At 55.1% G+C, this 226124-nt stretch carries 232 protein-coding genes, 1 other RNA gene, 1 pseudogene, 3 riboswitches and 1 other annotated feature (1 of these 238 cut by a window edge); of the genes and pseudogenes, 172 read left to right on the top strand and 62 right to left on the bottom strand.

Annotated features, from left to right (window positions below; all coding sequences use genetic code 11):
- The 7 genes from RGB73_RS11760 to RGB73_RS11790 all read left to right on the top strand — a co-directional run.
- On the top strand, nucleotides 1-463 hold the 3' portion of the coding sequence (locus RGB73_RS11760) for a deoxynucleoside kinase (RefSeq protein ID WP_310772136.1). Its footprint begins 224 nt before the window's first position; the window shows 463 of its 687 coding nt (coding positions 225-687); its start codon lies beyond the left edge, outside the window; it ends in the stop codon at nucleotides 461-463.
- Nucleotides 464-629: 166 nt separating this feature from the next.
- Nucleotides 630-1364 carry a class I SAM-dependent methyltransferase gene (locus RGB73_RS11765; protein WP_310772139.1) on the top strand — a complete coding sequence of 245 codons (735 nt, stop codon included), beginning with the start codon at nucleotides 630-632 and terminating at the stop codon, nucleotides 1362-1364.
- A 95-nt stretch (nucleotides 1365-1459) separates the two neighbouring features.
- Complete coding sequence (locus RGB73_RS11770) at nucleotides 1460-1744, top strand: 4a-hydroxytetrahydrobiopterin dehydratase (RefSeq protein WP_310772142.1); 285 nt, start codon at nucleotides 1460-1462, stop codon at nucleotides 1742-1744.
- Nucleotides 1745-1850: 106 nt separating this feature from the next.
- Entirely contained in the window at nucleotides 1851-2174 is a 324-nt protein-coding gene (locus tag RGB73_RS11775) for a hypothetical protein (RefSeq protein WP_310772144.1), read from the top strand.
- 41 nt (nucleotides 2175-2215) lie between these two features.
- Nucleotides 2216-2968, top strand: coding sequence for a DUF3109 family protein (locus tag RGB73_RS11780; protein WP_310772147.1), 753 nt, complete (start codon nucleotides 2216-2218; stop codon nucleotides 2966-2968).
- A 45-nt stretch (nucleotides 2969-3013) separates the two neighbouring features.
- Nucleotides 3014-3523: an acyl-CoA thioesterase gene (locus RGB73_RS11785; RefSeq protein ID WP_310772150.1), complete on the top strand. Its 510-nt coding sequence runs from the start codon at nucleotides 3014-3016 to the stop codon at nucleotides 3521-3523.
- 73 nt (nucleotides 3524-3596) lie between these two features.
- Nucleotides 3597-4517: an aldo/keto reductase gene (locus tag RGB73_RS11790; protein ID WP_310772152.1), complete on the top strand. Its 921-nt coding sequence runs from the start codon at nucleotides 3597-3599 to the stop codon at nucleotides 4515-4517.
- Between the two features lie 63 nt (nucleotides 4518-4580).
- Here the strand turns inward: RGB73_RS11790 and RGB73_RS11795 are convergent, their stop codons facing one another.
- The 4 genes from RGB73_RS11795 to RGB73_RS11810 all read right to left on the bottom strand — a co-directional run bounded on the left by RGB73_RS11795 (nucleotide 4581) and on the right by RGB73_RS11810 (nucleotide 7833).
- Complete coding sequence (locus RGB73_RS11795) at nucleotides 4581-5003, bottom strand: thiol-disulfide oxidoreductase DCC family protein (RefSeq protein ID WP_310772155.1); 423 nt, start codon at nucleotides 5001-5003, stop codon at nucleotides 4581-4583.
- 99 nt (nucleotides 5004-5102) lie between these two features.
- A complete protein-coding gene (hutH, locus tag RGB73_RS11800; RefSeq protein ID WP_310772158.1) occupies nucleotides 5103-6611 on the bottom strand; it encodes a histidine ammonia-lyase in 1509 nt (502 codons plus the stop codon).
- Nucleotides 6612-6846: 235 nt separating this feature from the next.
- Nucleotides 6847-7389 carry a hypothetical protein gene (locus RGB73_RS11805; RefSeq protein WP_310772160.1) on the bottom strand — a complete coding sequence of 181 codons (543 nt, stop codon included), beginning with the start codon at nucleotides 7387-7389 and terminating at the stop codon, nucleotides 6847-6849.
- Between the two features lie 42 nt (nucleotides 7390-7431).
- A complete protein-coding gene (locus tag RGB73_RS11810; protein ID WP_310772163.1) occupies nucleotides 7432-7833 on the bottom strand; it encodes a hypothetical protein in 402 nt (133 codons plus the stop codon).
- Between the two features lie 52 nt (nucleotides 7834-7885).
- Here RGB73_RS11810 and RGB73_RS11815 point away from each other — a divergent pair, with 52 nt between their 5' ends.
- Nucleotides 7886-8185, top strand: coding sequence for a hypothetical protein (locus RGB73_RS11815; RefSeq protein ID WP_310772166.1), 300 nt, complete (start codon nucleotides 7886-7888; stop codon nucleotides 8183-8185).
- A gap of 59 nt (nucleotides 8186-8244) precedes the next feature.
- On the opposite strand, the gene uvsE is transcribed toward RGB73_RS11815, so the two are convergent.
- Entirely contained in the window at nucleotides 8245-9174 is a 930-nt protein-coding gene (uvsE, locus tag RGB73_RS11820; protein ID WP_310772169.1) for a UV DNA damage repair endonuclease UvsE, read from the bottom strand.
- A gap of 203 nt (nucleotides 9175-9377) precedes the next feature.
- Between uvsE and RGB73_RS11825 the strand changes: the two genes are divergently transcribed.
- From RGB73_RS11825 to RGB73_RS11865, 9 genes are all read left to right on the top strand, one after another.
- Nucleotides 9378-11798: an EAL domain-containing protein gene (locus RGB73_RS11825; protein ID WP_310772172.1), complete on the top strand. Its 2421-nt coding sequence runs from the start codon at nucleotides 9378-9380 to the stop codon at nucleotides 11796-11798.
- Between the two features lie 174 nt (nucleotides 11799-11972).
- Complete coding sequence (locus tag RGB73_RS11830; protein ID WP_310772175.1) at nucleotides 11973-12110, top strand: hypothetical protein; 138 nt, start codon at nucleotides 11973-11975, stop codon at nucleotides 12108-12110.
- Between the two features lie 18 nt (nucleotides 12111-12128).
- Nucleotides 12129-13658, top strand: coding sequence for an amino acid permease (locus RGB73_RS11835; RefSeq protein WP_310772178.1), 1530 nt, complete (start codon nucleotides 12129-12131; stop codon nucleotides 13656-13658).
- Nucleotides 13659-13782: 124 nt separating this feature from the next.
- The gene (locus RGB73_RS11840; RefSeq protein ID WP_310772181.1) at nucleotides 13783-14232 is read left to right on the top strand and encodes a hypothetical protein; all 450 of its coding nucleotides are present in this window, start codon (nucleotides 13783-13785) and stop codon (nucleotides 14230-14232) included.
- 294 nt (nucleotides 14233-14526) lie between these two features.
- Nucleotides 14527-15702, top strand: a complete 1176-nt coding sequence (locus tag RGB73_RS11845; protein ID WP_310772185.1) for a M20 family metallopeptidase — start codon at nucleotides 14527-14529, stop codon at nucleotides 15700-15702.
- A gap of 32 nt (nucleotides 15703-15734) precedes the next feature.
- On the top strand, nucleotides 15735-16559 hold the full coding sequence (locus tag RGB73_RS11850; protein ID WP_310772188.1) for a DUF3100 domain-containing protein: 825 nt from the start codon (nucleotides 15735-15737) through the stop codon (nucleotides 16557-16559).
- Entirely contained in the window at nucleotides 16556-16993 is a 438-nt protein-coding gene (locus tag RGB73_RS11855) for a hypothetical protein (protein ID WP_310772191.1), read from the top strand. The genes RGB73_RS11850 and RGB73_RS11855 overlap by 4 nt, the downstream gene beginning before the upstream one ends.
- Nucleotides 16994-17147: 154 nt before the next feature.
- Nucleotides 17148-17939, top strand: a complete 792-nt coding sequence (locus RGB73_RS11860) for an ABC transporter ATP-binding protein (RefSeq protein WP_310772194.1) — start codon at nucleotides 17148-17150, stop codon at nucleotides 17937-17939.
- Nucleotides 17940-18023: 84 nt separating this feature from the next.
- Nucleotides 18024-18713 (top strand): MBL fold metallo-hydrolase, encoded by a 690-nt coding sequence (locus RGB73_RS11865; protein ID WP_310772197.1) that lies wholly within the window; start codon nucleotides 18024-18026, stop codon nucleotides 18711-18713.
- Between the two features lie 60 nt (nucleotides 18714-18773).
- On the opposite strand, the gene RGB73_RS11870 is transcribed toward RGB73_RS11865, so the two are convergent.
- From RGB73_RS11870 to RGB73_RS11880, 3 genes are all read right to left on the bottom strand, one after another.
- Nucleotides 18774-19391, bottom strand: a complete 618-nt coding sequence (locus RGB73_RS11870; RefSeq protein ID WP_310772200.1) for a SurA N-terminal domain-containing protein — start codon at nucleotides 19389-19391, stop codon at nucleotides 18774-18776.
- 173 nt (nucleotides 19392-19564) lie between these two features.
- Nucleotides 19565-20254, bottom strand: a complete 690-nt coding sequence (locus RGB73_RS11875) for a tetratricopeptide repeat protein (protein ID WP_310772203.1) — start codon at nucleotides 20252-20254, stop codon at nucleotides 19565-19567.
- A 78-nt stretch (nucleotides 20255-20332) separates the two neighbouring features.
- Complete coding sequence (locus RGB73_RS11880; protein ID WP_310772206.1) at nucleotides 20333-22303, bottom strand: beta-propeller domain-containing protein; 1971 nt, start codon at nucleotides 22301-22303, stop codon at nucleotides 20333-20335.
- Nucleotides 22304-22481: 178 nt separating this feature from the next.
- On the opposite strand from RGB73_RS11880, the gene RGB73_RS11885 reads away from it, so the two are divergent.
- The 3 genes from RGB73_RS11885 (at nucleotide 22482) to RGB73_RS11895 (ending at nucleotide 24889) form a co-directional block, all read left to right on the top strand.
- Entirely contained in the window at nucleotides 22482-24014 is a 1533-nt protein-coding gene (locus RGB73_RS11885; RefSeq protein WP_310772209.1) for a fumarate hydratase, read from the top strand.
- Between the two features lie 203 nt (nucleotides 24015-24217).
- Nucleotides 24218-24610: a LysM peptidoglycan-binding domain-containing protein gene (locus RGB73_RS11890; RefSeq protein WP_310772211.1), complete on the top strand. Its 393-nt coding sequence runs from the start codon at nucleotides 24218-24220 to the stop codon at nucleotides 24608-24610.
- Nucleotides 24611-24700: 90 nt separating this feature from the next.
- Nucleotides 24701-24889 (top strand): hypothetical protein, encoded by a 189-nt coding sequence (locus RGB73_RS11895; RefSeq protein WP_310772214.1) that lies wholly within the window; start codon nucleotides 24701-24703, stop codon nucleotides 24887-24889.
- Nucleotides 24890-24968: 79 nt separating this feature from the next.
- On the opposite strand, the gene RGB73_RS11900 is transcribed toward RGB73_RS11895, so the two are convergent.
- Both RGB73_RS11900 and yfkAB read right to left on the bottom strand, forming a co-directional pair.
- Nucleotides 24969-25235, bottom strand: a complete 267-nt coding sequence (locus tag RGB73_RS11900; RefSeq protein WP_310772217.1) for an alpha/beta-type small acid-soluble spore protein — start codon at nucleotides 25233-25235, stop codon at nucleotides 24969-24971.
- Nucleotides 25236-25266: 31 nt separating this feature from the next.
- Nucleotides 25267-26382 carry a radical SAM/CxCxxxxC motif protein YfkAB gene (gene yfkAB, locus RGB73_RS11905; RefSeq protein WP_310772220.1) on the bottom strand — a complete coding sequence of 372 codons (1116 nt, stop codon included), beginning with the start codon at nucleotides 26380-26382 and terminating at the stop codon, nucleotides 25267-25269.
- Nucleotides 26383-26458: 76 nt separating this feature from the next.
- Here yfkAB and RGB73_RS11910 point away from each other — a divergent pair, with 76 nt between their 5' ends.
- A complete protein-coding gene (locus tag RGB73_RS11910) occupies nucleotides 26459-27136 on the top strand; it encodes a DUF1385 domain-containing protein (RefSeq protein WP_310772221.1) in 678 nt (225 codons plus the stop codon).
- Between the two features lie 63 nt (nucleotides 27137-27199).
- Here RGB73_RS11910 and RGB73_RS11915 read toward each other — a convergent pair whose 3' ends face one another.
- Entirely contained in the window at nucleotides 27200-28126 is a 927-nt protein-coding gene (locus tag RGB73_RS11915) for a DMT family transporter (RefSeq protein ID WP_310772223.1), read from the bottom strand.
- 114 nt (nucleotides 28127-28240) lie between these two features.
- On the opposite strand from RGB73_RS11915, the gene RGB73_RS11920 reads away from it, so the two are divergent.
- The 5 genes from RGB73_RS11920 (at nucleotide 28241) to RGB73_RS11940 (ending at nucleotide 31894) form a co-directional block, all read left to right on the top strand.
- The gene (locus RGB73_RS11920) at nucleotides 28241-29674 is read left to right on the top strand and encodes an aminotransferase-like domain-containing protein (protein WP_310772226.1); all 1434 of its coding nucleotides are present in this window, start codon (nucleotides 28241-28243) and stop codon (nucleotides 29672-29674) included.
- A 217-nt stretch (nucleotides 29675-29891) separates the two neighbouring features.
- Nucleotides 29892-30359 (top strand): MarR family winged helix-turn-helix transcriptional regulator, encoded by a 468-nt coding sequence (locus RGB73_RS11925; RefSeq protein WP_310772229.1) that lies wholly within the window; start codon nucleotides 29892-29894, stop codon nucleotides 30357-30359.
- Nucleotides 30356-30676 carry a luciferase domain-containing protein gene (locus RGB73_RS11930; protein ID WP_310772232.1) on the top strand — a complete coding sequence of 107 codons (321 nt, stop codon included), beginning with the start codon at nucleotides 30356-30358 and terminating at the stop codon, nucleotides 30674-30676. Before RGB73_RS11925 ends, RGB73_RS11930 begins: the two co-directional genes overlap by 4 nt.
- Before the next feature lie 3 nt (nucleotides 30677-30679).
- Nucleotides 30680-31048, top strand: a complete 369-nt coding sequence (locus RGB73_RS11935; protein WP_310772235.1) for a VOC family protein — start codon at nucleotides 30680-30682, stop codon at nucleotides 31046-31048.
- 126 nt (nucleotides 31049-31174) lie between these two features.
- Nucleotides 31175-31894 carry a methyltransferase domain-containing protein gene (locus tag RGB73_RS11940; RefSeq protein WP_310772237.1) on the top strand — a complete coding sequence of 240 codons (720 nt, stop codon included), beginning with the start codon at nucleotides 31175-31177 and terminating at the stop codon, nucleotides 31892-31894.
- Nucleotides 31895-31908: 14 nt separating this feature from the next.
- On the opposite strand, the gene RGB73_RS11945 is transcribed toward RGB73_RS11940, so the two are convergent.
- Together RGB73_RS11945 and RGB73_RS11950 are read right to left on the bottom strand one after the other, a co-directional pair.
- Nucleotides 31909-32442 (bottom strand): gamma carbonic anhydrase, encoded by a 534-nt coding sequence (locus RGB73_RS11945; protein ID WP_310772239.1) that lies wholly within the window; start codon nucleotides 32440-32442, stop codon nucleotides 31909-31911.
- A 13-nt stretch (nucleotides 32443-32455) separates the two neighbouring features.
- Nucleotides 32456-32764 (bottom strand): iron-sulfur cluster biosynthesis family protein, encoded by a 309-nt coding sequence (locus RGB73_RS11950; protein WP_310772242.1) that lies wholly within the window; start codon nucleotides 32762-32764, stop codon nucleotides 32456-32458.
- Between the two features lie 137 nt (nucleotides 32765-32901).
- On the opposite strand from RGB73_RS11950, the gene rnpB reads away from it, so the two are divergent.
- The 4 genes from rnpB to RGB73_RS11970 all read left to right on the top strand — a co-directional run bounded on the left by rnpB (nucleotide 32902) and on the right by RGB73_RS11970 (nucleotide 38122).
- An RNA gene (gene rnpB / locus RGB73_RS11955) (RNase P RNA component class B) lies at nucleotides 32902-33284 on the top strand.
- A gap of 198 nt (nucleotides 33285-33482) precedes the next feature.
- Nucleotides 33483-34685: a macrolide family glycosyltransferase gene (locus RGB73_RS11960; RefSeq protein WP_310772244.1), complete on the top strand. Its 1203-nt coding sequence runs from the start codon at nucleotides 33483-33485 to the stop codon at nucleotides 34683-34685.
- 368 nt (nucleotides 34686-35053) lie between these two features.
- On the top strand, nucleotides 35054-37390 hold the full coding sequence (locus RGB73_RS11965) for an S-layer homology domain-containing protein (RefSeq protein WP_310772246.1): 2337 nt from the start codon (nucleotides 35054-35056) through the stop codon (nucleotides 37388-37390).
- 159 nt (nucleotides 37391-37549) lie between these two features.
- A complete protein-coding gene (locus RGB73_RS11970) occupies nucleotides 37550-38122 on the top strand; it encodes a DL-endopeptidase inhibitor IseA family protein (protein ID WP_310772249.1) in 573 nt (190 codons plus the stop codon).
- Nucleotides 38123-38148: 26 nt separating this feature from the next.
- Here the strand turns inward: RGB73_RS11970 and asnB are convergent, their stop codons facing one another.
- Nucleotides 38149-39996: an asparagine synthase (glutamine-hydrolyzing) gene (asnB, locus tag RGB73_RS11975; RefSeq protein WP_310772252.1), complete on the bottom strand. Its 1848-nt coding sequence runs from the start codon at nucleotides 39994-39996 to the stop codon at nucleotides 38149-38151.
- A gap of 132 nt (nucleotides 39997-40128) precedes the next feature.
- Between asnB and RGB73_RS11980 the strand changes: the two genes are divergently transcribed.
- The 8 genes from RGB73_RS11980 (at nucleotide 40129) to sigJ (ending at nucleotide 48971) form a co-directional block, all read left to right on the top strand.
- Nucleotides 40129-41880: a LytS/YhcK type 5TM receptor domain-containing protein gene (locus tag RGB73_RS11980; RefSeq protein ID WP_310772255.1), complete on the top strand. Its 1752-nt coding sequence runs from the start codon at nucleotides 40129-40131 to the stop codon at nucleotides 41878-41880.
- Nucleotides 41880-42617, top strand: a complete 738-nt coding sequence (locus RGB73_RS11985) for a LytR/AlgR family response regulator transcription factor (protein ID WP_310772257.1) — start codon at nucleotides 41880-41882, stop codon at nucleotides 42615-42617. The genes RGB73_RS11980 and RGB73_RS11985 overlap by 1 nt, the downstream gene beginning before the upstream one ends.
- A gap of 177 nt (nucleotides 42618-42794) precedes the next feature.
- Nucleotides 42795-43142 (top strand): DUF485 domain-containing protein, encoded by a 348-nt coding sequence (locus RGB73_RS11990; RefSeq protein WP_310772259.1) that lies wholly within the window; start codon nucleotides 42795-42797, stop codon nucleotides 43140-43142.
- Nucleotides 43139-44665: a solute symporter family protein gene (locus RGB73_RS11995; protein ID WP_310772262.1), complete on the top strand. Its 1527-nt coding sequence runs from the start codon at nucleotides 43139-43141 to the stop codon at nucleotides 44663-44665. The genes RGB73_RS11990 and RGB73_RS11995 overlap by 4 nt, the downstream gene beginning before the upstream one ends.
- A gap of 85 nt (nucleotides 44666-44750) precedes the next feature.
- The gene (locus RGB73_RS12000; protein WP_310772263.1) at nucleotides 44751-46313 is read left to right on the top strand and encodes a solute symporter family protein; all 1563 of its coding nucleotides are present in this window, start codon (nucleotides 44751-44753) and stop codon (nucleotides 46311-46313) included.
- Nucleotides 46314-46360: 47 nt separating this feature from the next.
- Nucleotides 46361-46672 (top strand): hypothetical protein, encoded by a 312-nt coding sequence (locus tag RGB73_RS12005; protein ID WP_310772266.1) that lies wholly within the window; start codon nucleotides 46361-46363, stop codon nucleotides 46670-46672.
- Nucleotides 46673-46868: 196 nt separating this feature from the next.
- On the top strand, nucleotides 46869-48056 hold the full coding sequence (locus RGB73_RS12010; RefSeq protein ID WP_310772269.1) for an NAD(P)/FAD-dependent oxidoreductase: 1188 nt from the start codon (nucleotides 46869-46871) through the stop codon (nucleotides 48054-48056).
- 57 nt (nucleotides 48057-48113) lie between these two features.
- Nucleotides 48114-48971, top strand: a complete 858-nt coding sequence (sigJ, locus tag RGB73_RS12015; RefSeq protein ID WP_310772272.1) for an RNA polymerase sigma factor SigJ — start codon at nucleotides 48114-48116, stop codon at nucleotides 48969-48971.
- A 172-nt stretch (nucleotides 48972-49143) separates the two neighbouring features.
- Here sigJ and RGB73_RS12020 read toward each other — a convergent pair whose 3' ends face one another.
- Nucleotides 49144-49689, bottom strand: a complete 546-nt coding sequence (locus RGB73_RS12020) for a TetR/AcrR family transcriptional regulator (RefSeq protein WP_310772274.1) — start codon at nucleotides 49687-49689, stop codon at nucleotides 49144-49146.
- A gap of 419 nt (nucleotides 49690-50108) precedes the next feature.
- Here RGB73_RS12020 and RGB73_RS12025 point away from each other — a divergent pair, with 419 nt between their 5' ends.
- The 27 genes from RGB73_RS12025 (at nucleotide 50109) to RGB73_RS12155 (ending at nucleotide 79643) form a co-directional block, all read left to right on the top strand.
- Complete coding sequence (locus tag RGB73_RS12025; protein WP_310772277.1) at nucleotides 50109-50879, top strand: carboxymuconolactone decarboxylase family protein; 771 nt, start codon at nucleotides 50109-50111, stop codon at nucleotides 50877-50879.
- Between the two features lie 149 nt (nucleotides 50880-51028).
- Entirely contained in the window at nucleotides 51029-51427 is a 399-nt protein-coding gene (locus RGB73_RS12030; protein WP_310772280.1) for a cupin domain-containing protein, read from the top strand.
- A 151-nt stretch (nucleotides 51428-51578) separates the two neighbouring features.
- A complete protein-coding gene (locus tag RGB73_RS12035) occupies nucleotides 51579-51956 on the top strand; it encodes a VOC family protein (protein WP_310774254.1) in 378 nt (125 codons plus the stop codon).
- 487 nt (nucleotides 51957-52443) lie between these two features.
- Complete coding sequence (locus tag RGB73_RS12040) at nucleotides 52444-53493, top strand: ABC transporter substrate-binding protein (protein WP_310772283.1); 1050 nt, start codon at nucleotides 52444-52446, stop codon at nucleotides 53491-53493.
- Nucleotides 53494-53521: 28 nt separating this feature from the next.
- Nucleotides 53522-55222 carry an ABC transporter permease gene (locus RGB73_RS12045; RefSeq protein ID WP_310772286.1) on the top strand — a complete coding sequence of 567 codons (1701 nt, stop codon included), beginning with the start codon at nucleotides 53522-53524 and terminating at the stop codon, nucleotides 55220-55222.
- A complete protein-coding gene (locus RGB73_RS12050; protein WP_310772288.1) occupies nucleotides 55223-56314 on the top strand; it encodes an ABC transporter ATP-binding protein in 1092 nt (363 codons plus the stop codon). It abuts the gene before it with no gap.
- A 345-nt stretch (nucleotides 56315-56659) separates the two neighbouring features.
- Nucleotides 56660-57778 (top strand): phytase, encoded by a 1119-nt coding sequence (locus RGB73_RS12055; protein ID WP_310772290.1) that lies wholly within the window; start codon nucleotides 56660-56662, stop codon nucleotides 57776-57778.
- A 174-nt stretch (nucleotides 57779-57952) separates the two neighbouring features.
- Nucleotides 57953-58984 carry an inositol 2-dehydrogenase gene (iolG, locus tag RGB73_RS12060; RefSeq protein WP_310772292.1) on the top strand — a complete coding sequence of 344 codons (1032 nt, stop codon included), beginning with the start codon at nucleotides 57953-57955 and terminating at the stop codon, nucleotides 58982-58984.
- 37 nt (nucleotides 58985-59021) lie between these two features.
- Nucleotides 59022-60887, top strand: coding sequence for a 3D-(3,5/4)-trihydroxycyclohexane-1,2-dione acylhydrolase (decyclizing) (iolD, locus tag RGB73_RS12065; protein ID WP_310772294.1), 1866 nt, complete (start codon nucleotides 59022-59024; stop codon nucleotides 60885-60887).
- Between the two features lie 16 nt (nucleotides 60888-60903).
- Entirely contained in the window at nucleotides 60904-61842 is a 939-nt protein-coding gene (iolE, locus tag RGB73_RS12070) for a myo-inosose-2 dehydratase (protein ID WP_310772296.1), read from the top strand.
- Nucleotides 61830-62630: a 5-deoxy-glucuronate isomerase gene (gene iolB, locus RGB73_RS12075; RefSeq protein WP_310772297.1), complete on the top strand. Its 801-nt coding sequence runs from the start codon at nucleotides 61830-61832 to the stop codon at nucleotides 62628-62630. Before iolE ends, iolB begins: the two co-directional genes overlap by 13 nt.
- 20 nt (nucleotides 62631-62650) lie before the next feature.
- A complete protein-coding gene (gene iolC / locus RGB73_RS12080) occupies nucleotides 62651-63652 on the top strand; it encodes a 5-dehydro-2-deoxygluconokinase (protein ID WP_310772299.1) in 1002 nt (333 codons plus the stop codon).
- 12 nt (nucleotides 63653-63664) lie between these two features.
- Nucleotides 63665-64516 (top strand): class II fructose-bisphosphate aldolase, encoded by an 852-nt coding sequence (locus RGB73_RS12085; RefSeq protein WP_310772302.1) that lies wholly within the window; start codon nucleotides 63665-63667, stop codon nucleotides 64514-64516.
- A complete protein-coding gene (locus tag RGB73_RS12090; protein WP_310772303.1) occupies nucleotides 64507-65961 on the top strand; it encodes a CoA-acylating methylmalonate-semialdehyde dehydrogenase in 1455 nt (484 codons plus the stop codon). The genes RGB73_RS12085 and RGB73_RS12090 overlap by 10 nt, the downstream gene beginning before the upstream one ends.
- 120 nt (nucleotides 65962-66081) lie before the next feature.
- Complete coding sequence (locus tag RGB73_RS12095) at nucleotides 66082-67086, top strand: LacI family DNA-binding transcriptional regulator (RefSeq protein WP_310772304.1); 1005 nt, start codon at nucleotides 66082-66084, stop codon at nucleotides 67084-67086.
- A gap of 89 nt (nucleotides 67087-67175) precedes the next feature.
- Complete coding sequence (locus tag RGB73_RS12100) at nucleotides 67176-68030, top strand: phosphatase domain-containing putative toxin (RefSeq protein ID WP_310772306.1); 855 nt, start codon at nucleotides 67176-67178, stop codon at nucleotides 68028-68030.
- 133 nt (nucleotides 68031-68163) lie between these two features.
- Nucleotides 68164-69387, top strand: coding sequence for an ABC transporter substrate-binding protein (locus RGB73_RS12105; RefSeq protein WP_310772307.1), 1224 nt, complete (start codon nucleotides 68164-68166; stop codon nucleotides 69385-69387).
- 37 nt (nucleotides 69388-69424) lie between these two features.
- The gene (locus RGB73_RS12110) at nucleotides 69425-70339 is read left to right on the top strand and encodes a sugar phosphate isomerase/epimerase family protein (protein WP_310772309.1); all 915 of its coding nucleotides are present in this window, start codon (nucleotides 69425-69427) and stop codon (nucleotides 70337-70339) included.
- 31 nt (nucleotides 70340-70370) lie between these two features.
- Nucleotides 70371-72206 carry an ABC transporter permease gene (locus RGB73_RS12115; protein WP_310772311.1) on the top strand — a complete coding sequence of 612 codons (1836 nt, stop codon included), beginning with the start codon at nucleotides 70371-70373 and terminating at the stop codon, nucleotides 72204-72206.
- Nucleotide 72207: 1 nt separating this feature from the next.
- Nucleotides 72208-73359 (top strand): ABC transporter ATP-binding protein, encoded by a 1152-nt coding sequence (locus tag RGB73_RS12120; protein ID WP_310772313.1) that lies wholly within the window; start codon nucleotides 72208-72210, stop codon nucleotides 73357-73359.
- Nucleotides 73360-73392: 33 nt separating this feature from the next.
- Nucleotides 73393-74148, top strand: coding sequence for an MgtC/SapB family protein (locus RGB73_RS12125; protein ID WP_396136211.1), 756 nt, complete (start codon nucleotides 73393-73395; stop codon nucleotides 74146-74148).
- Between the two features lie 17 nt (nucleotides 74149-74165).
- Nucleotides 74166-74975 carry an HAD family hydrolase gene (locus RGB73_RS12130; RefSeq protein ID WP_310772317.1) on the top strand — a complete coding sequence of 270 codons (810 nt, stop codon included), beginning with the start codon at nucleotides 74166-74168 and terminating at the stop codon, nucleotides 74973-74975.
- Between the two features lie 15 nt (nucleotides 74976-74990).
- The gene (locus RGB73_RS12135; protein WP_310772319.1) at nucleotides 74991-75788 is read left to right on the top strand and encodes an inositol monophosphatase family protein; all 798 of its coding nucleotides are present in this window, start codon (nucleotides 74991-74993) and stop codon (nucleotides 75786-75788) included.
- 291 nt (nucleotides 75789-76079) lie between these two features.
- Entirely contained in the window at nucleotides 76080-77141 is a 1062-nt protein-coding gene (locus tag RGB73_RS12140; RefSeq protein WP_310772321.1) for an HD-GYP domain-containing protein, read from the top strand.
- A gap of 134 nt (nucleotides 77142-77275) precedes the next feature.
- The gene (locus RGB73_RS12145; RefSeq protein ID WP_310772323.1) at nucleotides 77276-78142 is read left to right on the top strand and encodes a universal stress protein; all 867 of its coding nucleotides are present in this window, start codon (nucleotides 77276-77278) and stop codon (nucleotides 78140-78142) included.
- A gap of 200 nt (nucleotides 78143-78342) precedes the next feature.
- Complete coding sequence (locus RGB73_RS12150; protein WP_310772325.1) at nucleotides 78343-79176, top strand: deoxyribonuclease IV; 834 nt, start codon at nucleotides 78343-78345, stop codon at nucleotides 79174-79176.
- 62 nt (nucleotides 79177-79238) lie between these two features.
- Nucleotides 79239-79643 (top strand): hypothetical protein, encoded by a 405-nt coding sequence (locus RGB73_RS12155; RefSeq protein ID WP_310772327.1) that lies wholly within the window; start codon nucleotides 79239-79241, stop codon nucleotides 79641-79643.
- Nucleotides 79644-79748: 105 nt separating this feature from the next.
- Here RGB73_RS12155 and RGB73_RS12160 read toward each other — a convergent pair whose 3' ends face one another.
- Together RGB73_RS12160 and RGB73_RS12165 are read right to left on the bottom strand one after the other, a co-directional pair.
- On the bottom strand, nucleotides 79749-80759 hold the full coding sequence (locus RGB73_RS12160; RefSeq protein ID WP_310772329.1) for a hypothetical protein: 1011 nt from the start codon (nucleotides 80757-80759) through the stop codon (nucleotides 79749-79751).
- Nucleotides 80698-81363, bottom strand: coding sequence for a hypothetical protein (locus RGB73_RS12165; protein WP_310772331.1), 666 nt, complete (start codon nucleotides 81361-81363; stop codon nucleotides 80698-80700). The genes RGB73_RS12160 and RGB73_RS12165 overlap by 62 nt, the downstream gene beginning before the upstream one ends.
- Nucleotides 81364-81458: 95 nt before the next feature.
- On the opposite strand from RGB73_RS12165, the gene RGB73_RS12170 reads away from it, so the two are divergent.
- Nucleotides 81459-82019, top strand: a complete 561-nt coding sequence (locus RGB73_RS12170; RefSeq protein ID WP_310772333.1) for an NAD(P)H-dependent oxidoreductase — start codon at nucleotides 81459-81461, stop codon at nucleotides 82017-82019.
- Nucleotides 82020-82090: 71 nt separating this feature from the next.
- Here the strand turns inward: RGB73_RS12170 and RGB73_RS12175 are convergent, their stop codons facing one another.
- The 4 genes from RGB73_RS12175 to RGB73_RS12190 all read right to left on the bottom strand — a co-directional run bounded on the left by RGB73_RS12175 (nucleotide 82091) and on the right by RGB73_RS12190 (nucleotide 85474).
- Nucleotides 82091-82453, bottom strand: coding sequence for a winged helix-turn-helix transcriptional regulator (locus tag RGB73_RS12175; RefSeq protein WP_310774255.1), 363 nt, complete (start codon nucleotides 82451-82453; stop codon nucleotides 82091-82093).
- A 232-nt stretch (nucleotides 82454-82685) separates the two neighbouring features.
- Complete coding sequence (gene argS, locus RGB73_RS12180; RefSeq protein WP_310772335.1) at nucleotides 82686-84398, bottom strand: arginine--tRNA ligase; 1713 nt, start codon at nucleotides 84396-84398, stop codon at nucleotides 82686-82688.
- A gap of 70 nt (nucleotides 84399-84468) precedes the next feature.
- Nucleotides 84469-84703 (bottom strand) — a binding site (T-box leader).
- A 42-nt stretch (nucleotides 84704-84745) separates the two neighbouring features.
- Nucleotides 84746-85240, bottom strand: a complete 495-nt coding sequence (locus tag RGB73_RS12185) for a hypothetical protein (RefSeq protein ID WP_310772336.1) — start codon at nucleotides 85238-85240, stop codon at nucleotides 84746-84748.
- Between the two features lie 135 nt (nucleotides 85241-85375).
- Nucleotides 85376-85474, bottom strand: coding sequence for a YjcZ family sporulation protein (locus RGB73_RS12190; RefSeq protein WP_310772339.1), 99 nt, complete (start codon nucleotides 85472-85474; stop codon nucleotides 85376-85378).
- Nucleotides 85475-85688: 214 nt separating this feature from the next.
- Nucleotides 85689-85789, top strand: a riboswitch (SAM riboswitch).
- 131 nt (nucleotides 85790-85920) lie between these two features.
- Here RGB73_RS12190 and metH point away from each other — a divergent pair.
- Nucleotides 85921-89370 carry a methionine synthase gene (gene metH, locus RGB73_RS12195; protein ID WP_310772341.1) on the top strand — a complete coding sequence of 1150 codons (3450 nt, stop codon included), beginning with the start codon at nucleotides 85921-85923 and terminating at the stop codon, nucleotides 89368-89370.
- 29 nt (nucleotides 89371-89399) lie between these two features.
- Nucleotides 89400-91277 carry a bifunctional homocysteine S-methyltransferase/methylenetetrahydrofolate reductase gene (locus RGB73_RS12200; RefSeq protein ID WP_310774257.1) on the top strand — a complete coding sequence of 626 codons (1878 nt, stop codon included), beginning with the start codon at nucleotides 89400-89402 and terminating at the stop codon, nucleotides 91275-91277.
- 59 nt (nucleotides 91278-91336) lie between these two features.
- Here RGB73_RS12200 and RGB73_RS12205 read toward each other — a convergent pair whose 3' ends face one another.
- From RGB73_RS12205 to RGB73_RS12225, 5 genes are all read right to left on the bottom strand, one after another.
- Nucleotides 91337-92323 (bottom strand): phosphotransferase, encoded by a 987-nt coding sequence (locus tag RGB73_RS12205; RefSeq protein WP_310772343.1) that lies wholly within the window; start codon nucleotides 92321-92323, stop codon nucleotides 91337-91339.
- 36 nt (nucleotides 92324-92359) lie between these two features.
- Nucleotides 92360-92956 (bottom strand): mismatch-specific DNA-glycosylase, encoded by a 597-nt coding sequence (locus RGB73_RS12210; protein WP_310772345.1) that lies wholly within the window; start codon nucleotides 92954-92956, stop codon nucleotides 92360-92362.
- Between the two features lie 138 nt (nucleotides 92957-93094).
- Nucleotides 93095-93238, bottom strand: a complete 144-nt coding sequence (locus tag RGB73_RS12215; protein ID WP_310772347.1) for a hypothetical protein — start codon at nucleotides 93236-93238, stop codon at nucleotides 93095-93097.
- A 110-nt stretch (nucleotides 93239-93348) separates the two neighbouring features.
- The gene (locus tag RGB73_RS12220) at nucleotides 93349-93729 is read right to left on the bottom strand and encodes an SET domain-containing protein (protein ID WP_310772349.1); all 381 of its coding nucleotides are present in this window, start codon (nucleotides 93727-93729) and stop codon (nucleotides 93349-93351) included.
- Between the two features lie 191 nt (nucleotides 93730-93920).
- Entirely contained in the window at nucleotides 93921-95441 is a 1521-nt protein-coding gene (locus tag RGB73_RS12225) for a carboxypeptidase M32 (protein WP_310772350.1), read from the bottom strand.
- Nucleotides 95442-95679: 238 nt separating this feature from the next.
- On the opposite strand from RGB73_RS12225, the gene RGB73_RS12230 reads away from it, so the two are divergent.
- Nucleotides 95680-97278: a peptide chain release factor 3 gene (locus RGB73_RS12230; protein ID WP_310772351.1), complete on the top strand. Its 1599-nt coding sequence runs from the start codon at nucleotides 95680-95682 to the stop codon at nucleotides 97276-97278.
- A gap of 126 nt (nucleotides 97279-97404) precedes the next feature.
- Here RGB73_RS12230 and RGB73_RS12235 read toward each other — a convergent pair whose 3' ends face one another.
- Nucleotides 97405-97950 (bottom strand): GNAT family N-acetyltransferase, encoded by a 546-nt coding sequence (locus tag RGB73_RS12235; protein ID WP_310772352.1) that lies wholly within the window; start codon nucleotides 97948-97950, stop codon nucleotides 97405-97407.
- Between the two features lie 286 nt (nucleotides 97951-98236).
- Between RGB73_RS12235 and RGB73_RS12240 the strand changes: the two genes are divergently transcribed.
- The 3 genes from RGB73_RS12240 (at nucleotide 98237) to RGB73_RS12250 (ending at nucleotide 100839) form a co-directional block, all read left to right on the top strand.
- Nucleotides 98237-99385 carry an MFS transporter gene (locus tag RGB73_RS12240; protein ID WP_310774258.1) on the top strand — a complete coding sequence of 383 codons (1149 nt, stop codon included), beginning with the start codon at nucleotides 98237-98239 and terminating at the stop codon, nucleotides 99383-99385.
- Nucleotides 99386-99565: 180 nt separating this feature from the next.
- Nucleotides 99566-100237, top strand: coding sequence for a VC0807 family protein (locus RGB73_RS12245; RefSeq protein WP_310772353.1), 672 nt, complete (start codon nucleotides 99566-99568; stop codon nucleotides 100235-100237).
- On the top strand, nucleotides 100234-100839 hold the full coding sequence (locus RGB73_RS12250; RefSeq protein ID WP_310772355.1) for a TetR/AcrR family transcriptional regulator: 606 nt from the start codon (nucleotides 100234-100236) through the stop codon (nucleotides 100837-100839). Before RGB73_RS12245 ends, RGB73_RS12250 begins: the two co-directional genes overlap by 4 nt.
- 56 nt (nucleotides 100840-100895) lie before the next feature.
- On the opposite strand, the gene RGB73_RS12255 is transcribed toward RGB73_RS12250, so the two are convergent.
- A complete protein-coding gene (locus RGB73_RS12255) occupies nucleotides 100896-101645 on the bottom strand; it encodes a DUF817 domain-containing protein (RefSeq protein WP_396136187.1) in 750 nt (249 codons plus the stop codon).
- A 44-nt stretch (nucleotides 101646-101689) separates the two neighbouring features.
- A complete protein-coding gene (locus RGB73_RS12260) occupies nucleotides 101690-102535 on the bottom strand; it encodes a sulfurtransferase (protein ID WP_310772357.1) in 846 nt (281 codons plus the stop codon).
- A 95-nt stretch (nucleotides 102536-102630) separates the two neighbouring features.
- On the opposite strand from RGB73_RS12260, the gene RGB73_RS12265 reads away from it, so the two are divergent.
- Complete coding sequence (locus tag RGB73_RS12265; RefSeq protein ID WP_310772359.1) at nucleotides 102631-103173, top strand: DUF502 domain-containing protein; 543 nt, start codon at nucleotides 102631-102633, stop codon at nucleotides 103171-103173.
- Nucleotides 103174-103279: 106 nt separating this feature from the next.
- On the opposite strand, the gene RGB73_RS12270 is transcribed toward RGB73_RS12265, so the two are convergent.
- Nucleotides 103280-103525: a hypothetical protein gene (locus RGB73_RS12270; RefSeq protein ID WP_310772361.1), complete on the bottom strand. Its 246-nt coding sequence runs from the start codon at nucleotides 103523-103525 to the stop codon at nucleotides 103280-103282.
- Nucleotides 103526-103592: 67 nt separating this feature from the next.
- Nucleotides 103593-104036, bottom strand: a complete 444-nt coding sequence (locus tag RGB73_RS12275; RefSeq protein WP_310772362.1) for a DUF2621 domain-containing protein — start codon at nucleotides 104034-104036, stop codon at nucleotides 103593-103595.
- Nucleotides 104037-104214: 178 nt separating this feature from the next.
- Between RGB73_RS12275 and RGB73_RS12280 the strand changes: the two genes are divergently transcribed.
- Together RGB73_RS12280 and RGB73_RS12285 are read left to right on the top strand one after the other, a co-directional pair.
- On the top strand, nucleotides 104215-104589 hold the full coding sequence (locus RGB73_RS12280) for an ATPase (RefSeq protein WP_310772364.1): 375 nt from the start codon (nucleotides 104215-104217) through the stop codon (nucleotides 104587-104589).
- A 238-nt stretch (nucleotides 104590-104827) separates the two neighbouring features.
- Nucleotides 104828-105787: a tetratricopeptide repeat protein gene (locus tag RGB73_RS12285; RefSeq protein ID WP_310772366.1), complete on the top strand. Its 960-nt coding sequence runs from the start codon at nucleotides 104828-104830 to the stop codon at nucleotides 105785-105787.
- A gap of 59 nt (nucleotides 105788-105846) precedes the next feature.
- On the opposite strand, the gene RGB73_RS12290 is transcribed toward RGB73_RS12285, so the two are convergent.
- The 3 genes from RGB73_RS12290 to RGB73_RS12300 are packed head-to-tail and all read right to left on the bottom strand — an operon-like array spanning nucleotide 105847 to nucleotide 108436.
- Nucleotides 105847-106653 carry an ABC transporter permease gene (locus RGB73_RS12290; RefSeq protein WP_310772368.1) on the bottom strand — a complete coding sequence of 269 codons (807 nt, stop codon included), beginning with the start codon at nucleotides 106651-106653 and terminating at the stop codon, nucleotides 105847-105849.
- Entirely contained in the window at nucleotides 106634-107437 is an 804-nt protein-coding gene (locus RGB73_RS12295; RefSeq protein ID WP_310772370.1) for an ABC transporter ATP-binding protein, read from the bottom strand. Before RGB73_RS12295 ends, RGB73_RS12290 begins: the two co-directional genes overlap by 20 nt.
- A gap of 6 nt (nucleotides 107438-107443) precedes the next feature.
- Nucleotides 107444-108436 carry an ABC transporter substrate-binding protein gene (locus RGB73_RS12300; protein WP_310772372.1) on the bottom strand — a complete coding sequence of 331 codons (993 nt, stop codon included), beginning with the start codon at nucleotides 108434-108436 and terminating at the stop codon, nucleotides 107444-107446.
- 141 nt (nucleotides 108437-108577) lie between these two features.
- Between RGB73_RS12300 and rnz the strand changes: the two are divergent.
- The 4 genes and pseudogenes from rnz to RGB73_RS12320 all read left to right on the top strand — a co-directional run bounded on the left by rnz (nucleotide 108578) and on the right by RGB73_RS12320 (nucleotide 110733).
- Nucleotides 108578-109575: pseudogene (rnz, locus tag RGB73_RS12305) on the top strand (ribonuclease Z).
- Nucleotides 109572-109796: a hypothetical protein gene (locus RGB73_RS12310; protein WP_310772376.1), complete on the top strand. Its 225-nt coding sequence runs from the start codon at nucleotides 109572-109574 to the stop codon at nucleotides 109794-109796. Before rnz ends, RGB73_RS12310 begins: the two are co-directional and overlap by 4 nt.
- A gap of 107 nt (nucleotides 109797-109903) precedes the next feature.
- Nucleotides 109904-110515, top strand: a complete 612-nt coding sequence (locus RGB73_RS12315; RefSeq protein ID WP_310774260.1) for a YczE/YyaS/YitT family protein — start codon at nucleotides 109904-109906, stop codon at nucleotides 110513-110515.
- Between the two features lie 125 nt (nucleotides 110516-110640).
- On the top strand, nucleotides 110641-110733 hold the full coding sequence (locus RGB73_RS12320; protein WP_236707873.1) for a sporulation protein YjcZ: 93 nt from the start codon (nucleotides 110641-110643) through the stop codon (nucleotides 110731-110733).
- A 117-nt stretch (nucleotides 110734-110850) separates the two neighbouring features.
- Here RGB73_RS12320 and RGB73_RS12325 read toward each other — a convergent pair whose 3' ends face one another.
- Nucleotides 110851-111114, bottom strand: a complete 264-nt coding sequence (locus tag RGB73_RS12325; protein WP_310772378.1) for a stage VI sporulation protein F — start codon at nucleotides 111112-111114, stop codon at nucleotides 110851-110853.
- Nucleotides 111115-111304: 190 nt separating this feature from the next.
- Between RGB73_RS12325 and RGB73_RS12330 the strand changes: the two genes are divergently transcribed.
- A complete protein-coding gene (locus tag RGB73_RS12330; RefSeq protein ID WP_310772380.1) occupies nucleotides 111305-112267 on the top strand; it encodes a S8 family peptidase in 963 nt (320 codons plus the stop codon).
- Nucleotides 112268-112498: 231 nt separating this feature from the next.
- Here the strand turns inward: RGB73_RS12330 and RGB73_RS12335 are convergent, their stop codons facing one another.
- The gene (locus RGB73_RS12335; RefSeq protein WP_396136212.1) at nucleotides 112499-112756 is read right to left on the bottom strand and encodes a hypothetical protein; all 258 of its coding nucleotides are present in this window, start codon (nucleotides 112754-112756) and stop codon (nucleotides 112499-112501) included.
- A gap of 141 nt (nucleotides 112757-112897) precedes the next feature.
- On the opposite strand from RGB73_RS12335, the gene RGB73_RS12340 reads away from it, so the two are divergent.
- A complete protein-coding gene (locus RGB73_RS12340; RefSeq protein WP_310772383.1) occupies nucleotides 112898-113350 on the top strand; it encodes a DUF188 domain-containing protein in 453 nt (150 codons plus the stop codon).
- Nucleotides 113351-113358: 8 nt separating this feature from the next.
- On the top strand, nucleotides 113359-114027 hold the full coding sequence (locus tag RGB73_RS12345) for a phosphatase PAP2 family protein (RefSeq protein WP_310772385.1): 669 nt from the start codon (nucleotides 113359-113361) through the stop codon (nucleotides 114025-114027).
- Here the strand turns inward: RGB73_RS12345 and RGB73_RS12350 are convergent, their stop codons facing one another.
- Nucleotides 114028-114909 carry a LysR family transcriptional regulator gene (locus RGB73_RS12350; RefSeq protein ID WP_310772387.1) on the bottom strand — a complete coding sequence of 294 codons (882 nt, stop codon included), beginning with the start codon at nucleotides 114907-114909 and terminating at the stop codon, nucleotides 114028-114030.
- Nucleotides 114910-115042: 133 nt separating this feature from the next.
- Between RGB73_RS12350 and RGB73_RS12355 the strand changes: the two genes are divergently transcribed.
- On the top strand, nucleotides 115043-116260 hold the full coding sequence (locus tag RGB73_RS12355) for an MDR family MFS transporter (protein ID WP_310772389.1): 1218 nt from the start codon (nucleotides 115043-115045) through the stop codon (nucleotides 116258-116260).
- Between the two features lie 283 nt (nucleotides 116261-116543).
- Here RGB73_RS12355 and RGB73_RS12360 read toward each other — a convergent pair whose 3' ends face one another.
- Both RGB73_RS12360 and RGB73_RS12365 read right to left on the bottom strand, forming a co-directional pair.
- On the bottom strand, nucleotides 116544-117947 hold the full coding sequence (locus RGB73_RS12360; RefSeq protein ID WP_310772391.1) for an amino acid permease: 1404 nt from the start codon (nucleotides 117945-117947) through the stop codon (nucleotides 116544-116546).
- A gap of 201 nt (nucleotides 117948-118148) precedes the next feature.
- The gene (locus tag RGB73_RS12365) at nucleotides 118149-119555 is read right to left on the bottom strand and encodes a sigma-54 interaction domain-containing protein (RefSeq protein ID WP_310774261.1); all 1407 of its coding nucleotides are present in this window, start codon (nucleotides 119553-119555) and stop codon (nucleotides 118149-118151) included.
- 218 nt (nucleotides 119556-119773) lie between these two features.
- Here RGB73_RS12365 and RGB73_RS12370 point away from each other — a divergent pair, with 218 nt between their 5' ends.
- Together RGB73_RS12370 and sda are read left to right on the top strand one after the other, a co-directional pair.
- Nucleotides 119774-120985: an ornithine--oxo-acid transaminase gene (locus RGB73_RS12370; protein ID WP_310772393.1), complete on the top strand. Its 1212-nt coding sequence runs from the start codon at nucleotides 119774-119776 to the stop codon at nucleotides 120983-120985.
- A 271-nt stretch (nucleotides 120986-121256) separates the two neighbouring features.
- On the top strand, nucleotides 121257-121394 hold the full coding sequence (gene sda, locus RGB73_RS12375; RefSeq protein ID WP_310772395.1) for a sporulation histidine kinase inhibitor Sda: 138 nt from the start codon (nucleotides 121257-121259) through the stop codon (nucleotides 121392-121394).
- 83 nt (nucleotides 121395-121477) lie between these two features.
- Here sda and RGB73_RS12380 read toward each other — a convergent pair whose 3' ends face one another.
- The gene (locus RGB73_RS12380; RefSeq protein ID WP_310772397.1) at nucleotides 121478-121978 is read right to left on the bottom strand and encodes a molybdopterin-binding protein; all 501 of its coding nucleotides are present in this window, start codon (nucleotides 121976-121978) and stop codon (nucleotides 121478-121480) included.
- 242 nt (nucleotides 121979-122220) lie between these two features.
- On the opposite strand from RGB73_RS12380, the gene RGB73_RS12385 reads away from it, so the two are divergent.
- The 5 genes from RGB73_RS12385 (at nucleotide 122221) to RGB73_RS12405 (ending at nucleotide 128221) form a co-directional block, all read left to right on the top strand.
- Nucleotides 122221-123411: an amidohydrolase gene (locus RGB73_RS12385; protein WP_310772399.1), complete on the top strand. Its 1191-nt coding sequence runs from the start codon at nucleotides 122221-122223 to the stop codon at nucleotides 123409-123411.
- 30 nt (nucleotides 123412-123441) lie between these two features.
- Nucleotides 123442-124971: an AbgT family transporter gene (locus tag RGB73_RS12390; RefSeq protein ID WP_310772402.1), complete on the top strand. Its 1530-nt coding sequence runs from the start codon at nucleotides 123442-123444 to the stop codon at nucleotides 124969-124971.
- 157 nt (nucleotides 124972-125128) lie between these two features.
- Complete coding sequence (glsA, locus tag RGB73_RS12395) at nucleotides 125129-126061, top strand: glutaminase A (protein WP_310772404.1); 933 nt, start codon at nucleotides 125129-125131, stop codon at nucleotides 126059-126061.
- Between the two features lie 94 nt (nucleotides 126062-126155).
- Nucleotides 126156-126437 carry an Fpa/YlaN family protein gene (locus RGB73_RS12400; RefSeq protein ID WP_055743407.1) on the top strand — a complete coding sequence of 94 codons (282 nt, stop codon included), beginning with the start codon at nucleotides 126156-126158 and terminating at the stop codon, nucleotides 126435-126437.
- A gap of 446 nt (nucleotides 126438-126883) precedes the next feature.
- Nucleotides 126884-128221, top strand: coding sequence for a sodium-dependent transporter (locus RGB73_RS12405; RefSeq protein ID WP_310772407.1), 1338 nt, complete (start codon nucleotides 126884-126886; stop codon nucleotides 128219-128221).
- A 130-nt stretch (nucleotides 128222-128351) separates the two neighbouring features.
- Here RGB73_RS12405 and cax read toward each other — a convergent pair whose 3' ends face one another.
- The gene (gene cax / locus RGB73_RS12410) at nucleotides 128352-129395 is read right to left on the bottom strand and encodes a calcium/proton exchanger (protein WP_310772409.1); all 1044 of its coding nucleotides are present in this window, start codon (nucleotides 129393-129395) and stop codon (nucleotides 128352-128354) included.
- A gap of 155 nt (nucleotides 129396-129550) precedes the next feature.
- On the opposite strand from cax, the gene RGB73_RS12415 reads away from it, so the two are divergent.
- The gene (locus RGB73_RS12415) at nucleotides 129551-129808 is read left to right on the top strand and encodes a hypothetical protein (protein WP_310772411.1); all 258 of its coding nucleotides are present in this window, start codon (nucleotides 129551-129553) and stop codon (nucleotides 129806-129808) included.
- Between the two features lie 151 nt (nucleotides 129809-129959).
- Here RGB73_RS12415 and sleB read toward each other — a convergent pair whose 3' ends face one another.
- Nucleotides 129960-130733 carry a spore cortex-lytic enzyme gene (gene sleB, locus RGB73_RS12420; protein ID WP_310772413.1) on the bottom strand — a complete coding sequence of 258 codons (774 nt, stop codon included), beginning with the start codon at nucleotides 130731-130733 and terminating at the stop codon, nucleotides 129960-129962.
- A 145-nt stretch (nucleotides 130734-130878) separates the two neighbouring features.
- On the opposite strand from sleB, the gene RGB73_RS12425 reads away from it, so the two are divergent.
- Together RGB73_RS12425 and RGB73_RS12430 are read left to right on the top strand one after the other, a co-directional pair.
- Nucleotides 130879-132507, top strand: coding sequence for a thiamine pyrophosphate-binding protein (locus tag RGB73_RS12425; RefSeq protein ID WP_310772415.1), 1629 nt, complete (start codon nucleotides 130879-130881; stop codon nucleotides 132505-132507).
- A gap of 75 nt (nucleotides 132508-132582) precedes the next feature.
- The gene (locus RGB73_RS12430) at nucleotides 132583-132912 is read left to right on the top strand and encodes an Asp23/Gls24 family envelope stress response protein (protein ID WP_310772417.1); all 330 of its coding nucleotides are present in this window, start codon (nucleotides 132583-132585) and stop codon (nucleotides 132910-132912) included.
- A gap of 36 nt (nucleotides 132913-132948) precedes the next feature.
- On the opposite strand, the gene ftsW is transcribed toward RGB73_RS12430, so the two are convergent.
- Complete coding sequence (ftsW, locus tag RGB73_RS12435) at nucleotides 132949-134118, bottom strand: putative lipid II flippase FtsW (RefSeq protein ID WP_310772419.1); 1170 nt, start codon at nucleotides 134116-134118, stop codon at nucleotides 132949-132951.
- Between the two features lie 82 nt (nucleotides 134119-134200).
- Nucleotides 134201-134545: a YugN family protein gene (locus RGB73_RS12440; RefSeq protein WP_310772421.1), complete on the bottom strand. Its 345-nt coding sequence runs from the start codon at nucleotides 134543-134545 to the stop codon at nucleotides 134201-134203.
- A gap of 187 nt (nucleotides 134546-134732) precedes the next feature.
- On the opposite strand from RGB73_RS12440, the gene RGB73_RS30600 reads away from it, so the two are divergent.
- From RGB73_RS30600 to RGB73_RS12485, 10 genes are all read left to right on the top strand, one after another.
- Nucleotides 134733-134813, top strand: coding sequence for a putative holin-like toxin (locus tag RGB73_RS30600; RefSeq protein WP_353936533.1), 81 nt, complete (start codon nucleotides 134733-134735; stop codon nucleotides 134811-134813).
- Between the two features lie 298 nt (nucleotides 134814-135111).
- Entirely contained in the window at nucleotides 135112-135552 is a 441-nt protein-coding gene (locus tag RGB73_RS12445) for a CBS domain-containing protein (protein ID WP_310772423.1), read from the top strand.
- Nucleotides 135553-135700: 148 nt separating this feature from the next.
- Nucleotides 135701-136750 (top strand): MerR family transcriptional regulator, encoded by a 1050-nt coding sequence (locus RGB73_RS12450; protein ID WP_310772425.1) that lies wholly within the window; start codon nucleotides 135701-135703, stop codon nucleotides 136748-136750.
- Between the two features lie 511 nt (nucleotides 136751-137261).
- Nucleotides 137262-137969 (top strand): thermonuclease family protein, encoded by a 708-nt coding sequence (locus RGB73_RS12455; RefSeq protein ID WP_310774264.1) that lies wholly within the window; start codon nucleotides 137262-137264, stop codon nucleotides 137967-137969.
- 199 nt (nucleotides 137970-138168) lie between these two features.
- Nucleotides 138169-138906, top strand: a complete 738-nt coding sequence (locus tag RGB73_RS12460) for a 4'-phosphopantetheinyl transferase family protein (protein WP_310772427.1) — start codon at nucleotides 138169-138171, stop codon at nucleotides 138904-138906.
- A 38-nt stretch (nucleotides 138907-138944) separates the two neighbouring features.
- Complete coding sequence (locus RGB73_RS12465; protein ID WP_310772429.1) at nucleotides 138945-142886, top strand: non-ribosomal peptide synthetase; 3942 nt, start codon at nucleotides 138945-138947, stop codon at nucleotides 142884-142886.
- A 138-nt stretch (nucleotides 142887-143024) separates the two neighbouring features.
- Entirely contained in the window at nucleotides 143025-143261 is a 237-nt protein-coding gene (locus RGB73_RS12470; RefSeq protein WP_310772431.1) for a spore coat associated protein CotJA, read from the top strand.
- A complete protein-coding gene (locus RGB73_RS12475) occupies nucleotides 143248-143529 on the top strand; it encodes a spore coat protein CotJB (RefSeq protein ID WP_310772433.1) in 282 nt (93 codons plus the stop codon). The genes RGB73_RS12470 and RGB73_RS12475 overlap by 14 nt, the downstream gene beginning before the upstream one ends.
- A 28-nt stretch (nucleotides 143530-143557) precedes the next feature.
- Nucleotides 143558-144127, top strand: coding sequence for a manganese catalase family protein (locus RGB73_RS12480; RefSeq protein ID WP_310772435.1), 570 nt, complete (start codon nucleotides 143558-143560; stop codon nucleotides 144125-144127).
- 61 nt (nucleotides 144128-144188) lie between these two features.
- Nucleotides 144189-144614, top strand: coding sequence for a hypothetical protein (locus RGB73_RS12485; protein WP_310772437.1), 426 nt, complete (start codon nucleotides 144189-144191; stop codon nucleotides 144612-144614).
- 92 nt (nucleotides 144615-144706) lie between these two features.
- On the opposite strand, the gene RGB73_RS12490 is transcribed toward RGB73_RS12485, so the two are convergent.
- Nucleotides 144707-145132, bottom strand: a complete 426-nt coding sequence (locus RGB73_RS12490) for a protease complex subunit PrcB family protein (RefSeq protein WP_310774267.1) — start codon at nucleotides 145130-145132, stop codon at nucleotides 144707-144709.
- 81 nt (nucleotides 145133-145213) lie between these two features.
- Between RGB73_RS12490 and RGB73_RS12495 the strand changes: the two genes are divergently transcribed.
- Nucleotides 145214-147124 (top strand): hypothetical protein, encoded by a 1911-nt coding sequence (locus RGB73_RS12495; RefSeq protein ID WP_310772439.1) that lies wholly within the window; start codon nucleotides 145214-145216, stop codon nucleotides 147122-147124.
- 50 nt (nucleotides 147125-147174) lie between these two features.
- The gene (locus RGB73_RS12500) at nucleotides 147175-147630 is read left to right on the top strand and encodes a YlbF/YmcA family competence regulator (RefSeq protein WP_310772441.1); all 456 of its coding nucleotides are present in this window, start codon (nucleotides 147175-147177) and stop codon (nucleotides 147628-147630) included.
- A 4-nt stretch (nucleotides 147631-147634) separates the two neighbouring features.
- Here RGB73_RS12500 and RGB73_RS12505 read toward each other — a convergent pair whose 3' ends face one another.
- Nucleotides 147635-147964: a hypothetical protein gene (locus RGB73_RS12505; RefSeq protein WP_310772443.1), complete on the bottom strand. Its 330-nt coding sequence runs from the start codon at nucleotides 147962-147964 to the stop codon at nucleotides 147635-147637.
- Nucleotides 147965-148045: 81 nt separating this feature from the next.
- On the opposite strand from RGB73_RS12505, the gene RGB73_RS12510 reads away from it, so the two are divergent.
- Both RGB73_RS12510 and RGB73_RS12515 read left to right on the top strand, forming a co-directional pair.
- Nucleotides 148046-148390, top strand: a complete 345-nt coding sequence (locus tag RGB73_RS12510; RefSeq protein WP_310772445.1) for a YlbG family protein — start codon at nucleotides 148046-148048, stop codon at nucleotides 148388-148390.
- Nucleotides 148391-148527: 137 nt separating this feature from the next.
- The gene (locus tag RGB73_RS12515; RefSeq protein ID WP_310772447.1) at nucleotides 148528-149292 is read left to right on the top strand and encodes a 5-oxoprolinase subunit PxpA; all 765 of its coding nucleotides are present in this window, start codon (nucleotides 148528-148530) and stop codon (nucleotides 149290-149292) included.
- 37 nt (nucleotides 149293-149329) lie between these two features.
- Here the strand turns inward: RGB73_RS12515 and RGB73_RS12520 are convergent, their stop codons facing one another.
- From RGB73_RS12520 to modA, 3 genes are read right to left on the bottom strand one after another with little or no spacing between them, the layout of a single operon-like run.
- Nucleotides 149330-149980, bottom strand: coding sequence for an ATP-binding cassette domain-containing protein (locus tag RGB73_RS12520; protein ID WP_310772449.1), 651 nt, complete (start codon nucleotides 149978-149980; stop codon nucleotides 149330-149332).
- Between the two features lie 16 nt (nucleotides 149981-149996).
- Nucleotides 149997-150683: a molybdate ABC transporter permease subunit gene (modB, locus tag RGB73_RS12525; RefSeq protein WP_310772451.1), complete on the bottom strand. Its 687-nt coding sequence runs from the start codon at nucleotides 150681-150683 to the stop codon at nucleotides 149997-149999.
- A 21-nt stretch (nucleotides 150684-150704) separates the two neighbouring features.
- On the bottom strand, nucleotides 150705-151505 hold the full coding sequence (gene modA / locus RGB73_RS12530; RefSeq protein ID WP_310772453.1) for a molybdate ABC transporter substrate-binding protein: 801 nt from the start codon (nucleotides 151503-151505) through the stop codon (nucleotides 150705-150707).
- 146 nt (nucleotides 151506-151651) lie between these two features.
- Here modA and RGB73_RS12535 point away from each other — a divergent pair, with 146 nt between their 5' ends.
- The 5 genes from RGB73_RS12535 to RGB73_RS12555 all read left to right on the top strand — a co-directional run bounded on the left by RGB73_RS12535 (nucleotide 151652) and on the right by RGB73_RS12555 (nucleotide 155647).
- Nucleotides 151652-152611, top strand: a complete 960-nt coding sequence (locus RGB73_RS12535; RefSeq protein WP_310772455.1) for a substrate-binding domain-containing protein — start codon at nucleotides 151652-151654, stop codon at nucleotides 152609-152611.
- Nucleotides 152612-152749: 138 nt separating this feature from the next.
- Complete coding sequence (locus tag RGB73_RS12540) at nucleotides 152750-154615, top strand: stalk domain-containing protein (RefSeq protein WP_310772457.1); 1866 nt, start codon at nucleotides 152750-152752, stop codon at nucleotides 154613-154615.
- A 3-nt stretch (nucleotides 154616-154618) separates the two neighbouring features.
- Complete coding sequence (locus RGB73_RS12545; RefSeq protein WP_310772459.1) at nucleotides 154619-155140, top strand: shikimate kinase; 522 nt, start codon at nucleotides 154619-154621, stop codon at nucleotides 155138-155140.
- Between the two features lie 63 nt (nucleotides 155141-155203).
- Nucleotides 155204-155365, top strand: coding sequence for a YqzE family protein (locus tag RGB73_RS12550; protein WP_310772461.1), 162 nt, complete (start codon nucleotides 155204-155206; stop codon nucleotides 155363-155365).
- Between the two features lie 30 nt (nucleotides 155366-155395).
- Nucleotides 155396-155647 (top strand): YkuS family protein, encoded by a 252-nt coding sequence (locus RGB73_RS12555; protein WP_310772462.1) that lies wholly within the window; start codon nucleotides 155396-155398, stop codon nucleotides 155645-155647.
- A gap of 37 nt (nucleotides 155648-155684) precedes the next feature.
- Here the strand turns inward: RGB73_RS12555 and RGB73_RS12560 are convergent, their stop codons facing one another.
- The 3 genes from RGB73_RS12560 to RGB73_RS12570 form a co-directional block, all read right to left on the bottom strand.
- Complete coding sequence (locus RGB73_RS12560) at nucleotides 155685-156545, bottom strand: hypothetical protein (protein WP_396136188.1); 861 nt, start codon at nucleotides 156543-156545, stop codon at nucleotides 155685-155687.
- A gap of 104 nt (nucleotides 156546-156649) precedes the next feature.
- Nucleotides 156650-157780 carry a YqhG family protein gene (locus tag RGB73_RS12565; protein WP_310772465.1) on the bottom strand — a complete coding sequence of 377 codons (1131 nt, stop codon included), beginning with the start codon at nucleotides 157778-157780 and terminating at the stop codon, nucleotides 156650-156652.
- Between the two features lie 22 nt (nucleotides 157781-157802).
- Entirely contained in the window at nucleotides 157803-159518 is a 1716-nt protein-coding gene (locus tag RGB73_RS12570) for a DEAD/DEAH box helicase (protein WP_310772468.1), read from the bottom strand.
- 219 nt (nucleotides 159519-159737) lie between these two features.
- Nucleotides 159738-159834: riboswitch (glycine riboswitch) on the top strand.
- A riboswitch (glycine riboswitch) is annotated at nucleotides 159835-159950 on the top strand.
- A gap of 147 nt (nucleotides 159951-160097) precedes the next feature.
- On the opposite strand from RGB73_RS12570, the gene gcvT reads away from it, so the two are divergent.
- The 5 genes from gcvT to RGB73_RS12595 all read left to right on the top strand — a co-directional run bounded on the left by gcvT (nucleotide 160098) and on the right by RGB73_RS12595 (nucleotide 166130).
- Nucleotides 160098-161201 (top strand): glycine cleavage system aminomethyltransferase GcvT, encoded by a 1104-nt coding sequence (gene gcvT, locus RGB73_RS12575; protein ID WP_310772470.1) that lies wholly within the window; start codon nucleotides 160098-160100, stop codon nucleotides 161199-161201.
- A gap of 48 nt (nucleotides 161202-161249) precedes the next feature.
- Entirely contained in the window at nucleotides 161250-162602 is a 1353-nt protein-coding gene (gene gcvPA / locus RGB73_RS12580) for an aminomethyl-transferring glycine dehydrogenase subunit GcvPA (protein ID WP_310772472.1), read from the top strand.
- Nucleotides 162595-164064 (top strand): aminomethyl-transferring glycine dehydrogenase subunit GcvPB, encoded by a 1470-nt coding sequence (gene gcvPB / locus RGB73_RS12585; protein WP_310772474.1) that lies wholly within the window; start codon nucleotides 162595-162597, stop codon nucleotides 164062-164064. The genes gcvPA and gcvPB overlap by 8 nt, the downstream gene beginning before the upstream one ends.
- A gap of 78 nt (nucleotides 164065-164142) precedes the next feature.
- Nucleotides 164143-165210, top strand: a complete 1068-nt coding sequence (locus tag RGB73_RS12590; protein ID WP_310772476.1) for an undecaprenyldiphospho-muramoylpentapeptide beta-N-acetylglucosaminyltransferase — start codon at nucleotides 164143-164145, stop codon at nucleotides 165208-165210.
- Between the two features lie 89 nt (nucleotides 165211-165299).
- A complete protein-coding gene (locus RGB73_RS12595; RefSeq protein ID WP_310772478.1) occupies nucleotides 165300-166130 on the top strand; it encodes a lipoate--protein ligase family protein in 831 nt (276 codons plus the stop codon).
- A 96-nt stretch (nucleotides 166131-166226) separates the two neighbouring features.
- Here the strand turns inward: RGB73_RS12595 and dat are convergent, their stop codons facing one another.
- Nucleotides 166227-167078, bottom strand: a complete 852-nt coding sequence (gene dat, locus RGB73_RS12600) for a D-amino-acid transaminase (protein WP_310772480.1) — start codon at nucleotides 167076-167078, stop codon at nucleotides 166227-166229.
- Between the two features lie 426 nt (nucleotides 167079-167504).
- Here dat and RGB73_RS12605 point away from each other — a divergent pair, with 426 nt between their 5' ends.
- Entirely contained in the window at nucleotides 167505-168866 is a 1362-nt protein-coding gene (locus RGB73_RS12605) for a M28 family peptidase (protein ID WP_310772482.1), read from the top strand.
- A 244-nt stretch (nucleotides 168867-169110) separates the two neighbouring features.
- On the opposite strand, the gene RGB73_RS12610 is transcribed toward RGB73_RS12605, so the two are convergent.
- Nucleotides 169111-170124, bottom strand: coding sequence for a hypothetical protein (locus RGB73_RS12610; protein WP_310772484.1), 1014 nt, complete (start codon nucleotides 170122-170124; stop codon nucleotides 169111-169113).
- A gap of 151 nt (nucleotides 170125-170275) precedes the next feature.
- On the opposite strand from RGB73_RS12610, the gene RGB73_RS12615 reads away from it, so the two are divergent.
- The 3 genes from RGB73_RS12615 (at nucleotide 170276) to RGB73_RS12625 (ending at nucleotide 172416) form a co-directional block, all read left to right on the top strand.
- The gene (locus tag RGB73_RS12615) at nucleotides 170276-170839 is read left to right on the top strand and encodes an NADPH-dependent FMN reductase (RefSeq protein WP_310772486.1); all 564 of its coding nucleotides are present in this window, start codon (nucleotides 170276-170278) and stop codon (nucleotides 170837-170839) included.
- A 99-nt stretch (nucleotides 170840-170938) separates the two neighbouring features.
- Nucleotides 170939-171367 (top strand): transcriptional regulator MntR, encoded by a 429-nt coding sequence (gene mntR, locus RGB73_RS12620; RefSeq protein WP_310772488.1) that lies wholly within the window; start codon nucleotides 170939-170941, stop codon nucleotides 171365-171367.
- A gap of 119 nt (nucleotides 171368-171486) precedes the next feature.
- On the top strand, nucleotides 171487-172416 hold the full coding sequence (locus tag RGB73_RS12625; RefSeq protein WP_310772490.1) for a patatin-like phospholipase family protein: 930 nt from the start codon (nucleotides 171487-171489) through the stop codon (nucleotides 172414-172416).
- Between the two features lie 105 nt (nucleotides 172417-172521).
- On the opposite strand, the gene RGB73_RS12630 is transcribed toward RGB73_RS12625, so the two are convergent.
- Nucleotides 172522-172869 carry a hypothetical protein gene (locus RGB73_RS12630; protein ID WP_310772492.1) on the bottom strand — a complete coding sequence of 116 codons (348 nt, stop codon included), beginning with the start codon at nucleotides 172867-172869 and terminating at the stop codon, nucleotides 172522-172524.
- 45 nt (nucleotides 172870-172914) lie between these two features.
- Nucleotides 172915-173850: a DUF1385 domain-containing protein gene (locus RGB73_RS12635; protein ID WP_310772494.1), complete on the bottom strand. Its 936-nt coding sequence runs from the start codon at nucleotides 173848-173850 to the stop codon at nucleotides 172915-172917.
- A 141-nt stretch (nucleotides 173851-173991) separates the two neighbouring features.
- Here RGB73_RS12635 and RGB73_RS12640 point away from each other — a divergent pair, with 141 nt between their 5' ends.
- From RGB73_RS12640 to efp, 4 genes are all read left to right on the top strand, one after another.
- Nucleotides 173992-174495 carry a YqhR family membrane protein gene (locus tag RGB73_RS12640; protein WP_310772496.1) on the top strand — a complete coding sequence of 168 codons (504 nt, stop codon included), beginning with the start codon at nucleotides 173992-173994 and terminating at the stop codon, nucleotides 174493-174495.
- Nucleotides 174496-174673: 178 nt separating this feature from the next.
- Entirely contained in the window at nucleotides 174674-175114 is a 441-nt protein-coding gene (gene aroQ / locus RGB73_RS12645; RefSeq protein ID WP_310772498.1) for a type II 3-dehydroquinate dehydratase, read from the top strand.
- Between the two features lie 38 nt (nucleotides 175115-175152).
- Nucleotides 175153-176223: a M24 family metallopeptidase gene (locus RGB73_RS12650; RefSeq protein ID WP_310772499.1), complete on the top strand. Its 1071-nt coding sequence runs from the start codon at nucleotides 175153-175155 to the stop codon at nucleotides 176221-176223.
- 41 nt (nucleotides 176224-176264) lie between these two features.
- Nucleotides 176265-176822 carry an elongation factor P gene (gene efp, locus RGB73_RS12655; RefSeq protein WP_310772501.1) on the top strand — a complete coding sequence of 186 codons (558 nt, stop codon included), beginning with the start codon at nucleotides 176265-176267 and terminating at the stop codon, nucleotides 176820-176822.
- A gap of 78 nt (nucleotides 176823-176900) precedes the next feature.
- Here the strand turns inward: efp and RGB73_RS12660 are convergent, their stop codons facing one another.
- Genes RGB73_RS12660 through comA form a run of 3 tightly spaced genes read right to left on the bottom strand, consistent with a single transcriptional unit; the run spans nucleotide 176901 to nucleotide 178930 of the window.
- Nucleotides 176901-177362: a DUF441 domain-containing protein gene (locus RGB73_RS12660; protein WP_310774269.1), complete on the bottom strand. Its 462-nt coding sequence runs from the start codon at nucleotides 177360-177362 to the stop codon at nucleotides 176901-176903.
- Between the two features lie 39 nt (nucleotides 177363-177401).
- Nucleotides 177402-178118, bottom strand: coding sequence for a 2-phosphosulfolactate phosphatase (locus tag RGB73_RS12665; protein ID WP_310772503.1), 717 nt, complete (start codon nucleotides 178116-178118; stop codon nucleotides 177402-177404).
- A complete protein-coding gene (comA, locus tag RGB73_RS12670) occupies nucleotides 178109-178930 on the bottom strand; it encodes a phosphosulfolactate synthase (protein ID WP_310772505.1) in 822 nt (273 codons plus the stop codon). Before comA ends, RGB73_RS12665 begins: the two co-directional genes overlap by 10 nt.
- 161 nt (nucleotides 178931-179091) lie before the next feature.
- Here comA and RGB73_RS12675 point away from each other — a divergent pair, with 161 nt between their 5' ends.
- The 21 genes from RGB73_RS12675 to RGB73_RS12775 all read left to right on the top strand — a co-directional run bounded on the left by RGB73_RS12675 (nucleotide 179092) and on the right by RGB73_RS12775 (nucleotide 193961).
- Nucleotides 179092-179355, top strand: a complete 264-nt coding sequence (locus RGB73_RS12675; RefSeq protein ID WP_310772507.1) for a YqhV family protein — start codon at nucleotides 179092-179094, stop codon at nucleotides 179353-179355.
- An 86-nt stretch (nucleotides 179356-179441) separates the two neighbouring features.
- The gene (locus tag RGB73_RS12680) at nucleotides 179442-179942 is read left to right on the top strand and encodes a CD1247 N-terminal domain-containing protein (protein WP_310772509.1); all 501 of its coding nucleotides are present in this window, start codon (nucleotides 179442-179444) and stop codon (nucleotides 179940-179942) included.
- 221 nt (nucleotides 179943-180163) lie between these two features.
- Nucleotides 180164-181126 carry a stage III sporulation protein AA gene (gene spoIIIAA / locus RGB73_RS12685; RefSeq protein WP_310772511.1) on the top strand — a complete coding sequence of 321 codons (963 nt, stop codon included), beginning with the start codon at nucleotides 180164-180166 and terminating at the stop codon, nucleotides 181124-181126.
- A complete protein-coding gene (gene spoIIIAB, locus RGB73_RS12690; RefSeq protein ID WP_310772513.1) occupies nucleotides 181114-181632 on the top strand; it encodes a stage III sporulation protein SpoIIIAB in 519 nt (172 codons plus the stop codon). The genes spoIIIAA and spoIIIAB overlap by 13 nt, the downstream gene beginning before the upstream one ends.
- Nucleotides 181633-181648: 16 nt before the next feature.
- Nucleotides 181649-181852 carry a stage III sporulation protein AC gene (spoIIIAC, locus tag RGB73_RS12695; RefSeq protein WP_310772515.1) on the top strand — a complete coding sequence of 68 codons (204 nt, stop codon included), beginning with the start codon at nucleotides 181649-181651 and terminating at the stop codon, nucleotides 181850-181852.
- A gap of 14 nt (nucleotides 181853-181866) precedes the next feature.
- Nucleotides 181867-182256, top strand: coding sequence for a stage III sporulation protein AD (spoIIIAD, locus tag RGB73_RS12700; protein ID WP_310772517.1), 390 nt, complete (start codon nucleotides 181867-181869; stop codon nucleotides 182254-182256).
- Entirely contained in the window at nucleotides 182253-183458 is a 1206-nt protein-coding gene (gene spoIIIAE, locus RGB73_RS12705; protein ID WP_310772519.1) for a stage III sporulation protein AE, read from the top strand. Before spoIIIAD ends, spoIIIAE begins: the two co-directional genes overlap by 4 nt.
- A gap of 9 nt (nucleotides 183459-183467) precedes the next feature.
- On the top strand, nucleotides 183468-184148 hold the full coding sequence (spoIIIAF, locus tag RGB73_RS12710) for a stage III sporulation protein AF (RefSeq protein WP_310772521.1): 681 nt from the start codon (nucleotides 183468-183470) through the stop codon (nucleotides 184146-184148).
- 30 nt (nucleotides 184149-184178) lie between these two features.
- The gene (gene spoIIIAG / locus RGB73_RS12715; protein ID WP_310772523.1) at nucleotides 184179-184844 is read left to right on the top strand and encodes a stage III sporulation protein AG; all 666 of its coding nucleotides are present in this window, start codon (nucleotides 184179-184181) and stop codon (nucleotides 184842-184844) included.
- A 13-nt stretch (nucleotides 184845-184857) separates the two neighbouring features.
- Nucleotides 184858-185541, top strand: coding sequence for a SpoIIIAH-like family protein (locus RGB73_RS12720; protein WP_310772525.1), 684 nt, complete (start codon nucleotides 184858-184860; stop codon nucleotides 185539-185541).
- A gap of 213 nt (nucleotides 185542-185754) precedes the next feature.
- Nucleotides 185755-186261, top strand: a complete 507-nt coding sequence (accB, locus tag RGB73_RS12725) for an acetyl-CoA carboxylase biotin carboxyl carrier protein (RefSeq protein ID WP_310772526.1) — start codon at nucleotides 185755-185757, stop codon at nucleotides 186259-186261.
- A gap of 16 nt (nucleotides 186262-186277) precedes the next feature.
- Nucleotides 186278-187633 (top strand): acetyl-CoA carboxylase biotin carboxylase subunit, encoded by a 1356-nt coding sequence (gene accC / locus RGB73_RS12730; protein ID WP_310772528.1) that lies wholly within the window; start codon nucleotides 186278-186280, stop codon nucleotides 187631-187633.
- A gap of 66 nt (nucleotides 187634-187699) precedes the next feature.
- The gene (locus RGB73_RS12735) at nucleotides 187700-188122 is read left to right on the top strand and encodes an Asp23/Gls24 family envelope stress response protein (protein ID WP_310772530.1); all 423 of its coding nucleotides are present in this window, start codon (nucleotides 187700-187702) and stop codon (nucleotides 188120-188122) included.
- A gap of 109 nt (nucleotides 188123-188231) precedes the next feature.
- Complete coding sequence (gene amaP / locus RGB73_RS12740) at nucleotides 188232-188789, top strand: alkaline shock response membrane anchor protein AmaP (protein WP_310772532.1); 558 nt, start codon at nucleotides 188232-188234, stop codon at nucleotides 188787-188789.
- Between the two features lie 12 nt (nucleotides 188790-188801).
- A complete protein-coding gene (locus RGB73_RS12745; RefSeq protein WP_310772534.1) occupies nucleotides 188802-189014 on the top strand; it encodes a DUF2273 domain-containing protein in 213 nt (70 codons plus the stop codon).
- A 44-nt stretch (nucleotides 189015-189058) separates the two neighbouring features.
- Nucleotides 189059-189463: a transcription antitermination factor NusB gene (gene nusB / locus RGB73_RS12750; RefSeq protein WP_310772536.1), complete on the top strand. Its 405-nt coding sequence runs from the start codon at nucleotides 189059-189061 to the stop codon at nucleotides 189461-189463.
- A 21-nt stretch (nucleotides 189464-189484) separates the two neighbouring features.
- Nucleotides 189485-190447, top strand: coding sequence for a tRNA (adenosine(37)-N6)-threonylcarbamoyltransferase complex transferase subunit TsaD (locus RGB73_RS12755; RefSeq protein ID WP_310772538.1), 963 nt, complete (start codon nucleotides 189485-189487; stop codon nucleotides 190445-190447).
- Nucleotides 190448-190535: 88 nt separating this feature from the next.
- Nucleotides 190536-191393: a bifunctional methylenetetrahydrofolate dehydrogenase/methenyltetrahydrofolate cyclohydrolase FolD gene (gene folD / locus RGB73_RS12760; RefSeq protein ID WP_310772540.1), complete on the top strand. Its 858-nt coding sequence runs from the start codon at nucleotides 190536-190538 to the stop codon at nucleotides 191391-191393.
- Nucleotides 191394-191459: 66 nt separating this feature from the next.
- The gene (gene xseA / locus RGB73_RS12765; protein WP_310772542.1) at nucleotides 191460-192839 is read left to right on the top strand and encodes an exodeoxyribonuclease VII large subunit; all 1380 of its coding nucleotides are present in this window, start codon (nucleotides 191460-191462) and stop codon (nucleotides 192837-192839) included.
- Nucleotides 192808-193062, top strand: coding sequence for an exodeoxyribonuclease VII small subunit (xseB, locus tag RGB73_RS12770; RefSeq protein ID WP_310772544.1), 255 nt, complete (start codon nucleotides 192808-192810; stop codon nucleotides 193060-193062). The genes xseA and xseB overlap by 32 nt, the downstream gene beginning before the upstream one ends.
- Nucleotides 193062-193961 carry a polyprenyl synthetase family protein gene (locus RGB73_RS12775; RefSeq protein ID WP_310772546.1) on the top strand — a complete coding sequence of 300 codons (900 nt, stop codon included), beginning with the start codon at nucleotides 193062-193064 and terminating at the stop codon, nucleotides 193959-193961. Before xseB ends, RGB73_RS12775 begins: the two co-directional genes overlap by 1 nt.
- Before the next feature lie 100 nt (nucleotides 193962-194061).
- On the opposite strand, the gene RGB73_RS12780 is transcribed toward RGB73_RS12775, so the two are convergent.
- The gene (locus RGB73_RS12780) at nucleotides 194062-195756 is read right to left on the bottom strand and encodes a M3 family oligoendopeptidase (RefSeq protein ID WP_310772547.1); all 1695 of its coding nucleotides are present in this window, start codon (nucleotides 195754-195756) and stop codon (nucleotides 194062-194064) included.
- Nucleotides 195757-196007: 251 nt separating this feature from the next.
- On the opposite strand from RGB73_RS12780, the gene dxs reads away from it, so the two are divergent.
- The 9 genes from dxs to RGB73_RS12825 all read left to right on the top strand — a co-directional run bounded on the left by dxs (nucleotide 196008) and on the right by RGB73_RS12825 (nucleotide 206087).
- Entirely contained in the window at nucleotides 196008-197894 is a 1887-nt protein-coding gene (dxs, locus tag RGB73_RS12785; RefSeq protein ID WP_310772548.1) for a 1-deoxy-D-xylulose-5-phosphate synthase, read from the top strand.
- A complete protein-coding gene (locus tag RGB73_RS12790) occupies nucleotides 197891-198709 on the top strand; it encodes a TlyA family RNA methyltransferase (RefSeq protein WP_310772549.1) in 819 nt (272 codons plus the stop codon). Before dxs ends, RGB73_RS12790 begins: the two co-directional genes overlap by 4 nt.
- A 114-nt stretch (nucleotides 198710-198823) precedes the next feature.
- Entirely contained in the window at nucleotides 198824-199681 is an 858-nt protein-coding gene (locus tag RGB73_RS12795; protein WP_310772550.1) for an NAD(+)/NADH kinase, read from the top strand.
- 5 nt (nucleotides 199682-199686) lie between these two features.
- Nucleotides 199687-200136 (top strand): transcriptional regulator AhrC/ArgR, encoded by a 450-nt coding sequence (gene ahrC, locus RGB73_RS12800; protein ID WP_310772551.1) that lies wholly within the window; start codon nucleotides 199687-199689, stop codon nucleotides 200134-200136.
- A 16-nt stretch (nucleotides 200137-200152) separates the two neighbouring features.
- A complete protein-coding gene (recN, locus tag RGB73_RS12805; protein WP_310772552.1) occupies nucleotides 200153-201877 on the top strand; it encodes a DNA repair protein RecN in 1725 nt (574 codons plus the stop codon).
- 117 nt (nucleotides 201878-201994) lie between these two features.
- Complete coding sequence (gene spoIVB, locus RGB73_RS12810) at nucleotides 201995-203335, top strand: SpoIVB peptidase (RefSeq protein ID WP_310772554.1); 1341 nt, start codon at nucleotides 201995-201997, stop codon at nucleotides 203333-203335.
- A gap of 264 nt (nucleotides 203336-203599) precedes the next feature.
- Entirely contained in the window at nucleotides 203600-204388 is a 789-nt protein-coding gene (gene spo0A / locus RGB73_RS12815; protein ID WP_310772555.1) for a sporulation transcription factor Spo0A, read from the top strand.
- Between the two features lie 270 nt (nucleotides 204389-204658).
- Complete coding sequence (locus RGB73_RS12820; RefSeq protein ID WP_310772557.1) at nucleotides 204659-205228, top strand: beta-class carbonic anhydrase; 570 nt, start codon at nucleotides 204659-204661, stop codon at nucleotides 205226-205228.
- A gap of 4 nt (nucleotides 205229-205232) precedes the next feature.
- Nucleotides 205233-206087 carry a metallophosphoesterase gene (locus RGB73_RS12825; protein ID WP_310772559.1) on the top strand — a complete coding sequence of 285 codons (855 nt, stop codon included), beginning with the start codon at nucleotides 205233-205235 and terminating at the stop codon, nucleotides 206085-206087.
- Here RGB73_RS12825 and RGB73_RS12830 read toward each other — a convergent pair.
- A complete protein-coding gene (locus RGB73_RS12830) occupies nucleotides 206079-206945 on the bottom strand; it encodes a LysR family transcriptional regulator (RefSeq protein ID WP_310774273.1) in 867 nt (288 codons plus the stop codon). The genes RGB73_RS12825 and RGB73_RS12830 overlap by 9 nt on opposite strands.
- Nucleotides 206946-207044: 99 nt before the next feature.
- Here RGB73_RS12830 and RGB73_RS12835 point away from each other — a divergent pair, with 99 nt between their 5' ends.
- The 8 genes from RGB73_RS12835 (at nucleotide 207045) to RGB73_RS12870 (ending at nucleotide 212724) form a co-directional block, all read left to right on the top strand.
- The gene (locus RGB73_RS12835; protein ID WP_310772560.1) at nucleotides 207045-207839 is read left to right on the top strand and encodes a class I SAM-dependent methyltransferase; all 795 of its coding nucleotides are present in this window, start codon (nucleotides 207045-207047) and stop codon (nucleotides 207837-207839) included.
- 1 nt (nucleotide 207840) lies between these two features.
- Entirely contained in the window at nucleotides 207841-208218 is a 378-nt protein-coding gene (locus RGB73_RS12840; protein WP_310772561.1) for a VOC family protein, read from the top strand.
- 2 nt (nucleotides 208219-208220) lie between these two features.
- The gene (locus RGB73_RS12845) at nucleotides 208221-208997 is read left to right on the top strand and encodes a class I SAM-dependent methyltransferase (RefSeq protein WP_310772562.1); all 777 of its coding nucleotides are present in this window, start codon (nucleotides 208221-208223) and stop codon (nucleotides 208995-208997) included.
- A 145-nt stretch (nucleotides 208998-209142) separates the two neighbouring features.
- The gene (locus tag RGB73_RS12850; protein ID WP_310772564.1) at nucleotides 209143-209319 is read left to right on the top strand and encodes a DUF2759 family protein; all 177 of its coding nucleotides are present in this window, start codon (nucleotides 209143-209145) and stop codon (nucleotides 209317-209319) included.
- A gap of 119 nt (nucleotides 209320-209438) precedes the next feature.
- Complete coding sequence (gene steA / locus RGB73_RS12855) at nucleotides 209439-210605, top strand: putative cytokinetic ring protein SteA (RefSeq protein ID WP_310772565.1); 1167 nt, start codon at nucleotides 209439-209441, stop codon at nucleotides 210603-210605.
- Between the two features lie 10 nt (nucleotides 210606-210615).
- Complete coding sequence (locus tag RGB73_RS12860; RefSeq protein WP_310772567.1) at nucleotides 210616-211173, top strand: copper transporter; 558 nt, start codon at nucleotides 210616-210618, stop codon at nucleotides 211171-211173.
- Nucleotides 211160-211852, top strand: a complete 693-nt coding sequence (locus RGB73_RS12865; RefSeq protein WP_310772568.1) for a glycosyltransferase family 2 protein — start codon at nucleotides 211160-211162, stop codon at nucleotides 211850-211852. Before RGB73_RS12860 ends, RGB73_RS12865 begins: the two co-directional genes overlap by 14 nt.
- Nucleotides 211834-212724 (top strand): UDP-N-acetylmuramyl pentapeptide phosphotransferase, encoded by an 891-nt coding sequence (locus RGB73_RS12870; RefSeq protein ID WP_310772570.1) that lies wholly within the window; start codon nucleotides 211834-211836, stop codon nucleotides 212722-212724. The genes RGB73_RS12865 and RGB73_RS12870 overlap by 19 nt, the downstream gene beginning before the upstream one ends.
- Nucleotides 212725-212751: 27 nt before the next feature.
- Here the strand turns inward: RGB73_RS12870 and RGB73_RS12875 are convergent, their stop codons facing one another.
- Nucleotides 212752-213012 carry a DUF2627 domain-containing protein gene (locus RGB73_RS12875; protein ID WP_310772572.1) on the bottom strand — a complete coding sequence of 87 codons (261 nt, stop codon included), beginning with the start codon at nucleotides 213010-213012 and terminating at the stop codon, nucleotides 212752-212754.
- Nucleotides 213013-213185: 173 nt separating this feature from the next.
- On the opposite strand from RGB73_RS12875, the gene RGB73_RS12880 reads away from it, so the two are divergent.
- From RGB73_RS12880 to RGB73_RS12920, 9 genes are all read left to right on the top strand, one after another.
- Nucleotides 213186-215252, top strand: coding sequence for a sigma 54-interacting transcriptional regulator (locus RGB73_RS12880; protein WP_310772574.1), 2067 nt, complete (start codon nucleotides 213186-213188; stop codon nucleotides 215250-215252).
- A gap of 236 nt (nucleotides 215253-215488) precedes the next feature.
- A complete protein-coding gene (locus tag RGB73_RS12885) occupies nucleotides 215489-216580 on the top strand; it encodes a Glu/Leu/Phe/Val dehydrogenase dimerization domain-containing protein (protein WP_310772577.1) in 1092 nt (363 codons plus the stop codon).
- Nucleotides 216581-216744: 164 nt separating this feature from the next.
- Nucleotides 216745-218166, top strand: coding sequence for a dihydrolipoyl dehydrogenase (gene lpdA, locus RGB73_RS12890; protein WP_310772579.1), 1422 nt, complete (start codon nucleotides 216745-216747; stop codon nucleotides 218164-218166).
- A gap of 15 nt (nucleotides 218167-218181) precedes the next feature.
- Nucleotides 218182-219174: a thiamine pyrophosphate-dependent dehydrogenase E1 component subunit alpha gene (locus tag RGB73_RS12895; protein WP_310772581.1), complete on the top strand. Its 993-nt coding sequence runs from the start codon at nucleotides 218182-218184 to the stop codon at nucleotides 219172-219174.
- Between the two features lie 12 nt (nucleotides 219175-219186).
- Nucleotides 219187-220170: an alpha-ketoacid dehydrogenase subunit beta gene (locus RGB73_RS12900; RefSeq protein ID WP_310772582.1), complete on the top strand. Its 984-nt coding sequence runs from the start codon at nucleotides 219187-219189 to the stop codon at nucleotides 220168-220170.
- A gap of 18 nt (nucleotides 220171-220188) precedes the next feature.
- A complete protein-coding gene (locus RGB73_RS12905; RefSeq protein WP_310772583.1) occupies nucleotides 220189-221532 on the top strand; it encodes a dihydrolipoamide acetyltransferase family protein in 1344 nt (447 codons plus the stop codon).
- 244 nt (nucleotides 221533-221776) lie between these two features.
- Nucleotides 221777-223951, top strand: coding sequence for a copper amine oxidase N-terminal domain-containing protein (locus RGB73_RS12910; protein WP_310772585.1), 2175 nt, complete (start codon nucleotides 221777-221779; stop codon nucleotides 223949-223951).
- A 441-nt stretch (nucleotides 223952-224392) separates the two neighbouring features.
- Nucleotides 224393-224824, top strand: coding sequence for a methylmalonyl-CoA epimerase (mce, locus tag RGB73_RS12915; protein ID WP_310772586.1), 432 nt, complete (start codon nucleotides 224393-224395; stop codon nucleotides 224822-224824).
- A 58-nt stretch (nucleotides 224825-224882) separates the two neighbouring features.
- Nucleotides 224883-226037, top strand: a complete 1155-nt coding sequence (locus RGB73_RS12920; RefSeq protein ID WP_310774275.1) for a M20/M25/M40 family metallo-hydrolase — start codon at nucleotides 224883-224885, stop codon at nucleotides 226035-226037.
- The last annotated feature ends 87 nt before the right edge of the window (nucleotides 226038-226124 follow it).

The following is a 226124-nucleotide window of genomic DNA, read 5'->3' on the forward strand; positions in this document are numbered from 1 at the left end:
CCTGGCGGAGCGATTCAAGGAACAGAAGCGGATGTTCGACTACGGAGGCGGATTCGTACAGGACCGTTCCATCTATGAAGATACGGGGATTTTTGCCCGGATGCTGTACGAGCAAGGGAACATGACCGAAGAAGATTACCGCACTTATACGGAGTTGTTTGAAGCAATGGTCATGACCCCGTACTTCCCGCATCCGGATATTTTGATCTATTTGGAGGGCAGCTTCGACGACATCATCGACCGGGTGAAAGAGCGGGGCCGTCCGATGGAGCAGCAGACTCCGGTCGAATACTGGCAGGATTTGTACGAGCGCTATGAGAGCTGGATCGGTTCCTTCACTGCCTGTCCGATTCTGCGGGTCAACATCAACGAATACGATGTGGTAGATGATCCGGCATCCGTAGAGAGCATCATCTCCCGCATGGCGGAAAAAATCCGCCTCGGCCGGGCGACGCGTCCTTAGGTGGGGTTGTCGGGTATAAACGTGAACTAGCAAGCCGCAAAAGCTGCTGCCACAGCTTTTCGCGGCTTTTTTGTTTGCGAATCGTGCAATCAGTTCCAGCAGCAGTTACAGACCGCGCATAAAATTCGGTATAATGATCCTATCCTGGAAGTAAAGGAGCGCATACATGGCAGAATGGTTTGAACGCAGCTTTCGCGAAGATTACGTGCTGGTATACCGGCATCGTGACGATTTGGCGGCCGATTCGGAGATTGCCAATTTGCTGGCGCGACTGCCCATCAAGGAAACGGGGCGCGTGCTTGATCTTTGCTGCGGGAGCGGGCGTCATTCCCGTGCGCTGGCTCGCAGGGGGTACGAAGTGGTCGGAGTTGACCTTTCGCCCGTTCTTTTGCAGTTGGCAGAAGAGCAAAACGATTATCCAAACTTGCGCTTTTTACGCAGTGACATGCGCAGCATTCCGTTTCGCGATGAATTTGACATCGTCGTCAATTTGTTCACGAGCTTCGGCTATTTTTCGTCCGACGAGGAAAATGGAACAGTGGTGAAAAACATGGCTAGGGCGCTGAAACCGGGAGGCGAGGTCGTCATCGACTACCTGAATCCGTCGTACGTGATCGCCCATCTCGTGCCGCATTCCCGCAAGGAAACGGACGGAATGCTGATAGAAGAAGATCGATGGTTGGAAGAGGGATATGTAAAAAAGCGGATTTCCATTACGGATGGGAAGTCTGCGGAGCCGCGCAGGTATGTCGAGCAGGTACGGCTGTTTCGGATCGAAGAGATGACCGGCATGCTGGAGCAAGCCGGGTTCGGGCGCATACAGGTGTTCGGCAATTACCGGTTTGAGGCCTACGAGGAGGAACAATCCTCCCGTATGATCTTTTACGCCACCAAGCAATAAAGAGCGAGCAAGCAGCCGATCCGCGTGACTATCCTGCCTGTCCGGTGAATATGATGGTGTTACAACCGTTCATCGGACAAAAGGGGGCGCTGCTTGTGAGCAAGCTGTCTTTGGAGCAGGTCAAACTGTATTTGGGCAAGGTGCCTGGCTGGAAGCTGATGGAAGACCGGATGGCATTATCTCGAACGTATCATTGCAAGGATTTTTTAACAGCAGTCAGCTTCGTCAACCGGGTGGCTGAGCTTTTGGAGCACGACAACCAGCATGTGGAAATTACCTTGAATGGCGGCACGGTCACGTTTACTCTGGCGTCACGGGAAGCCAGAGGGTTGACGGGCAAGGACTTTGCCTTGGCACAAACGATCAGCAAAGTCAGCTAGGAAAGGACGAAATTGCCGCTCCCGCCTTGGGAAGCGGCATTTGTTTTGGCTTTCGCGCTCCGGTCTGATATGATGAGCGTACCAGCAACTTTTCGGAGGGATGAACATGGAAATCGAACAACACGCAAAGCTAATGCAGCTGCTGACCGACGAATTTGAGAATCGGCAGGCCACGATTACGTTTACTCAATGGGATACGGAGAGCGAAGATGAAGAGGAAGTGGCGCAATTTACGGGGAAGCTGGTCGGGATCAAGCTGACGGACAACGAGTTTGACGAGAAAGACTTGCTCTTGCTGTTTGCCGATGAGGAAGCGGAAACGGTGGAAATTCTCATGGAGATTCCGGGTGAAGAAGTGGATCTTGCGACATACGTAGACGGACGTTTGTCCATTTTCGGCACAGAAGCGGAAGTCGTTCTGGAAAAATGATGCGGCCAGAGCGGTTTCGTTTTGTAGGGACGCCTGATCCGATGACGCAAAAAGAGGCGTACCAGTGCGAAAAATACATGAAACGCAATCGGGAAAGCATCGTGCGTGTGGGTGATTTCCTGATCGATGTACCGGCACTGCTCTCCCCTTTTCATCTGGACTGCTGGAACTGCCGTGCCGTACACGGGGCAACGTGCTGCGAAGACGGACAACCATATGCGGTAGACCATTGGCAAATCCCGGTGATCGAGGAGGAGCTGTCGGCTATTTCGGCGCGTCTGGAAGATCCGCGAGAGCGTGACAATTGGAGCGACCGGGGAATTTGGGAACCGGGGCAGCCGCCGGGAACGATCCGTACCCGCCATGGGGATTGCCTGTTCTTTCAGGAAATCGGCGGCAGGTACGGCTGCGCCATCCACGCCTATGCCGAGGCAGAGGGAAGCGATCTTTTCAGGCTCAAGCCGATTAGCTGCCAACTCTACCCGATTGATCTGATCGACACGGGAAGCGGGATCTTGTTTACGGCCGTGACGCCAGAGACGTCTTCCTTTTCACGGTGGGGGACCGACTATTTGGAGCACTTTTATTGCGCGAGTCTGGAGAGGCGCAAGCTTGCCAGGCATTTGGACGATACTGCCTTTGCAGTGGACGGCTACCGCCCTGCTTATGAGTGGAACCTTCCGCTGCTTCGCTACTTGCTGAAAGAACAGGCAAATCCTGTGGAAAGCATGCTGGCTGAGCAATCCAGAGCAAGGACGCTCCGAGATGGAATTGGAACCACCGTGGCCTTGTGATATGATGGGAACTGCGATTAGTAGATTCACAAAGGAGCAACAGCAATGAAAATCAAGACAACCCAAGACTCTCGAACCATCCAGGCTTCCCTGGTGCAACCATCGGATACGAATTATCACGGGACGATTTTTGGCGGAACAATGATGGCTTATATCGACGAGGTGGCAGCGATCGCAGCGATGCGGCACTCCCGCCGCCCGGTCGTGACGGCATCGATCGATTCCATCGATTTTTTGGCTCCGGTCAAAATGGGACATTCCATTTGCCTCGAAGCGATCGTAACGGCTACGGGAAGAACATCGATGGAAATTTTCGTGAAAGTGATCTCGGAAAATCTGCAGACGGGCGAGCGGGTATTGACTGCCACCTCGTTTCTCACTTTTGTCGCGCTGGACGAAGAAGGCAACCCGACGGAAGTGCCAGCAGTCGAACCACAAACGGACGAAGAGAAGCGGCTGATGGCTTCCGCCGAAGAACGCAAGAAAATGCGCAAAGAACGCAAGGCGAGCACGCAGGAATTCATTAGCCAGTTGACGATCGAAAAGACGATCTAAGCGCATGGGCTTTTCCTGAGCGACAGTTCGCTCAGTTGCGATAAGACGCAGAAGAAAAAGGGGAGGGGTTTCGATGAGATACCGCAGATTGGGAAAAACGGATCTGAACGTTTCGGTTGTCGGGCTTGGCACCTGGCAGTTCGGCGGAGAGTGGGGAATGGATTTTACCCAAAGCGAAGTCGATGCGATCCTGAACAAGGCGAAAGAACTCGGGATCAATCTGATCGATACCGCTGAATGCTACGGCGATCATCTGTCGGAGAGCCTGATCGGGGACTACCTGCAGAGAGACCGCAGAGAAGACTGGATCGTGGCAACCAAATTCGGCCATCACTTCCACGACAAGTTCAGCCGTACGGATCAATACGGGCCGGCCGAGGTACTGCAGCAGCTGGATCAGTCCTTGAAAGCCCTGAAAACGGACTACATCGATCTGTACCAGTTCCATTCCGGCCCGAATGAAGCGTTTGACAACGACGACCTCTGGACCATGCTTGACAAGCAGGTGCAGGCAGGGAAAATCAGGCATTTGGGCCTGTCGATCGCCAAAAACGGCAACCTCCACCAAACGGAGTCGGCATCCAAGGTAAATGCGAAGACGATTCAGGTCGTGTACAATCGCCTGGACCGCAAGCCGGAGGAAGAAGTATTCGCCTCTTGCCAGCAGCAAGATCTTGGCGTACTCGCTCGTGTCCCCCTGGCGAGCGGCTATTTGAGCGGAAAGTACAAGCCGGGTTCTGTGTTCGCCGGAAACGATGTCCGTCACCGCCACGACAAGCAGCATGTCGCGAGTCTGCTGGAGCAGGTGGAAGAAATCAAGCGTACGGAAGTGCCGGAAGGGATGGACATGGCGCAGTGGGCGCTGGCCTGGTGCCTGAAGCATCCTGCCGTCACCACCGTCATTCCGGGAAGCAAGAGTCCAGCTCAGGTGGAAGCCAATGCGAAAGCGGCAGAATTGGCGAGCGACGACCATCCGCAGGCAGTTGTAAAATAGGCTGGGGCAAGAAAAAGAAAGAGGGCAGTGTCTCGACGGACACGCCCTTTTTTTCATGCACAGTTATTCCAGAAAGCGGGCCCTTGCCTCAGGGGTAGGCAGCATACACTGCTTGGCTTGCCCCCACCAACGGTAGCGATTCCGGGCGATCCAATCATAGATCGGGTCGCGGAGGCTCCTTGGCAGCATCCTTGCGGCGGTTGCGAGGAAGGGCCAAGCTCCATTCAGCTTGCGGCCTACGCGCAGGATCGCATCAGATTTGGTATACAGCTTCCCATTCTCGATCAGTACCACGGATTGGAGGTTGCCCTCGTATTGAAAAGCGGACAGCAGTTCTTGACCTTTCGCCGATTGCAGGGATGCAAAGTGGATGCGGCCATGCGGGTCCCGGCGCAGAATGAACTGAACGGCGCCATTGCAAAAATGGCAGACGCCGTCAAACAACAAGATGGATGCGGTATGGCCCGGCTGTTGGGATGTTGGCACGGGGCAGTCCTCCCATTTTTCGACGAATCGAGTCGATGTAGCTTCCTTTTTATCTTAGCAGAGCTTCACGCGAAAAAGAATAGGGCAGTCCGGGGTAAGCTACACCCAGAAGAGCGTCCCCTTGCGGATGAGCTCCTCCGCTCGCACGAGGTCGGGATTCATCTCCCGGTCATCAGTGAGGCGGGGAATGACCTTGCGCAGTTCTTTGAAAGCTCTCCGAGTTCCCGCTCCCAGATCACCGGTGCCAAAATCGATCGCTTGCGCCGCAGCCAAATATTCGATGGCAAGTACCTTTGCCGTATTGTCTACAATCGTACGCAGCTTGCGGGCAGCTGTCGTCCCCATGCTTACATGGTCTTCCTGATTTGCAGATGACGGGATCGAGTCTACAGACGCAGGATGGCAAAGCACTTTGTTTTCCGAGACGATCGACGCTGCCACATACTGCGTGATCATGAATCCGGAGTGCAGTCCTCCGTTTTCCGTCAGAAAGCCGGGGAGGCCGCTCAATTGCGGGTTGACCAGGCGTTCGGTTCGGCGCTCGGAGATGTTCGCGAGCTCTGCGACGGCGATGGCCATAAAATCCGCTGCAAGTGCCATGGGCTGGCCGTGGAAGTTTCCTCCTGAAATAACATCGCCGGTTTCTGTGAACAGGACGGGATTGTCGGTCACGCTGTTGCATTCACGAGTGACCGTGGACCATACGTATTCGAGGGTGTCCCTCGTGGCTCCGTGCACCTGGGGAATGCACCGAAGGCTGTACGCGTCTTGCACACGCAGCTGTCCTTGCTCAGTCGTGCGCTCGCTCCCTGCAAGATGGATCAGAAGCTTGCGGGCGGACTCCTGTTGTCCCGGGTGAGGACGGACGAGATGCAGCTGCGGATCGAATGCCTTCGGAATGCCGCGCAGAGCTTCGATCGTCATGGCGGAAATCACTTCTGCGCTCTCCAGAAGGACTCGTGCGTCGTACAAAGCGAGGCAAAGCTGAGCCGTCATCGCTTGCGTACCGTTGATGAGTGCGAGCCCTTCCTTTGCCTGGAGAGTGATCGGCGAAAGGCCTGCCTGCTCCAGCGCTTCCTTTCCTGGCATGCGCCGGCCGTTCACCTCGGCCTCTCCCTTGCCAAGCATCACGAGGACCATATGGGCGAGCGGGGCCAGGTCGCCGCTTGCTCCCAGCGAGCCTTGCTGGGGGATAATCGGGTGAACTCCCCTGTTGAGAAGCTCCAAAAGAAGCTGCAGCGTCTCTTCGCGGATGCCAGAGTAGCCCTTGGCCAGCGCATTGATGCGCAAAGCCATTATGGCCCGAACGACTTCCGACGGATACGGTTCGCCCATTCCGCAAGCGTGGCTCATAATGAGATTTTCCTGCAGCCTGCTCACGTCTTCTCCGGAAATCATTACGTCGGAAAACTTGCCGAAGCCGGTCGTGATGCCGTAAACAACACGCTGCTCCTGAACCATCTGTTCGACCATTTTCCGCGAGCGACGAACGCACTCCCATGCGTCCGCCGACAGCGCGATGCGGCCCCCGTGTCTCGCGATGGAGACGACATCGGATATTTCGAGTTCGTTTCCATTCAGGTAAATCAGGTTGGTTTGCTGGCTCATGTTCCAATTTCCTCCTTTAGCATAGCAGAGAACGAAAAGAAAGAGGGGTTAGGACCAATTGATCCTAACCCCTCTTATCGGGTGCTGTATGTGATTGGCATAACGCAAAGGCTTATTGCCCGGCATACGTATACCTCCACTTTCGTTCGCGCAAATGTCAGATTTTTTTCATAAGTACTTCAATTGTATCGTATGCTGGCGCGCAGTCAAGTGATATGTTGTCACGGCGGCTTACCTATTTCCATAAAATCGGGCTTAGTCCATTTTTCCAAACTGGGCAAGTGTCGTTTCCCTGTACGGGATGAATGTCATACCATGTACTGTGTGATTTCACCAGAAAGGACGTGTTCCATTCCGTGGAAAAGCGACGTAAAGTCCCGCCGAGCATGGCGCCAATGCCTCCCGCGCACCCGCGAAGGCCAAAGGAAATGCCGAAAGAAATGCCGAAGCAAATGCCGAAAGAAATGCCGAAGCAAATACCGAAAGAAATGCCGAAGCCTCCATCAATGATGCCGTCGCCGAATATGCCGTCCCCAAACATGCCTTCTCCAAACATGCCATCGCCCAATGTGTCACCGAACGTACCGTCACCGAACGTACCATCCCCAAACGTGCCATCGCCAAACCTGTCGCCGAATGTGCCGTCGCCTGAGAAGCCGAAACCGGTGAAGCCTATGCGCCCGATACCTAAGCGGCCCGTACTTCCAGCCCCCAACGAATCCATACAGAAGCCGAACCGGATGCCTGCCAACCCGATGCCGCCCAAAATGCCTGCCAACCCGATCGCACCGAAGCCCATGCTCCCGAACCGGAAGCCCGTTCAGCCGGTACCGCCGAATGCCGGTATGCCCAACAGACCTAACGTATCTCCAAATATGCCAAACAGGGGAATGCCAAACGTGTCTCCAAACATGCCGAACAGGGGAATGCCAAACGTGTCGCCCAATATGCCGAACCGGAGAATGCCGAACCTCTCACCCAACATGCCGAACCGGAGAATGCCAAACGCATCGCCAAATATGCCGAACCGAAGAATGCCAAACGCATCGCCCAATATGCCGAGCCGGAGAATGCCGAACGTGTCGCCCAATATGCCGAGCCGGAGAATGCCGAACGCATCCCCCAACATGCCATACCATAAAATGCCGAACGCATCCCCCAATATGCCGCACAGAAAATGGCACGATGTCTCGCCAAATATGCCCCACATGATGCCGAACAAAAAGGCGCCACATACATCGCCAAATGCTATGCCGCCCAAAGGACATGCGGGAGTGGACATCGAACTGTACCTGTTCAAATTCCAATTCCACATGGACCGGATGCAATACTACCATCACAAATGCGAGCAGCATCGGGATAACCGCAGGAAGTACAACGAATACCGCAAGCACTACAAGCATCATCAGCGCAGGATGAAGCATTACCACGACCGCTGCAAGGGATGGGAGCACAAGATCAGCAGCTCGTTCAGTCGAGGATCTTCCTCTTTCAGTACCGGATCGTCCTCGTATAGCCACAGATTTTCCTCGAGCGGTGATGGATACGGCTGCGATTGCGGCTGTTCCTATTAAGCATACGCAAAAGACGCCAGTTGCGAGCGGGCGTCTTTTGTCCATTTTTGCAAAAGCCATTAGGACTGTGCCAATGCCTCAGCATCTACACCGCGCTTTCCAAGCTCTCTGCGCAATGTCAAAAGTGCATCGTCCTTGTTTTTGCATTCGAGCATGACATCGACGTTGTAAGGGGATAAACTCTCCACAATATGGACAAAGTCGTCCGGGTCGATATTGTCGGCATGGGAACGGAATTCCTTTTCCGACCTGGGCGATGACATATGAAACTTGGGTGTGCGGTCCCCCCATGTCCGAATGATGCGCGGCAAGTAATCGATCCAGTTTTCTCCTTCGGAATGGCAGCGGTGGTGGTGAATGTCGAGAACCATCGGGATGCCGATTCGCTCGCATAGTTCCAGCACATCCACCATCGTGAAAGACGTGTCATCGTTTTCGACGACCAGCCTCCTTTTCACCGTATCAGGGAGCCGCTCGAAGTTTTGGGCGAAACGGTCCAGCGCTGCCGCTTTGTCGCCCGAAATCCCGCCGACGTGCGTGACCAGCACGGAGTTGTCATCCAGCCCGAACAGATCGAAGACGCGGGAATGAAAGCGAAAGTCTTCGATCGTCGACTGGACCACGTTTGGCTTGTCGCTGTTTAAGATGCTGAAATGGCCTGGATGGGACGTCATGCGAATGCCGTGCTTGCGGATAAACTCACCGGCCTTTTGGAAGTCCCAGGAAAATTCGCTTGCCCAATCCCAGCCCTCTGCGACGGGATGGGTCGCAAGCGGCACGAATTCAGATGGAAGCCGATATAAAAAGATGCGATTCTCCACATTGTAGGCGAGGATGTCCATCAAATTGAAGAAGTTGGTTTGCAAAATTTGCCGGAGCTTTTTTAACCGGGCTTCCGAATCCAATTTGTTCAACTGAGCGACGGTTGTTTTCTTGTTGGGGTTGTTTTTCGTGTTTACGCTGATGCAGGCATAGCCCAAACGAATCAAGGCGCTCACTCCCTTTCGCGTAATCGTGGTTTTAGTATCCCCGGCTTGCCGACAGATCGCTTCACGAAAAGTTCCCAAGGAAAGAGGCGGGAGAAGGGACAAATGAAGTCCCGAACTTCTTGTCAGATGATAACAAAAGGGATAAGATAGGGGAATATTGCCAACATTCAAGTGGGAAGGGCTCGGTTAAAAGGGAGAGTGCCATGAACACACTTAGTCATTCTTACAATCTTACCCTCGTTTTTTTCTCTTATGCACTCGCAGTATCGGCCTCCTACACGGCACTGAATTTGAGCGGACGTATCCATGAATCGCAAAGCAGGAGCCGCCTGCTTTGGTTGTGTACGGGCGCAGTATCGATGGGACTGGGCATCTGGGCGATGCACTTTGTCGCCATGCTCGCTCTGCATTTGCCTATCCGGGTTCAATACCATCTCGGTATGGTCATCTTGTCGATCCTGTTTGCCATTATCGCTTCCGGCATTGCGCTTTGGGCCATCAGCAAAAGGACGATGTCGTGGAGAAGGCTGGTGCTGGGGGCATTGTGCATGGGAATTGGAATCGCTTCCATGCACTATACCGGGATGGCTGCCATGCAGATGAATGCTGCCATTCGGTACGACTGGTTCTGGTTTTCCGTGTCCATCGCCGTTGCGATCGGCGTATCTGTCGTCGCTCTCCTGTTGACGTTTCGCCTACGGCATGCAAACAGCTTCAGGGAGATGGGACTGAAAATGGCGGCAGGGCTGGTGATGGGGGCAGCGGTTGCCGGCATGCACTACACCGGGATGTACGCCACCACCTTTATCGGCCATGAGCATGTGGCAGCGGAAGAGGGAGCGTGGTCGGCCGCCCCGATCTGGATCGCCTATGCCGTCGGTGCAGTGACGCTTCTCATCCTGGGAGTGACGCTGCTATCGATGTACATGGACAAGCTGTTCAAAGGAAATACATGGCGAATGATGGAAAGCGACGAACGCTATCAGTCGCTCTTCGAAAACAACTACGACGCCGTCTTCTTTTACACGCTCGATGGCGAAGAAAGCGTCCTGAACCCGGCCGCCAAGCGATTGACCGGTGCGGACAGACTCTCGCTGGAAGCGATGATGGGCATGTGCGATGCGAAAGACCGTGAGAACCTGGCTGCTCGCTTTGCGGAAGCGGTTGACGGAAGAGCTCAGACGTACGAGGCTGCATTGATCGCGATGGGCCGCCACGTGCATTTGAACCTGACCAATGTCCCCGTTTTTGTCGACCAGCAAGTCGCCGGCGTTTTTATGATCGCACGGGACGTAACGGAGCAAAAGCAGACCGAGGAGCGGATCCAATACCTCGCCTTTCACGATGCGTTGACCGGGCTGCCGAACCGCAGATACGTAGAGGAAACGCTGGATGCCATGATCGACGAGGCCAGACGGATGGGCACAGTCGTCTACGTCATGTTTCTCGACCTGGATCGTTTCAAACTCGTCAACGACTCGCTCGGGCACGACTACGGCGATTTGCTGCTCAAGGAAGCAGCGATGCGTCTGGTCAGCGGTATCGGAAATCGCGGTGTAGTGAGCAGGCTCGGCGGGGACGAATTCATGGTGATACTGGCTGAGACCTCTGAGCAGTCTGTGCTTGAAATCGCTGACTTGCTCAATCGGACAATCGAGCAGCCATTCTTGATCAACGGGCACGAGCTTTACATCACAACGAGCATCGGAATTTCCCGCTATCCGCAAGATGGAGAGGATCGCCACGGTTTGATGAAGACAGCGGATACCGCCATGTATTCTGCCAAGGAGCGGGGAAAGAACAGCTACCATATGTACGCTCCCGACCTCCAGCAGGCGACAGCCGATAAAATGTTCATCCAAAATGAGCTGAACCGCGCGCTTGCTTTAGGGGAGTTTACACTCTATTACCAACCGCAGGTCAGTCTGAAGGATGGCTCGGTAGTAGGCATGGAGGCGCTCATTCGCTGGAATCATCCGGAGCGGGGTGTGATGTTCCCCGATCAATTCATTAAGGTGGCCGAGGAAACCGGTTTAATCGTGCCGATCGGCGAATGGGTACTGCGTGAGGCGTGCCGTCAAAACAGAGAGTGGCAAAACCTCGGCCTCCCTCCGCTGCGCGTCGCGGTCAATCTGTCTGCCCGTCAGTTTTTGAAGAAAGACTTTACCCAATCCGTTGCGGAGATTCTCGAGCAGTCGGGGCTCGAACCGCGCTACCTGGAGCTGGAGGTAACCGAAAGTACGATGATCGATGTTCATCGAGCCAGCAATACGCTTGCGGAACTGAAGGAGCTCGGCGTTCATATCGCCATCGATGACTTTGGCACAGGGTACAGCTCCTTATCCTATCTCAAGGAGTTTCCGCTCCATCGATTGAAGATTGACCGCTCGTTCGTCCGCGACATGAAGGGAAGCCCCAGCAATCGGGCGATTGTTCAGGCGATTATCGCCATGGCCCACCACTTGCAGCTCCATGTGATCGCAGAAGGCGTGGAGACGAGCGAAGAACTTGCTTTCTTGCAGGAGCATTTGTGCGAAGAGGTACAGGGCTATCTCTTCAGCAAGCCTTTGCCGCTTGCGGAAAGTACCTCGTTCATCCGGCAGCAAAACGAAAAAGTCAGCTGAAACGACAATAATCTAAAGCGCAGGGAAGCGATCCTGCGCTTTTTATGTTGCGAGCTCTCCGCGTCACAGCTCGACGTTTATTCACGTGGTCTAGCTGCTTATTTCATACGTACAATGTACTAGACTTGCTGCCTTGGCCACGTGAACGATCCGGGAGGAAAGGAGGGGGTATGAATGCTTTGGCTGGGATTGCTGTTGGTGCTGGTGACCATCGGGGTAGCCGTCGCCATTGGCTATCGGGCGAATGAAAGCGTGCGCCGCTTTCAGGAAGGCGACCACGAAAGCTTCATCGGTTCGAAAGCGAATTCGTGAACAAAGGGGGGATAGCGGATGCACGACAAAGAAAATCAACTGCTGGAGGACAAAAGGGATCTCAACAAGTTCGGCTATGCGCAAGAGCTTCTGCGGGATATGGGCGGGTTTTCCAACTTTGCGATTTCCTTCTCCATCATCTCGATTTTGACGGGAGCCGTTTCGCTGTACGGCCATGGTCTGTTGTACGGGGGACCCGGCATGATGGGCTTCGGCTGGACGATCGTCGCCCTGTTTGTGATTCTGATTGCCGCCTCGATGGCGGAGCTCGCCTCGGCGATTCCGACGGCGGGAGCCCTGTATCACTGGGCGGCGGTACTGGGGAGCAAACGGTGGGGCTGGTACACGGCCTGGATCAATCTGATCGGCCAAATCGGGATCGTCGCAGGAATCGACTACTCGTTTTCCCTCTTTGCGGATCCACTGCTGGCGAGTGCTTTCGGCTACACGTCGACTGAAACGACCACGTTGATCCTGTTTGGCGTCACGTTGCTTCTGCACGGGATATTCAATCACATCGGCATTCGGCTGGTGGCCCGACTCAATGATTTTTCCGCGTGGTATCACATCGGCGTCGTGGTGATCCTCGTTGGCAGCCTGGTTTTCTTTTCTCGCCACGACCTTCAGCCGCTCGACTACCTGTTCCAGGTCGGGCAGACGTTCTCGGACAAACCATACGCGCTCGCCTTTTTGATCGGACTGCTGCAGGCCCAGTGGACGTTTACCGGCTACGACGCTTCCGCACACACGATCGAAGAGACGATCAATCCTCGGGTGCGCGCTGCTTGGGGAATTTTTACTTCTGTGGCCTTTTCCTTTATCTTCGGGTTTATCATGCTCGCCTTTGTGACGTTGTCCATCACGGATGCGGAGGCGGCCAGCGGGGCGCAAAACGCGTTCATTTACGTCATCAGCGAGGCGCTGGGCGGTACATTCGGTTCGGTCGTCCTGTGGCTGGTGACCTTTGCGATGTGGTTTTGCGGACTGGCGTCCATTACCTCGTTTTCGCGGATGCTGTACGCGTTTTCCCGTGACAAAGGCATGCCGTGGAGCCGCCATTGGGCGGAAATTTCCACCAAGTACCGGACGCCTGCCAAAGCGATCTGGCTCGTCATCATCCTTTCTTTTGCGCTGGCTTTGTTTGATTACATCGTGAAAACCGTCAATCCCAACACCACCTACACGACGCTCGCCTTTCTCACGGCGGTAAGCGTCGTCGGACTCTACGTCGCTTACGGTATTCCGCTCTACCTGAAGCTGCGGGCGGAGGCGCGGGGGCTCTTTCGGCGCAAGCATTACGGACCGTGGAATTTGGGCAGCTGGAGCAAAACGATCAATGTGCTGAGTCTGATCTGGATCGTCTTCATCTCGATCATGATGGTCATTCCGCCGAACGAAACAGCCGGCTACGCCCTGATCGCCATGTTTGTCCTGCTTCTTGTCATGGATCTGGCCTATTACAAAAAGCACTTCCCGGGACCGCAAGCGGCACTTGGCAATTCCGAAGAGGAGATTCGCATGCAGGAAGAGAAGTTTCGAAACCCATGAAAGCCGAACAGTTATAGTCGGAAAGCTCTCTGCACAAGGCGGAGGGCTTTTTTGCATAGGGAGAGGGGAGGGCCGGGGAAGCTACGAACAATACTAGGCGTTTCGAGAAAGGGGCTTTTGGAGGATGTGGAAGGCTAAACAAGCAGCGGTGACGGCAATTGCAGCCAGTTGTCTCTTGTTTTTGCCTGTGATAAGCGGCCTTTCGCTGCCAAGCTTGTACGCGCAGGAAACGGGGAATCGGTACGCCGTCGCCGGCATTACGGATCCCGATCAGTTCGAGGCATTCTACGCAAAGCTGCAAAAGTGGGTGAACAGAGAAAACAAGGCTGCCGTGGCTCGAAACGTTCAGTATCCGCTGAGGGTGAACAAAGACGGGCAAAGCCGCTTCGTGACGGATGAAAAGCAGTTTATCGCCGAATACGAGGAAATCATGACGGAAAGGGTCAGGCTGGCTTTGGAGCATCAGCCTGCGAGTGAGACTTTCGTGAACTATCAGGGAGTCATGGTAGGAAGCGGGGAGATCTGGCTTAGGCAAAGTCAGGGCAAGTTTTACATTGTCGCGATCAATCCATAGGGGATGGCAGGACCAGTCATCAGTACGATGAACTGGTTTTCGTCTGTGAAAGGCCATGTTTTCCCGTAATCAAAATGATTTTACCATTCATAAAGTTTGTTTAGCGTGGACAGAATCAGTGGAATTGACTAAAATGTCTTATAAATCCGAAAAAAAGAGAGGAGAATCAAACGGATTTGTCCTCCTGGAATGGACATTTGTCATTTGCCTGAAAACATGATATATTCACCAAAGGTTATTATTTTTAATGATAGTTAAATTTTGAGGCAGCTTTGCGAAAAGGAGAGGTTTTAGATGAGTTGGGATCCACAAGCATTGGCAGCAGAAGTCGCTGAGCAAGTGGTCGCATGGCGCCGCTATCTGCACCAAAATCCGGAGCTCTCGTTTCAAGAGAACAAGACCTCCCAGTACATTTACGAGACATTGACTTCCTTTGGAAACCTGGAAATCACCCGTCCGACCCCGACGAGCGTAGTAGCGAGACTGATCGGCGCACAGCCAGGGCCCGTGCTCGGCATCCGTGCGGATATTGACGCCTTGCCGATTCAGGAGGAAAATCAGGTGCCATATGCGTCCAGCGAGCCTGGCGTCATGCACGCATGCGGCCATGACGGGCACACGGCGATGCTCTTGGGGACAGCGAAGATCCTATCCCGGTTCAAAGACCGGATCAAGGGCGAAGTGCGGTTCTTCTTCCAGCACGCGGAAGAGCTGCCGCCTGGGGGCGCGGCAGAAATTGTAAAGGCCGGTGCGGCGGACGGAATGGATTCGATTATCGGCATCCATCTGGCTTCGTACATGCCTGTTGGCAAATTCGGCGTTCTTTACGGAGCGCTCACGTCTTCCACAGACCGGTTCGACATCACGGTCCAGGGCAAAGGCGGGCATTCCTCCCAGCCTGAGCTGACAGTCGATCCGATCGTGATCGGCGCCCAGATCGTCACTCATTTGCAGCAGATCGTGTCGCGCAATGTAAGCGCGCTGGACAAGCTGGTCATTTCCGTCACGATGCTGAATGCCGGCACCGCCTACAACATCATTCCGGATACCCTGACCATCACGGGCTCTACCCGCTGTTTCGATGCGGAAATCCGCAAACAGATCCCCGTGTGGATCGAACGAATCGTCAAGGGGATCACGGAGGCCCACGGCGCTTCCTACGAGTTTACCTACTCACTCGGATACTCTTCGGTCGTCAACGACGAAAAAGTGACGAAGCTGATGGAAGACACCATTCGCGAGCGGTGGGGAGACGAAGACATCATGTACATCGATCCGCTGATGCCGGGAGAGGACTTCTCCGCCTATTTGGAAAAGGCACCAGGCTGCTTCATCCAACTGGGGGCAGGCAATCCGGAAAAAGGCTTCACATACCCGCACCACCATCCTCGCTTCGACTTCGACGAAGACTGTCTCGTCCGGGGAGTGGAGCTGTTCATCCGTGCGGCTGAAAAAGTGGTTATGAAATAAAAATTCGGGAACGAACAAACGGGGGGAGCATCATGACGGAGCAACGCGTTAATGTGTTCAAGCTGCACTTCATTGTACTCATTCTGGTCATGCTGACTGAGTTTATCGGCACGCGAAAAATCAACATCGGCATCGGGGTCATTGCCTTGTTCCCAATGCTGTATGCATTGGTGCTTGGCGGCTTTATCAGCTGGCCCAAATTCAAGTGGCTGAAAGAAAAAGAGATGAACGCCGCGGCGAACATCCTGGGCTTGTCGTTCCTGCTCTTCATCTGCAAGCTGGGGGCAAACATCGGTCCCGAGCTTCCGAAGCTGATGGGGTCTGGCGTTTCACTCTTGTTCCAGGAGGTCGGCCACATCGTAGGGACGATCATCCTCGGATTGCCGGTAGCCTTGCTGATTGGGCTCAAGCGCGAGTCGATCGGCGCGACCTATTCCTTGGACCGTGAACCAAACCTCGCTATCATCGTGGACAAATTCGGAGCGAACTCCGCCGAGGCGCGCGGGGCCTTGGGCGTATACATCTGCGGAACGCTGTTCGGCGCGATCTACATGTCGATCCTCGCCAGCCTTTTGGGCAGCAGCGGGCTGTTCCATCCGATTTCCCTCGCGATGGGGGCAGCCGTCGGATCGGGCAGCATGATGGCAGCAGCGACAGGCTCTCTCGCCGTCATTTTTCCGGAAGCGACAAAAGACATCGCCTTCTATTCCGGTGCAGCCAACCTGATGATGAGCATTATCGGCACGTACGTATGTATCTTTGTATCCCTCCCGCTTACCCAGCGCCTGTACCAATGGCTGGAGCCGGTGATCGGAAAGAAGAGCAAGAACAGCTATGAAGGAGGGCACCAGGCATGAACCAAATCCTGACGATAGTACTCATCGGTGCCATCGCGCTACTGGGCAACTGGATCGGTTATCACGTGCCGCCGGCGGAATCCGTGCCAGGCATTCTGCTGCTGGTGGTCATCACCTTGATCGCCATGGGCTTTACCCGAATCCTGCCGTTCAAGTCTCCGGCCATCGTCTGGATCTCGCTGTTCGCGATGATCGCGACCTCTCCGTTCTTTCCGGGCAACGCCTACACGGCGGCCGCAATCGGTAAAATCAACCTGCTGGCTCTGGCTACGCCGATTCTCGCATACGCCGGATTGTCGCTGGGAAAAGACATTCATCTATTCAAGCAGCTGAGCTGGCGAATCGTCTTGGTGTCCCTGGTCGTGTTCACGGGTACTTTCCTCTTTGCTACGTTGTTTGCCGAAATCATTTTCAAGATTCAAGGGAAGTTTTAATCGAGAGCGCATGAACGAAAACCTCCGTGGGCGACTTTTTCCCATGGAGGTTTTTCACATGGTACAAAAGAATTGATCGATCAGGAAATGACGGGTATACTCGTAATAATCAGAACATTTAGGGATCATAGAGAAAAACGGGAGTGGAGAAACCATGATTATCGATGTGAAAAACATTACGTGGCAACGAGACGAGACGACGATCCTGGACGGAATCGACTGGCAAGTAAAAGAAGGAGAGCACTGGTGCCTCGTCGGCTTGAACGGGTCGGGAAAAACGAGTCTGCTAAAAATCATTAGCGGGTACACCTGGCCGACCAAGGGCGAGGTCAGCGTCCTCGACAATCTGTACGGGACCGTAGACCTGCGTGAAGTGCGCAAATCGATCGGTTGGGTGAGCACGGCTCTGATGGCGCAGCTGCACGAGCACGAATCGGCATACCGCATCATTTTGAGCGGACGCGAAGCCACCATCGGGCTGTATACGGCTCCGAGCGAAGAAGATAAGCAGACAGCTCAGGAGCTTCTGGAGATGTTCGGTTGTGTGGCCCTGAAAGATCGTCCCTATGGAGCCCTGTCGCAAGGGGAACGCCAAAAGGTACTGATCGCGCGTGCCCTCATGGCAAAGCCTCGGCTGCTGATTTTGGACGAGCCATGTACGGGGCTCGACCTGTTGTCTCGCGAGCAGCTCCTGGCGATGATCGAGAAAATCGCCAAACAGCCGGGCGGACCAGCGCTTGTCTACGTTACCCACCATATCGAGGAAATTTTGCCCTGCTTCACCCACACCTTGCTTTTAAAGGCTGGCAAGGTCGACCAGGCAGGTGAGACGGCAGAAGTGCTGACGGCAGACAGACTGACGCGCTTCTTCGGTGTCAGCGTAAACATTCACCGCTCTGGGGGGCGGGTCTGGATCAGCCTAGGGGAAGAAGCAGTGGTGCGATAAGTTTGGCGGCTGAAAGCACGCTCGTGTATGATTGTGTATAATAACAATAGGAACAGTATCTGGGAGGAGAGGAGAGATGGAGGCATGACCAATGTGGTTGCACCGATCGCAGACTCCACCTGGGCGATCATCACCTATGAAGAAGCGTGGAAAAGCTACATCAATAGCTATGTGATCAAACAAGGTGACACGTTCGTGTTAATCGATTCCCAATTGCGAAAGAATCGGGCCTTTTTTCAAAAATCGCTTGAGGACATCGGAGTCAAACCCGACAAAATCGAGTACGTCTACTTCACGCATCGCCACCCTGATCATATCGGCAATGCCGACTTGTTTCCATCCCGGAACAACTGGATTCATTTGGACGACTACTACGAACTGGACGATTTCTCCCAGACCTTGTTCGGCCACACGTTTACCGGCAGCGGAGGGGATGTTCCTTCGCTGCGGTTCCGCCAACTTTCCTACCATACGGAAGGGTCTGTCGCGCTGTTCGATCCGCAAACGAAGGTGTGCTTCACAGGCGACCATCTCTGTTTTCCCGATTCCGAGCTGGGCAGCATCGTAGGGGAGGAGCCCGAGGTTCGCGATGCGTACAAACAATACATTCTCCTCTGGAAGACGAAAGAGCCTGAGCGCGCGATCGAATACGCGGAAGGGCTGGAGATCCTGCTTGACTGGCCGATCGAAGTGCTGGCGACCGGGCATGGACCGATTTTGAAAGGCGATGTCGTGTCTTTCATCCAAGAGATCATTGCTCTCGTCCGCAGTTGATCCGAGAAAAAAGACTTGTGCCGACTAGGGCACAAGTCTTTTTTACGTGACGCGACATTGCTACTCTTTAGCTTTCTTGTCTACGAGAGCCGGATCAAGGATCTGGACGTTGTATTTTTTGCGGAGATCTTCCAGCCATTTTTCAATGTTGGACCTTCTGTTTTTGTCTTTCACTTTTTCTACGATTTCCGGACGTGCCTGCTCCAGCGTCTGCTTCTCGTACTTTTCTTTGTATTTCTCGTAGTACGCCTTGATCTGGTCTTCTGTGACTGGAAACGCTTTGTCGAGCATTTTGTCGCGCAGCAGAATGAGTCGGCTCTTTTCGCGGAGCTCCTTCTCATCCATTTTTTTGGCATCCAGATACTCCTGGAATTTTTCAGGCGTCTTCAATTTTTCCTTGATCGGGTTGATGAGCTTGTCCAGTTCCTCGTCGCTTACGGTTACGCCCTGCGCTGCTGCTTCCAATTTGAAGAGCTCGGCAGTCACCAGCTGTGACGTTTCGGCAGCGCCCTCTTTTTTCTTGAGTGCGTCATACAGTTGAGATTGGGTAATGGTGATATTGCCAACCTTCGCCACCGCTGCATCAGTCGATTGCTCCTTCGCTTGCGAGACGCCGATGACAGCAAGGCCGAGAATTAATACGGATACAGTAAGGACGGATAAATCAAATTTTTTCATAGATGGACCCTCTCTTTCTTGCATATCTGCTAAACAGTATAGGTAGAAGATACGGGAGAAAAATGTAATGCGCTCCTACAAGAATTCCACATTTGCAAGGGGATTGTGGAAGACATGGAAAAGCCGCACAGCCAAAACGAATGTGCGGCTTGTGGGTGTGTTGCCATCTTTCGTTATCCGGCTTGCGTGGATGCTTTTTGCCATTCTTCCAATCGCTTCTCCAATTCAGAATGATTCAGATGGAGAAAAGCGTTGGAGGATTTGCTCATCAGCTGTCGCAGGTGGGCGAGTGCGCGCTCGTAGTTTCCTTTGGCCGCTTCGATCTCGGCGAGACAGAACAGCTTCCATTCGCGGGCCGAACGCTTGGTAGCGATCAGTTGATAAGCCTCGATGGCGCTTTCCACTTCTCCCAGACGAGCGTGGGAGCAGGCGATGACCGCAAGTGAATCGGTCATGCCCTGATCGCGCTGATAGATGCGGAAAGCGACTTCCAATGCTTCGCTGTATCGGCCGGACGAATAGTACACGATGGCCAGATTGTAAAACAAGTAGTGAATCATCGCCTGGTTGAACAAGGTAGGCTGATCCTTGCACACATGAATGCCCTGAACGATGAACTTTTCCGCCAGATCGTAGTTGCCGGTCATGATTTCATGGGTGGATTTATCCAGCATCGCTACTGCGCGCGAACGGTTCTTCCGATAGGAGGCTTCCAGCCAGCTCAGCCTCACTTCCAGACGTCGTTTGAACAGGTTGGCCATATATTGAAAGCGGAAAGGCCAGTGCAGTCGAACAAACATGACCAAGAGAACGACTGCCGCCCCCGCCAACGTTGATGTCAGATTCAGATTCAAGTACTCCACGCAGTTGACACCCTTTCTTCCCTGCTTCTACTCATCCATCTTAGCACAGAACCTGTTCGCGTGACAGAGCAACGCCTTTTATTTCGTCAGAGAAAGAGTGCCGAGCTGGCGTCCTCCTTCTATTTTCTGAGCGGCTACGCGGCCTTCGGAAACGGTGTACAGCGTGTCGTTGATGGTAAGAATGCGGTTGATGTTGTGTTGGCTCGCATACCAGCCGTCTCCCGATTTTTTCCTTTCGTCCTCGCTGAGATGGGTGATTTTGCTGGTCAGCGTAAAGCCTGACTCCAAGTTCAGATGATAGACGTACGCCCCTTGGAAGGTGAACGTGCCGTATTCGCGAATATCGCCTCCGGACTTTTGCCTGTCTGTCCGTTCGTAGACGGTCACGGGGAAGGCGAGCAGCTCTTTTTCCTTGGAAAAAAGGAGTGCTTTATGGTTGCTCAAGAGCTCCGAGTCCGTCCCGCGATCTCCAATGACGGTTTTGAACGCTTCCTTCGGATGTTGGACGTCCGTCACGTCGAAGAGGGCGATTTTCATTCCCTGGTAGTAGGCCATGTCTTTATCCGACTCGGCTTCCTTGCCGAAGCCAATAATGTGCGTTTCGTCGTACGGATGCAGGTAGTCGCTGTATCCGGGTATCTTCAGTGCTCCGAGAATCGCAGGAGCTTTCGGTTGCGCCAGATCGATGACGAACAGCGGGTCGACTTTTTTGAAGGTCACCATATAGGCGCGGTCGCCCATGAAGCGGACGGAGTAGATGCGCTCCCCCGGCGCGACGTTTTCCAGCTTCCCGACAGTCTCCAGCTTGTCGTTCAGCACGTACAGGTTGTTTTTGGATGTATGCTCATCGGTGCGCCAGATGTCCCCGCTGGTTGTCGCCATTCGCAAGTAGCCGTCGTGCTCGTCGAGGGAAAACTGGTTCAAGACGGTCCCAGGAACGGTGCCTTTCCCGGAGAACGCAAGCGTGCCGCCCTTCATTGCGAAGCGGTAGACGGTCGTCTTGGACTTATCGGCCACAGGCAGAAGGGCAGGTGCCGCCGGTTGCTTGACCGGCTGGGAAGCGGTCCTCACTGCTTCGTGCTCGGTCACTGCTACGTACAGGTGGTCCGGGGTAGCGTAAATGTTTTCGCCGGCGCCCAAATATGTGTGAAGGGACATTTTTTGCTGAGGACGATCCAGATTGACGCCGGCCACCAGCAAGTAATCAGGCTGGATTCTCTCCGGGAAGTACTGGATGTCTCCGTACGGCACATTCTGGTACGTATCGCCCTGCGCACTATCCCGGTAGAGCGGACCCGGCAGTTCCTCCTTGCCTTCGAGGATGCGGTACGCGTCCACGTATTGATTCGCGGTGATGTACAGATTCGCGCCGATTTTGCGAGAGGACAGGTACTGGCCTTCCACATCGAGCTGCCGGATCAAGCGAGGGTTGGCCTTGTCGGATGTGTCGTAAATCATCGCTTTTACGGTTTGCTGCTCGCGGATGTAGGGAACTCTCCACTTGGCGGAAGTCTGCGGAGCAGCCTTGATCGACTCGTGCGCCTGGCCGATGACGATCAGTCGACTCGCATCCACGTACAGCTCCAGAGGCGAAAAGAGTCCGTCTGCATAGGTGATGCGACTGGCGACCCGCATGCGGTCGGCTGGATAGGCCTGGATGATGCGCACTTCCTGAGGTGTCGCTTGGTACAGGTATGAGCCGTCTGTCTTGACGATGTCTGCCTCATCAACGCCCGCTACCTGTGTATTCGTCCTGGAGAAGTCTGCCGAGGCGCCTGGTGCTGCACCTGCCATGCTGGACTGCGGGGCGGCGGCCTGTTTTTCGACGACGGCCGACTCCATGATGCCCGCATATCCGCCTCGTCCTTGTTCTTGCCACTTTGTCTCCAGCAGCTTCTTGAGCTGGCTATACGAGCCTACAGTCGGCAAACCGTCATCGCCGGCTGCCGCTACTTCTTCTTCGCTCAGCGCGCCCGAACCCGCAAATAGCGGAGTGAATGCGAGCGTAAGCACGGTCGCGACGAGCAGCAAGGACCATCTCTTCTTCATAAATTTCCCCCTTTATACGTTCGGACAACGGTATGGTCACCTGATTATAGGACGGATGGTTGCGGCAAATGTTTCACACTTCTTCGGTCACAACCTACGGACAGCCAAGAGAGCGTATGCTATAATAGTAGGCGGTTTAGGATACCAAACACACCACTTCTCAAAAGGGGCGTCATAGATGGAAAACTTGTACCAAAGCATCCTCGAGCTGATCACGGATACGTCCACCAACCTGCCGCCTGACGTGCGCCGCGCCGTCAACGCTGCAAAACAAAAAGAAGATTTGGGCACTCGCGCTGCGCTTTCCTTGTCTACGATTGCGCAAAACGTAGTGATGGCAGAAGAGAACGTTTCTCCGATCTGCCAAGATACCGGCATGCCGACGTTTGAAGTGAAGACGCCAGTCGGTGTCAACCAACTGATCATCAAAAAAGCGATCAAGGAAGCAATCGCAGAAGCGACCAAAACAGGCAAGTTGCGGTCCAACTCCGTAGATTCCTTGACCGGAGCAAACACTGGGGACAACCTCGGACCAGGTACTCCCGTCATTCACTTTGAGCAGTGGGAAGAAGACGAGATCGAAATCAAGCTGATCCTCAAGGGCGGCGGATGTGAAAACAAAAACATTCAATACTCGCTTCCTTGTGAGCTCGAGGGCCTCGGAAAAGTAGGCCGCAACCTGGATGGCGTGCGCAAGTGCATCCTGCATGCGGTATATCAAGCGCAAGGTCAAGGCTGCTCCGCAGGCTTCATCGGCGTGGGCATCGGGGGAGACCGCACATCCGGCTATGCGCTGGCGAAGCATCAGCTGTTCCGCCGCGTGGACGACGTGAATCCGATTCCGGAACTGGCCGAGCTGGAAAACTACATCATGGAAACCGCGAACCAGCTGGGAATCGGAACCATGGGCTTCGGCGGAAATGCGACACTGCTCGGCTGTAAGATCGGAGCAGAAAACCGCCTGCCAGCCAGCTTCTTCGTTTCCGTAGCGTATAACTGCTGGGCATTCCGCCGCCAGGGCGTCCGCCTCAATCCGGAAACAGGCGAAATCATCCGCTATCTGTACAAAGATGAGAAAGTGGAAATGGACCTGACTCCGGCAGCGGCTGCAGAAGAAAAAACCGAGCGTCGGGAAGTCGTCCTGCAAGCGCCGATTTCTGAAGAGCAGATCCGCAGCCTGAAAGTAGGCGATGTGGTTATCATCAACGGCGAAATGCACACAGGCCGCGATGCTTTGCACAGCTACCTGATGGAAAACGATTGCCCGGTCGATCTGAACGGCGGAATCATCTATCACTGTGGTCCGGTCATGCTCAAAGACGAAGCGGGCGAGTGGCATGTGAAAGCGGCAGGTCCGACGACCTCCATCCGCGAGGAGCCTTACCAAGGCGAGATCATCAAAAAGTTCGGTATCCGCGCTGTCATCGGAAAAGGCGGTATGGGTGCGAAGACGCTGAAAGCTCTGCAAGAGCACGGGGCCGTCTACCTCAATGCAATCGGGGGAGCCGCGCAATACTATGCTGAATGCTTGGAAAAAGTAGAAGGTGTGGACTTCATGGAATTCGGTATTCCGGAAGCGATGTGGCACCTGCGCGTGAAAGGCTTCGCCGCGATCGTCACGATGGATTCGCATGGCAACAGCTTGCACGCGGATGTAGAGAAATCTTCGCTGGAAAAATTGGCGCAATTTGCTGCACCGGTATTTAAATAAGAAGATTGGAAACCCTCCGGCACTTGATGTGTCGGAGGGTTTTCGTTTGGGCATGGTAGGAAAGCCTGGCATTTCGCAAGGGGGCACGGCGTTTAACCTGGGTGTTTGACTATTCTTGCAAAAATGGGTATTGGTTTAGGGTCGCCGGGCGCGGCAGGGAATAGGCTAGTAGCGAAACATATCCCATAAGGAGTGATCCTAACGTGAACTATGTAGTCCGTGCGGGGGACACACTGAACAGCATCGCTGCCCGGTTTGGCGTATCGGTCCAGGAACTGATCCGCGTCAATAATATCGCTTACCCGTATTACATCTACGTCGGGCAGACCATCTACATCCCGACAGCTACCACCCCAACTCCGACTCCACCGCCCATGAGCGACTTCGACCGTCGTCTGACGAGGGCCGAATACCGGATCGATGCGCTGCGCGACGACTATACCAAGCTGGATGACCGCGTAGACAGGCTAGAGACCAGAATCGGCAGACTGGAGACACGCGTCAACAATCTGGAGCGGCCCTATCCGACGTCGGCACCTCGCCCACGTCCGGCGACAACTCCGACTCCTCGTCCCACCACGCCTCCGCGTTCGTAAAGAAGGTGCGATAATTTTTCTCGTCTGGCCATTTCCTCCACAGGCTCTGCTGCATAGGTTGATAGGAGAGAATCAAGAGGAGGTGCGGCCATGTTCGGGCTCAATGGGAAAGTTGTGCGCCATCATTTCAATGGTGTCTACGGGAAAGTAGTGCAGATCCGGGAGCTGGTGGAAGTCCTGGATACCGTATTCGATTCCTTTCACAAAGTAAATACCATCAGCAAGACCATGCTTGGACCGCGCAAACCGAGCGCCAAAAAGCTGGACCGACTTCGCTGACGGAGCAAACGAAGAGAACCCCGCTGCCTTTGGCAATAGGCAACGGGGTTCTTTCATCAAGCCGATAAAAAACGAAGCATCAGGTTTTTGGATTCGAACGGTTCTGCACGGCCTGCATGCCCATTTTGATCATTTCTTTGACCATGCTGCCGCCGAGGCGTCCGCCGATGCGGCCGGCATCATGAGAACTGAGCTGCCCATTGTAGCCGTCCGACAGCGGGACATGCAGTTCGCGAGCGACTTCATACTTCGCCTGATCCGGATCAGTGACATCCGCGACTCGCGCCTTCAGCGCATCCAGACCTGTGCGGGCATTCGGGACCAAAGGGCGCCTTCTTCTGCTCATTTTGATCACCTCTGTCCCTTATCATGCCCGTTTAGACCAATGCCTTGCGCAAGGTGAAGTCCGTTTCCGGATAGTAGGTATTGGCAACGAGCAAATTGGGGCCGGCGCATTTGGCAGCCGGACAATGGCAATTGATGGTTTGATTCAGCGGGTGGTTTTGCCACGCCGCGAACATCGTCTCCAGGCGATCGGTCCGGATGTTGCCGAGCGGTTCGACATCGCCGAAATCGGTCACGATCACGTCGCCGGTAAAGATGTTGACGTTGAGGCGATTGCGGCCGTCCGGATCGTTGCGTGTCGTTACATTTTTGGATTCGCGCAGGCGCAGGATCAGCTCGCGGTCCGCTTCATGCGGACTGCATGCGAAGAACGGCAAGGTGCCGAACAGCATCCAAAGCTCGTCGTTGCGGATGTCGAGCATCCGGTGAATGGCGGCGCGCAGCTCTTCCAGCGTGAGTACGTCCAGATCGCGGGCAAAGTCGCTCGCGTACATCGGATGCACTTCGTGGCGGCGGGCACCCATCTCCTGAATCTGCTGGTGCAGTGTCGCAAGCTTTGGCCAAGTCCGATGGTTCAGCATCGTTTCGGCAGAGACGAAGACCCCCGCATCCGCCAATTTTCGCGCATTGTCCATGATGCCGTGAAACAAGGCTTCCGCCTGCTTGATTGAAACCGACTGTCTGCCTTTTGCGTAAACAATATCATGGAATTCTTCAGGGGTAGACCAGTTCCATGAAATGTGCATGACGTCTATGTAGGGCAAAATCAGTTCGTAGCGCGAAAACGGCATGGTCATGTTGGAATTGATTTGCGTCCGCAGTCCGCGTTCGGCGGCGTACCGGAGTATCGGCAGAATCACTTCTTTGACCGTACGCTCGCTGTACATCGGTTCGCCGCCTGTTATACTGAGGGTAGTGAGATCGCTCGCTTCGTCCATCCGACGCAGGAGCAGATCGACGGGAAGTGCAGGATCGTCCTTGTAACGCAATGTATCGCCTACCGCGCAATGCTCGCAGCGGAGATTGCACAGGTTCGTTACGGTAAATTCGACGCTGGTCAGCTTGTATGCTGGCGGTGTCGCACCTGTCAGCGGCTCCCATGGGTCTTGCTTAGGTGTGATGGGTGTAGTCGGAACCATTCGGATCAATGGTGGAAACCTCCTTCAATTACGCGTACATCCTAACCATTATAACGACATTCGGGCGGAAGGAGAATAGCTAACGATGATTATGGGCATGTCTTTTAGTCGGGGAGTGTTTTTTCACGACCGCAATGTCCTGGCATGCGCGGAAGTGAAAGATGGCGTCATCCATATATGGGCGGAAAAAATCACACTGCGAACGATCGGAAAGCTCTGGTACCGAATTTTTTTCTCTTTTCCCTGGTATTATCAGTTGTTTCATCTGCTTCTGGCCGGTTTTGCCATAGCGGCTTTGGCCGTTCCTTCTCTGGCAATAATCGACCCCATGTGGATTGCAGTCTACATAGGAGGGTTTCACTTCGTCTTCCCGAAGGTCATGAAAAAGTTTCACGGAGCAGAGCATAAAGTATTTAGCTATCCCGGAAGGAAAACGCTGGACGCCTTGGGGGAAATCGCGAAGGCCGATATCGTCAACGCAGGGTGTTCGACCAACCTGGTGGTCTGGTTTTTCATCGGGTTCTTGCTGGCTGTCTTATTCCTCCCGCTTGAGTGGAGTGTTGCTTGCGGCGTGGCAGGGTTGCTTGCGGGGATGCTTGGAGACCGGTACTTGCGCAAATATTGCGGGTTTGCCTACAGGCTTTCGGCATTTTTCCAAAAACATTTCACGACAAAGGAGCCTGACCGGCTGCATCTGGAGACGGCGATCCGTTCGTACATGCTATTCGAGCACATGCGCGAGATGGAGCGTCGGGTGGCGTGACAGGAATAGCAAAAGAGGAGAGGGCGGACCCCTCTCCTTTGTTTTTTGTCGTCAGGATGAACGTTATTTGCCGATGTGCCGTACGACTTTCGGTTCTCTGTCCAACAGCTGCCTCAGGCTTTGCAGATTGACGAGAATAATTCCCGAAAGGATCGTGATCCCCCCAGCCAATGAAAGCAACGACAACGGCTCGCCGTAAAATGCCACCCCGAGGCACAAGGAAATCAACGGGGAGATGTACAGCCAGGTGGATGGAAAGACTGGACCTGCCTTGGCGACAAGCCAGTAAAAAATCGTGTGTCCCATCATCGAGCCGACGAAAATCAAGTACAAAAGCGAGAGAGAGGATCGCGGATCGGCAAACATCGATCCGATGTGCACGTTCTCGGTGAACAGCGACACGATCAGCAGCAGCAGCCCGCCATGCACCATTTGCGCGGCATTCAAAGCGATCGGAGAGGTATCCTGGAAGTGTTGGATGACGTGCCGGGAGTACACAGCCCCGACGGCGTAAAACAGCTCCCCGACCACAACCGCCAGGCATCCGAGCACCCACCATTTGTCGTACGTGATCGTCAGACCGGGCAAAACCAGCAGGATGACCCCGAGCAAGCCGATGAGGCAGCCGGCCAATGTGGTTCCGGAAAGCGAAAGACGGGTGACCCGCGACTGGATGAGCATGATCATCAGCGGGCCTGTCGCCGACAAGACAGCGGCAATCCCGGAGCTTACGTATTGTTCAGCCCAGTACAGGGCGGCGAATACTCCGAAGGTCAAGCCGATCCCCGTCAAAAACATTTCTTTTCGTAAAAGAAGCGAAAGCCGCGCCTTTTTCGTGCAAACCATCCACCCGAGCAAGATCACACCCGCCAGAAAAAAGCGGATCCCGGCGGAGAAAAAGGGGGTGGCTCCGGCATCGATTCCGATTTTGATGGCCAAAAACGTCGTCCCGAAGATCAAGCACATCACGATATAATTGAACAGTACCATGTCTATTCCTCCTTTTCCCTATCATAAGCGGGGAGGAATAGAACAGATGTGATCGAACAGAACAGATAAGGATCGCGCTCTCGTATGATAAGGGGACGGAAGGAGGGAGCCTGCATGAAACGACAAGTGCTTGCCAGCGAACAATCCGAAAAGCTCTTCGAACAAATCTGCGACTACTTGTTGGAGAGGATCAGACGAGGCGAATGGAAACCGCATGAGAAGCTGCCCTCTGTACGCGCTTTGGCAGCACAGTTTCAGGTCCATCGGCTGACTGTCTTTAAAGCGTATCAGTTGCTCAAACAAAATGGAAACGTGTACGTCAAGGACAAATCGGGTTATTTCGTACAACCCGGCAACAAATGGTCCATGGGGGCCGATCACGATCCGATCGTGTCCGCCTACGTGCAGGAAAGCCATCTATCGGAAATTCACCAGGTGCAGGCGGCGTACCAATTTTCCAAGGCGTTGCTCGACCCGAACCTCCTGCCCAATCTGTACTTTTCCGAGTACGTCAAAAAGGTGTTCGATCTGTATCCGAAAGTGCTGGGCACGTATTCCACGACGCAAGGGGATGAGGAGCTGAGGGAGGCTCTGTGCCGCTATTTTACGGAGGAGTACCGCTTCTATCTGTCTCCGGAGGAATTGCTGATCTCATCCGGTTCGCAGGAAGCCATCGACTTGATCGCGAGGGTTCTGGTCAAGCCAAGAGACGCCGTGCTCATCGAAAGGCCTACGTACAGCCCTGCCATTGATGTCTTTCGCAGGGAGGGTGCAGCGATCGTTCCGGTCGAGATCGGGCGGGACGGTTATGACCTGGGCGAGGTGGAACGGCTGATGAAAACACACAAGCCGCGCCTGTTTTATCTCAATCCGACTTTTCACAATCCGACGGGTTATACCGTGCCGGCCGAGCAGCGCAAGCGCCTTGCGGAAATCGCCCAGGAGTACCAGTGCCTGCTGATAGAGGATGACCCGTACCGCGATATTTACTTTGGGGAGAAGCCGCCGTTGCCGATTTTTTCCTATGATACCTCAGGGACTGTCATTTACATCCGCAGCTTCAGCAAATATGTCGGGCCCGGCTTGGGGATCGCCACCGTGGCATGCCGTCCCTCCATCATGAAGCTGTTGATCCGGGCAAAGTCACTCGCGGACAGCGGCACTCCGCTGCTCAATCAAAAAATCTTTCTGCATTACTTCTTTTCCAGTCGGATGCAGCAGCATTTGGAGAAGCTGCGAATCGCTCTTTCGGTTCGCAAGGAGATCATGGAAGAAGGACTGTCTGATACCGACTGGCAATGGTCCAGCCCGCAAGGAGGCTTTAATTTGTGGGTGAGGCTGCCTGAATCGGTGCGCATGGACTTTTTGCTCGCCAAAAGCATCGAGCAATCCATCACGTTTGTCCCCGGATCGATTTGCGACCCGCAAAGGGAGCTGGATTCGTGGATGAGGGTGAGCTATTCCTTCCTGAACGAACAGCAACTGCGGGATGGAATCAAAAGGCTTGTTGGTGTGTACCGGGAGCTTCCGCAATCGTGCGACGCTTGACTCTTTTTCTCATTTTGACTCGGGAACGATAGACAAGGAAAGGCCGGGAAACCGTGTTCAGGTTGGCTTCCCGGCCTTTTTGGCGCGGCGAAATTCACGTCTGGAAAGCGGTTATTGGCCAGGTGAGGGAATTTTTTCAAATAATTAGTTGCAATACCATCCTATTTGGCGTATCCTGCTATTAGTTGCAAATACATCCTATTTAGGAGGGAGTAAATTGAGCGAGCGTGTGAGGCAAAAGGACGAGAGAGCAACGGAATCGCACGGGCAATACATCTCAGCTATCTATCGACACATGCAGGTGTTGATCTCTGCCGAGCTGGCGCCTTACCGAATCGGAAGCGGACAGTACATTTATTTGATGGCGATTGCCTTCCAGCAGCCAATCACGCAGAAGGCCCTGAGCGAGAAGCTGCTGATCGACAAGACGACCACAGCCAAGGCCATTGCCAAATTGGAGGCGGAGGGATACGTGCGCAGAGAAGCCGACCCTGCCGACAACCGCTATCAGCTGCTCTATTTGACCGAAGCGGGGCGCGAGGTGGTGCCGAAGGTCCAGGAAGCGCTGGGCCGGGTCAAGAGCAAAACGCGGAAAGGAATTTCCGATCAGGAGTACGACTTGCTGCTTGACCTTTTGAAGACTGTGCTTCGAAATCTGACCGAGCAGGAGGAGATGGGCGTATGAGCGAGTACGTAGGAGCTGGCTTGACCGAAGAGCTGTTGTCCTGGTCTGGTGTTGAGATGCACCCTCATCGGTTTGGAGGGGTCGAATTTCAGTTGAATGGCCGTGAGATTGGGCATCTTCACGGCAACCGCCTGTTTGACATACTCTTGCCAAAATCCGAACGTGACCGCTGGATTGGGGATGGGAAGGCAAAACCCCATCACATCTACCCTGATTCCGGATGGGTGTCCGTGTACCTGGAGACGGAGAAAGAAGTAGCGCATGCCATTGAAATTGCCCGCTCGAAATACGATCAGTTGAACCGGGGGAGGAAGTAAGAGATGATTGCCTATCCATTCATCGCAGTGGAGAACTGCAAGGAAGAAATCAAGTACTATCAGGGAGTCTTCGGCGGCGAGGTTGAGATTTTGCGCAAGCAGGGAGAAGAGGTGTTCAATGCGGACCTGCATGTAGGCGGGGCGACCCTCAAGTTTGCGGATACGAAAGCGGCAAAGCCGGCAGCAAAAGGCGATTACGTGAGAGTTTTCCTGAGGATCGAAACGGAGGCAGCGTTTCGCAAGATCTACGGAGAATTTGCGGCTGAAGGGACGATCAATACAGAGGTATACGAAGCTCCGTTCAACGGTCTTTTGGCAATCGTCACGGACCGCAATGGCGTCTGCTGGGTGCTGTCTTATTATCGTGTGTAATGAGACGATCATTAAAAAATCATGTGCATTCTGAAGATGTCTGTTGTATCCTAAACCGTATGACAATTTTGACCATTCATGTGCGAGTGCAGGTGGATGAGAGTTGGAGCAGAGGAGAGCTGAGATATGATGAGCAGGCAGGATGTGTATGAACAAGTAGGAGTAGCCATGACATGCCGGTCGCTGCAGGAGTATGTCGACATGTTTCAATTGAGTGGGGACTGGATGTCTCAAGGCCCCATTCTCGACGTGGCGGCAGGTGCATCTTCGTTCGTTGCCCAGGTACGGAAAGCTGGAGGAGATGCGGTAGCTGTCGATCCGCTTTACCTGGGGCAAGCAGAGGAGCTGTATGCCCGCGGGAAGCGGGAAATCGCAAATTCCACGGAAAAGCTGCGGAACATTGCGCATACTTACGACTGGGGCTACTACGGATCGTTGGAGCAGCATCGGCTTAACCGGGAGCAGGCGTTGGAAGAGTTTATCCAGACCTACGCGAACGATGGTACGAAGCAAATTTTCGTCCCAGGCGGGCTGCCGCGTCTGCCATTTGCTGACGATCGGTTTTCCCAGGTGTTTTGCAGTCATTTCCTGTTTTTGTACCATCAGCAGTTTGATGAGGAGTTTCACCGTCAAGCGATCGCTGAACTGGTTCGCATTTGCCGACCGGGCGGTGAGGTGAGGCTGTATCCGCTGGTGGGACTGGACCGAAAACAATATGTACACCTTGCTGAATTGATCAGCGATCTGAGACAGGACGGTCACGAGGTCGCATTGGTGCCGACTACCTTCCGATTCCTGGAGGGAGCTACCCGATTTTTGCAAATATGTAAAAAAGCCGCTCGCTAGCGGCTTTTTTTTGCTTATTCTCTCTCCAGCGGTGTCTGCTCCAACTGGCGGTAGATCTTGCCTTTATCGACGTACGATTGACGGATGCGGACGAATTCCTTGTAATCGGCTTCAGTCAATTCGCGCTTGACCTTGGCTGGGTTGCCGACAACCAGCGTGCGAGGAGGCACCTTCATTCCGGGAGGCACGAGCGCGCCGGCGGCGACCATGGCATCCTCTCCGATCTCGGCTTTATCCATGATGATGGAGCCCATTCCGATCAAGGCCCCGCGTCTGACGATGCAGCTGTGCAGTACGGCATTGTGTCCGACCGTCACCTCATCCTCCAAAATCAAAGGGTTGTTCGGGCTTTGGTGCAGCGTGCTGTTGTCCTGCACGCTGACACGGCGGCCGATGACAGTGGGGGCGATGTCTCCACGAATGACCGTGTTGTACCAGATCGACGAGTCTTCGCCGATTTCCACGTCTCCGGAGACGACGACACCTTTCGCGAGGAATACGGATGGATGAATGCGCGGCTTGACATTTTCAAAAGAGAGCAGTAGCATGATTTCCTCCTAGTCAATGGATGTGTGGACAATCGCTTTGGACGGAGCGGGGATGCTCAATGGAAAAGCGGCCTGTCACCGCATCGCAGTCGATGACGGTGCCAAACAGCTGCCCCGCGTCCTCCTCCTGGTAAAGAAAGCGAATTCCGTTGATTTCCAGTACGCGATCGCGCCTTCCGGCTTCCGTAATCGCGATGCTGTATGTGTAGCTCCCACAGCCCGTAGTCGTAGGGACGAGCTTGATCCCGAGCTTGTCTGCATCAGGCTCTTCCGCGATCAACAGGGCGAGGCGTGCAGCTGCGTGCGGGGTAATGGTAATCACGGTCAACCCTCCTTGTAACCCCTTTATTGTACTACTGTTTGGGGGAATGAACAATTTGGCAGGGTTGCCAGCACACTTCGGTTGACCGAAGAGATGCCATGTGATAAAGTATATCTTGCTGATCAAAGATTAGCAGGAAATGTGGGTAGTCGCTGCCGCGGTCTTTTGTGATCGGCGGTAGAGGAAAGTCCAGGCTCGCCCAGGCTGAGATGCCTGGAGTGTTCGTACCTGGTGCAAACCAGGGCAGCGAGGCACGCCTCGCTGACGGCGTGGAAAGGGCTCTCTCTGAGGCCCGAGTACGCTGAAAGTGCCACAGAAACGTAGCTTTTCTGGCGACAGAAAAGATGGAACGCGGTAAACCCTGCGAGCGAGAAACCCAAATTTGGTAGGGGAACCGTCCCAAGGGAACTGAACGGAGGGACGGATGGCGTCATTTGGCGCCATAGATAGATGGCTACCGCTCTTGGTGCGAGGGGCAACCCGCTTGCAGCACGGGAGAAACAGAACCTGGCTTATAGCATTTCCTGCTGGAACGAAACGTAAAACCGCCTGAGTCATTCAGGCGGTTTTTTGGCGTTTAGCGGCCCAGTGGGTGGTGTCAAAAGAAGAAGAGTATGGAATAGACAGCTTCGGGCATGATTTTGTATCATGCTCTCAACGGGATTGGTGGACTGCCCACCATACATAGCAGAACGTTAACTTTTGAAAGGGGATGCCTATGGCACGAGTTTTGTTTATCAACGGAGGTTCAGAAGGACATATCAATCCAACGATCGGCGTCATCCGAGAACTGATTCGTCGTGGCGAAGAAGTCGTTTACTTTGCAGCGGAACCATTTCGTGATCGCGTCGAGAAAGCGGGCGCAAAGGTCATTACTTTCGATATCGGCAAATTTATTGAGGCGTTCCTTGCCGGCGGAAGAAATCCATGGGGGCGAGTGAATGGGCTTTTGCGCACGGCCGACATCATCATTCCACGTGTCCTGGACCAAATAAAAGAGGAGCGTTTTGATTACCTCATTCATGACTCGATGTTCGGATGTGGCCGATTGCTCGCGCAAATGCTTGATCTGCCCGCGGTCAGCTCGTGCACGAGCTTTGCCATGCAGCAAGATAGCTTTGACCGTATGCAAGATAGCCTCTCGAACCATTTTCCGGAAGACGTGATTGTACGTGCGAAAGAGGAGTATCATGATTTGCTTGGCAGCGTACAAGAAAAATACAAGGTGAAAGTGGAATCCGCCTACGAGGTTTTCTGCAATCCCGCTCCACTGACCATCGTCTACACGTCGAAACTCTTCCAGCCCGAGGAAGAGCGGTTCGATGCGACGTACAAGTTTGTCGGTCCATCCATCGCGCCGCGCACAGACGATCCATTTGATTTTACCGGGGTAGACACGGAACATCTGATCTACATATCACTGGGCACTGTTCTCAATCAGGCGGTGGATTTTTACAAGCTCTGTTTTGAAGCCTTTGCGGAAACGAAATACACTGTGATTCTATCCGTTGGCAGCAAAACCCAGATTTCTGACCTGGGGAACATTCCTGCGAATTTTGTCGTTCGCAGCTACGTACCGCAACTCGACGTGCTGCAACATGCCAAACTGTTTGTCACACACGGCGGCATGAACAGCACGAATGAAGGTCTTTACTTCGGGGTTCCGCTGATTGTGCTTCCGCAAAGCGCCGACCAGCCTTATTTGGCTCGGCGCGTGTCTGAAATCGGTGCCGGTCTCCACCTGAATTACGAAGGCTTGACCGCAGGAGAACTGCGAGAGGCGGCGGAACGCGTATGCAAGGATGCGTCCATGCGAAACAAATGTGTTGAAATTGGCGATTCATTCCGGTCTGCGGGCGGGTATGAGCGAGCCGTCGAAGAGATCTTCACGTATAAACGAGGCCTTGGCATTGCTCCTTAATACCCAAAAAAGAATGTTCTCTGCACGGTTGGCAAAAAGTGGTACAATGTGAACAAGTAGTCGGCACCGATCGATGAAAAGCCGACTGAACCGCAGCGGCTTTTCCAGGCTCTTATCAAGTCTGAGTCGGCCGCTGTTTCTTTTTATTTGATCATCTGGTTATTTGATCATCTGGGACTCATAATTCGAAGGTAGTAGGGCCATTCAAAAAATTGGAAGGAGGGAGGCGTGCAACATTTCTCCTCTTGTCCACGTCAAATAGAGCACTTGCCCAGGTATAACAGACGGCGGTCGTGATCGCCACTGAGATGAGGCAAGACCAGAGAGAAAAAGAAACGGGTTACTTCAATTTGCATGGAGGGATTTTTTTGAAGAACATCAAGTCACGTTCCACGAACGATTTGAAAAAACTGTTGGCCACAGCCGTTTTGGCGGGAGTATTGGCTGTCCCTGGCGCGGGAATGGCCGCTTCATCGCTTCCGTTATCGGATATCAGCCAAAATGCGAATAAAGATGCGATTTTGAAATTGAACTACGCCGGGGTGCTGAAAGGCTACACGGATGGCACTTTCAAACCGGACAAGGAAGTCACTCGTGCGGAATTCGCCAAGATCGCGGTTCTCGCCATGGGCTACACCGATGAGCAGGCAAACCTTTTGAAAGGCACGACGGTATTCAAGGACTTGCCTGCGAGCCATTGGGCTACCGGGTATATCAATCTCGCGGTTTCCCAAGGGATCATCAAAGGCTATCCGGACGGTACGTTCAAGCCGAACAACAACGTGAAGATCGCGGAAGCCTTGACAGTGTACGTCCAGGGGCTGAAGATCAGCGTGAACCCGCCTTCCTCGGGCGAGTGGTACTACCCGTACTTGCTGGCGGCAGACAAAGCGGGAATTTACGAGGCGAAAGAAACGCCGACGATCGCCGCGAAGCGCGACATCGTGGCCAAGTACACCGATCGGTTCATGGAGACGCCTGTCTACGCCAATGGGGCATACTATGACAAGAACGGCAATGCGAACGGAACGGTCAAAAAGCTGCCGGTGGTGAAAGGTACGGTCGCATCTTATGACAAGTCCGCCAAAAAGGTGAAGCTGGTCGGACAAAGCAGCGACATCGCCATCGCGGACAATGCTCAGGTGTACGGAAACATCGTCACGGGAGCGCAAATCGAATACATCGCAAAGAACGGGAAGATTGCGTTCCTGACCGTGTCTACGGCGGACAGCAACATCGTGGAAGGGGTCGTGAAGACCAGCCTGAACTTTACGACAGCCGTGGGCGACGAGAAAAAATTCAAAGCGATCGTAAACGGCAAAGAAGTCGTACTCGAGGTCGAAAATGGAGTCAGCGTCTCCCGTTCCCAAATCGGACAAAAGTTTGTCGCTGTTCTGGATGAAGACGGTAAGGTAGCGTCGATCACGTTCTCGAAAAACACGACTGCCGGCATCGTCGAAAAGGTCTCGTCGGTAAGCGGCTCCAGCGCGAAAAAGGAAATCAAGGTCGGCGGAACGACCTACACGCTGGCCAGCTCTGCTACCGTCAAAGAAAAATCCCACCCCCAAGCGAAAGAGGCGAGCAGCAGCTTTTCCAGCATCGAAAAAGGCGATCTGGTCGAGTTGACCTTGGACGTCGACGGAAAAGTGACAGCAGTGACCATTACCAAGCTGAGCACGACGGGAACCATCCGCGTCGATGCCAATGACAACACGATCACGCTGGACGGCGTAGAATACGACGTGCTGGAGGATACCGAGCTTTACGTTGATGAGGATGAAGTGACCGAGCTCGACGACCTGAAGAACGGCCAGATGGCGATCCTCACGTTTGATGAGAACGGCAGCCTGACAAAAGTGGAGCAAGGGGTCGGAGTGGCAGACGGCAAGCTGATTGACGATACGACTGCCTATCAAGTGGGCAGCCCCGCAACGATCAAGGTAGAGGGCAAGACGTACGCCATTTTGCCAACAGCCAAGCTGACCGTCGATGGGGAAAGCGTGTCGCCGAGCTCCATCCGTGCGGATCAATTCAATGACTACCGCATCATCACCTGGAAGTACAACGTCGGCACCAGGGACATCGTCGAACTGACGATGGAAAAACAATCGGTGACCGGATACGTGACCAAAAAATCCGGCGACAAAATCACCGTGAACGGAAAGGTGTACCAGCTGGCATCCGGCGTTACGATCGACAGCGACGCGGCTACCAACGACAAGGAGTACACGCTGACCCTGAACAACGCAGGCAAGGTCAAAGCGGTATCCGGAGCTGCCAAAAAAGTGAGCGGCGTTGTTGATTCCGTGGAAGTGCGCAAGGAGGACGGCAAGCTGGTCTCGGCCGTCGTGGAAGTTGGCGGCAAGAAGTATGATGTCCGTGACGAAGACGCGATCGCGGAAGTCGAACAGTTCGAGTACGCAACGCTCACCCTGGATCGGGAAGGCGAGGTGACGGCTGCATCCGTCCAAGGGAAAAAGGCGCTGCAAGGGGTCAAATTCGTCGGAATCGAGACGAGGGTGAACGGCGATCGCTACGTGTTCTACGGCGACGTATCCACCAGCCTCAAAATGACGAAGGACGCCGAGATCAAGGACGAAGACGGCTCCGATCTTGATGCGGATGATCTCAAAAAGACGGACAAGGTCGACCTGTGGACGGACGCAAACGGCCAAGTCTACGTCATCGTAGTCGTGAACGACTAAAAGAAAGCAGGACTCCCGAAGCTCCCTTCATTTTCGCCGTGAAAATGAAGCGGGGCTTTTCCTTTTCTGGACGTCTATCCATGGTTGGCCCACTTTTTCAAAACGGGTGGCAAACGGGCGTACTAGCATAAGCCCTTTTCCATACGGTTTAGGGAGGGGGTGAATTCCTTGGATGAATGGCGCATGTTCAAACAGTTTATCCATTCCGCCGAACGAGTCTGGACTCAGATTGCGGCTTCGCCGAGAGGGAAGCCAGTCTACACGGTGGGCGGTCTGGATTACACGCCATTGCCGGAAAAGTACAACACCAAGCGCAAAATTTCGCGCATTTTTCGCCGCTACTGGGGAAGACAGCTGAGCGAGACGATGATTCGCAACCTGAATCTTCGTCTGGTCAAAGGAAAGCTCTGCGTGCCGTACAAGGAGATTCCGTCGTTCCCTACCATCGTTCAGTCGCTGCAAGTGAAAGCCAACAGTCCCAACCAGAAAGTCGTATCCGCAGTCTTGATGGGAGGAAGCAAGAAGGTGCGGGTCGAATATCGGTTCATCCGTGCCGGTGCGACAGCTCCTTACACGATCATGAAACGATCCGCAAGGGAAAATGACCCGCGTTATCGGCTGCCGGGGGCTGCAAAAACGAAGGCAAAGGCAAAACCTACAGCCCAGGCAAAACCTAAAGCCAAGCCAAAACAGCAGTCCAATGGAAGGAAGAAGCTCCTCAAAACCCCATGAACATGGGGTCGAGGAGCTTTGCTCGTTTACGACAGGATGGTAACGCGGTATTCGCGGAGCCAGTAATCGAGCTGGCCGAGAAACGCAAATAGCTGAGGGGTGCTCATGAGTTGGCCGAAGAACGGGATACTGGATGCCTGAGCGTCCGATTCAGCGATTCGCCTGATGGTCGGGACGTCGATGAGAGGCAGCAAGGGAGACGCCGGATCGCTCAAAATATCGAGGAGCCAGGCGCGAACCCCCTCGGTGTAAGAGGGATTGTGCGTCTTGGGATAAGGGCTTTTTTTGCGATAGAGGACTTCGTCGGGCAGGATTCCTTCCATCGCTTTTCGCAGGATGCCTTTTTCCCGGTTTCCGTACGTTTTCAGCTCCCATGGGATGTTCCAGACATACTCCACGATGCGATGGTCGCAAAACGGCACACGGGCCTCCAGGCTGGCAGCCATGCTCATCCGGTCTTTGCGATCCAGCAGCGTATTCATGAACCAGGTCAGATTGAGGTAAAACATTTCGCGACGGCGTGCTTCAAAGGGGCTTTCGCCGGGCAGTTGCGGCACTTCGTCAAGGGTTTCTTCGTACCGCATCGCGACGTATTCCTCCGGCTTGACCCAGTCCCTCAGCTCGGGCGAAAGCCAGGATGCCCGCTCTTTCGTGGCCCTGGCCCACGGGAATGTCCGCGCATTCAGCATGTCTTCCCGATGGAACCACGGATAGCCGCCAAACACCTCGTCGGCGCATTCTCCGGAAAGGACGACAGTCGTCTCCTTTTTGATCTCGCGGCAAAACAGGTACAGGGAGGCGTCCACATCGGCCATTCCCGGAAGATCGCGCGCGAGGGTAGCAGTCCGCAGGGCATCGATCAGCTCGTCGGTATCGAACTGGATGTCGTGATGGTGGGTTCCCAGATGCTGCGAGACCAGTCTGACGAACGGAGCGTCCTCATTCGGCTGGAAGGCGCTCGCCTGAAAATGTCTGGCGTTGTCGACGTAATCGATGGAATAGGTGTGCAGGGGGCCGCGGCCTTCCTGTTCGAAGTAGCGGGCGGCCACTGCCGTGATCACGCTGGAGTCCAATCCGCCGGAGAGCAGCGTCGAAACAGGAACGTCGGCCACCAGCTGCCTTTGGATCGAATCCGTCACCAGCTCTTTGACCCGTGCCGCGGTCGTCTCCAGGTCATCTGTATGCGGACGACTCTCGAGCTGCCAGTAACGGCTGATCTTAACCCCGTCGCGCGTGACGGTCAGCGCGCACCCAGGCCGCACTTCGTAGACCTCGTGAAAGACCCCGTGTCCCGGTGTGCGGGCAGGGCTGATGGCGAATACCTCCGCCAACCCTTCGCGGGAGAGCGCCGGTTTCACATCCGGGTGTGCAAGAAGGGATTTCAGCTCTGAGGCGAAGAGGAAAGAGCTGCCCCGCTCTGCGTAAAACAACGGCTTTACCCCCATGCGGTCGCGGGCGAGGAAAAGGCGCTGCCTGCGTTCATCCCAGATGGCAAAGGCGAAGATCCCGTTGAGTCGGCTGGTGCAATCCGCCCCCCATTCGAGGTAGGCATGTAGCAGCACTTCCGTATCCGAATGGGAGCGAAATGTATGGCCTGCCGCAAGCAATTCGGCACGCAAATCTTCCGTATTGTACAGCTCGCCGTTGTAAATCATGGTGCACGCATTTTCGTTCTGGACAGCCGTCATGGGCTGCAGGCCACCGGATGGATCGACGACGACCAGCCGGCGGTGTCCAAACGCCACGCGGGGTGTGACCCAAAAGCCTTCCGCATCGGGTCCCCGCCTTGTCAAACAATTCGTCATCGCTTGCAAAACCGGGCGCTCCTGGGAAAGGTCTTTTTCCCAATCCAACCAACCAACGATTCCACACATGTATGTTCACCCTTTCCCTGAAGCATTGCACACACAGCGTATGCGAGACGCCCAGTTTGATTGCGTGTCCAGCAGGGAAATCGGAAGTGAAGGCTGAAATTATAGAAGATTTCTACGGAGGTGGAGGATGCAGTGGACAATCTCACGTTGCTGCTTATCGAAAGAATGGGGATATTGCTGACGCTGGCCTTTATCCTCACCCGTATTCCGCTGTTCCGCCAGCTTTTGGACAGGGAAATCCATGCGGGGACTTCCATCTCGTATTCCTTGATGTTCGGTTTGTTCGGCATCGCCGGGACGTACGCCGGTGTAGTGGTAAACGAAGACACCTATTCGCCGACATTTTGGATCTTTTCGCTCGCTCCGGGCGAAGTGATCGCCAATTCGACGCTCGTGGGAGTCGTCATCGGCGGACTGCTCGGCGGTCCGCTTGTCGGGCTGGGGGCAGGGATGATTGCCGGAGCCCATGTGTACGGGATGGGCGGGTTCGCCGCGGCCGCGGTCGGCCTTTCGATTCCGCTGACCGGTCTTCTTGCCGGATATGTCGCGCGCTTTTTTTCCCAAGAGAGGGTCATTTCTCCTTCCAAGGCGATGTTCATCGGGATGTTCGCGCCCGTCCTGCAGATGTCGCTCATCCTGATCATAGCGGGGCCGCCGGAGCTCGTTCGCAGTGTCGTCAACCTGATCGGCGTGCCGATGGTCCTGACCAACAGCATCTCGATCGCCATTTTTACGACCATGATCCGCGTCGCCCTGCAGGAACAAGAGCGCTCCGCGGCGATGGAAGCAGAGCGGGCGTTTACCATCGCAGAACGGATCCTGCCCCATTTGCAAAGGGGGCTCACGCCTCAGACCGCCCAGGCGGCGGCACTGCTTTTGCAGCGGGAAGTGAAGGCCGCTGCGGTAGCGGTTACCGATCGCGAGCAGCTGTTGGCCCACGTCGGAGCGGGAGCGGAGCATCATGTGCCCGGACAGGCCATCGAAGGCGAGCTGGACAAGCGAGCATTGTTTAGCGGTGTCATCGAAAAGGGAATGACTCCCGAGGCGCTTGGGTGCAGGCAGAAAAACTGCATCCTGCAGTCGGCGATTTTGGTGCCGATCCGGGAGGGCGGCAGCGTCGTCGGACTGATCAAGCTGTACTTCCGCCGTCCGCAGCAGATCGGCAAAGTGCAGGAAGCGCTGGCAAAGGGTCTTAGCAACCTGATATCCAACCAGCTCACCCTGACCTTGACGGAAAAGATGAAAGGCCTCATGAAGGATGCGGAGCTGCGGATGCTGCAAGCGCAGATTCATCCTCATTTCCTGTTCAACACGCTGAATTCCATCGTCACCCTGATCCGTATCGACCCGCACCTGGCCCGCCACATGACAGTCCAGCTCGGAAACTTCATGCGTCTGTCGCTCAAGCTGACATCCACGCCGGTCGTTTCCGTACGGCAGGAGCTGGACCATTTGTTCGCCTACCTGGAAATTATCCAAATCCGGTTTTCGGAGCAATTGAAAGTGCGCTGCGAGATCGGCGATGGCGTCGAGGAGGCGCTCATCCCCCCCGGTACGCTGCAGCCGCTTGTGGAGAACAGTATTCAACACGGTCTCAGACATCGGCCGACGGGGGGAGAGATCGTCCTGACCGTGAGGCGGGAGCGGGAGCATGTCCTGTTCAGCCTGGAGGACAACGGCTGCGGTGTCTCCCCGGAACTGCTGGAAATCTTGGGGCGCATTCCGACGGGAAGCCGGGAGGGGAACGGCATCGGAGTCCACAATGTCAATCAGCGTCTGGTGAGTCTGTGCGGGCCGGATGCGCAGCTCATTTTTTCCAACAAGGCTGAAGGCGGCTGCCTGATCACCTTTTCCATCCCACTTGCAAAAGAGGAGAGTGCTTGATGACCATTCGCATAATGATTGCGGAAGATGAACGACTCGCTCGGGAAGAGCTCATTTATTTGCTCCAGCAGGAAGGAGATGTCGAGCTGATCGCCACAGCCACGAACGGACGTGAATTGATGGAGCTGGTGGAGCAAAACGAACCCGACGTGGTATTTCTCGACGTGAAAATGCCTGAGCTGGAAGGCACGCAGGCTGCACGGATGCTCGCTGCGCGCAGGCACCAGCCGCTCATCGTCTTCTGCACCGCGTACGAGGAATACGCGGTGGACGCCTTCAAACTGTATGCGGTCGATTATTTGCTCAAGCCATTTGAGCCGAAAAGGCTGCAGGAGACGCTGCAGCGTGTGCGGGAGAGGCTGGCGAAGACGAAGGGGGAGCAGACCCAGACCGCGCCGGCAAAGCGCTCCAAGCTGCTGGTGGAGGAGAACCACCGGCTCGTCGTAATCGATCCGGCAACGATCGTGTACGCGGTGCGGGAAGAGCGGTTCGTGCAAATCCATACGCAGACAGAGGCGTACACGACCCGGATGACGCTCGCACAGCTCGAGGAAAAGCTGCAGGCGTACGACTTTTTTCGGACGCACAAAAGCTATCTGGTGAATCTGCAGTACATCAGCGAGCTTACCCCTTGGTTCAATGGAGCCTACAACCTGGTGTTGAAAGGCGATCCGAGCATCCGTATCCCCGTCTCCCGGACGGCGGCGAAAGACCTCTTGCGGAAACTGGAAGAGTGACCTTCCGGCGTGGGCTGATTTGGGCCGAACCATCCGACTTTTCAGACAAATGGCGGTGTAAAAGCTGCCGTTGGCGCGCGATCCCCGACATGTTGCGCAGAAATCCGCCATGGAAGCGCCATATTTTCTACAATATAGGAAGCGCTTACAATTTTGTTTGGAAGAGGGGAGATTCCAATGGGCAATTCGGTTTCAGCACAGAAGAGCGGGGACCAGGGCAAGTCCCGGAACTACGCGGCGATTATCCAGTCTGAGTCTTTTCAAGAATTGTTGAGACGGAAGAAAGCATTCATCTTGCCATCATCCATCTTTTTCTTCGTCTTCTACTTCTCGCTCCCGATCTTGACCTCCTACTTCACGATCCTAAACACCAAGGCCTTTGGAGCCATCTCGTGGGCATGGGTGTTCGGGTTTGCGCAATTCATCATGACCTGGGGCCTCTGCATCCTGTACACCAAGCGCGCGAAGGAGTTCGATGTGCTGGTTGAGAAGATCAAGCAGGAAAATGGAGGGAAAAAATCATGAACGTGACCGCATTTTTGCTCTTCCTCGCGATCGTCGTACTGACGCTGGTCATCACGTACTACGCGTCGAAGAAAACCAATACGACCAGCGAATTTTACACGGCTGGCGGCGGTTTGACAGGGTGGCAAAACGGGCTTGCGATTGCGGGCGATTACATGTCGGCTGCCTCTTTTCTGGGCATCGCTGGCATGATCGCGCTAAACGGTTTCGACGGGTTCTTCTACAGCATCGGTTTCCTGGTGGCGTATCTGGTGGTGCTCTACCTGGTCGCGGAGCCGCTGCGCAACCTCGGGAAGTACACGATGGCAGATATGATCGCGGCGCGGTTCAACAACAAGAAGATCCGCGGGGTGGCAGCCCTGAACTCGATCGCGATCTCCATCTTTTACATGATCGCCCAGCTGGTAGGGGCGGGTGCGCTGATCAAGCTGCTGCTCGGCCTCGACTATACGACCTCCGTCCTGATCGTCGGTGCCTTGATGACCGTTTACGTGGTGTTTGGAGGCATGACGGCGACATCGTGGGTGCAGATCGTAAAAGCGGTGCTGCTGATGGTCGGTACGTTCGTCATCTCCGTGATGGTCTTCGCCAAATTCGATTTCAACTTGATGAAAATGTTCGAACACTTGCAGACGGCGACACCGTTGGGCGAAAAGTTCCTGAATCCCGGAAACAAGTTCAAGATCGGCCTGGACACGATCTCTCTCAATCTGGCACTGGTGCTTGGAACAGCAGGCCTGCCGCACATCCTCATTCGCTTCTTCACCGTAAAGGATGCGACGACAGCTCGCAAATCGGTGGTGTACGCCACCTGGATCATCGGGATCTTCTACGTCATGACCGTGTTCCTCGGATTCGGGGCGGCTGCTTTCGTAGGCGCAGCGAACATGGACCCGGCAGGGAATATGGGTGCGCCGCTGCTCGCGCAATCCATCGGCGGAAACTTCCTGTTCGCATTCATCTCGGCAGTGGCGTTCGCCACCATTCTCGCGGTCGTGGCGGGCTTGGTGCTCACGGCGGCCTCCGCGTTTGCCCATGACTTTTACGGACATGTGCTCAAGGGCGGCAAGGCGTCGGAGAAAAAGCAAATGCAGATGGCAAAATGGGCCTCTGTCGGAGTATCGATCATTTCCATCCTGCTCGCACTGTTTGCCCAAAAGCTGAATGTGGCGTTCCTCGTGTCGTTGGCCTTCGCGGTTGCGGCGAGCGCGAACCTGCCCGTCATCCTGTTCACCATCTTCTGGCGACGTTTCAACACGGCAGGGGCCATCACAGGAATGCTGGTCGGGCTGTTCAGCGCCCTGATTCTGGTTGCTTTGAGCCCGAACGTCTGGAATCCGGAAGCAGGAAAAGCGATCCTGGTGGGAGAAGCGCTCTTCCCGCTGCCAAACCCGGGGATCGTTTCCATCCCGCTCGGCTTCCTGGCTGCCTGGGTCGGCACCTTGCTGTCCAGTCAGCGCAACGATGACAAATACGACGAAATTTTGGTCAAGGCCAATACAGGAATGCAAGAGCCTGCATAGAAAAAAGAAAGCTAGGAAGCTCGTGCCAAGAGGCTGGGGTCATCCCCGGCTTCTTTTCTTTCTGGGACGTTCACTTGGGGAGGTGATGCTGATGACAACCATCATCTTTTTTCTGGCCGTGATCATTGGGACCATGGCCATTACCTATTCAGCCGCGAAGCAAACGGGTACGACGCGAGAATTTTACGCGGCGGGGAATCGGCTGACCGGTCTCCAAAACGGCATCGCCATCGCGGGGGACTATATGAGCGCCGCTTCTTTTCTCGGGATCGCAGGGACGATCGCGCTATACGGGTTTGACGGGTTTGTGTATGCGATTGGATTTTTTGTCTCTTACTTGATTATTTTGTTCATCATCGCGGAGCCTCTTCACAATCTGGGGCGGTACACCCTCGCCGATGCCATCGCCGTCCGGTTCGGCAGCTTGTGGCTGCGCGGTGTCGTCGCTTTTACCACGCTGTCGATCACGATCTTTTACATGCTGGCCCAGCTCGTTGGAGCGGGAGCGCTGATTCATTACCTGCTAGGGGTGGATTACAGCAAGGCAGTTCTCGTCGTCGGGAGCTTGATGACGTTTTACGTGGTGTTCGGAGGGATGGTGGCCACCTCCTGGGTGCAAATCATTAAGGCCATTTTGCTGTTGACCGGAACGCTGATTCTCAGCCTGATCGTTTTTTCCCGCTTTCACTGGAATCCTTCCGCGATGTTTGAGCATGTAAGCATGATTACTCCGCTCAAAGAGCAATTTTTGCAGCCCGGCAATCATTTGAACGAGCCGCTGGAGACGATTTCCTTGCATTTGGCGCTCATTTTGGGCACGGCGGGCCTGCCGCACATCATCTCCCGCTTGTTTACGGTCAAAGATGCCGTCACGACACGCTATTCCATCTACACAGCCACCTGGGTCATCGGCGCCTTTTACCTGATGACGATTTTCCTCGGGTTTGGAGCCAGCGCGTTCGTAGGCTATGAGGCGCTTCAGCGGGTCGGCTTCGGGGGCAACCTGACGGTGACGCTTCTCGCCAACGAGCTCGGCGGAGAGTTTCTGATGGCATACATCGCCGCGGTCGCCTTTGCGACGATACTCGCTGTGGTCACCGGTCTTGTGCTTTCTGCTTCGTCCGCCTTTGCTCATGACGTGTACAGCCATCTGATCCGGAAGGGCATGGCTTCGGAAAGGGAGCAGGTCCGCGTCGCCAAGTTTTCCTCGGTTGCGGTCGGCCTCATTTCGATCTGGCTGGCGATTGGCGCGGAAAAAATGAATGTCGCCATCCTGGTCGGGTTGACCTTTGCCGTGGCAGCTTCTTCCAACTTGCCCCTGCTCCTGTGCACGTTGTACTGGCGCAGGTTTACAGTCGAGGGCGCTATCGCCGGAGTGCTGACAGGCTTGATCTCGTCTGTCGTGCTAGTAGTGACCGGACCGGCTGTCATGGATCCGGAGCATGGTCTGATTCTGCACACCCCCATTTTTCCGCTGACCAATCCCGGATTGGTTTCCATTCCTCTCGGTTTTTTAGGTGCGTGGATCGGTACGATCTGCAGCAGGCCTCGCCCCGACGCGGACGCTCAGTACGAGCGTGTGATCTTTCAAGCGCTTACAGGCATTCGCCCCGGGATGGCCTCTAAAATGGAGAAAGATAGTGCATAAAGAGGATGGTCTGGTCCCACCCTACTGAGGGAAGGAGGAGGGACGTCATGTACAGCGATCATGGGAAGGATTCTGTATCCACTTCAGAGACGGATGTGTACGAGCGTGCGGAAACCGCATTGATCGATTTGATCAAGGAGCTGTGCGAAGCGCTGGGTGAAAACGGGACGGAAAAATACAAACGGCAAGGGTACGAAATGATCGGCCATTATTTTCGCGAACCGGTCAATACCGGCGTGTTGACATTGACCTTTGCCACTGTGCTCCAGGATATTTTGCACAAGCTGGAGCTTACCCAGAAAGGCGGGGACGTCTCCATGGTGCGAGATGAATACAGTGTGATGAAACGAGAAGAGTAAAACGGCCCTGTGCGGTCGTTTTTTTTTTGTGAAGATGCCCGGCAGCCTGCTAGCAGCAGCGAAGCGATTCTGTCGCCTTTTTCTGGTGCGACAGTAATGCTTTGGATCAAAAAGTTTTACATTCGTTCGTGTCCGATGTCACAGATCGGAGCCTTGCGTTGTTCTATGTGCAAAACGTAAAGGAGCTGAGGGAAGGATGAACGAATTGACATGCGTCATCATCGGAGGCGGCCATGCAGGGCTTCATGCGTTCAAAGCGATAAAAGATAAGACTCGGGGTATGGCAAACGGAAGGCGGATTCGGTTTGTTCTGTTCGACAAGCAGCCTGGTCATGTGCGCAAAGTGCTGTTGTTCCGTCCGGCTGTCAGCGGGGAAGAGATCGTGGTTCCCTGGACGCGTTGGTCTTCAGAAGGAATCGAATTCGTGCAAGGTGCGGTGACTTCTATCGATAGCGCGGAAAAACAGATTCGATATACGGATGGGGAAGGAAATGAAGCCAGAGCTCATTATGACCTTTTAGTTGTGGCGGTCGGCAGCATCGTTCGGCGGCCGGATCCCGCTCAGGGCGGTATCGCCTTGACCGACCCCCAAGCCGCGGCGGATATCCGGGAGCGCTGGCTCGCCAACCTGCAAAAGGCTGCACGAGAAACGAGTCCTGAAGAACGCAAGCGCTTGTTGACCGGTGTGGTTGCGGGAGCGGGCATCAGCGGAATCGAGACGTCCGCCGAACTGGCGCTCGCGATGCGGGAGGAAGCCTCCGCGCTCGGGCTGAATCCATCTGATATCTCCGTCTATTTGCTGAATGCGCAGGAGCGGCTGTTTCCGGAAGCTCCGGAGAAAGTGAGTCGGAAGCTGGAAATAACGCTCAAAGAATGTGGAGTGACAGTGCTGCACAATCGCAAGGCGATGCGGGAGGATGCAGGCGCGGTGACGCTCACCAATAGCGAAAGTCTGGCGGTTGGCCTTTGTGTATGGACGATTGGACTGATACCGAACCCGGCCCTGCGCAGCATGGGCTTGCCTCTTACTCCTGAAGGCCAGGTGCTGGTGGATGAATGCTATCGCGTCCAGGGGGCGCCGGGCGTATACAGCATCGGGGACTGCGCGAGAATCGTCGATCCGAGGACCGGCAAGGCGGATCTGATGAGGTGTGGAGATGGTGTACTTCAGGCGGATCGGCTGGGGAAAATTGTGATGGCCGATCTGGAGGGCCGCCCCGCACCGGTTCACAAATCGGTACCGCTGGATTTTTTCTGCATCGGCCTGGGTGAAAATCGCGGATTGGTGTGGGGACGCAAATGGGGGCTTACGATGATGATAACGGGAAAGCCCGCCTGGAAATTCAGGAATCTGGCGTGGGATGCAGGAAGCATGCTACGATAGCGAAAAGAGACCAGGAATGGCCATGTTTTTAACAACCGGGAAAAGGTGAGACGGCGAATGGAGGAATTGTACGCTCAATATAAAGCGCTGCTGTTCACGCTGGCTTATCAGCTGACAGGATCTGCGGCAGACGCGGAGGATGCGGTGCAGGACGTGTTTATGAAGGCATGCGACGTACATCCTGAACGTTTGGAGGAGCCAAAAGCGTATTTGTGCAAAATGGTAACCAATCACTGCCTCAATCAGCAGAAGTCGGCCCGGAAGAGGCGGGAAATGTACGTCGGTCCATGGCTCCCTGAACCGATTCCGACGCCTGAATCGGATACGCTCGAGACGACAGTCGTCCGTCACGATCTGCTGTCTTACGCCATGCTCGTTCTGTTGGAAAGGCTATCGCCGACAGAGCGGGCGGTTTTCGTCCTGCGTGAGGCGCTGGGTTTCGATTATTCCGAAATCGCCGAACTGCTCGGCAAGCAAGAGGCAAATTGCCGCAAGCTGATGAGCCGCGCAAAAAGCAAGATGGGAATATCCGAGGAGGAGCCAGTCGCTGCCGAAGCGGTCGAAATGGAATGGGTCAGCCGGTTCCTCACATCCCTCGAGCAAGGGAATGTCGATGATGTGATGTCTTTGTTGACTGAGGATGTCGTGTTCGTGGCCGACGGTGGCGGAAAAGCAGTTGCATTCAAACATCCGGTACAAACACGCGATCACGTGGCCCGAGTCCTGCTCGACGGGTTCAAAGCGACCATTTACCAGGGAAGATTTCGCTTTGAAATTGCCCCATTGAACGGCGAGGCCGGTATCCTCATCCGTTCGGGGGACGAAACCGTGGCCGCCTTATGTGTACAGCTTCGACGCGGCAAGCTTTGCCGAATGTACGCCGTACGAAACCCGGAAAAGCTTGCCCGGATATAGGGAATCGACTCAGGCTGACGGGTTCACCGTCAGCCTGTTGACGTACCGGGCAGGATCGTGCAAAGAGGGCACGATTGCCGCACCAGATGATAAAAGCTGCCCGCAGAGACAAAAAGAGAGGGCGGCGGGATGCCGCCAACTTGAATCCTAGGGGACAGACAAAGATCTTTCCTTACAGATTTCTGTCTAACAACCTCCCCGTTTGTTCTGCCATCAACCGAGATGGAACAGGCATGCCATTCAAGATCCACCATTCTACCGCCCCTACGACAGCAGCCCCAAAAAATTGGAGAAGAACATCCTCACGTATTCCTTGATTTTTCCCATTGGTTACATCCACTTCCACTTTATACTCTTGGACGACTAACTCAAGAAACCGACTACGAAAAGTAGCGGCACTTTTCGTGGTTAACATGGTGGAGAAAAATAAAAAGTTTTTCTCAAAGTAGTCGAACCACACGTAATTACCTTCTTGAAAAGTGAGATCAGATGCCGAGCGGCAAAGTTCCCGGAGTTTGTTCATGTGTTCTTCGATGATCTTGTCCAGCAGATCAAATTTATCCATGTAGTGAAGGTAGACGGTTGCCCGGTTCACATTTGCCCTGTCGGCAATTTCCTGAATGGTAATGTCATCCAGATTTTTTTCGGACATGAGTTCAAGTAACGCTTTTTTAATCGCTTCCTGAGATTTGAGAATTCTTCTGTCCACTTTCGCCATCGTTCCGTCACCAAACTTTCCATGAGATCATCTACAAAATGAATGGATTTGTTGAATAATCAACAATTCGCGCTGTATTAACGATTGTATGGCTCTTGTATCTGTACTAAATTATAGACAAATGACGATTAAGCAATCAATGTCATTTATTTATAGGGTGTGAAATGATATACCCTTTGACCATCAGCCTGCTAAAGCTTTGAAGCAAGAAGCTGTCCGACAGGAGACAGGGAAGCTTACACCATATCCAGGCTTGATTGCGAATTGATCCACGATCGGTGGGAAGATATAGCAAGCACCTGGAAAATCGACATGTTTCACCCGTGCGAACAGTAGGTTGGAGCGCCGCTGTACAGTCGCAATTGCTGTCATTCTTGGGCAGACTCATTAAACACCCGCAACCAAAAAGGGAGGTATGTATGAATCGAGTTGAGCGGAGCAAAGAAACGTACAAACAACTATTTGGTGATGGCGTACCTTCCGCGTATGCGACCGACCCTGATTTTCAGGATATCCTGAGCCGCTTTATTTTCGGGGAAGTTTTCTACCAAGGTCAGCTGCATCATATGGAGCGTGAGCTGATCACTTTGGTCGTGCTCACCGCCAATCAGTCATGGCCCCAGCTAAAAGCGCACGTGAACGCTGCACTGAACGTTGGGCTGACACCGGTAGAGATCAAAGAGGCCCTTTACCAATGCGCACCATACCTTGGATTCCCCACAACGTTGAACGCCATCGCCGTGGCAAATGAGGTTTTCGAAGCGAGGAATATAGCGCTGCCCATTGAAAGTCAAAAGCAGGTTGAAGAAGAAAATCGTCATGAGAAGGGACTTGCCGTACAGGTTGAAATTTTTGGCGATGTCATCGCCAACAATCGGGCGTCTGCTCCCTCTAATCAAAAGCATATCCAGGACTATCTTTCCGCTTTCTGCTTTGGCGATTTTTACACCCGTAGTGGTCTTGCTTTAAAAATGCGCGAGCTGCTCACGCTGTGTATGGTGAGTTCGTTGGGAGGTTGTGAAAGCCAAGTGAAAGCTCATGTACAGGGCAATCTCCATGTGGGAAATACCAAGGAAACCATGATCGCTGCCATCACGCACTGTCTTCCCTACATCGGTTTTCCCAGAGCGCTGAACGCAATGGCTTGCATCAATGAAATCATTCCCGAAAAGCAAGAAGGGATGTTTTGAATTGGTCTATTCTGCAAGATAAAGTGGTCGTGTGATTACGGGGACTTCTTGAGGCATTGGAGAAGCGACCGCTATAGAGCCTGCAGCCAAGGGGGATGATTATTCGTCCACCCATTCAAGTCGGCTACTCATCATGAAGGAGGATATAAATGAAAAACGAACATTTGTGCAAGAGCACGATCTTCCCATTGGGCCAAAAAGTAGAACAATATTTTGTGGGCGATGCTTACTTGCAGATGGTGTTTACGGATCCGAAGCCGCTGAATACAGCGATCGGGAATGTAACCTTTGCTCCTGGAGCTCGCAATAACTGGCACTCTCATCAGGCTGGGCAGGTCTTGTTGGTTACCGGCGGCGAGGGATGGTATCAAGAAGAAGGACAACCGGCTCAATTACTAAAAACAGGCGATGTGGTAAATATCCCGGCTCATGTAAAGCATTGGCATGGAGCAACGAAGGACAGTTGGTTTGTTCATCTAGCACTTACACCGGGGCAAACAGACTGGCTAGAACCCGTAACCGATGAAGAATATCGCAATCTTACGTAAAGGAAGGGAAAACATAGAGAAGGCAGCCGTGATGCGGCTGCCCTTTTTTTGTTTGAAAATCGGTTTCTATCTCTCGAATGGTTCAAACTACAAGGATGGGAGGGTAACTGGGGAAGATGACAAGAGACGAAGGAGGAAAAACCAGGATGAAATCATTGTGACCAGTTTATTCGTACAAGATCAAGACAAGGCACTGGAGTTTTACTCAGAAAAGCTGGGGTTTGTAAAAAAAGAAGACGTCCCCGTCGGAGAATATAGGTGGATTACACTTGTCTCTCCCGATGATCAGGAGGGTACCGAGCTTTTGCTCGAACCCAATAACCATCCTGCCGCAAAGGAGTATCAACAAAAGATATTTGCCGAGGGGATCCCAGCAACCATGTTTGGCGTTGCGGATATTCGAAACGAGTACCATCGATTACTGGAAAAAGGAGTAAAGTTTACGATGGAACCGACAAAAATGGGCGACGTCACAATTGCGGTCTTCGACGATACATGCGGCAACCTTATTCAGATCGTGCAGAAGTAGCTTCATGATGCAAGAGGGTTGGCGGATACCGGCTTCCTTGACCATTTCTTCCAGAAAGGCGTCCTCATAGCCTTGTTCAGACAAGTACAACTGGCTACCTCCGTCCGCATACGGAAGTAGCTTTTTTTGCTTATACGGAGGCTTGAAAAGTTTGTTTTTAAAATATTGACAAATATCAGAAAACAATTTATTCTTTTCACTAAGGTAAGCGCTTAACCTGATTTTTATGCTTATCTTTCTGAAATATTTTGCTAGATCTTTTTATATTCTCTGCGAAATAAGGTAAGCGTTTTCGTTTTTGGGCCCATGACAGAGGAGATCCCCAAAAATCCGCTGTAACAAAAAACGTATCCGAAATTGCGGGTGCTGGAAATCTGGCGGGAACCTGCGCAATCGGCGAAGGGAGGAAAATCTGCAAGTCTATGGCTGCGATGTTTCACCGGGCATTCGCAAAGACAACAAGAGAAAAGAGAAGGAGCGTGGATTCATGCGACGCAAAATCAAGACATGGGTTGGCATGCTGCTGGCATGCTTGCTGCTCACGGCGGGGTGCGGGTCCTCGAACGCCGGGCAGGCCGGGAAACCATCGAACAGGCTGACCGTTTACACGGCTTTTCCGGAACAGGAAGTGATCCCGTACATCGAAGCTTTCCGCAAAGAAACAGGCATCGACGTCAAATTCGTTCGTTTGTCCGCAGGGGAGACACTTGTCAGGCTCCAGGCGGAAAAAAATGCGCCGCAGGCCAGCGTCTGGTACGGCGGACCGTCTGATACGTTCCATGCGGCTGCACAGGAAGGCCTGCTGGAAAAGTATCAGCCGAAGGAAGCCGCGCAGCTCCCCAAACGTTTTACCGACCCACAGGGGTACTGGTCGCCCGTGTACGTAGGCGCGCTCGGTTTTGCAGTAAATGAGGAATGGCTGAAGAAAAAAGGTCTATCGGCACCGGAAAGCTGGGACGATCTGCTGAAGCCGGAGTATGCCGATAACGTGGTCATGGCGCACCCAGGTGCCTCGGGGACTGCCTATACCGTGCTGGCCACCCTGGTGCAGATGATGGGTGAGGAGAAGGCATTCGCGTACTTGAAAAAGCTTGACGCCCACATGCGCCAGTACACGAAATCCGGAAGTGCCCCGGCGAAACAAGCAGGGCTGGGCGAAACCGGCGTCGGCATTTCCTTCGCCCATGACATCCTCGCACCGAAAAGCGAAGGCTATCCGCTTCTGCTCACGTTCCCCAAAGAAGGAACCGGGTATGAAATCGGCGCGGTGGCGCTGATCAAAAACGGTCCCGCGGATGAATTGGAAAATGCCAAGAAGTTCATCGATTGGACTGCGGGTCTCGAATCGCAAAATTTGTACGCCAAAACGAAAACGTTCCGTCTGCCTGTCCGCCCCGACGCGGAAGTTCCGGAGGGGGCGGTCACCTTCGACAAGATCAAGCTGGCCGATTACGACGCAGTCTGGGCCGGAGAACACCGGAAGGAGCTGGTGAAAAAGTTCGAGACCGAAGTCAGGGGGCAGTCGGGAGTCAAATAAAAGTCTGCCTTGGAAGGAGCTGATGCGTATGGCAAGTGACATGACGGTCTCCACGAAGCCAAAGCGGGAAAGAGGCGGTTTCATCCGGGTAAAAATGCTGGCGCGGGAGCCGTTCTTGCTCGGACTGATTGTTCTGGTCTTCTTGTCGCTGTTCCTGTTTGCCGTCCTGCCGATCTACCAGGTGATCAAAGTAACGGTCGTCGGTGATGCGGGAGCCGATCTTTCCAAAATCGGAGAAGTCCTGCAGGGTCATTTTCTTCATGTGATGTGGAACAGCATTCAATTGGGGCTCCTGTCCGCGGTGCTGTCCACGGTAGTTGGATTCGTGTTTGCCTTCGCCATTGCACGGACGGACATCAGGGGCAAGCGTCTGTTTCACTTGATTGCCCTCTTGCCGATCATCTCGCCGCCGTTCGTTCTGGCCTTGTCGACGATTTTGCTGTTCGGGCGCAACGGAATCATCACCCACGGCCTGCTCGGGCTGGAAGATGCGGACGTGTATGGGCTTGGCAGTCTAGTTTTTATCCAGACAATGGCGTTCTTTCCCCTTGCGTACCTGAACCTGCGGGGAGTCCTCGAATCGATCAATCCGTCGGTGGAAGATGCCTCGCTCAATCTGGGAGCAAGCCGGTGGCAAGTCTTCCGCACGGTCACCCTCCCGTTGGCGGTTCCGGGCATTTTTAGCTCGCTCCTGATCGTGTTCATCAAGTCGATTGAAGACTTCGGCAATCCGATGGTACTGGCGGGAGACTATTCGACGCTGGCCGTCCAGGCGTATTTGGAGATCACCGGGATGTACGATCTGCGATCGGGATCGTTCATGGCTGTTGCCATCCTGCTGCCTTCTATCACCGCCTTCTTGATCCAAAAGCACTGGCTCAGCAAAAAATCGTACGTCACCGTGACGGGAAAGCCGACCCAATCGTCCGTCCGCATGGGTGAAAAGCGCATGGTGTACCCGCTCTTTGCCTTTTGCGCATTGGTCACGTCTGTCGTCCTGCTGTTTTACGGGACGGTGGCTGCCGGGGCATTCATCAAGCTGTGGGGGATCAACTTCACCTTTACCCTGGAGCATTTTTCCTACATCTTCACGCTCGGATTCGATTCCATCCTCAATTCCACCCTGCTGGCGGCAGCGTCCACGCCGCTCACGGCCATTTTGGGAATGGCGATCGCCTGGCTGGTGGTGAGGGAATCGTTCATCGGGAAAAAGGTGATGGAGCTGTCCTCGATCCTGACGTTTGCCGTTCCCGGCACGGTGGTCGGAATCGGCTACGTGCTCGCGTTCAACAAGCCGCCATTGCTTTTGACGGGAACGGCGCTGATTCTCATTGCCGCCTTTACATTCCGCAACATGTCGGTGGGGATTGAAGCCGGGACCAACAGCCTGAGGCAGATCGATGCATCGATCGAGGAGGCGTCGAAGAATTTGGGGGCGAGCAGCTTTGTCACCTTCTGGCGCATTTCGCTGCCGCTGATGAGGTCCGCGCTGTTCTCCGGACTCGTCTACTCGTTCGTACGCTCGATGACGTCCATCAGCGCGGTCATTTTCCTCGTTTCCGCGAACTGGAATTTGCTGACCGTCTCGATTCTTTCTCAGGTTGAAGCGAGCAGGCTCGGGGCCGCTTCGGCGTACTGCGTTCTCTTGATCGCAATGATCTTGTTCGCGATTGGCCTGCTGCAATTTCTCGTTAACCAACTCCAGCCAAAGAACAGGAGGAGAGCATGAATGGCTGTGCCGCACAGGGAACTGGTCCGTTCGTCATCCGTCACGCTGAAGAACGTGGCGAAGACATTTACAACACCTGCCGGGGAAATGGCGTTTGCCGTGAAGGATGTCAATCTCGCAGTCGAGCCTGGCCAGCTGGTGACCTTGCTCGGCCCCTCGGGCTGCGGGAAAACGACGACGCTGCGCATGCTCGCCGGGTTCGAAACGCCGTCGTCCGGGGACATTTTCATCGGTCCGCAAAAGGTCACCACAGTACCGCCGAACAAGCGGGATGTGGGAATGGTGTTCCAAAGCTACGCGTTGTTTCCCCATCTCAGCGTCTACGACAACATCGCCTACGGGCTGGCGATCAAAAAGGTGCCCAAAGAGCAGCTGGCCTCTCGGGTGAAAAAGGTCCTGCAGCTCATGCATTTGGATGAGCTGCAGGACCGGTTCCCCGCGCAGCTTTCCGGCGGGCAACAGCAGCGAGTAGCCTTGGCCCGCTCGGTTGTAACCGAACCGCGTGTGCTGCTGTTTGATGAGCCGCTGTCCAATCTGGACGCCAAACTGCGGGAGTACATGCGAGACGAGCTGAGGAAGCTGCAGCAAAGCCTGGGAATCACCAGTCTGTACGTGACCCATGACCAGTCGGAAGCGCTGGCGATCTCCGACATGGTCGTCATTATGAACAAAGGAAGCGTGCAGCAGATCGGCACGCCCCGCGACATTTATTTGCAGCCCCAAAACCGCTTTGTCGCCGATTTTATGGGTAAAGCCAACTTTCTTTCCGCCAAAGTGAAGGAATGGCGGGGAACGGAGGCGGCAATCGAGTGGGCAGGAGGGGTGATCCGGGTGGAAACGAAGCGGCGGATGAGCGAGGGCCAACAAGTCGACTGCGTTGTTCGCCCTGAATTTTGGACCCTCGATCCGTCCGGAGAGTTTGAAGGGCGAGTCCTCCGCACGACATACCTCGGCACCCATGTGGAATACGAAATCTCCATCGGAAGCGATATCGTCACGATGTACGACTACCAGCACCACGTGAACGGAGTCAGCCCGCAAGGAGAAAGGGTACGGCTAAGGCTGCGGTGTGAGTACATCACGCTGATTTGATCCCTGTTCGGTTGCAAACGCACGGGGAAACGCGGCCTTTTGAGAAAGCGGTTAACCTCATGATCAACAGAAAATGGATCGCCCATGTAGAATAGGACGTCAGCATCCGAGAGCAGCCCGAAGAACCATGGCTGCTCTTCTTCTACCCGTGTCCCGCCGGTGAAAGGGGGTGAATCGGATCCGCGGTGCGAACCGCTCCGACAGCTACGGCAAGACGGGATTGGGTGCGGTGCGCAAGCAGGGACGGGGGAGACCGGAGTGCCGGAGAAATCGGAAACGAAACGGGCAGGTATGAAAGTGAAAAGGATTGTCACAGGAAGTGCAAAAACAGGGAGGGAAGAATGCATGAAAAAGTGGAAAGCAATCGCAGTGGTGACGGCATCCATTTGTTTATTGGGACAATCGGCAGTTTGGGCGGCTGCCCCGGCGGTCAGCGTCAAGCCGAAGGCAGAGACGGACGCGGTCGCTTCCGGGGATGATGCGGCGGATGATCCTGCTATTTGGGTTCATCCCAAGAATAAGGCCAAAAGCCGCATCATCGCTACGAACAAGGGCGGCGGGCTGCTGGTGTACGACCTGGACGGAAAGCAGCTGTACTCCTACACGACCGGCAAAATGAACAATATCGACGTGCGCTACGATTTTCCTCTGGGAAAAGGCAAAAAGGTGGACATCGCCGCAGCGACAAACCGGACGACGAACACGATCGACATTTTTGCCATCGACAAAGACACCGGGGCCCTGGAAAACATCTCCGGCACACCGATCGTCTCACTGATGCCGGAAGTGTACGGCTTTGCGCTTTACCACAGCTTGCGGACGGACAAGTACTATGCGCTCGTCCTCGGCAAGGAGGGAGAGTTTGAGCAATACGAGCTGTCCGCCGGCACAGACGGGAAAGTGAACGGCACGCTGGTGCGTTCTTTCAGCTTGGCGAGCCAATCGGAGGGGATCGTGGCCGACGACGAGTACGGCGTTATGTACATCGCCGAAGAGGACGCAGCGATATGGAAATACGACGCCGAACCGGGCGGCGGAAGCACGCCGCTCGCCAAGGTCGATTCAGCTGACGGCAATCATCTGACCGCTGACATCGAAGGACTGACCATTTATTACGGGGAGGACGGCGATGGCTATCTGATTGCATCCAGCCAAGGCAACAGCACGTATGCGGTCTACGAGCGGGGAGGAGACAACGAATACGAAACCAGCTTCCAGATCGTCGACCACAAAGGCGTAGATGGTGTGACCGGTACGGACGGGATCGACGTCCTCAGCTTCGGGCTGGGGAGCAACTATCCGAAAGGGATCTTCGTGGCACAGGATGACGAGAACCTCCAGAACGGAGAGGTCATCAATCAAAACTTCAAATTGGTCGATTGGGAAGAAATCGCCGACGAGGCGGATCTCGATACGGATAATGACATCGATCCCCGCGAACTGGAAAAACGCGACCGAGACTGAAAACCTTGCCAAAGATATTACGACAAAAGGGGGCAGCTTTTTTCGAATGCTGCCCTTTTGCGACAAAAATCAAAAAATTAACTCTTTTCAAACAAACGTGGCAACTGTATAATGATGGTAGGTTAAGCGGTTACCCTTTTTGGAATCAACAAGAAGAGAAGGGAGATATTCATTTTGAAAACATTGACCATCGGCATGATCGGCGCCGGGAGAATCGGACTATTGCATGCCGAAAATTTGCTCCGCAACAAACAGGTAAAGGTGAAGGCGATTTCCGACATCCGTGTGGATCACCTGCGTGAGTGGGCAGCTGCGGAACAGGTCGAAACGGTGACAGCAGACAGCCGGGCATTGCTGCAGGACCCGGATCTCGACGCCGTTTTCATCTGTTCGTCCACTGACACCCACGTCTCCTACATCATCGAGGCGGCACGGGCAGGCAAGCACATCTTTTGCGAGAAGCCGATCAGCTTTGACCCGCAGGAAACGGCTCAGGCGCTGGCCGTCGTCAAGCAGTGCGGCGTGCAGCTGCAGACGGGCTTCAACCGGAGATTCGACCACAATTTCATGAAAGTCCGCCAGCTGATTGAAACGGGCCAAATCGGCGAACCCCACATCATTCGGATTACGTCGCGGGACCCTGAGTTGCCTTCCTACGACTACATCAAAAGGTCGGGCGGCCTACTGTTCGATATGGCCATCCACGATTTTGACATGGCCCGCTTTTTGGCCGGCAGCGAGGTGGAAGAAGTGTACGTGAAGGGAGCCGTGCTCGTGGACGCCAAGGTCGGCGAACTGGGAGACATCGATACCGCGGTGACCTTGCTCACGTTTCAGAACGGCGCCGTCTGCGTGATCGACAACAGCCGCCGCGCTGCCTACGGCTACGATCAGCGGGTGGAGGTGTTCGGGTCGAAAGGAAGTGTCAGCGTGGTCAACGACACGGACAGTTCTGCAGAATGGAGCACGGCCGAAGGAGTGTTCCGCGAGAAGCCCAAGCACTTCTTCCTCGAGCGCTACCAGGAAGCATACGTCCGGGAGACGAACGCCTTCGTCGCCAGCATCCAAGCCGGGACTCCGGTGCCGGTGGACGGTCACGACGGATACATGGCGGAAGTGATCGCGGCTGCCGCACAAAAATCGCTGGCGGAGAAACGGCCGGTACCTGTTGCAGAGATGCTGCGAGCGTTTACGCATGCGGGTTGATTAAGCGGTTACCCTTAACGAAAGAAAGGAGAAGACTATGTCGAAGACGATTCGCCTGACGATGGCGCAAGCCCTGCTCCGATTTTTGGACGCGCAATACGTAAGCGTAGACGGTGTGGAGCGAAAATTCGTCCGGGGGGTGATGGGAATATTCGGGCATGGCAACGTCACGGGAATGGGAGAGGCGCTGGAGCGGCAGCGAGGCGGCTTGGACTTCCTGCAGGGCAAGAACGAGCAGGGAATGGCCCACGCCGCGATCGCGTTTGCCAAGCAAAAAAACCGGCTGGAAATATTCGCTTGTACCTCTTCCATCGGACCGGGGGCGCTCAACATGGTAACCGCCGCGGCGACGGCGACAATCAATCGCATCCCGCTGTTGCTTTTGCCCGGCGACATATTTGCCTGCCGCCAGCCCGATCCCGTCCTGCAGCAGATCGAGCACGGAGCCGATTACACGGTGTCCGCGAACGATGCGTTCAAGCCGGTCAGCCGATACTGGGACCGAATCAGCCGGCCCGAACAGCTGATGACGGCAGCCGTCCACGCGATGAGAGTGCTCACCGACCCGGAGGAGACCGGGGCCGTGACACTGGCGTTGCCGCAAGATGTGCAATGCGAATCGTACGATTACCCGCAGGAGTTTTTCGAAAAGCGAGTTCACTGCCAGGAGAGACGCCCCCCTTCCGAAGAGGCTATGAAACGGGCGATTTCGCTGGTGATGGGGAAAAAGAAGCCGCTGATCATCGCGGGCGGCGGGGTCCACTATTCGCTGGCAACGGACGCGTTGGCGGATTTCGCCCGGACCTTCCACATCCCGGTGGCGGAAACGCAAGCCGGAAAAAGTGCCTTGCCGTGGGACTCGGAATGGAACGCGGGGTCTATCGGCGTGACCGGAGCGCTCCCGGCGAACCGGCTGGCCGCGGAAGCCGATCTGGTGATCGCGGTCGGAACCAGGCTGTCCGATTTCACCACGGCGTCCAAAACGGCGTTCCGCAACCCGGATGTCGAATTTCTCGGGATCAATGTCAGCCGTATGGACGCTGCAAAGCTGAGCGCCCACGAACTGGTGGCGGATGCTCGAATCGCCCTGAAGCGGCTGGGACAACAACTCCTGGCCGAAGGGTACCGCTCCTCGCATAACAGAGCCGAGCTTTCCGCCTTGAACGGGGAGTGGCGCGCAGAGGTCGATCGCTTGTACGCGGCAAGGGCGGAAGCTGGCTTGACACAGACGGAGGTGCTCGGCGAAATCAACCGCATAGTCGGAGAGGACGCCGTCATCGTATGCGCAGCGGGAAGCCTGCCCGGCGATCTGCACCGGCTGTGGCGCAGCCGGAAAGCGAAGTCGTACCACATGGAATACGGATTTTCCTGCATGGGCTACGAGGTGGCCGGCGCTTTCGGGGTAAAGCTGGCGGAGCCGAAGTGCGATGTGTACGCTCTCGTCGGGGACGGCAGTTACCTGATGCTCCACTCGGAACTCCTGACAAGCATTCAGGAAGGGGTCAAAATCAACATTTTGCTTTTCGACAACCACGGCTTCCAGTGCATTCACAACCTGCAGAGAAGCAATGGCAGCGACGGCTTCGGCAACGAATTTCGCAGGCGGTCGCAAAATGGTTCACTAGATGGAGCGTATTTGCCCGTAGATTACGCCGCCCACGCCAGGAGCATGGGGGCTGACGCGTGGACGGTGAAATCGTTGGAGGAATTGAGGGAGGCGCTCGACGCAGCCCGGCACAGCCCGGTCTCCGCGCTCATCGAGATCAAGGTGCTTCCCGGCACGAATACGGACGGGTACGAATCCTGGTGGCGGGTCGATCCCGCAGGTGTCTCCAACAGCGAGAAAGTGACGGCCGCCCGCGAGCGGATGGAAAGGCAGCTCGGATTCGCCAAACCGTTTTGATGAAGGAGGAAACCGCATGAGCATTGCTTGGGGCCAGCTGAAGCTCGGCATATCGCCGATTAACTGGGTAAACGAAGATGTGCTGGAGCTGGGCGATCACTATACCTACGAAGAAGTGCTAGACGACTTTGCCCGGCTTGGCTTTTCCGGCACGGAGAATTGTCGCAAATTTCCGAAAGATCCTCGTCTTCTAAAGGAGGCGCTGGGGGACCGGGGGATTCAACTGACGTCGCAATGGAAAGGAGTGGTGTTTTCCGACCCCGCCATTCGGCAAGCGGAGCTGGCGGCGTACCGTCGGCATGTGGAGTTCCTGCACGAAATGGGAAGCGAGCACGTCGTAACTTGCGAGCTTGGCGGTTCCATCATCGGGGATGCGCGCCGACCCCGTGGAGTGGTAGAGGTCATCCCGCCAACCGACGAACAATGGAACCACATGGTGGAAGGGCTGCATCAGGCCGGCGACATCTGCCGGGAATACGGCATGAAGCTCGTCTACCACTACCATATCGGGACGATAGTGGAAAAACCGGAAGAGATCGACCGGCTGATGGAAACGACCGATCCGGATTTGGTCCACCTCTTGTTCGACACCGGGCATGCGTACTACGGCGGAGCGGATCCGCTGATGCTATTGACGAAGTACGCGGACCGGATCCCCTACATTCATTTGAAGGATGTCCGCCAGGAAGTGCTTGATCGCGTGCGTGCGAAGCAGATGCCGTTCCAGTCGGCTATCCGCGAAGGAGTGTTTACGGTGCCGGGCGACGGCGCCATCGACTTTAGCCCCATTCTCCGGAAGCTGATTCAAAACGGCTTCGCAGGATGGATGATTCTCGAAGCCGAACAGGATCCGGCTATCGCCGAGCCAAACGCATACGCGGAAAAATGCAAACGCTATCTCGATTCCATTTTGCAGCCAAACGGCGGGAAGGAGGAGCAGCCTTGTCCAATCTGATTGTGCGAAAAGGCAGTCGCGGTCCGGGAGGCAACGTGCTGACCATCACACCCCAATCCGCAGGGTGGAAATACGTCGGCTTTGAGGTGTACCAGCTGAAGCAGGGGGAGACGCTCCAGAGGGACACGGACGGTCGAGAAGCATGCATCGTGCTGCTCGGCGGGAAGGCCCACGTAAAGACCGCCCATGCCTCTTTTTCCGAAATCGGCCGGCGAATGAGCGTGTTCGAAGGAACGCCAGCCTGCTCGGTCTACGTCCCTGCTGGCGACCGGTTTGTCGTGGAAGCAGTCACGGATCTGGAATTCGCCTGCTGCTGGGCACCTGCACAGGGCATCCTCGAGGCGAGGCTCGTATCACCTGAGCAGGTAGGCGTGGAAAAGCGCGGAAACGGTGAAATGGAAAGGACGGTCCACAACATTCTGCCGGAGAGCCAGCCCGCCGAAAGCTTGCTGGTGGTGGAAGTATTCACGCCTCCGGGGCACTGGTCCAGCTACCCGCCGCACAAGCACGATGTAATGAATCTGCCGCAAGAATCGCTGCTGGAGGAAACGTACTATCACAAGGTGGATCCGGCTCACGGGTTTTGCCTGCAGCGGGTGTACACCGACGACCGTTCTCTGGACGAAGTGCTCGTCGTACGGGACGGGGACGCGGTGCTCGTTCCTCGAGGGTATCATCCCGTTTCGGCTCCGCCGGGCTACGCCGTCTATTACTTGAACGTCATGGCGGGCCCGGTTCGGACCTGGAAATTTCGCAATGATCCCGATCACGAATGGTTGTTTACATGAAGCGCAGGGAGGAGCCGATCATGAGCGTCTTGTCGTTCCCGGCAGATCGTCCGCTCGACTTTATCGGGCTGGGCAGACTGTGCGTGGACTTGAATGCGAATGAAATACACCGTCCGATGGAAGACACGCGGACGTTTACGAAATACGTCGGGGGCTCTCCGGCGAATATCACCATCGCGCTGGCGAAACTGGGCATGCGTACAGGCTTTGTCGGCAGGGTGGCTGACGATGCCCACGGACGCTTCATCGTGCAGTATCTTCGGGAGTGCGCCATCAATACGGACGGAATCGTCGTGGATCGGTCAGGTAGCGTGACAGGGCTGGCATTTACGGAAATCAAATCGCCGACGGATTGCAGCATCCTGATGTACCGGGACAATGTGGCTGACCTCAAACTGGAACCGTCCGACGTAGACGAAGCTTACATCCGGCAGGCCAAATCGCTCTTGATATCCGGTACCGCGCTGGCGAAAAGCCCTTCCCGAGAAGCGGTCTTCACCGCCTTGGAATACGCCCGGAAACACGGAGTCGTCACGGTATTTGACATCGACTACCGGCCGTATACGTGGCAGTCGATTGCGGAGGTCGCGGTGTACGGGAGACTGGTCGCGGAAAAGTGCGACGTCATCCTCGGTGGACGGGAAGAATTCGATCTCCTGGAAGCGCTGGACGGACCGCCTGCGCAGGATGACCAGGCAACGGCCCGCTACTGGCTGCGTCAGGGGGCAAAAATTGTCGTCGTCAAGCGCGGCTCGGAAGGCAACACTGCCTATTCCAGCGATGGGCGCATCAGCAAAGCGGCGATTTTCCCGGCTGAAGTCGTCAAGACGTTCGGTGCCGGCGATTCGTTTGCCGGAGCCTTTCTGTACGGATTGATGCAGGGGTATAGCCTCGATCGCTGCCAGCAGCTAGGGAGCGCAGCCGCTTCCATCGTCGTATCGAGCCACAGCTGCTCCGAGGCGATGCCTACCGTGGAACAGATCCGGCAGCGCATCGAGCGGTACGAGAAACAAGGAATTTGAGGAGGAGATCACGTGCTAGTGCATCTAAAGGAACTGGTGCAGGAAGCTTCGAGAAGCGATTACGCCGTCCCAGCCTTCAATGTCTTCGGATATGAAGACGCGGTGGCGGTCGTCCGGGCGGCGGAAGAAGTGGAGGCTCCCGTCATCCTCGCTACCAACCTGGCGGCGGTCAATCATATGCCGTTTCCTTTCATCGCGCCTGTCCTGATTGAAGTGGCCAAAGCAGCCAACGTGCCGGTGTGCCTGCATTTGGATCACGGAAAAGACTACGACTACGTCGCCGCTGCCATCGCCCACGGCTATACATCTGTCATGTTTGACGGCTCGCAGCTGCCGTTGGAAGAAAACATTCGCCAAACGAAGGCGATCGTCAAAATGGCTGCCGAACACGGGGTTTCAACGGAAGCCGAGATTGGCTCGGTTGGCTACAGCGACCCTGCTATGGGGATGAAGCACGCGTACAGCGATCCGGAGGAAGTGCGGATTTTTGTGGAGGAGACGGGGATCGATGCCGTAGCCGTTTCGATCGGCACTGTCCACCGCATGGAGGAGCAGGGGGCCGACATCGATTTTGGCCTGCTGCACCAGATCGAGGCGAGAGTCCCTACCCCGCTCGTCCTGCACGGCTCGACCGGAGTCCGCGATGACGATTTGCGCCGGCTTGCTACCAGTCGGATCGCCAAGGTCAATATCGGGACCGCTCTGCGAATGGCGTTCGGCAAAACGCTGCGCAGCGAAGTGGCGGAGAACCCGGACCAATTCGACCGCATCCAGCTGTTTCAACAGCCGATGGAAGCGGTGAAGCAGACAGCTTTGCAAAAGTTTTCACTTTTGGGGTTGGGGAGGAACGCATCATGTCGGTAAACGTGTCGGTCTTGCAAAACTACATCGGAGGGAGGTGGGTCGATTCGGAAGCAGTCCGGGGAGAGCCGGTGCCCAATCCGGCGACCGGCGAGATTCTCGCGCAGGTCCCGCTTTCGACCGCGACAGATCTGGATCGCGCTGTCGACGCGGCGGCAAAGGCGTTTCAGGAGTGGAGAAGAGTGCCGGTACCGCGTCGGGCCCGCATCCTGTTTGCCTACCAGCAGCTGCTGGTGAAGCATTGGGACGAGCTGGCCCGTCTGATCACGGAGGAAAACGGGAAGAGCTACCAGGAAGCCTACGGGGAAGTGCAGCGCGGGATTGAATGCGTGGAATTTGCGGCAGGGGCGCCCACGCTCCTGATGGGATCTACACTGCCGGATATCGCAACGGGCATCGAATCGTCCATGTATCGGTACCCGCTCGGGGTTGTCGCCGGCATTACGCCGTTCAATTTTCCCATGATGGTTCCGTGCTGGATGTTTCCTCTCGCCATTGCTTGCGGAAACACGTTCGTGCTGAAACCGTCGGAGAGGACGCCGCTGCTTGCGAACCGGCTGGCACAGCTGCTTGCGGAAGCGGGCTTGCCGGACGGCGTGTTCAACATCGTCCACGGCGCACATGACGTCGTGAACGGAATGCTGGCCCATCCCGACATCGCGGCCGTTTCGTTCGTAGGTTCGCAGCCCGTCGCCGAATACGTGTACAAAACGGCGGCGGCCCACGGGAAACGCGTACAGGCGCTGGGCGGAGCCAAAAACCATTCGGTCGTGATGCCGGACGCCGACTTGGCGCTGGCTGCCAAAGAGATCATCAATGCGGCATTCGGCTCCGCCGGGGAGCGCTGCATGGCCTGCTCGGTCGTCGCCGCCGTCGGAGGGATCGCCGATGAACTGGTAGATCGTCTGTACCAAGGAGCCAAACAGCTCACGGTCGGCAACGGTTTGCAGGAGAACGTGTTTTTGGGGCCGGTCATCCGGGAGGGACACAAGGAGAGGACCATCCGCTATATCGAGAAAGGCGTGGTAGAAGGGGCGAAGCTCGTTCTGGACGGCAGGCGGCATCCCGCCGCGGAAGGGGAAGGATACTTTCTCGGTCCGACTCTCTTCGACCATGCACAGGGCGGCATGACCATCTGGACAGATGAAATTTTTGCGCCCGTGCTCCAGGTCGTCCGGGTCAGCTCCTTGCAAGAAGCCATTCGTTTGGCCAACCGATCGGAATTTGCCAACGGCGCGTGCATTTATACAAACAGCGCCAAAGCCATCCAGGAATTCAGGGAAACGGTGGATGCCGGGATGCTGGGCGTCAACGTAGGCGTACCCGCGCCAATGGCGTTCTTCCCGTTCTCCGGCTACAAAAAGTCGTTTTATGGCGATCTGCACGCCAACGGAAGGGACGGCGTCGAGTTTTACACCCGCAAGAAGATGATGGTAGCCCGCTATTAAAATCCCGATCTTTTCACAGAACATTTGTAAAACGATTCCCGGTTTGTATATGCTAGGAACAGGCACAAAGTGGATGGACAAGGATCCCTGTGCACTTGTAGAAGAAGTTGGGGGAGTCCAATGGCTACAATCTATGACATTGCGAAAGAAGCGGGGGTTTCTATCGCTACGGTCTCCAAAGTCATCAACCAAACCGGACGCATCAGCGACAAGACGAGACAGCACGTGATGGAGGTAATGAAGCGGCTGAATTACCAGCCGAGCGTGGTTGCATCGGCGCTCACCAAAAAACGGACGTACACGATCGGACTCTTGGTGCCGGATCTGGCCAACCCGTTTTTCGCGGAGATCGCGAGGAGCGTGGAGGACCGCGCCCATGAACTGGGCTACAATCTGGTGATTTGCAATACCGACAACGACCTGAACAAGGAAGAGAGATACACCAATCTGCTTCGGCAGAAAAGCGCGGATGGCATTATTCTCGCGACCGGGGTCAGAAGCAGCGCCAGCCTGAAAAAGCTCCTTCAGCAGAAACAGGCCATCGCCGTGATCGCCCGCGACATGCCCGCCCTGGCAGTGGACACCGTGCTCGTCGACGACTTTTTGGGAGGATATTTGGCGGCGAGCCACCTTCTCGAGCTCGGCCATCGGCATATTGCCGTGATCTCGGAAGATTTGGAAGTCATGAGCAGCCGGGATCGGGTACGCGGCTATCGCCAGGCATTGGAGGAAGCCGACGTCCCCTTCGAGGAAAAATGGGTCCGGGTCAGTGCCTTTCAACTGCAGGACGGGAAAGAGACGGCCGGACGATTGCTCGACGAACCGGATCGGCCGACGGCGATTTTCGCCTGCAACGATCTGCTGGCCATCGGCGCCATCCAGGCTGCACGAGAACGGGGATTGGCGGTGCCTCGAGATTTGTCCGTCGTCGGTTTTGACAACACGGTGTTGGCTGGCATCATCGACCCGCCTCTGACCACGATCGCCCAGCCGATTCAGGAAATGGGCAGGCAGGTCGTGAACCTGATCTCCCAGGAGATCAACGGGGAGAAAAACGCCAAACAGCGCGTGGTCTTGGTACCCGAGCTGGTGGTGCGCGAATCTACGGGGCAGTGGGGGGCCTAACTTCACCTCCTTCACGCCCGAAGGCGAACTCGTAAGCGCTTTCCTTAGGTGGGCGCGAGCTTGGCACATGGAGAAAGGAGTGGCATGGAATGGAACTACCGCTGCTCATCATTGAGGCGGACAATACGGATGATCTCCCGCTGAGGTTTCGGATGGCAAGCACGCCGCATTCCGGGGAGACGGCAGGCATGCCGGACCTGGCCGGCTATCACGAGCTGAACATTTCGGGGAGCGGCCAGTTTTCGGAAAAAGGGCTCCGGCGTATGCGGCAGCTGATTGGCGAAGGTCCTGCTATAATCGTGGACCTGCGGCAGGAATGTCACGGATTTGTCAACGGAATGGCAGTCTGCTGGTTCGGTACCCACAACAACGCCAACAAGGGGCTGTCCCGGGAGCAGGTCGAAGAGCAGGAAGCACAGCGCCTGCGCGGCCTGAAGGAAGCGGCAGAAGTCGCGTTCGACTACCTGGAGGGCAAGTCGGCCGAGGTGCATCTGCCGGGACCGATCAGTTCGCCTGTAACCGTACAATCAGAAAAGGAACTGGCGAAGCAGGAAGGGTTTCTCTATACCCGCTTTTTTGTCACAGACCACCATCGTCCCGGGGACGACGAGGTCGATCGGTTCATCACGTTCGTAAACAGTCAAACGAACGAAATCTGGCTGCATTTTCACTGCCGGGGAGGCGTCGGAAGGACGACCACGTTCATGCTGATGTACGACATGATGCGAAACGCTAAGCGCGTCGGCCTGAGCGACATACTGGAACGCCACCGGCTGAGCGGTGGGCGCGACATGTACCGCATGGACCCGCAGCGGGACGGCTACAAGTACGCACCGGCGGTCGAAAGACTGGCTTTCCTTCAACAATTTTACCAGTATTGCGCCGACGATCAGGACGGATTTGAAACATCCTGGTCGGAGTGGCTGAAACGCCAGAACTCCTGAACGGCAGGATTTTTTTTGGCGGTCGAGGAAAAGCGCTTACCCGTGCAAACGACCGTAACTGTCCCGATAGTCGGGACCAACCGGATTGCAGAACCGGGTGCTTTCCCAAATACGTAAAACGGGGGGAACAAGGATGAAGACGACCAAACAGAAACAGAAGGGGTTTCTCGCACTTGTGTCTTTGGCGGTGACGATGGCGATGCTCACGGCGTGCGGAGGTGCTCCATCCGGCTCGTCATCTCCGGGCAGCAGTTCGCCAGGCTCGGAAACAAAGGCGCCAGGCACGGAATGGGCCGAGGAGGTCGGCCTGAACAAGACGGAAACCGTCGACGAACTGTATGAAAAGGCGAAGAAAGAAGGAAAGGTCGTCGTCTACTCCCAGTCGAGCCGGATCAAGGACGTAAAGGCGACTTTCGAGAAACAGTATCCTGGCGTCGAGGTGGAGGCCTACCACATGGGCACAAACGATGTCGTGGAAAAGGTGATTCGCGAGCAGGGAGCCGGCGTCTTCCATGCTGATGTCGCCTTCCTCAAGGAATCGGCGGGGACCGTGACCAACGAAATTCTCGCCAAAGGCATGATGCATCCGTACAAACCGACGGATCTCACTACCCATATGATCGAGCCTTACAAAACCGAGCGGGCCGGTTTGGTACCCTACGTTTCCCTACGGGCTTTCTATTACAACACGGAAGCGTACAAATCGCCGCCGATTGACAGCTGGTGGGATCTGACGAAGCCGGAATGGAAAGGGAAGGTCATCCTGGAAGATCCCACGATATCTGCAGATACCATGGACTTGTTCCTCGCCGTCATTGCGAACCCGCAAGACATGGAGCAAGCTTACAAGGAAGAGTTCGGCAAAGACATCGAACTGGACGGAACGGAAAACGCGAGCTACGAGTTTTTCAAGCGACTGCTGGCGAATGATCCGATTCTCGTAAAATCCAGTGACGAAGCGGTGGAAGCAGTGGGAGCGCCCGGACAATCCTCTCCCCCGATCGCCATTTCCGCTTCGAGCAAACAGCGGGATATCAAAGAAAAAGGCTTGAAGGTGGCCGTCACCTATGACATCAAGCCAAAGGTATCGGTCGCAGGCGAATCCTATCTGTACATCATCAACAAGGCGCCGCACCCGAACGCGGGCAAGCTGCTCATACGCTGGATGGCAGGCGAAGCAGACGGCAAGGCAGAGGGATTCAAGCCCTACAACGTACAAGGTTCCTGGAGTACCCGGACCGATAACGGCCGTGACGACCAGCCGCCACTGGACCAATTGAACGTATGGCCAGCCGACCACAACTTCTTCTACCAAAACTTCACCAAGTTCCGCGATTTTTGGATGAGCAATCAATGATCGTCCAACGATGGCAACAAGGAAAGGAGTGGGCTGCATGCGCATCGGCCTCTCGTTGCAAAGTCCTTTTTTCACAGGCAAGCCGGGAGCTTTTGATTCGAAAGAATGGACAGAACATTTGAAAAAGGTCGAACACGATCTCGACTTTTTCCAAGGCGCGGGCATTTCCTCGATCGAGATTCGCAACCTGCTCCGCGGCGCGGATGAGCGCATGTACCGGGACGTCATTCAACTGATCTGGGAACGGGGACTGCAGCTGACAGTTCACGGACATGTCGGCGGGGTGTTTTCCGGGACGTCATTCATGGAGATCTATCCGTCCATGCGGTACATCCTCAGGCATTTTCACCGCTACCAGAAAGGAATTACGATGACGCTCCATGCCTTCGAGGCAAGCGAAGGCTCCCGCGGGGAATTGCACCGGCGCACCGTGGACTTGCTGGGGGAGTGGGCGAGCATGGTGCAAGCAGAGGGCTTGCCCGTTCAGTTCGCCCTGGAGATCAACCGCCGCAAGCCGAAAAAGGTCGATCCGGGAGATTCGCTGGACGGCGTGTTTGGCATGGTGGAAGAGGCCGGGAGCCCTGCGGTCGGCATTTGCTGGGACATGGGACATTCCTATTCCAACCTGCTTGCGGACAGCGGGAGGCGTGAAACGGATCCGCCGGACATCCCGCTGCTGGACTTGCCCCCCGAGCCGTTCCTGAAGCAAATCATCCATACCCATATTCACGGCCTTGGCACCGGCGGAACCCATCTGCCTTTGACGGAGAAACGCAGCCTGCCTTTGGAAGCGTACGTCTCTGCACTGCGGCAAACCGGCTATCAAGGGGTCTACAACATGGAGTTTACGTTCAGCAAGTTCGACTCGGACCGAAGCCTGCATGAACATCTTCATGCATCGATTCAAAGAATGAAAGCGGCGCTTGCGCCGGCGCCCAGGCCGCCGGCTTAAAGAAGCGGGCGATAAAGGAGTGTTGTTAGAGGTGAAGCAGTACGAAGCCAGCAAACCGCATCCACGCGTCGGCCTGATCCGGCTCTCCAACCGAGTAAAAGGGATCCTGTCGAGCCCGGTGCATTTGATCAGCATCCTGACCTTCGTCTTTCTGGTCTACACGATCGTGCTCCCCATGTGGGAGATCGTCTCCCATACGTTTACCTGGCAGCCTGAAGACGTCCGCGTGGCCCGAGGGGTCGAACCCGGGCAGTTGACGTTCTACCATTGGGTTCACGTACTGGCAAGCGACATCAGCTCCTCGATTTTTTACAAGCCGATGCTCCACTCTTTGGAGATCGCCGTCTGCGTTTCCGTTTTCTCCCTGCTTCTCGGCGGCACATTGGCCTTTCTCGTGACGAGGACGGACATTCCCTACAAAAAAACGATTGCCTTCCTGGCCGTCGTCCCTTACATGCTTCCCTCCTGGATCAAGGCGTTCGCCTGGCTGGTCGTCTTCAAAAACGACCGGGTCGGCGGGAGCAAGGGACTGCTGCAGTACCTGTTCGATGTCAATCCGCCTGACTGGCTGTCCTACGGGTTTTTTCCGATCGTCGTAAACCTGACGGCCCACTATTTTGTCTTCTTCTATCTGTTGATGGCCGTCGCGCTCAGCTCGATCAACAGCAGTCTGGAGGAAGCGGCAGACATTCTCGGTGCCAACCGGTTTACCGTCATGCGGAAAGTCACGTTTCCGCTGGTGCTCCCCGCCATCTTGTCGGCGCTGATTCTCACTTTTTCCAAAGCGATGGGGACATTCGGGGTCGCCGCCTTTTTGGGCCTGCCGGTCAAGTACTACACGATTGCCACGATGCTGTACGGCAGCATCAAAAACCGGCTGATCTCCGACGCTTACGTGCTCAGCCTGATCCTGATTGCCATCTCCTCGATCACGATCTACATCAACCAACGGGCGATTGGCAAGAGGAAAAGCTACGCAACCATCGGCGGCAAAGACGCGCGCAAATCAGTCATCCCACTCGGAAAATGGAAGCTGCCAGCCATCGGAGGCGTGATCCTGTTCTTGGCGTCGACGGCAATTTTTCCGCTCCTCCTGCTTTTGTGGCAGTCGTTCATGCTGCGGGAGGGCGATTACAGCTTCTCCAATATGACGCTGCATTTTTGGACGGGAGACTCCAATCCGCGAATCGCATCCGGGGAAGTCGGCGTTTTGAAAAACGACGGCATCGCTCTGGCTCTGGCCAATTCGCTCAAGGTGGCATTTACGGCCTCCATCCTCGCCGCGGTCATCGGCTTGATCCTAGGCTACGTCATCACGAAGGGCAGAAAAACGCTTTCCTCCAAGCTGACGGAGCAGCTGTCGTTTCTGCCGTATCTGATCCCCGGCATCGCGTTTTCGGCGATCTACCTGTCCATGTTTGCGAAGCCGACCTTTCTCGTTCCCGCCCTGTACGGAACGCTGACCATCGTCATCCTGATCACCCTCGTCAAAGAGCTGCCGTTCGCCACGCGCTCCGGTACGAGCACGATGTACCAGATCGGGGGCGAGCTGGAGGAAGCGGCCAAGCTCGCCGGCGCATCCTGGATCAGGCGGTTCCTCAAGATCATGGTTCCGCTCAGCCGAAAAGGGCTGCTCAGCGCGTTCCTGCTGCTGTTTGTCTCCGCGATGAAGGAGCTGGACCTGATCGTGCTGTTGGTAACGCCGAACACAGGGACGCTGACGACGCTCACTTTCAACTATGCGGAAAGCGGGTACCAGCAGTACGCGGATGCGATCATTATCATCATCATTGCCATCATACTGGTCACCCATTTCCTGGCGACGAAATTCGGGAAGGCCGATCTTTCCAAGGGAATAGGAGGATAGCATGAGCAGAATCGTTCTGAAGGGCGTCAACAAATACTTTGACAACAACCACATTTTGAAGGACCTGGACCTCGTCATCGAGGAAGGCGACTTTATGACATTGCTTGGGCCTTCGGGCTGCGGCAAGACGACCACACTGCGGGTGATCACCGGCCTGGAAAATCCGGAGGCTGGCCTGATCACGATCAATGAAAAAGAGGTGGTGAACGGGACCACCCACTACTACGCCTCTCCATCCAAGCGCGGTTTGAATCTCGTTTTCCAAAGCTATGCCCTGTGGCCGCACATGACGGTGTACGACAACGTAGCGTTCGGATTGGAAATGCAGCGGATGCCGAAAGCGGAGATCGCGCGCAAGGTGGAAAACGCTTTGGATAAAATGAAAATTTTGCAGCTGAAGGACCGCTACCCGTCCGAGCTGTCCGGCGGCCAGCAGCAGCGGGTGGCGATCGCCCGGGCTATCGTCACCGAACCAAAGATACTGCTGCTCGATGAACCGCTCTCCAATCTGGATGCCAAACTGCGGCTGGAGATGCGGGCGGAGCTGAAACGGCTTCACCGCGAACTGAACACGACGATCATCTACGTCACCCACGATCAGGTAGAAGCGTTGACTATGTCGACGAAGATTGCCGTGTTTTTTGAGGGGACATTGGTCCAGGTGGATTCTCCCAAAGAGGTGTATCGGCATCCGTCCGACATTCGCGTCGCAGACTTCATCGGGAACCCCAAAATCAATTTTGTCGACGCGGCGTGCGAGCCGATCGGAGGAGCACTGCGCACCGTGTCCAGCCTCGGGGTGCGTGACATTCCCAGTCCGAGCAGCTTTCAGGGGGAAGCGGTGCTGGCTCTCTACCCTGAGGATATCCGAATATCCGCTGAACCTGTCGAGAGCGGGATCGCCTGCAGCGTCTATTCCGTTTTGCCCGCGGGGTCGGAAACGCTCGTCCAGCTGTCCGTAGGTAGCGAGCTGAACCTGCTGGCGAAGTGCATCGGCGAGCTGGAGCTGCCGGTTGGCAGCACGGTGTGGATCACGTTTCCTGCAGATAAAGTCAACGTCTACAGCAAAGAAACGGGAAAGCTCGTGTCAAAATCGGGGGAAGCGGCCCTACGTCCAAACGCGATCAGAGAAGGCAGAGCGGCGTCCGGCTAGCGAGATGAAAAGGAGAGAAAGCGATTGGCGTACGTGAGCGCATCCGTCTGGCACATTACGTGGAGCGAGCTGGCTTTGCGCATGATCGTCGCTGCGATCCTGGGAGGGCTGGTCGGGATCGAGCGCGAGTGGAGCAACCACGCCGCCGGCTTCCGGACGCACATCCTCGTCTGTCTGGGTTCGGCGACGATCATGCTGCTGTCGATTTACGGCTTCTCCGAATTCGTTTACGAAACACAGGTGAGGGTCGATCCGGCCAGGCTGGCCGCGCAGGTCGTCAGCGGGATCGGGTTTCTCGGAGCGGGGGCCATCATGCGGAACGGCAATGTGATCAAGGGACTGACGACAGCGGCTTCGGTTTGGGTTGTGGGGGCGATCGGACTGTGCGTCGGGGCAGGATTTCTGGTCGGGGCCTTCGTCTGCACGTTCCTCGTACTGATCAGCCTGTACCTGCTGAACAAATGGGAGAAGCATCTGCTCAGACACCGCAGGCTCCACGAGGTGGAGATGGTCATCCTGGACGAACCCGGGGCGTTGGGAAAAATCGCCTCCCTGTTCGGGGAGCAGGGCATCCAGATTGCCAACCTCCGGATGAACCATGCGGACGGTCCTGCTGACGAGGGGAATGGCACGATGCATCTGAGCTTCCGGCTGCGGATTCAGAAGCAGGAAAAACTGGTGTGCGCTCTGGAGCGCATCGCGGCTTTGGACGCGTTGATCTCCCTCGAGTCCCAGGATCTGGTCACGTGGAAATACGGAAACGAGAAAAGCAACGCGTTGACCCTATAACAGGAGGAATCGGGTGAATGGACGTGAAAAAAACAACTTTGCTGGTCACGGACCTGGACGGGACCTTGTTGACCCGAAATCAGGAGATCAGTCCTGAAAACCAGCAAGCCATCAAACGCTTGAAAGAGCGCGGCGGAATGTTTACGTTTGCGACCGGCAGGACGGAAGAGGCGGTTGCGCCGTTTGCTCGCCAGCTGTCGCTGGAGCTGCCGATGATTTTGTACAACGGAGCGAGAATCTCCCATCCGCTTACGGGAGCGGTGCTGTACGAAGCGACATTGACCTTGCCAGGGGGGCTCTGGAAAGAGCTCCTGCGTGCTGCATCCGATGGTGTGGCGGTGCTGGTCTACAAGGACGGGGACGTGTACGCTCCCGAGCGAAGCGAGCTGCTGGAGCGGCATGAACAAAAAGACGGAGTCCGCTGCAAGCCGTTTCCGCCTGAGCTGACGGGCCAGCCGATTACGAAAATCTTGTTGATCGCCGAACTGCCGGAATGTTTGAAAGCGTTGGAGGAGAAGATCGCAATCACGGGCATAGCCTGCGAGACGGTCTATTCCGAATCCAATTACTTGGAGATTTTGCCTCCGCGGGTGTCGAAAGGGACGGCGCTCGCGGAGCTGGTGCGGATGCTGCAGATCCAGGAGCTGTTCGTCGTCACCGTGGGCGACAATTTGAACGATTTGACCATGGTGAAGGAAGCTGATCTGGGCGTTGCCGTGGCGAACGCCCATCCGTTGCTCAAGGAAGCCGCCGACACCGTCACAGTGCACCACGAGGAGCACGCGATTGCGGCCGTGATCGACAGGATCCTGAAAGAAGCGAACTGAAAGGAAGCGATTCGCATGAATTATTTGGAAGAGGCGAAAGAGATCGCCAAGGAGGCGGGGGCGCTGGTCATGTCCCGGCTCGGAACCGGATTTGCCACCGAAGAAAAAAGCTCCCGGTTTGACGTAGTGACGGAAGTAGACAGAGCTTCCGAAGAGCTGATCCGCAGCCGGATCCGGGAGATGGCAGCGGACCACACGTTTCTCGGGGAGGAGGAATCGTTCGGGAGCAAGGACCGTTTTCATATCCGCTTGGAGCAGGCGCAGGCAGAGCCGAATTTGTGGATCGTCGACCCGATTGACGGAACGAACAACTTCGTGCAGGGAATCCCCGGCTTTACGATTTCGATCGCGATGGCCTGCCGGGGGCAGGTGACCATCGGAGTGATTTACGACCCGTGCCGGGAAGAGTTGTTTTGGGCCGAAGCGGGGAAGGGCGCATATCTGAACGGAAAGCCGCTGCGTGTCTCCGAAACGGCGAGTCTCGGAGAGAGCGTCGTCGCCACTGGGTTTCCCTCCAATCCGGAAGCGCGGGCGGCAGTCATGGCCGGGCTCCAGGAGGTGACGCTTCACTGCCGGACGGTCCGCTCGCTCGGTTCCGCGGCATTGCATCTCGCCTATGTGGCAGCAGGGCGTCTGACGGCTTTCTGGGAAAACGGGCTGAACATTTGGGACACCGCCGCCGGAGCGTTGATCGTTCGGGAGGCGGGAGGAGTGTGCAGCGATACACGCGGGAATCCGTTTGGCCTGATGACTCGTGACGTGTTTGGAAGCAACGGGATCGTGCATCAGGAGCTGCTCAGGTGTTTGAAATAAGCTTGGATTGTCGGGGACGATTCTGCAAATAGAGCAGGGGTCGTCCCTTCTTCGCGTTCTGAAGGCATAGCCACCGAGACGTCATCGAGCCTGCCCCGGTAGGCATCATTCGACAAAAGCCCTCCGGGTCAAGCAGAGGGCTTGCTCGTCACCGCCTTTCGTACCGGTCATTATACGAAGCGTTCTCACAGACTTTTCCCTTCAAGCTGGGCTAAAACTCCGAAAAAGGTTTTCCCATCCGCAAGTTCGGGTAGTAGCAACAGGGGAGGAAGGAATCAGGAGGACGACCCCATGAAATATGTGAATGTCGAACAAGTCGAACCGGGCGACGTGCTGGCCCGCAGCATTTATACGAGCGAAGGGCTGACCTTGCTGCACGCGGGTGTGCAGCTCACGGTCGGAATGATCAACAAATTGCGCCGCTTTGGCGTGACGATGCTCAGCATCAAGGATCCGCTGCTGGATGAAGCGAAGGAAGAGGAAGTGGTGACAGAAACCACGCGCAAGGATGCCATCCGCAATCTTTCGGTCGCCATCCAGTGTGTGCAGTCAGGCAAGCATATGGATGTGCGAGGCATTCACAAGTCGGTGAACAGCATCATCGAAGAGACCCTTCGCAACCGCCGGGTGCTTCTCAATTTGGGCGAGATCCGGACCACGGACAACGCCATGTACATCCACGCCTTAAACGTCTGCATGATGGCAACGGTGATGGGAGTCGGGCTGGGGTACAATGCGCCGCAGCTGAAGGAGCTGTCCACCGGTGCGCTCCTTCACGATATCGGCAAGCTGGGCGCTGACACAAACGCACCGGCGTACAAAGCGAACAGCATGGAGAGCCACCATACATGGCGCGGCTTTCATCTCTTGCGAAAGAAGCATGAAATGAGTATCGTCTCTGCCCATATACCTCTGCAGCACCACGAGTGGGTGGACGGGAGCGGAATTCCCCGTGGCCTTGTCGGGGACGAGATCCACGACTTTGCCAAGATCGTGGCGATCTGCAACTATTACGACAATCTCATCTCTCCGTTCTCGGAGGAAAAGGAGACCCTGGCTCCGTATGTGGCCTGTGAAAAAATCATGGGCCTGGCTGAGAAGCGCTTTGACCACAAGATGGTCATCCACTTCCTGCGATCGATCGCCCTGTATCCGACAGGGACGTCGCTGCGATTGAGCACCGGGGAGATCGGCGTGGTCATCGACCAGAACCGGGGCTTGCCTGCGCGTCCCGTGGTGCGAGTGATCAGGCGCGAACAGAGCGGAAGCAGACGGATGGCGGAGGAGCATGACATCCGTGACATCGACCTCGGGGAGGAAACGACGGTATTCATCACAGGGGTCATGGAGTAATCCAAATTCAGGGTTTTCCCCTGCCAAAATCAGGGAGAGCCCCTACATACGGAGAGGAACGCCTGGACTACAATGAAAACTGGCAAGGGAAGAGGCTTTCCCTTGACCATGAGGAGAGGAAAGGACGTGTCCGTATGTCCCGAATTCTGGTACCTGTCGATTTTTCCGCACAGTCCATTCAGGCTGTCCGTTTTGCGATCGCCTATGCAGCACATAAGCATGAGTTGACGATTCTGCATGTCATCCCGCCGTTTCCTTCGCGGCAAGTGGTGCAGCGGCTGGGCTCCCGCAGTGTCGAATCGTTTCAAGCGGAGGAAGCGACGGAAGATTTGAAACCGTTTGTGGCATTGCTCAACGAAGCGGGTATAACCTACCGCCTGGAGATCGTTTTCGGCACTCCTCACGAAGTCATCGCGAAACAGGCGACGGATGACTACGCCGCCGTCATCATGGGGACGCACGGGTATGGGAGGATGACCGGATACTTGATGCAAAGCGTCAGCTATCCGATCGTTCACGACGCCAAAATCCCGGTATTTCTCGTATCCGAGGAGTCGGATGCAAGCCGTTTCCCTTGGCGCAAGGTCTTGATCGCCGTCGACGGATCAGACCAGGCGATGGCGGCCGCCAAAACGGCTATAGAACTGAGCGAAGGGATGGACGTCAGTTATACACTCTTGACAGTCGTGACGCCCCCGGTCGCTTATACCGGCATATACGGCGTCGGATGGCAGGACACGGGCTCCTTGGAAGAATGGGGCCGCGATACGCTGAAGCCCTACGAAGACATGCTTAAAGAAAAGCAGGTTTCTTTTGAAAGCAAGGTCTTGATCGGGGACCCGGCAATGCTGATCAAGGAGACGGCCAAGGAAGAAGATGCCGGGCTGATCGTGCTTGGCCATCACGGACTCGGAGGGATTGCGGGGACACTGGTCGGAAGCGTCACATTCAAGACCATTCACCGCACGCAGACCCCTCTGCTGATCGTCAAATCGGAATAAAGAGGAACAAAGAAAAACAGCGGCGCTCTGGGAATACGGACATTCCCGGATTGCCGCTGTTTTTCTTTGACGGTTGATCGGCTTGCCTATGTGCATCCTTTCGCCAAGCGGGGAAGTGCGATACAGGACAAACTCATTCATTTTCGATTGAGAACGAGGTCGTCTGGAGAAAATGGGAGAAAAGAAGAGGGGGGCAACGGATGAAGATCGGTAGCCACGTGAGCATTCGCCACGGATACGAAGCGGCCGCTAAGGTGGCAAGCAGTCAGGGAGCCAAGTCCTATCAGTTCTTTCCCAAAAATCCGCGAAGTTTGGGTGTAAAAGCGTTCGACGAGCGGGATGCCGAGGCATGCCGCGCCTATTGCGAGCAGCACGGCCTGTCGTCCATCGCGCACACGCCGTATACGGTGAATTTGTGCGCAGAGGGACCCGAGCTGTTCGAAGCGACGATCCGATCCGTGCGCAACGATCTTGCCATCGCGGAAGCGTGCGGAGCCGTCGGGGTGGTCGTTCATTTCGGCCACTACAAAGGAACCGACATCCTGGAAGGCTACAAACGGATGATCAGCATGATCAATCGCATTCTCGAAGGCTGGGAAGGGCGTGCCAAATTGCTGGTCGAGAACAATGCAGGCCAGGGCAATCGCATGGGCACGACACTGGAGGAGCTGACACAGGTGCGCCTTCTGGTAGCCGAACCGCAAAAAGTGGGATTTTGCTTCGATACGTGCCATGCGTTCGCAAGCGGGCTATGGCACGGAGACGACTGGGAGCAGGTGGCGGAGCGGATGCGCGAGAGCGATTACTTTGCCAGCTTGTGCGCAGTCCACTTGAACGACTCGGTCTATCCGTCCGGCTCTTTCCGCGACCGACACGCCAACATCGGGCAAGGGATGATCGGGGATGCTGCTTTCACAGCCTTTTTGCGGACACCGGAGCTGCAGGGGCTGCCAATCGTACTGGAGACGCCCCGTAGCGGCGAGGATGGCCATCGCCATGAGATCCGCCATGTACGGGAGTTGGCCGATCAGTAGCGGGGATGACCGACTTGTGGTACAGTGTGAGAGAATGTGTGGTCAATGAGGAGGTAACCTGGATGAAACGACGGATCAAGGTCACGATTGCAGATTTTGAATCGCTCAAAGAAAATTTGAACAACCCGGAGGAGCTGGCTTTGTACGAGACAGCGAACGGGAATACATACGATGCCGAAATCGAGCATGACGGCTATGCCATTGTCGATGTGACGGAGGACGACTATATCGAGCTGGCTCCGGGTGAGTACCAGCTGATGATCGAGGAGTGGACCGACGCCGGCAAAATCGGGGAGCTGACGCTGCAGACCATGTCCGACCCGGCCGACGACAAGGCACTGCTGTACCGTACAGTCGATGCAGGAGGCAAAGAGGTACAGGCCCCCGTCTCGCTGCCCAAGCAGGTAGTGGAGCTGGTTGCCAAGACGTGGTTCGGGAAGAAGCAAAAAACGGAAACAGAAGCATAACGCTGTAGGACAAGCAAAGGAGCGATTAATGGCATCGCTCCTATTGGCTTGTTATCAGCTTCTTTGGCTCTTTCTTGCCCTCACACATGCTCCGATTCCAGCCGGTCATTCATGGAAACGACACCGCTGATGATATAAAGAGGGGCTGACTCTTCCTTTGGCTCCACTCGTCGGGCGATGTTCATCCGCTCCCATTTTCGCAGCAGGCGGTCTGCTTCCGCCGCCGATGACGGCAAACAGAAACGCATAGCAGCAGGCAAGCATCATGCGCGTCCGATGTTGGAACAGCGCGAAGATTGGATCGATGTTCGGCTCATAGTCGTAGACGAGAGAAGTGTGGGAGTGGTTGGGAAACGTATAGACGACGCCCCCTTCCTCCGAATAGCTGATCGTGCAATGATTCCCCTGATGCCATGTGCGGACCATCGGCTCTGCCGTCTCATAGCATTCTCGCGTGTAGTAAGGCAGCTCTTTCAGGTAGAGCTCTCCGTAGTTGTCTATGACGTATCGCAGCACACCCGCTTCCTCTCTCGCGCGAATATTCCTCACGTATTGCGTCCTTTCGTACCAGATGTACATGCCCAAGAGCAATGCACTACATACGCTTGCGATGATGTAAGGCCCAGGAAACGAGTAGGAGATCTGCTGGACGTCGAAAAAAACGAAGGTGATGAAGAGGGCAGTGACGGCAGAGAGAATCTGCCATGGATACCCTCCGTTTTTCGTATAGAAAGCAGGGGCCTCATGGTAACGATAGTCTGCAAGGGTCTTCGGGTCCAGCTCATAAATGACACCTTTGCCTATGTCCGATACGGGTCGGATGATCTCTATTCTTTCCATATCCTTGAGGACCTGCTCACAGCGCACAAAACTCATATTCGTCCCCAACGACAGGAGGGGAATGGAGATCATCCCTTTGTTTTCGCAGGCGATCCGGATGACGGCGGCTTGAGTGGCTCGGCGAAATTGCTTGTCTGCTATTTTTTTCTCTTCGTAGAGGGAAAGCACATAGAAAACGGTGATTGGACCAAGCAGGATGGCAATGGCGCCGGCGTTATGTAACAGATTCGAGACAGTCACAATCGGTACGAAGGTAAATAAGATATGCACGCTCATTAGTACTATGATCATCAAGAGAATGAGAATGGTCGAATCCAGGAAAGTAGTACAGGATCTCATCGGAAGCCGCTACGCTCAGATCGATGTACCCTCGTTTTTGCAGCTCCGTTAATATTTTGTTGGCGCGGCCTAATGTCATCAGTTCCGATTGGGCAGCCAGATCCGCTGCGGTGAGGTAACCGTGCCGAGCCTTTGCAACCGACAATACGGCCATTGTGCTCTTGTTGTTCATCATCGTAAAGCGTCGGAGCTGCTGATAGGCTCTCGATCTGAACTTGCCGAATTTCATCTCCAAAGGCAGCCCGATGAGCAGGGCAATCGCCAAACAGAGAGCGAAGACATGCCAGGTGTGGACGTCGGCCTGAATGGCTTCGAGGATGAGATCGTGTTGAATGATGTCATCTTCTTCGAGGCTGGAGAAATAAGGAATCGCATACAACGTCCACAATTTCGCCAACAATAGCAAAACGAGCAGGATCGGAATCGTAAACAGCTGTCTCCATGGCAGATACGATAAGCCGCTACTCCCAAAGAAGAGGGATAAGCGGCTCCGAACGGGTAAAAAATCAAACATTGGACAGCCGGATTTTGTTACACTCACCTCTACGCCAGTACCTGAACAAAATGTGCGTACTTACACACAGGCCGTGCGCTCTCTATACTCAAAACGAAACCATTTTTGAGGAGGAGACATCGTTGAAAACGCTTGTGATCGTTACGCACCCTAGTATCGAAACATCCGTCATCAATAAACGGTGGGTAGAGGAGCTCAAAAAACATCCGGAAACGTATACCGTTCACGAATTGCATCAGGCTTATCCCGATGGAAACATCGACGTGGAAAAAGAACAGGAATTGGTTGAATCGCACGGGAATCTGGTTTTGCAGTTCCCGATCTACTGGTTCAATTGCCCGCCGCTGCTAAAGAAATGGCTGGACGAAGTTTTGACATATGGATGGGCGTACGGTTCGAACGGGGATAAAATGAAGAACCGCAAAGTGGCGTTAGGAGTATCGGCGGGGATCAAAAAGGAGGATTACTCCGAAGAGGGGAGATATCGGTATACGCTGGAACAAATCCTGGTTCCCTTCGAGACGACGTTCCAGTACTGCGATGCCGATTATCGTTCGTTCTATGCCTATTACGGTACAGAAAGCGAGCCCGGGGAAAATGTACCCGGTTCGGACAATGTATCGTCTGAAAGCGGGCTGGAAAAAAGCGCACAAGAATATGTGAAGTTTATCGACAGGCTGTAAGCGAATCGCTCCAATTACGCGAAAAAGAAGCATTTCCCGGGCGGGAGATACTTCTTCCGGTTTTCCAGCCGTTAAGCCTCCCGCTGTATCCTCTCTGGGACAGGCATGTTCTTCTCCCCCCAATCGCACATCATGTGGAGTACCGGGATGAGAGAAAGGCCGCGCTCGGTCAACGAGTATTCGACTTTCGGAGGTACTTGAGGGAATTCCGTGCGCAGGATCAGGCCGTCGGATTCCAGCTCTTTTAACATGATACTCAGCGTTTTGAAGGAAATGGTGCCGATACTCCGCTGCAGCTCATTAAAACGCATAACGGTGTTCTCGGACAGCCAATACAGAATAATCATTTTATATTTGCCGCCGATCAAGGATAGGGTGTATCCAAAGCCGGTGTCCTGCAGCTTTACTCCAGAAGGAACACAGGTATCTCGCACAGTTTGCACTCTCCTTTTCCGAAGAAGTGTAGGGGAAAACGGTGACTCATGACCGTTACGATCATTATGCAATCGGATGAGAAGCGTGTAAAGCGACAGGCGTAGTTCGGACCCTTTCAAAGGCATAACAATGCGAAACAGCGGAAGCCCCAAGACCTTTTTCGGTTCAAGGCTGCCGCTGTTTCGATTCTTGACGATTTGCATTTCGTATCCCTGAACAGGAATTCTTCGCTTACATCTCTTCCGGAGCTGCCAGTCCAAGCAGACGCAGGCCTTCCTTGAGGACCGCGACCACGGCGGCGACGAGCGCGAGGCGGGATGCCTTGACGTCCTCTTCTTCAGCGAGGATGCGGACGTTTGCGTAAAACTTGTTGAACGACTGAGCCAGATCGATCACGTATTTGCCGATCTGGGACGGGTCGAAGTTGTCCGCTGCGCGATCGACGATTTCCGGGAAAACATTCAGAAGCGTAATGACGGCCCATGCTTCCTTGCTGTACAGCGCGCCTGCAGCCAACGCTGCCGGAGCGGACTGGAAGCCGCCTCTGCGCAGCAGCGAGCATGCGCGCGCGTGGGTGTATTGCACGTAAGGCCCAGTCTCGCCTTCAAAGGTCAGCATTTCTTCCAGCGAGAAGTTGATGTCGTTCAGACGGTAGTTTTTCAGGTCGTGGAAAATGACTGCGCCCACACCGACTTGGCGAGCGACCTCTTCCTTGTTTGCCAAAGAAGGGTTTTTCTCCTCGATCACCTTTTGCACGTCCGCGATGGCCTGGGCGAGCACTTCTTCCAGCAGGACGACTTTCCCTTTGCGGGTGGACATTTTCTTGCCGTCCTTGAGCATCATGCCAAACGGGATGTGGTGCATGTCGCGGGACCATTCATAGCCCATTTTTTCCAGGACCTTGTAGAGCTGTTGGAAGTGGAGGCGCTGCTCGTTTCCAACGACGTACAGCGCTTTGGCGAAATCGTACGTCTCGTGGCGGTACAGGGCGGCGGCCAGATCTCGCGTCGCGTACAGCGTCGCACCATCCGATTTTTTGATCAGGCAAGGCGGCATGTCGTATTCATCCAGGTTGACGACGAGTGCTCCTTCCGATTCGGTCAGGAGACCTTTTTCTTCCAGCAAAGTCACGACACGGTCCATCTTGTCGTTGTAGAACGCTTCGCCGTGGGTCGAGTCGAAGGAGACGTTCATCAGGTCGTAGATCTTCATGAACTCTTTCAGCGATTCGTCGCGGAACCATTTCCACAGATGCTGCGCTTCCTCGTCGCCGTCCTCGAGCTTTTTGAACCATTCCCGGCCCTGGTCCTCCAGAGAAGGATTGTCTTTTGCTTCCTCGTGAAAGCGTACGTACAGGGTGAGCAGCTCTTTGATTGGTTCGGCTTTTACTTTCGCTTCGTCCCCCCACAGGCGGTACGCCACGATCAGCTTTCCAAACTGGGTGCCCCAGTCGCCGAGATGGTTGATCCGCACGGGTTCATAGCCTTGCTTTTCCATGATGTTGGCGATCGCGTTGCCGATGACGGTGGAGCGCAGATGGCCCATGGAAAACGGCTTGGCGATGTTCGGGGAGGAGAGGTCGATCGGCACTTTGCGGCCTTTGCCTGCATCGCTGCTGCCGTAGTTGCTGCCTTGCGCGAGGATCGCTCCGATGACTTGCTCGGCGACGCTGGCCTGATCGAGGAACAGGTTGACGTACGGTCCGACAGCAGACACTTCGCGCAGCGGCGTTCCGCTGATTTTTCCTGCCAGCTCGGAGGCGATCATCGGCGGAGCCTTGCGCAGCGCTTTGGCCAGCTGGAAGCAAGGAAACGCGATGTCCCCCATGGCAGGATTCGGAGGTGTCTCCAGCATGCCGTATACCGTTTGTTCAGAAAAGTTTTCCACGCCCAGCTGTGCGAGCGCATCGGCGATTTTTTCCGCCACTTGGTGTTTGTAGCTCATGTCAATCTCCTTTCAGATGGGAAAGAGGTAGGGGATGCTCTCAATAAAAAAACCTCTGCGTCTCCTGTAAAAAAGAGACGAGAGGTTGTGCTCCCGCGGTGCCACTCTTGTTGTTTTTGCCAAGGCAAAAACCGCTTGATCTGCTGTAACGGGCAGTCCCGGCGAATCCCTACGCGATCTGCGCATGCAGATGTTCAGGCCGCATCTCCGAGGTGCGCTTCCCCGCATGGTCTGGCATCGGGCTCGCACCGTCCCCGACTCGCTTAGGCATTTCCATGGAGTACTTTCCTCATCGTCGATAGTTCTATTCTTTAGCATTATAGCTGGTGAGCCGCCGGTCGCGCAACTCACTCTTCAGGCTTTCGCAAAATCTTGTCGAGCTGGGCGAAGTATTCCTGCGTCATTTTTTCCTTGTCCTCGGCGCTCAAATTCTCCGCGTTCATCCATTGCGCCTTGAACTGCTCCAGCTCCTTCAGCATGGCCAGCTCGGCGGCGGCGTCCTCTTCCAGATCATAGTTTTCCGTCGGATCGAACGGAATCAGGCGGTTGTCGTTGCCGCTGCGCAAATAGGGTGAACGCCAAAAGTCAGGGAAGCGGTACGACTGCTCGCCGAAGATCAATCCCAGCACATCGTCCGATTCGAGCGGGAGGAAGTGGTCGTAGTGTTCGCGGCGTCCGCCTTCGGAAAGATTGATGTGGGACAGAGCGTAGCGCAAAAAATGTTCTCCCGTCTCCCGGTTTTTCACGATCGAGTACGTCTCGAAATCGCTCTGCTCCAGTTCCTTGATCGTTTCGAGAGCGGATAGAAATTCATCCTTCTCCCGTGAATGTAATGGGTCCACAGCGATTCGCTCCTTTGCTTTGCTTCGATCCCATCATATCAAATGAGGCGGTGGCTGACAATGAACGGAGCACCGGGGAAGAACCCCCCTAAAAAACAAAAAAGCACCATATCGGTGCTTTTTCGTGTGTAAAGATTAATCGCAGTCACACCCCACGATTACCAACAAGATAAACAGTACGAGCACAATGGCGAAAGTTTCACCAAAAAATCCTCCGCAGAAAGATGTACTCATGTTTGTTTCCCCTCCTTTCGTTATGCTCTAGTCTATACACGAGAGCGGAGATTGGCGTGGGCGAATGACCAGTTCCGGGAAAAATGGGCGCAGACTTTTTCGACAACAGTAAATATTAGACAAATTCTCAATTGACGAAGCGACAGGGGGGTGATAAGATACTTGCAAACATGATGGAAGCAATACAAGCTAGCAATTTCATATATGCGAACGACTCTTATCCAGAGAGGCAGAGGGACTGGCCTGATGAAGCCTCGGCAACCGGTGTAAATCCGGTGCCAATTCCAGCAAAGCTACGGCTTTGAAAGATAAGAGGATGGCTCGGCGTTTCTGTAATCCGCGGACAAATCCTCTTCTTTTCAAAAGAAGGGGATTTTTTGTTACATCAAACGAAGGAGAGGGATTGGCGCGAGGGAAGCCGATTCCTTGAGAAAAGGAGCAAGCTGATGAAACCGACATTTCGCGAACAGCTATCCCGCAAGATATTGATTCTGGACGGCGCGATGGGGACGATGCTGCAGCAGGCAAACCTGACTGCCGCCGACTTTGGCGGCGAAGAGTACGACGGCTGCAACGAGCTGCTGAATTTGACCCGGCCCGATGTAATCCGCTCGATCCACGAGAAGTACCTGGAGGCGGGAGCAGATATCATCGAAACGAATACCTTCGGCGCGACCTCGATCGTGCTCGCCGAGTACGACGTTTCGGATAAAGACCTCGAGATCAACATTGCCGCAGCCCGTTTGGCTAAAGAAGCGTCGGAGAAATACGCGACGAGCGAATGGCCGCGCTTCGTGGCCGGCTCGATGGGACCGACGACGAAGACGCTTGCCTTGACAGGCGGAGTCACCTTCGACGAGCTGATAGAAGCGTACTATCGCCAGGCAAAGGGCCTGATCCTGGGCGGAGCGGATGTGCTGCTCCTGGAGACCTCTCAGGATACATTGAATGTCAAGGCTGGGGGCATCGGGATTCGCAAAGCCTTCACCGAACTGGGCACCGAGCTGCCCGTCATGCTTTCCGGAACGATCGAGCCGATGGGAACGACGCTCGCCGGTCAAAACATAGAAGCTTTCTATTTCTCCCTGGAGCATCTCAAACCGGTCACGGTCGGTCTGAACTGTGCGACCGGACCCGAGTTTATGCGCGACCATCTGCGAACGCTCTCCGGCCTGGCGCAGTGCGGCATCAGCTGTTATCCAAACGCGGGGCTGCCGGATGAAAACGGGCATTACCACGAGACACCGCAAGGCCTCGCCGCCAAAATGCGGGCATTCGCGGAGCAGGGCTGGCTGAACGTCGCGGGAGGGTGCTGCGGCACGACGCCGGAGCATATCAAGGCGATGGCGGAGGCGCTCGCAGATTGCAAGCCGCGGACCCAGGCTGTGGAACCGGTCAGCGCCGTATCGGGAATCGACGTCGTCTACGTGGAAGACGACAACCGTCCGCTGCTCGTGGGTGAGCGGACCAACGTCATCGGTTCGAAAAAGTTCCGTGACCTCATCGCAGCAGGCAAGTACGAAGAGGCGTCGGACATCGCCCGGGCGCAAGTGAAACGCGGCGCGCATGTCATCGACATCTGCCTGGCCGACCCGGACCGTGACGAATACGAAGATATGGAAAAATTTTTGCAATTTGTCGTGAAAAAGGTCAAGGCCCCCCTCATGATCGACTCCACCGATGCGAAGGTGATGGAGCTGGGTCTTCGCTATTCGCAAGGAAAGGCGATTCTGAACTCGATCAACCTGGAGGACGGACTGGAGCGCTTTGAGGAAGTCGCCCCGCTGATCCACAAGTTCGGGGCAGCGGTCGTAGTGGGAACGATCGAAGAAGCAGGGATGGCCGTCACACGCGAGAAAAAGCTGGAGGTCGCCAAACGCTCCTACGATATCTTGGTGAACCAGTACAAAGTCAAACCGCAGGACATCATTTTCGATCCGCTCGTTTTTCCGGTCGGAACGGGAGACGAGCAGTACATCGGTTCGGCGCTTGAAACGGTGGAAGGGATTCGGCTGATCAAACAGGCGATGCCGGAATGCAAGACCATACTAGGGGTCAGCAATGTCTCCTTCGGTCTGCCTCCTGCAGGCCGGGAAGTGCTGAACGCGGTATTCCTGTACCATACGACGCTTGCCGGTCTGGACTACGCGATTGTCAACACCGAGAAGCTCGAGCGTTATGCTTCGATCCCGGAAGAGGAGCGGAAGCTGGCGGAAGCGCTCCTGTTCGAAACGAACGACGAGACGCTGGCTGCCTTCACAGAGTTTTATCGCCAGAAGAAAAAGGAAGTGAGCGTGGAAGTCTCCTCGCTGACGCTGGAGGAGCGGCTGGCGCGCTACGTCGTGGAAGGCTCCAAGGATGGCTTGTTCGACGATCTGAAGCTCGCGCTGGAGAAGTACGCTCCGCTGGAAATTATCAACGGGCCGCTGATGGCGGGAATGGAAGAGGTCGGCCGCCTGTTCAACGGCAACCAGCTGATCGTCGCGGAGGTCCTGCAAAGCGCGGAGGTCATGAAAGCATCCGTGTCGTATCTGGAGCCGTTCATGGAGAAGACGGAATCGGCAGCCAAAGGAAAGATTTTGCTTGCGACAGTCAAGGGCGATGTGCATGACATCGGGAAAAACCTCGTGGAAATTATCCTCGCAAACAACGGCTATGAAGTCGTCAACCTCGGGATCAAGGTACCGCCGGAGCAATTGATCGCCGCTTGCCGTGAAGAAAAGCCGGATGCCATCGGCTTGTCGGGGCTGTTGGTGAAATCGGCCCAGCAGATGGTCATCACGGCACAAGATTTGCGGGATGCGGGAATCGATGTGCCGATGATGGTCGGAGGGGCCGCGCTGACGCGAAAATTCACCTCCAACCGGATCGCACCGGAATATCGAGGCATCGTCCTGTATGCCAAGGATGCAATGGATGGGCTGGATTTGGTGAACCGCCTGCAAAATCCGGAAGAGCGTGAGCGGCTGATCCAGGAGCAGCAGCTTTTGCATGAGGCGGCGGCTGCCGCCGTGCAGCCCGTCCAGGAAACGAAGAAATCGCCGCTCCCAGCCCGCTCTGCCATCAGCAAGACGGTGCCCGTGCACATTCCGCCGGATTGCGAACGCCACGTCCTGCGGCAGTACCCGATTGCTCATTTGCAGCCGTACCTGAATTTGCGGATGCTGCTGGGCAAGCACCTGGGAGTACGCGGAAACGTCGACAAGCTGCTCGAATCGGGGGACGAAAAAGTGCTCCAGCTCTACGAAATCGTCGAAGAGCTGTTGAACGAAGCCAAGCAGCAGGGTACGATTACCGCCCACGGTGTTTATCAATTTTTCCCTGCCCAATCGGACGGCAATGACGTGCTCGTCTACGATCCGAAGGACCACAGCAAGCTCTTGGAACGATTCCAGTTCCCGCGCCAGCCAGAGGAGCCGCACTTGTGCCTGGCGGATTTTCTCAGACCGGTGGAAAGCGGCGAAATGGACTATGTCGGATTCTTGACCGTGACCGCAGGAGGAGGCATCCGCGAGCGTTCGACCGAGTTGAAAGAACGCGGCGACTATTTGCGCTCCCACGTCCTCCAGGCATTGGCATTGGAGCTGGCAGAAGCGTTTGCCGAGCGGATTCACCACATCATGCGCGATGTATGGGGAATTCCCGATCCGGCTGAGATGACCATGCTGGAGCGCTTCGGGGCCCGCTACCAAGGGATACGCGTCTCGTTCGGATATCCCGCGTGCCCGAATTTGGAGGATCAGGCCCAGCTGTTCCGCTTGCTGCAGCCGCAGAGCATCGGCGTGCAGCTGACCGAAGGCTTCATGATGGAGCCGGAAGCATCGGTCTCCGCCATGGTGTTTGCCCATCCGGAAGCCCGTTATTTTAACGCCGGACCGTCGGTGTTTGAAGCGTAAACGGAATCAAAAGGAGAGAAGTGATTGAGTTGACGACGAGCAAGAAAGATTTGCGCGAGTACTTGCAGGATCACCTGCTGATTGGTGACGGAGCGATGGCGACCCAGCTTTACCGGCTGGGCGTCCCGATGGGGGTCAGCTTTGAGGAGCTGTGCCTCTCCAATCCCAAGCTCGTGCAAGAAGTGCACGACTCCTATTACGAGGCGGGAGCGAGGCTTCTGGAGACCAATACGTATTCGGCAAACAGGGACTCCCTGTCCCGCTACGGGCTGGAGCATAAAGTGGCGAGGATCAATCGCCTGGCGGTGAAAATCGCCCGAGAGTCGGCGAAAGACGACGCGTATGTCGCCGGGAGCATCGGTTCGATCTTGGCGGGGCGCGTACGAAAAAAAGTGCTGGATGAATATCGCGACCAGTACGAAGAGCAGGCGATCGCCTTGCTGCATGCAGGGGTCGACGCCATCATCCTGGAGACCTTTCTGGATGTGGAGGAGCTGCTGCTGGCGCTGGAGGTCATCCGGCCGCTGACAGACGCTCCGCTGATCGCTCAGCTAGCCACGCTGGAGGTAGGGCGGACGCGGGATGGATACGCGTTGACAGAGGCGTTTCGTCAATTGAAGGCAGCGGGGGCCGACGTGATCGGTCTCAACTGTCGCCTCGGCCCTGCCGAAATATTGCGATCGTTTGAAAATGTGACGGTGCCGGAGCAGACGCTGCTGTCAGCCTTTCCCAATGCAGGGAGGCTGGGGCTTACGGACGGAGAGTACGCGTACAAGTCGACTCCCGACTATTTCGCAAAGAGTGCCTTGCGTCTGCGGGAGCAAGGAATCCGGCTCCTGGGAGGCTGCTGCGGGACGACCCCACAGCACGTCAAGGCGATGGCAGACGCTCTGGAATCGCTGGAGCCGCAACTCCGGGTCAACCCGATCTTCACACAGGGCGACAGCCCGCAGGTGTCGGTCCAGCATGTGCGGGACGCAGACAAACCGAGCATCGTCGAGCGAGTCAAGACAGAGACGACGATCATCGTCGAGTTCGATCCGCCGCGCGATCTGGATGCCGATTCGTTTTTGGAAGGCTGCTGCGAACTGCACAGAGCCGGGGCGGATGCGATTACCCTGGCGGACAATTCGCTCGCGACCGTACGGATGAGCAATATGGCTTTGGGAGCGTTGATGAAGAGCAGGCACGGCATCGAGCCGCTGCTGCACATCGCGTGCCGCGACCGCAACCTGATCGGCCAGCAGTCCCATCTGATGGGGCTGCATGCGCTCGGCATCGACCAAATCCTGGTGATCACCGGAGACCCGTCCCGCTTCGGGGATTTGCCAGGGGCCACCTCGGTATTTGACGTTACTTCCTTCGATTTGATTCGGATGGTGAAGCAGTTGAACGAAGGCGTCTCGTTCGCAGGCCGTCCTCTCAAGCAAAAGGCCCAGTTCATAGTAGGCGCGGCGTTCAACCCGAACGTCAGACAGATGGATGCGGCGATCGCCCGGCTGGAAAAGAAAGTGGAGGCAGGGGCTGATTACATCATGACTCAGCCTGTGTACGACGCCGAGTCAATCAAGCTCGTGTACGAAGCTACGAAGCATATCGACATTCCGGTTTTCCTCGGCATCATGCCATTGACCAGCTCGCGAAATGCGGAATTCCTGCATAATGAAGTGCCAGGCATCAAGCTGTCCCCCGAAGCGCTGGAGAGGATGAAGAGAGTGCAGCAGGGAGAAGCGGCCCGGCAGGAAGGGATCCAGATGGCCAAGGAGCTGCTCGATACGGCTATCCGTTATTTCAACGGGATTTACCTGATCACACCGTTCCACTATTCCTCCATGACTGCCGAGCTGGTGCAATACGTGCGTCAGCAAAGCGCTTTGCTGAAAGTACAGGCGGCCGCACATACGTGAGGTGCCAATTGAAAGAAAAAGGGCTCTTGCATGAAGAGGATGGCAATTTGTGCCGCTCTTCATTCGAGAGCCCTCATTTTTTCCAGCATGTACGCGCTTTTTTTGATCTCCCGCTTCAGAAACTGCCGGATCTCGTTCTCCGTCATGTCCAGGTATTGCTTCTGCCGCAAAAACCGTTCCGTGATATGAGGAAAAGCGAGGTCTACATATAGCAGATGACGCTGCCGACGGGTGAGAGGATTTTCCCGCAGATAACCTTTCATCAGCTGCCGGAAACCATGGCGATCCCAGTCCCCATCTTTGCGCATCAAAAGCGACAGCACCCGGCTGATATCCTTGGATGGAAAATCGTAACGGACGTCTTCCCAGTCAATGACTGTAATCTTCTGCTTCGTCGACAGCAGATTCCCGTTGTTAAAGTCGCCGTGGCAAAGAAAATGCTCGGAGCACGGGAGCTGCTTCCACTTTTGAAAATAGGATGAATGATGCAGACTGTCAGCTGCGATTTTGCCCGCGATGAGAAAAAAGGGGAGGTGCCAGACAATCATCGCATGCTTGGAATCGGTGCAGGCAGCGTGCTGGTCCTTCCACAGCTTCATGCTGGCGAGATCCTTCTCGTACTCTTCTTCCCAGGTCGATGAAGCATTAAAGTCATCGCTTAAGGGGGAGGAAAACCCCAGCGACGCAGCGTGTATTTTCCCCAGCGTGGAGCCGGTACGCCTAAGCCGCGCGGGAGAGTTGAGGGCGAGCATCGGACCTGATGCCCATTCCTGGATGAGAAAGGGGGAGCGGTTCCAGAAAATGTAACGGCGCCGGTCCTTGGTCCTTTTTACATTTGGAATGGCGATGCCTTTCTTTCGCAAATATTCTTCGGCGTCCAGGATGAAGTCTTGCCTTTCCGCCGTGGTAAACAGGCTTTTACCCAAGTATTTTGCTTTGGGGGTATGCAGAACGACGACAAGCGATTTGCCGGAATCTCTCATGACTTCGTAGCGGACGATTTTGAGCTCGTATTCCTCCTCGATCATGTGGATGAGTGTGTTCACGTCTCCCCTCCTCAAAGAATCGAGTATATGAATATCCTACTGTTCGAAAGGAGGAGGGGTGACAGGGGATACCAGTGGATGCCAGCCCTTCTCTCGCAAAAAGCGGCTGAGCTGACCGAACATGGCGAGTCTGTCCTCGCGGCTGAAGGAAGCGTTTGCCCCACTGGTGGAAGGAATGACGAATATGTAGCTGCCAGGCCAATCGTCTGATCCGAATTCGCGCTTCGGCTGCAAGCCGAGTGAGACGGGCTCCTTCTTTTTTCCGGTGGCATGGCGAAAGGCCGTAATGCCGTTAAAGCAGATGACCCGGGGTCGGTACGCCCTGATCATCTGGACGAACTGCTCTGCCCCGTTTGCAAAATCGCGCTCCGACAGGTCTGAGGACGAGCGGGTCGGGCGGGAGACCAGATCTGTGATCCCGTACTGGTAGTCAAGCAAACGGGCCGTTTCCTCCGGGGCGAGCTGCCTCGGAGTCAATCCCCCTTCGTGCAGGCCGCGCCAGAAGAGGTTGGCTGGATTGGCGTAGTGGTAGCCGGCTGTCGCGGAGACCCTCCCGGGGTTGATCCCGCAAAACAATACCGTCAGGTCGCGCCGAATGTAGGTAGGCAGCCATTTTTCCGTAAAATCGACCATGGACATTCCCTCCTGATATTCCCATTGTAGCATAGAAGGAGATGGGGGCTCCTGGCAAGGGGAATGAGGGCAGAGCCCGCTCACGCTGCAGGAGAAACAAAAAACCACCCGATTGAAACGGATGGCGGACGTTTGTTTTTAAAGCTGCGGATAGGGCAGCATTTGTTCTGGTTCAGCAGGGAGAAACTGCTCAATTTCATTGCGAACGAATTTTTTGGCCTCGAACGGGACTTCCAGTTGATCTTCTTTTCCCCACAGCCAGCTCGACAAAGATGAAAGCATCGGTATGATCCCTCACTTTTTGAAAATGATTGACACAAGAACAGCATACTCCTGTTTCGTGTCCGTGAGGTTGCCGGAATGTGAAGAAGCTGTGAAGAATTGGAAAAAAGTTACTCCTCTTCGTCGAACCAGAGGGGATCTTTGTTGTCGACATCGCCGTTGTAATTGATCAGGATTTCCTCTCCAGCCTTGATGTCTTTGTAGGCATAAAATTCAAAGGTATGATTATCGAAATTGATGTCGTACGTAGCGTTCGGTTCATAGGAGTGGTTGAACAGCATGCCGTAGCCCAAGAGGATCGCGGTATGGTTCGCGCCGTATTCAAACGCGTAATCGGCGATCAGCGTTTTCTCAATGAACTCATGTTCTGCGTTCGGATAAGGCAGAACGGGTGCCTCGTGAATCAATTCGCCTTTGCTGATGTCTTGCGTAGCAAACACGCCCCGATTCAGATCTCCGCTGCTAAGTAGGGATGTTTTGACTTCCAACATGTTCGTCACCTGCGCATTCTTTTATGGGAAAAGGAAATCCCGTTTTTTCTAAGCATGACAGCAGGACGCCAGGAAAGCAACCCATTCTCTCGTGGAAAAATGAGCAAAAGTGTCCGTGCGACTTTTGCGACTGGCTCATGTGCGTGAAAAAAGCGCCCTTTGTATAAAGAGCGCCTTTGCCTTGGTTGCAACTACAGCTGATAAATCTCTGTAAACTTTTTCTCCAGATAGTCCATCAGGTACGTCGCGTTTGTGCCTTCGCCTGTGATATCGTGTACGAGCTCCTGAGGGCTCTTCATTTTTCCGTACTGGTGAATCTTCTCTTTGAGCCACTGGCGGATCGGTGCGAACTCGCCGCTTGCCACCAGCTCTTCGTAGCCGCTGATTTCCTGCTGCATGACGTGGGCGAATTGAGCTGCGTACACGTTGCCCAAGGAGTAAGTCGGGAAGTAGCCGAAGCTTCCGCCGGACCAATGCACATCCTGCAAGACGCCAAGCGTGTCGGTTGGGGGCACGATGCCGAGGTAGTCCTTCATTTTCTCGTTCCAGATCGCGGGCAAGTCGGCTACTTCGAGGGTACGGTTGATCAGCCCTTTTTCGATTTCATAGCGGATCATTACGTGCAGATTGTAGGTCAGCTCGTCCGCTTCCGTCCGGATGTAGGAAGGAGTGACCTCGTTGATGGCACGGAAGAACGATTCTACGCCAACCCCGGAAAATTGGGCAGGGAACGCTTTTTGCAAGTCGCCGTACAAGCCCTTCCAGAACGGCAGGCTGCGTCCGACCATGTTTTCCCAGAACCGGGATTGCGATTCGTGAATACCCATGGAAGTGCCGTCACAGAGCGGAGTGAACAAAAGCTTCTGATCGATGTTCTGCTCGTACATGGCATGCCCCGCTTCATGGATGCTGCTAAACAGTGCGTAGCTGAATTCGTTTGCGTCGTAGCGGGTCGTGATGCGGACGTCGCCTGGATTGAAAGAAGTGCAGAACGGATGGACGCTGCGGTCCATGCGTCCGGCCTGGAAGTCGTAGCCGATGCGCTCCAGGACGAAGCGGTTAAAGGCTTCCTGCTCGGCAATCGGGAAGTGCCGTTTCAGGAAGGACGTGTCGGGCTTGTTCGGCGAATCCGCGATGGCAGAGACGAGCTTGACCGTTTTTTCCCGCAAGGTAGCGAAGATCGGGTCCAACTGATCCACGGTCATGCCGGGTTCGTACAGATCAAGCAGGGTGTTGTATTTGTTTTTGCCGTCATTGCCCCAATACTCGATGAATTCCAGCTGGTAGCTGACGATTTTCTCCAGGTACGGCTGGAACATGGAAAAGTCGTTTTTCTCACGGGCTTCTTCCCAGATCGTTTCCGCTTGGGAGGTCAGCACCACGAATTCCTGGTACTTGGCCGCTGGAATTTTCTTGTTGCGGTCGAATTCTTTTTTGCACTCGCTTACGGTATGGCGGGTCACATCGTCCAGCGCTTCGAAGGCCGCAGGTTCGCTTAGGGACTCCAAAAATTCTTCCATCTCTTTGGAGGTCGCCAGTTTGAACTGTTCGCCTGCCAGGGTGCCGATCACTTCAGAGCGAGCGTCCATTCCTTTGCGAGGAGCCTTCGTCGCTTTGTCCCAATGAAGGACGGCGAGTGCCTGGTTGTAGCTCGTCATCTTTTTTACGTAGTCACGAAAAGCGGTTGCGCGTGCTTCCAGATTGGTCGTCATGGGATCCCTCCTGATATGATGGTAGTATGTACGATCTCGATGCCTTGCGAGCTCTTTTTCAGCAGCTCCGGAATTCATAAGCGGCTGCGCATGAATTCCTACACGTTCAAAAAATTTTTACTACTACACAATTATACCGCCTCCATAAAAAAATACTAGGTGGATGCGTCAAGCAAATGTCGGTATAATCGTAAGGAAAAGCATGTGGCTACTTAATCGTAATGACAGGAGAATGAAGATGAGTCAAACCAATCCCCAATGGGTGCAGGAAATAGCGAAACGCCGCACCTTTGCGATCATCTCTCACCCGGACGCGGGCAAGACCACCATGACCGAAAAACTGCTCTACTACGGCGGAGCGATCCGTGAAGCGGGAATGGTCAAAGGCCGTAAAAACTCCAAGCACGCGACGTCGGACTGGATGGAGATCGAGAAAAAGCGCGGAATTTCGGTGACGTCTTCCGCGATGGACTTTGAATACAAGGGACACCATATCAACATTTTGGATACACCTGGTCACCAGGACTTCAGCGAAGACACGTATCGGACGCTGACCGCAGCAGACGCGGCTGTGATGATCATTGACGTTGCGAAAGGGGTCGAGGCGCAGACCATCAAGCTGTTCAAAGTTTGCCGGATGCGCGGGATTCCGATCTTTACGTTCGTCAACAAGCTGGACCGCCACGGGAAAGACCCGTTCGAGCTGCTGGAAGAAATCGAGCGCGTACTGGGTATCCGCTCGTATCCGATGAACTGGCCGATCGGCATGGGCAGCTACTTCAGCGGCGTTTACGACCGGATGAAATCGCGGGTGGAGCTGTACCAAAACGGCTCCCAGCACGAGGAGATTTCCTTTTTCCCTGTGGGGGGCGCGGAAGATCCGCTGATCGGCGAACGCGTCGGCGAGGACCTGTGGCAGCAGCTGCAGGATGAGATTTCCCTTCTGGACGTAGCCGGCGACGATTACAATGAGGAGCTGATCGCCAAGGGGGAGCTGACGCCGGTCTTTTTCGGCAGCGCGATCAACAATTTCGGCGTGCAGACATTCCTGGACAACTTCCTGCAAATGGCTCCGCCGCCCTCTCCGAAAAAGAGCAATGTCGGCTTGATCGATCCGTACTCGAATGCGTTTTCCGGTTTCATTTTCAAGATCCAGGCCAATATGAATCCCGCTCACCGGGACCGCATCGCGTTCCTCCGTATTTGCTCCGGAAAGTTCGAAAGGGGCATGTCCGTCAAGCATGTGCGCTTGGGCAAGGACATCAAGCTGGCCCAGCCGGTGCAGTTTATGGCGCAGGACCGCGAAATCGTCGAGGAATCGTACGCAGGAGATGTCATCGGTCTGTTTGACCCGGGCATTTTCCAGATCGGCGATACGCTCTGTGTCGGACAGTCGTTCGAGTACGAGGAAATGCCGCACTTCTCGCCGGAGTTTTTCTCCAAGGTCATGGTGAAAGACGCCATGAAGCACAAGCAGTTCCAAAAGGGCATCATGCAGCTCACGGAAGAGGGGACGGTCCAGCTTTTCCGCACCCATCCGATGGAAGAGCTGATCCTGGGCGTGGTCGGTGTGCTCCAGTTCGAAGTGCTGGAGTACCGTCTGAAGGCCGAGTATGGCGTGGACATCATGCTGACCCGAATGCCGTATCAAATCGCTCGCTGGCTGGAAGGCGACAAGGCGGAGCTGGAAAAGCTCAAGAGCAAAACGGTCACGGATCGTTACGGCCGCCCCGTCATGCTGTTTGAGAGCGAATACCAGCTGCGGGTCGCAATGGATAAATACCCGTCGATCAAGTTCCACGAAAGCTCGCTCGGACTGAAGTCGCTGCTTTCATAAGCGGACAGGATTGGTTGCCGAACGTTACAAGGAAGGGTCTCCCTTATGTGGTGGGGCCCTTTTGGCTTTGCGATTTTCCCTGAGCGAGCCAGCCAGCCTTATGCGCTCTGCGAGCGGAAGCAGGAATTATTTTCTTGGCATTTCGGTCCCGCGGTCCGCCTGAGTCGAATCGTACGAGAACAGCTTGAGGACATCCGGATCACCCGGCAGCTGGAAAAGGCGTTCAAACCGAAGGCCGATTTTTTGCAGCAATCGGGCGGAAGCGTCATTGTCCTGGGTTGTTATGGCGACTACCCTCGCAAGACCCAGCTTGTTCACGGCGTATTCCATGACGGCAGATGCGGCTTCGTACGCATAGCCCTGCGCGCGATAGGCGGGGAGGAAGGCAAAGCCGATATCGATATCGTCCAAACCGTCCCTTTTGACCAGGCCGCAGATTCCCAGTGGTGTGCTGTCTTCCTTTCGTTCTACGAGAAACAGTCCGAACCCGTATTGCTCGTACATTCGCATCGCCCCGTTCGCAATGTAGGCGCGAGCATCTTCGAGTGTGCGGACGCCGCGGTCCCCGATGTACTGCAGCCACTGTGGGTCGTTGACGAGCTGCAAGACAAACGCAGCGTCGTCTTGGGTCTGATACCGCAGCAAAAGCCGGTCCGTTTCCATCACCTTCATGAAAGTCACCATTCTTTCTTCTTGGAGTAAAGAAGCACGAAAGATAGAGTACGGTATTCCCCCACGATTTTCCTTTTTCGGTATCGGATTTCGGGCTGTTGAGATTTTCCCTGCACGCTGCGGAACTTTGCATCCTTCCGCCATAGCGACGCTGTTCGGCATTCCCGAAGCGATTGGCCTTCCCGTGCAAGCTTCCTTTTCCAGGCGGTTTTCTATCCTAATTGGACGACTCCCTACATATATTGGGACAAAGAGTGTACCACCAGAGGAGAGGAGGGGAATACCTCTGAGGGTTCTCCTGTTTGTCGTGTTGTTTCTCGTGGCGTTTGACATGCACGCGCAGACGCCGCTGCTTGCGCCCTACTTAAACATCCTGGGGGTCTCAGCGGCGATGATCGGCTTTGTCTTGGGAGGGTATGCGGTCAGCAACCTGACAGGAAATTTGCTGGCGGGCCCTTTCCTGGACCGATACCCGAAAAAGTACTTTATTTCCGGAGGGCTCGTGCTGGCGGGAGTGATGCTCATCGGGCAAGGGGTCGTCCAGCATACCGGAGGGTTTTTCGCCTTTCGCCTGATGCTCGGATTCCTCATGGCGTTCGTCTCGCCGGCATGCTCTGCCTTGCTCGGAGAGACGGGAAGGTCCGAGCGCGAGCAAGGGGAAATCATGGGGAAGAAGGGGCTGGTGCTCACGACCGCGGGGATCGTGTCGCCGGCTGTAGGGAGCTTCCTGGCCGTGAAGTTCGGGTATAGCCAGTCATTCATCATTTTGGGCTACATCATGCTGATCGCCGGCGTATTCGCCGGACTCGTCCTGCCGATCCGAGTGGCCGGCAGTGTGCCGAATCCGCCGAGAGTAGCGAGAGTCGGCAAAAGCAGTGTGATGGCCGTCCTGGAAAACCGTCTGTTGTATCCGGCTTTTCTCGGCGGCTTCGCCATTATGTACGCCCAGGGTACGATCATTTACGAGGTGCCCTTGTGGATTCAAAAGCAAGGGCTCTCTCCGGGTGTCACGGGAGTTCTGTTCAGCCTCAAAGGGCTGGGGGCGCTCGCAATCCTCAGCCAGTTTTGGCTCTACCGAGTGCCTGTCGAGCAGCGGACGCTTGCCGGGATCGGGGTTCTCAGCCTCCTTTTGTACGGGCTCGCCATTGGCTTGCCCATCCCGATCCACGTCATGATGTTTCTCTTAGGAGCCTGCTTCGGCATGCTGTTCCCCGCATTGGCCACGCTTCTGACGGTGCATTCTCCACGCGAGCTTTACGGCAGCGCGTTCAGCATTTACTCCGCCGTCCTGTCGATTGGAGCCGTCCTGAGCCCGATCATTGCCGGACTCATCGGGAACTGGCACCATTCCTACTTTATTGCGTTCTTTGTGACCGCCGGCGTATGTCTGGCCGGGGGGATCCATCGCCTTTTGCTCAGTGGAGTGCCCAGATGAGCGAAGCAAAAGCAATCGGAAAGTGGCCGCAGCTTCCCAGTCGGAGAAGGCGGCCTTTTTCTACGCCTTTTTTTCACGAACCAACTTGACATACCTACGGTAGGTTTGTAAACTCGAGGTACCGACCGAAGGTATGTTGAAGAATTTCCCGGATCAAAACCCGGTAGGAAAGACGTTTGAATGAAGAGGAAAGAAGGGACGATGTGCCACATGAAAAAAACACGCAATGAGATCGTGATTACGCTGGTTCTCAATATCCTGTTGCCTTATCTGATTTATAGCCTGCTTATTACCCGTACGAGCAGCATCGCCGCGCTTTCGGCTGCAGCCCTTGTCCCGTTGTGCGACTCGCTTTACAGCCTGATCCGTACCCGCAAGCCGGATATGTTTTCCGGATTCATCTTCCTCGGGCTGATACTCAGCGTGATCGCTGTCCTGCTCGGAGGGGATGAGCGTTTCATCCTGCTGCGGGAGTCTTACGTGACAGGCATCATGGGGCTGGTCTTCCTCGTTTCGCTGGCATTTGCCAGACCGTTGATTTACCATTTTGCCGAGAGGTTCACTGGCCGCGATCCGCACATGAATGAGAAATGGGAGTCAAACCCGCGCTATCGCCGGACGTTTCGCCTGCTGACGGCGGTATGGGGAGTAGCCTTGCTGCTGGAAGCGCTCGTGAAAGTGGTACTGGTGTACACGTTGTCGATCCCTACTTTCCTGCTCGTCTCGCCTTTCTTTGCTTACGGCATAATCGGCCTGACAATCTGGTGGAACATCAGCTTCGTAAAACGGGCAAAAAGGCAGGGAGCGGCTGAAGCGAGTGCTGATTTGCAAACAGGAGGGAAAAAGCAATGAAGGCAAGTACGATGAATGCCAGCCTGAAAATGCTGCTGGACATTGCCAAAGAGATGATTATGGAGAAAGGGTGCCGCGCGACGACGTTGCAGGAGATTGCAGATCGGGGCGGGCTGACCAAAGGAGCCATTTACCATTATGTCAAGAGCAAGGATGAACTGTTTGCCTTGATTTTGGAAGAGGGGATGGAGGAGGCCAATGAAAAATTTTTCGAGTCTACGGCAACTGCCCCTATCGGACCGGAAGGAAAGCATGGACCGCTCAGCCTCTTGTCCGTGAGGCTTCGCAACATCGCCAGCGCGGACAGTGCCGCAAGCCAAGTCTTCATTTACCTGCTCAGCCAAAAGGATAAGCCGGCCGTGGCGAAAATTCTCGGCCGTTATTACGACACATCGATTCAGACATCAAAAAAGTGGATCGAGTATGGACAGCAAAGCGGGGCGATCCCTGCTTCCGTCAACGCGGAAAAGGCAGCCCGGATGTTCACCGTATTCAAAAACGGCCTGCAAGTGCAGCATAGTTTGGGGCCGGAAAACGAAATCGACGATGCGGAGATTTACGCATTCATGGCCAACGTCCTCAGCGAAAAAGGAACGCACTGACAAACACGAAGCCCCCTGCCGGTCCCACGTAGGACAAATGGCAAGGGGGCTTTTTGCTAGACAGGCGTTTGCTTGTTGGATTTCTGCCCGGCAGCCCGGCTCTTCACATGCTTCAGCTGAGCCACGATGATGAAGCTGACGATGACGAGCAGAAACCAGGAGCTGATTTTGCTGATGTGGACGATGTCCCAGCCGTCGCGTTGATTCGGATAGTACCAGGCGCCGAAAAAGGTGGCGATATTCTCGGCGATCCAAATAAAAAAGCCGATCAGAAAAAACGCGAGCGGAAGCGGCATCCAAAGGCGTTCTTCCGCTACCTGAAAGTGAACGCGCGTGCGCCAGAAGACGATAAAGATCGCCACCGTCAGTACCCAGCGTACATCCCACAGAAAGTGATGAGTGAAAAAGTTGAGGTACACCGCGGCACCCAAACATACAGCCAGCCACTGATTCGGCCATGCGGAAAGGCCGACGTCCAGGCGCCGCCACGCCTGGCAAAGGTAGCTCGCGACACTCGCATACATGAATCCGCTGTACAAGGGAACTCCGTATACCTTGCTCACGGCCGGCTCCGGGTACCCCCACGACCCCATGTGTACTTTGAACAGTTCCAAGGCGAGACCGATCAGGTGAAACACGGTGATGACCTTGAGTTCATCCTTCGTCTCCAGCCTGCTCTTGACCATGACCACCTGAAAAAGCAGGCAGAGCAAGAGCAGCAAATCGTATCGGGCCAATCCCGGGATGCTGACAAATTTCGATACAGCGAGCGCCGCGAAAATGAAGACGGGAAAGATGCAGGACATAGCCTCCTGGTACCCGAAGTGGAGCAGGAGGCGGAACGCGCGAATCACTCTTTGACCTCGCCGTCAGGAGTAGGACCGACCGCTACGGGCAAATCGTAGGAGCTCCAGTCGCTCCAGCTGCCCGGATACAGCTTGGCATCTGTCCGTCCGGCAGCATGCAGGGCCAGCAGATTGGAGCAGGCCGTCACTCCGGAGCCGCAGTAGACGATGATGTCTTGGTCGGAGAACGGCTCCAGCCGCGATTTGAGCTGGTCCACAGGCAGCATGGTCTGGTCGGGAGCGAGGTTTTCCTTGTAAAAGAAGTGATGGGCGCCGGGAATGTGGCCGGCTTTCGGGTCGAGCGGTTCGCTTTCCCCACGGTAGCGTTCGCCTGCTCGGGAGTCCAGCAGTGCGGTTTTGGGGCCTCTCGCTTGCACGCCCTGGATGTCTACGAGCATGTCCGGACGCACCTGTGGTTTGAATGTACGGGGCTTCGGCGTAGGGACATCCGCCGTGACCTCGTAGCCAGCCCTCTTCCAAGCTGCATAACCCCCGTCGAGCACCGCAGTCTTGTCGTGACCGAGGTAGCGCAGCAGCCACCAGAGCCGGCCTGCCATGGCCATCTCCTGATCGTCGTATGCGATGACGGTCGTATGCTCATCGATGCCCGCCTGGGAAAAGAGGGACGTCAACGCTTCCACGGAAGGAAGCGGATGGCGTCCGCCGTGCTCGGCTTTCGGGCCGGACAGATCGCGGTTCAGGTGGAAGTAGAGAGCGCCAGGTATGTGATCTTGTCCGTAATCCTCCGCACCTGCTTCCGCTGTGCTCAGTTGGAAGCGGCAGTCCACAATGACGAGCTGGTCGTCGTGTAAATGGTCGTGCAGCCATTGGGCCGTGACGAGTGGTTGCATAGAATCTCCCTACTTTCGCTTTTTTTCCTACATCATAGCAGAAGAGCTGTCCAATCGGGTACAATATTCTGGGGAATTCGAGGAGGGAGAACATCATGAAACGAGTCATACGCTATTTTCTGGAGGGGCTTTTGTACGTCATACCTCTCGCAGTCACCATTTATATCCTGTACACCATCTTCGTCACAGTGGACAGCTGGCTGGGGCTGGGCATTCCAGGCGTAGGCTTTGTCCTGACCATTGTCGGAATTACCGTCGTCGGTTTCCTCGCATCGAATGTGTTGACGCGCGGGGTACTGGCGCTCGTCTCCAAAGTTTTTGAAAAAGTGCCGTTCATTAAATTGATCTATACATCCATCAAGGACTTGATCGGTGCATTCGTCGGGGAGAAGAAGAGCTTTGACAAGCCGGTGCTGGTCACCTTGTCCAAAGACGGGAGCGCCAAAGCGATCGGCTTCATCACCAAGGAGAGCCTGGAGTCGTACGGCCTGTCGGACCACGTAGCCGTGTACTTCCCGCAATCGTACAACTTTGCCGGCAATTTGCTCTTGTTCCCCAGTGAGCAGATCCAACTGCTGGACGTAGACAGCACCGAAGCCATGGCGTTCCTCGTATCCGGAGGGGTATCCGGCAAATAGAGAGAGGGAAGTCCGACCAGAAAGAAAAAGGGGTGTCTGCGCAGGTTTTTCTTTCCTTTGCAGACATCCCTTTTGGCTTGTACAGATAGGAATATGGATTTCGAAATCAGCTGCTGAAAAAAAAGCTGCGGCTGCTTCGTTTTCTGCCGTAATGTCGGTGCCCGTACGACTTGTGACCACCGATCATAAACGGTCCCTGGCGCTTGTAATCGCTGCTGCTGTAATGGCGGTGCCGATGTCCGCCCATTTTCCAAAGCCACTTTGCCCCTGATTTGAGCAGGGCGACAATGACAACGGCGGCAATGATGAACAGCACGAGCCCGATACCCAAAATCGCAAGGATGATTGTCATCCGCATCTTCTCCTTGAAGTTCGACCTGCTAGGTAATACGGATGTGCCCAAATCAGGTTTCAGACGATCAGCTTTCGGCGTTGAGATATTGTTCGTAGCGGGTGTAGTCGATCTGCTTGTCCTTTAAGTGGGCGATCAGCCATTTATGGTCACGTTTGGGGGTAGCTACGATGTAGCCCTTGACGATCAGGTCGGTCGTGATGACGCTTGCTTTTTCCTCCAGGGCGATCTGTCCGATTTTGGCTGCAATCGACCTTCTCGCCACATCGCGGAATAGCTGGGGGACGGGATCGACCAGTTCGTTCAGCAGAGCAAGGCCTTCCTCTGTCCAAAGCGAGCGAGTCTGATCGATGTAGTAATCCTGCCAATCCAGATCCGATTTCCCGTCGCTCTTCGGCATCGACTTCAAAAACTTGCGAAACATGAAGTATCCGCCGATTCCCATCAGGCCGACCAGGACGATAGACCAACCCATGATGAACAGGGAAAAACCTGTGGACATTTGTGACATAAAACTGCACCTCGTTACTATTACTTTGTCATCCAAAATGTTTCGTAACCAAAGTGTACCTTATTTTGGCTGCGGCAACAAACTTTTTGTGCGAGCGCCCATCCTGCGGGTTTGCTCTTCCCAAGTACACATACAATTTAGTATGATTAGAATTAATCTTTCTAGGGAGTTGACGCTCATGTTCAAGCTAGGACAACGCGTCGTCATTGTTGCCGACTCCTTTGAGCAAGGCTTGCCCATGGGCGAATACGGTTACTTGATTGCACGCGACCGCAACCCAGACAGCGCCTTTGCATGGGTGATACGCATACCCAAATTAGATAAGCAATTTCCCGTTGTTGAAGAGGATATCGCTCTGGAGTCGCAGCTGCTCGAAGAAGAAGCGGAGCGCGTATCGCGCGAGGCTCTGCTCGACTTCGCTCTGGCTACGCGCAACGAAGCGCTTTTCCGCCAACTGGTAGGCTTGCAGGATGCGGAAGAGGCAAATGACGAACCAGTAAAGGAATCCGTAGAGGATTTTATCCGTAAAGTAAATATGAAAGCGTGGATTTAAGGCACAAGACACGTAACGGTTTTTCTTGCAAAAGACAGGACGATCCCATTCGCTCTGTGAAAGAGTCGAGAAAATCGAGAGTCCATTTGGAAGAGAACAAACGAAACGTGAGCCCTATGAACCCCGGCTCCGCCCAAAAAGCTTGGGGCTGCCGGGGCCATTGGGAAGATCGTTCTTTTGCCGGGACAAGCCGGTCCCATGAGACTAATTGTGAAGGAAATGAAAGAGAGGCTGTTACATGTCTGAATTTGTGACGTTTACCAATGAGTTTGGTCATTCCATCGATATGTCGCGGGAGGATTACCAGAAAAAAATCATTCCGCACAACCTGGACCTTTACTGGGATCAAAAGGAAAAGCTGCGTGATTTCGCGATGGAATTGGTGAAGGAGCAATTTCACGAGCAGGCAGCCGTCGCAGCAGACAGGCTCCTTGAACTGTACGGTCCGATTGAGTCAGCGCTCATTTTTCGGGCCGTCGTGCACATGCAAGCGAGAGAGTTCGATCGCGCCAAAGCCATTTTGACCGATTGTCTGGAGCGTTTCCCATCGTCGGGCACAGCCTGTACGAATCTGGCCAAAGTCTACGCCTTTGAGGGAGACGAGGCAAAGGCGTTCGAGACGTTGAATACCGGGCTGCACAAAGATCCGAATCAGGAAAACGGCCTAAATATGTACGTGGAGAGCTTTCTGTCTGGCGGCAGGAAGGAAGAACTGAAAGAGCGGCTGAAAGCGCTCGCAGGGCTGGAAGGAGCATGGCGCCCGCAACTGCATTTGGCGCGCGTCGCGTTGACGGAAGAAAATCTGCTAAAGGCCATGCACTGGTACGACCAGGCAATCGAAGGGGCAAAGGATCGCTTCGAGGTCGTCATGACGGTGACGGGAGAGCTCGGACAAGCGGGCTACGTGTACCAGTTGATTCAAATATGCGAGAAGTACTGGTCGCCCGATTTTCCTTTTCCCTATGCCGGCTTCAATTACGCCAACGCACTGATCGCCACGGACCAAAAAGAGAAAGCCATCGCGATCCTGCGAACCATGCAGGAGCATTTGCCTGACAACTACAAGCCGATGGTCGATCATTTCCTTCTGAGAGTGCCGGGCGCGCAGGAAGTGGAAGCGGCAGCCGCTCAAAAAGTGGCCGACAGCCAAACCGCAGATTCGGCTCACAAGAAGAGCTGGTGGAAGTTCTGGAAGTAGCGAGCAAAAGCAAAAGCGCCCGAACCGGTGAGTCGGGCGTTTTTGCGTTGTGTTGCCATCTATTTGAACTGGCTGGTGAGCCGCCGCTCCAGGAACGCGACGCCTTGGTACATCAACGTGGCGACGACGGCGATAATGGCGAGGCTCATCATGACCAGGGTAAAATTAAAGACCTGAAATCCGTAGATGATCAAGTAGCCCAATCCCTGCTGCGAGACGAGGAACTCTCCGACGATGACGCCGACCCAGGAAAGGCCGACATTTACTTTCAGCGTGGCGAGGAGAGTCGGGATGGTGGAAGGCAGGATGACCATCGAAAAGGTTTGTCGCTTGTTTCCCCCAAGTGTCTGCACGACTTTGATGTAGTTGGGGTTGACTTCCTTGAAGCTGGTGTAGATGTTGATCGTGGTGATGATCACCGAGATGGCGCAGCCCATCGCGATGACGGAAAACAGTCCCGGGCCGAAGCTGACGATGAACACCGGTCCGAGCGCGACCTTCGGCATGCTGTTGGCGATGACGAGGTACGGCTCCAGGACGCGGGAGAGAAATGGAGACCACCAGATGATCGCAGCGATCACGGCCCCGAGCAGCGTGCCGAGGAGGAAGCCCACGACCGTCTCCCACACCGTCATGCCGACGTGGGGCAGGAGGGTGCCATCCAGCAGGACCGTCCAGAATTGGGCCCATACCTTGGAAGGATAGCTGAAAATCAGCGGATTGATCGCATTCGTCCGCGCGAGCAGCTCCCATAATCCGAGAAACGCGAGAAACAGGATGCACTGCGTCGACAACACCCAGTTGCGGGTCTTTGCTTCCCGCCGAAGATAACGGCGATGGACGGCTTCAACTTCCTTTTGCTGCATCGGAAACCACCTCCATCTCTTTCCAGACGCGGTGGAACAGGTCCTGGAACCCCGCCTCATTTCGGGCAGCGAACGGAATGGCGTCCCGAATGTGGGGAGGAATCGTGACTTCACTGTTGATCTGGCCTGGATTGCGTGACAAAATATAGACTCGATCTCCCATCGCGATCGATTCGGAGAGGTCGTGCGTGACGAGAACAGCCGTCTTTTTGTGGCGGCGCAGCGTGGTGAAGATCAAGTCTTCCAGCTTGAGCTTGGTTTGATAGTCGAGGGCCGAAAAAGGTTCATCCAGAAGCAGGACATCCGGCTGGCAGGCAAGCGTCCGCACGAGTGCCACTCGCTGGCGCATTCCACCGGAGAGCTGCGTGGGCGAGGACTTGCGCACGTCGACGAGCTCCATTTCATCGAGGAGATGAAGGGCGTACTCTTCCGTCTCTTTGGTACGGATTCCTTGGATGTCCAGCCCGAGGAAGACATTGTCTTCAATGGTCCGCCAGTTGAACAGATAATCTTGTTGAAGCATGTAGCCGACCTGGCGTGACGTGCCGGCGACAGGGTGTCCGTCGAGCAGCACCTTGCCTGCCGTCGGTTGCTCCAATCCGGCCATCAGCGAGAGCAGAGTCGTCTTGCCGCAGCCGCTGGGACCTACCAAACAGATGAACTCGCCTTCCCCCACGCGCAGGTTGATATCCCTGACCGCCATGAATGCCCGGGTCGCGGATAGGTAAAGATGGGTCACGTGGCAAAGTTCAAGTTTGGCCGGCGTAGAAGGAATCTGGTTCATTGTCGTCTACTTCCCTTCTTTAGCAGCTTTGGCGAAGGTGGTATTGACCAATTTGGCGTAATCGGCGGGCTGCTTCAGCTCTCCCGCACTGTTCATGATGTCCTGCAGCTGGTTCCACTCGGCTTCATCCAGGATCGGATCCGTGGCGTAAGAGCCTTGCTCCAGGTATCGCTTCACTGCGCTCTCCAGAATATCAGGCTGAATTTGTTCGAAGTATTTGCCGATGACCGCAGCCGTTTCCTTGGGGGTGTGGCTGGCAACCCATTGTTGCCCTTTGTAGACGGCATTGGTAAACTTTTGGATAGCGGTGGAATGGCTGTCCATATAGCTTTGCTTGGTCATGAATACCGTATAGGGGACGGTGCCGCTCTCCTTCCCGAACGAAGCGACGACGTGGCCGATCCCTTCCTGTTCGAAGCGGGATGCTTCCGGCTCGAACAATTGTACATATTCACCGGTTCCGGATGCGAAGGAAGCGGCGATGTTTTTGAATTCGATGTTCTGGATCAGGGTGAGGTCGCTGCCCGGGTTGATGTTGTGCTTTTTGAGCACGTATTCGCCCACCATTTGCGGCATGCCGCCCTTGCGCTGCCCGAGGAAGACTTTGCCTTTCAACTGATCGAAGGAGAATGCGTCCACTTTGTTGCGAGCTACGAGAAAAGTGCCGTCGGTCTGCGTCAGCTGGGCAAAGTTGACGACAGGATCGGCTGCGCCTTGCTGCGAGACGTAGATGCTGGTTTCGGATCCGACCAACGCGACTTCGATGCCGCCGGACAAAAGCGCGGACATCACCTTGTCGCCGCCGGGAATGGTAGAAAGCTCGACGTCCAGCCCTTCGTCCTTGAAGAACCCTTTTTCCAGGGCGACGTATTGCGGCGCGTAGAACAGGGAGCGCGTCACTTCACCGATGCGGATTTTTTCCGGAGCGCTCGAGCACCCGGCCAGAATGGCCATGATGGCAAGCCCTGCGGCAAGACCCGCGGATATGAGCCGTTTCATTATCAGGAGTCCCTCCTTGCTAGGCTGTAGTTTTGATGTAGCGTATGCGCCCAGAGAAAAAAGGGTGAATGCCTAGAGAGCCGGACAGGCACGCTACGCCGGGGAGAGGGTACACAACCATAAAGGAGATGCGCACAAGTCGTGATCGTGACTTTTTTAGGAACAGGATCGGGAGCCCCAACCACGAGACGCAATGTAAGCGGAATCGGTCTGCGCTTTTTGCAAGCGGGAAAGTGGTGGCTGTTCGACTGCGGGGAAGGTACACAGCATCAGCTGCTCCGCTCTCCGATGAAGATCAGCCAATTGGACAAAATTTTTATCACCCATCTGCATGGGGATCACCTATACGGATTGATCGGTCTGCTCGCGAGCAGGTCTTTGCGCAATGGCGAGGCCGCCCCTCTGGAGCTGTACGGCCCGCCTGGACTGGATCGCTACTTCCGTGCCGTGATGGAGACCAGCCCGGTTCACCTGCAGTATCCTCTGGAGCTGCGAATTGTGAGCGAAGGCGTGGTCTATGAAGATGATGAGATCGTCGTCACCTGCCGGATGGCAAAGCACCGGGTGCCGTCTTATGCCTACGCCGTCACGGAAAAGGAAAAGCCGGGAGCGTTCTTGGTAGATCGGGCCAAGGAGGCGGGGGTTCCGTCTGGCCCGTTGTACGGCGCTCTCAAGCGTGGAGAGAAAGTGACGCTCCCGGACGGACGCGTCTTGGACGGCAAAGACTTCGTGGGGGAGCCGCAGCCGGGACGCAAAATCGTCTTCAGCGGCGACACGGAGCCGTGCGCTTCGGTGCGGGAGCTGGCACAGGCCGCCGACTTACTGGTCCATGAAGCTACCTATGCGTACAAGGACAAGGAGCTGGCTGTACGGAGCGGCCACTCCACAGCGCGGGAAGCGGCGGAGCTGGCGAGACAGGCGAATGTCAAGCAGCTTTGCCTGACGCATTTCAGTCCGCGCTACGAGGATGAAGAGGGAGACTTTACGATGGAAGATCTTCTGGCGGAGGCTCAGGCCATCCATCCCTGCACACAGCTGGCAGCCGATTTTGCGGATGTTCCGGTCAAGCGGGTACGTATGACGGAAGGAAGCGCAGAAGCGTGCGAGTAAGATCATCCAAGGGAGGAGAGGGAGCATGAAACGAATCGCGTTTGCGACTCCGGAAGAATTGATTCAGCATTGTCGGAAAGAGGAAGTCGGCCTGGTGGTGGAATACCGTGATGAGACAAACAAGCAGCGTCAGGTCGTATTGTCGGGGGAGCGGCTTGCCGAGGTGGAAACGTATATGAACAGCGCCAAAGCAGAGGCTTACTACCGCAAGGACGGCATTTTTTTTGAAGTGATCGCGGGCTGGAAGTAGGGTACAGACGCTCAGACAAGAAAAGACCGACTGGTCGAACGGGAGAGGAAAGGTGAAAAGGGGTGTCTGGTATACGGATCAGCAAACCGTTTGTCATCCGCTATGCGATGTTTATCGCAGGGCTGTTCGTCGGCGCTCTCGGGTGCGTGCTGGCGATCCAAGCCAGGCTGGGGGTAGCGCCGTGGGATACGTTCCACATCGGTTTGCAAAAGACGTTTGGTTTGACAATCGGGATCTGGTCGCAGATCGTGGGCGTCGTCGTGATTTTGTCTTCGTATGCCGTAGCGAAAATCAAACCGAATGTCGCGATGTTTATCAACATGATTTGCTTCGGGAGTTTTCTGGATTTGATCTTGTGGACGCATGTCATTCCAGCACCGCAAACATGGACAGGGAGGCTCCTGATGTTTTTGCTCGGCGTCATCGTCATGACGATTGGAATCGGGATGTATCTGTCGCCGCGCCTCGGAGCGGGACCGCGCGACAGCTTCATGCTCGCCATGAATGAGCGGCTGGGCTGGAGCATCCAGAGGGTCCGGCTGATCATTGAGGTCACGGTCCTCCTCGCAGGAGCGGCACTTGGCGGCCCGGTATCCATCGGCACCGTGTTGATCGCCTTGCTGACAGGCCCCTTGATCCAGCGGACGATTCCGTTTTGGGAAAAGGTCATGAAGAGGCAGTACGCCTTGCCGGAACCAATGAAGCGTCAAGCAGGTTAGGCCCTGTCCACATTCGCTGATGCGCTCTTATCCAGAATTGGGTAATTCCATTGGGCGAGCGTCCAATCATGTTTTGCCAAGAGCACATACCCTATGATCAGTTGCCGATGAAGGAGGGAAAGCGAATGAGCGGATTTAATGGCTTTGGCTTCGACGACTTTGCTTTGGTACTGGTGTTGTTCGTACTGCTGACGATTGTTGCGTGCGCTTGCGACTAAGATCGAGACTGTGCCGAACTGGCGAATAACAAAAGGGAGAGCGAGGAGCTCTCCCTTTTGTTTTGCTTCGAAATGGATTTGCCTTGCCGTCGAGAGAAAAAATCGGCTGACGGATTGTCAGCCGAGTACGTCGTGCACCTGCTTTTGTACGCTGGAAATTTGCTTGTCGTTCAACTCTACGCCAACAGCCTTGCTGACTTTCTTGATCAGGTTTTTCAGCTTCTTGTCATCCTTGAGATCTTTTTTCGAGTAATTTTTGGCCAGCGATTTAATATCGCTCATCTTCCACTTTTTCTTGCTCTTTTTGTTGATTTTTTTGAGCAATTCGCTAGGACTGCCTTTCAGATTCTTGATTTTCAGCTTCTTTTTTTTCTTAGCCACTGTCTCACCGCTCCTCTCATCATGAAACCTCTGCTGTCCTATGCAGTTATATGGGAAGTTGCAGTTATTCGCTTGGACAGATGGTCAGGGCATTACGCCTATTTTGTCAGGCATGTGTAGATGCCCAAACCCAACGGCTCAGCAGCATCATAGGATGGTGGCAGAGCATTCATGACAGGAGGCCAGCTGCGTGAAAATCATCAGCTTTCATCGACATACACCGTTTCAGGAGATCTTGGCGGATTTACGGGCGCATGTCACGGATCAGAAGGAAAAGCAGCCGTGGAGATGCTACGACGATTTGTCCTGCATGTGCGTCAATGAACGCGTGTATGAACGCCACCACTCCCATTTCAGCCGGTATTCGGCTACGGTAGAAGATAATGTGACGATCAGCGTCCATGCGCAAAGCATCGAGGAGACGACTGGAGAACCCGTGGGGGGCATCGCCACAGATGAAGTGCCATGGGGGGTCCGCTACGTCGGTGCGGAACGGCTCTGGAAAAGGGGACGCGGTGAAGGGGTAAACATTGCTGTGATCGATACGGGCATATCGCGCGATCACTATGATCTGCGCGATCGAATCAAAGGAGGAGTCAACCTCGTCTCGGGCAGGCAAAACGGACATGGCACGCATGTCGCAGGAATCATCGTGGCGGAATTGAATCAGAAGGGGATCGTCGGAGTGTCGCCCGAAGCGCATCTGTACGACGTGAGAGCCTTCGGTGAAGACGGGAAATCTTCATTGGCCACGATCTTGCGGGCGATCCGCTGGTCGGTCGAGAACCGGATGGACATCGTCAACATGAGCTTCGGGATGCCTCAATACAGCGAAGCGTTGGCACGTGCCGTCGAGCGAGCGAGAAATCAAGGGATTATCATGGTGGCTTCGGCAGGCAACAACGGAGGCGAAGTAGAGTATCCGGCCCGTTACAAGGGAGTCATCGGGGTAAGCGCCATCGACCAAAAAGGTAAGCTCGCCGATTTCAGCTCCCGGGGAAAAGGCGCGAATACCAAAGCGCCAGGCGTGGACATTCTGTCGACCTGGCCGGGGAACCAGTTCCGGACGTTGAACGGGACATCGATGGCTGCCCCGCACGTGACCGGACTCAAAGCTCTGGAGCTGTCCCGGGCGCGGAAAAAGAAAGGGTAACGCCGATGTAGACGATCGCCCTGCGCGAAAAGGGAGGAAGGTGAAAGGGAAACTCCTGATTTTCCAAGGCCAGAACGTTCGCGCGATTGAGAAATCCAGCAATGGCGCATTGATCTGGATGCCTGTACGAGAAAGACGGAGCGGTGCAAGCGTGAAGCGTCATCTGAACGAGACAAAAGCCCTGGGATCGCGAATATCCCAGGGCTTTTGCGTGCAGCGCGCCAAACGCGTTTATTGATGGACTTTGGTGTCATGATCTTGCTGGACGCGGAACCATATATTAAGATCATTAATGACACTGGCCAATTCGTGGATTTCGCTGTTGAGTTCGCAGGATCGAAGGAAGTTCTCTTCTTCGGACATCTGTTTGGTTTTCTCGATGATGACCGCTTCGATCCGTATGATCTGGTCCGGAATGGTCGCGCGGATTTCCTCCCATTCCAGCAAAATGTCGGCTCTCTCTTCGTCTGAATAGGATTCCCATTCCATGTCCAAAGCAGGCAGGCGAATACCCAGACGTTCATCTAGAACAAAATGATTGCGCAAAGATTCGTTCACTCCTCTCCAGCTCCATCATACCAAATTTGGTCCGGGTCGGGGAGAGAAAAAGCAAAGGAGGGGCGGATGCCCATGTCGCACAGTCGCGTGCTGATTGACGCCGATGCCTGTCCGCGCCAGGCATTGGCGATCGCACAGGAATTATGCGGAGAGTTTGGATGGAATTGCTATACATACGCCAGCTACAATCACCAGCTGACGGGAATCAACCACATCGCGGTCGATGCAGGCCCCCAAGCGGTCGATACCAGGCTGGCGAACGACACGCGATCCGGAGACATCGTCGTCACCCAGGATATCGGTCTCGCTGCATTGATTCTCGGGAAAAAGGCGGCTGCATTGACGCCGCACGGAACCATTTTCGATCCCGAGAGAATCTCCTTTCATCTGGAGGAGCGCAATGAAAAAGCCAGATACCGCCGGGGAGGAGGGCGGACAAGGGGACCTGCGCCGCGTTCCCGCGAAGACGACGCTAGGTTCGCAGCGGCTCTTCGCTCGCTGCTGGAACTGGAGAGGGAGAGGTGACCGCAAATATGACGGATGATCATGGCAAAAAGCTGGCGAGCGGAAGTGTTGTCTTTTTCGCTCTAGCCGTCCTTCTGATCGGAATGTACATGGCCGGCAAAGTGGAGGGAATGGATCAGGCAGGCTTTGCGCTCGCGGCCGGGCTGAGAACCGAGTGGCTTACGGCTTTTTTTCGGGCTTTGACGAATTTTGGAAGCGCCGTGGTGTTGGCGCCGTTGGGAGCCGTCCTCATCATCTGGCTCTATGCCAGGAAAAGACGGGCTGAGTCGGTTGCCGTGCTGCTGACGCTGGGAGGCGGAGAACTGCTGAACGAGGCGCTCAAAGCCGTCTTTGCCAGGGCGCGGCCGACCGTCTTCCATCTCATTGAGGTACCGGACTCCTTTTCGTTTCCCAGCGGCCACGCAATGATCGCCCCGGCTTTTTACCTCTTGCTCGCCTATCTGTCCAGCCGCGAGTATGCAGGGAAGACGTGGGTGCCCATTCTTCAGCCCTTGACGTGTCTGTTCGTGGTCTTGCTGGCGGCCAGCCGGGTGTATCTGGGGGTTCACTTCCCGAGCGATGTGCTCACCGGCTTCTGTTTTTCGCTGTGCGGCTATTTCTTGGTCCGATACGGCTACGAGCGGCATTTGGCAAGACGTCACGCTCCCGTACGTCCCCTTTCCGTGCCTCGAGAGTAGCTAGGTGGAATATCCGAGTTCCTTCATCAAACCCAGCCATTTCTCCACGCTGGGTTTGTTCTTTTTTTCCTTGGGCAACACGATATACGCGGAACGCTTCGGCGGTTTGTTTCCGGTGATTGTGATTTCCACGAGCTTTCCGGAGGCGAGGTCAGACTTAACGGTTGAGCGTGTCACCAGACTCGCGCCGAGTCCTTCCTTGATCAGATCGATGGCCAGCTCGGCCTTGTCGACCGTCAGCTTGGGCACGTAATTTCGCGGCAAGGTTTGTCTGATCCACTCGTTAAAGGGAGGACCCCAGTTCATGTGGATGAGCGGCAGATGTCGCAACTCCCGCGAATCGATGTGGGTGGAGGAGATCACATTGCTCTTCGGACAGGTGACCAATACCACTTCGTCTTCCCAGGTGGGGATGACATCGAATGTGGGCAAGGATGGCGGTACGTATACGATGCCGATCTGGATGACGTTGTCCAGCAGGTACTGGATGACGTCCGAGGAGTGACCGGTACGGGTGCTGATCGCAATTTGCGGGTAGCGGTAATGGTATTCTTTCAAGATCGGCTCGAGGGTGGATGTCCAGATCGAGTTGAGGCTGCCGATCGACAGGTAATCTTCATAGGGCTGCAGGGCAGCGACTTCATTGAGGGCCTCATGGGAAAGCTTGAGGATTCTTTCCGCATAAGGGAGGAGGGTCAAGCCTGCCTGCGTGATTTCCACACTCCGCTTGTCGCGGATGAACAGAGGTTTTCCTACTTTTTCTTCCAGTTGCTTGATGCGCATGGTCACGGTAGACTGGACGAGATGGAGGATTTCTGCCGCCTTCGTAAAGTTTTTCGTCTGGGCCAATGTGTAAAAAGCGCGTAATTGTTCAAAGTCCATAAAGTGAGAATCCCTCTTATCTAAATATTTGATTACAATATACAAAATTGTTCGTTTCTCAAATTATACCCTGTTCTTTAAGCTGGGAATATCCCTAATTCGGCATTCACTAGGGGAGAGCGAGGGGTATTAGATGAAGCGGGAATTGTGGAGGGAAACGCCGTTTGCTGTCAAGCTGCTGCTGTCCACCTCTTTCATGATGAATCTTGGTTTTTACGCGTTGATCCCGTATTTGACGCTGCATTTGACCGGAAGTATCGGCTGGACGCTGGCGATGGCGGGACTGGTGTTGAGTGTCAGACAATTTTCCCAGCAAGGCTTTGCCTTTCTGGGCGGCGTGGTGGCCGACGCATTCGGGTACAAAGGCACCATGGTGCTCGGCATGGCCATCCGCGCGGTAGGCTTTGCCATGTTTGCATTTTGCACGGAGACATGGGAGTTTTTCCTGGCTGCCGTTCTGTCGGGCCTCGGGGGATCGCTGTTCGATCCAGCGGGTTCCGCTGCGTTTGCCGTCTTGACTCCGGAGTCGATCCGCAAAGAAGTGTTCGCCTTTCGCAATGTATTGACAAATATTGGTGTCGTGGGCTCCCAGATCGTGGGGACCCTGCTATCCGCCGTTGATTTTACGTACCTCTCGCTGTTTGCGGGAGCGGTCTTCGCGCTTTGCGCACTGATTGCTTTTTTTCTGCTGTCTCCGATCGCAGCTACCAGCACGCGTCAGAGCATTTGGGCCAGCATGGTTCACGTGCTGAAGGATCGGCCTTTCGTTCAGTTCACGCTGATCGCGATGGGCTATTACTATTTGAGCATGCAAATCTTTCTGACGATCCCGCTTCTCGTGGAGCGCGTCACGCACAACAAGGGAGACGTGGGCATCGTGCTGTCGGCCGTGTCCGTTTTCGTGATCCTTTTGCAAATGCAGGTCAGCAAGTGGATGGAGGGCTATCCGCATCGACTCACGCTAATCGGTATCGGGACGTTGGTGATGGGGACGGGGCTGTTCATGCTGTCGTTTGCTGATTCGCTCTGGATGCTGCTCGTCGACGTCTTCCTGTATGCGCTCGGGACGATGATCGCCGTGCCCAATCTGGTGGATGTCGTACCCCGCTTCGCTCCGAAAGAGCTCGTGGGGGCCTACTACGGCTTCAATGGGTATTCGATCGCGATCGGCGGCTCGCTGGGCCAGATCGTAGGGGGATGGGTGTACGACCAGTCCTTGGCCCTTCAGATGGGATGGCTGCCTTGGGCGATCTGCCTGTCCGTCGGGGTGCTGGTGGCTTGGATGCTGTATCAGATGGAGCACCGTACGGGCCAGCTTGGAGGGGGCCACCCGAAAATAGCGCGCTCCTAGGAACGGAAAAAATTTATTGGGCTTTTTGAAACATTTACCATTCGTGGTACGTATATAACGGTAGAGACGATTGGCAGAGGAAAGTGAGGGAATGGATTTATGGAAGATATGAAAAAGCTGAAGAGAATGTTACTTTTTACGAGTTCCCTTGGATTCGCCGTTTTTGCCATGGTAGTAATTACGGAAATTGTTCGCATCTCCTTGTAGTATCGCCAACTCATAAACATGCGAAAAGCTTGCAGACCCGATCACGGGAGCCGCAAGCTTTTCTTTTTGGGCTTTCTCAAGCCGCGTTCTTTTCTTGTGGTTCCAGCTTCTTTTTATAGTGGAGCTGGTAGATGATGATGGCGATGATCATAAACGGTACGCCGCAGTAAAGGGCGATCCGCTGCTCGGGATCGAACGCAAGGCTGACCAAAACGGTCAAGTTCAGGATCAGCGACACCATCGGGACGACAGGATAAAGCGGTGTCCGGAACTTCAGGTCCTCCAGTTTGCCACCCGTCCTCAAATAGTGGCGGCGGAAGGCGAGCTGGGAAGCGGAGATGGAAATCCAGCCGATTTGAGCCCCCAGACCGGCGACGGACAACAGAACCATAAACACCGTGTCCTCCGCGAAAAAGCCGGACAAGAGGGACAAGAGCGCAATCATGAAGGTGATCAGCAAGGCGTTCATCGGAATGCCTTTTTTGTTGACGGAAGCCAGCTTGGGTGAGGCCATGCCTTCCGTTGAAAGGGCGTACAGCATGCGAGTCGCAGCGTAGAGTCCGGAGTTGGCCACGGACAAGAGCGCGGTCAGCACGACAAAGTTCATGATGTCGGCAGCGTAAGGAATTCCGATGCTGTCGAATACGACGACAAACGGACTTTCCACGACCCCTGCCTGTTGGTAAGGAATCATTCCCGCAAGGATAAAGATGGCAAGCACAAAGAACACGAGTGTGCGCCAAACGGTATTGCGGATGGACTTGGGAATGGTTTTCTCCGGTTCTTTGCTCTCACCTGCTGCAATCCCGATGAGCTCTGTGCCTTGAAAAGAAAAGTTCACCGTGATCATGGTCATCAAAAGCCCTGTGATGCCGTGGGGGAGCCAGGAGCTGCTGGCAAAGTTGGAGAACATCGGTGCAGGCTGGCCGTTTTTCAGGTCGATCAGGCCGAACATGGCCGCACCGCCCAAAATGATGAACAGGATGATAGCGCTTACTTTAATGCTGGAAAACCAAAACTCGGTTTCGCCAAACGCACGGGCCGACAAAGCATTCAGCAGGAACAGCCCTGCGCCGAAGATCGCGCACCACATCCATACAGGTGAATCAGGAAACCAACGCTGCATCAAGAGACCCGAAGACAACAATTCAAGCGCGACGGTAACCGCCCAGCCGAACCAGTAAAGCCAGCCGACGCCAAAACCGAGGGAAGGGCTCACAAAGCGAGTCATGTACGTTTGAAAAGAGCCGGATACCGGCATCGCAACGGTCAATTCACCGAGGCACAGCATGGTCAGATACATGATGAAGCCGCCGACCAGGAAGGAGAGGATCGTGCCGAACGGACCTGCCTGGCTGATCGTATAGCCGGAGCCCAGGAACAAGCCGGTGCCGATGACACCTCCGAGAGAGATCATGAAGAGGTGCCTGCTGTTCATGCTTCGTTTCAACTGTTGATGGTTTTCCTTGTGTGTGGTCATAGAGTCGACTCCTTCGTGCAGAAAGTAGAGAAAAGGTGAATACGTTTTCAAGGCGACTATACTTTGTGCAAGAATGATACCAAATAACATAAGCCCATGGAAAGTGCCCATTTTAGGAAATGTGCAAACATTCGTTGCAGTTTTGTGCAAAAAATGAAAAAAATACGCCAAATTTTTTGGCGTATTCTGCGCTTCCGGGCATTAGCCGCGGATACCGAGCTTTCGCAGCCGGTACTGAAGGCTTTGCCTGCTGATTTGCAGCTCCTTCGCGGCCCTCGAAATATTGCCTCCGTATTTGTCTACGACATGATGAATGTAAGCGGTCTCGAATTCCTGCATCGTTTCCTTGAGCGGCTTGCCTTCTCCGAGGAAGGGGAGGAACGGCTCACTCAAGGGCTCCACAGCAGCTGCGGATACGGCGGAGGCGGGAGTGCGGCGCAAAAAGTGCAACGGCAAATGCTCAAAGCCGATGAGCGTCTCATCCATCATCAAGTTCATCGCACCTTCGATCAGATGCTGGAGCTCCCTGACGTTCCCGGGCCAGTCATGCTCGTTGAAAAAGTGCAGGACCTCGTCAGTCACGCCTACGACATCCATTTGAAACAGCTGATTGTATTTGGCGATGAAGTGCTTTGTCAGCATCGGTATGTCTTCCTTCCGTTCCCGCAGTGGGGGGAGGAACAAGGTGACGACGCCGAGTCGGTAGTACAAGTCTTTGCGAAGATGCTGGTTCGCGATCGCTTCTACGGGATCTTCATTAATGGCGGCGATAATCCGCACATCGATAGCGCGGTCCTTGGTGTCCCCGATGCGTCGAATGGACTTCTCCTGCAGAGCGCGCAACAATTTGGCCTGCAAAGACATACTAAGCGAGTTGACTTCATCGAGGAAGAGCGTGCCGCCCTCCGCCTGTTCGAACAAGCCGGGGCGCTCGATTGCGCCGGTAAAGGCTCCGCGGGAAGTACCAAACAGCAGCCCCTCGATCAGGCTGTCGGGCAAAGCAGCGCAGTTTTGTGAAATAAGGGGAGCGGAAGCGCGCAAACTAGCATTGTGAATGCTTTGCACAAACAGCTCCTTGCCTGCTCCGGTCTCTCCGACCACAAGGACGGAGGAAGAGGTGCGGGCTGCTCGTTTTGCGCTTTCGATTACATCGAGAATGGGTGCGCTGCGGCCAATGATTTGGTCAAAGGTATAACGAGAACCGTTTTTTTCGAGCAAATTTTCGCGAATGAGCCGCTCCATCTTGGTCACGTCGTCCGCGATTTCGACCGCGCCCACGATTTGTCCGTTTTCCAGGATCGGGTACGTATTGTTAATCGTCGTAATTTCCTTCTGCTTGTCGTTGAAATACGTCTGCCGGGTGTTTCGAATGCTTTTTCCCGTCCGCAGGCACGTGAGCAGGGTGCTTTCCTGTCCGCTGGGAAACTGGAACACTTCGGATAACGGCTTGTGCAGCACATCCTGCTGCGACATGGATTCCAGCTCCGTCATTTTCTGATTGTAGACAATCGTTTTTCCGTGCGCGTCGATGACATGCACGCCTTCGTTCATTCTGTCCAAGATCTGCTCGTAGATACGCAAGAACGTGTCGGGGGATGAATGCTGCATGGAAGACGACACAATGGTTCACCAGCCTTTCCTCGTGAAAATATCATATCATAGGAAGCAATAGGTGCAAAATGTTTATGCACATGCCGAAAATGTCAAACCGATGCGCAAAAATATTTTGCGGTTCAACGCATTTTTTGCATCCTTTCTCGTCTTTTTTCGATTGGCATCGTTCTTGCTTATAACAATTGCATGTGAACTTGAAGGAGGTCGTCAACATGGAACAAACCAAGAAAGTAATTGACCAGACTGAAAAATACGGAGCGCATAACTATCATCCGCTGCCGATCGTCATCTCCAAGGCGGAAGGTGTATGGGTGGAAGATCCGGAAGGCAATAAATACTTGGATATGCTGAGCGCGTACTCCGCCCTGAACCAAGGACATCGCCACCCGCGCATCATCCAGGCGCTCAAGGATCAGGCAGACAAGGTGACGCTGACCTCCCGCGCGTTTTACAACGACCAGCTGGGCGAATTCTATGAGAGATTGTCCGCTTTGACAGGAAAAGAAATGATTTTGCCGATGAATACCGGGGCGGAAGCGGTTGAGACTGCGCTCAAGGCAGTGCGCCGCTGGGCTTACGATGTGAAGAAAGTAGCGGAAAACCAGGCGGAGATCATCGTATGCGAAGGCAACTTCCACGGACGCACCGTGACGATCACGTCTTTCTCTTCCGCTGAGGAGTACAGAAGCGGATTCGGTCCGTTTACACCTGGCTTCAAAATCATTCCGTACGGAGACATCGAAGCGCTGAAAAAGGCGATCACGCCAAACACAGCCGCATTCATGCTCGAGCCGATTCAAGGGGAGGCAGGAATCATCATTCCGCCGGAAGGCTTCTTGAAACAAGCATACGATGTATGTAAGGAAAACAACGTCCTTTTGGTTTGCGATGAAATCCAAACCGGCTTCGGTCGTACAGGCAAGCTGTTTGCGAGCGACTGGGAAGGCGTAAAGCCGGATATGTACATCATGGGGAAAGCGCTGGGCGGCGGTGTATTCCCGATCTCCGCTGTTGCTGCGGACAAAGAAATTCTCGGCGTATTCGAACCAGGCTCCCACGGCTCGACCTTCGGCGGCAATCCGCTCGGCTGCGCAGTTGCGGTAGCAGCGATGGACGTGCTGGCGGACGAAGGACTCGTCCAGCGTTCGCAGGAGATGGGCGCGTACTTCATGGAGAAGCTGAAAGAAATCAAAAACCCGCTCATCGAGGAAATTCGCGGCCGTGGTTTGTTCATCGGTTTGGAATTGAAAACAGCGGCCCGTCCGTATTGCGAAAAGCTGAAAGAACTGGGCCTGCTCTGCAAAGAAACGCATGAGACGACGATCCGCTTCGCTCCGCCGCTTGTCATTACCAAGGAAGAGCTGGATTGGGCGATCGACAAGATCAAGCAAGTGCTGCATGTAGCAGAAACGGCAAACGCATAAGGCCTGCGAAGAATGCTGCCCTCACCGGGGCAGCTTTTTTGTTTGGAAACGGGTATGAATGCGAGGAAAATGTATCGACAAATTTCGACCGGTTGTGGATAAAGATGGAAAAGGAATCCACATAGAGGTGTCTTGCTTTCAATCGGTTACGCACATATTGCCCACAACTTTTGCACAACTTTTCCACATGCAGTGTGGATATCGGAACGGTTGTTCGATACTGGCAGCATCTGCTACAATAGGCACATAAACGAGCTGGAGGTGAGCAAAGGTGAAATACTTAAGCGATCAGATGTTGATAGAAGTATATCATCGAGCTGTCGACCTTCAACTAGATGCTGCTTTTATTGAGCTGCTTCGTCTGGAACTGAACAACCGAAACATCCGTATCGCACAAGCCAGCGCGTAAGAGAAGAAGATGCTATAAGAAAGGCAAAGCCATCCCCCGACTGTGGTGGATGGCTTTTTCATTGGGCAGACGCAGGCTACCACTTACACGAATTCGATTGCGGTGATTCCTTCAATCGGCGGCTCCTTGGCGAGCAGCATCTCGGGCAAATACAGATAGACCGGACCGTTTTCGCGAATCGGCTTGCCGTCTTTTGAAAATTGCAGGATGGCACGTCTTGCCTCTGCCAGGGGCAGCTCGACGGGTTCATTGCCTTCCCGGTGCAATCGGACCCGGGTGGCTTCCGGCAGGGGCTGCGCATTTGTGATAAAAGGATCAAGACGTATGCCGTAGTCCCCTTCCAGCACTTTGCGCTCTTGTGCGAGAGTCTTGCGTTGTTCCGTCGGCAGCTGTGCGCCCTCGCGCAGCTCCTTGTCCCACTGGTTGCCTGTCCCTTGCAAATATTTGGCCTGGGTCTGATCGGCAGAATCGGTCTCCCCGACGTACGTGCGGAGGTCGAATTTTCGATCGTCAAAAACCCAGACGGTTGGATCCAAGGTAATAGGATAGGAGATGGCTCCTTTAAACACGATCACATCCGACATGAAGCATACCTCCGTAATCAATCATTCTCGTTTTCCATTCTCCATTCTACTGAACATCTCTTCGGACAGCAATTGAATGAAATATAACGAAAATTTCAGAAATTGGTCTTAAAATCATTGACACATAATTCAGAGTTTATATAATTATAGTAAATTATTGAACCTTTATAGAAAGGAAGTGAATATGCCGCTCAGCCAAGAGCATGTTTCAAATCAGATTTTACGAAAGAGGAGGCAGTGCGATGGAACGCGATCTCATTACCCAGCTTCTCGAATCGGTACGTGAAGACGTGATTACCTGGCGGCGTCACTTGCATCAAAACCCGGAATTGTCCTTCCAGGAGGAGAAAACGGCGAACTTCGTCTACGATCTCTTGACTTCGTTTGGTCATATGGAGCTGTCCAGACCTACCAAAACGAGTGTGATGGCGAGGCTCATCGGCAGCCGGCCCGGAAAAGTCATCGGCCTGCGGGCTGACATGGACGCTCTGGCGATCACTGAAGAAAACGATTTTCCATACGCTTCGCAGGTACCCGGGGTCATGCACGCATGCGGGCACGACGGGCATACAGCGATGCTTTTGGGCGCGGCCAAAGTTCTCACCAGTCTGCGCGACCGGATCTGCGGGGAAGTTCGTTTCATCTTTCAGCACGCCGAGGAAGTGCAGCCGGGCGGTGCGCGGGAAATGGTGGAGGCTGGGGTAGCCGACGGAGTGGATCTCATGCTGGGCATCCATCTGATGTCCCATTTGCCCGTCGGCAAAATCGGGCTCACGTACGGGCCGGTCACAGCCAATTCGGACCGCTTCGACATTACTATCCAGGGCAAGGGTGGACATGCCTCGACGCCGCAGACATCGATCGATCCGGTAGCGATCGGCGCGCAGGTCATCTCCAGCTTGCAGCACATTGTGTCTCGCCAAACCGATCCGCTGGAAAAGCTGGTCGTTTCGGTCACGAACTTCCACGGAGGGACAGGCGCTTACAATGTCATACCGGATCGGGCGTATTTGAGCGGTTCGGTTCGCAGCTTTGCGGGTGAGGTGAGAGAGTCCGCAGTCTCCCACCTGGAGCAAATTGTCGCAGGTGTCACAGCGGCATACGGAGCGTCCTACTCCTTCGATTATCGCTACGGGTATTCATCGGTTTTCAATGACGAGGCGGTCACGAGATCGGTGGAAAAGCTGATCGAAGAGGAATGGGGCCAAGATGTGATCCAGTACGTGCCTCCGATGATGGGCGGCGAAGATTTCTCCGCGTTTTCCGATGCGGTGCCCAGCTGTTTTGTCTTGGTGGGGGCGGGCAACGAAGAGAAAGGGATTGTCTACCCGCATCACCATCCGCGCTTTACGGTGGACGAGGATGCGCTTAAGGACGGGGTCAGGCTGTTTGTCACGTACGTATTGAAAGCGGCAGCGGAAACATCAGGCTAGATAATACTTTTACCATGGGGGCGATAATGGATGGCAAATGGCGCAACAAGCCTGGAGACAGATCTGCAAAAGCAAAAAGGAATTTTGAAATGGATTGAAACGGTTGGCAACAAGCTTCCTCATCCCTTCATGCTTTTTATCATTTTGTGCGGCGTTCTGATGGTCGTGTCGGCCATCCTCTCCGCGATGAACCTGTCCGTGATTCATCCGGGAAAAGGGGAAGCGGTGGCGGTCAAAAACCTTCTTAGCCAAGAAGGAATCCATTGGATTTTGACCAACATGCTGAAAAACTTCGTGGAATTTCCCGCCCTGGGTCTCGTGCTGGCGATGACACTGGGGATCGGTCTGGCAGAAAAAGTGGGGCTCTTGACGACGGTCCTTCGAAAAATGATGTCCCGCGTACCGACCTCCATCGTCAGCTATGCCGTCGTCTTCGTGGGCGTCTTGGGCAACCTGGCTTCCGACGCCTCGATGGTGATCATCCCGCCGCTTGGAGGATTGGTGTTCCTGGCGATGGGCCGACACCCGATCGCCGGTTTTGCGGCGGGGATGGCGGGCGTCTCCTCCGGGTTTACAGCCAACCTGTTTATTGCCGGGACGGATGCCCTGCTGTCCGGGATCAGCACATCGGTCGCCAAGACCATTGACCCATCCGCGCACGTCACACCGGTCGACAACTGGTTTTTCATGTCTGCCTCCGTGTTCATTCTCGCCTTTATCGGGGGCTGGATTACCGACAAAGTGATCGAGCCGCGCCTGGGGACGTTTACAGGTGACACCAGCGTCTCTTTCGACGAGCTCTCGCCGCAAGAAAACAAGGCCCTCCGCATTACAGGCATCGTCGCTATCATTTTCGTCGCCATCCTTGCTGTTTTGGTCGTGCCGGAAGGATCTCTGCTGCGTGATCCGGAAACAGGCGGATTCTTGACCTCGCCGTTTTTGAAAGGAATCATCCCGATCATTCTCCTGTTTTTCGTGACGCTCTCGTTCGTTTACGGCAAACTGATGGGGCTGATCAAAACCTCGAAGGACATGCCCCACTACATGTCGGAAGCAATCAAGGACATGTCCGGCTTTATCGTTCTTGCATTTACCGCAGCGCAGTTCATTGCTTTTTTCAACTGGAGCAACATCGGGATTCTGATGGCGGTCAACGGGGCAGACTTTATGAAGAGCATTGGTCTGACCGGGCTTCCGATTGTCATTGCGTTTACTTTGTTCACGGGCGTCTGCAGCCTGTTCATCACCAGCGGTTCGGCTTTGTGGGCGATTCTGGCGCCAGTGTTCATGCCAATGCTGATGCTGCTGGATTACAGCCCCGCCTTTATCCAGGTCGCGTACCGGATTGCCGATTCCGCCACCAATACGATTTCCCCTGTCAATCCATACCTGCCGCTGATTCTCGCTTTCTATCAAAAGTACAACAAGCAGGCCGGGATGGGGACAATCTTTGCAACAATGACACCTTATGCGATCGTATTTCTGGTTGTTTGGATCATCCAGATGGCCATCTGGTACTTCCTGGATCTGCCCGTAGGACCGGGAGTTTACCCGCGATAGACAGGAGCGAGCCGCACAGACCGGTGCGGCTTCGTTTTTTTTTTTTTTGAAAAGCAGTGCCTTCCCGAGCCAGTGCTCCCCGTCGTTTGACAGGGAGTTCTTTCCTCTCTACAATTTGTAGCAGGACCTGTAGATGATGCCAAAAAGGGGTATAGCAATGAACGCAGGATACGCAACGGAACAATTGGAAAGTCTGCTGGCGGCCGCGTCCGCCGATACGGAAAAAGGAAAGGTAGCCTCTTACATTCCCGAATTGGCCAAAGAAGATCCGCGGCAGCTCGGAGTGAGCGTCTGCATGCCGGATGGGTCGATCCTCTCAGCCGGTGATGCCGATACGCCTTTCACCCTGCAAAGCATTTCCAAAATTTTTACCCTGATTCTCGCACTTTGCCAAAACGGCCAGCAGTACGTGTTTGAACGGGTGGGGAAGGAACCGACAGGCGATCCCTTCAATTCGATCATCAAGCTGGAGACGATCAAGCCCCACAAGCCGCTCAATCCGATGATCAACGCCGGAGCGATCGCCGTCGCAGGGATGATCCAGGGGAAGAGCGTGGAGGACCGGCTGAACGGTCTGTTGGACATGCTGCGCAAAATGACGGGGAACCCGGATATTCGCATAAACGAAGCGGTGTACGGCTCGGAGAAGAAAACAGCGGCCCGAAATCGCGCGCTCGCCTGGTTTTTGAAAGACAGCGGGGTGCTTGACGGGGATGTGGAGGAGACGCTCGATCTGTATTTCCGCCATTGTGCGATCGAGGTGACCACGAAGGAAGTGGCGAAGCTGGGAATGGTGCTGGCAGCAGACGGGATCGACGTGGTCACCGGCGAGAGGATCTTTCCCGAAGAGGTGGCCCGCATTTGCAAAACGTTTATGGTGACGTGCGGCATGTACAACGCCTCCGGGGAATTCGCCATCGATGTCGGCATTCCGGCCAAGAGCGGTGTGGCTGGCGGGATTATGGCCACGGTTCCGAAGCGGATGGGCATCGGCGTCTTTGGGCCGGCCCTGGACGAGAAAGGGAATTCGGTGGCAGGGGTCAAGCTCCTAGAATTGCTCGCCAAGGAATGGAAACTAGGGATCTTTTAGGGACTTACAGTTGGTTAATCCTTCTCCCCTTTTCAAATGGCCCAGAATCGCGTACTATGTATGTTAAGGATGGAGGCAAACGGAGGGATAGGTTTTGACAGAAATTAAGGTTCCCGATCTGGAACAAAAAGCGCTAGCGTTGCTTCAAGCGGACGCCGACAAAATTTACAAGCTGATCGACGTACAGATGGAAAACCTGACCATGCCGCAGTGCCCACTGTATGAAGAAGTGCTGGATACCCAAATGTTCGGGCTCTCCCGTGAAGTGGAGTATGCAGTTCGCCTCGGACTTATTGAAGAAGAGATCGGCCGGGAAATCATGGGTTCGTTGGAACGCAAATTGGCCCATCTTCACGAATTGTATAACCAAAGGTAAAAGCGGGGAGAACAGCGATATTCCTCGCTTTTCATTTTGTCTTTTCTCGCCAGGACCCTGATTGTTAAAAGCGGGGTCTTCGTTCTTTCTTGAACATTTGGAGCCAGTGCGTCAAAAAAGTTGTTGCAATATTTTTTAGTGTACATTAAATTATATCCTATGATTTTTAATATTTTGCAGAAGCGAAGAAAGAGACTAGTAAACGGATCCACGGCTTGCCAGGGAGAAACTGCCATCGACTGCAAGCAGTTTTGAAGCGCGTCCCGTCGAATTCACTCTGGAGCTTTTTGGGTCATTCCGTTATCGATGACAAAGCGAGGCGATCGGCTTTCCGGAGCTGTTTGCCTAATTAGGGTGGTACCGCGAGCCAGTAGATTCAACTCGTCCCTTTTTGGGGCGGGTTTTTTTATTTTTCAACCAGAGTTCATGAACAGAGGAGTGGAAGTATGAAACAACAAACGGAACAGTGGACGAGCAGGCTGGGCTTCATTCTGGCTGCGGCAGGGTCTGCGATCGGTCTGGGGGCGATCTGGAAGTTTCCTTACATAGTCGGGACGAGCGGGGGTGGAGCTTTTTTTCTCCTGTTCCTGATCTTTACGGTCTTCATCGGCTTGCCGCTGCTGCTCGGGGAGTTCACCATCGGCCGCAGTACGCAAAAAGAGGCGGTCAGCGCCTATCAGGCGATCGCACCGGGATCACTCTGGCACTGGGTTGGACGGCTCGGCGTCGTCACCTGCTTTCTGCTGCTGTCGTTTTACAGCGTGGTAGGGGGCTGGATCCTCACCTATCTGCTGCGCGGACTCACGGGACAGCTGACCGGCCCTGCTTACGACCAGCTTTTCGGAAACGTCATTAGCGCGCCCTTCGGAGCTGTTTTCGCGCAGTTCGTCTTCATGTTGATCACGGCATGGGTGGTGGCCCGCGGCGTTCAAAGCGGAATCGAGTCGGCCAACAAGTACATGATGCCCGCCCTGTTTATCCTGTTTCTGGTCCTGATGTTCCGGTCCCTTACCCTGGATGGCGCGATGCAGGGAGTGGCGTTTTTCCTCCATCCCGATTTCTCGAAGCTGAATAGCCAGTCCATCCTGTATGCGCTGGGCCAATCGTTTTTCTCGCTCAGCGTGGGGGTATCCGTCATGGTTACGTACAGCTCGTATCTGGCAAAAAACGAGAGCCTCGTTCGGTCGGCGGGGTCGATCGTGGTGTTGAACTTGCTGGTGTCCCTGTTCGCGGGGCTGGCGATCTTTCCGGCTGTTTTTTCGCTCGGAGTGGAACCGACTGCGGGACCCGGTCTCTTGTTCATCGTCTTGCCTTCCGTCTTTGAGAAGATCGCCTTTGGCGGGCTGTTCCTGTGGATATTCCTCGCGTTGTTCCTGTTCGCCACGTTGACCTCCGCGTTTTCGATGCTGGAAATTATCGTTGCGTCGTTTGCGAAAGGCGATGAGCGAAAACGGAAAAAGCTTTCCTGGCTGATCGGTCTGTTGATTTTTCTTGTCGGTGTGCCTTCCGCATTGTCGTTTGGGGTATGGAGCGACTACACGATCTTCGGGAAATCGATTTTTGACGCGATGGACTTTTTGGTCAGCAACATCCTCATGCCGCTCGGTGCGCTCCTGATTGCGCTGTTCGTCCCGCTGAAAATGAAGCGGGAAGTATTGATCGAAGAGCTGCGGGCGCATTCCCCTGCAGGACGAAAGCTGTTCGTCGTTTGGCTGCTGCTGCTGAAGTACGTAGCTCCGCTTGCGATCCTGTTCGTCTTTTTGAACTTGCTCGGCATTTTGTAAGGGAAGACATGCGCCCTTCACAAGGGGATGACAGCGAAAGGACTGCCAGGCGCGAATGCCTGAAGCAGTCCTTTTTTGCAAGCATGGAAATGGTACTGGTACGGCCGCAAGCACTCTTCTTTGAAGGCGATCAGACGAAGAAAAAGGCCGTTCCCAATATGATGTAGACAGCGAGAAGCAAAACCCCCTCGAACCAGTTGGTTGCCCCGTCTTTCGTGATGGAAATGGTAATGAAGGTAGCTACGCCGATCGCGGCCAATTCAAAAGAAGTAAACACGATGTTCATGGGTTTGCCGAGCACGAAGCTGAGCAGGATCAGGGTCGGAGCGACAAACAGGGCGATTTGCAGGCTCGAGCCGATCGCGATCTCTACGGCTGCACCGATCCGTCCTTTCATGGCAAGCAGCATGGCGGCGCTGTGCTCTGCGGCATTGCCGATGATCGCGATGACAAACGCACCTACGAACAGCTCGGACCAGCCCAGCGATTTGGATACGTGCTGCACGCTGTGGACGAGCCACTCCGAGTCGATGGCCACGAAGATCGTAGAGATGGCGAGCATCAGAATCGATACGCCTTTCGACCAAAGCGGTGCGCTCTCGTGCTCCTCGATGTCGGAGAGGAAATCGCTGTGGGTAATCATGGAAAAGACCAGCCAGAGCACGTAGGCAAGGATGAGCAGAACGGCGATCACGATGCTGAGAGTCTCAATCTTCACGGGTGGGAGCTCCCTGATGAAGACAGCGGGAATGAACAGCGCGACGATCGCGAGCATCATAAGGGAAGCATTGTGTCCGGCGAGTCTGCTGTTGAATTTCTGTTCCTTGTATTTCAGGCCGCCCATCAATACGCTGAGTCCGAGTACCAGCAGCATGTTGCCGATGATGGCGCCGGTGATGGAAGCCTTCACCATCTCGAACAGCCCTTCTTTTACGAGAAAAAAGGCGATAATCAGCTCCGCGGCATTCCCGAAGGTAGCATTGAGAAAGCCGCCAATCCGGTCTCCTGCGTAATGGGCGACGCTCTCCGTCGACTTCCCCAGCCAGGCAGCCAGAAAAACGACACTGATCGCTGCCGCAATGAACTGGAACATTTCATTTTCCGAGAAATAGTGGGCGTAAGCCGCAAGCAAAAACGTGGCCCCCACTACCGTAAAGAACAGGCGCAGTTTCATATGGTCACCTCAACGAATGGTTTCTGTAAAAAGGATGTGAAAGCCACTATTACCCTATGCGCGGTAGCGCTTCCTATCCCTATTTGCACGCACACGTATAGAGTTCCTCGGCGGGCAGAAACTAAACGGTGTACAAAAACAGGGAGGTGGCAAACATGAACATGCCTTACTTGTGTCCTACCTGCAAATCGAATCGCATGCGCTTCACCGTGATCGAACAGACACCGCGTTACATGCGCCTCGATCCGCAGACAGGAGAAGTAGTAGCCGAGTTGACCGCTGACCAATTAGACCTGTTCCACCAGCCATACAAGGGGGACGCCTACATGGTTCAATGCGGCGTCTGTGGCACGACGGAGTCCGAAGAGAGATTTGTGAAAATGGCCCAGCACATGCAGGGTCAACGAACGTAACGCACTTGCGAAGAAGAGAAACAGGCACGCGGACCATCCGGCCCCGCGTGCCTGTTTTGTTCTACAGATAGGAATGGAAAAATCCTATCCAGTATAAGGGCAACCGCGGCTCCGCCAAAACGCATGGCGTAGCCAGGTTTTCCAATCGCCGTCAGCGGCAGAAGATGTGGCGTCCGATTTTTTTGATTTGCGGGCGGCTCCAAATCCAGCCGGATGTGGCCGTGTCCGGGTTGAAGTAGTAGATCGCACCGCCAGTCGGGTCCCAGCCCTTGAGCGCGTCGTTCACAGCCCGTTTGGAAGTCTCATTGGGAGTCAGCCAGATCTGTCCATCTGCGACCGCTGTAAAGGCGCGAGGTTCGAAGATGACGCCAGCCGGCGTATTCGGAAATGCCGGGTTTTTGGTTCGGTTGAGGATGACGGCTGCTACCGCTACCTGTCCGATGTAGGGCTCCCCGCGCGACTCGCCGTACACGGCGTTGGCCATCAGGCGCAAATCGTTTTCGGAGATGCCGGCTGCGTGGAAGGTCTCATTATTCGGTGCGGTGGGAGCGGGAGTCGGAGCAGGTGCTTGGGACGTTTCCGGGACTCCCAGCTCGGCGGCGGTCGGCTTGTAGTTTTTCGTGGCGTTGTAGAGCTTTACTTTCGTCTTCGCCCCAAGCACGCCGTCCACATCGAGGCCGAATTCGTATTGGAAATTGCGCAGGGCCCAATACGAGCGCCATCCGAAGACACCGTCAACCTTTCCTGTGTAGAAGCCCAAAAACTTCAGCCGGTACTGCATTTCCCGCACATCCTTACCGGTTGCCCCCACTTGTATGATCTGCTGGCTAAAGGCATCCGAACGCACCGGGTAAACCACTACCGCTGTGGTGATCAAAATGGCAATTACTGATACGGCCATCAGCCATTTATAAGGCTGTTTCATGGCAAATCCTCCTTCGTAAGGGTGCTTGACACCAGATGCTAGAACTTAGGTTCCCCAACTATCGGTAATCGGCATTAGTAAAATACTGGAGAAAGCAAACAATAGCGGTAGCGTCACAACATGGAAGCAAAGGAAGGTGCGGGAGATGAAAGTCTCACAGTATGTAACGGAGCAGCTGGTGGCATGGGGCGTCAGACGAATCTACGGGGTCGCCGGGGACGCATTGTTCACCTGGCTGGATGCGCTTGGCAGACAGGATGAAATTCGTTACGTGGCTTGTCGAAATGAAGCCGCAGCCGCCATGATGGCGAGCGCCGAAGCGAAGCTGACCGGCCGCCCGGCTGTTTGTATGGCCACGATGGGACCGGGGACGGTCAATTTGCTGAATGGACTTGCAGATGCATGGGCGGATCGGGCACCTGTCGTAGCGATAACAGGCCAGGTGGAAAGCTACAAGCTCGGCGGAGGGTACAAGCAGTTTGTTCCCCAGGAAGACCTGATGAGGCCCTTGTGCCGATATACGACGACCGTTGCCCATGCCGAGGCGATCGGAGACGTATTGCACCGGGCTTTTGCCACGGCTGCTCAGCAAAAGGGGGTAGCGCACGTGTCGATCTGCAAGGATGTGTTTGAGCGGCAGACCAGCGCCCAGATCGTTCCCGAGCTGCCGCGGGTGTCGGCGGCAGTGCGGCCAGACCGAATCGAGCTGGAGCACGCTGCGGAGCGCCTGGCGGACGCCCGCAAACCGCTGCTTCTCCTCGGGGCAGGGGCTCGTCAGGACGCAGAGGGATGCCGCAGGCTGGCCGAACAGCTGGGAGCCGGCATTCTGCTGACCTTGGGAGGGAAAGGTGCGGTGGATGACTCGCACCGGCTTGTGCTGGGAGGATGGGGCGAGGGGGGGAGCGAGGCCGGCCTTTTAGCTTTGGCCGAGGCGGATTTGCTCGTCATTTTGGGAGCGAGCTGGTTTCCTCGCTCATACTTGCCGAAGCAGCTCCCGATCTTGCAGGTGGACTCTCATGCAGAATCGATTCACGCCCACCCGCGGCTGCTTTCGGTAACGGCCAATCTTGACGATGTGCTGCCGCTCTGGAGGAGGCGTTTAGAATCCCGCCAGTTGGACGATGCTTGGGAGGAACAGGTAGAACGGTGGCATGCCAAATTTTTGGAAGAGACACAGGCAATCGTCGTCCAACGAAACGGCGATAAAATCAAGCCTGAGACGCTCCTTCATTCCCTGGGGAATGTCGTGGAACGCGATGCAATCGTAGCGCTGGACACGGGGGAGCATACGCTTTGGTTCAATCGGGCGTTCCGCTCCGCAGCCCAGTGGCCGCTCTTTTCAGGCAAGTGGCGCACCATGGGCTTCGGACTGCCTGCCGCGATTGCCGCCAAACTGGTCTTCCCGGATCGACAGGTCGTCTGCGTGACGGGAGACGGAGGGCTGCAGATGTGTCTGGCAGAACTGATGACGGCAGTGGAACAGGACGTTTCATTTCTCCTGATCGTAGTCAACAACGGGACTTTGGGGCTGGAGGAAATCAAGATGAAGCAGAAAGGCTATCGTCCTTTTGGCGTGAGCATGCGCAATCCGGACTTTGCACGCTTGGCCGAAGCGTGCGGGGTACAAAGCCGCAGCGTACAGACTGTGGAAGAGCTGGAAGGCGCCCTTCGCGAGGCGTTGGCCAGCGAACGCTTGACACTTCTCGACGTGTCCTGCACTTCTCCGACATTAACGGAGAGAAAAAAACAAATTCCCTTCCAAGCCCAAGCATGATTTGTTTATAATGAGAGAAAAGTCAGAAAAGCGTTGGGAGAGGCAACTAATCGGGCGAAGGAGGAGGGCGTCCAGATGGCAGAAAGACTCGGAGAAATCAGGGTAGCGGATCAGGTAATCGCCGTCATCGCGGGAGTGGCAGCAGAAGAAGTACTGGAGGTATCCGTCCGTTCGGGAGGACTGTATGACCTCGCCAAAAAAATGGGCGGCGGATCGAAGGGCATCAGTGTGTCGATGGCGGAGGACAAGGTGACCATCGATATGCGCGTCTCCGTTCGCTACGGGGCGCCCATCCATCACGTTTGCCATACGTTGCAGGAAAAAGTGAAGGAAGCGGTGGAGACGTTGACCGGCCTGCTGGTGGAGGCGATCAATGTACGGGTGGAAACAATCGAACTCAAGTAGAACGACCTGCGCAGCGGCAGGTCGTTTTTCTTCCTTTTACAAGGTATAGGTTTGCTTTTGCACCTGCTCGTCCACTTTTTGCCGACTGACTTCCCGCGACACATTAAGCAGGATCCCGGTGGAGATCATACACACCAGCAGCGATGAACCGCCGTAGCTGATGAAAGGCAGCGGTACGCCTGTCAGCGGGATGATTCCCGTCACGCCGCCGATATTGATGGCCGCCTGAAGACCGATCATGGTAATAATCCCTACGCCCACGAGAGAAGCAAATGTGTCCTTGACCCGCAGACAGATGTGGATCCCCCGCAGCAGAAACAGCAAATACACGAGCAAAAAGATCGAAGCGCCGATGAAGCCGAGCTCCTCCGAGATGATCGAAAAGATGAAATCGGTGTGCGCTTCCGGCAGGTACAGATACTTTTGGATGCTCTTTCCGTAGCCCGTCCCGGAAAGACCGCCGTGAGCGATGGCGATCCACGATTGGATAATGTTGTAGCCCGTATTCAGCGGATCGCTCCAGGGATCCAAATAGGAGTTAATCCGGTTCAGAGCATGGGACTTGACCGCGATGTACAACGACAAGGCTACGGTGACCACAGGGCCGCCGATTCCAATCAGGTAACGGATTTTCGCGCCGCCGCAGACGAGGACGATAAGCGCGGTACCGAGCAGGATCGCGGCTGAGCCCAGGTCAGGCTGCGCCACGATCAACAGAAAGAACAAACCGGTCACGAGAAGCGGAGGCATCAGTCCCGACTTCAAATGACGAATGCCGTCTCCTTTTTTGGTAATGATCGCCGCCAAGTAAAGGATCAGACCGAGCTTGGCGAATTCCGCCGGCTGCAGGCTGGCGGAGCCGAGGCGGAACCACGAGCGGGCCCCCTTGATTTCCTCGCCGATGCCTGGGATGAGTACCAGCAACAAGGCGAAAAAGCTGACCGTTGCAATGAGCAAAAATCTGCGTTTGTAAAAGGAGAAGGGGATGTTCATGGCCACTAGCATCCCGACAATGCCCAACAGTAAGAAACGAATCTGCCTTTTCACGAAGTAAAGTTCATCACCGTTGCAATAGTCGCAGCCGTGCGAGGTGAAGCTGGTCAATGCAAAGATCGAGCTGGAACTAAGCACCATCGCGACGCCAAATCCGACGATCAGGGCGGTTAAGAACAAAAGCAAAAAGTCAGGTACACCCCGAGTTTTCATCGTAAACCCCCCTTCTACGTAAAACAGAGAGGGGATGCCTCTCTGCTTGGCAGCACTATTTCATTAATCGCTTTGAATGCTCTTAGTGCGAGGACAGTTTTTCATTCAGCATTTGCAGTTTCAGCTTTGCCGTCTTGATCACGGAATCCGGAATCGGGTAATCGTAATCCAAGCCGTGCGGGAAAAGGTGTTTGCCCATGTACGGGTCTTCCAGCTTGAGAACCGCATGCGTATCTTCCAGCTTGCCTTCGGTTACGTTCGCTTCAATACGAAGGTAGTAAACGTTTCCTTTATCTTGAATTTTATAGTCGTATGTAGCGTGTTTGTAATCCCAAGCACCGCGGTCGAATCCGAGATCGCTCATGTAGTGCTCCAGATCGGCGAAAAAGACTTCCTTGGTGCCAACGCCAGTATCCTTGATAACCATGTACGTTTCCTCCTACAAAAAGGTAAGATTTTCACTTATTAATGATAGTCTGTTTTTGGAAGAAGCGCAATGTATAAGTCAGTCTTACGGGTGGATGACCGGAATTGCCATCATATGGTATAATTTTCTACACAATGGATCGATTCTCAAGGGTGGTCGGCATCCCCGCATGAAAGGGGGTGATACCATGACAGTATTCGAGGCACTAAGTCTGATGTTGACATTTGGGACTTTAGTAGTAATGCTGTCATCTAGTCGGAAAAAGTAGACCTCCCTTGAGCTTCGCAGCCGGGAGGTCTACACGGGCAGGTGTTGTGAGCCGACTCCCCGAAAGGAACCGACTGTTGTGCCTTAAGACCGCACGGGTGTACCCGCACCCAGCGGTCTTTTTTTGCACGGATTGGAATGAATGACATTCCTACCCCACAGACACCATGCTATCATCTTAACACAGTCCACTCGCTTCTCTCCAGTTGAAAAATCGTGACGCATGTCCCGGGTCGCGAATGGCCGAATAGGTAACAGGACACACTACAAGCGTTATTACCAAAAGGAGGAGAACGAGCATGGCAAAAGTCGAAAACCGCACATTGCGCGAGATCATGACGAAAGATGTCGCGACTGTGACGCTCAAGGATAACGTATACGAAGTGGCGTGCAAGATGCGCGACTGGAACGTCGGCGTCATTCCCGTCGTAGACGAGAAAGATGACGTCATCGGGGTCATCACGGACCGCGATATCGTGATTCGCGGACTCGCCGAGAAGCATGAAGGCTCCACCGCCACGGAAGTCGTCATGACGCGGGACATCGTCCTCGGTCAACCGAGCATGACGGTAGATGAGGCAGCCAAAATCATGGCCCAGCATCAAATTCGTCGTCTCCCCGTGGTGGAGAACGGGAAGCTGGTAGGAATTGTCGCTCTCGGGGACATGGCGATTCGCCAAGTGCACCACGACGAAGCGAGCGACGCGCTGCAACAAATTTCCGAGCCGGCCCCTCACTGATCCGGCCGAATCCCTTTTGCTCGCAAAGAACGCACGCTGCCGGCTGCAAATACCGGCAGCTTTTTTTTGCGGGAGGACTTTACACTGACGTAACGGTAAGGTTTAAGATATCTCTACAGAGAATGGAAAGGGCAGGGAGAGGGACCCGATGCAAATCAAGGAAATGGCCAAGCGGCTGCAAATTACCCCGAGAGCGATCTGTTATTATGAAGAAAAAGGGCTGATCCATCCCCAAAAAGCGGATGAATCCGGCTACCGCCAATTTACGGAAGAGGATGTATGGCGCTTGCAAACAGTCATCACCTTGCGAGAGGTCGGGATGCCCATTGAAGGGATACGAGAGCTCCTGGAGCGGATGGATGAAGAGCACTCCAGCCTGCTGTATTACTTGGAGCTGCAGCGATCGTTCATCTACGACCGCTGGGTGGAGCTGAGCAAAGTCATTCAGACGACGGAAGCGATGATCGATCGAGTGAGGAGCGATCAGGCATTCGATCCCGCAGCATTGTACGAACTGGCAGAAGCCAACAAGAGGCTGCGCCAAACGCGGGACGACTGGGTAGATCGCTGGAACTTCAACCAGATAGCGGACGTGTACGACGAGCTTGTCACGAGGCGCAAGGATGGGTACAACAAGCACGCGCATTACGACTCGGTGCTGGACGCCGTCGTAGAGGCAGCCGCTCCAAAGGCAGGCGAGCGCGGATTGGATGCCGGGACGGGAACAGGCAATCTGGCCGGCCGCTTTCTTCGTGCAGGGGTAAACATGAGCGGGTTTGACCAGTCGCTTGAGATGCTGCGTCAATGCCGGCGCAAATTCCCTGAGGTGGAGACGAAGCTCGGAACGTTTTTCGCCTTTCCGTTTCTGGAAAACCGGTTTGATTTCGTGGCGAGCAGCTATGCCTTGCACCATTTGACGGATGATCAAAAGCTGTTGGCCCTGATGGAATGCAGGCGGGTCCTGGTGCCTGGCGGGCGGCTGATCATCGCCGATTTGATGTTTGAGGATCAGCGGCATCGGGAAGCTCGACTGCAGGAATTGAAGGAGGCTGGCGAGGAAGCGGCAGTGAAGCAAATCATGCAGGAATACTTTGCGGACCGCTCCCGTCTCCTTCAGGAGCTTGGCGAACTGGGCTTTCGGACGGAAGCGAGGCAGATTACCCCCTACGTCCACTTGATTGAGGCTCGTCTTGCGTAGAACATCTTTTTTGCTTTTGGGCTCATCCCATTGCTGGCACGCGTCTAGCCTTCTGCATAGGCTGTAGCGAGAAGGAAAGGGGGACTCCGCAATGGGTCTGTTCGACAGTTTTTTTGATCGAGACAACGATGAGCTTCTATGGATTATAATTGTCGTGGTTGTCCTGCTGTTTTTGTTCAACGCCGATCGCGACTGAGTGAGTTGGTTGGGAAAACTTGGCTTTGCCAAGCCTTTGGCCGCGGCGAAGCCTTCATTGCACGAGAAGGTTTTCGGCATCGTGTTTCCCTGGCGGCGACCCGCAGGCCAAAAAACAAAAAGCGACCCCATGAACCGGTCGATCACACTACCGAATATGCAGTACGCACTTGCGAGGCCTCTGAATCCGCGTCCCCAGTTTTGGGTTGATCCCGGAAAGAGGTTTTTTTGTCGTGCGCTGGAACATGTTGACCCGGGGACAAACTTCTACTACGCTAAATAACGATGCAGCGTAGTAGAAGGGAAGGAATTGAGAATGAAACGAATGGCGATGTTCCTGCTCCTGGCCGCATGGCTGGCCGGCGGCTGTTCGTCCACAGGGCAACCGCAGGCCAACGGCGAAATGGAGGCGACCATTGCACGGGTGGTCGATGGGGATACGGTGGAATTGTCAACCGGAGAAAAGGTTCGCCTGATCGGTGTGGATACACCGGAAACGGTCAAGCCGAATCACACCGTGGAGCCATATGGCAAGGAAGCAAGCGATTTTTCCAAGAAGCTGTTGACCGGCCAGACCGTAACACTGAAATTCGATGTCGAGCCGTACGATAAATACAAGCGGCTGCTGGCTTACATGTATTTGCAGGACGGAACGTTTGTCAACGAAAAGCTCGTCCGGGAAGGGTATGCACGGATCATGACCATCCCGCCGAACGTAGCTCATGCCGACCTGTTTTTGGAAGCCGAGAGAGAGGCGAGGGAGAACAATCGAGGGCTCTGGGGGCTGTCGGCGGAGCAACCGGCGAAGCGGTCGTCTCCCTCGAAGTCGTCCAAGCAACAGCCATCCGGGCCAACCGAGACGTCAGGGCCGGAAGGAAAAACAATCAAAGGGAATATCAACGCCAAGGGCGAGAAAATCTATCACGTCCCCGGATCTTCCGGCTATGAGCAGACCAAGGCGGAGATGTGGTTCGCTACGGAGGAAGAAGCAAAGGCGGCTGGTTTTCGCGCTCCGAAGCGATAAGATCAGCAGGCAGAACTGAGAGCGTCACAAACCCTCGATTTGCAATGAGAGGGGGTGTGACGCTTTTTTGTATGCGGTATTCGTCTGGCTGGAGAGGTGGAACTCCAAAAGGCTTGTTCTTTACAACGAACACAAAGCTGTTACAATTAAGATAGAAATAACTCGATTCAGATTATTCTGGACGGAAGTGAGTGGGAAGGTGCGAAATAAAGAACAATCGCAAGCATGGGTCCAGACTGTCTGCTGGGGACAACGCTGCTTGCCGACAGAAGCGGCCTCGCAGGAAGAGTTTCGCACGGGAGACGAAGTCCACATTTGGTCGGCGACCGTGCCCTCCCATTTTTCCTGCGCTGGGGTGCTCTCGGCCGAGGAGAATCGTGCCGCAGCGTCTTTTGTCTTCCCCCGGGATCAGCTTCGCTACCGCTTTTCCCACAGCATCCTCCGCCTTCTCTTGTCGGCCTACGCCTGCTGCGAACCTGCTTCTCTGGCTTTTGGGAAAAACCGCTTCGGAAAGCCGTTTTTACGATCCGAAAACGGCCGAAGTCCCCTTCAGTTCAGCATGTCGCATTCCAGGGAAACCGTCTGTGTCGCAATCGCCATGGACCGAGCGATCGGACTCGATATCGAATACGTCGATCCCGTGTTTGCCTGGCCGGAAGTAGCGGAAGCCGTATTCTCCTGCGATGAGCAGAGGCACCTTGCTGCGCTGCCCCAGCACGAACGGCTATCCGCCTTTTTTCGTCTCTGGACCCAAAAAGAAGCGTGGCTGAAAGCGGAGGGCACCGGACTTGGCGGTCTCGGACAAACCGGACGCAACGCCATAACGGCCGAAGGTTACCAGCTGCACTCGTTTTTCGATGAGAACGGATACGCCGGTACCGTTGCGGTCGGCACACCGGTTTCCGCGTTCCGCTTTTTTCAGTATTCATGGGTTTGACAAGGTTGAGAAGGTGCTCAAAACAAGGAGGGGCGTAGATGAAAGACTTACTCCTGGAGCAGGGAGACATTGACCATTCGCCAAGTTGGCCGCTCAGCATGGAGCAAGCTCACATTTGGCGGTACGTGCAGCCGGAGGCGAGCTCCTCTAGAATGGCAAACCGATACGCCTGGAAGCTGGATGGCCCGTTGGACATCGACGCCCTAGGAAAAAGCGTGGAGGCGATCGTGAGAAGACACGATGTCTTGCGGGCGTCGTTTCGTGAACGCCAGGGCAAACCCGTGCAAATCATCCGTCCGTATGAACAGGTGGAGGTCGAGGTGCCCCGGGACGACCTTTGTCACCTGACGCTTCCTCAACAGGAAGCGGAGGTCCGGCGATATTTGGAAGGAGAGTTCCACCCGCCTTTCGATGTGGCCAATGACCTTCTCATCCGTCTCCGCTTGCTTGCACTCTCGGATCAAGCCAGCATCTTGTGGATCCAGGTGCATCAGCTCGTGGCGGACGACTGGACGGTGAAGATGCTTCTACAGGAACTGATGTTTTTCTATGAGGACGCCTGCCGAGCCGGTCAGCTGCAATGGTCGGACTTTCCTCACTCCTACGGCAGGTCTGTTCAGGGGGAGGAGACTCGCGTGGAAGACCAGGAAGCTCCCCATTTGGATTATTGGCTGAGCAGGCTGGGGAGCGAGCCGCCTAAACTGGATTTGCCTGCAGACAACCCGAAAACGCACTCCTCCTATCGAACGAACACCTGCCACGTAGAAATGCCTCTCCCTCTCAAGCGAAAACTCCTTGCCTATTGCAAAAAAGAGAATGTCAGTCGGTACCTGGTGCTGTTAACTGTGCTGAAGCACATCTTGCACCGCTATAGCAGGGAAGAGGAGATTCGCGTAGGCACACTGGTAGATGGGCGGGATCGGCAACGGGATCCGGGCGCAGGTGTTTTTGCCAACGTCCTTGTCCTGCAGACCCTTTGGCAAGAAGAACTGACGTTTGCCAACGCGGTACGGATGGTGCAAAAAACGGTTGCGGAAGCCATGGCCCATCAGGCGGCCCGCTTTCCGAGAGTGGCAGGCAGGCTTGGCTTGGCCAGTACAGGCGGATCTCGCCCCCTGTACCGGGTCGTGCTGCATCAATCGCCTGCAATCACGCTTCCAAAAATAGCCGGACTGCACGTCACAGAGCTGGATGCCGGCTACAGCCATGAACATGCCGATCTTGTGCTCAAGCTGTCCGAATCCGCGGGTTCGTGGGGCTGCTCCATCACCTATGCGGCAGACCTGTTCTCCAAGGAGGCGGCAAGCCGTATCGCGGGACATGTGACGACACTGCTCGCGGGGGCACTGGAAGATCCGGAAGCGAGCCTCTCCTCGCTGCCCATCTTGACGGAAGCGGAGCGGCACCAGCTGCTGTTCGAGTGGAATCCGGGAAGAGCGGACTACCCTGCGGGTGCAAGTCTCCCCGAGCTATTCGAAGAACAGGTGAGAAAGCATCCGGATGAGGTCGCCTTGCTGTTTGAAGAGGGAAACATGACGTACCGCGAGCTGGATCGTCGGGCGAACCAGATCGCAGGCGTGCTGCGGGAGAAAAACATCGCTCCCGAACAGCTGGTTGCGGTTTGTCTCGACCGGTCGCCGGATATGATCGCGAGCTACTTGGCGGTCTGGAAAGCCGGGGGTGCGTATGTACCGATCGATCTGACCTACCCGGCAGAGCGAATTGCCTACATGCTCGAAGACGCGAGCGTTTCCTTTGTGATTACGACGGAGGGGTGTGGCAAAGAGCTGCCGCCGGTGGCTGCCACGTGGGTGTACCTCGATCGGCTGGCCAAAGAGGCAGACATGATGCCGACCGATTCTTTTTCGAGCAGCCGCCCGGATAGCCTCGCTTACGTCATGTACACGTCGGGCTCTACGGGAAAGCCCAAAGGCGTCATGATCGAACATCGCGGCATCGTCAGGCTCGTGAAAAACATCGAGTACGCCAGCGTAGGGCCAAACGAGACGTATCTCAATCTTGGCGCTGTCGCTTTTGACGTTTCCGCCTTTGAGATTTACGGGGCCTTGCTCAATGGAGGGAAACTGGTCATCCTGCCGACGAACAAGCCTACCTTTGCGGAAATCGCGAGGACGATCCAGCGCTACGACGTCACCTCCCTGAATGTTACGCCGGATCGGCTGAACATGCTGCTCGAGGATCACTGCGAGGCGCTTTCCGGCTTGCGGCAAGTGATGCCGGGAGGAGAAGCCTTGCCGGTCTGGCTGGCCCGAAAATGCCTGGAAAAGCTGCCGGTCTGCCGCCTGATCAATTTGTACGGCCCTACGGAAAACGCGGTAAATACGACGAGCTACCACGTAAAGGCAGTTCCTGCACAGGCAGCCGCGATCCCGATCGGACGCCCGATCGCTGACGATCGACTCTACATTCTCGATGCCCATATGCAGCCCGTCCCCGTGGGTGTCATCGGGGAACTGTACATGGCGGGAGAGGGAGTGGCCCGGGGGTACCTGAACCGCCCCGAGCTTACCGCCGAGCGCTTTCCCTTGGATCCCTTCACCTCAAAGACGGGCCAGCGCATGTACAAATCGGGCGATCTCGCACGCTACCTCCCGAACGGAGATGTAGAGTTTATCGGCAGGGCGGACGATCAGGTGAAAATCAGAGGGTGCCGGATCGAGCTCGGGGAAATAGAGACCATCGTCGGCCAATATCCGGGAGTGCGCCAGGCTGTCGCCGGTGTTACAAAGGCGAAAGACGGGACGGCGGGACTTGTCGCCTACGTCGTCATGAACAGCCAGGTCATCTTTGATCAAGTGCAGCTCCGCGCATACTGCCGCGAAAAGCTCCCGGACTATATGATCCCTACGTTCTTCGTCGAGCTGACGGAAATTCCCGTCACCCCCGTGGGAAAAATCGATCGAAAAAGACTGCCTGAGCCAACGCCGGCTGTAGGCAAAGAGACATTCACGCCGCCGCGAAACGAGGTGGAAAAAAAGCTGGCCGGCATTTGGGAAACCGTGCTGAGTACGGGGCCGATCGGGGTCATGGACAGCTTCTTTCACCTGGGTGGCAATTCGCTGCAGGCCATGCGGATGTTTTCTTCCATCGAAAAAACGTTTCAAAAGAAACTGGCGGTCTCCTCTGTTTTTCAGGAAGACACGATCGAAAAGCTGGCAAGGCTGTTGACCACTGACGAGCCGGGGAAGAGCGGGAACTCACTGGTTGCGATCCAGCCGCTCGGCGACCGCCCGCCGCTTTTCTGCGTTCACGGAGGGGGCGGTGAGGTGCTGATTTACGGAGATCTGGCTCGAAAAATGGGGCAAGAACAGCCGGTCTACGGTCTTCGATACAGCTCAGGCAATTCGCAATCCGTGACAACCGTCGAAGAGATGGCCCGCAAGTACGTTCGGGAAATACGCGAAGTCCAGCCAAGCGGCCCGTACAGCCTGATCGGTTTTTGTCTCGGGGGCGCGATCGCCTACGAAATGGCGCAGCAGCTGATCGGTGAGGGGGAAGAAGTCCGGCTGTTGGCCGTACTGAACTTTGCAAGCCCCAACCTGACTCCTTTGACCATGCAGGAAAAAATCGGCCGCAGCCTCAAGCTGATCTTTCTCCTGCCGCCTGCCGTTCGCTATGCGTTCCTTTGGAAAAAGCTGAAATTTGCGGTAGGGCTTGTCAAACAGACTTTCGACTCCTCCCCGGGCGAGCATGAATCTTTGCAAGAGCTGGTCCAGGCGGTCGCAAACTACCGGCCACAGCGGTATCCGGGAGACTTGCTGCTAATCCGCGCGGTGACCCAGCTGCGCGAGACGAAGCATCTCGGCTGGCAAGTGACAGGCACAGGCCATATCGACGAGCATGTAATAGCAGCCGATCACGCCGATTTGCTGAAAGAGCCGCACGTCGACATCCTCATCGGGGAGGTCAGAAAGCGGCTGCGAGGAGAAAGAATCGAAGATAGAAGAACAGTTGTCTAGCTGAAAGCTGATCTCGCATAGAGCGGGGTCAGTTTTTTCGTCATCTTTTTTGTGTGTTCGCCCATCACCCCCCACCCAACACCGACATAACGTAATCATGACTAGTCAGATACCTATATTTGGAGGAGGATGTCTGCATTGTATTCGCAAACCCGGGTCTATTTCCCATACGTAAGCCCATTCGACCCATGTCCGCCGATCCGCGTGAAAACGTACCAGGTCCCACCCCAGTTGTTTATGGGATTCCAACCCGAAAATCTTCCGCAGTATCCGCCTATGGAAGCATTGAGAAGGGGCGTGCTGTGGCCGGCGCTGTTCAGTCCTTACAATCCGGCTCCAGACCGTGGCGAATGGGGGGATTATGATGAACGCTAACCCGAACACCCGACCTGGCGATGAGCGTTATGTAGAAATGCTCACACAGTTGCAGGCGATCGACTTCGTCCTTGTCGAGCTCAACCTGTATCTCGACACCCATCCGACAGATGTGAATGCGATCGAGCAGTACAACGAGCTTACCCAGCAGCGCTGGAAAATGGCGAATGAATTCGAGGCTCTGTACGGCCCGCTGATGAACTTTGGCCACAGCTACTCCGGGTACCCATGGCAATGGAACGATACTCCCTGGCCGTGGCAAGTCTAAAGAAGGAGAAATGAGGGGTAAATAGACGATGTGGATTTATGAGAAGAAGCTGCAATACCCGGTTCGCGTCGGCAAGTGCGACGTCAGAATGGCCAAATATTTGATAGAACAGTATGGCGGGGCAGACGGCGAGCTGGCTGCGGCGCTGCGCTACCTGAATCAGCGGTATACCATTCCGGACAAAGTCATCGGGCTGCTGACGGATATCGGCACGGAAGAATTCGCCCATCTCGAGATGATCGCGACAATGGTGTACAAATTGACCAAGGATGCGACCGTTGAGGAGCTCAAGGCTGCCGGTCTGGGCGATCACTACGCCAACCACGACCGCGCCCTGTTTTACGAAAATGCCAGTGGGGTACCGTTCACTGCCACTTATATCCAGGCAAAAGGCGATCCTATCGCCGACTTGTATGAGGACATTGCGGCGGAGGAAAAGGCCCGCGCGACATATCAATGGCTGATCGACATGACGGACGATGTGGATATTCAAGATACGCTCAAGTTTTTGCGGGAGCGCGAAGTGGTGCATTCCCAGCGCTTCCGGGAAGCTGTGGAGATATTGAAAGAAGAGCAGGGAAGAAAGAAGTTTTTCTAGAATGAAGGGCCTTCCATTCGGGAACACTGGGGTATGACTGAATCTGGAAAGGAGTGCCCCGATGAAGGCCAAACGATTTGTCATTCGCTTGCTCCTGCTGATCGGCGTCGCCGCTTGCGTGGAGTGGTTCGTTTATGCGAACAATGACGCTGCTCCAACCGAAGCGACCGCTGTAGCGGAAGGTCACAACCATCCGAAGCCGCCGACTCTGGAAGTGAAACACACGCTCAATCAGGATGACCTGGAGCTCAAGATCACGGTCACCAACTTCTCCTTCTCCCTTGAAAACATGGGAAAAGAGAACAAGCATGGCGAAGGGCATGTCCACCTCTATCTGGATGGAAAAAAGGTGGCGAAAGTATTCGAGCCTACTTATGTCTTGAAGGATATTCCGAGCGGCAAGCATGAGGTCGTGGTGGAGCTGGCGAACAACAACCATGAATCCTATGGCGTATCCCAGCGAATTCCCGTCGAAATTAAGCCGTAACTCGCGAAAACACCCTGTAATCATGCAGAAAGCCGACGTTCCCCGCGCCGTTTGGCGTACGTGGAAGTCGGCTTTTTGTGCAAGTGAGCGTATTATCGCATTTGTACGGTGACTTGTGCTTGCTGGTCCGGAAGGGCGATGACCAGAGTCGGGTACGAAATGACCTGGATTTTCATCGAGCCGGGAGCAGGAGCCTTTACATGGACGGAAACGGTGTAGCCGTGCGGGCCTGTCCGCTTCACTTGATCGGCGACGAGCTGATAGCCGCCGGTCGGTCGCTGGCCAGCGCCGATGACGACGTACGATTTTCCTTTCGCGCGGACAATGGTATGACCGCCGTTTTTGCGCACTTTGCTCAGCGCATCCTGTACAGCGGGCGGGTACGGCGCCGAAACCGCTTCATATTGAGTATCCACAGCCGCGACCTCTTCCGCAGGAGCCGCAGTTGGGGTAGGATGTGTAATAGGCTGAATTCCTGTCAAAGTCAGGGCAGCAGAAAGCAACAAACCGGGAAACATCGTAAACACGTACATCCCTCCATTTGTTGGATATATAAAATAGGTCGTATTGGACTAACGAATAAAGCTGAGGTGAAAATTGTGCGCGTTCGGGATTCGCTTGAATACCTGTCCGAAGCGACACGGCATGCAATCATGGCGGAGCAGACGAACCGATTTGCCGCCGCCGACGACCGAGAACTGTCTGCACGACTCTGCGACCAGGAGTTTCTGGAGCGAGTTTGGGCAGAGGCAAGCGACATCGAGCGGAGTGTGATGAAGCGCTTTGTCCTGAAATCCACAGGAGGTTTTTTCAGCAAACGCTCCTGGGAGCGGGAGACGGCTTCCGACCACAGACGTATGACCGTCGGTTTGACGAGACTCAGACGCCTCGGGATCATCCTGACGGTGCGAAAAATGTGGAGCGAGATCGGTTATGTGATGCCACAGGAGATTCGCGAGCACCTTACCAGGCAAGTTTTGCCCGAACCTTCCCGCGCATTTGTTTCTCCTTCAAAAACGCTCCCTTATTATATAACAGCCGGCAGGGGGATACAGCTGGATCTTTTTGGGCTTCTCGCGTTCATCCGAGACAACCAGGTGCCGGTAACGCAAAAAGGCACGATCCACCGCCGCCTATCAGCACGAATGGCAGCGATGCTCTCTTTTTCCGACGAGCACTGTGCCAATTTGCGCTTGCCGCCGCTCGATCAGGAGGATCGTGAGGGGCTGGCGCTCACCGTGGTGCTGGATATTGCCATGCGTCTTGGTCTGATCCACGTGGAGGACAGGCGGCTGGCACTTCGCCTTCGCGAAGTCCGGCATTGGATGACGCAATCGCCGCCGGACAGGTGGAACGAAATGTTTGAAGCCGTCACCCAGCAGTATTTGCCGCACGGACCCTGGTGGGAAGCATTTTCCTTGTCCATGCGCCAAGTTCCGCTTGAGCAGTGGTGTTCCCTGGAACTGCAATTGCGCATGCTAGAGGAAGCGGGGTTTTCTCTGCCGGATGAGGCGGACAAGCAAGTGGCAGGACAGTGGCTGCATCTGTTGACCGGTCTCGGCTGGATCCAGCTCGGGATGGATGACGACGGGCAAGTGTATTGGCGATGGATCAGCTTGCCCCGATTGACGGCAGAAGAAGGCTGGTATATCGACCCGGCAGGAGAAATCACCATACCGCCGCTGGTTCCGCTCCGGCACATTTGGGAAATCAGCCGATTTTGCACTCTTCATTTCGAAGGGGCACTGATTCGCGGCTACCTGCAGCCCAAGGAGCTGCAATCTTTTCTTGCATCCGGCCGATCCGAGGAACAGGTCGTGGAATTGCTCCGTGCTGCGTGCGTTCATCCGCTGCCCGAAGCGCTCCTGGAAGCGATCGGGCAATGGGCGAAAGACGCGCGGCAGATTCAATTGGAGCCGTATTACCGCGTCCGTACGGCTCACCCCGGGTTTTTGGAAGAGTGGCGGGGCATACCCGATTTCCAGCCGTACTTGACGCTGGTGATTTCGCCGACGGATTTTTTGATCTCTCTGTCCCAAAAAGAACAGCTGGTCCATTTGCTCAGGAGGTACGGCTACGAGCCGCAGGTCCTGGCCGACTCGCCTGCGAACGGCTCGCAGGAACAGGTGGATGCGGGGGTGAATGCTCCGGTAGGGTGGTTTGTCGTACAGCGGCCGTGGGACGGGTACGCGGTGGAAAACACGTTTCCCGATCCGCTGGAAGGAATGGGTGAAGTGGCAGCTCTGCCTAAAATGTGGACCCAGCATTTTCAATCGTATCACCCGCAGTCTTTGCGCGATCTATTGAAACGTGCAAGCGAATTGGAGCTGGAAGTCGAGCTCCAAATGGCGGGAGGGGACAAGCTGCGCGGGCAACCTACGGAGGTCCTGGTAGAGAGTGGGTACTGGACGGTGGCGCTGAGCGGCGAGCGGGGAAAAGCCCGTCATCGCCTCGACGACATCGCCCGAGTGCGCATCGTAGTGCCCGATTATCTGTACGAAGGGGTATGATCGTGGTACAATCGAGGAGTAGTTACCTTTTGAAAGGAGGTCTCGCTCATATGGAAGCATTGGAAACGGCAGACATCACACAGCTGCTCTTGGAGTCGCATGAACTGTCCACGATGATCAACCAGTCGCGCGAGGTCTCGGACTATCTGCTTGCCAAGCGCAGGATGGAAGCGGATGTGGAGGCGCAGCGCCTGCTTGCCCTTTTTGAAAAGAAGAAAGAACAGTACGAGGATGTGCAGCGATTCGGAAAGTACCATCCCGACTACGACCATATATCCAAAGAAGTACGCGAGCTGAAGCGCACGATCGAGCTGATGGATTCCGTCCAGGCATTCAAGCGGGCGGAAGACGCGCTGGATGAGTTGTTGTATCAGGTAAGTCGCACGATTGCCGACGCGGTGTCGGAAACGATCAAAGTTCCGAGCAACAATCCGTTTCTCGAAGTGCACAGCAGTGGCTGCGGGACGGGTGGAAGCTGCGGCTGCAGCGTAAAAAGGCCATCCTGACCTCTCAGCCGCCAGCGGATTTGCGCTCTCGAAGCAAAAAGCAGTCTTCGCAAAGGTTTCCGCAGCAAAACTGCTTTTCGTTCGGAACGGTAAAGCGAAAGCGGTACACATGCTCGCGATCGTCCGAGCGTACGTAGATGCACTCGGGCTTCAAAATCGTTCCGGCAGCCAGGCGCTCTCCGGTCTCCGTCAACCGCTTGGTCAAGGCGGAGGCTGGAAACGCGCTGCTTACATAAAAAAAGCGCTGGCCAGCGTAGGTGCCCCACCTGCTTGCCGTGATGGTTCCTTCTTGGAGAAGCGTTTCTTCAAATTGCTGATAAAACCTAGCCAGCATGCAGGGCCACGCTCCTTTTCTGAAAGCTGGGAGGGATTTGGGTCATTATACCACGATTGGGAAGGAGACCGACGCCAAAACATGAGAGAACGACGTCTGGGGGTTGCCGTGTGGGTGAAAAACACGCGTGCCGCCAAAAATTTACGTAAATTTGGCACCATTCACTACATCTCCAAGCGGTTGAATTACGTCTCGATGTACGTGGATGCCAATCAGATCGACGAAACCATTCGCATCATGGAGAAACTGCACTTCGTGACGAAAATTGAGCGCTCCCATCGCCACGAAATCCCGGTAGAGTACAACAACGCGCGGCCGGATAAGGCGAAGGAATACGATTACAAGCAGGAAAAGAGTCAACTGATGGCTTTGGCTGAAACGCTGACGTCGGATGAAAGCAGTCATCCCGCCGCTGTTTCGACATAACCTGTGCATTGGCTGCCATATTTCGGCAGCTTTTTTCCTTTTGCTAACCCGGCGTACATGTTATGCTATACATACATGAGTGGTGCCAATGAATGCGTTTACATGGAATATAGATATGACTGGAAAGGTGGGGGACCATGATTCATCTAGACATTAATTGCGATATGGCCGAGGGATTCAGCAGAGGGCGACAATCCGAGGATTTGGGAATTATGAAGTGGATTACCTCCGTCAACATCGCGTGCGGCTTGCATGCAGGTGATCCGCATATCATTTACAGAACGATCGAGGCAGCCTTGAAGCATAACGTGAAAATCGGTGCCCATCCCGGCTATCCTGACATACAAGGGTTCGGACGCCGTTCGATGAATCTTTCCGTGAACGAAGTGTACGAGCTTGTCCTCTACCAGGTAGCCGCATTGGAGGGAATGACGCGCGCGATCGGCGGAGAGCTTCACCACGTCAAGCTGCACGGGGCGCTCTACAACGAGGCGGCGGAGCGGCCGGAGCTGGCGGAAGCGGTTGTCCAGGCGATCGCGGACATCGATGAGGATCTCGTCCTGTACGCCTTGTCCGGCAGCAAGCTGGTTGAGGCCGCGCTCGAGCATGGGCTGCAGGTAGCCGAAGAGGTGTTCGCAGAGCGGGCGTACCTGCCGAATGGCCGACTGGCGCCGCGCGAACTGGAAGGCAGCGTCCTGATCAGCAAGGAAGAGCGGATGGAGCAAACCAGACAGCTCGTCCTGAAGCAAAAAGTAACGACGGTGAACGGCCATCAGATCGATCTGGCGGCGGATACTCTCTGCGTACACCACGAAAGCCACGACGTGGTACAGTTTCTGGTGGAGCTGCACCGCTGGGCCAAGCAAAACGGCGTGATCATCGAACCGATCAGCGCACGCTAGATGCGAATAAAAAGCCATGGGCGGCATCCGTCCCGATTCAGCGGGAGAGGGATGCAGGCTCATGGCTTTTTTGAATCTTTCCGTGTTCGATCAGGAGGATGACATCTGCCAGCTTTTCTGCTTCGTCGCGGTCGTGGGTGACGAGGAGGAAGGGGATGTTCCACATGGCGTGGAGCCGGAGCAATTCATCCTGGCATTGCCGCCTGGTGTCCGCATCCAGAGCCGAGAGAGGCTCATCGAGGAGAAGAATGTCGGGTTTGGTGGCCAATGCCCGTACGAGCGCGACACGCTGCTTCTGTCCGCCCGACAGCTGGTGAGGGTATTTTTCCAGAACATGGCCGATACCGACAGTGTCGATCAGCTCCGACAGCTCTTCTTCCTGCCCCTGTGTCATCCCGTATCGAATGTTTTGCAGGGCGGTCATGTGAGGAAAAAGGGCATAGTCCTGAAACAGATAGCCGATCTTGCGCATTTGCACGGGCATCGGCTTTTTGCCTTGCTCGAAAAAGATTCGCTCCCCCAGCCTGATCTGTCCGGCGTCGGGGTGGACCAACCCGGCGATGCTGCTTAGGATCGTCGTCTTTCCGGAGCCGGAGGGACCGAACAGAACGGCGATCTCCTGTGCGACAGAGAAGGTGACGTCCAGAACAAAGTCAGGCAATCTCTTTTGAATCGAAACCGTAAGCATATGTCCCCACCTCCCTTTATTTTAGCTGGGCGTACCGGCTGATGTTTCGCTTGCTCCACCAGTTCAGCCAGAAGGTCGTACCCATGCCAAGCGAAACGATGATGATCACCCAAAAAAAGGCCTTCTCCATCTGGCCGGCTTCCACTGCGAAGTAGATCGCGACGGGAATGGTATCCGTCTTGCCCGGGATATAACCAGCCAGCATGAGGGTGGCGCCGAACTCGCCCAAACCCCGGGCAAAAGAGAGAACGAATCCGGCGAGGAGACCCGGCCAGGCCAAGGGAAAGGCGACTGTCCAAAACAGCCGCCACTCGGATGCGCCCAAGGTGCGGGCGGCGTCCTCCAGCTTGCGATCGATGCTGGTGAAGGCTGCCACCGCGCTTTGATACATCAAAGGGAAGGAGACGACGACAGAGGCGATCACCGCCCCGGTCAAAGTAAAGACAACTTGTATGCCAAACCAGTCGGACAGAAGCCGTCCGAGAAAACCGTTCTTACCGAACAAAAACAGCAGCCCGAATCCGACTACCGTAGGCGGAAGCACGAGCGGTAGCAAAAAGAATGACTCCAGCAGGTTTTTGCCGAAGAAATCGCGCTGCGTCATGAGCCTGGCCAGCAAGAGGCCGGCCACAAAGACGAGGGAGGTGGAAACCGCTGCGACTTTCAAGGAAAGGAGTAAGGGTGTGAGATTGGTATCGATCAAGGCTGCCACCTCCGTCATCGGTTATTGTTTGAATCCGTACTTTTCTAAAGTCGCCTTTCCTTTGTCCGTTGTCAAGTAGGAAAGAAAGGCTTTTGCCGCATCGGCATGTGTGGAGGCGGCCACGACAGCCCCTGGATAGACGATCGGCTTGTGCCACTCCGGCTTGGAGGTGGCCAAAATCTTGACATCTTTGGCGATAGCGGCATCGCTGGCATAAACGATGCCGACATCCGCGTTTCCGGACTCCACGTAAGTCAGTACTTGCCGGACGTCGCTTCCGTACACGAGCCGATCTTTCAGGGCGTCCCCTAGCTTCAGCGCGTCCATGACCTCTTTCGCATACCGGCCGGCGGGCACGGCTGTCGGTTCACCTACGGCGATATGCGCAAGCGAAGGATCCGCCAGCTTTTCAAAGGAATCGAGCTGGATGGAACTCGATGCGTTTGCGATCAGCACGAGCTCGTTTTTGGCGAAATCCTGGCGCGTATCTGGGGCAATCAGCTGCTTTTCTGCCAGGCCGTCCATATCTTTGGCGCTGGCAGACAAAAAGACGTCAGAAGGCGCTCCTTGTCCAATCTGCTGTGCCAATTTTCCGGAACTTCCGAAGGTAAATGTAACCGTGATGCCAGGGTTGTCCGCTTCAAAGGCCGGCTTCAACTCGCCTAGTGCATCTGTCAGGCTGGCAGCTGCCGAGACCATGATCTCGGTTTTTTCCGTCTGGGCGGGCGGAGGGGAAGCCTGTCCGGGTGAGGCAGGGGAGCCCGAGCACGCGGTAAGCAAAAGCCCTAGTGAAGTACATAACGCCAACCATTGCTTTTTCATGAATGAACCTCCAAAATTCTATTTAGTTATATTTAGATATAACTGGATATAACTAAATTATATTGGATGAATGGAAATAATCAATTGCCATTTTACGAAAAGTAAAAGAGAATAAAATGAAAGAATAAGGAAATGGGAGGTCAGCCATGAGCAACGAAAATTCTTACACAACAGAAGAAATTGCCAAGCTGTTGCGGATTTCCAAGCTGACCGTTTACGACTTGATCAAAAAAGGAGAACTGCCCGCCTACAGGGTGGGGAGACAAATGCGGGTGGACGCGAGCGATCTTGAAGCGTACAAGGCGCGTGCAAAAAGCGGCTACAAGCCATTTTCCGCGGCTGGCTCCCAAGCACAGCCATCGATCAGCCAGATGCCGCCTTTCGGACAAGCGAAAGCGACGCGGGATATTATCATTAGTGGTCAGGATGTCAGCCTGGACATGCTGGCCTCGCATTTGCGCAAACGTGACGAGTTTTTCCGGCCGCTTCGATCCTACGTCGGGAGCATGAACAGTCTGATCGCCATGTACAACGGCGAAGCGGATGTCGTGAGCACCCACTTGTACGACGGGGAAACGGGTGAGTACAACCTGTCTTATGTGCGCAGCGTTTTGTCCGGGCATCGCTACATTATTATCAATCTGCTCGCGCGCTGGGCAGGGTTTTACGTGCAAAAAGGAAACCCCAAAGGAATTCATAGATGGGCAGACCTTCCGAAAACGGGTGCCCGCATGGTCAATCGGGAGATCGGATCCGGGGCGCGAACCCTGATCGAGGAAGGCTTCCGCTTGCATGGGATCAAAGGGAGCGACGTGGCGGGCTACGAGCGGGAAGAGGCAAATCATCTCGCGGTTGCAGGGGCGGTCGCACGCAAGGAAGCGGACGTGGGAATCGGAATCGAGAGGGCAGCCCGCATGGTGGATGTCGACTTCGTACCGCTGGTGAAAGAAAGGTACGATCTCGTGGTTTTGAAAAAGCAGGAAAACGAAAAATTGATCGCCCTCCTATTGGAAATTTTGCGTTCCGAGCTGTTTCAAAAGGAGCTGGGGGCGATCGGAGGGTACGATCTGTCGCAAACGGGCCAAATCATCTACGAGACATGGTAGCGGATGGCACCAAATTGCACGGTGTGTGAAACGACAGGGATTTTCATACAGAATCTCCTGAATTTCTACTCAGGCAGACAAGGATTTGCTATGATGAATAAAACAAAGGCTTGCCGCTAAGACGATTTGAGGGTATGTATGAAAAAACTTCAAAGAACAAGTTTGTTGGTATGTTTCACCATTTTGGTCTTGTTTGGCTCTGCAGGAATTGTCGCTTACTGGCCGGCGATCTCCCAGTTTTTGGCCAGCTCTGCAGGTATTCCTGCCGGATCGGGGCAGACGGGGGCAGATCCGTTTGCGTACGACCCGCCGCTGCCATCCTACGTGAAAGACTTGCATCCCAAATACACGATACAAGCAGAACTGCATACGTCGGAAGCGAAGATCACAGGGAAGATGACTCTGGAGTTCGACAATCCGAAGACGAAAGATCTGCGACTGTACATATACGATTACCTGTGGAACCGAATGACGGTAAAATCTGTTCGCTACAAAGACAAGCCGCTTGCTTTCGACCGCGGCTCCTCGACGGTGACATTGGCCAACCCATTCGGGGCGGAAGTCCGGGGAGCGCTTACCATCGAATTTGACAATCCGGTTCCGCGCAGAGGAACAAGGTTTGGCGTAAAGGACGACATTTGGACGCTAACGACCTGGTATCCCATGCTGGGAGCGCAAAACCAGCAGGGAAAATGGTACGATCCGCCGCTGCGAATCGACTACGGGGACCCGTTTGTTTACCATTACGCCGACTACGATGTCTCGTTTATTTCCCCGCAAGGCTACAACTGGGTAAGCTCGTGGGGGCGGGGGACAACCACGGCATTGGATGGCAATAGGCAGCAGGTCCGGTATCAGGGCAACAAGCTCCTGAACTTCGCCTTGGTAGGAAGTCCGCTGTACCATATCGAAACCGTCAAGCTCGGTCCGAATCTCGCCGTCGACATCGCTTCTGTAGACAAAGGAAACATCGAGCGGATCAAGACCATCGCAGAATCCGCTTTCCCTACGTATGCGGACTGGTACGGCCCGCTGCCGTATCCGCATGTCGCAATCGCGGAGACGAGCACGGGGACGACGTATGCGATGGAGTACGCCAACATGGCAATCTTCAAGCGGGACATGTATCAACGCAATCTGATCGACCATTGGCTGCCGCATGAAATCGCTCATTTGTGGTGGTACAACAGCGTGGCTACACTGGAGGCCTCGCATGGCTGGCTGGATGAAGGATTGGTGGAAATCAGCGTGTTCCACTATCTGCAAAACCGCTACGACAATCAATCCGCTGCGACGCTGCTGGACGAATACAGGCGCGACGGTCAGCGCCTGATGGGGCGTTACCCCGACGGCAAGCTGGACAAGCCGCTTCAAAAGTTTGCGACCGAGGAAGAATTTCACTGGACCTGGTATTCGCGAGGAGCGCTTTTGTTTGACAACCTGCGCCGCCAGATCGGAGACGAGGCCTACAAGGGCTTCCTGCACAGGGTTCAGCAAAACTACCACGGAAGCGTGATTGGCGCCGAGCATCTTGACCAGGCACTGGGACAGACCTTGCAAGGAGAAGCCGTCTACTTCCGCAAGTATACGCAAGCATCGAATGCGACTGCCTTCGGTCCGGTCCAGCTGGAGCCGTACGTGACCACGATTATCAACGGAATGAGCTTTTATCCGCAAATTCCGGCGAGAGTGATGAACGGGACCGCGTACATTCCGCTGCGTGATGTTGGCGAGCACATGGGCATGCGCGTGGAATGGTCCAAGGAGAAACAGATGATCCGCGTGGCGGGGAACGGTCGGGAAATTTACGTCAAGGAAGGAGATCCATTCGCCATCGCGGACGGGAAGCGTTTGGATCTCGGGCATTCCGTTCTCTCGGTAAAAGACCGGGTGCTGGTCCCCATGTCCTTTTTCCATCAGGCAATCGGCTTGGAAACGGAATACGACGCGGCGAAGAGAACCGTCAAAATCATGACGCGCAAGGCAGGAAAGGCGGCGGAATAAACCATGAAAAACGTGGTGCTGGTAGGATTTATGGGGACGGGCAAGACGACGATCGGTGCAGCCCTGTCAAAGGAACTGGGCATTTCGCAGATCGATCTGGACGAGTTTATCGTCAAGCGGGAAGGGTGCAGCATCCCTGAGCTGTTCGCAGAAAAGGGAGAAGCTTACTTCCGCGATGCGGAGAGCAACTATTTGGAGGAGCTGCTGGCAGAAGGTCCGCACATTGTCACGACAGGCGGCGGCGTGGTCCTTCGCCAGAGAAATGTTCAGGCCATGGTGACGAACGGCACAGTCGTGGCTTTGTCGGCGTCGGAGGAGGAACTGATCAGGCGCCTTGCAAACGACACGGGGAGGCCGCTTTTGGCGGGAGGAGTGGAACAGCGAGTCCGCACGCTTTTAGCGGAGAGGGCCGGCGCCTACGATTTTGCACCCATCCAGATCGATACGACAGGAAAGAGCGTACCGCAAATCGTCGAGGAAATCGTTCGACAGCTGACTGAAATCGGGCCAGGCGGGGAAGACTAGGAGGGAAGCGCTCCGCCGCAGGGAAGACGGCGTGAATCCGCAAGCACGAAGGAGGCACGTGCAATGTCTTTTCAGGAGTATTTGAAATACCTGACCAGGCTGTTTGTCCAGTACATGGAAACCCCGAAAGATGAAAGGCGTCAGCGGAAGATGCCGCGGGAATCCTGGTCATCCCGTTGGTTTGGGGCTATTCCCATGTCGATCAGACTCTTCTTGCGGAAATAATCAGACCTACAAAGTGGACGGAGGGTGAACATGGCGAGAGTGGCTGTTGAAAAATCGCTGTCCCAAGTAAGCAAAATGCTGCGAGATAATGGATACGACGTCGTCGATCTGGGAAATTGGCAGCAAGTCGTCGATGCGGTTGTGATTACCGGCCAGGATGTGAATGTACTGGGCGATGAAAAAAGAGTCACAGGGGCACCGGTGATCAATGCAGAAGGGATGACGGCTGGAGAGGTTTTCCATGCCGTTCACGAGCGTCTCTCCCCGATGGAGCACCGCTAGCCCAAAAAGAACAAACAATAGACAAGCTCTCCGCCGATCATTCGGCTGGAGAGCTTGTTTCGTTCACATGGAATTGGCCGACTTTATGGGCGTAAGAGTACGGGACAAAACGCAAGCCTTCGTCCCACACCCCGACGTAGGGATATTGATCGTTCCACAGATGCAGGGAACCGACGACGAAAGGAGCGAGTACCTGAGAATGGTGCAGCGGCACGGTCAGGGTGACCGGGGTCGATCCTTTCGTTTGCCAAAGCTGCGCCCAGCTCACGTCGTCCCCGGCATTCAGTTCGTGTACCCAGCCAATTTGATCAAAGGGGCTTGTTTCGGTTGGCCGCAGGATCCGCGTTTGAGTGAGCTGCTGGCTATCGTGTACCAATTCGTCAGGCGCGAGGGCGCTCATGACGGGCTCGCTCGCTTCGAACTCGGCGGGGTAGGATTCGCCCGTTTTCGCATTGACCATCTGTGTCGACGGGTTATGCGTGATGAGCCAGTGGGATGCGAAGCCGTCATAGACAGGCTCGGCCGCGATCTGCCGCGGAGCGAATGCGTCGTCGAACAAAATGTATTCGCCCACGCCGTACTCCAGAAGGACGAAGGAAACAGCCCCTTTGGCAGAGGGAGCTTCGCCCACTACCATATACCCTACCTGCTGACCGGATTTGCTGACGCTGACGAGCCATTGATGCTGACCGGCGCCGAGGGTCTGTACATCCACCTGAGCGTTCTTCCATTGCTTGAATTGGGAATCGCGGAGGGCGATCGCGTCCATCCACGCATGTATTTGGCTCTGAAACTGGTTGTCCCAGCCTTTGCCCTCTTCCGCCCGGACGGGGCTGACAAACAGCAAGAGGGAGAGTGAAACGGCAAAAAAGGAAGCGAGACGTCTGGTCACATTCATGCACCACCTTTTGCAGAAGCTTTTCCTGCTCCTATTGTAACCAGCTATGACAAAAAGATTTGTTGCAACTTGTCTTTTTGCTTGCGTCTTTTCTCGCAAAGGTTTTACAGGATTCGTCCCGATCCGGGGAATTTGGCCCCGGTCTTTTCCTTTGACGTTGCAATCGGCGGGGCGGAATGCAAGTAAAACAAGCCGCCGTTGATAAATTGCACCTCGATTCGCGGCTCGTACTGCCATTTCAATTCCTCCATTCGACGCTGCCGTTCCTCGTCCGGTGTGCTTTTACGCCACTCCTTCTGATCGATTTCCTCCCGAGGTGTCGTCTGGATGCCGTTCGCACGCAAAAAGTCGAGGATTCTTCCGCCGGTAGCCCGATATTCGTCAAATGACTTCGGCTGTTCGACAACCGGCTGGGGATCGGACCATTCGATCTCGGTTGCTTCGATAGACGGCTGCTCATCGGGTTGCCCGGCGGTTTCCTTCTTCGGATTTTCCTCCGAAGCATCGGCATCCTCCAGCTCCTGATCAGCCGCTTCCGGCTCGCGTCTGGCCAGCTCCTCGTAATAGGCGGAGAGGATCTCGAGCTCTTCCTGCAGTCGAGCTCGCGCTTCCATCGCCCATGACTGGTCTTCCGCTTCCAGCACTCTCGCCACTTCTTGCTCGGCCATCTTTGCCGCCTCCGCGACCGTTATCCGCCGATCCAGCGTGTAAAAGTAATCCGGAATGGCGGGCGTAAGCGGCAGGCGGAACAAAAACGAGGTAAAGTCGTGAACGATGCGGGGGTTGTGCAGGTTGATCCCCAGATAGAGAAGGATGTCCCGCCTCTTGTCGCACAGAAACGAGACTTTGAGATTCATGCCAAGCCAAGGGACAAGAGGAGTCGATCTCCGGGAAGCAGACATCGCGCCAGCCTTTTGCTCGTACATGCACAAAAAGCGCCCGTGTTTTTTGGCTGAGTCAAAGATTTGCTGCATGCGGCCGGCACCCAGATGTAAGTATTCCGCTCGCACACCTTCCGGAAGCCGGTCGGGGTGAAAGGCGAACGTCAGCACGAGCGGCTGGTAGGCGATGTTCATCTTTTCCACCCAGCTCCAGTAAAACGGGCGATTGCCGATGTCCTTGTCGACCTCGACCGGTAGCTTGACAGTCATATAGTCGGGATGCGACTCGACGATATGGGCAGAAAAGGAGGCAAAATAGCGCTCCACAAATTGCCGGACCTGCTTCTGCTGCATAAAGGGAACCTCTTTTCACAGTTTATTGGTCAGCTGCTTCCGACAGCGTCGATTCCTTCCGGGGATTCGTCTGTCGGGTGGCCCTGATGGCTTGGCCTACGTTGTCCAACTTCAGTGCCATCTCCCGAGACGAACGTGAATCCATGATGATGTGGATCAGGTTTTCCTCGAGGGATTGGTTGAGGTTGAGACGCTCCACGATGTCGTCCAGCTCACCGATCACCATTTCAAACAGATCGATTTTTTCGTAGAGCAGCTTCAGGATATGCTCCTCGATCGTGCCGACCGTAGACAAATTGTGAATGTGGACGTCGCGCTTCTGTCCGAGTCGGTGGACGCGGCCGATGCGCTGCTCGACGCGCATGGGATTCCAGGGCATGTCATAGTTGATCACCTGGTTGCAAAACTGCAGGTTGATCCCCTCGCCGCCGGCTTCCGTCGCGATCAGGACCTGCGCGCGGTTTTGGAACAGATCGGTCATCCAATCTTTTTTGCTCCGTTTGAAGCCGCCGCGAAACGGGACGGAAGTGATACCGTGGTCGTGCAGATACTTTTGCAAATAGTTTTGGGTAGCCCGGTACTCGGTGAAAATGATCACCTTGTCATTGATTCTCTGGATCAGTTCCGCAGTCTTGGCTGCCTTGGAGTGGGTGTCAATGCGTTTGATCAATTCGACGAGCTCCTCGATTTGCCTGCGTATCGGAGAGTCCTCGGCCGTGCGTTGATACATATTGTATAAAGTCATGAATGCCGCTTCTTTGCTCGAGCACACCTCCCGCTGCAGCGTGATGAGGGCGAGGGAATTGAAGCCGCCTATTCCCTCCATCCCGGCGTGGTACTGCTCGCGTACAAAGCGGGTCACGCCCTCATACAATTCACGCTCCTCGGGGGACAGCTCAATCGGGATCGATTGCACACGGCGGCTGGTGAATTGAATGCCTCCATCGCTGCGCTTGTTGCGGATCATCACTTTTTCGATTTCTTCCCGCAGCTTTTCGCTGTTTTTGGACTGCCGCTTGCCTTCCACGTAATTGGAGGAAAACGTGGTGTTGTGACCCAGATGGCCTGGCTTCAGCAGATTGATCAGGTTGTACAGCTCGTCCATCTCATTTTGAATCGGCGTGGCCGTGAGCAGGAGACAGTATTTCTTGCGGATCTCCTTGACGAACTGGTAGTTGCGGGTTCGCTTGTTCTTGAGCTTGTGGGCTTCGTCGATGATCAGCATGTCGTAGTCGATATCGAGCACATGGCGGCGATGAGGGTCTCGTTTGGCCGTATCGATGGAGGCGACGACGACGTCGTGCTGCCGCCACATGTACTCTTTCTTCTGGGCGACGGCGGGAATGCCGAATTTCTGGTGCAGCTCCTTCGTCCATTGAATGACGAGGGAGGCAGGTACCAGCACGAGTATTTTTTTCGCGAGCCCGCGCACCATATACTCTTTCATGATGAGACCGGCCTCGATTGTTTTGCCCAGCCCGACCTCGTCCGCGAGAATGGCTCGTCCGCGCATGTCGAGCAAGACCCGCTCCGCTGTCTGCAGTTGATGAGGAAAGGGTGACAAAAGGGGCAGGTACTTCAGAGACTGCAGCTGGTCAAACTCGCGCACGGCCATGGCTTCCTCAGCTTCCAGCGTCAGTTTGAACAGCTCCCATTTGTCCCATGGTCCATCCTCCTGCATGCGCTCGGCCAGCGGCTCCAGCCAACCGGTGTCGAATGTAACAGGAATATTCGGCATATGTGTAACTCCTTTGCGTGTCTGTACCAGATATTTCTTTGCTGGACTGTGAAAGCTTAACGATTTTAATGCGGTTCACCAATTTGTTAAGTATTTCTTGAGCTGACTGTTAATTTGCATATTTTCAAGTTCGTACTCTCATGGTAGGATAAAGAGGAAGTTCACTTGTTAGTATGGAATCATATGAAAAACTTATGTATGACCACGAATCCACCGCGAATGATAGTAGCAGGGAGAGACTGCCCGGATTGCGGCAGCGCCGAAGGAGCAAGCCGGAAACGGTGAATCTCTCAGGCAAAAGTACCTCTACTGGACGCAACTCTGGAGAGAGCTCGTCAGGAGCCACCAAAGGGGAAACTTGCCAGTGAGGGGATCCCCGCCTCGCTGCGAAAGGCAAGGTAACTCTCAGGTACCAAGGACAGAGGAGGAGAAATGGGCACCATTTTTCTTGGTGTTCCGTTTTTCGTCCTCTTTTTTGCACGCATGAACTGGATAATTTTTCCTCTTCGTGCTGCGTGCATCCAGTAATTTGGGGAAAAACGCCAACCTCGTTGGCCCTTCAGGAGGTGCCTCGCACATATGTCCACGTTGAAAAGAACGCCGCTGTTCGATACTTATGCGAAGTACGGCGGGAAAACCATCGACTTCGGAGGCTGGGAGCTGCCTGTCCAGTTTTCCAGCATCGGTCAGGAGCATGAAGCGGTACGGACCAAGGCCGGCTTGTTTGATGTATCGCACATGGGAGAGGTGGAAGTAAAAGGAGAAAACGCGCTCGCCTATCTCCAGCACTTGACCACCAATGACGTGTCGAAGCTGGCGGCCTATCAGGCGCAGTACAGCGTCCTCTGCTATCCGGACGGCGGCACCGTCGACGATCTCCTGGTGTATAAATACGCAGACGATCACTATTTGCTGGTCATAAACGCCGGCAACATCGACAAGGACTACGCGTGGCTAAAGGAACACCTCATCCCGGGTGTCACCATCGAAAACATCTCGGAGCAGACCGCGCAGCTCGCCATTCAGGGCCCGCTCGCGGAAAAAATCCTGCAAAAGCTGACGACGACGGACCTGTCGCAAATCGGCGTCTTCCGCTTTCAGGCAGACGTGCTGATCGACGGAGTGCCGACGCTGATTTCCCGAACCGGATATACCGGTGAAGACGGGTTTGAGATGTACCTCGCTGCCGATCAGGCGGCAAAGCTGTGGGACACTTTGCTTGCAACTGGCGCGGAGGATGGACTTTTGCCATGTGGTCTGGGCGCGCGCGACACCCTGCGCTTCGAGGCGAAGCTCCCGCTTTACGGCCAAGAGCTGAGCCAGACTATCACGCCGATCGAAGCCGGCATTGGCTTTGCGGTCAAGGTCGACAAGGAAGTGCCGTTCATCGGCCAGGAAGTGCTGAAGGCCCAAAAAGAAAACGGTGCACCGCGCAAGCTCGTCGGGATCGAAATGATCGACCGGGGCATCCCTCGCACGCATTACCCGGTTTACGCGGGAGATGAGCTGATCGGGGAAGTCACGACCGGGACTCAGTCGCCGACGCTGAAAAAGAATGTCGGTCTCGCCCTGATCAAGAGCGAGCATGCCGCTCTCGGTACGACACTCGAAGTGGAAATCCGCGGAAAACGACTCAAAGCAGAGGTAGTTGCCGCTCCTTTCTATAAACGTCCGAAAAACTGATTGCTTGCTTTCCCTATTCGACATCCGATTTTAAGGAGGACAACGTTCGTGAAATACCGCTACCTGCCCCAAACCGATCAGGACAAGCGCGAAATGCTGGAGACTCTCGGCATTTCCAGTGTAGAAGAGCTGTTCGCCGACATTCCTGAAGAGGTGCGCTTTAAAGGCGCCATCCAGATCCCGGAAGCCCTGTCCGAGCCGGAGCTGGTCAAATACTTTACCGGACTCGCTGGCAAGAACGTCAATTTCACGACCCATGTAAACTTCCTCGGAGCGGGCGTGTACCAGCATTACACCCCAAGCACCGTGAATCACATGCTGCTGCGCGGCGAATTTTTTACCGCCTACACGCCTTACCAGCCGGAAATCAGCCAAGGGGAGCTGCAGGCGATCTTTGAATTTCAGACGATGGTATGCGAGCTGACCGGTATGGAGGTAGCCAACTCTTCCATGTACGACGGGGCTACTTCTCTGGCGGAAGCGGCAATGATGGCAGCGGGCCACACCGGCAAAAAGCGCGTCATCGTCTCTCGCGCCGTTCATCCGGAGTCGCGCAGCGTATTGAAGACTTACGCGTACGGGCAAAACGTGGAACTGGTGGAAGTCGGCGTAAACAGCGAAGGCGTGACCGATACCGAGGCCTTGCAGACGCTCGTGAACGACCAGACTGCGGCCGTCATCGTCCAATACCCGAACTTCTTCGGAAGCGTAGAGGACCTGGCAGCGATCGAAGCCATCGCGCATGGCAGCGGCGCTCTCCTGATCAGTTCGTCCAATCCGCTCGCCTTGGGCGTTCTCGAAGCGCCGGGTAAGCTCGGGGCAGACATCGTGGTTGGCGACATGCAGCCGTTCGGGATTCCGGCTTCCTTCGGCGGTCCGCACTGCGGCTACTTTGCTACGACGACCAAGCTGATGCGCAAAATGCCGGGCCGCATCGTCGGCCAGACCAAAGACGAAAACGGCAAGCGCGGGTTTGTCTTGACGCTGCAAGCTCGTGAGCAGCACATCCGCCGCGAAAAAGCGACCTCGAATATTTGCTCCAATCAGGCCTTGCTGGCATTGGCAGCAGCGATCACGCTCACGGCGCTGGGCAAACAAGGTGTGCAGGAAATGGCGATGATGAACCTGCAAAAGGCGCACTACGCCAAACAAGCCCTGCAGGCAAAAGGGCTCGAAGCAGCGTTTACAGCACCGTTCTTTAACGAATTTGTCGTAAAGCTGCCGAAGCCGGTGGCCGAAGTGAACAAACAGCTGCTGGCGGCAGGAATCATCGGCGGCTACGATCTGGGGTTGGATTATCCAGAACTTTCGGGGCATACGCTTCTGGCTGTCACCGAACTGAGAACGAAAGAAGAAATCGACCAACTGGCTCAGGAATTGGAGGCGATCGCTCGTGCGTAAGGAACAAGAGAAAGCACTGATTTTTGAAATGAGCAAGCCGGGCCGTGTGGGCTACAATTTGCCGGCTCTTGATGTGCCGGAGGTGGAAGTGGCCAGTCTCTTGCCCAAGCACCTGATCCGCGAAACGCCTGCCGAACTGCCGGAAGTATCCGAACTGCAGCTCGTTCGCCATTATACCGAACTGTCTCGACGCAATCACGGGGTAGACAACGGTTTCTACCCGCTCGGCTCCTGCACCATGAAATACAACCCGAAAATCAACGAGGACGTGGCTCGCTATCCGGGCTTTGCGCAAACGCACCCGTACCAGCCGGAAGAAACCGTCCAGGGCGCCCTGGAGCTTCTGTACAACCTGCAGGAAGAGCTCGCTGAGATCACAGGCATGGATGCGGTCACCTTGCAGCCGGCAGCGGGTGCGGCAGGGGAATGGACCGGTCTGATGATGATCCGCGCTTACCATGAGAGCCGCGGGGAAGGGCACCGGACGAAGGTCATCGTGCCGAACTCCGCGCACGGGACCAATCCGGCGTCCGCAGCCGTTGCCGGTCTGGACACGATCACGATTCCGTCCAACGAGCGCGGTCTGGTGGACATCCAGGCACTGCGCGAAGCGGTCGGTTCCGATACCGCAGCGTTGATGCTGACCAACCCGAACACGCTCGGACTGTTTGAGGAAGACATCGTCGAAATGGCCAAAATCGTTCACGAAGCCGGCGGCCTGCTGTACTACGACGGTGCGAACGCCAACGCGATTCTCGGCATCGCGCGTCCCGGGGACATGGGCTTCGACGTGGTCCATCTCAATTTGCACAAGACATTCACCGGCCCTCACGGCGGCGGCGGTCCCGGTGCCGGTCCGGTCGGAGTCAAGAAAGTGCTTGAGCCGTTTTTGCCGACGCCGATCGTGGCGAAAAAAGAAGACGGCACATTCTACTGGGACAGCAACCGTCCGCAGACTATCGGCCGCGTGAAAGGGTACAACGGAAACTTCGGCATTCTCGTGCGCGCGTACAGCTACATCCGTACGATGGGACCGGAAGGCCTGCTGCAGGTCTCCCAAAACGCTGTGCTCAACGCCAACTACATGATGCGCCGACTGGCGACTGCCTACCACTTGCCCTATGACCAGGTGTGCAAGCACGAATTCGTCCTGTCCGGCGTGCTGCAGAAGAAGCTCGGCGTCCGCACGCTCGATATCGCCAAACGTCTCCTGGACTTCGGCTACCATCCGCCGACCATCTACTTCCCGCTAATCGTCGACGAGTGCCTGATGATCGAGCCGACCGAGACGGAAACGAAAGAGACGCTGGATGAATTCATCGACGTCATGCTGCAAATCGCCCGCGAGTGTGAAGAGACGCCGGAAATTGTCCAGGAAGCACCGCATACGACGGTCGTCAAGCGGCTGGACGAAGCGACTGCCGCGCGCAAGCCAATCCTGCGCTACCAGCCGCAAGCATAAGAATCGACTGAAAACCGCCTGACTCAGGCGGTTTTTCTTTCCTGTGGGTGATATGATGAAGGGGAAGGAGGTGCCGGGGTGAACAAGCGAATTGTCTTTACCGGCGGCGGCTCGGCCGGACATGTGACGGTCAACCTGGCGCTGATTCCGCATTTTCTCGAAGCGGGCTGGGAAGTCGCGTATATTGGCTCCGAGAACGGAATTGAACGAGAGCTCGTCCAGGGGCAGCCCGGTGTCCGTTACGTGGCCATTTCGTCCGGCAAGCTGCGGCGTTACTTGGATTGGAAAAATGTAACGGATCCGCTGCGCGTCACCAGGGGCGCTTGGCAGGCGTATCGCTTCCTGAAGAGGTGGAAGCCGGCTGTCATCTTTTCCAAGGGAGGCTTTGTGTCCGTGCCGGTCGTGCTGGGTGGCTGGATGAATGGTTTGCCGGTCGTTCTCCACGAGTCGGACCTGACTCCGGGTTTGGCCAACCGGTTGTCAGTGCCGTTTGCGAAGAAAGTATGCGTCACGTTCGCGGAAACTATGGATCATCTCCCTGTGGAAAAAGCGGTGCATGTGGGAGCCGTGATCCGAAGCGAACTGTTTCTGGGTTCTCGGGAGAGGGGACTGTCCCTTTGCGGATTTTCGCCATCAAGGCCTGTTCTGCTCGTCATGGGCGGCAGCCTGGGCGCGAAACGGATCAACGAGGCGGTACGCAGCCAGCTGACGACGCTTCTTGCCGATTACCAGATTGTTCACATTTGCGGAAAAGGACAGTGTGACGAAACGCTTCAGCGACCCGGCTACCGCCAGTACGAGTACGCCATGGAAGAGCTGCCAGACCTTTTGGCTATGGCAGATATGGTCGTGTCCCGGGCAGGCTCCAATGCAATCTTCGAGTTTCTGGCTTTGCGCAAGCCAATGTCGCTGATCCCGCTGTCCAAGGCAGCCAGTCGTGGGGATCAGATCGTGAATGCGAGAGCGTTTGAGAAACGGGGCTTTTGCGAGGTGTTGTTGGAGGAAGAGCTGACAGAGCAGACCTTCATGGGCGCATTGCAGAGTCTGGCTGCCAATCGAGAGCAGATCGTTCGGCGAATGGGGGAGAATTCTCAGGCAGACGCCATGGCCAAAGTCATCGCCCTGCTCGAGCAGGCCAGTGGCTGAAGCCACGGCTGCTGCGAGCCCACTCGGGTCTTGCCGAGCTTTTCGCCGGAAGGCTACAATGAATGCGTAGCGAAGAGGAGGTACATACAATGGAACAGTGGCGTTATATCGTGACGGAGGCGATGTCTCCCGCCATGAACATGGCAGTGGACGAGGCCATCCTGCAGCTGCACAGCGAAGGCAAGGTGCCGCCGACCGTTCGTTTTTACACATGGGAACCGGCGACGCTGTCGATCGGCTACTTTCAAAAGGCACTCAAGGAAATCAACATGGACGCGCTTCAGGAAAGCGGTCTGGGCTTTGTCCGGCGGGCGACCGGCGGAAGGGCCGTGCTGCACGACAAAGAGCTGACCTACAGCGTGATCGTGTCGGAGGAGCATCCGAAAATGCCGTCGAGCGTGACGGAAGCGTATAAAATCATTAGCTTGGGGCTGCTGCACGGCTTCCAAAACCTTGGCCTTCAGGCGGAGATGGTGTCCTTGGCGAGCGAGGAGGAGAAGGAAAAGTACAGTTCTCCCGGGTCTTCGGCTTGCTTCGATTCTCCGTCCTGGTACGAGCTGGTCGTCGAAGGAAAAAAGGTGGCGGGGAGCGCGCAGACCAGGCAAAAAGGCGTCATCCTGCAGCACGGCTCCATTCTGTTGGATATGGACGTGGAACTGCTGTTCTCGCTGTTGAACTTCCCGTCAGAACGCGTCAAGCAGCGGATGATCGACAGCTTCCGCCAAAAAGCAGTGACGATCAACGAGGTGAGCCCACGCCCGATCAGCCTTCGTGAAGCCATCGGTGCATTCCAGCGCGGCTTTGCATCCGGACTGGAGGTAGAGCTGGTACCTTCCGAGCTTTCCGCAGAAGAACAGGCGCTGGCCGAAGAACTGGCCCGCACACGCTACTCTACGGATGAATGGAATTTGCGTCGCTGACAAGCACGGACGAATTTTTCCAAAGTAAATGAACGACCTGAACGAAAAAAGCTCCCGCAGTCCGATGAGTGACGGCGGGAGCTTTCGCTTTCCCAATTAGACGAGCACGTCTGCGCTGATATGCTGTTCAAACAAGGCTTGCAGTTTTTGCACCACCGGCCCGACCGAACCGCCTCCGACAGGCTGGCCGTCGATTGAGATGATCGGCATGACTTCAGCCGTGGTGCTGGTCAGGAACACTTCGTCCGCTTGTTTCAAAAAGTCGATGTCGAAGGCCTCTTCATGCACGGCGATGCCGTTTTGCTTCGCAAGCTCGATGACGACCTGACGCGTGATGCCGTGCAGGATCAGGTGGTCGGCCTGGTGCGTGTACAGGGCCCCGTCCTTTACGGCAAACAGGTTGGATGCGCTGCACTCTGTCACGGTTCCGTTGCGGTGCAGAATTGATTCCTGCGCCCCGGCGTCTTTTGCGTACTGCTTCACGAGTACCGCGCCGAGCAGGTTGAGGGTCTTGATGTCGCAGCGGAGCCAGCGAATGTCTTCAATCAGTTGCGCCGTCAGGCCTTTTTTCAGATCGGCCAGAGGACGTGCTTTCGGACGGACAAAGCCCATGAGTACGGGCTCGATCCCCGCTGGTATATCGTGTACGCGAGGTGCTGCCCCGCGGGAAACCTGCAGGTAGAGAGTGGCATCGTCGTTTTCGGAAATGTTGTTCTTCTCCATCAGCTGTCGGGCAATCTCTGTCAGGTCTTTTTCGCTCCAAGGCAGTTCCAGCTTGATTTCACGTGCACTGCGAAGGAGTCGGGCGATATGGGCATCCCACATGTACAGCCTTCCTTTGTAAATACGGACGACCTCGTAGATCCCGTCGCCAAAATTGTACCCGCGATCTTCCGGATGGACGGCTAGTTCTCCGTCTTCCACCCATTTACCACCTACATACAGCATTGTGAGTCCCCCTTCAACCGTTCCAAGATTCATCATGTCATTTTACCGTGCAAGTTCAAGGATCAATTGCCCTACTTCCGAACGATTGGACAGCTGATTCTCATTTCCAACGGTTTTATGAGTCAACATTAGCAAATCGCTTGAACAGGGTCAATTTGAAAGTAGAGAAAAGGCTATCAATAATTTCGCAAGTCGGAGCCGTGTCTATAAAGAAATCGAATGGAAGATTCTGACGATATTTCCCAAGCGTGAATCGACGGCATTTCCCATTCGACAAAGAGCGAAAGCAGGATGAGAAAGAAGGGAAAGGAAAGCTGTCGTCCGGTGGCGCGGAGTGCAGGTATTTGACTAACTATTCTGACTAGACGGTGTCTCTATCGACGGCCCATAATAAATAGGCAAAGAGGACGTAAGGAGGGATGTGCTGTGCGACCAAATCGCCGCTTTTCACTGACCGCCGTGCTAGCTAGTGGACTACTGCTTCTGCCGCTGATGCCCTCTCCCGTCTTTTCGCAGGCCAGCGCCATGGAGATACAGGAAGCGATCGATGGGGATACGCTTTTATTGCATGTGGAGAGGTTGGCTCGTACGCCTCGGCCTCCCGCGACAGAGACGGAGTTCGCAGCCGCCGTCTATGTGGAAAATGCATTGAGATCCTATGGGTACCAAACTGTCCTGCAGCCATTTACCTATTATACATATCGGGAACCGTCGGCACTTTCCCTGTCCGTGGAGGGATGGAAGGGAGCTGCCTTTGAGGCTCGCGGCTTCACGTACGGACCGAATGGAATCGGCACCGGCGAAATTGCGGATTGCGGTCTCGGAACAGCCGCCGACTTTCAAAGCGGAAAGGCGCGAGGAAAGATCGCCTTGGTCAGACGGGGATCCACGACTTTTGCGGAAAAGGTGAGGCAGGCAGCAGCAGCCGGAGCCGTGGCGGCCATCGTCTGGAACGACCGTGACGATGCCCTGAAAGGAACGCTGGGGGAGCCGTTGGACATGTCGGTGCCTGTCATCATGCTATCGAAACAACAGGGTGAGCGCTTGCGCGAGCAAATGAAAAAACAGGCGGTGAAGGCGACCGTCAAAGTCGACGGTGGACTGTCGATCAGGCAGACTTCCTACAACATCGTCGCGACGCGCAAGCCAGAGTCGCAGGGAACGGGTCAAATCGTCCTGGTCACGGCTCATCACGACTCTGCAGTCAAGTCTCCAGGTGCGAACAATGGTGCATCCGGAGTGGCGGTGCTCCTGGAAGTGGCGCGATTGCTCGCCGACAAGCCGACCGATACGGAGGTGCGCCTGGTCAGCTTTGGCGCGGCTTCGGCAGGGGAACAAGGGCCAATCGCTTTCGTGGAAGGCCTCACCGAAAAAGAAACGAAAGCGATGGTCGCGGCCTATTGCCTGGATGCGGTAGGCAGCGTAGATGCGGGAGTCCTTACGGTTTCAGATCCTTCAGGCAGCAGGAATGTGCCTGTCACACTGGCAGAGGCAAACGGTGCAGTTTTCTCCACAGCATGGAATGACCGGGCGGAAGCGAGTGGCGATCACCTCCCTCTGGCAGCTGCGGGCATACCAGTGGCGTTTCTCACTCGAGCACCGTCAGATGCGTGGAGAGATCAGCCGGAGGACACCATCGAGAAAATCAGCGCGGATCGTCTGATCGAAACGGCGGAAACGGTGTACGCAGCCGTCGCGGAAATGACGGACCCACAGACGCCTGCTTACGCGGTGAGCACCGGGAAGATTTCTGGCGGAAAAACGTTGGAGAGGGAAGCTGTTCAATAGAGAGGGAGGTATCGAAGCGTTTCTGAAAGCAGGGGCGCTTTTCTTTTTGGCAGGGTTGCATGGAAAAGCGGAGGGGACAAACAATCGACTTCCAGGTGGAAAAGCCTTATCATTTGGTAGAGATTCATGTGAGAGGGAAGGACTCTTCGGCAAACGGGAGAAAAAGATAACCAGCCCCGCAGCGGGAATGACGGGGCTAGGAATGAACGATGGACGATAAGACTGTCGCTCAAACTTGGTTGCCTCAAGATGTTTGTCTTTTCCAAATATATCGGATGAGCAGGCTCAACCCGCAGTACGTGGCTCCGCTGACGATGACGGACACGCTCCAGGAAACCGCCATGGGAAGCAAGGCGAACAGCAAGAGTGTGGCCAGCATGACCAGCAGCATCGGCAGTAGCTGCAGATCATGCCGCTCCACGATAGGCAAGGCGAGCGCGTAGAGGATGGCGGCGATCACGATGCCTCCGTGGATCAGCGAGAGGACAGCCAGAAGCCAGTCGCCCATGGGAATGAGCTGCTGCAGGATGAGCTTGACAGGAGCCGACGAAGCGTGGACATCGTGCCAGTGTGCGAGCAAGATCGCCTGCCCGGTCATCAACAGGACAAAGAAGGCCAGCGTACCGAGGCAGACTCCTGTGCGAATGGCCTGACGGTTGGCCGCACTCGCCGCAAATGGGATGGTTAGGGCCAGGCAAAGCAAAAAATGCAGGCCAAGGTAAAGGATCGCGTGAATGATCCAGTTCAGATTCATCTGGTATCCGAGGTTCGGGATTGGTACGTGGTGCTGCTCCATGAAGATCAAGCCAAACAGCAGAAATCCCGTCGCAACCGAGATGGCTGTCCCTGCCAAAATCCAGTTCCACCCTTTGTTCAACCAAATGCTTGCGACGACGATGGGCAGAAGCACAAACAGCAGGCCAGGCGCACCCTCGGCAAACTGCGTCGCATGCTGTCCGGTAACGACGCCTGCGTAGGCCAGAATAAAAATATGGCTGAGGACGGAGAGGCTCGGACCGAACGCTTCCCCAAACCAGTACAGAAAGAGCGCGTGCAAGGAACGGATGCCGACGCGCCTGCATATGTCCAGCACACTGTAACCAAACCAACCGAGACCGACACTGGCGAGCACGGCGCCAATCGTCCCCCAGGAACCGAAATAAGCGAAAAAGCGCAGCCACTCGTAACCGCCCAGATACGTCCCTCCGAGTGCAGCTCCTGCAAAAAGAACGGCAATCTGCTGAGCGCTTTTGTCCATAGGCACCATCCTTATCTCCAACTTGGTACAAGTGTATGAGAGAGAAGGGCTTGTTCAGAACAGAGGAAGATAAACAAACTTTTTTGTTTACTAAATATATTATATTGGATATAATGGTAAAAACAGCAATGAGACGAAGAGGTGGCAGAAGATGAAAATCGTAGGAATCGCCGGAAGCATGAATACCGAATCCACAACCAAGAAGGCAGTGAACATCGTACTGGAAGCTGCAAAGGCTGCGGGAGCAGAGACTCAGCTCATCCATTTGGCTGAATGGCCAATGCCTGTATACGACGACCGCGAAGACACCTCGACCTACCCGGAGGTCGTGCATCGCTTTGTTAAAACCATTTCGGAGGCGGATGGCCTGGTCATTGGCTCGCCGGAATACCACGGGACACTTACAGGCGCACTGAAAAACAGCCTGGATTTCCTGGAAGGCCGCCATTTGCGTGACAAGCAGGTAGCGATCATCGGAGTGGCGGGAGGCAGTATGGGTGCGACGAACACCGTCAATACGCTGCAACTGATCATGCGCAATCTTCACGCCTGGCCGCTCCCTGCAAGTCCGAGCATTCCGAGCGCCTACAACGCGTTTGCTGCGGACGGCAAGCTGAAGGACGAGAGGCTGCAAGCCAGACTGGAACAGTTGGGGGAACAGCTCGTCCAATACGTGGAAGCCATGAGCGTGAAATTGGAAAAACAAGTCCAGTAAGGCACGTTTCTCTTGCAAATGGTTTTCATTACGAGGTATTATATTTCTACGTGCTTTTTTCTAAGACGTCAGAAATACGGTTTGAAATGAGGGGTTCACATGCCGACGCCGAGCATGGAAGACTATTTGGAACGCATTTACAGCTTAATTGAAGAAAAGGGCTATGCTCGAGTCTCCGATATTGCTGAAGCGTTGGAAGTACATCCCTCTTCGGTTACGAAGATGGTACAAAAACTGGACAAAGACAAGTATCTCGTCTACGAGAAGTACCGTGGCCTGGTCTTGACGACGAAGGGCAAAAAGATTGGCAAGCGGCTCGTGGATCGTCATAGCCTGCTGGAGGAATTCATGCGGGTGATTGGCGTGGATGAAGAACATATCTATCAGGACGTGGAAGGGATCGAGCACCATCTAAGCTGGGAATCGATCACCTGCTTGGAATATCTCGTGCAGTATTTTCAGGCTGATCCGAACCGGATGGAAGAGCTGCGGCGCATCCGTCTGGAAGACGAACAAAAAGAAGAATAGCAAGATTCCCAAGACGCAAGCCGGCCAGGCTTGCGTTTTTCTGTGTCGTAACGGAAAAGCTGTCGCCCTATATTTGATAAGGAGGCGAAAACACAGCGCTGTCGCAGGGGGAGATAGGGATGAAAGCGGACGCAGTCTTTGAAGGTGGCGGAGTCAAGGGAATCGCTTTTATCGGAGCCTTGCAGGTGATGGAGGAGCACGGATACACATGGGAAAAGCTGGCGGGCACCTCGGCGGGCTCCATCGTGGCGGCACTGCTTTGCGCAGGGTATACGAGCCGTGAGCTCAAACCGATTTTTGAGGAACTGGACTACTTGCATTTTTTGCAGCGGAAAGGCTTGGGGCGCCTTCCCTTGATCGGTCCGTTGTTCGAGCTGATGGTGCACGAGGGAATCTTTCGCGCCGATCGGCTAGAGCTGTTCGTAGAGGGGCTCTTGCTGCGAAAGGGGATTCGCACGTTCGGAGACTTGCCCGCAGGAAAGCTCCGAATTGTCGCTTCCGATGTCACGGCAGGCAAAATGCTGGTGCTGCCGGACGATCTTCCCCAATACGACATCGTTCCGGAAGAGTTCCCCGTCGCAAGGGCGGTACGCATGTCCGCATCGATTCCATTCTTTTTCCAACCGGCCGTGCTGCGCAGCGAGAGCAAAGTACACTACATTGTGGATGGAGCCCTCCTCAGCAACTATCCCGTCTGGCTGTTTGACGTACCGGGCAAACCGCAGTGGCCGACGATCGGCTTTCGGCTGCACGACAGCCAGTCGAAGGCCGAGGAGGCGCACATTCGTGGACTGTTCTCTTTCACTCGCGGCCTGCTTGTGACGATGCTCGATGCGCATGACAGGTTCTACGTAGAAAAGGCGAATGCGGTTCGGACGATCTTTATTCATACGTTTGGAGTTCGCACCACGCAGTTTCAGATGCCGCTCGAACTGCGCCAGCGATTGTTCACATCCGGTGAAGAGTCTGCCAGACGTTTTCTGGCCACATGGAATTTCGACGAGTATGTCAAAGTGTTTCGCACGACCTCACCCAAATATCTCGTCTGATCGTTCCCAAAACGCAAAACAGGCAGCCGTCGAATGGCCGCCTGTTTTTTTGTACGATTGGAACGGTTGGCTTCGCAGGGGGTTGCCCTGGCATCGCCGGCTGTATCAATTGGACATGTTGTTGTGCGAGTTTTGCTCGTCTTGCTTTTGCTTGGACTTGCCTTTGCTGCCGTCAATGACTCGGAAGGGATGATTTTTTCGGGGCTGGTTTTGCTTTTTGACCGTCTGTCGCAGGGCAGGCGGCTTTGCCTTTGGCGTTTTCGGCTTACGAGGCCCGCCGCTTCGCGGAAAGAAAGCGCCTGTCCGCAAATAGTTCCGCACCACCATAAAAAGCCCGACAGACAGTCCCAAAATAATCAGCGTATTCACAGGGTCTTTGAGAAACGTCAGCAGAAAACCGTAAATCGCTAGCAAAAACACAATCAAAATCACTGGCGGAATGCGGCGTAACATAGGGCCTCACCTCTATGGGATTCAAAAATGCCTCACGTTATCACGTTATCCTGTCGTTACCATTCTTTCTTGTGCCTGTCTTTGGTCCAGCTCCCGCATTTTCTGGAAAGAGGCGATCGCTACTTCGACCTGGTGGTCTTCCGGCTCGCGGGTCGTGATTTTTTGCAGCCACAGTCCAGGATAGCCCAGGAAGCGCAGCACCGGGGTGTCGCGCAGCTTGTTCGTAAACTGCAGCACCTCGTAAGAGACGCCCATCACGACCGGGAGAAGGACGATGCGTTGCACCACTCTCTCGAGAAGAGAGTCGTACGGAAACAGGGAGTAGATGACGACGCCGACGAACACCGTGAAAATGAGAAAACTGCTACCGCACCGATAGTGCAGGGTGGAAAATTTTTGCACATTTTCTACTGTCAATTCTACCCCGGATTCAAACGCATTAATCACTTTATGTTCAGCTCCGTGATACTGAAAGAGCCTTTTAATGATAGGAGCTTTGGCGATTGCGGTGATGTAGCCGAGCAAGAGGATGATCTTGAATCCGCCCTCTGCCAGCGTCTGCGGCACCCCGTCCGGCACCCATTTTCCCAGCAGGAATTCCGCGAGAAAGACGGGAACGAGCGTAAACACGAATTTGCCGAACAAGAAGGACAAGACGCCTACGAGAGCGACACCGAGGACCATCGTCAGTCTGGAAGGGCTCTCGGACACTCCTTCTCCCGACTCCATATTGTATCTCTCTGAAGCGAAGTTGAGATGTTTGGCTCCATTTGCGCTTGCTTCGATCAGCCCGACGATCCCTCTCAGAAACGGAATTTTTTTCAAGGGAGTAATCCATTTATATTCCGTACGGGGGGCTTCAAAATACTCGATTTCCTGATTTTTTTTGCGAACGGCTGTTACGGTCATCGTTTTGCCGCCGAACATGACGCCCTCGATGACGGCCTGACCACCGTAATTGGGTACGATTTGTTGCGCCAACTTGAATCACCATCCTTACTCCCTATATTAACGGAAATAAGGACGCGAGGCTACAAGCAGTTCACAGTCGGGCGAACAAATGTCAACAATTAGTGAAAAGCGGATGCAAAGCGCATACTACCAACACGGAGGTGATCGATTGTGGAAGTGACCAAAAGGCGAAGAGGGATACGAGGATTCAGGGCGAGACAGCGTGACCTTGAGCAGAACGAGGTGCGGCAATCGAGCGGTCCAACGTCCCTGAAAAAGTGGCTGGAGCTCGCATGGTGGGGGACGGTCATTTGGGGAGTGATCCGCTTGGCGGCGCATTTTCTCAATCTTACGCCGTACGGTTTAGGAGCTTTCGCACGTCCCATTCTGGATGGCGTGGACGAGAATACGGCAGCTGCCGTGGGGCTGGGCGCGATGTTTCTGTTTGTGGAGACGCTGCTGGCCACGGCTCTGTTCGCGGTCTTGTTCCAGAGGGTGAGAATCTGGTGGAGCGGACTGGCGTACGGCGTCGCCATGCTGGCTGTGGCAGGATTTTTCTTTCGGATCGGGAATTGGGAGGTGTCGACCTTGAGCACGGAGGCTGCCTGGTACGTGTCCTTTGGGCTGTTCGTCGGGATGACGCTGACGCTCGAGCGATCGGACGACCAAGAGTGAATAGCGGGTGAGCCAGACGCTCTGGATGGCTGCGCCCATCCTTGCTGCGAGCTGCGCGAATGTTGGCAATCTTACGCGAGATCTCTGGTTGAACTCTGTATGGCTTATGGTAAAATGTTTCATTAGTATGAACCGTTAAAAAAACCTTGATCGATGATTTTCAGGGAGGGAAGAACGAATGGCTTCCATTCTGTTGCTGAATGGTCCCAACCTCAATTTGCTGGGGACGCGGGAGCCCGGAGTATACGGAAGCGAGACGCTCGAAGACTTGGTCGGAAAACTGAGCAATGTGATGGCCGAGCTGGGCGGCAAGCTGGAGCATCTCCAATCCAATCACGAGGGTGATCTGATCGACGCGATTCACAGGGCAAAGGGTGTGCACGACGGGATCCTGATCAATCCAGGGGCGTTTACACACTACAGCTACGCGCTGCGCGATGCGTTTTCCAGCGTGGCATTGCCCACCATCGAAGTACATATCTCCAATATCCATGCACGCGAAGAGTTTCGCCATCATTCTGTCATCGCCCCGGTCGTCATCGGCCAAGTAGTCGGACTCGGGATGGACGGCTATGAGTGGGCGCTCCGGGCGCTCGTGCGCAAAATCGGGAAAAAGTAAGGCGGCAAAATCAAGGGGAAAATAGGGAGGTTGCAGTCATGAAACAGCGTTTGGACAAATTGCGCGAAGCTTTGGCAAGCCTGGGTGCGGATGCACTGATTACGGAGAAAGCAGAGAACCGGTTTTACCTCAGCGGATTTACAGGCTCCACCGGCTGGGTGGTCGTCACCGAAAAAGAGGCGTTCCTCGTCACCGATTTCCGCTATGTCGAACAAGCGACAGAGCAGGCTCCCGATTTTACCGTGGTGAACAATGAGCGCAAAGCCGTCGAGGCGATCGCAAAGCTGCTCGGAGAAAAAGGGGTCAAAAGGCTGGCATTCGAAAGCTCCGTCTCTTTCCAGACGTATCAAGAATGGAGCAGAGCCTTCGATGGTGTTGAACTGATCGCGACCAGCGGCCTGCTGGAAAAGATCCGTATGATCAAAGACGAGTCTGAGATGGCCATCATTCGCGAAGCGGTGCGAATTGCAGAAGCGGGTTTTGCGCATATTCAAGGATATATCAAGCCGGGCGTGCGTGAAGAAGACGTGGCACTGGAGCTGGAGTTCTTCATGCGCAAGCAAGGAGCGACCGGCTCGGCCTTTGATATGATCGTCGCTTCCGGCCCGCGCGGAGCGTTGCCGCATGGCCGCGCAAGCGAAAAAGTGATACAGGCAGGCGAAATGGTGACGCTGGATTTCGGAGCGGCATACAAAGGGTACAACTCGGATATTACACGAACTTTGGCTGTCGGGGAACCGAGCCCGAAAATGAAGGAAATCTACGACATCGTCCTGCGGGCGCACTACGCCGGGGTTGAGGCACTGAAACCAGGAGTCACGGCGAAGGCTGCCGATGCGGCTACGCGCGATCTCATCGCTGCTGCCGGCTACGGGGACTGCTATGGCCATAGCGCGGGACACGGCCTTGGTCTGGAAGTTCACGAGATCCCTGGGCTGTCCACTGTGAGCACTTTTGTGCTAGAGCCGGGAATGCTAGTCACGATGGAGCCTGGCATCTACGTCAGCGGTTTGGGTGGCGTTCGGATCGAAGACGACGTGCTGATCACAGCAGACGGCCACGAGGTCCTGAACAAGTCCACGAAAGAGTTGATCATTTTGCCGGTGTAATTTATACTATTTCTGTTATCGATTGATTTGGGAGGACTATCATGATCTCTGTGAACGATTTTCGGACAGGTTTGACGATCGAAGTGGACGGCAACATTTACACGGTACTTGAGTTTCAACACGTGAAACCAGGAAAAGGTGCGGCGTTCGTTCGCTCCAAACTGCGCAACCTGCGCAACGGAAATACCACTGAAATGACCTTCCGCGGCGGTGAGAAAGTAAACCCTGCGCGGATCGAGACCAGCACCATGCAATACCTGTACGCTAGCGGCGATGATTACACCTTCATGAATACCGAAACGTATGAGCAAATGACGTTCACCCGCAGCCAAATCGAGCGGGAACTGCGTTTCCTCAAGGAAAACATGAATGTGCAAATCATGCAGTACAACGGAGAAACCATCGGGATTCAGCTGCCAAACACAGTTGAACTCGTGGTAACCGAGTGCGAGCCAGGTGTGAAAGGCGACACCGCTTCCAACGTAACCAAAAAAGCAACGTTGGAAACCGGCTTTGTGGTAAACGTACCGCTCTTCGTAGAAGAAGGCGAGCGTTTGATCATCGATACTCGTACGGAAGCATACGTTTCCCGCGCGTAACCGCAATTGTTGTCCGCTTTGACCGTATAAAAAAGGCAGTGCCCGATAAACAGGGTGCTGCCTTTTTGCATGTGGTCGTCAGCGGCCGCCCAGCCACTCCCACAGTTTGAGTACGAATGCCGTGATTCCGGCCGCCATGAGCGGCCCGACCGGAATGCCGCGCAAGAAGACGATGCCGATGATCGATCCGAGCACCAAGCCCACGATCATGTGCGGTTCGGTTCGCAGCAAATCAAGGCCTTTGCCGTTCATCCACGTGGCGAGGGCGCCGCCGGCCAGCGCAGTCAAGCCGACAACGGTCGTAAAGAGAGGAGTCACGTCTTTCCACGAAATCTTCTCGCTGGCGAACGGGACGAGGACGGAGATGGTCAAAAACAGCAGTCCCAGCTCAAGTCCTCGTCTCTCCACCGTGGGGAAAAACCGCTCCAGCGCCGTCAGCTTGAGCACCAGCAGGATGCTTGCGGCAGTGGCGATGATCGGTGAACGGCCGATTAACCCTATGACGATCAGGATAACGAGCATCACTTCTCCAGACATCATTGGCATCTTCAAAACTCCTGTCCCTGTTCTCTTCTCACTTTATGAGACAAGGTGTGGGAGTATGCGTTTCTCCTTGACGTACGGAACGATGCGATACCGATCGATCTGGGCACAGTAGCGGACATCGTCCTCGAAGTGGTACTGCATGAGACGTTTTCCCGTCGTCGTATGTGGCATCAGCTCGCCTACTCGGCCCGCGAAGTAAAGATAGCTCGCTTTCAAGGCTTCCCCCAAGTCACAGGCGTGAAAATGAGGGGATTTTTGCTGCGCCGACGCGATCATCAGCCCGGCGGCGAGGCCGTCCTCCAGGGCGAATTCCGACCTCGTGCCTGCACAGTACAGCGTGATGTCCAAATTGTAGGTCAAGGCGTGGGTAATGCAGGCCGTCGCATTGAGAAAGCAGCCGATCAACAGGGAGTGGGCGCGCTCGGCCTTCTGAATCGCCCGGGTCCCGTTGGTCGTGGTCAAAATGAGCTGCTTGCCTGTCTTGCTGCGTGCGGCGATCTCCGTGGGTGAATTGTTGCAATCAAAGTCGGGTATTTTGCGACAATGCCTTTCGCCAGCCAGTATGCAGTCGGCGGCCCGCAGAGAATTCGCTTGACCAATCGTCTCGACGGGAACGACGGACAAAAATCCGCTGCCGAGAGCTGTCACGATCGTGCTGGAAGCCCGTAGGACATCGATGACAATCACGACATGGTTGCTGATTTGATCAAACCGGATTTCCTCCACAGTCGGCACTACCTCTATTCGCACCCCGACAACCTCCCCGCGTCCATGATCGCGGCCGTATCGCCCCGCAAGCCCCGGCGCAGCGTCTCGACGGACAGGACGTCCGTGTAGCTGATGTTTCCCAGGTTTACGTCGCTGCCGAGGGTGCAGATCAGGCTGACTTGCTGTTCCTTTTGCGGCGCTTCCCAAATGAGCCTGCTCGCCTGTTCGCCTGCCGCGCTGGCGATCTCCCGGACGAATCCGCAGTCCGCACAGCCATTCTTGTCAAAAATCCCAACCGTGCCGCTTTCGCGTGCCTCGACGATGACATGGCTGGCTCCTGCCGCCAGATCCGCCTGCAGCGTCTCCAGCAGCTCATCGAGTTCTGTACGGTAATCCGCCGCTTTCTTTCCCACCTCGGTATAGACGATCAAGCCCGCATCGACACCAGCGGCAATCGCTTCCCGCCGCTCTTTGCGGCTCAGCGGAAAAGTGCCGTCGGATATTTCCACGGCGTTGAACCCGGCTGCTTTGATCGAGTTCATGTAGGCCGTGGCCGAGGATTGGCGCAGGGCAATTTCAAAAAACGTTCCGCCGGGCATGATGTGCAGCCCGTGCTGGACGGCGAGTGTCAGTTTATGCCTCAGGAGTTCGTTTGAATAGAGCGCTGCCGTGCCAAAACCTAATTTGTATATGTCGAAATAAGAAGCCGCCAATTCCAGCAAATCGCGATAGGCGCCAAGTCCGACGCCTTTGTCGATGACCATGGTGAGTCCCTTGGTTCGCGGCTTTTCTCTGAGTTGCCCGGACGGGTTGACCCAACCCGCGGGCAAGGAGGGATGGTCGCAATCTAGCATAGGCTGTTTCCTCATTTCTTCTGGGCGTATGGTGCAGTGTATGCCCAGACCCGTGCATGAGTGAAGGGCATCGCCCGCAGATGGGCGGAGGGCGGCTGTCCAAAGAAGTGCTGAAACGGTGGGGTACAGGCATAGAGTGGCAAAGAGGGGGGACGAGGCGTATGTGGGAAAAAGCAATTTTGGGAATGGCTGTGCTGAGAATGCTATCAGGCAGTGTGGAAATACTGGCTGCCCTGTTGATTTTGAAAGTAAACGAAGTGGAAAAGGCCCTCTTGATCAATTCCGGTCTGGCAATTGTAGGGCCCATCATCTTGATCTCCACCACGACTATCGGCCTGCTAGGCATCTCGGACCGTGTCAGCTTTGCCAAAATCGCCTGGATTTTGGTCGGGATCACCTGCATTTTGATCGGCGTCCGCAAATGATTCTCTGGAGATTCCTTCCACTGTTACCATCGCCCGCTTTTGGGAAGGTTATAGAAAGGAATCGGACATTAAAGGAGGGGATTGATTTGCTGGAGACGCTGACAGGGCGAATTTCCTACTTGCGCGGCCTGGCTGATGGGCTGGATGTAGGGGAGAAGAGCCCTGAGGGAAAATTGCTGGCAGAGATTGTTGGGGTGCTCGATGAAATACAGGCCCAGTTTCGTGAGCTGCATGCCCGCATCGAAGAGACCGAGGATTACGTCGAGGCGATCGACGAGGATCTGGAGGATGTGGAACTGTTTCTGTTCGAAAGCGAAGATGAGCTGTACGAGACCGTCGAGGATTGCGCTGACGACGAAGCGGACGAGTACGTCACTTACTACGATCTGGATGACGACGAGGATGCCCGCGTCTACGAATCCTTGGATGACGACCATCTGGAGTCAAGCTATGAATTCGCGTGCCCGTCGTGTCACGAAATGCTGTTTTTGCAGGAAGGCACGGATGCGGACGGCTACTATCATTTCGTCGTGGAGCCGTATCATCCCCCGGGTCAGGAAGATATCCAACCCATCAACCCAACCTGATCATTCAATCGCGTACAAGCCCGCTCCCAGGACAGAGAACTGGGGAGCGGGCTTTTTCTTGGCCGAAGAGTGGTGAGACGAGTACACAGGCTGCCGCTGATCGGATGTCGTCTCTTGGTTTTCTTAGCATAAATCTCGTCCAGCGCTGCATAGGATGGAGGTAAGTCAATGTGGACAAAGGCTGGATGAAGATCCGGCCCTAGAAGAGGAGGGTACCAGCTGTGAGAGAGATCATGGCGATCTTGCCGGCTTCCGTACGAAGCATTCTGACCGCCCTTCCCTCCGCGGTCCGAGAGCATTTGGAGGAAATACGGCTACGGCAAAATCAGCCGCTGGAGATACGTTACGGCCAAAAATCCAGTTACGTGACGCCGAGCGGCCAGCTTACTTCCATCGCCAGGCAAGGCTGGCTGTTTACCGAGGAGCATGCAGTGAAGCTCCTAAGTCTGGTCAGCCAGCACTCCCTGTATACGCTGGAGGAAGAGCTCAAGCGAGGGTATATCACGGTAGTCGGCGGGCACCGGATTGGCATCGCAGGCAAGGTTGTTTTGGACCGGGGAGAAGTGCGGGGGATCCGGGATGTGACCAGCTTCAATATCCGTATCGCCCGCGAGAAAAAAGGGGCCGCACTCAAAGTGATGCCATTTCTATTCGAAGGCGAAAAGCTGCACAACACGCTGATCATATCGCCGCCGCAATGCGGAAAAACGACCCTTCTCCGGGACATGGCGCGAACGATCAGCTACGGGAGCGAATGGTCCTCCAGCCGCAAGGTAGGGATTGTGGACGAGCGTTCGGAGCTGGCCGGATGCCTCCAGGGCGTTCCGCAGCGCGACGTCGGTCCGCGTACAGACGTGCTGGATGCTTGTCCCAAGGCCGCCGGAATGATGATGCTCATTCGCTCCATGTCTCCTGATGTGCTGATCGTGGACGAGGTAGGGCGTCAGGAAGACGGAGATGCGGTCTGGGAGGCTATCCATGCCGGAGTTGCCGTCATTTGTTCGGCGCACGGGGCTGATGTGAGGGAAGTGGCGCAGCGCCCGATGCTCGGCAAGCTGATCCAGCATGGCGCGTTTTCGCGGTACATCGTGCTCAGCCGGGCAAATGGCGTAGGGACGATCGAGGCGGTATACGACCAACAGATGAACCCGATGGAAAAGGAGAGGGTCGCATGGTCAAGCTGATTGGCGCGGTGCTCATCCTCTTTTCCGCCTCCATGGTGGGCTGGCAGATCGGCCGGTATTACGCATATCGCCCCATTCAACTGAGGGCCTTGCTCGTCGCTCTGCAAATGCTGGAGACGGAAATCGTGTACGGACTCACTCCGTTGCATCGGGCTTTCGTCAAAGTCGGCCACAGAGTGACGGAAGACGTCGGGAAAGTGTTCATCCTGGCTGCGGAATTGCTGGTGACGGAAAAGGCTCAATCGGCGGAAGATTCTCTTCGGCAGGCCATGAGCCGCCACTGGCCGCAAACGGCGCTTCGCAAACAGGAGGGCGATGTGCTGACGAGCCTGGGGCAAGTCCTCGGTTCCTCCGACCGGGAAGACCAGCAAAAGCATTTGCGCTTGGCCGTCACACACCTGCGGGGATTGGAAGAAGAAGCGCGCGCGGAGCAGGCGAAATACGAAAAAATGTACAAGAGTCTGGGCTTTCTGGGAGGACTCCTGGTCGTCATCCTGATGTTCTAAAGGCGAGGTGTTCACAATGGATTTTGATTTGACACCTGTTTTCCAGATCGGGGCGGTAGGATTTATCACAGCCATCCTGCATGCGATCCTCAAGCAGGCCGGCAAGGAAGACATCGCACACTGGGCTACGCTGGTCGGGTTCATTATCGTGCTGTACATGGTGTCCCACTACATCGGCGACCTGTTTTCCGAGGTGAAACGAGTCTTCCTGTTCAATTGAGGGGGGAAGGCCAAATGGAAATCGTACAAATCGTCGGACTCGGGCTGGTGGCGACGATCCTCGCGCTGGTCATCAAAGAACAAAAGCCGATGTTTGCCTTTTTGCTGGCAATCGCAAGCGGGGTCATCATCTTTTACTTTCTGGTCGGCAAAATTGCCGAAGTGATCCGCATTCTTGAACGGCTGGCTGTCCAGGCTGACCTGAACCTCGTGTTTCTGGAGACAATACTCAAAATTATCGGAATTGCGTACATTGCCGAATTCGGCGCCCAAATGACCAGAGATGCAGGACAAGGTGCCATCGCTTCCAAAATCGAGCTGGCGGGCAAAGTCCTCATTCTGGTCATGGCGGTGCCGATCATCCAGATCATCATCGAAACAGTGATCAACTTGTTGCCTGCATGAGGGGAGGCAGGGTGTCCGTGGGACGTACAGGCAAATTCTGGGTTCTGTTTCTCTTGCTTCTGCTCCTGCCGATGGGAGCCGTATCCGCCGCCGGGCCACCCGCTTCCGGACCGATCAATCAAATGGTCCAGCAGCAGGTCGATCATCTGCAGCTGGACCGTGTCGAGCAGTACTGGCAGCAGCTGCAGCGGGAGTACAAAGGCTATCTGCCGGATCTCAAGTCGCCGGGTTTTGTGCAGCTTCTGATGCAGCAGGACGACTTCAGCGTTGCCAGTGTACTCAAAGGGATGGGCAAGTTCGTCTTCCACGAAATTTTGATGAACGGCAAGCTGCTCAGCTCCATCATCATCATCACCGTGTTCGCCATGATTTTGGAAACGATGCAGAACGCCTTCGAGCGCAACGCCGTGTCGACCGTCGCCTACTCGATCGCCTACCTGGTGCTGATGGTTCTCGCGATCAACAGCTTTCACGTCGCCATCACCTACGCCAAGGACGCGATCGCGGACATGTCCGATTTCATGCTGGCGATGATTCCGCTCGTCATCGCGCTCCTGGCTTCCATGGGCAATCTGGCGACGGCGACTATGTTTCATCCGCTGATCATCTTCATGATCAATATCAGCGGGATGATGATTTCCTACGTCGTGTTCCCGCTGCTCTTCCTGTCGGCGATGCTGTCGATCGTCAGCCTGTTTTCTGAAAGGTACAAGGTTACGCAGCTGGCGACGCTTTTGCGAAACATCGCGATGGGGGTTCTTGGTTCGTTCCTGACGATTTTTCTGGCCGTGATCTCCATTCAGGGAGCGACATCGGCAGTGACAGACGGGGTGACCCTGCGGACCGCCAAGTACATCACGGGCAACTTCATACCGATCGTCGGTCGCGTATTCTCCGATGCCGCCGATACGGTCCTGAATGCGTCGCTTCTTGTCAAAAATGCTGTGGGACTGGCTGGGGTGCTGATTCTGATCATCCTGTGCGCCTTCCCGGCCTTGAAGATACTGGTGCTGGCACTGATCTACAACCTGTCATCCGCCGTACTCCAGCCACTGGGCAACAGCCCGATCATCAGCGCACTGGGTACCATCGGCAAAAGCCTCCTGTTCGTGTTCGCCGCGCTGGCAACTGTGGGGCTGATGTTCTTTCTGGCGATTACGATCATCATCGCGGCGGGCAACATCTCCATGATGGTTCGGTAGGTGAACGATATGACCTGGCTTACGCTATGGCTGAAAAAAATCATCCTGCTCGTGCTGCTGGCCGCCTTTCTCGACCTGATCCTGCCGAACACGACCCTGCAGCGCTACGTCAAAATGGTGATGGGGCTCATCCTTTTGCTCACGATCATCTCGCCGGTATTCTCCCTGTTTAGCCTCTCTCAGGATGATCTGGCGCTGCGGCTTGATCGTTATCAGCAGGAGCTTGACAAGCAGCCCGACGCGGACTGGAAGCGCGTCACCGACAAGCTGCTGGGCGAGCAGAATGAACAGGTGACCGACTACGTCCGCACACAGGTGGAAGCGGCGGTGAAGGCAAAGGTGAAGGAGGAGTACGGACTGGAAGTGCAGCGTGTCCAGATTCAGGTGAACAACCAGAATCCTCAGCAGCCGGCAATCGCCAAAATCGAGCTTCAGGTAGGAGAAGCCGTACCGGACAGGCAGCAAAAGCAGGGGGCCGGCAGTCCGATTCAGCCCATCCAGCCGGTGGAGCCCGTCTCCATACAGATCGGTCGGACGGGAGGGAGCGATTCGAAAGCAGACATCGAAGCGGCTTCGCGGCAAGAAAATCCGACTTACGCGAAGATCGCTGACGATATTGCAAAGCAATGGGGACTCTCGGGAGATCAGGTGATCGTGACGGGCGAGTCTCCTTCCAAAGAAAAACAGTAAGAAAGCGTCCGGGAAAGCGAGGTGAGAGAGATGCTGGAAAAGCTGAAGAAGCTGTGGGAAGGAAGCAGCGGGAACAAAAAACTGAAGCCGATCCACTACCTGATCGTCGTGCTGGGGATTGGGATTGCGGCGATGATCTTGACAGATTTCCTCCGTGTCGAAAAAGACACGCCGCTCGGGTTGGGCAGCGGGGGAGCTCCTCCAGCCGAAAACGGAGGTGGAGGATGGTTCGGCAGTGGAGCTGCGAGCGATTCCGCAGCCCCCGCGATGGGCGGCTCACCTGCACCGGACATCATCGCCGAATATGAAAACCTCTATGAGACGCAGCTTCGTGATATTTTGGCGAGCGTCGTGGGTGTCGGGGATGTCGAGGTAATGGTCAATCTGGAGTCGACTCCGGAGCTGGTCATGGCCAAAAACAACAACAACCGCACATCTACGAATCAGGAGGTGGACAAAGACAGGGCGACTCGCAACCAGAACGACCAGTCCAAGGATGAAGAGGTCGTCATTGTACAAGGCGGCAAGCAGGATACGCCAGTCATAGTCAAAACGTTGAAGCCGCGAGTCAGAGGGGTCCTCGTAGTCGCGAAGGGCGCCGACAACATCCAGGTCAAGGCGTGGATCACCGAAGCCGTGCAAAAGGTGCTCGATGTTCCCGCCTACAAGATATCCATTTTGCCCAAAAAAGGGTAGGAGGTAATGCCAAATGATTCTGCGCAAGCAAACAGTATGGTTGTTGACGATGCTGGCAGTGATGGTGGTGCTGTCCGGGTACTATCTGGTGAAAGGTCCCCAAGACCAGGTGCCCACGTCGGGGCAGGAGCAGGCTGTTCAAAAGCAGGAGCAAGACCAGCTTTCCGATGTCATCGTCGAATCCAGGCAAGTGGACCAGCCGTCTGGAGCCGCTCCAGTCAGCGGGAAGAAGGAAGGCCAGACAGCGGCCGGGCAGCCGTCCGAGCAGCAGAAAGCCAATTCCCAGGACACGCCGGCTCCAACGCAAACGGTGGGCAATGCGGTATCGCCAGTAGCCGAGACCGCGAGCGAGATCTTCCAAGGTTACAAAATGAAGCGGGAAGCACAGCTGCAACAGCAAAAAGACGAGCAGCTGGCGATTATCAGCAACACGGACTCCTCCGCCCAAGCTATTGCTGATGCGCGGACGAAATACGAGCAGCTGTCCAACCAGGAAACCGCCACGACGAATATCGAGGAGATGCTCAAGGCAAACGGCTATCAGGACGCAGTCGTCTACATCAATAATGACAAAGTGACGGTCATCGTCCAAAAAGACAAATTGAGCGCCAACGAAGCGGTGGATATCATCGCGCAAGTCAAGCAGCAGCTGAACGTTCCGGCTACGAACGTGACGGTTCAGTACAAGGCGACGTAATCCTTTTTCGACCTGGAAGGAAGGAAATTGACGTTATAAGGAATGGGAGAAACGGGCAAGATGGTAAGGATTTTCTCGCTTCTGCGAACAGGGAGGCGGGGAAATCCTTTCTTGACGTGGTCTAGGCAACAGGCTACCATGGATTTATGCTTCGCTCTTGATACATAGTCAGCTATCCGGGAACATCTCAAAGAAACGAAGGAGTGCTCATTCGTGTTAAAAATTCATGAAATCCGAGAAATTATTAAACTGATTGATCAATCTTCCATTAATGAATTCAAGCTGGAGACGGAAGGCGCGAAAGTCACGCTTCGGAAGTCTACCGGCACCGAAACCGTAGTAGTATCCCAACCTGTTGTACAGGCTCCTGCTGCGCCTGTAGCCGTTGCTCCAGTGGCCGCAGCGCCGGCAGCAGCGCCGGCTCCTGCAGCGGCAGCCCCGGCCACCGCTCCGGCAGCCCCTGCAGCAGAGGAAGCCAATTTGCACAAGATCGTCTCCCCGATGGTGGGAACGTTCTACAGTGCACCGGAACCGGGCAAGCCTCCATACGTACAAGCAGGAGACAAAGTCAACCCGAACAAGGTCGTATGTATCGTGGAAGCGATGAAGCTGTTCAACGAGATCGAAGCAGAAGTCAACGGCGAGATCGTAAAAGTGCTGGTCGAGGACGGTCAGTTGGTGGAATACGGTCAACCGTTGTTTTTGGTGAAGCCAGAATAAGGTGGGGGAGAGCGGAATGTTTCAAAAAGTATTGATTGCCAATCGCGGAGAAATCGCCGTGCGGGTCATCCGCGCATGCCGCGAGCTGGGCATTCGTACGGTCGCCGTCTACTCCGAAGCGGATCGTGAAGCGCTTCACGTGAAAATGGCCGACGAAGCCTACTGTATTGGTCCCAAAGCATCCAAAGAAAGCTATTTGAGCATAGCCAACATCATGAGCGTAGCGACCAAGGTGGGAGTTGACGCCATCCATCCGGGTTATGGATTCCTGGCGGAAAACGCCGATTTTGCCGAGATCTGCGCGGCTTGCAACATTACGTTCATCGGACCGGATCCGGAAGCGATCGTAAAGATGGGCGACAAGTCGACTGCCAAGGATACGATGAAGGAAGCAGGCGTGCCGACCGTTCCAGGGACGGACGGCCTGATCGAGGACGTGGCAGGCGCGATCAAAACCGCCAATGAGATCGGCTATCCGGTTATGGTCAAAGCGACTGCAGGCGGAGGCGGACGTGGAATGCGCGTGGCCGTCGACGACGAAGATCTGGAAAAGGCGATTCGCCAAGCTCAGAACGAAGCCAAGACCGCTTTTGGCAATCCGGGCGTCTATCTGGAAAAATTCGTGGAAGGTCCGCGTCACGTGGAAATTCAGATCATGGCCGACAAGCATGGCAAAGCCGTGTACCTGGGCGAGCGCGACTGCTCCATCCAGCGTCGCCACCAAAAGCTGATCGAAGAGGCGCCATCGCCTGCACTGAGTGAGGAGCTCCGGAAGCAAATGGGCGAAGCGGCTGTAGCTGCCGCTAAAGCGGTGTCTTACCACGGGGCGGGAACCGTCGAATTTCTTTTGGACAAACACGGCAAGTTTTACTTTATGGAAATGAACACGCGCATCCAGGTCGAGCATCCGGTTACCGAGCTGGTGACTGGCTTTGACCTGATCAAAGAGCAGCTGACGGTTGCAGCCGGAGAGCCTCTGTCGTTCTCCCAGGAGGACGTCGTGCTCGACGGATGGGCGATCGAGTGCCGCATCAACGCGGAGAATCCGGCGAAAAACTTCATGCCTTCGCCTGGCCGAATCACGGAGTATCTGGCACCGGGAGGTTTCGGTGTGCGCGTGGACAGCGCCGCTTACGCAGGCTACAGCATCCCTCCTTACTACGATTCGATGATCGCCAAGCTGATCGTTTGGGGCAAAGACAGAAACGAAGCGATCGAACGGATGAAGCGGGCTCTCGGGGAGTTCGTCGTGGAAGGAATCACGACCACCATCCCGTTCCACCTCAAAGTGCTGGAGCACGAGGTGTTTGCGAGCGGACAGTTCGACACGAAGTTCCTTGAGACGTACGATCTGAACCTCAACGAGGAATAGGCGTCATTTGTAAAAAAACGGAGCGCTTGGTATAATGAATGACAAATTGAAAGGGAGGTGCGAAGCATGGAAGAGTTTTCCCCAGATCTAGAGAGAACAGAACTTGGAAAGGTCCAGATCGCTCCCGAAGTGTTGGAAGTGATCGCCGGCATGGCTGCGTCTGAAGTCGAGGGCGTAGCGCAAATGAGCGGCGGTTTCGTAGGAGAAATCGCGGAACGGTTAGGCCGTAAAAATATTGCTCGGGGAGTTCGCGTGGAAGTAGGGTCGCGCGAAGCAGCCGTAGATGTATCGATTATCGTAAAATATGGACACCGCATCCCGGATGTGGCTCGAAATATTCAAGATAGTGTGCGCAACGCCATCGAGAGCATGACAGGGCTGTCGGTGGTTGAGGTCAATGTACATATCGTAGACGTAGAGCTCAAGGCCGAAGAAAAAGCGCCTGCACCTGCTGCTGCTGCGGTGGAAGAGTACCAGCGCGTACGCTAACACAGGTTACGGATGGATGCCCCCTAGTATCAGGGGGCATTTTCCTCATAAGAAACCTCCATCTCAATAAACCACCTGTGTTTCAAACACGGCTGAAGGAGAGAGGCATGTGAACTTGTTCGACCGTTTCATTTTGACGATATACAGCTTTGCGCTGATCATTCTATCCTGCATCGCGATTGCTGCGACTAGCGGATTGCTGTCTCCCGACCTGTTCCGACCTTACGTCGAGCAGATGCTCTCGGGAACCAATTGGGCGTACCTCATCGTGGCAATCATCTTCCTCGTTGTCAGCCTTCGCTTCTTTTTCAGTTCCTTTCGTTCCCAGAAGCCCAAAACGGATCGCGGTATTCGGCAACGGAACGATCTGGGCGAAGTCAACATCACCATCCAGACGATCACGACGATCGCAGAGCGCGCCGCCAGGAGAGTAAAAGGGGTGCGCGATATGAAGACCTTTGTCAAAGCCCTGGAGAGCGGCAACATCATTACGCTGCGCGTGTCCGTTGACGGAGAGACCCCTTTGCCTGAACTGACGCAGAAGCTTCAGCAGGATGTAAAAGATCAGGTCGAAGGGATTGCGGGTGTCGTCATTTCCGAAGTGACGGTTGTGGTGACAGAGGTGGCTCAACAAGAAAACTACGCTGCACGCAAGCGGGTGGAATAGAAGGTGAGAGCCATGATATGGGAGTTGTTGTGGGAACACAAGGGAAAGCTAATGGGGATACTCGCCGGATTTATTTTCGGGTTGATCTACCTTCTCGTGGGATTTTGGGATACACTGGTGTTTGTTGTCTTTATCGGTACTGGTTATTACATCGGCCGCAAACTCGATCATAAAGAAGATTTGCGGGAGATCCTCGACCGGATATTGCCGGGCAAGTTTCGATGATACAGGTACAGGAACGTTGTAAATTAAATGGTAGGGTGAATCGAATGAAGCGAAGAACAGCACGAGAAAAAGCAGTCCAATGCCTTTTCCAGATCGACATGGCGGAGGTTCCGGTAAAGGAAGCCGTAGAGCTGGTCATGGAGGATTCGAAGGAGGATTCGCAGTACTTGCGCTACCTCGTCGATGGGGTATTGCAAAACCAAGAGGCGATTGACGCCGAGATCAAGAAGTTTTTGCGCGGCTGGCAGCTCGAACGGATCGCCAATGTAGACCGCGCGATACTCCGCCTGGCTTTCTACGAGATCATGTTTGAAGCACAAACCCCTGACAAGGTGGTTATGAACGAAGCGATCGAAATTGCCAAGCTGTTTAGCGATGAGCAATCCCACCGTTACATCAACGGCGTTTTGTCCAGCTTCCTGCATGCTCGCGAGACGGCGCAAGCGTAGACAGACAGGGGACGCTTACGGATGACAAAAGTAATGTTGGGAATTGATACGAGCAACTATCGGACATCGCTATGTTTGGCTCAGGAAGACGGCAGGATCGTAGCAGAAGCAAAACGCCTTCTGAAAGTGAAAGAGGGCAAGCGAGGGCTGCAGCAATCCGAAGCCGTCTTTCAGCATGTGATGAACTTGCCGGAACTGAGCGAGCAGATGAAGTGGAACGAGCATGAGATCGAGGCGATTTGTGTCAGCGAAAAGCCGCGGCCTGTCGATCAGTCCTATATGCCGGTCTTCAAGGTCGGCGAGGGACTGGCGAAGTCGCTGGCGACCTATCTGCGTGTTCCCCTTCATTTGACGACCCATCAAGAGGGACATATCGCCGCCGGGGAATTTACAGCTGAGCAGCGGCCGCGTCAGGACCGCTTTCTCGCGGTACACCTGTCAGGCGGTACAAGCGAGATCCTGCTCTGTGACCGCCATGCCGCCGGTTATGCCATAGAAAAAATCGGGGGAACCATTGATCTTCACGCCGGCCAGCTCGTCGACCGCATAGGAGTCGCTCTGGGGTTGTCTTTTCCTGCCGGACCGCAGCTGGAAGAGCTGGCGAAAGGGACGACCGGAGAGTTTCGCATTCCGTCGGCAGTGGAAGGTCTCTCCTTCAGCTTCTCGGGGCCGGAAGCCTCTTTGCTTCGCACGATCCAGACGGGCCAGATCAGTCCGGCAGACATTGCCCGCGCGACTGAACAGTGCATCGCGGGTACGCTGGAAAAATCGCTGCGTTACGCAGTAGAGCAAGGCTACCCGAAGGACGTCCTGATCGTAGGCGGAGTCGCAGCCAACCAGTACGTGCGAGAGCGGCTGATCAAGCGACTGGAGCATCCGGCAGTGGGAGCCAAGCTGTATTTTTGCGATCCCGTTTATTCCGGAGACAATGCGTACGGAGTGGCCATGCTCGGGTGGATGAAGCAAAAGGCGAACATTAAATAATGCAATACTTTTTATGATTCGCCTTTACACGAGGTTGCGAAATCGGTACACTAAGGGTATCGACGCTTATGAAGGAGGCTTTTTCTCCATGACTGCCATGATTATCCAAGGAAAAGAAGTTGCGCAAAGCATTCGTGCCGAACTCGCGGCCGAAGTCGCAAAGCTTAAACAACAAGGGATTGTGCCGGGTTTGACCGTAGTGCTGGTCGGGGATGATCCCGCTTCACAATCGTACGTACGTGGGAAGGCCAAAGGCTGCGAGGAGGTAGGCATCCGCTCCGAGGTCATCTTGAAGGACGCATCCACGACAGAGGAAGAACTGCTAGCCATTATCCAGCAATTGAACGAAAATCCGAACGTTAATGGGATCTTGGTTCAACTTCCTCTGCCGTCTCATATTTCGGAAACCGCGGTAATCGAAGCGATCCACCCTGAAAAGGACGTGGACGGCTTCCATCCCATCAGCGTAGGGAATATGGTGCTCGGCAACGAGACGATGCTTCCTTGCACGCCGCACGGCATCATTGAATTGATCAAACGGACAGGAACGCAGATCGCCGGCAAGCATGCCGTGGTCATCGGACGCAGCAACATCGTGGGCAAGCCGGTGTCGCTTTTGCTGCAGCAAGAAAACGCGACAGTGACCATGTGCCATTCCCGGACGCAAAACCTCGAGGAATACACCACCAAGGCGGACATTCTCGTGGTCGCAACCGGCCGCGCGCACATGATTGGAAAAGAGCACGTGAAGCCGGGCGCTGTAGTGATCGACGTGGGCGTCAACCGGATTGAAACCGGAAAGCTCGTCGGGGACGTCAAGTTCGACGAGGTCAAAGAGGTCGCCGGCTACTTGACTCCAGTGCCAGGCGGCGTCGGCCCGATGACCATCACCATGCTGCTGAAAAACACCGTAGCTGCCGCTCGCAGGCAAGCTGCGCGATCATAGGGTCCTGCTGACACGAAAATGGATAAAGACCCCTTTATCCATTTTCTTTTATAGGAGGAGGGGAGCATGGCCATACAAGACATCTTATCTGTCAGTGATCTCAACCGCTATATCAAGATGGTGCTGGAAAAGGAATCGCGTTTGCAGGATGTGTGGGTGCGGGGAGAAATCTCCAACTTCACTCACCATTCGAGCGGCCATATGTACTTTACCCTGAAGGATAAGCAGTCGCGGATCAAGGTCGTCATGTTTGCCAGTCATAACCGGTTTCTGCGCTTTTTGCCCAAAGACGGGACCAAGGCGATTGTGAGGGGTTCCATCTCCGCTTACGAGCGGGATGGGGCCTATCAGCTCTATGCCAGAGAGATGCAGCCGGACGGGCTGGGCTCGCTGTATTTGGCCTTCGAGCAATTGAAGGAAAAGCTGGCGGGTGAAGGGTTGTTCGCTGCCGAAAGAAAACGGCCGCTGCCGCGCTTTCCCAAGCGGGTCGGAGTCGTCACCTCGCCAACGGGAGCAGCGATTCGCGATATTTGCACGACCATTCGCAGGAGATATCCACAGGCGGAAATCGTGCTGGCACCCGCGGTTGTCCAAGGTGTGGAAGCCCCGGCTTCGATCATTTCGGCCATTCGCATCATCAACCAGCAGTCCGATATCGACGTGCTCATCGTCGGAAGGGGAGGCGGCTCGATCGAGGAGCTGTGGGCGTTTAATGATGAGCAGGTGGCGAGGGCGATCGCGGCATCGCTCATTCCCGTCATTTCTGCCGTGGGGCATGAGACGGATGTGACGATCGCCGACTTCGTGGCCGATGTCCGCGCCGCGACACCGACTGCCGCAGCCGAGCTGGCCGTACCGCACTACCTGGAATGGGTGGAGCGGGTCAAGCAGCTCGACGTCCGCATGCACAGGGCCGTTCACCAGCGGCTTACTGTGCAGCGCAAGCGGCTGGATCAATTGGCAGGCTCGTATGCCATGCGACAGCCTCAGCGGAGACTGGAAGAAGCGGCGGAACGCCTGGACCGTGCGCAGCTGCGAATGCGACAGTCCATGAAACGTCTGCTCGCCATCAGGCGGGAACGATTCGAAAGGCTCGCCCGGCAAATCAGCCGCTATCGATTGGCAGACCAGATCGGCGAACGCCGCAAGTATGCGATGACAGTCCGGGCGCGTCTGGATGAACGGATGCGCCGCCTGCTCAGCGATCGGCAGATGGCCTTCTCTGCTCAGGTGGCCAGGCTGGACGCGCTCAGTCCGCTCAAAGTGATGCAGCGCGGTTTCTCGCTCGTATACGCAGGTGGCAAAATCGTCAAATCCGTAGACCAGTTTGCGAGCGGCGACGAGCTCGTGGTACGATTAAGCGACGGAAGCGCGACGGCACGCGTGGAACAGATCGATCGGGAGGAGAAGCACAATGGCTCGCAAGAAAACGGATCCAGAGACTGACATGCAGTTTGAGGAAGCGATGAAGCGGCTGGAAGAAGTCGTCCAGCGGCTGGAAGAAGGGGAAATTCCGCTGGAAGAGGCGATCACCCTCTACCAGGAAGGGGTCACGCTCTCCCGGATATGCGGGCAGAAGCTCGATGCGATCGAAGCGAAAATCACTCAACTGGTAGAGGAAGACGGACAGCTGAAGCAAAAAGCTTTTCGCATGGAAGGGGAAGCGTAATGGCTGTTGATACATTCGATACGTATTTGGCGGAGAAGACCGCCTATATCGAGGAGCATCTGGTTCCTGCCCTCGAGCGGGAAGGGGTTCCGGACGCCCTTTTCGAATCGATGAAATACTCATTGACGGCGGGCGGGAAAAGGCTGCGCCCGATGCTGGTGCTCGCGGTTCTCGAAGCCTTGGACAAGCCTGTGGAACGAGGGGTCCCTTTTGCCGTGGCTCTGGAAATGATCCACACGTATTCGCTCATTCACGACGATTTGCCCGCGATGGACGACGACGACCTGCGCAGAGGCAAGCCGACGAACCACAAGGTGTTTGGCGAAGCGACGGCGATTTTGGCAGGGGACGCGCTGCTCACCCGGGCCTTTTCCCTGATCGCCGAATCGTATCGGGAGCAGAGCGATGTACCCGCACGAACCGTCGTAAACCTGATCGCCGAATTGGGACGGCGCGCCGGTGCGACAGGGATGGTAGGCGGACAAATGGCCGACATCGAAGGGGAGACCAAGCAGCTCGAGCTGAGCCAGCTGGAATTCATCCACCAGCACAAAACGGGTGATCTCCTCATCGCAGCGCTGCGCGGGGGCGGTTACCTCGCGGAAGCAAGCGAGCAGCAGATGCAGGCATTGACCCGCTACGGATCGTGCATTGGCCTTGCCTTTCAGATCCAGGACGATATCTTGAACGTGGAAGGCGACAGCGCCAAGCTCGGAAAAGCTGTAGGCAGCGATGCGGAGAAGCAGAAAGCGACGTATCCGGCCCTGCTTGGGCTGAAGGAGTCCAAGGAGCGATTGGCTTCGCTGATCCTCGAGGCGAAAGCGGCTCTGGAAGAGGCCGGATTGGAGCATTCAGCCCTGAGCCCGCTGGCCGACTACGTCCAAAACCGGCAGAAATAACGAAAAGAGCACAAGAGGAAAGGCCAGCGTGTTTCGGTCCCAATGCCGAAGCTCGCTGGCCTCTTTGTTTTTCGGTTGTTCCGGACTCGATCAGTGGAGCTTACAGCGACCGATCATCGATGCTGTCCAGCCATCGCTCAATATCCCCGATGACGGAGGAAATGCAGCCTTCCTCAAACGGTGAGACCAGCTTTGCGACCGCCACCAGCTCGGTAAAGGACTTGCTTCCTCCTTCCCGGCACAGGGTCAAGTAATCCTGCCAGGCGACATCCGCATTTTCCTGGGCGCGTTTCCAGAACTGGAAGGCGCAAATTTGGGCCAGGGTGTAATCGATGTAGTAGAACGGATCGCAGTAAATGTGGCGCTGCTGCTGCCAATAACCGCCTTCCTCGAGAAACTCGTTCTCGTCGTAATTGCGGTGAGGAAGGTATTTGCGCTCGATTTGGCGCCACGTGCGCTTGCGTTCGGCCGGAGACATCTCCGGGTTCTCGTACACGGCATGCTGGAATTCGTCCACGGCGACACCGTACGGGATAAACGTGAGGGCCCCGCTCAAATGCGCAAATTTGTACTTGTCGGTATCTTCCAGGAAAAATTTGTCCATCCATGGCCAAGTCAAGAACTCCATGCTCATGGAGTGAATCTCGCACGCTTCGTATGTCGGGAAGTGGTATTCCGGGACTTCGAAGCCGCGGCTGACATAGACTTGGAAGGCATGGCCGGCTTCGTGGGTCAGCACGTCTACGTCTCCGGAGGTGCCGTTGAAATTGGCGAATATGTAAGGGAGTCCGTATTGGCTGATGTACGTGCAGTATCCCCCGGGGGCTTTGCCCTTTTTGCTCAGCAGGTCCAGACAGTCGTTTTCCAGCATGAACGCAAAAAATTCATCGGTCTCCGGCGACAGCTCGGCGTACATCTTCCTGCCGTTTTCCACGATCCACTCCGGCGACCCCTTTGGAGTTGGATTGCCCGTAGCGAATTCGAATGCCAGATCGTAATACTTCATAACATCGACGCCGATTCTCTTTTGCTGGCGTTCAGCCAGCTTGGTGGCGACCGGCACGATGTGCTTGTGGACCTGGTCCCGGAATACCGCTACCTGAGAGGCGTTGTAGTCCGTCCGGTTCAGCCGGGCGTACGCCAGCTCCACAAAGTTCGCAAAGCCGAGCTTGCTTGCGATCCGCGAGCGCACCTTTACCAGGTCGTCGAAAATGCGGTCCAGCTCATCTGCATGGCTGCGCATGAACTCGTACTTCGCTTCGTTCGCCCGCTTGCGCATGGCACGGTCCTTCGATGTCTGGAAGGGGAGCAGCTGCGAGAGAGTCCTTTCCTCGCCTTCGAACATGATTTTTGCGGATGCTGTCAGGGCGACGTAACGGCTTACCAGTTTGTTTTCTTCTTGCAGATCTCCGACGACGTCAGGAGAAAACGTCCGCAAAGTCGTCTCTGCGATGCGAAACAGCTGAGCGCCCCATTTCTTTTCCAGCTCGGAACGAAAGCGGGACTGGACGATGGCTTCGTAGTAGCGGGAAATGATGCCCTGGTAGATCGGGCCGACCTCATCCCAGTAATCTTGCTCGTCTTTGTAAAAAGGGTCTTGTGTGTCGATCGTATGCCGGATCTGCGCGACTTCCCGAGCGGATTCGACTTCCTGCCGCAGCTCGATCAACCGGGCCATCGCCTGATCCTGCTCGCCATAGCTGGCTGCTTCACGGAACTCCTTTAGCAGCTGCTCGAACTTTCGCTCCATAAGACCCATGTCGATACGCGTATACTCGATCTGGGAAAACTTCATGGCAGCTTCACCTCACCTATTCATTTTTTGTTCGATCCATATTATTTTACCAAAAGGAAGGCGCTTTCGTACGGTCATTGGCATTGAAAGAGGAAAAGTGGTGTTTTTGTAAAGAAACCGTTATAATGAAGCAAGTGTAAATGAACCGTTATCATGGCTTTGCACATGGCAAGGCGAGTTTTCCTAGGGTTGGATTGTACTGCGTCATGCACAATCGCAGGAGAACGAACAGTGGAAAGTGAGGAATACCCATGCTGCTTACGACTATAAATAATCCTCAAGACTTGAAAAAATGTACTCATTCGCAGCTATATACGTTGGCATCGGAAATCAGGCATTTTCTCGTAGAGACTCTGTCCAAAACAGGCGGCCATCTGGCGCCAAACCTCGGCGTCGTCGAGCTGACGCTGGCTTTGCACTATGCATTTGAGAGTCCAAAGGACAAGCTGATCTGGGACGTAGGCCATCAGGCGTATGTACATAAATTGTTGACGGGGCGTCGCGACATGTTTCCGACACTGCGCCAATACAAAGGAATGTGCGGTTTCCCCAAAATGGTGGAAAGTCCCCATGACGTCTGGGAGACCGGACACAGCAGCACGTCGCTGTCCGCTGCGATGGGGATGGCGACAGCGCGCGACTTGAAGAAAGAAAAAAACCATGTCGTCGCGATTATCGGCGACGGTGCCTTGACGGGCGGGATGGCATTCGAAGCGCTGAACCACATCGGTCACGAGAGGAAAAATGTGATCGTGGTGCTGAACGACAACGAGATGTCCATCGCGCCGAACGTGGGGGCCATGCACAACTATTTGGGCAAATTGCGCTCCATGGAGAACTATCAATGGGCAAAGGACGAACTGGAAGGTCTGCTCAAATCCATTCCCGCTGTAGGCGGAAAATTGGCGAATATAGCCGAACGAGTGAAGGACAGCATGAAGTATTTGCTCGTTTCCGGGGTTCTATTCGAGGAGCTTGGCTTTACCTACATCGGCCCGATTGACGGCCACAATATCGAGCTGTTGCTCGATACGATGAAAACTGCCAAGCAGACCAAAGGGCCTGTCCTGATCCACGCGATCACCAAAAAGGGCAGAGGCTATGCGCCCGCAGAAGCGGATTCCGTCAAGTGGCACGGGATTGGCACGTATAAAATCGAATCCGGCGACACGCCGAAGTCGGCACCTACGTACACCTCGATCTTTGCGGACACCATGATTACGCTCGCAGAGGAGGACAGCCGGATCGTGGCAGTCACTCCGGCAATGCCTGCCGGCTCAGGTTTGATCCCGTTCGGACAAAAATACCCGAACCGGCTGTTTGACGTCGGGATTGCCGAGCAGCATGCATGTACATTTGCGGCGGGTCTGGCCACGCAAGGACTCAAGCCGGTCCTGGCGATCTATTCGACCTTTTTGCAGAGGGCGTATGACCAGCTGATCCACGATGTGGCCCGGCAAAAGCTCAATGTCGTTTTTGCCGTAGACCGGGCAGGTCTGGTCGGCGCAGACGGAGAGACGCATCAAGGCATGTACGATATCGCCTTCATGCGCGTCATTCCGAATATGGTCATCATGGCTCCGAAGGATGAAAACGAACTGCGGCACATGATGAAGACAGCCGCCGTATACGACGGCGGACCGATTTCCTACCGCTATCCGCGTCTCCCTGTTCGCGGTGTGAAAATGGATGAAGAACTGCAAGTGCTGCCGATCGGAAAAGCGGAAATCGTGCAGGAAGGAAAGCATGTCGCGATCGTCTCGTTCGGACACGTGTTTGAGATCGCCGAGCAGGCTGTCCAAGCGCTGAAAGCGGAAGGGATCAAGCCGATGCTCGTCAATGCCCGTTTTTGCAAGCCGTTGGATGAGGAGCTGCTATTCCGCCTCGCGCGGGAAGGCTACCAGATCATCACTGTCGAGGAAGGCTCGGAGATGGGCGGCTTCGGAAGCGCGGTACTGGAGTGTTACCAACGCGCAGGGTTTGATGGCGTGAATGTACAGATGGTCGGGGTACCGGATTATTTCGTGGAGCATGGAAGTGTCAAGGAACAGCGGCTGGAAGTGGGACTCACGGCAGAGAACATCGCTTCCCGCGTGCGCGCCTTGATGCCTGTGTCGAAGGGCGTAGTGGAAGCATGAGCATACGAAAAGAACGCGTAGATGTCCTCCTGGTGGAGCGGGGCATCTACGAAACAAGGGAAAAAGCGAAAGCGGCAGTAATGGCTGGCCTGGTGCAGGTTGGCGGCGAACGCTGCGATAAGCCCGGGACCAAGGTCACGGAAGATGTCGCGATCACAGTCAAGGGGGAAGTCCATCCGTACGTAGGACGGGGTGGACTCAAACTGGAAAAGGCCTTGCGCGTATTCGGGATCGACTTGACTGATCGCGTCATGATGGATATCGGGGCTTCTACCGGCGGCTTTACGGATTGCGCGCTGCAGCACGGAGCCCGGATGGTCTACGCGATCGACGTCGGCTACGGCCAGCTGGCGTGGAGCCTTCGCCAGGATGAGCGCGTCGTGGTGATGGAACGCACCAATTTCCGGCACATGGATCCGGAAAGCTTTGCGCATGAGCAGCCGGATGCAGCATCGATCGACGTCTCCTTTATCTCACTTCGGCTGATTCTGCCTGTCCTGTACCGCTTTCTGAAGCAGGGGGGCGATGTCGTCGCCCTGGTCAAGCCGCAGTTTGAAGCTGGCAAAGAGAAGGTCGGCAAAAATGGCATCGTACGCGACCCTGAGACACATGAGGCTGTGCTGACGGACATTGGCCAATTTGCCAGAGAGCTGGGATTCGCCCTGCGGGGACTTGATTTTTCTCCGATCACGGGGGGAGAAGGCAATATCGAGTTCGTCCTGCACGCACAAAAAGGCGAGGGCGGCTTGGAAGCGGAAGAATGGCTCGAACTCGTCACAAAAGTCGTGGCTTCGGCTCATGCCGAGCTCAAATAAAAAGAGATTTCGCAAAGCCTCGGGAGTTTTGTCCGAATCGAGGCTTTTTATTTATTCATGAATAGTTGTATACTTGTATAAAGATTGCCAACCAACCGGTTTGGGGTGGACCATGTGAAGAAAATTGGAATCATAGCGAATAAAGGAAAGCCGGAGGCCCGGATCGTCGCGCGGGAACTGCTGTATTTGCTGGAAGCGCGCGGTGCTCGGGTCTTTCTGGAGGAAAACATCGCTTCCGACCTGGGACGTGCCGAACTGCGAACGACCGTGGAGAAGATCGGGAGTGAAGCGGATCTGATCTGTGTGCTCGGAGGCGATGGGACCTTGCTAGGCATCGCTCGCCAGCTGGCCGGTCGCTCGGTGCCGATCCTGGGCATCAATCTGGGCACGCTGGGCTTTTTGTCGGAAGCAGAGCCTGAGCACCTGCCTCACGCAGTCGACAACCTTCTGCTAGGCAAGTACGATATTGAAGAACGCACGATGCTGGAGGCAAAGCTGGTTCGAAAGGGCAAGACCTTGGGGACCTATACCGCGATGAATGACATCGGGATCGCCAAAGGATCGTTTTGCCGGATTATTCAGTGCGCAGTATATTTGGACGAGGCGTACATCGCCACGTTCAGCGGAGATGGGGTCATCGTATCGACGCCGACTGGTTCCACCGCGTACTCCTTGTCAGCAGGCGGGCCAATCGTCGCGCCGAATGTGGACATGCTATTACTGACTCCGGTTGCGCCGCACTCGCTGACAGCACGTCCGATGGTGCTCTCCGGCAATGAAGTGATCCGGGTGGAGGTCGATGCTGTCCATCAGGAAATGGGCCTTTCCATCGACGGCCAGTTCGGTTACAGGCTGGAAGGCGGCGATCACATCTACATCAAGAAGTCGCCGTACGTCACACCGCTTGTCAAGTGGAAGCCAGGCGGCTTTTTCGAAGCGATCCGCACGAAACTACAAGGGGAATGGGAGTAAATCATATGAACAAAGGGCAACGACATATCCGAATCAGGGACATCATCAGCAATTCCGAGGTGGAGACCCAGGACGAGCTGGTTGAGCGATTGCGTGCTGCGGGCTTCAATGTCACGCAGGCGACCGTGTCCCGGGACATCAAGGAGCTGCATTTGGTGAAGGTGCCGCTGCCGGATGGACGGTATAAATATTCGGTGCCGACCGAGCAAAAGTTCAATCCGCTGCAAAAGCTGAAGCGCATGCTCGTCGATTCATTTGTCAGCATCGACAAGGCCGACCATTTTATTGTGCTGAAAACACTCTCGGGACACGCGAACGCGGTGGCGGAGCTGGTCGACAATCTGCCTTGGGAAGAAATCATGGGCACGATCAGCGGGGACAATACGATCCTGATCATTTGCCGTTCCAAGGAAAATACCGAAGAAGTGACAAATCGCTTTATGGAAATGCTGTAAGAGGTGGTCGCTTGCCATGTTAGTGGAACTCTCCATTCGAAACTTTGCCATCATCAAATCCGTAACCATTTCCTTCCAAAAGGGTTTGAATATCTTAACAGGTGAAACAGGAGCGGGAAAATCCATCATCATCGATGCGCTCGGCTTATTGCTGGGAGGCAGAGCTTCCGCCGACTTTGTACGCTACGGAGAGACCCGGGCCGAGGTAGAAGGGCTGTTTGAGCTGCCGTCGGGTCATCCGGCTTTGACGGTATGCGAGGGCTTCGGCGTGCAGATCGAGCAAGACGGCATGCTGGTCGTGCGCAGAGACATTTCCAATCAAGGGAAAAGCATCATTCGCCTCAATGGGCAGATGGTCACCCTCGCCATGCTGCGTGAGCTCGGACCATGGCTGGTAACGGTGCACGGACAGCACGACACGCATATGCTGATGCAGTCGGACAAGCATATCAATTGGCTGGACGCGTACGGGGAATCCGCGCTTGGGGCAGCCAAGGCGGAGTACTCCCAGCTCTATGCTGCCTTTCGCAAGACGAAGCAGGATCTGGAACGCATGGCGCGCAATGAGCGCGAGCTGGTGCAGCGGATCGATCTCTTGTCGTATCAGCTCAGCGAGATCGAAGCTGCAGCGCTTGCGCCTGGCGAAGACGAGAAGCTGATGCAGCAACGGAAAAAGTGGATGAACATTGAGAAGGTTTATTCATCGATCCAGGATGCGTACCGATCGCTGTACGGGGATCAGAAGGGGATGGACTGGCTGGGTCACGCCATGGGCGAGCTCGAGCGTGTAGCCGGGTACGAGGAGCAGCTGGGACCGATCCTGGAAACCGTGCAAAACGCCTATTACCAGATCGAGGACGTGGTGCACAAGCTGCGTCAACTGTCCTATCAGATGGACTTCGAGCCGGCTCAGCTGGCGGAGGTGGAGAGCCGGCTGGACCAGATTCAGTCCCTGAAGCGAAAATACGGAAAAAGCGTAGACGATATCCTCGAGTATGCGGCCACGATCCAGGATGAGCTGGATGATATGCACCACTACGAAGACCGTCTGCAGCAAGTGCAGGAGCGGCTGAGCGAGATCGCGGCCGACCTGGCTGTCGAGGCGCTCGAATTGTCCGCCATCCGCCAGGAATGTGCGCAAAAGCTGGCGGTGGAGATCGAACAACAGCTGAAAGAGCTACATATGGAGCGAGCGCGTTTTGCCATCGACGTGCGGCAGACCCCGGACGAGGACGGGGTCGAGATCGACGGGATCAAGCGCCAGGTGGATGCGAACGGCATGGACCAAATCGAATTCCTCATTTCCCCCAATCCGGGAGAGCCGCTGCGGCCGTTGGCCAAGATTGCGTCCGGCGGGGAGCTGTCCCGCGTGATGCTGGCCATCAAAACGATTCTGGCGGGAACGGATCAGGTGGAGACCCTGATCTTCGACGAAGTGGACACAGGTGTAAGCGGCAGAGCCGCTCAGGCGATTGCCGAAAAGCTGGCCCGTGTGGCCGGGCAGCGGCAGGTTCTCTGCATCACCCACTTGCCGCAGGTCGCTTCCATGGCTGACGCCCATTTCCTGATCAAAAAGGAGATGAGCGAGCACGAAACGATGACCATCGTTTCCAGACTGTCGGATGACGAGCGTGTCATCGAGCTGGCGCGGATGCTGAGCGGAGCCGAAGTGACAGCGAAAACTGAAGAGCATGCCCGGGAGATGATCCTCCTGGGGCGCGAAAGAAAGACTGTGGGCTGACCCTTGCCCGCAGTCTTTTTTTCCTGACATAATCCGCTTCCTTGGAGGCAACATTAAAGGTACACAAGGTGGAGGTGTCACATAGGTGTAGGTAGGGAACGGTAGGAGTGATTGCTGGTGATCCGACAGAACAAAAGAAAATGGATGGGAAGTTTCCTTCTCCTTATCACGGCGCTCGTCGTGAGTTCCACCCCGTTCCGCGATCTGTCATCCTTTCCCCATGAACTTCGCATGATGGAAGGATCCCTCGAACAGTTGCGCGTCTCCGTGCCAGTAATGGGCACTCTTGTCAACAGCAACCCCGACATTTTGCACGTCAATGGGACAGAGGCGCGCGAAGTGTCCGTTGATCTGAGCAAGCCCATGTCCGTCGAACCGCGGCGGGCAGGGGAAGCGGAGTTGCAGGTGAAGTGGCGAAACATTCCGCTGACAGCCGTCAAAGTAAATGTGCTGCCGGATCTGCGTCTCTACCCGGGCGGTCAATCGATCGGGGTAAAGCTGCAAACAGCAGGGGTCCTGGTCGTCGGCCATCACTTGGTGGATGACGGCAAAACCAAGTATTCGCCAGGAGAGCAGTCCGGCGTTCATGTGGGAGACATGATCGTCAAAATGAACGATCTGTACATCAACGACATGAACGACGTCAAAAAGATGATCAACGAAGCGGGCAAGCGCAATCAGCCCGTCCAGCTGCTCGTCGTCCGCGGAAAAGAAAAGCTGAATCTCACGCTGCGTCCCGCAAAGGACAAAAAAGACAACGAGTACCGCATGGGGCTCTACATTCGTGACTCAGCGGCAGGTGTCGGGACGCTCACCTTTTATGATCCCCAATCAAAAGCATACGGCGCATTGGGTCACGTCATTTCCGACGTGGATACCGGTCAGGCCATTGTCGTCGGAGACGGGCAGATCGTACAAGCGAGTGTGACCTCCATTGAGAAAGGACAGAGCGGGAATCCAGGCGAAAAGTTTGCCCGTTTCTACAACGAGAGTGAAGTGCTGGGGAATATTACGAAAAACACGCCGTTTGGCATCTTCGGCAAAATGAAGGACGCGCCGAAGCGGAGCTTTTACGACGAGCCGCTGCCGGTCGCGCTGGCCGAGCAGGTGGAGGAAGGTCCCGCTAAGATCTTGACGGTAGTGAACGGCCAGAAAGTGGAGGAATTTGATATTGAAATCGCCAATGTCATCAAACAGCATTTTCCTGCCACAAAAGGGATGATCATCAAGGTGACGGACAAACGTCTTCTGGAGAAGACAGGCGGCATTGTCCAGGGAATGAGCGGCAGCCCCATCATTCAAAAAGGGAAAATCGTAGGCGCCGTCACCCATGTGTTCGTCAACGATCCGACATCCGGATACGGCTGTTACATCGAATGGATGCTGAGGGATGCAGGAGTCAATCTGCGGGGCGCTCCCGAGTCCAAAACCAAGATTAGCACCGGCAAGGCTGCCTGATGACACCGAGATGAGCCGTCACGCCACGCGCGAGACGGCTTTTTTCCCTTCCCGTCGAGATTTTTGCACCGATTTGACAGATGGACGTATTCTTTGTCGAAATATCAGTGAAATCATTCAATCTTTCGTCATTGGCAGGAAAGGGTACCCGTTTGTCGAATCAGTTTAGAAGTGAAAAGATGGTTTGGACTTATCCTTTTAGATAAAGACCTCTAAGATGCCACCTTCTTTCCAAAAGACCGTCCATTGTTAGGAGGAACGACTTTGAGCAAGATTGAAGTGTTATTGGCAGATGATAATCGCGAATTTGTGAACCTGTTGGAAGAGTACATCAGCAGTCAGTATGACATGAACGTCGTTGGCGTCGCGTACAACGGTAACGAGGTAGTCAGGCTGCTCCAAGAACGCGTGCCCGATGTCTTGATTTTGGATATTATCATGCCCCATTTGGATGGATTGGCTGTATTGGAGCAAATTCAGGCCATGCGTCTGAGCCCGCAGCCCAAAATTATTATGCTGACCGCTTTCGGTCAGGAGGAGATCACCAAAAAGGCGGTTGAGCTGGGCGCTGCCTACTACATCCTCAAGCCGTTTGACATGGAGGTACTGGCTCAGCGCATTCGTCAAATGATCACGACGAAGCCTGCTTCCTCTTTTGTTTCTTCGGTGAAGCCGCAGGCCCCTCTGGCCGTGCGTGGTCGCAATCTGGATGCCAGCATCACCAGCATCATCCACGAAATCGGCGTTCCTGCCCATATCAAAGGGTACCTGTATTTGCGTGAAGCCATCACGATGGTGTACAACGACGTGGAGCTGCTCGGCTCCATCACCAAAGTCCTGTACCCGGATATCGCCAAGAAGTTCAACACGACGGCCAGCCGCGTAGAGCGTGCGATCCGACACGCGATCGAGGTAGCCTGGTCCCGCGGGAATCTGGATTCCATCTCCAGCCTGTTCGGCTACACGATTTCCAACACCAAGGCGAAGCCGACCAACTCCGAGTTCATCGCGATGGTGGCGGACAAGCTGCGGATTGAGGCGAAGATCAGCTAGTTTGTAAAGAACAAGTCAAAAATCCCACTCTTTGATTGGCCTTCTGAACAGCCAATGAAGGAGTGGGATTTGTTCGTAAGCCGTGCCCATGACGTGGTCGAAGGACGGTCAGGGAATGGAGAGGAGCTCTGGAGAGACGGTGTATATGAATGACGAGTAGGGAAAATCTCTGGGACTCAAAATTAGACAAAATGTGCTTAGGTGGTTGAACCATCAGGATAACCAGGTAAAATAGAAGAGTAATGATTCCGATTGAGGCAGGTGTATTTCATGCGCAAACTTGATGAGATTTTAGAATTTAATCGCCAATTCGTCGAAGACAAGGAATATGAAAAATACCAAACTACCAAATTTCCGGATAAACGGCTGGTCGTGCTCTCCTGCATGGACACGCGGCTGGAAGAGCTGCTTCCCAAAGCCATGAACATGCGGAACGGGGACATCAAGCACGTGAAGAGTGCCGGTGCGATCGTTTCCCATCCGTTTGGAAGTATCATGCGCAGCATCATGGTAGCGATCTACGAGCTGGGCGCTGAAGAAGTCATGGTCGTCGGCCACTACGATTGCGGGATGAGTGCCATGGACAGCAAACGCACGATGGAAAAAATGGTGGAAAAGGGGATCTCCCCCGAGACATTCTCGACGCTGCAGCATGCGGGCATTCGTTTGGAGCAGTGGCTCCGCGGCTTCCAGTGTGTCGATGACAGTGTGAAAAACAGCGTGGAGACGATCAAAAACCACCCGCTCTTGCCGAAAAACGTGGCGGTACACGGGCTGGTCATCGATCCTGCCACCGGCAAGCTCGATGTAGTGGTCAACGGTTACGAACAGCTATCCTGACCCGATGGCAGCGACCAGAAAGGTCTATCGCGCGTCTCTGTCCCGCAAATGTCTCCATTTCGTCGGCAAACTGATTGGGTTGGTGCAGGCGGCAGGAGCTTACGCCTTCGGGTGGGAAAGAAACGTCCCGGAAGTGGTTCGCCTCGCCGTCAAGATGCCGGATTTGCCTAAACCGTTTATCGGTACGAGAGTGGTTCACTTCAGCGATTTGCATGTGGGTCATTACTGCGGGTCAGCGGATGTAAAGCGGGTAGCCGATCTTATCAGGCGCGAGAAGCCCGATCTGATCTGTTTTACAGGGGATTTGGTGGAGGAGAGCGCCAAAGGGCTGTCTTCCATCGTTGCTGTACTTGGCGAGCTGCGGGCTCCGCTTGGCAAATACGCCGTGCTCGGCAACCATGATTACCGTGCAAGGGAACAGCAGCAGGTGAGCAAGGCATGGACGAGTGCCGGCTTTGAAGTCTTGCAAAACCGGCATGTCCGCCTCAACAAAATGGACAGCTCGATCTTTATCGCCGGAATCGACGATGCGCTGTACGGCGTACCAGACTTGGCGATGGCGCTCGATGGCATAGTGGAAGGGCAGACGGTCATCTTGCTGTCTCATGAGGCGGATATTGCCGATCAGGCGGCTGCCTATCCGGTTCGCCTGCAATTGTCGGGGCACAGCCACGGCGGTCAGGTCCGCTTGCCATTCCTAGGAGCGATCCTGACGCCGAAGTTGGGAGAAAAGTACGTGCAAGGCTTGCACCGTGTAAGCAGCCGGTTGCAGGTCTACACGACGAGAGGGATTGGCACAACGATCCTTCCCATCCGGTTTTTATGCCGTCCTGAGTTGACTGTACTCACGTTAATATGAATCTTTTACCCATTGGACGAATTGCTGGAAAGCTTCGTCCTCTTTTTTTGGATGCAGGTAGGCGATCAGGGTAGGGCGCAGCAGCGTTCCCTTCGCGATATCATGAGCGACAAGCCTGCCTGCGGCCAGCTCCTCCTGGATTGTCCGCTCCGGAAGCATCGTGATGCCCAGCTGCTGCTCGACCATTTTCTTGACGGCGCTAAAGCTGTCGAGTTCCATGATCGCATTGGGAAACACTCCGTTCTGGGCGAGGAAACGATCGATCCGCTGACGGTACGGGGCCGTATGATTGCCGAACAGGATCATTTCTTCCGTTCCCCATTCGCGGAAGCCGGGAAAGCCGTCTGCCCAGGGGTGGTGGGGGGACGTGACCAAGACGATCTTGTCGCTCGGCAAAAACTCCTGGTAAATGTGCGGGTGATACATTTCGCTCCCGAGAAAGGCGATGTCGGCCGTGCCGGTCAAGAGGGCGCTCAAGGATTCTTCGTACAGCGTCGAGCGGACGTAACAGGTAAACTGCGGATGAGCCTGGCGATACTCTCCGATGAGGCGGGGAAGCTCATAGGCGACGAATGCTTTGCCCGCGACGATGGTCATGGACTGACGCTGTTCACCGGGACGGGTAAACGACCGCATCTGTTCAACGATGTTCGCGGCGATGGGCAGCAAGCGGCGCCCTTCCGCGGTAAGGGAAACACCGGACGCGGTACGGACGAACAACGGGGTGGCAACTTGGCGCTCCAGCTGCTTCAAGCGGTGCGTCACCGTGGACTGAGCGAGAAACAGCGCCTGGGCAGCCCGGTTGATGGAACCGTGGCGGGCAATGGTCAAAAACACTTCCAAACTCTCTTGATCCAACATAGGCGCCTCCTATCGATAATGTCGATATCCTGTTAGCGACATTCTATAACAAGGCAGGGGATCTTTGGAATAAGATAGTGGCAGGAGGTGTTCGAGATGGAGAAAAACGATCAAGTAAAACAAGCCGTCCAGGACCAGTTTGCAAGAAACGCGGAACGATACGTCCTAAGCCAGACACATGCCAAGGGGGATGATCTGGACCTGCTTTTGGATTGGCTGGGGCCCGAAATGGAGTGGGTCGTGCTCGATATCGCTACGGGGGGCGGTCACGTGGCCCGCAAGCTGGCGTCTCGGGTAGAGCTCGTCGTGGCGACGGATTTGACCCGTCCCATGTTGGAAGCTGCAAGCCGGGCCAATCGTGCACAAGGTGCGGACAACATCGTTTACGTCCAAGCGGATGCCGAAGCGCTCCCGTTTTTGGATGAATCCTTCGACGCCGTGACATGCCGGATCGCGGCGCACCACTTCCCGGATCCGGAAGCGTTTGTACGGGAAGTGGCCCGCGTGCTTCGGCCGGATGGAAGCTTTCTTTTCATCGACAATGTCGCGCCGGAAGACGAGGAATTGGCGGGCTTTGTCAACCGGATCGAAAACATGCGCGATACGAGCCATGTACGCTGCCTGTCGGTCGCAGAGTGGAAAAGCGCATTCGAAAGGGCTGGCTTGATCGGCAGCATGGAGCGCTACCGCAAAAAAAGGTTTGATTTTCCGGACTGGGTCGCGCGCACAGCGGAATCGAAGGAGCAGGAGGAAGCGGTAGAACAGGCCCTCCTGAGCGCCACTGACAGACAGAAGGCCTACCTGGAAATGAATGTGGAAAACGGCAGAGTGCGTACCCATCAAATCGATGAGTGGATGGTGCTTTGCCGCAAACAGAGAGGGGATCGTTGACATGGGAAATCCTGCATTTGAATGGATGGGGTTGGATCACGTGCAGCTGGCGGCACCTGCCGGATGCGAGGAGGAGGCACGGAGATTCTTTCGTGGCGTGTTGGGCATGACGGAAGTGCCGAAGCCGGAAAAGCTCAAGGTTCGAGGGGGAGTGTGGTTCCAGTGCGGTCCGCAGATGATCCACATCGGGGTGGAAACCCCCTTTCAGCTGGCCAAGAAAGCCCACCCCGCATTTTTGGTTCACCGGATCGAGCAGCTGATGGACCACTTGCAGGAACAGGGCATTCCTCTGCGGCTCGATGATGAGATTCCCGGACTGATCCGATTCTTTACGGAAGATCCGTTTGGCAACCGACTGGAGTTTATGGAGGCGAAGTGACGATGGGAATCGACTTTCACGATGAGGCAAACCAATCCTCCTACATAGGGCGGTCGGCTGACGAGACGTGGCGTCAGTCGATGCGGTCCATCCTGGCTCCAGAAGGCAAGAGGGTGCTGGACGTGGGCTGCGGAGGAGGCATTTACAGCAAGGCGTGGGCAGAGCTCGGTGCTGCGACTGTGATCGGTGCCGATTTTTCGGAAGTCATGCTCAAAGCCGCCTGGGACCATTGCCGGGAGGATTCCCGCATTACGTTTCTGCGCAGAGCAGCCCACGCTACGGGGCTTGAGGCAGACAGCGTCGACATCGTCTTTGCCCGCGCGCTGATTCACCACCTGCCGGAGTACGGTCCCTTTTTTGAGGAAGCAGCACGCGTTCTTGCCCCTGAAGGGATGTGCATCGTTCAGGACAGAACCATGAACGATGTGCTCTTGCCTGCTTCCCCGACGCATTTTCGCGGATATTTTCTGGAACAGTTTCCGCAGCTCCTGGAAAAAGAGGCGAGGAGACGCCCGGAAGACGCAGCGGTGCGAGCGGCCATGGAAGAAGCGGGTTTCGTCCGCATCGAGGCGCGACAGCTGTGGGAGACGCGCCGGACATACGAACGATGGGCGGAGCTGGAGTCCGACCTGCTCGAGCGCAAGGGGCGCTCCATCCTGCATGAGCTGACAGATGAAGAGCTCCGCAGGCTCGTGGGCCATATCGAACAAAAGGTGGCGCACCTGGAGCCGATCGTGGAACAAGACCACTGGACCGTTTGGATAGGAGTCAAACCTTGAGGCACAATAAATAGACATCTTCCTGGTAATTGTGAAATCGTTTGTCACAAATTTGGATATGCTTGTCTCGTAATAGGCAAAGCTATATAATGGAATTGCCATTGTATTCCGGTTTGCTTCATCTTGGTAAAGGAGTTGTCTATGTATGAAAGTGGTTTTGTTTGATTTCCTTATGTTCATTTTCACGGTTTTCATCGCATGGGGCTGCATCAACTCGGTTAAGGCAAAAAACAAGTTTGCGATCGGTTTTGGGATTATTTCTTTGCTGGTATTCCTGTTTGCAGATGGTTTGATTATTTACTACGCAACGAAAGGCGCGTAGCAGCGATTTTTTCGAAAACGATTACGGAAGAGGCTGTGCATGCTGCGCAGCCTCTTTTTCGTATTCCTGGCGCATGAGCCAAGGAAATTTTTAGCATACTAAGGGCGGAGGTGGAACAGGTGGCCAGTCGAAAAAAAATCGGCGCGTTTACGTACACCGCAAAAATCATGGCGGACCGCAAAACCAAACAATTGTGCAACCGGCTTCGCTCCCATCACATCGCCTTGATCGATCACGCGGATGTAGACGAGATAGCCGCCTGTGCCTTGCTGGATACGGGCGTACGGGCTGTGGTCAACCTGTCACCTTACATGACCGGCCAATACCCTGCTGAGGGAGCACGTAGACTGCTTGATGAAGGGGTTCATCTTTTTGAGCTCGCTGCCGATCTAGTCGAGTCCGGACTCATCGATCGGCTAGATGGCGTGTTTGCGACAATTGAGGACAATCAGCTGAAGGTCTGTACTGCGGAAGGGGAACGGCTTGTCATGCCGCTATTGGCCGTGACGAAGGAGAAAATCGAAGCGAAGTGGAGGGACGCGACTGATTCGCTGGATGTGACGCTCTCCCGCTTTATTGACAATACGCTATCGTATGCTGGCATGGAAAAAGACCTGTTTTTGAAACCGCTGTGCCCGCTCGCGTTGAAAACAAGGATCGACGACCGCCATGTTGTGGTGGTCGTGAGGGGCAAGCATTACCGGGAAGATTTGCAGACCTTGCACGCATACATACGGGAATACCGTCCCGTGCTCATCGGAGTAGACGGCGGAGCGGATGCGCTGATGCAGGCCGGCTACCTCCCGGATTTGATCGTCGGGGATATGGACAGCGTCTCCGACAAGGCTTTGATGAGCGGAGCGGAAATTGTCCTTCACGCTTTTTCCGACGGACGCGCTCCCGGACGAAGCCGGCTTGATCGTCTCGGACTGCCGTATCATTTGCTGCCGGCTCCCGGAACCAGCGAAGATGTGGCGATGCTGCTTGCATTCGAAAAGAGGGCGCAATTGATTGTGACGATCGGCACGCACACCACCATGATCGACTTTTTGGAAAAGGGAAGAAAAGGGATGGCAAGCACGCTCTTGGTCCGGACGAAAATCGGCACGAAGCTGATCGACGCAAAAGGAGTCAATCAGCTCTACCAGCCTCGCTGGTCGTGGAAGCTCTGGGGCTGGTGCCTGGCCGCCATGCTGATGCCGATCGCGGCTGCCCTCGTGATCAATCCCGTAGCCCGGCATGCTGCCCAAATGCTGTGGAGGGAGTGGCGCATTTGGGCGTTTTAGGAGGAGCATCATGATTCCATTTCGTTATCACCTGCTGTCGTTAGCGGCCGTCTTTTTTGCTTTGGGGGTCGGCATCCTTCTCGGAGGAACCGCCGGGCATTCCTGGTTTGCTTGGGGGGAACGGGAAGTCTTGGCGAAAATGGAGGCCAAATACGATCGAGCGGTCAAGAGCAACAATGAGCTCAGACAGCAGATGAATCGCCTCCTCCTCGAGGTGGAACGGAGCGAGGAAGAGGTCACCCATCTGATGGCGATGCGCTACTCTCCCGACCTTTCCGGAAACAAAGTTTTTGTTTGGCACGAGCCGGGCATGAGGCTGACATCCGTCACGCGGCTCCTCGAGTCGACAGGGGTCGACGTCCAATCCTATCGGGAAGGGGAGGCGCTGGGGAATGGACTGCTTTTGGTCTTTGCTCACGAAGAGCCGCAGTGGCTGGGAGGGATGCAGCAGCCATCGAGAGTGCTGAAGTTCGCCCAAGTACCGGATTCGCCTGCAAAGCAGTGGGCTCTCTTGGAGAACGTGCAAAAAAAGCTGAGCGAAATGAGGGTGGAACGTGAAAAAAGTTAGCGTGGTGATCCCGGCCTACAACGAAGTGGATGCGATCGGCGCCACGCTGCGCGCCATACGCGAGCGTTTTTTTTGTGATGAGCTGATCGTCGTTGACGACGGGAGCCGAGACGGAACCGGAAAAGTTGCGAAGAAATGGGCCGATGTCGTCATCTCGCACCCTGCGAATCGAGGAAAGGGAACAGCCTTGCAAACAGGCTGGCAGCAGGCACGCGGGGACATCGTGATGTTCCTGGACGGCGATCTGAGGGAGAGCGCAGGCGAGGCTGCCCATCTGCTTTCGCCGGTGCTGCACGAAGAGTGCGATATGGCAGTGGCGGTGCTGCCTCCTCCCCAAGCCAAAGCAGGGATGGGATTGGCGAAAGGACTCGCCCGTCACGGAATCCGCATGCTGACCGGTTTTGAAAGCCGTGCGCCCTTGTCCGGGCAGAGAGCGGTTCGCCGCGATATTTTGCAGAACGTGAGGAAGCTTGACAAAGGATTTGGCATCGAGGTCGGTCTGACGGTCGACGCTTTGCGGGCAGGGTACCGGGTGATGGAGGTGCCGGTGCTCTTTTCCCACCGCGAGACTGGCAATGACTGGTCCGGATACTGTCATCGCGGGAAGGAGTTTCTGGCCATCAGCCGGACGCTTTTTCACAAGTGGCGGGAGGGGTACGCATGGAAGTGCAATGGCTGATCCCGGCCGCCGTCGGAATCGCGGTGCCGGTGATTCTGCACCGTCCGCTGTGCAGCTATGCCCGACACAGCCTGCAAAAACGGGGGATGCTGCGAGCCAATTACCAAGGGCGGCAGGTACTGACGGCTGGCGGCGTCATCGTCGCCGGTTCTATCCTGGCGGCACTGCTCCCGATGCTGTGGATCCAGGGGATTGTCCAGTCGGCCCCGCTTCGCTGGCGGGAAGGGGCACTCTTGGGAGCGGGGGTGGCTGCGGCGGCTCTGTGGGGATGGCAGGACGATTGTGCGGCGGACGGGCGGTCGAAAGGGTTTCGCGGCCATTTTACGGCCTTGCTTCGCGAGCGAAGAATCACCAGCGGGATGTGGAAGGTGTGGGGCGGCGGAAGTACCGGAGCTGCCGTAGCGTTGGCCCTTTCGCCTGAGACCTTCTGGAGCTGGATGGTTGCCGCTTCGCTGCTCGCTCTTTCTCCCAACGTTCTGAACTTGTTTGACCTGCGTCCGGTTCGGGCGGTAAAGATCTTCGGACTGCTGCTCGTGACCGGGGGGGTGGTCTCTTTCTGGGCAGGCGGCGTAACGAGCCTGTTTGCGCATGGGGTGTGGCAGCTCCCGGTCGTCGCATCGGTCTGTCTGTGGTTCCGCCATGACGCCAGAGAGAGCTTCATGCTGGGAGACACAGGAGCCAACGCGCTGGGATATTGCTGCGGCTACTTTTGGGTGACAGCGACTCCGCTTGCGGCTCAGGCAGCGATGCTTCTTTTGTTCGTAGCGATCACGATTGCAGCCGAATTCGTGTCTCTCTCAGGGTGGATCGAGCGGTCCGCATGGCTCGCGTGGATCGATCGGTGGGGCAGGTCGGCCGAGCCGAACGAATAAAAAACCAGGCAGCGACTGCTGCCTGGTCTACTCGTCTTCGTCCGGTTCCGGTACCATGAAGCGCGGCTGCACCCGATTCTTTTTCCGGTCGTGATGCAAGATGAATCCGGCGATAAACAGAACGGGGATGACAAAGCACAGGATGCCCAAGATGAGCTTGGCCCACAAAAAGCCGGTCGTGGAAGAAATGGAGTAAAAGAACGCATCCCGGATCAGCTTGATTCCGAACATCGCGATCGCGGCCGGAATCACCATGATCAGAAGCGCGATCACTTTTTGAACGATCAAGGGTGTTTCACACCTTTCTGTCTCATCACATTCATCATAGCGAATGCCATCTGGCTTGTCCATAAGCGATCTGCACACGAGCGAGCGCACGCTAGGCAACTGTTCCTGTCCATCCCGAAACCATTGGAGTACAATGGTAACGAGTAACACCTGCAAAAAGTGAGGGGGCACACATGCACAAGCTGCTCATCGTTGGCGCCGGACGCGGTGGAACCGCCCTCCTGCGCGTGCTGAAACAGATGGAACGGATCGAGATCGTCGCGGTAGTCGACCACCGGCCAGACGCCCCCGGCCTGGAGCTGGCGCGTTCGTTCGGCATCAAGACGGACGTCGATTACCGCCCGTACCTGGAAGCCGATCTGGACGTCATCCTGGAGACGACAGGGGACCAGGAGGAGTATAAGCATCTGCGCCAGCTCAAAACAGACAAGACCGTGCTCATACCCGGCACCTTCGCCCGCATCGTGATGAAGCTGATTCGCGAGCGGGACAAGCTGATTGCCGTCATGATGCAAAACGAGCGGGAGCGGGAGACGATGCTCGACTCGACGCACGATGCCATCATCGGGGTCAACCGGCAAGGCGTCATCACGCTGTTCAACAAGGCGGCTGAACGCCTCATGGGCATAGAAGCGAGCGAAGTGTTGAACACCAAAGTGTCGGAACGTATACCCAACACCCGGTTACATATCGTATTAGAGACGGGCTCTCCGGAGCTCAACCAAGAGCAGGTTTTGCCCAATCAGACCCGCATCATCACGAATCGCGTGCCCGTGAGAAACGAGCGCGGGGAAGTCGTGGGGGCGGTGGCCATTTTCCGGGATATCACCGAAATTATGGCCCTAGCAGAGGAAGTGACCGACCTCAAGGAGCTGCAAAGCATGCTGCAGGCGATCATCCATTCTTCCGATGAGGCGATTTCGGTGGTGGACAAGAACGGAAACGGTCTATTGATCAATCCGGCATACACGCGCCTCACCGGACTGACACCCGACGACATCCTCGGAAAGCCCGCCACGGTGGACATTTCCGAGGGGGAGAGCATGCACATGCAGGTGCTGAAGACGAAAAAGCCTGTACGCGGCGTGCCCATGAAGCTGGGACCAAAGCGCAAGGATGTCGTGGTGAACGTAGCGCCGGTCATGGTGGATGGCGAGCTGAAAGGGAGCGTCGGCGTCATTCACGACGTGTCCGAATTCAAGCGGCTGACCGAAGAGCTGGAAAAAGCGCACCGCATTATTCGTACGCTGGAGGCGAAATATAGCTTTGCAGACATTATCGGGTACAGCGAGCCGATGCGAGCGGCCATCGAACAGGCCAAGAAAGCCGCGCTGACCCCGGCTACGGTGCTCTTGAGAGGCGAATCAGGCACGGGGAAGGAGCTCTTCGCCCATGCCATTCACAACGCGAGTGAACGCAAGTACAAACAGTTCATTCGCGTCAATTGCGCCGCGATTTCCGAAAGCCTCTTAGAGAGCGAACTGTTCGGCTACGAAGAAGGGGCATTTACAGGCGCACGCAGGGGCGGCAAACGCGGCCTTTTTGAGGAAGCGAGCGGCGGCACCATTTTTTTGGACGAGATCGGCGAATTGTCGATGAGCATGCAGGTGATGCTGCTGCGCGTGCTGCAGGAACGGGAAGTCGTCCGCGTCGGCGGCACCAAGCCGATTCCCATCGATGTGCGCATCATTACGGCGACGCATGTCAATCTGGAAACGGCGATCAGTGCAGGCAAGTTTCGGGAGGACCTGTACTATCGGCTGCACGTGGTGCCGATTCACATTCCTCCGCTGAGGCAGCGTCTGGAGGATATCAAGCCGCTGGCGATGCACCTGGTGCGCAAGAACAACCTGGAATACGGCCGCAATGTCGAGGAGATCGATGACGAAACTCTTCAGCTGCTGCTCTCGTACCATTGGCCGGGAAACGTGCGCGAACTGGAAAACGTGTTGGGGCGAGCCATGATCCACATGCGGATCAACGAGCGCATCATCTTGCCGGAGCACCTGCCCCCTTTGGAGCGCAGGCTGACGTCCGCCAGTTCCGAAATCCGCTCAACCGCGAGTGCCACGGGCAAGACCTTGAAGGAAGCGGTGGAGGAAGCAGAACGCGAGCACATCCTGCGTGAGCTGGCAGCGGCAGGCGGCAACCGGACCTTGGCTGCCAAACGGCTGGATATTTCCATCCGCAGCCTGTACTACAAGCTGGAAAAGCTGGGGATCAGCGAAGAGGAAGCGTGAGTGGACGAGAGTGCAATAATTTGCATGCAATTTTTTGCGCTGTTGTGCAATGAATTGCACACCCGACAGTCCGGCAAACAATCCAATATCCAGGTGAATAAAGCGCTTTCAAAATCAGAAAGGTATTGGCATGACTTTTGCATATACTTCTAGACGGGGAATTTATCCAATGGGTCCCATGTACGACGGCACCAAGCAACAGGCGTACAACGAATGATACTAGGGAGGTCTCTTCATTGAACATCTTTGACTACATGCAAAAGTACGATTACGAACAACTGGTATTTTGTCAGGACGCTAATTCCGGATTGAAAGCGATCATTTGCATTCACGATACGACATTGGGTCCGGCACTCGGCGGTACGCGGATGTGGCCGTATAAAACAGAAGAAGAAGCGATCATCGACGTCCTGCGTCTGGGACGCGGCATGACCTACAAAAACGCGGCTGCCGGCTTGAACATCGGCGGCGGGAAAGCCGTCATCATCGGCGATCCGCGCAAACATAAAACGGAAGAGCTGTTCCGAGCGTTCGGCCGTTACATCCAGGGCTTGAATGGCCGTTACATCACAGCGGAAGACGTAGGAACAACCGTTGCCGACATGGATATGATCCACCTCGAAACCGACTACGTGACGGGCGTATCCCCGGCGTTTGGCTCGAGCGGCAATCCATCCCCTGTCACTGCTTATGGCGTTTATCGCGGGATGAAAGCAGCAGCCAAGATCGCATACGGCAGCGACGATTTGTCCGGCCGTGTCGTAGCTGTTCAAGGAGTAGGGAATGTAGCATACAACCTCTGCCGCCATCTGCATGAAGAAGGGGCGCACTTGATCGTCACGGACATCAACGAGGAGAACGTAAACCGTGCCGTGAACGATTTCGGAGCGAAAGCGGTCGGCGTCAATGAAATTTTCGGCGTCGAGTGCGACATTTTCTCTCCGTGCGCGCTGGGTGCGATCATCAACGATGACACGATTCCGCTGCTGAAAGCGAAAGTCATCGCCGGAGCTGCGAACAATCAGCTGAAAGAAGATAGACATGGCGATCAGATCCATAGCATGGGCATCGTCTACGCACCGGATTACGTCATCAATGCCGGTGGCGTCATCAACGTAGCCGACGAGCTGCAGGGCTACAATCGCGAGCGCGCACTGAAAAAGGTGGAGACGGTGTACGACAACATCCTGCGCGTATTCGAAATTGCAGAACGCGATGGAATGGCTTCTTACCAAGCGGCGGATCGCATGGCGGAAGAACGGATTGCCAGCGTCGCCAAATCGCGTAATACTTTTCTGCAAAACGGCAAGACTGTTTACCATCGCTAAATAACGGCAAAGTTTGCCTTCCCCTGGCCGCTGGGTAGCTTCGAGCGGCCAAGGGGGTACATACATTTCGTTCTTTGAATATTCGTATTCGCTTAAATACGTAGGAGAGCCAAACCGGTAGAGAGTGACCTGAAACGGCTTTTTCACGAAAGGAGAGATTGAAGATGTCTCAAGAGTTTGACCTGGTCGTTTTGGGCGGCGGAACCGGGGGCTACGTGGCAGCCATACGCGCTTCGCAGCTCGGGATGAAGGTGGCGATCGTCGAAAAGGAAAAGCTCGGCGGCACCTGCCTGCATCGCGGCTGCATTCCATCCAAAGCGCTGTTGCGCAGCGCCGAGGTCTTCGCCACTTTGAAGGAAGCAGACAAGTTCGGAGTCACTGCGGGCGATGTCGGCTACGATTTTGCCAAGATCCAGGGCCGCAAGCAAGGGATTATCGACCAGCTGTACAAAGGAATCCAGTATTTGATGAAAAAAGGAAGCATTACAGTCTTCGAAGGATTCGGCCGCGTCATGGGTCCATCGATCTTTTCCCCGCAAGCGGGGGCCGTCCGCATCGAAAAGGAAAACGGGGAACAGGAGATGATCGTTCCGCGGTTTCTTCTGCTTGCGACAGGATCGCGTCCGCGCACGCTCCCGGGCCTTGCCATTGATGGCTCCTATGTGGTCACCAGCGATGAGGCCCTGCAATGGGAGGAGCTGCCGAAATCGGTCGTCATCGTAGGCGGCGGCGTGATCGGCATCGAATGGGCGTCCATGCTGAACGACTTCGGTGTGGAGGTCACGGTAGTCGAGTATGCGGATCGCATTCTCCCGCTGGAAGACGAGGAAGTGAGCAAGGAAATGGCTCGCCTCCTGAAGAAGCGGAAGGTCAATATCGTCACGTCGGCAAAGGTTTTGCCCGAGTCGCTGGAGAAAGGCGAGGGGCGCATCATGATCCAGGCGGAGACAGCGGACGGCGTGCATTCGTTCGAAGCCCAGAAGCTGCTTGTTTCGGTCGGTCGTCAGGCCAATGTCGAGAACATCGGTCTGGAAGCGACGGAGATCAAAGTAGAGCGTGGGGCCGTTGTCGTGAACGAGTTTTATCAGACAGCCGAGCCGCACATTTACGCGATCGGCGATATGATCGGCGGCCTGCAGCTTGCCCATGTGGCATCCCACGAAGGGATTTTGGCTGTAGAGCACATGGCTGGTCAGCATCCTCATCCGATGGACTACACGAAAGTTCCCAAATGCACGTACAGCCGTCCCGAAGTGGCCAATGTCGGCCTGACGGAAAAAGAAGCACGGGAGCAGGGGTATGACGTAAAAGTCGGGAAATTCAGCTTCAAGCCGTTGGGAAAAGCGCTTGTGCACGGCGAGAACGATGGCTTCGTCAAAGTCGTGGCGGATGCCAAGACCAATGATCTGCTCGGCGTTCACATGATAGGGCCGCACGTGACGGACATGATTTCCGAAGCGGGCCTGGCCCGCGTACTGGACGCTACCCCGTGGGAGATCGGGATGGCGATCCATCCGCATCCGACTCTCTCGGAAGCGTTGATGGAAGCAGCGCTGGCGGTCGACGGCAAAGCGATTCACAATTAGCGAGGGGGCAATGGGATGACAACCAAGCGGCACGAACAAGTTGGTTTGACGGACGCGCAAGTCCTTGACATGTACTATTACATGCTGTTGGCGCGGAAGATCGACGAGCGTCAATGGCTGTTGAACCGGGCGGGCAAAGTTCCGTTCGTAATTTCTTGCCAAGGCCAGGAAGCTGCCCAGGTCGGTGCGGCTTTCGCTTTGGAGACGGGGAAAGACTACCTGTGCCCCTACTACCGCGACCTCGGACTGGTGCTCGTGTTTGGACAGACAGCCCGCGACTGCATGCTGTCGGCGTTCGCGAAAGCGGAGGATCCGAACAGTGGCGGACGCCAAATGCCGGGTCACTTTGGCGGCAAAAAATACAACATTTTGACCGGGTCCAGTCCAGTGACGACCCAGGTGCCGCACGCAGTCGGCATGGCGTTGGCCGGAAGAATGCAGCAAAAGGATTTCGTCGTGTACACCTCGTTCGGCGAAGGGTCCAGCAACCAGGGGGATTTCCACGAAGGGGCCAACTTTGCAGGGGTACACAAGCTCCCGGTCATCTTTTTCTGTGAGAACAACAAATACGCGATCTCGGTGCCGCTGAAAAAGCAGCTGGCATGCGAGAGCGTGGCTGACCGTGCGATCGGATACGGCTTCCCCGGCGTAAGCGTGGACGGGAATGACCCGATCGAGGTATACCGTGTCATGAAAGAAGCGGTAGAACGTGCCCGCAGAGGCGACGGACCTACCTTGATCGAAGCGGTCATGTACCGTCTCGTTCCGCACTCCAGTGACGACGATGATCGGGTATACCGGACCCGCGAGGAAGTCGAGGAAGCGAAGAAAAAAGATCCGCTGATCGTATTCGCCGCGTACTTGCGGGAAGTCGGCCTGCTGGATGAAAACACCGAGCAAGATATGCTGGCCCGCGTGCAGCTGGAAGTGGACGAGGCGACGGAGTACGCAGAAAATGCGCCGTATCCGGCGCCGGAATCGACACTGACACACGTATACGGGAAATAAGGGGGGAGCCTGATGGCAGTCATCTCGTTTATTGATGCGATCACGATGGCGATGCGCGAAGAAATGCGTCGCGATTCGAATGTATTTGTCCTCGGAGAAGACGTCGGTGTGCGCGGCGGTGTATTCCGGGCCACCGTAGGTTTGATCGAAGAGTTCGGAGAGGAACGGGTCATCGACACGCCGCTGGCTGAATCGGCCATCGTCGGGGTCGGGATTGGCGCTGCTGCTTACGGCATGCGTCCGATCGCCGAGATCCAGTTCGCCGACTTTATCATGCCGGCAGTCAACCAGATCGTCAGTGAGGCGGCGAAAATGCGCTACCGCTCCAACAACGACTGGAATTGCCCGATTACGATCCGGGCGCCGTTTGGCGGCGGAGTGCACGGCGCGCTTTACCACTCGCAATCGGTGGAGGCCATGTTTACCAACATTCCTGGCTTGAAGGTCGTGGCTCCTTCTACGCCGTACGATGCGAAAGGCCTGCTCAAGGCGGCGATCCGTGATGACGATCCGGTCCTGTTTTTTGAACACAAGCGCTGCTATCGCCTGATCAAAGGCGAAGTGCCTGAGCACGATTACGTGCTGCCGATCGGCAAGGCGGACGTCAAGCGGGAAGGGACAGACATTACCGTCATTTCGTACGGATTGGCCCTGCATTTTTGTCTCCAGGCGGCCGAAAAGCTGGCGCAGGAAGGGATCAGTGCCCATGTCCTCGATTTGCGGACACTTTATCCGCTGGACAAAGAGGCGATCGCGGAGGCTGCTTCCAAGACAGGCAAAGTCTTGATCGTACACGAAGACAACAAGGAAGGCGGCGTCGGAGGCGAAGTGGCGGCAATTATCGCCGAGCAGTGCCTGTTTGAGCTGGATGCCCCGATCAAACGACTGTGTGGTCCTGATGTTCCGGCTATGCCGTACAGCCCGCCGATGGAAAAATACTTTATGCTGAACCCGGATAAAGTGCTGGAAGCAATGCGGGAGTTGGCTCACTTTTAAGGCGAGGAGGACCTAGTCATGGCAACAAAAGTGCTAATGCCCCAGCTCGGAGAGAGCGTAACCGAGGGCACGATCAGCAAATGGCTGGTCAAAGTAGGGGATACGGTCAAAAAGTACGATCCGCTGGCGGAAGTGACCACGGACAAAGTCAACGCCGAAGTGCCTTCGACCGTATCGGGAACAGTGACTGAAATCGTCGTGCCGGAGGGTGAAACCGTCGCGATCGGCACGCTGATTCTCTATATCGAAGAGAGCGGTGCGGCTGGCGAAACCGTCGCGGCCGCCCCTGCCCAGACGCCGCCGGCAACTGAGGCGGTAGCGGCAGCAGCTACCCAGCAGGCCGCACCACAGGCAGGTGCGCCCGTCTCGAGGGCTGTGGAGCCACATGCAACGAAGCAGCGGTATTCACCTGCAGTCATGGCGCTCTCCCAAGAGCACGGGATCGATCTGTCCCGCGTGACGGGAACAGGCGCAGGCGGACGGGTGACGCGGAAGGACGTACAGGCGATTATCGACGCAGGAGGGCAAAAGCCTCAGCAAGAACAATCAGAGATCAGCCGAGCAGGGCAAGAGGCTACCGCAGCACCTGCTCCGCAAGTTCCCGCCAGCAGCGCGCCATCCGCGCCAGCAGCACCGGCAGCGAATGTGGACATTCCGGTTGCGAGCGGCGACGAGATTATAGCGGTGACACCGATTCGCCGGACGATCGCCAGCCGGATGGTGCAAAGCAAGCACGATGCCCCGCACGCCTGGACGATGGTAGAGGTAGACGTCACCAACCTCGTCAACTTCCGCAATCAGGCCAAGGCGGAATTCGCCAGGAAAGAAGGGCTCAACCTCACTTTCTTGCCGTTCTTCATCAAGGCCGTCGTTGAAGCGTTGAAAGAGTACCCGATGATCAATTCGACCTGGGCGGGTGACAAAATCATCGTCAAGAAAAACATCAACATCTCGATCGCTGTGGCGACGGAGGATGCTCTCTACGTACCGGTGATCAAGGACGCCGATCAAAAATCCATTCTCGGCATTGCCAAGGCTGTAGACGATCTGGCCACGCGCACCCGCGCTGGCAAGCTTACGATGGACGACATGACCGGTGGGACCTTTACGGTCAACAATACGGGTTCGTTCGGCTCGATCCAGTCCCAGCCGATTATCAATTCACCGCAAGCGGCGATTCTCAGTGTGGAATCGATCGTGAAGCGTCCTGTGGTGATCAACGACATGATCGCCATTCGCTCCATGGTGAATCTGTGCATGTCGCTTGACCATCGCGTGCTCGACGGGCTCATCTGCGGGCGCTTCCTGCAGAGCGTCAAGCAAAAGGTGGAGAGCATCGGACCAGACACCAAGCTTTATTAACCCCTGGAACCAGGCGAGAACAGCTGCCTGGTTCTTTTGTGTCGGCTGGACAAGTCCGTAAAAAATTTGAATGACGGCCCGCCTTCCGTGTAACTTTTTGGCGAATGCCTTCGTCTTAGCAAATGTAAGCAAGGAGTCTATCATTTTCCGTAGAATACATTTCCTCTGTTATTCATTTATGGTAAACTGATAGCGATTTGCTAGAGAAACTTTCCTGATTTTAGGCAAATATGGGAGGAAAACTATGGAGAAGAGCAAGAAAGCACTGCCGATCGTGCTGGCATCCGCACTGGCGGCAACCCCGTTGGTCGTAGCGCCAAACCAGGCGAGCGCGTTGACAGATGTGAGCGTCACCGCCGACGACAACACGGCAGGGGAAAATAGCGAGTACGAGATTGAATTTACCCCGGAAGAGGATCTTGATACCGGAGATATCATTTATATCAAATTCGACTCTGACTACGACGTCGACAAAGACATCAGCGAAGACGATATCGATGCGGATTTTGACATCAAGAGTGTAAAAGTTAACGGTAAGGTAATCGAGATCAAAATCGACGATGAAATTAGTGCAGACGATGACGTTTCGCTTACCATCTCGGACGGCATTACAAACCCGGATGATGATGGCACCTATAAAGTAGGCGTACAGACAACAAATGAAAAAGGCTACGAGTACGACGACGTAAAAATCAAGGAAGACGGCGGTTCGAAGAATAGCAGCAGCTCCGGCAAGTTCGCCGTTGATGTCAGCAGCAAGGCCGGTGGCGACAAGGTGTCCATCGAGCTTGGCGACTTCGACCTCAAGGGCAGCAGCGAGCTGGAGACAGGTGAGACCATCACCGTCATCTTCCCGGATGAAGACATGCTGCCTAGCAGCATTGACGAGGCCGATGTGAAGGTAAACGGCAAAACCGCCAAGTCGGTTGACGTAGACGGCGACGAAGTGTCCATCGACGTGCCGAGCGGTGCCGACGGCGATGATTACATCAATCTCGAGTTCCTGAAATCCGCAGGCATCACCAACCCGGATAAGGCTGACAAATACACGTTCAAGGTAAAATACGACGGCACTACATATACGTCGAAAGAGTTTGAAGTGACGAAATCCGGCTCCAGCTCCACCACGGAATCCGGGAACTACACGGTAAACCTATCGGATCCGGCTGCAGGCGCACGTTCCAGCTACATTTTCGAGACGGACTTCGGCAGCAAGGAACTGAAGGCTGATTCCGAGCTGGTCATCGAGTTCCCGTCTGCCGACATGGTTCCGGCGATTCTGTCGCCATCTGATTTCTCGATCAACGGGAAGACGGCGAAAAAAGTTGTGGCTTCGGGCAACAAGGTGTATATTACGACCCCTAGCAACTTCTCTTCGGACAGCGACGTGAAGGTGACAGTTTCCTACACGGCATGGATCACGAATCCGAAGACGCCAGGCTCCTATACCTTGAAAACGACCGTCGCAGGCAAAACCATCGAGTCCAAATCGTTCTCGATCGGCGGCTCTTCTGTGAATCCGACGACGCCAACCACACCGACGGCTCCGACGACTCCTACGACCACCACGCCGGTCAACAACAGCACGGCTACCATTACCCTGACCTCCAATGCGCTCGCCAAGCCGACTGGCGTCAATGTGGCGATCAAAGGGTTGGGTGTAGGACTTGCGAAACAGCGAGACTTCATCGAGCTGGTATTCCCGGCTGGCTACAAAGTGCCTGCTTACATCGCGCCTGCGAACATCACAGTCAATGGCGTAGCAGCAAACTACGTAGCGGTCCGCGGCCAAAACATCCTGGTGTATCCTGCGCAAGACATTCCAGCCGCTACGGCAGCGACTGTCTCCATCAATGCAGCGGCGAACATCGTGAATCCGGCCGTGAAAAACGCGTACAGCATTAGCGTGTACACATCGGAAGAGAAAGGGCTGCAATTTGCCCGCGCTGTGGGTGTGGGAATGCCGTCGCCTGCCCAACCGGTAGTGACGACGCCAACTACTCCGACCACGACGACACCGACGACGCAGCAGCCGGCAGTGAATGTACCGGCCAACTCTGCGCTGTTCAAAGTCAACGTGAAGTCGTTTACCCTGCACGGCAAAACGTACCCGCTGCAAGTAGCGCCTTATCTGGCAAACGGCAACACCACGATGGTTCCAGCGCAATTCTTCAAGGAAGCATTGGCGCTGACGACCCAATGGAACAACCAGTCCGTCGCGATCATCAGCGGGACGAAGGTGTTGAAATTCACCGTGGGATCCAGCAAAGCACGTGTTGGCAGCCAAGAAATCACATTGCCAGCTCCTGTTGTCCTGAAAGACGGCATGCCGATGATTCCGGTCCGCTTTGTAACGGATAACCTCGGATACAAAGTAGGCTGGGATGCCAAGACATCCAGCGTGTACGTATACAAGTAAGATCGAGATCGCGTCACATTTCGACGCGGCTTCGCGCAAAGAAAATCCCCCACGCCTCGAGCGTATGGGGGATTTTCTTCTTTTGTCGTTATTGGAAATAGAAGAAGGTCGGAACAACCAGAGAGAGGATAAGAATGCCAATCAAGATTTTGGCGACCAAGGATTGTTTCATTGAGGCGATCCTCCTTTCTGTGCGGGAAAATGCGGTCCTCTATGGAAAAGGCAAGGTTTGCCTGTAGGAAGGTGTGGTAAAATGGAAGGGAACGCCTGCTGTCCCAACTGGAAACAACTACATTTGATTGTACCGAATCGGACGAGGTGTGGCAACCGTTACTGTCCAAGACGCTTGCGGCGTCGCATCTGTGCGAGCGGCATACTTTCGCTGCGGTGTGGGACATAGGAGCCGGTTTTATCGAATTCGATGAGTAAAGGATGAGTGCCGTGAAAGCGCCGAATAAGATTGCCCACATCGGAATTGCTGTAAGACAGCTGGATGCGGTTTTGCCGTTTTACACGGAGCAGCTGGGATTGACCCTGCTCGGCATGGAGGAAGTAGCGAGTGAGCAGGTCAAAGTGGCGTTCCTGGAAATTGGCGAGAGCCGGATCGAACTTTTGGAACCCCTTTCTCCTCAGAGCCCGATTGCGACTTTCATCGAAAAGCGGGGAGAGGGCATCCATCATATTGCGTTGGATGTAGACGATGTAGAGGAACGGTTGGCCAACCTGAAAGAGAACGGTGTGCCGTTGATCAACGACAAGCCGAAGGACGGGGCTCACCACGCCCGAATCGGATTCTTGCACCCGAAAGCGGCGAACGGAGTCTTGTACGAGTTGTGCCAATATCCGAAAGAGGGAGAATCCGGCCACGAGTAAGTTTGCGACGTTTACATGGTAGAAATATTTTTTTTGCGGTATACTTGAACTTGTGAATATGTACCAAAATCGGGCAATAATTCGGGAGGTTACTCGCGTGATTAATCAGGAACGTTTGTTGAACGAGTTTTTGGAGCTCGTGCAAATTGACAGCGAAACGAAAAACGAAGCACAGATTAACAAAGTGCTGAAAGACAAGCTGACGGAAATGGGTTTCACCGTGGAGGAAGACGATGCTGCTGCGAAGACGGGCCATGGCGGCAACAACCTGATTGCAACGCTGGAAGGAACTGCAAAAGGACCGACGATCCTGTTCAGCAGCCACATGGATACGGTAGTGCCTGGCAATGGCATCAAGCCGCAAGTGCGCGACGGTTACGTGTACTCCGACGGTACCACGATTTTGGGCGCGGACGACAAAGCGGGAATCGCAGCCATCTTTGAAGGAATTCGGACGATGAAGGAGCAAAACCTCCCCCATCCTACCATTCAGGTCGTTTTGACGGTCGGGGAAGAATCCGGCCTGGTCGGCTCTCGCGCCATGGATTCCAGCCTGCTGAAGGCGGAGATGGGCTTTATCCTCGATTCGGAAGGTCCGGTCGGAAAAATCACCGTAGCAGGTGCTGGGCAATATCGGATCGTGACGAAAATCCATGGAAAAGCGGCACATGCCGGCGTCAACCCGGAAGACGGCGTCAGTGCGATCACAGTAGCCAGCAAGGCCATCTCCCGTATGCCGCTGGGACGCATCGACAGCGACACCACCGCCAACATCGGACGCTTCGAGGGCGGCAAAGCATACAATATCGTGACTGATTACGTAGAGGTATGGTCGGAAGCACGCAGTCTGGTCATGGACAAGCTGGAAGCGCAAGTGAAGAAAATGACTACTGCATTCGAAGAGGCCGCTGCGGAAATGGGCGCGACTGTCGAGAACCAGGTCATTTTCATGTACCATGGTTACAAGTTCAACGAACAAACACCGGTCGTACAGAAAGCCATCAACGCAGTGAAGCGCGTGGGCCGCAATCCGGAGCTGGTCGCGAGCGGCGGCGGCAGCGACGGAAACGTCTTCAATGGTTACAACATCCCGAGCGTGAACTTCGCGATCGGCTACGAAGAGATTCATACGAAAAACGAACGCATGCCGATTGAGGAGCTCAACAAGGCTGCGGAGCTGGTGCTTGCGGTGATCGCCGAGGCGCAGGAATAGAGAGATGGCCGTCAACCGGAATCCTGAAGGGTTCCGGTTTTTCATTTTCCTGATTAAGCCAAGCCTTGCATGTCATACATTGGAAAG

This window comes from Brevibacillus brevis, from assembly GCF_031583145.1.
Taxonomy (GTDB): Bacteria; Bacillota; Bacilli; order Brevibacillales; family Brevibacillaceae; genus Brevibacillus; species Brevibacillus brevis_E.

What these genes read in the sequence shown, in the direction of transcription:
- RGB73_RS11765 (WP_310772139.1), top strand. Translation starts at nt 630, where the DNA reads ATGGCAGAATGGTTTGAACGCAGCTTTCGCGAAGATTACGTGCTGGTA.
- RGB73_RS11775 (WP_310772144.1), top strand. Translation starts at nt 1,851, where the DNA reads ATGGAAATCGAACAACACGCAAAGCTAATGCAGCTGCTGACCGACGAA.
- RGB73_RS11780 (WP_310772147.1), top strand. Translation starts at nt 2,216, where the DNA reads ATGACGCAAAAAGAGGCGTACCAGTGCGAAAAATACATGAAACGCAAT.
- RGB73_RS11785 (WP_310772150.1), top strand. Translation starts at nt 3,014, where the DNA reads ATGAAAATCAAGACAACCCAAGACTCTCGAACCATCCAGGCTTCCCTG.
- RGB73_RS11790 (WP_310772152.1), top strand. Translation starts at nt 3,597, where the DNA reads ATGAGATACCGCAGATTGGGAAAAACGGATCTGAACGTTTCGGTTGTC.
- hutH (WP_310772158.1), bottom strand. Translation starts at nt 6,611, where the DNA reads ATGAGCCAGCAAACCAACCTGATTTACCTGAATGGAAACGAACTCGAA.
- RGB73_RS11825 (WP_310772172.1), top strand. Translation starts at nt 9,378, where the DNA reads ATGAACACACTTAGTCATTCTTACAATCTTACCCTCGTTTTTTTCTCT.
- RGB73_RS11830 (WP_310772175.1), top strand. Translation starts at nt 11,973, where the DNA reads ATGCTTTGGCTGGGATTGCTGTTGGTGCTGGTGACCATCGGGGTAGCC.
- RGB73_RS11835 (WP_310772178.1), top strand. Translation starts at nt 12,129, where the DNA reads ATGCACGACAAAGAAAATCAACTGCTGGAGGACAAAAGGGATCTCAAC.
- RGB73_RS11840 (WP_310772181.1), top strand. Translation starts at nt 13,783, where the DNA reads ATGTGGAAGGCTAAACAAGCAGCGGTGACGGCAATTGCAGCCAGTTGT.
- RGB73_RS11845 (WP_310772185.1), top strand. Translation starts at nt 14,527, where the DNA reads ATGAGTTGGGATCCACAAGCATTGGCAGCAGAAGTCGCTGAGCAAGTG.
- RGB73_RS11850 (WP_310772188.1), top strand. Translation starts at nt 15,735, where the DNA reads ATGACGGAGCAACGCGTTAATGTGTTCAAGCTGCACTTCATTGTACTC.
- RGB73_RS11855 (WP_310772191.1), top strand. Translation starts at nt 16,556, where the DNA reads ATGAACCAAATCCTGACGATAGTACTCATCGGTGCCATCGCGCTACTG.
- RGB73_RS11860 (WP_310772194.1), top strand. Translation starts at nt 17,148, where the DNA reads ATGATTATCGATGTGAAAAACATTACGTGGCAACGAGACGAGACGACG.
- RGB73_RS11865 (WP_310772197.1), top strand. Translation starts at nt 18,024, where the DNA reads ATGACCAATGTGGTTGCACCGATCGCAGACTCCACCTGGGCGATCATC.
- RGB73_RS11870 (WP_310772200.1), bottom strand. Translation starts at nt 19,391, where the DNA reads ATGAAAAAATTTGATTTATCCGTCCTTACTGTATCCGTATTAATTCTC.
- RGB73_RS11880 (WP_310772206.1), bottom strand. Translation starts at nt 22,303, where the DNA reads ATGAAGAAGAGATGGTCCTTGCTGCTCGTCGCGACCGTGCTTACGCTC.
- RGB73_RS11885 (WP_310772209.1), top strand. Translation starts at nt 22,482, where the DNA reads ATGGAAAACTTGTACCAAAGCATCCTCGAGCTGATCACGGATACGTCC.
- RGB73_RS11895 (WP_310772214.1), top strand. Translation starts at nt 24,701, where the DNA reads ATGTTCGGGCTCAATGGGAAAGTTGTGCGCCATCATTTCAATGGTGTC.
- RGB73_RS11900 (WP_310772217.1), bottom strand. Translation starts at nt 25,235, where the DNA reads ATGAGCAGAAGAAGGCGCCCTTTGGTCCCGAATGCCCGCACAGGTCTG.
- RGB73_RS11910 (WP_310772221.1), top strand. Translation starts at nt 26,459, where the DNA reads ATGATTATGGGCATGTCTTTTAGTCGGGGAGTGTTTTTTCACGACCGC.
- RGB73_RS11915 (WP_310772223.1), bottom strand. Translation starts at nt 28,126, where the DNA reads ATGGTACTGTTCAATTATATCGTGATGTGCTTGATCTTCGGGACGACG.
- RGB73_RS11920 (WP_310772226.1), top strand. Translation starts at nt 28,241, where the DNA reads ATGAAACGACAAGTGCTTGCCAGCGAACAATCCGAAAAGCTCTTCGAA.
- RGB73_RS11930 (WP_310772232.1), top strand. Translation starts at nt 30,356, where the DNA reads ATGAGCGAGTACGTAGGAGCTGGCTTGACCGAAGAGCTGTTGTCCTGG.
- RGB73_RS11935 (WP_310772235.1), top strand. Translation starts at nt 30,680, where the DNA reads ATGATTGCCTATCCATTCATCGCAGTGGAGAACTGCAAGGAAGAAATC.
- RGB73_RS11940 (WP_310772237.1), top strand. Translation starts at nt 31,175, where the DNA reads ATGATGAGCAGGCAGGATGTGTATGAACAAGTAGGAGTAGCCATGACA.
- RGB73_RS11945 (WP_310772239.1), bottom strand. Translation starts at nt 32,442, where the DNA reads ATGCTACTGCTCTCTTTTGAAAATGTCAAGCCGCGCATTCATCCATCC.
- RGB73_RS11960 (WP_310772244.1), top strand. Translation starts at nt 33,483, where the DNA reads ATGGCACGAGTTTTGTTTATCAACGGAGGTTCAGAAGGACATATCAAT.
- asnB (WP_310772252.1), bottom strand. Translation starts at nt 39,996, where the DNA reads ATGTGTGGAATCGTTGGTTGGTTGGATTGGGAAAAAGACCTTTCCCAG.
- RGB73_RS11985 (WP_310772257.1), top strand. Translation starts at nt 41,880, where the DNA reads ATGACCATTCGCATAATGATTGCGGAAGATGAACGACTCGCTCGGGAA.
- RGB73_RS11990 (WP_310772259.1), top strand. Translation starts at nt 42,795, where the DNA reads ATGGGCAATTCGGTTTCAGCACAGAAGAGCGGGGACCAGGGCAAGTCC.
- RGB73_RS11995 (WP_310772262.1), top strand. Translation starts at nt 43,139, where the DNA reads ATGAACGTGACCGCATTTTTGCTCTTCCTCGCGATCGTCGTACTGACG.
- RGB73_RS12000 (WP_310772263.1), top strand. Translation starts at nt 44,751, where the DNA reads ATGCTGATGACAACCATCATCTTTTTTCTGGCCGTGATCATTGGGACC.
- RGB73_RS12005 (WP_310772266.1), top strand. Translation starts at nt 46,361, where the DNA reads ATGTACAGCGATCATGGGAAGGATTCTGTATCCACTTCAGAGACGGAT.
- RGB73_RS12010 (WP_310772269.1), top strand. Translation starts at nt 46,869, where the DNA reads ATGAACGAATTGACATGCGTCATCATCGGAGGCGGCCATGCAGGGCTT.
- sigJ (WP_310772272.1), top strand. Translation starts at nt 48,114, where the DNA reads ATGGAGGAATTGTACGCTCAATATAAAGCGCTGCTGTTCACGCTGGCT.
- RGB73_RS12020 (WP_310772274.1), bottom strand. Translation starts at nt 49,689, where the DNA reads ATGGCGAAAGTGGACAGAAGAATTCTCAAATCTCAGGAAGCGATTAAA.
- RGB73_RS12025 (WP_310772277.1), top strand. Translation starts at nt 50,109, where the DNA reads ATGAATCGAGTTGAGCGGAGCAAAGAAACGTACAAACAACTATTTGGT.
- RGB73_RS12030 (WP_310772280.1), top strand. Translation starts at nt 51,029, where the DNA reads ATGAAAAACGAACATTTGTGCAAGAGCACGATCTTCCCATTGGGCCAA.
- RGB73_RS12040 (WP_310772283.1), top strand. Translation starts at nt 52,444, where the DNA reads ATGCGACGCAAAATCAAGACATGGGTTGGCATGCTGCTGGCATGCTTG.
- RGB73_RS12045 (WP_310772286.1), top strand. Translation starts at nt 53,522, where the DNA reads ATGGCAAGTGACATGACGGTCTCCACGAAGCCAAAGCGGGAAAGAGGC.
- RGB73_RS12050 (WP_310772288.1), top strand. Translation starts at nt 55,223, where the DNA reads ATGGCTGTGCCGCACAGGGAACTGGTCCGTTCGTCATCCGTCACGCTG.
- RGB73_RS12055 (WP_310772290.1), top strand. Translation starts at nt 56,660, where the DNA reads ATGAAAAAGTGGAAAGCAATCGCAGTGGTGACGGCATCCATTTGTTTA.
- iolD (WP_310772294.1), top strand. Translation starts at nt 59,022, where the DNA reads ATGTCGAAGACGATTCGCCTGACGATGGCGCAAGCCCTGCTCCGATTT.
- iolE (WP_310772296.1), top strand. Translation starts at nt 60,904, where the DNA reads ATGAGCATTGCTTGGGGCCAGCTGAAGCTCGGCATATCGCCGATTAAC.
- iolC (WP_310772299.1), top strand. Translation starts at nt 62,651, where the DNA reads ATGAGCGTCTTGTCGTTCCCGGCAGATCGTCCGCTCGACTTTATCGGG.
- RGB73_RS12090 (WP_310772303.1), top strand. Translation starts at nt 64,507, where the DNA reads ATGTCGGTAAACGTGTCGGTCTTGCAAAACTACATCGGAGGGAGGTGG.
- RGB73_RS12095 (WP_310772304.1), top strand. Translation starts at nt 66,082, where the DNA reads ATGGCTACAATCTATGACATTGCGAAAGAAGCGGGGGTTTCTATCGCT.
- RGB73_RS12100 (WP_310772306.1), top strand. Translation starts at nt 67,176, where the DNA reads ATGGAACTACCGCTGCTCATCATTGAGGCGGACAATACGGATGATCTC.
- RGB73_RS12105 (WP_310772307.1), top strand. Translation starts at nt 68,164, where the DNA reads ATGAAGACGACCAAACAGAAACAGAAGGGGTTTCTCGCACTTGTGTCT.
- RGB73_RS12110 (WP_310772309.1), top strand. Translation starts at nt 69,425, where the DNA reads ATGCGCATCGGCCTCTCGTTGCAAAGTCCTTTTTTCACAGGCAAGCCG.
- RGB73_RS12120 (WP_310772313.1), top strand. Translation starts at nt 72,208, where the DNA reads ATGAGCAGAATCGTTCTGAAGGGCGTCAACAAATACTTTGACAACAAC.
- RGB73_RS12130 (WP_310772317.1), top strand. Translation starts at nt 74,166, where the DNA reads ATGGACGTGAAAAAAACAACTTTGCTGGTCACGGACCTGGACGGGACC.
- RGB73_RS12135 (WP_310772319.1), top strand. Translation starts at nt 74,991, where the DNA reads ATGAATTATTTGGAAGAGGCGAAAGAGATCGCCAAGGAGGCGGGGGCG.
- RGB73_RS12140 (WP_310772321.1), top strand. Translation starts at nt 76,080, where the DNA reads ATGAAATATGTGAATGTCGAACAAGTCGAACCGGGCGACGTGCTGGCC.
- RGB73_RS12145 (WP_310772323.1), top strand. Translation starts at nt 77,276, where the DNA reads ATGTCCCGAATTCTGGTACCTGTCGATTTTTCCGCACAGTCCATTCAG.
- RGB73_RS12150 (WP_310772325.1), top strand. Translation starts at nt 78,343, where the DNA reads ATGAAGATCGGTAGCCACGTGAGCATTCGCCACGGATACGAAGCGGCC.
- RGB73_RS12155 (WP_310772327.1), top strand. Translation starts at nt 79,239, where the DNA reads ATGAAACGACGGATCAAGGTCACGATTGCAGATTTTGAATCGCTCAAA.
- RGB73_RS12160 (WP_310772329.1), bottom strand. Translation starts at nt 80,759, where the DNA reads ATGAGCGTGCATATCTTATTTACCTTCGTACCGATTGTGACTGTCTCG.
- argS (WP_310772335.1), bottom strand. Translation starts at nt 84,398, where the DNA reads ATGAGCTACAAACACCAAGTGGCGGAAAAAATCGCCGATGCGCTCGCA.
- RGB73_RS12190 (WP_310772339.1), bottom strand. Translation starts at nt 85,474, where the DNA reads ATGAGTACATCTTTCTGCGGAGGATTTTTTGGTGAAACTTTCGCCATT.
- metH (WP_310772341.1), top strand. Translation starts at nt 85,921, where the DNA reads ATGAAACCGACATTTCGCGAACAGCTATCCCGCAAGATATTGATTCTG.
- RGB73_RS12210 (WP_310772345.1), bottom strand. Translation starts at nt 92,956, where the DNA reads ATGGTCGATTTTACGGAAAAATGGCTGCCTACCTACATTCGGCGCGAC.
- RGB73_RS12215 (WP_310772347.1), bottom strand. Translation starts at nt 93,238, where the DNA reads ATGCTTTCATCTTTGTCGAGCTGGCTGTGGGGAAAAGAAGATCAACTG.
- RGB73_RS12220 (WP_310772349.1), bottom strand. Translation starts at nt 93,729, where the DNA reads ATGTTGGAAGTCAAAACATCCCTACTTAGCAGCGGAGATCTGAATCGG.
- RGB73_RS12225 (WP_310772350.1), bottom strand. Translation starts at nt 95,441, where the DNA reads ATGACGACCAATCTGGAAGCACGCGCAACCGCTTTTCGTGACTACGTA.
- RGB73_RS12230 (WP_310772351.1), top strand. Translation starts at nt 95,680, where the DNA reads ATGAGTCAAACCAATCCCCAATGGGTGCAGGAAATAGCGAAACGCCGC.
- RGB73_RS12235 (WP_310772352.1), bottom strand. Translation starts at nt 97,950, where the DNA reads ATGAAGGTGATGGAAACGGACCGGCTTTTGCTGCGGTATCAGACCCAA.
- RGB73_RS12245 (WP_310772353.1), top strand. Translation starts at nt 99,566, where the DNA reads ATGAAGAGGAAAGAAGGGACGATGTGCCACATGAAAAAAACACGCAAT.
- RGB73_RS12250 (WP_310772355.1), top strand. Translation starts at nt 100,234, where the DNA reads ATGAAGGCAAGTACGATGAATGCCAGCCTGAAAATGCTGCTGGACATT.
- RGB73_RS12255 (WP_396136187.1), bottom strand. Translation starts at nt 101,645, where the DNA reads ATGTCCTGCATCTTTCCCGTCTTCATTTTCGCGGCGCTCGCTGTATCG.
- RGB73_RS12260 (WP_310772357.1), bottom strand. Translation starts at nt 102,535, where the DNA reads ATGCAACCACTCGTCACGGCCCAATGGCTGCACGACCATTTACACGAC.
- RGB73_RS12265 (WP_310772359.1), top strand. Translation starts at nt 102,631, where the DNA reads ATGAAACGAGTCATACGCTATTTTCTGGAGGGGCTTTTGTACGTCATA.
- RGB73_RS12270 (WP_310772361.1), bottom strand. Translation starts at nt 103,525, where the DNA reads ATGACAATCATCCTTGCGATTTTGGGTATCGGGCTCGTGCTGTTCATC.
- RGB73_RS12275 (WP_310772362.1), bottom strand. Translation starts at nt 104,036, where the DNA reads ATGTCACAAATGTCCACAGGTTTTTCCCTGTTCATCATGGGTTGGTCT.
- RGB73_RS12280 (WP_310772364.1), top strand. Translation starts at nt 104,215, where the DNA reads ATGTTCAAGCTAGGACAACGCGTCGTCATTGTTGCCGACTCCTTTGAG.
- RGB73_RS12285 (WP_310772366.1), top strand. Translation starts at nt 104,828, where the DNA reads ATGTCTGAATTTGTGACGTTTACCAATGAGTTTGGTCATTCCATCGAT.
- RGB73_RS12290 (WP_310772368.1), bottom strand. Translation starts at nt 106,653, where the DNA reads ATGCAGCAAAAGGAAGTTGAAGCCGTCCATCGCCGTTATCTTCGGCGG.
- RGB73_RS12295 (WP_310772370.1), bottom strand. Translation starts at nt 107,437, where the DNA reads ATGAACCAGATTCCTTCTACGCCGGCCAAACTTGAACTTTGCCACGTG.
- RGB73_RS12300 (WP_310772372.1), bottom strand. Translation starts at nt 108,436, where the DNA reads ATGAAACGGCTCATATCCGCGGGTCTTGCCGCAGGGCTTGCCATCATG.
- RGB73_RS12310 (WP_310772376.1), top strand. Translation starts at nt 109,572, where the DNA reads ATGAAACGAATCGCGTTTGCGACTCCGGAAGAATTGATTCAGCATTGT.
- RGB73_RS12315 (WP_310774260.1), top strand. Translation starts at nt 109,904, where the DNA reads ATGTTTATCGCAGGGCTGTTCGTCGGCGCTCTCGGGTGCGTGCTGGCG.
- RGB73_RS12320 (WP_236707873.1), top strand. Translation starts at nt 110,641, where the DNA reads ATGAGCGGATTTAATGGCTTTGGCTTCGACGACTTTGCTTTGGTACTG.
- RGB73_RS12335 (WP_396136212.1), bottom strand. Translation starts at nt 112,756, where the DNA reads ATGGAATGGGAATCCTATTCAGACGAAGAGAGAGCCGACATTTTGCTG.
- RGB73_RS12340 (WP_310772383.1), top strand. Translation starts at nt 112,898, where the DNA reads ATGTCGCACAGTCGCGTGCTGATTGACGCCGATGCCTGTCCGCGCCAG.
- RGB73_RS12345 (WP_310772385.1), top strand. Translation starts at nt 113,359, where the DNA reads ATGACGGATGATCATGGCAAAAAGCTGGCGAGCGGAAGTGTTGTCTTT.
- RGB73_RS12350 (WP_310772387.1), bottom strand. Translation starts at nt 114,909, where the DNA reads ATGGACTTTGAACAATTACGCGCTTTTTACACATTGGCCCAGACGAAA.
- RGB73_RS12355 (WP_310772389.1), top strand. Translation starts at nt 115,043, where the DNA reads ATGAAGCGGGAATTGTGGAGGGAAACGCCGTTTGCTGTCAAGCTGCTG.
- RGB73_RS12360 (WP_310772391.1), bottom strand. Translation starts at nt 117,947, where the DNA reads ATGACCACACACAAGGAAAACCATCAACAGTTGAAACGAAGCATGAAC.
- RGB73_RS12365 (WP_310774261.1), bottom strand. Translation starts at nt 119,555, where the DNA reads ATGCAGCATTCATCCCCCGACACGTTCTTGCGTATCTACGAGCAGATC.
- RGB73_RS12370 (WP_310772393.1), top strand. Translation starts at nt 119,774, where the DNA reads ATGGAACAAACCAAGAAAGTAATTGACCAGACTGAAAAATACGGAGCG.
- RGB73_RS12380 (WP_310772397.1), bottom strand. Translation starts at nt 121,978, where the DNA reads ATGTCGGATGTGATCGTGTTTAAAGGAGCCATCTCCTATCCTATTACC.
- RGB73_RS12385 (WP_310772399.1), top strand. Translation starts at nt 122,221, where the DNA reads ATGGAACGCGATCTCATTACCCAGCTTCTCGAATCGGTACGTGAAGAC.
- RGB73_RS12390 (WP_310772402.1), top strand. Translation starts at nt 123,442, where the DNA reads ATGGCAAATGGCGCAACAAGCCTGGAGACAGATCTGCAAAAGCAAAAA.
- glsA (WP_310772404.1), top strand. Translation starts at nt 125,129, where the DNA reads ATGAACGCAGGATACGCAACGGAACAATTGGAAAGTCTGCTGGCGGCC.
- RGB73_RS12405 (WP_310772407.1), top strand. Translation starts at nt 126,884, where the DNA reads ATGAAACAACAAACGGAACAGTGGACGAGCAGGCTGGGCTTCATTCTG.
- cax (WP_310772409.1), bottom strand. Translation starts at nt 129,395, where the DNA reads ATGAAACTGCGCCTGTTCTTTACGGTAGTGGGGGCCACGTTTTTGCTT.
- RGB73_RS12415 (WP_310772411.1), top strand. Translation starts at nt 129,551, where the DNA reads ATGAACATGCCTTACTTGTGTCCTACCTGCAAATCGAATCGCATGCGC.
- sleB (WP_310772413.1), bottom strand. Translation starts at nt 130,733, where the DNA reads ATGAAACAGCCTTATAAATGGCTGATGGCCGTATCAGTAATTGCCATT.
- RGB73_RS12425 (WP_310772415.1), top strand. Translation starts at nt 130,879, where the DNA reads ATGAAAGTCTCACAGTATGTAACGGAGCAGCTGGTGGCATGGGGCGTC.
- RGB73_RS12430 (WP_310772417.1), top strand. Translation starts at nt 132,583, where the DNA reads ATGGCAGAAAGACTCGGAGAAATCAGGGTAGCGGATCAGGTAATCGCC.
- ftsW (WP_310772419.1), bottom strand. Translation starts at nt 134,118, where the DNA reads ATGAAAACTCGGGGTGTACCTGACTTTTTGCTTTTGTTCTTAACCGCC.
- RGB73_RS12440 (WP_310772421.1), bottom strand. Translation starts at nt 134,545, where the DNA reads ATGGTTATCAAGGATACTGGCGTTGGCACCAAGGAAGTCTTTTTCGCC.
- RGB73_RS30600 (WP_353936533.1), top strand. Translation starts at nt 134,733, where the DNA reads ATGACAGTATTCGAGGCACTAAGTCTGATGTTGACATTTGGGACTTTA.
- RGB73_RS12445 (WP_310772423.1), top strand. Translation starts at nt 135,112, where the DNA reads ATGGCAAAAGTCGAAAACCGCACATTGCGCGAGATCATGACGAAAGAT.
- RGB73_RS12450 (WP_310772425.1), top strand. Translation starts at nt 135,701, where the DNA reads ATGCAAATCAAGGAAATGGCCAAGCGGCTGCAAATTACCCCGAGAGCG.
- RGB73_RS12455 (WP_310774264.1), top strand. Translation starts at nt 137,262, where the DNA reads ATGAAACGAATGGCGATGTTCCTGCTCCTGGCCGCATGGCTGGCCGGC.
- RGB73_RS12465 (WP_310772429.1), top strand. Translation starts at nt 138,945, where the DNA reads ATGAAAGACTTACTCCTGGAGCAGGGAGACATTGACCATTCGCCAAGT.
- RGB73_RS12475 (WP_310772433.1), top strand. Translation starts at nt 143,248, where the DNA reads ATGATGAACGCTAACCCGAACACCCGACCTGGCGATGAGCGTTATGTA.
- RGB73_RS12480 (WP_310772435.1), top strand. Translation starts at nt 143,558, where the DNA reads ATGTGGATTTATGAGAAGAAGCTGCAATACCCGGTTCGCGTCGGCAAG.
- RGB73_RS12485 (WP_310772437.1), top strand. Translation starts at nt 144,189, where the DNA reads ATGAAGGCCAAACGATTTGTCATTCGCTTGCTCCTGCTGATCGGCGTC.
- RGB73_RS12490 (WP_310774267.1), bottom strand. Translation starts at nt 145,132, where the DNA reads ATGTTTCCCGGTTTGTTGCTTTCTGCTGCCCTGACTTTGACAGGAATT.
- RGB73_RS12500 (WP_310772441.1), top strand. Translation starts at nt 147,175, where the DNA reads ATGGAAGCATTGGAAACGGCAGACATCACACAGCTGCTCTTGGAGTCG.
- RGB73_RS12505 (WP_310772443.1), bottom strand. Translation starts at nt 147,964, where the DNA reads ATGCTGGCTAGGTTTTATCAGCAATTTGAAGAAACGCTTCTCCAAGAA.
- RGB73_RS12510 (WP_310772445.1), top strand. Translation starts at nt 148,046, where the DNA reads ATGAGAGAACGACGTCTGGGGGTTGCCGTGTGGGTGAAAAACACGCGT.
- RGB73_RS12515 (WP_310772447.1), top strand. Translation starts at nt 148,528, where the DNA reads ATGATTCATCTAGACATTAATTGCGATATGGCCGAGGGATTCAGCAGA.
- RGB73_RS12520 (WP_310772449.1), bottom strand. Translation starts at nt 149,980, where the DNA reads ATGCTTACGGTTTCGATTCAAAAGAGATTGCCTGACTTTGTTCTGGAC.
- modA (WP_310772453.1), bottom strand. Translation starts at nt 151,505, where the DNA reads ATGAAAAAGCAATGGTTGGCGTTATGTACTTCACTAGGGCTTTTGCTT.
- RGB73_RS12535 (WP_310772455.1), top strand. Translation starts at nt 151,652, where the DNA reads ATGAGCAACGAAAATTCTTACACAACAGAAGAAATTGCCAAGCTGTTG.
- RGB73_RS12540 (WP_310772457.1), top strand. Translation starts at nt 152,750, where the DNA reads ATGAAAAAACTTCAAAGAACAAGTTTGTTGGTATGTTTCACCATTTTG.
- RGB73_RS12545 (WP_310772459.1), top strand. Translation starts at nt 154,619, where the DNA reads ATGAAAAACGTGGTGCTGGTAGGATTTATGGGGACGGGCAAGACGACG.
- RGB73_RS12550 (WP_310772461.1), top strand. Translation starts at nt 155,204, where the DNA reads ATGTCTTTTCAGGAGTATTTGAAATACCTGACCAGGCTGTTTGTCCAG.
- RGB73_RS12555 (WP_310772462.1), top strand. Translation starts at nt 155,396, where the DNA reads ATGGCGAGAGTGGCTGTTGAAAAATCGCTGTCCCAAGTAAGCAAAATG.
- RGB73_RS12560 (WP_396136188.1), bottom strand. Translation starts at nt 156,545, where the DNA reads ATGAATGTGACCAGACGTCTCGCTTCCTTTTTTGCCGTTTCACTCTCC.
- RGB73_RS12565 (WP_310772465.1), bottom strand. Translation starts at nt 157,780, where the DNA reads ATGCAGCAGAAGCAGGTCCGGCAATTTGTGGAGCGCTATTTTGCCTCC.
- RGB73_RS12570 (WP_310772468.1), bottom strand. Translation starts at nt 159,518, where the DNA reads ATGCCGAATATTCCTGTTACATTCGACACCGGTTGGCTGGAGCCGCTG.
- gcvT (WP_310772470.1), top strand. Translation starts at nt 160,098, where the DNA reads ATGTCCACGTTGAAAAGAACGCCGCTGTTCGATACTTATGCGAAGTAC.
- RGB73_RS12595 (WP_310772478.1), top strand. Translation starts at nt 165,300, where the DNA reads ATGGAACAGTGGCGTTATATCGTGACGGAGGCGATGTCTCCCGCCATG.
- dat (WP_310772480.1), bottom strand. Translation starts at nt 167,078, where the DNA reads ATGCTGTATGTAGGTGGTAAATGGGTGGAAGACGGAGAACTAGCCGTC.
- RGB73_RS12610 (WP_310772484.1), bottom strand. Translation starts at nt 170,124, where the DNA reads ATGGACAAAAGCGCTCAGCAGATTGCCGTTCTTTTTGCAGGAGCTGCA.
- RGB73_RS12615 (WP_310772486.1), top strand. Translation starts at nt 170,276, where the DNA reads ATGAAAATCGTAGGAATCGCCGGAAGCATGAATACCGAATCCACAACC.
- mntR (WP_310772488.1), top strand. Translation starts at nt 170,939, where the DNA reads ATGCCGACGCCGAGCATGGAAGACTATTTGGAACGCATTTACAGCTTA.
- RGB73_RS12625 (WP_310772490.1), top strand. Translation starts at nt 171,487, where the DNA reads ATGAAAGCGGACGCAGTCTTTGAAGGTGGCGGAGTCAAGGGAATCGCT.
- RGB73_RS12630 (WP_310772492.1), bottom strand. Translation starts at nt 172,869, where the DNA reads ATGTTACGCCGCATTCCGCCAGTGATTTTGATTGTGTTTTTGCTAGCG.
- aroQ (WP_310772498.1), top strand. Translation starts at nt 174,674, where the DNA reads ATGGCTTCCATTCTGTTGCTGAATGGTCCCAACCTCAATTTGCTGGGG.
- RGB73_RS12650 (WP_310772499.1), top strand. Translation starts at nt 175,153, where the DNA reads ATGAAACAGCGTTTGGACAAATTGCGCGAAGCTTTGGCAAGCCTGGGT.
- efp (WP_310772501.1), top strand. Translation starts at nt 176,265, where the DNA reads ATGATCTCTGTGAACGATTTTCGGACAGGTTTGACGATCGAAGTGGAC.
- RGB73_RS12660 (WP_310774269.1), bottom strand. Translation starts at nt 177,362, where the DNA reads ATGATGTCTGGAGAAGTGATGCTCGTTATCCTGATCGTCATAGGGTTA.
- comA (WP_310772505.1), bottom strand. Translation starts at nt 178,930, where the DNA reads ATGCTAGATTGCGACCATCCCTCCTTGCCCGCGGGTTGGGTCAACCCG.
- RGB73_RS12675 (WP_310772507.1), top strand. Translation starts at nt 179,092, where the DNA reads ATGTGGGAAAAAGCAATTTTGGGAATGGCTGTGCTGAGAATGCTATCA.
- spoIIIAB (WP_310772513.1), top strand. Translation starts at nt 181,114, where the DNA reads ATGGTCAAGCTGATTGGCGCGGTGCTCATCCTCTTTTCCGCCTCCATG.
- spoIIIAC (WP_310772515.1), top strand. Translation starts at nt 181,649, where the DNA reads ATGGATTTTGATTTGACACCTGTTTTCCAGATCGGGGCGGTAGGATTT.
- spoIIIAD (WP_310772517.1), top strand. Translation starts at nt 181,867, where the DNA reads ATGGAAATCGTACAAATCGTCGGACTCGGGCTGGTGGCGACGATCCTC.
- spoIIIAE (WP_310772519.1), top strand. Translation starts at nt 182,253, where the DNA reads ATGAGGGGAGGCAGGGTGTCCGTGGGACGTACAGGCAAATTCTGGGTT.
- spoIIIAF (WP_310772521.1), top strand. Translation starts at nt 183,468, where the DNA reads ATGACCTGGCTTACGCTATGGCTGAAAAAAATCATCCTGCTCGTGCTG.
- spoIIIAG (WP_310772523.1), top strand. Translation starts at nt 184,179, where the DNA reads ATGCTGGAAAAGCTGAAGAAGCTGTGGGAAGGAAGCAGCGGGAACAAA.
- RGB73_RS12720 (WP_310772525.1), top strand. Translation starts at nt 184,858, where the DNA reads ATGATTCTGCGCAAGCAAACAGTATGGTTGTTGACGATGCTGGCAGTG.
- accC (WP_310772528.1), top strand. Translation starts at nt 186,278, where the DNA reads ATGTTTCAAAAAGTATTGATTGCCAATCGCGGAGAAATCGCCGTGCGG.
- RGB73_RS12735 (WP_310772530.1), top strand. Translation starts at nt 187,700, where the DNA reads ATGGAAGAGTTTTCCCCAGATCTAGAGAGAACAGAACTTGGAAAGGTC.
- RGB73_RS12745 (WP_310772534.1), top strand. Translation starts at nt 188,802, where the DNA reads ATGATATGGGAGTTGTTGTGGGAACACAAGGGAAAGCTAATGGGGATA.
- nusB (WP_310772536.1), top strand. Translation starts at nt 189,059, where the DNA reads ATGAAGCGAAGAACAGCACGAGAAAAAGCAGTCCAATGCCTTTTCCAG.
- RGB73_RS12755 (WP_310772538.1), top strand. Translation starts at nt 189,485, where the DNA reads ATGACAAAAGTAATGTTGGGAATTGATACGAGCAACTATCGGACATCG.
- folD (WP_310772540.1), top strand. Translation starts at nt 190,536, where the DNA reads ATGACTGCCATGATTATCCAAGGAAAAGAAGTTGCGCAAAGCATTCGT.
- xseA (WP_310772542.1), top strand. Translation starts at nt 191,460, where the DNA reads ATGGCCATACAAGACATCTTATCTGTCAGTGATCTCAACCGCTATATC.
- xseB (WP_310772544.1), top strand. Translation starts at nt 192,808, where the DNA reads ATGGCTCGCAAGAAAACGGATCCAGAGACTGACATGCAGTTTGAGGAA.
- RGB73_RS12775 (WP_310772546.1), top strand. Translation starts at nt 193,062, where the DNA reads ATGGCTGTTGATACATTCGATACGTATTTGGCGGAGAAGACCGCCTAT.
- RGB73_RS12780 (WP_310772547.1), bottom strand. Translation starts at nt 195,756, where the DNA reads ATGAAGTTTTCCCAGATCGAGTATACGCGTATCGACATGGGTCTTATG.
- dxs (WP_310772548.1), top strand. Translation starts at nt 196,008, where the DNA reads ATGCTGCTTACGACTATAAATAATCCTCAAGACTTGAAAAAATGTACT.
- RGB73_RS12790 (WP_310772549.1), top strand. Translation starts at nt 197,891, where the DNA reads ATGAGCATACGAAAAGAACGCGTAGATGTCCTCCTGGTGGAGCGGGGC.
- ahrC (WP_310772551.1), top strand. Translation starts at nt 199,687, where the DNA reads ATGAACAAAGGGCAACGACATATCCGAATCAGGGACATCATCAGCAAT.
- recN (WP_310772552.1), top strand. Translation starts at nt 200,153, where the DNA reads ATGTTAGTGGAACTCTCCATTCGAAACTTTGCCATCATCAAATCCGTA.
- RGB73_RS12820 (WP_310772557.1), top strand. Translation starts at nt 204,659, where the DNA reads ATGCGCAAACTTGATGAGATTTTAGAATTTAATCGCCAATTCGTCGAA.
- RGB73_RS12825 (WP_310772559.1), top strand. Translation starts at nt 205,233, where the DNA reads ATGGCAGCGACCAGAAAGGTCTATCGCGCGTCTCTGTCCCGCAAATGT.
- RGB73_RS12835 (WP_310772560.1), top strand. Translation starts at nt 207,045, where the DNA reads ATGGAGAAAAACGATCAAGTAAAACAAGCCGTCCAGGACCAGTTTGCA.
- RGB73_RS12840 (WP_310772561.1), top strand. Translation starts at nt 207,841, where the DNA reads ATGGGAAATCCTGCATTTGAATGGATGGGGTTGGATCACGTGCAGCTG.
- RGB73_RS12845 (WP_310772562.1), top strand. Translation starts at nt 208,221, where the DNA reads ATGGGAATCGACTTTCACGATGAGGCAAACCAATCCTCCTACATAGGG.
- RGB73_RS12850 (WP_310772564.1), top strand. Translation starts at nt 209,143, where the DNA reads ATGAAAGTGGTTTTGTTTGATTTCCTTATGTTCATTTTCACGGTTTTC.
- RGB73_RS12860 (WP_310772567.1), top strand. Translation starts at nt 210,616, where the DNA reads ATGATTCCATTTCGTTATCACCTGCTGTCGTTAGCGGCCGTCTTTTTT.
- RGB73_RS12870 (WP_310772570.1), top strand. Translation starts at nt 211,834, where the DNA reads ATGGAAGTGCAATGGCTGATCCCGGCCGCCGTCGGAATCGCGGTGCCG.
- RGB73_RS12880 (WP_310772574.1), top strand. Translation starts at nt 213,186, where the DNA reads ATGCACAAGCTGCTCATCGTTGGCGCCGGACGCGGTGGAACCGCCCTC.
- lpdA (WP_310772579.1), top strand. Translation starts at nt 216,745, where the DNA reads ATGTCTCAAGAGTTTGACCTGGTCGTTTTGGGCGGCGGAACCGGGGGC.
- RGB73_RS12895 (WP_310772581.1), top strand. Translation starts at nt 218,182, where the DNA reads ATGACAACCAAGCGGCACGAACAAGTTGGTTTGACGGACGCGCAAGTC.
- RGB73_RS12900 (WP_310772582.1), top strand. Translation starts at nt 219,187, where the DNA reads ATGGCAGTCATCTCGTTTATTGATGCGATCACGATGGCGATGCGCGAA.
- RGB73_RS12905 (WP_310772583.1), top strand. Translation starts at nt 220,189, where the DNA reads ATGGCAACAAAAGTGCTAATGCCCCAGCTCGGAGAGAGCGTAACCGAG.
- RGB73_RS12910 (WP_310772585.1), top strand. Translation starts at nt 221,777, where the DNA reads ATGGAGAAGAGCAAGAAAGCACTGCCGATCGTGCTGGCATCCGCACTG.
- RGB73_RS12920 (WP_310774275.1), top strand. Translation starts at nt 224,883, where the DNA reads ATGTACCAAAATCGGGCAATAATTCGGGAGGTTACTCGCGTGATTAAT.